The organism is Mycobacterium sp. DHQP2018-32-09 (assembly GCF_058148405.1).
Genome location: NZ_JBYVYK010000001.1, coordinates 56,795 through 231,374 on the forward strand (window position 1 = coordinate 56,795; position 174,580 = coordinate 231,374).

The 174,580-nt window shown below is 68.8% G+C and carries 151 protein-coding genes, 4 tRNA genes and 4 pseudogenes (1 of these 159 only partly in view); 72 read left to right on the forward strand and 87 right to left on the reverse strand.

Annotated elements, in window-relative coordinates; all coding sequences use genetic code 11:
* The 4 genes from AC30CM_RS00270 to AC30CM_RS00285 form a co-directional block, all read left to right on the forward strand.
* A protein-coding gene (locus tag AC30CM_RS00270; RefSeq protein WP_490114811.1) for an FAD-binding and (Fe-S)-binding domain-containing protein crosses the window boundary here: on the forward strand, positions 1 to 2,691 show its 3' portion. It extends 129 nt beyond the left edge of the window; 2,691 of the gene's 2,820 nt are visible here — the last part of the coding sequence; its start codon lies off the left edge, out of view; the stop codon is at positions 2,689 to 2,691.
* A 97-nt stretch (positions 2,692 to 2,788) separates the two neighbouring features.
* Positions 2,789 to 3,691, forward strand: a complete 903-nt coding sequence (locus AC30CM_RS00275; protein ID WP_490114812.1) for an alpha/beta fold hydrolase — start codon at positions 2,789 to 2,791, stop codon at positions 3,689 to 3,691.
* 138 nt (positions 3,692 to 3,829) lie between these two features.
* Positions 3,830 to 4,717 (forward strand): cyclopropane mycolic acid synthase family methyltransferase, encoded by an 888-nt coding sequence (locus AC30CM_RS00280; RefSeq protein WP_490114813.1) that lies wholly within the window; start codon positions 3,830 to 3,832, stop codon positions 4,715 to 4,717.
* Between the two features lie 165 nt (positions 4,718 to 4,882).
* Positions 4,883 to 5,776, forward strand: a complete 894-nt coding sequence (locus AC30CM_RS00285) for a cyclopropane mycolic acid synthase family methyltransferase (protein WP_490114814.1) — start codon at positions 4,883 to 4,885, stop codon at positions 5,774 to 5,776.
* An 80-nt stretch (positions 5,777 to 5,856) separates the two neighbouring features.
* On the opposite strand, the gene AC30CM_RS00290 is transcribed toward AC30CM_RS00285, so the two are convergent.
* On the reverse strand, positions 5,857 to 7,617 hold the full coding sequence (locus AC30CM_RS00290; RefSeq protein ID WP_490114815.1) for a PE-PPE domain-containing protein: 1,761 nt from the start codon (positions 7,615 to 7,617) through the stop codon (positions 5,857 to 5,859).
* A 51-nt stretch (positions 7,618 to 7,668) separates the two neighbouring features.
* Entirely contained in the window at positions 7,669 to 8,337 is a 669-nt protein-coding gene (locus AC30CM_RS00295; protein WP_490115037.1) for a M15 family metallopeptidase, read from the reverse strand.
* 106 nt (positions 8,338 to 8,443) lie between these two features.
* Here AC30CM_RS00295 and AC30CM_RS00300 point away from each other — a divergent pair, with 106 nt between their 5' ends.
* Positions 8,444 to 9,409: an endonuclease/exonuclease/phosphatase family protein gene (locus tag AC30CM_RS00300; protein ID WP_490114816.1), complete on the forward strand. Its 966-nt coding sequence runs from the start codon at positions 8,444 to 8,446 to the stop codon at positions 9,407 to 9,409.
* Positions 9,410 to 9,463: 54 nt separating this feature from the next.
* Here AC30CM_RS00300 and rplA read toward each other — a convergent pair whose 3' ends face one another.
* The 11 genes from rplA to AC30CM_RS00355 form a co-directional block, all read right to left on the reverse strand.
* The gene (gene rplA, locus AC30CM_RS00305) at positions 9,464 to 10,180 is read right to left on the reverse strand and encodes a 50S ribosomal protein L1 (protein WP_490114817.1); all 717 of its coding nucleotides are present in this window, start codon (positions 10,178 to 10,180) and stop codon (positions 9,464 to 9,466) included.
* A 167-nt stretch (positions 10,181 to 10,347) separates the two neighbouring features.
* Positions 10,348 to 10,776 (reverse strand): 50S ribosomal protein L11, encoded by a 429-nt coding sequence (gene rplK, locus AC30CM_RS00310; RefSeq protein WP_490114818.1) that lies wholly within the window; start codon positions 10,774 to 10,776, stop codon positions 10,348 to 10,350.
* A 65-nt stretch (positions 10,777 to 10,841) separates the two neighbouring features.
* Complete coding sequence (gene nusG, locus AC30CM_RS00315) at positions 10,842 to 11,576, reverse strand: transcription termination/antitermination protein NusG (RefSeq protein WP_490115038.1); 735 nt, start codon at positions 11,574 to 11,576, stop codon at positions 10,842 to 10,844.
* Positions 11,577 to 11,792: 216 nt separating this feature from the next.
* Positions 11,793 to 12,230, reverse strand: a complete 438-nt coding sequence (gene secE / locus AC30CM_RS00320; protein ID WP_490114819.1) for a preprotein translocase subunit SecE — start codon at positions 12,228 to 12,230, stop codon at positions 11,793 to 11,795.
* A 114-nt stretch (positions 12,231 to 12,344) separates the two neighbouring features.
* Positions 12,345 to 12,417: transfer RNA gene (locus AC30CM_RS00325), tRNA-Trp, on the reverse strand.
* 121 nt (positions 12,418 to 12,538) lie between these two features.
* Positions 12,539 to 13,057 carry a (3R)-hydroxyacyl-ACP dehydratase subunit HadC gene (hadC, locus tag AC30CM_RS00330; protein ID WP_490114820.1) on the reverse strand — a complete coding sequence of 173 codons (519 nt, stop codon included), beginning with the start codon at positions 13,055 to 13,057 and terminating at the stop codon, positions 12,539 to 12,541.
* A 3-nt stretch (positions 13,058 to 13,060) separates the two neighbouring features.
* Positions 13,061 to 13,489, reverse strand: coding sequence for a (3R)-hydroxyacyl-ACP dehydratase subunit HadB (gene hadB / locus AC30CM_RS00335; RefSeq protein WP_490114821.1), 429 nt, complete (start codon positions 13,487 to 13,489; stop codon positions 13,061 to 13,063).
* Positions 13,476 to 13,952, reverse strand: a complete 477-nt coding sequence (gene hadA / locus AC30CM_RS00340; RefSeq protein ID WP_490114822.1) for a (3R)-hydroxyacyl-ACP dehydratase subunit HadA — start codon at positions 13,950 to 13,952, stop codon at positions 13,476 to 13,478. Before hadA ends, hadB begins: the two co-directional genes overlap by 14 nt.
* A 51-nt stretch (positions 13,953 to 14,003) precedes the next feature.
* Positions 14,004 to 14,171 carry a 50S ribosomal protein L33 gene (rpmG, locus tag AC30CM_RS00345; RefSeq protein WP_023985310.1) on the reverse strand — a complete coding sequence of 56 codons (168 nt, stop codon included), beginning with the start codon at positions 14,169 to 14,171 and terminating at the stop codon, positions 14,004 to 14,006.
* A 36-nt stretch (positions 14,172 to 14,207) separates the two neighbouring features.
* Positions 14,208 to 14,281: transfer RNA gene (locus AC30CM_RS00350), tRNA-Met, on the reverse strand.
* A gap of 68 nt (positions 14,282 to 14,349) precedes the next feature.
* A tRNA-Thr gene (locus tag AC30CM_RS00355) sits at positions 14,350 to 14,422 on the reverse strand.
* A 131-nt stretch (positions 14,423 to 14,553) separates the two neighbouring features.
* On the opposite strand from AC30CM_RS00355, the gene AC30CM_RS00360 reads away from it, so the two are divergent.
* The 9 genes from AC30CM_RS00360 to AC30CM_RS00400 all read left to right on the forward strand — a co-directional run bounded on the left by AC30CM_RS00360 (position 14,554) and on the right by AC30CM_RS00400 (position 27,706).
* Positions 14,554 to 15,279 (forward strand): MBL fold metallo-hydrolase, encoded by a 726-nt coding sequence (locus tag AC30CM_RS00360; protein WP_490114823.1) that lies wholly within the window; start codon positions 14,554 to 14,556, stop codon positions 15,277 to 15,279.
* Positions 15,280 to 15,393: 114 nt separating this feature from the next.
* A complete protein-coding gene (locus AC30CM_RS00365) occupies positions 15,394 to 16,644 on the forward strand; it encodes a DUF4352 domain-containing protein (RefSeq protein WP_490114824.1) in 1,251 nt (416 codons plus the stop codon).
* A gap of 171 nt (positions 16,645 to 16,815) precedes the next feature.
* A complete protein-coding gene (locus AC30CM_RS00370) occupies positions 16,816 to 17,529 on the forward strand; it encodes a T6SS phospholipase effector Tle1-like catalytic domain-containing protein (RefSeq protein ID WP_490114825.1) in 714 nt (237 codons plus the stop codon).
* Positions 17,493 to 17,807, forward strand: a complete 315-nt coding sequence (locus tag AC30CM_RS00375; protein ID WP_490114826.1) for a hypothetical protein — start codon at positions 17,493 to 17,495, stop codon at positions 17,805 to 17,807. Before AC30CM_RS00370 ends, AC30CM_RS00375 begins: the two co-directional genes overlap by 37 nt.
* Before the next feature lie 92 nt (positions 17,808 to 17,899).
* A complete protein-coding gene (locus AC30CM_RS00380; RefSeq protein WP_490114827.1) occupies positions 17,900 to 18,610 on the forward strand; it encodes a crotonase/enoyl-CoA hydratase family protein in 711 nt (236 codons plus the stop codon).
* A 39-nt stretch (positions 18,611 to 18,649) separates the two neighbouring features.
* The gene (recC, locus tag AC30CM_RS00385; RefSeq protein ID WP_490114828.1) at positions 18,650 to 21,961 is read left to right on the forward strand and encodes an exodeoxyribonuclease V subunit gamma; all 3,312 of its coding nucleotides are present in this window, start codon (positions 18,650 to 18,652) and stop codon (positions 21,959 to 21,961) included.
* The gene (locus AC30CM_RS00390) at positions 21,922 to 25,275 is read left to right on the forward strand and encodes a UvrD-helicase domain-containing protein (protein WP_490114829.1); all 3,354 of its coding nucleotides are present in this window, start codon (positions 21,922 to 21,924) and stop codon (positions 25,273 to 25,275) included. The genes recC and AC30CM_RS00390 overlap by 40 nt, the downstream gene beginning before the upstream one ends.
* Positions 25,276 to 25,328: 53 nt before the next feature.
* A complete protein-coding gene (gene recD / locus AC30CM_RS00395) occupies positions 25,329 to 27,017 on the forward strand; it encodes an exodeoxyribonuclease V subunit alpha (RefSeq protein WP_490115039.1) in 1,689 nt (562 codons plus the stop codon).
* Between the two features lie 56 nt (positions 27,018 to 27,073).
* Complete coding sequence (locus tag AC30CM_RS00400) at positions 27,074 to 27,706, forward strand: SOUL family heme-binding protein (RefSeq protein ID WP_490114830.1); 633 nt, start codon at positions 27,074 to 27,076, stop codon at positions 27,704 to 27,706.
* 63 nt (positions 27,707 to 27,769) lie between these two features.
* Here the strand turns inward: AC30CM_RS00400 and AC30CM_RS00405 are convergent, their stop codons facing one another.
* A complete protein-coding gene (locus AC30CM_RS00405) occupies positions 27,770 to 28,225 on the reverse strand; it encodes a carboxymuconolactone decarboxylase family protein (RefSeq protein WP_490114831.1) in 456 nt (151 codons plus the stop codon).
* A gap of 86 nt (positions 28,226 to 28,311) precedes the next feature.
* Here AC30CM_RS00405 and AC30CM_RS00410 point away from each other — a divergent pair, with 86 nt between their 5' ends.
* Positions 28,312 to 28,650: a GNAT family N-acetyltransferase gene (locus AC30CM_RS00410; protein WP_490114832.1), complete on the forward strand. Its 339-nt coding sequence runs from the start codon at positions 28,312 to 28,314 to the stop codon at positions 28,648 to 28,650.
* Here the strand turns inward: AC30CM_RS00410 and usfY are convergent, their stop codons facing one another.
* Positions 28,651 to 28,947, reverse strand: coding sequence for a protein UsfY (usfY, locus tag AC30CM_RS00415; protein WP_490114833.1), 297 nt, complete (start codon positions 28,945 to 28,947; stop codon positions 28,651 to 28,653).
* A 336-nt stretch (positions 28,948 to 29,283) separates the two neighbouring features.
* Here usfY and AC30CM_RS00420 point away from each other — a divergent pair, with 336 nt between their 5' ends.
* The 3 genes from AC30CM_RS00420 to AC30CM_RS00430 all read left to right on the forward strand — a co-directional run bounded on the left by AC30CM_RS00420 (position 29,284) and on the right by AC30CM_RS00430 (position 32,691).
* Entirely contained in the window at positions 29,284 to 30,915 is a 1,632-nt protein-coding gene (locus AC30CM_RS00420; protein WP_490114834.1) for a fatty acyl-AMP ligase, read from the forward strand.
* Between the two features lie 106 nt (positions 30,916 to 31,021).
* The gene (locus AC30CM_RS00425) at positions 31,022 to 31,843 is read left to right on the forward strand and encodes a GAF and ANTAR domain-containing protein (protein ID WP_490114835.1); all 822 of its coding nucleotides are present in this window, start codon (positions 31,022 to 31,024) and stop codon (positions 31,841 to 31,843) included.
* Positions 31,840 to 32,691, forward strand: coding sequence for an NYN domain-containing protein (locus AC30CM_RS00430; RefSeq protein WP_490114836.1), 852 nt, complete (start codon positions 31,840 to 31,842; stop codon positions 32,689 to 32,691). Before AC30CM_RS00425 ends, AC30CM_RS00430 begins: the two co-directional genes overlap by 4 nt.
* Here the strand turns inward: AC30CM_RS00430 and AC30CM_RS00435 are convergent, their stop codons facing one another.
* Positions 32,692 to 33,045 (reverse strand): DUF732 domain-containing protein, encoded by a 354-nt coding sequence (locus AC30CM_RS00435; protein WP_490115040.1) that lies wholly within the window; start codon positions 33,043 to 33,045, stop codon positions 32,692 to 32,694.
* 46 nt (positions 33,046 to 33,091) lie between these two features.
* Complete coding sequence (locus tag AC30CM_RS00440; protein WP_490114837.1) at positions 33,092 to 33,523, reverse strand: very short patch repair endonuclease; 432 nt, start codon at positions 33,521 to 33,523, stop codon at positions 33,092 to 33,094.
* Between the two features lie 71 nt (positions 33,524 to 33,594).
* Between AC30CM_RS00440 and AC30CM_RS00445 the strand changes: the two genes are divergently transcribed.
* Together AC30CM_RS00445 and AC30CM_RS00450 are read left to right on the forward strand one after the other, a co-directional pair.
* A complete protein-coding gene (locus AC30CM_RS00445) occupies positions 33,595 to 34,875 on the forward strand; it encodes a DNA cytosine methyltransferase (RefSeq protein WP_490114838.1) in 1,281 nt (426 codons plus the stop codon).
* Positions 34,863 to 36,014, forward strand: a complete 1,152-nt coding sequence (locus tag AC30CM_RS00450; protein WP_490114839.1) for a DNA cytosine methyltransferase — start codon at positions 34,863 to 34,865, stop codon at positions 36,012 to 36,014. Before AC30CM_RS00445 ends, AC30CM_RS00450 begins: the two co-directional genes overlap by 13 nt.
* A gap of 3 nt (positions 36,015 to 36,017) precedes the next feature.
* Here the strand turns inward: AC30CM_RS00450 and AC30CM_RS00455 are convergent, their stop codons facing one another.
* A complete protein-coding gene (locus tag AC30CM_RS00455; RefSeq protein ID WP_490114840.1) occupies positions 36,018 to 36,803 on the reverse strand; it encodes a glutaminyl-peptide cyclotransferase in 786 nt (261 codons plus the stop codon).
* Between the two features lie 149 nt (positions 36,804 to 36,952).
* On the opposite strand from AC30CM_RS00455, the gene AC30CM_RS00460 reads away from it, so the two are divergent.
* Together AC30CM_RS00460 and AC30CM_RS00465 are read left to right on the forward strand one after the other, a co-directional pair.
* Positions 36,953 to 37,891 (forward strand): cyclopropane mycolic acid synthase family methyltransferase, encoded by a 939-nt coding sequence (locus tag AC30CM_RS00460; protein ID WP_490114841.1) that lies wholly within the window; start codon positions 36,953 to 36,955, stop codon positions 37,889 to 37,891.
* 87 nt (positions 37,892 to 37,978) lie between these two features.
* A complete protein-coding gene (locus AC30CM_RS00465) occupies positions 37,979 to 38,860 on the forward strand; it encodes a cyclopropane mycolic acid synthase family methyltransferase (RefSeq protein WP_490114842.1) in 882 nt (293 codons plus the stop codon).
* Between the two features lie 33 nt (positions 38,861 to 38,893).
* On the opposite strand, the gene AC30CM_RS00470 is transcribed toward AC30CM_RS00465, so the two are convergent.
* Positions 38,894 to 40,144: a KasA/KasB family beta-ketoacyl-ACP synthase gene (locus AC30CM_RS00470; protein WP_490114843.1), complete on the reverse strand. Its 1,251-nt coding sequence runs from the start codon at positions 40,142 to 40,144 to the stop codon at positions 38,894 to 38,896.
* A 193-nt stretch (positions 40,145 to 40,337) separates the two neighbouring features.
* On the opposite strand from AC30CM_RS00470, the gene AC30CM_RS00475 reads away from it, so the two are divergent.
* The 3 genes from AC30CM_RS00475 (at position 40,338) to AC30CM_RS00485 (ending at position 48,152) form a co-directional block, all read left to right on the forward strand.
* Positions 40,338 to 40,772: a hypothetical protein gene (locus tag AC30CM_RS00475; RefSeq protein WP_490114844.1), complete on the forward strand. Its 435-nt coding sequence runs from the start codon at positions 40,338 to 40,340 to the stop codon at positions 40,770 to 40,772.
* Between the two features lie 151 nt (positions 40,773 to 40,923).
* Positions 40,924 to 46,413: a glutamate synthase-related protein gene (locus tag AC30CM_RS00480; protein WP_490114845.1), complete on the forward strand. Its 5,490-nt coding sequence runs from the start codon at positions 40,924 to 40,926 to the stop codon at positions 46,411 to 46,413.
* The gene (locus AC30CM_RS00485) at positions 46,410 to 48,152 is read left to right on the forward strand and encodes a diflavin oxidoreductase (protein ID WP_490114846.1); all 1,743 of its coding nucleotides are present in this window, start codon (positions 46,410 to 46,412) and stop codon (positions 48,150 to 48,152) included. The genes AC30CM_RS00480 and AC30CM_RS00485 overlap by 4 nt, the downstream gene beginning before the upstream one ends.
* A gap of 329 nt (positions 48,153 to 48,481) precedes the next feature.
* Here AC30CM_RS00485 and AC30CM_RS00490 read toward each other — a convergent pair whose 3' ends face one another.
* Positions 48,482 to 49,480, reverse strand: coding sequence for a zinc-binding alcohol dehydrogenase family protein (locus AC30CM_RS00490; protein ID WP_490114847.1), 999 nt, complete (start codon positions 49,478 to 49,480; stop codon positions 48,482 to 48,484).
* Between the two features lie 146 nt (positions 49,481 to 49,626).
* Here AC30CM_RS00490 and AC30CM_RS00495 point away from each other — a divergent pair, with 146 nt between their 5' ends.
* The 3 genes from AC30CM_RS00495 (at position 49,627) to AC30CM_RS00505 (ending at position 52,195) form a co-directional block, all read left to right on the forward strand.
* A complete protein-coding gene (locus AC30CM_RS00495; protein ID WP_490114848.1) occupies positions 49,627 to 51,225 on the forward strand; it encodes an MFS transporter in 1,599 nt (532 codons plus the stop codon).
* A gap of 228 nt (positions 51,226 to 51,453) precedes the next feature.
* A complete protein-coding gene (locus AC30CM_RS00500) occupies positions 51,454 to 51,738 on the forward strand; it encodes a hypothetical protein (RefSeq protein WP_490114849.1) in 285 nt (94 codons plus the stop codon).
* Positions 51,739 to 51,910: 172 nt separating this feature from the next.
* Positions 51,911 to 52,195 (forward strand): DUF6188 family protein, encoded by a 285-nt coding sequence (locus tag AC30CM_RS00505; protein ID WP_490114850.1) that lies wholly within the window; start codon positions 51,911 to 51,913, stop codon positions 52,193 to 52,195.
* Positions 52,196 to 52,261: 66 nt separating this feature from the next.
* Here AC30CM_RS00505 and AC30CM_RS00510 read toward each other — a convergent pair.
* Positions 52,262 to 52,489: pseudogene (locus AC30CM_RS00510) on the reverse strand (type II toxin-antitoxin system death-on-curing family toxin); the annotation flags it as partial.
* Between the two features lie 180 nt (positions 52,490 to 52,669).
* On the opposite strand from AC30CM_RS00510, the pseudogene AC30CM_RS00515 reads away from it, so the two are divergent.
* Positions 52,670 to 53,341 (forward strand): annotated as a pseudogene (locus AC30CM_RS00515) (IS3 family transposase); the annotation flags it as partial.
* Between the two features lie 196 nt (positions 53,342 to 53,537).
* Here AC30CM_RS00515 and AC30CM_RS00520 read toward each other — a convergent pair.
* The 13 genes and pseudogenes from AC30CM_RS00520 to queC form a co-directional block, all read right to left on the reverse strand.
* Positions 53,538 to 55,481: a hypothetical protein gene (locus AC30CM_RS00520; RefSeq protein ID WP_490114851.1), complete on the reverse strand. Its 1,944-nt coding sequence runs from the start codon at positions 55,479 to 55,481 to the stop codon at positions 53,538 to 53,540.
* Complete coding sequence (gene dpdK / locus AC30CM_RS00525; RefSeq protein ID WP_490114852.1) at positions 55,478 to 55,999, reverse strand: phospholipase D-like domain-containing protein DpdK; 522 nt, start codon at positions 55,997 to 55,999, stop codon at positions 55,478 to 55,480. Before dpdK ends, AC30CM_RS00520 begins: the two co-directional genes overlap by 4 nt.
* Complete coding sequence (gene dpdJ, locus AC30CM_RS00530) at positions 55,996 to 60,384, reverse strand: protein DpdJ (protein ID WP_490114853.1); 4,389 nt, start codon at positions 60,382 to 60,384, stop codon at positions 55,996 to 55,998. Before dpdJ ends, dpdK begins: the two co-directional genes overlap by 4 nt.
* Positions 60,381 to 61,070: a hypothetical protein gene (locus AC30CM_RS00535; protein WP_490114854.1), complete on the reverse strand. Its 690-nt coding sequence runs from the start codon at positions 61,068 to 61,070 to the stop codon at positions 60,381 to 60,383. The genes dpdJ and AC30CM_RS00535 overlap by 4 nt, the downstream gene beginning before the upstream one ends.
* Positions 61,063 to 64,059, reverse strand: a complete 2,997-nt coding sequence (gene dpdH, locus AC30CM_RS00540) for a protein DpdH (RefSeq protein WP_490114855.1) — start codon at positions 64,057 to 64,059, stop codon at positions 61,063 to 61,065. The genes AC30CM_RS00535 and dpdH overlap by 8 nt, the downstream gene beginning before the upstream one ends.
* Entirely contained in the window at positions 64,056 to 64,928 is an 873-nt protein-coding gene (locus AC30CM_RS00545) for a hypothetical protein (RefSeq protein WP_490114856.1), read from the reverse strand. Before AC30CM_RS00545 ends, dpdH begins: the two co-directional genes overlap by 4 nt.
* Positions 64,929 to 67,505 carry a protein DpdF gene (gene dpdF, locus AC30CM_RS00550; RefSeq protein WP_490114857.1) on the reverse strand — a complete coding sequence of 859 codons (2,577 nt, stop codon included), beginning with the start codon at positions 67,503 to 67,505 and terminating at the stop codon, positions 64,929 to 64,931. It abuts the gene before it with no gap.
* Positions 67,498 to 70,734 (reverse strand): protein DpdE, encoded by a 3,237-nt coding sequence (gene dpdE, locus AC30CM_RS00555; RefSeq protein ID WP_490114858.1) that lies wholly within the window; start codon positions 70,732 to 70,734, stop codon positions 67,498 to 67,500. The genes dpdF and dpdE overlap by 8 nt, the downstream gene beginning before the upstream one ends.
* A gap of 576 nt (positions 70,735 to 71,310) precedes the next feature.
* A pseudogene (locus tag AC30CM_RS00560) lies at positions 71,311 to 72,464 on the reverse strand (IS3 family transposase).
* 36 nt (positions 72,465 to 72,500) lie between these two features.
* Positions 72,501 to 72,779 (reverse strand): GTP cyclohydrolase, FolE2/MptA family, encoded by a 279-nt coding sequence (locus AC30CM_RS00565; protein WP_490114859.1) that lies wholly within the window; start codon positions 72,777 to 72,779, stop codon positions 72,501 to 72,503.
* The gene (queD, locus tag AC30CM_RS00570; RefSeq protein ID WP_490114860.1) at positions 72,776 to 73,156 is read right to left on the reverse strand and encodes a 6-carboxytetrahydropterin synthase QueD; all 381 of its coding nucleotides are present in this window, start codon (positions 73,154 to 73,156) and stop codon (positions 72,776 to 72,778) included. Before queD ends, AC30CM_RS00565 begins: the two co-directional genes overlap by 4 nt.
* Positions 73,153 to 73,788 (reverse strand): 7-carboxy-7-deazaguanine synthase, encoded by a 636-nt coding sequence (queE, locus tag AC30CM_RS00575; protein ID WP_490114861.1) that lies wholly within the window; start codon positions 73,786 to 73,788, stop codon positions 73,153 to 73,155. Before queE ends, queD begins: the two co-directional genes overlap by 4 nt.
* The gene (gene queC / locus AC30CM_RS00580) at positions 73,788 to 74,477 is read right to left on the reverse strand and encodes a 7-cyano-7-deazaguanine synthase QueC (protein WP_490114862.1); all 690 of its coding nucleotides are present in this window, start codon (positions 74,475 to 74,477) and stop codon (positions 73,788 to 73,790) included. The genes queE and queC overlap by 1 nt, the downstream gene beginning before the upstream one ends.
* A gap of 106 nt (positions 74,478 to 74,583) precedes the next feature.
* On the opposite strand from queC, the gene AC30CM_RS00585 reads away from it, so the two are divergent.
* The 5 genes from AC30CM_RS00585 to AC30CM_RS00605 all read left to right on the forward strand — a co-directional run bounded on the left by AC30CM_RS00585 (position 74,584) and on the right by AC30CM_RS00605 (position 80,066).
* Positions 74,584 to 75,471 carry a hypothetical protein gene (locus AC30CM_RS00585; protein WP_490114863.1) on the forward strand — a complete coding sequence of 296 codons (888 nt, stop codon included), beginning with the start codon at positions 74,584 to 74,586 and terminating at the stop codon, positions 75,469 to 75,471.
* Positions 75,468 to 76,613 (forward strand): DGQHR domain-containing protein DpdB, encoded by a 1,146-nt coding sequence (dbpB, locus tag AC30CM_RS00590; protein WP_490114864.1) that lies wholly within the window; start codon positions 75,468 to 75,470, stop codon positions 76,611 to 76,613. Before AC30CM_RS00585 ends, dbpB (AC30CM_RS00590) begins: the two co-directional genes overlap by 4 nt.
* Positions 76,613 to 77,857: a tRNA-guanine transglycosylase DpdA gene (gene dpdA, locus AC30CM_RS00595; RefSeq protein ID WP_490114865.1), complete on the forward strand. Its 1,245-nt coding sequence runs from the start codon at positions 76,613 to 76,615 to the stop codon at positions 77,855 to 77,857. Before dbpB (AC30CM_RS00590) ends, dpdA begins: the two co-directional genes overlap by 1 nt.
* A complete protein-coding gene (gene dbpB, locus AC30CM_RS00600; protein WP_490114866.1) occupies positions 77,850 to 78,959 on the forward strand; it encodes a DGQHR domain-containing protein DpdB in 1,110 nt (369 codons plus the stop codon). Before dpdA ends, dbpB (AC30CM_RS00600) begins: the two co-directional genes overlap by 8 nt.
* Before the next feature lie 237 nt (positions 78,960 to 79,196).
* Positions 79,197 to 80,066 (forward strand): aldo/keto reductase, encoded by an 870-nt coding sequence (locus AC30CM_RS00605; RefSeq protein ID WP_490114867.1) that lies wholly within the window; start codon positions 79,197 to 79,199, stop codon positions 80,064 to 80,066.
* A gap of 2 nt (positions 80,067 to 80,068) precedes the next feature.
* On the opposite strand, the gene AC30CM_RS00610 is transcribed toward AC30CM_RS00605, so the two are convergent.
* Positions 80,069 to 81,580 carry a serine/threonine-protein kinase gene (locus AC30CM_RS00610; RefSeq protein ID WP_490114868.1) on the reverse strand — a complete coding sequence of 504 codons (1,512 nt, stop codon included), beginning with the start codon at positions 81,578 to 81,580 and terminating at the stop codon, positions 80,069 to 80,071.
* 291 nt (positions 81,581 to 81,871) lie between these two features.
* Between AC30CM_RS00610 and AC30CM_RS00615 the strand changes: the two genes are divergently transcribed.
* The 3 genes from AC30CM_RS00615 to AC30CM_RS00625 are packed head-to-tail and all read left to right on the forward strand — an operon-like array spanning position 81,872 to position 86,005.
* Complete coding sequence (locus AC30CM_RS00615; RefSeq protein WP_490114869.1) at positions 81,872 to 84,289, forward strand: TPR repeat domain-containing protein; 2,418 nt, start codon at positions 81,872 to 81,874, stop codon at positions 84,287 to 84,289.
* Complete coding sequence (locus AC30CM_RS00620) at positions 84,286 to 85,170, forward strand: hypothetical protein (protein ID WP_490114870.1); 885 nt, start codon at positions 84,286 to 84,288, stop codon at positions 85,168 to 85,170. Before AC30CM_RS00615 ends, AC30CM_RS00620 begins: the two co-directional genes overlap by 4 nt.
* 1 nt (position 85,171) lies before the next feature.
* Positions 85,172 to 86,005 carry a hypothetical protein gene (locus AC30CM_RS00625; protein ID WP_490114871.1) on the forward strand — a complete coding sequence of 278 codons (834 nt, stop codon included), beginning with the start codon at positions 85,172 to 85,174 and terminating at the stop codon, positions 86,003 to 86,005.
* Here the strand turns inward: AC30CM_RS00625 and AC30CM_RS00630 are convergent, their stop codons facing one another.
* Both AC30CM_RS00630 and AC30CM_RS00635 read right to left on the reverse strand, forming a co-directional pair.
* Positions 86,006 to 87,838, reverse strand: coding sequence for a serine/threonine-protein kinase (locus AC30CM_RS00630; RefSeq protein WP_490114872.1), 1,833 nt, complete (start codon positions 87,836 to 87,838; stop codon positions 86,006 to 86,008).
* Between the two features lie 54 nt (positions 87,839 to 87,892).
* Positions 87,893 to 89,188, reverse strand: coding sequence for a threonine/serine exporter family protein (locus AC30CM_RS00635; RefSeq protein WP_490114873.1), 1,296 nt, complete (start codon positions 89,186 to 89,188; stop codon positions 87,893 to 87,895).
* 66 nt (positions 89,189 to 89,254) lie between these two features.
* Here AC30CM_RS00635 and AC30CM_RS00640 point away from each other — a divergent pair, with 66 nt between their 5' ends.
* A complete protein-coding gene (locus AC30CM_RS00640) occupies positions 89,255 to 89,716 on the forward strand; it encodes an SRPBCC family protein (protein ID WP_490114874.1) in 462 nt (153 codons plus the stop codon).
* Positions 89,717 to 89,852: 136 nt separating this feature from the next.
* Here AC30CM_RS00640 and AC30CM_RS00645 read toward each other — a convergent pair whose 3' ends face one another.
* The 5 genes from AC30CM_RS00645 to AC30CM_RS00665 form a co-directional block, all read right to left on the reverse strand.
* Complete coding sequence (locus tag AC30CM_RS00645; protein ID WP_490114875.1) at positions 89,853 to 90,521, reverse strand: rhomboid-like protein; 669 nt, start codon at positions 90,519 to 90,521, stop codon at positions 89,853 to 89,855.
* Between the two features lie 23 nt (positions 90,522 to 90,544).
* Positions 90,545 to 91,525: a DUF3533 domain-containing protein gene (locus AC30CM_RS00650; protein ID WP_490114876.1), complete on the reverse strand. Its 981-nt coding sequence runs from the start codon at positions 91,523 to 91,525 to the stop codon at positions 90,545 to 90,547.
* Positions 91,526 to 91,638: 113 nt separating this feature from the next.
* Positions 91,639 to 91,842 (reverse strand): cold-shock protein, encoded by a 204-nt coding sequence (locus tag AC30CM_RS00655; protein ID WP_490114877.1) that lies wholly within the window; start codon positions 91,840 to 91,842, stop codon positions 91,639 to 91,641.
* Positions 91,843 to 91,960: 118 nt separating this feature from the next.
* A complete protein-coding gene (gene stpK7 / locus AC30CM_RS00660; RefSeq protein WP_490114878.1) occupies positions 91,961 to 93,820 on the reverse strand; it encodes a serine/threonine protein kinase StpK7 in 1,860 nt (619 codons plus the stop codon).
* 98 nt (positions 93,821 to 93,918) lie between these two features.
* Positions 93,919 to 96,687 carry a M4 family metallopeptidase gene (locus tag AC30CM_RS00665; RefSeq protein WP_490114879.1) on the reverse strand — a complete coding sequence of 923 codons (2,769 nt, stop codon included), beginning with the start codon at positions 96,685 to 96,687 and terminating at the stop codon, positions 93,919 to 93,921.
* On the opposite strand from AC30CM_RS00665, the gene AC30CM_RS00670 reads away from it, so the two are divergent.
* Positions 96,659 to 97,084: a hypothetical protein gene (locus tag AC30CM_RS00670; RefSeq protein ID WP_490114880.1), complete on the forward strand. Its 426-nt coding sequence runs from the start codon at positions 96,659 to 96,661 to the stop codon at positions 97,082 to 97,084. The two genes, AC30CM_RS00665 and AC30CM_RS00670, sit on opposite strands and share 29 nt — an antisense overlap.
* Before the next feature lie 142 nt (positions 97,085 to 97,226).
* On the opposite strand, the gene AC30CM_RS00675 is transcribed toward AC30CM_RS00670, so the two are convergent.
* Positions 97,227 to 97,559, reverse strand: coding sequence for a hemophore-related protein (locus AC30CM_RS00675; protein ID WP_490114881.1), 333 nt, complete (start codon positions 97,557 to 97,559; stop codon positions 97,227 to 97,229).
* Positions 97,560 to 97,920: 361 nt separating this feature from the next.
* Here AC30CM_RS00675 and AC30CM_RS00680 point away from each other — a divergent pair, with 361 nt between their 5' ends.
* Positions 97,921 to 100,398, forward strand: a complete 2,478-nt coding sequence (locus AC30CM_RS00680) for a phosphoketolase family protein (protein WP_490114882.1) — start codon at positions 97,921 to 97,923, stop codon at positions 100,396 to 100,398.
* A gap of 12 nt (positions 100,399 to 100,410) precedes the next feature.
* Here the strand turns inward: AC30CM_RS00680 and AC30CM_RS00685 are convergent, their stop codons facing one another.
* Complete coding sequence (locus AC30CM_RS00685) at positions 100,411 to 100,983, reverse strand: hypothetical protein (RefSeq protein WP_490114883.1); 573 nt, start codon at positions 100,981 to 100,983, stop codon at positions 100,411 to 100,413.
* A gap of 274 nt (positions 100,984 to 101,257) precedes the next feature.
* On the opposite strand from AC30CM_RS00685, the gene AC30CM_RS00690 reads away from it, so the two are divergent.
* Positions 101,258 to 101,758: an SEC-C metal-binding domain-containing protein gene (locus tag AC30CM_RS00690; protein WP_490114884.1), complete on the forward strand. Its 501-nt coding sequence runs from the start codon at positions 101,258 to 101,260 to the stop codon at positions 101,756 to 101,758.
* A gap of 3 nt (positions 101,759 to 101,761) precedes the next feature.
* Here AC30CM_RS00690 and AC30CM_RS00695 read toward each other — a convergent pair whose 3' ends face one another.
* Positions 101,762 to 102,271 (reverse strand): hypothetical protein, encoded by a 510-nt coding sequence (locus AC30CM_RS00695; protein ID WP_490114885.1) that lies wholly within the window; start codon positions 102,269 to 102,271, stop codon positions 101,762 to 101,764.
* A 381-nt stretch (positions 102,272 to 102,652) separates the two neighbouring features.
* Positions 102,653 to 103,606 (reverse strand): alpha/beta hydrolase, encoded by a 954-nt coding sequence (locus AC30CM_RS00700; RefSeq protein WP_490114886.1) that lies wholly within the window; start codon positions 103,604 to 103,606, stop codon positions 102,653 to 102,655.
* Positions 103,607 to 103,854: 248 nt separating this feature from the next.
* On the opposite strand from AC30CM_RS00700, the gene AC30CM_RS00705 reads away from it, so the two are divergent.
* From AC30CM_RS00705 to AC30CM_RS00720, 4 genes are all read left to right on the forward strand, one after another.
* Positions 103,855 to 105,099 (forward strand): PucR family transcriptional regulator, encoded by a 1,245-nt coding sequence (locus AC30CM_RS00705; RefSeq protein ID WP_490114887.1) that lies wholly within the window; start codon positions 103,855 to 103,857, stop codon positions 105,097 to 105,099.
* Positions 105,100 to 105,307: 208 nt separating this feature from the next.
* The gene (locus AC30CM_RS00710; RefSeq protein ID WP_490114888.1) at positions 105,308 to 106,777 is read left to right on the forward strand and encodes a class I adenylate-forming enzyme family protein; all 1,470 of its coding nucleotides are present in this window, start codon (positions 105,308 to 105,310) and stop codon (positions 106,775 to 106,777) included.
* A gap of 22 nt (positions 106,778 to 106,799) precedes the next feature.
* Positions 106,800 to 108,554, forward strand: coding sequence for a DUF3556 domain-containing protein (locus AC30CM_RS00715; protein WP_490114889.1), 1,755 nt, complete (start codon positions 106,800 to 106,802; stop codon positions 108,552 to 108,554).
* Positions 108,551 to 109,972, forward strand: a complete 1,422-nt coding sequence (locus tag AC30CM_RS00720; protein WP_490114890.1) for a phytoene desaturase family protein — start codon at positions 108,551 to 108,553, stop codon at positions 109,970 to 109,972. The genes AC30CM_RS00715 and AC30CM_RS00720 overlap by 4 nt, the downstream gene beginning before the upstream one ends.
* A 45-nt stretch (positions 109,973 to 110,017) precedes the next feature.
* Here the strand turns inward: AC30CM_RS00720 and AC30CM_RS00725 are convergent.
* Positions 110,018 to 110,100, reverse strand: a tRNA-Tyr gene (locus AC30CM_RS00725).
* Positions 110,101 to 110,184: 84 nt separating this feature from the next.
* Between AC30CM_RS00725 and AC30CM_RS00730 the strand changes: the two genes are divergently transcribed.
* A complete protein-coding gene (locus AC30CM_RS00730; protein ID WP_490114891.1) occupies positions 110,185 to 110,676 on the forward strand; it encodes a YajQ family cyclic di-GMP-binding protein in 492 nt (163 codons plus the stop codon).
* Between the two features lie 56 nt (positions 110,677 to 110,732).
* The gene (locus tag AC30CM_RS00735; protein ID WP_490114892.1) at positions 110,733 to 111,758 is read left to right on the forward strand and encodes an NAD(P)H-dependent glycerol-3-phosphate dehydrogenase; all 1,026 of its coding nucleotides are present in this window, start codon (positions 110,733 to 110,735) and stop codon (positions 111,756 to 111,758) included.
* Between the two features lie 3 nt (positions 111,759 to 111,761).
* On the opposite strand, the gene AC30CM_RS00740 is transcribed toward AC30CM_RS00735, so the two are convergent.
* The 3 genes from AC30CM_RS00740 to grcC1 form a co-directional block, all read right to left on the reverse strand.
* Positions 111,762 to 112,301 (reverse strand): hypothetical protein, encoded by a 540-nt coding sequence (locus AC30CM_RS00740; RefSeq protein WP_490114893.1) that lies wholly within the window; start codon positions 112,299 to 112,301, stop codon positions 111,762 to 111,764.
* Between the two features lie 148 nt (positions 112,302 to 112,449).
* A complete protein-coding gene (htpX, locus tag AC30CM_RS00745) occupies positions 112,450 to 113,328 on the reverse strand; it encodes a zinc metalloprotease HtpX (RefSeq protein WP_490114894.1) in 879 nt (292 codons plus the stop codon).
* A 66-nt stretch (positions 113,329 to 113,394) separates the two neighbouring features.
* Positions 113,395 to 114,402, reverse strand: coding sequence for a nonaprenyl/(2E,6E)-farnesyl/geranylgeranyl diphosphat synthase (gene grcC1, locus AC30CM_RS00750; RefSeq protein WP_490114895.1), 1,008 nt, complete (start codon positions 114,400 to 114,402; stop codon positions 113,395 to 113,397).
* Between the two features lie 138 nt (positions 114,403 to 114,540).
* Between grcC1 and menJ the strand changes: the two genes are divergently transcribed.
* The 3 genes from menJ (at position 114,541) to AC30CM_RS00765 (ending at position 119,710) form a co-directional block, all read left to right on the forward strand.
* Positions 114,541 to 115,755: a menaquinone reductase MenJ gene (menJ, locus tag AC30CM_RS00755; RefSeq protein ID WP_490115041.1), complete on the forward strand. Its 1,215-nt coding sequence runs from the start codon at positions 114,541 to 114,543 to the stop codon at positions 115,753 to 115,755.
* Between the two features lie 110 nt (positions 115,756 to 115,865).
* A complete protein-coding gene (locus AC30CM_RS00760) occupies positions 115,866 to 118,631 on the forward strand; it encodes an AAA family ATPase (RefSeq protein ID WP_490114896.1) in 2,766 nt (921 codons plus the stop codon).
* A gap of 122 nt (positions 118,632 to 118,753) precedes the next feature.
* The gene (locus AC30CM_RS00765) at positions 118,754 to 119,710 is read left to right on the forward strand and encodes an esterase family protein (RefSeq protein WP_490114897.1); all 957 of its coding nucleotides are present in this window, start codon (positions 118,754 to 118,756) and stop codon (positions 119,708 to 119,710) included.
* Between the two features lie 54 nt (positions 119,711 to 119,764).
* Here the strand turns inward: AC30CM_RS00765 and AC30CM_RS00770 are convergent, their stop codons facing one another.
* Entirely contained in the window at positions 119,765 to 120,454 is a 690-nt protein-coding gene (locus tag AC30CM_RS00770; protein WP_490114898.1) for a demethylmenaquinone methyltransferase, read from the reverse strand.
* 121 nt (positions 120,455 to 120,575) lie between these two features.
* Between AC30CM_RS00770 and AC30CM_RS00775 the strand changes: the two genes are divergently transcribed.
* Positions 120,576 to 121,400, forward strand: coding sequence for an SDR family oxidoreductase (locus AC30CM_RS00775; protein WP_490114899.1), 825 nt, complete (start codon positions 120,576 to 120,578; stop codon positions 121,398 to 121,400).
* 62 nt (positions 121,401 to 121,462) lie between these two features.
* Here AC30CM_RS00775 and AC30CM_RS00780 read toward each other — a convergent pair whose 3' ends face one another.
* The 10 genes from AC30CM_RS00780 to AC30CM_RS00825 all read right to left on the reverse strand — a co-directional run bounded on the left by AC30CM_RS00780 (position 121,463) and on the right by AC30CM_RS00825 (position 132,187).
* Positions 121,463 to 122,590, reverse strand: coding sequence for a glycosyltransferase family 4 protein (locus AC30CM_RS00780; protein ID WP_490114900.1), 1,128 nt, complete (start codon positions 122,588 to 122,590; stop codon positions 121,463 to 121,465).
* Between the two features lie 90 nt (positions 122,591 to 122,680).
* Positions 122,681 to 123,196, reverse strand: a complete 516-nt coding sequence (locus AC30CM_RS00785) for a DUF3592 domain-containing protein (RefSeq protein ID WP_490114901.1) — start codon at positions 123,194 to 123,196, stop codon at positions 122,681 to 122,683.
* On the reverse strand, positions 123,193 to 124,848 hold the full coding sequence (gene menD, locus AC30CM_RS00790; protein WP_490114902.1) for a 2-succinyl-5-enolpyruvyl-6-hydroxy-3-cyclohexene-1-carboxylic-acid synthase: 1,656 nt from the start codon (positions 124,846 to 124,848) through the stop codon (positions 123,193 to 123,195). The genes AC30CM_RS00785 and menD overlap by 4 nt, the downstream gene beginning before the upstream one ends.
* A 63-nt stretch (positions 124,849 to 124,911) precedes the next feature.
* The gene (locus tag AC30CM_RS00795; RefSeq protein ID WP_490114903.1) at positions 124,912 to 125,694 is read right to left on the reverse strand and encodes an alpha/beta fold hydrolase; all 783 of its coding nucleotides are present in this window, start codon (positions 125,692 to 125,694) and stop codon (positions 124,912 to 124,914) included.
* Positions 125,695 to 125,754: 60 nt separating this feature from the next.
* Positions 125,755 to 126,462, reverse strand: a complete 708-nt coding sequence (locus tag AC30CM_RS00800; protein ID WP_490114904.1) for a DJ-1/PfpI family protein — start codon at positions 126,460 to 126,462, stop codon at positions 125,755 to 125,757.
* A gap of 11 nt (positions 126,463 to 126,473) precedes the next feature.
* Positions 126,474 to 127,439, reverse strand: coding sequence for a GlxA family transcriptional regulator (locus tag AC30CM_RS00805; RefSeq protein ID WP_490114905.1), 966 nt, complete (start codon positions 127,437 to 127,439; stop codon positions 126,474 to 126,476).
* Between the two features lie 88 nt (positions 127,440 to 127,527).
* Positions 127,528 to 128,514 (reverse strand): o-succinylbenzoate synthase, encoded by a 987-nt coding sequence (locus AC30CM_RS00810; RefSeq protein ID WP_490114906.1) that lies wholly within the window; start codon positions 128,512 to 128,514, stop codon positions 127,528 to 127,530.
* Between the two features lie 15 nt (positions 128,515 to 128,529).
* On the reverse strand, positions 128,530 to 130,242 hold the full coding sequence (locus AC30CM_RS00815) for a long-chain-fatty-acid--CoA ligase (RefSeq protein ID WP_490114907.1): 1,713 nt from the start codon (positions 130,240 to 130,242) through the stop codon (positions 128,530 to 128,532).
* 30 nt (positions 130,243 to 130,272) lie between these two features.
* Complete coding sequence (locus AC30CM_RS00820; RefSeq protein WP_490114908.1) at positions 130,273 to 131,880, reverse strand: amidohydrolase; 1,608 nt, start codon at positions 131,878 to 131,880, stop codon at positions 130,273 to 130,275.
* Between the two features lie 58 nt (positions 131,881 to 131,938).
* On the reverse strand, positions 131,939 to 132,187 hold the full coding sequence (locus tag AC30CM_RS00825) for a DUF3253 domain-containing protein (protein WP_490114909.1): 249 nt from the start codon (positions 132,185 to 132,187) through the stop codon (positions 131,939 to 131,941).
* A 67-nt stretch (positions 132,188 to 132,254) separates the two neighbouring features.
* On the opposite strand from AC30CM_RS00825, the gene fadD8 reads away from it, so the two are divergent.
* Positions 132,255 to 133,856 carry a fatty-acid--CoA ligase FadD8 gene (gene fadD8 / locus AC30CM_RS00830; RefSeq protein ID WP_490114910.1) on the forward strand — a complete coding sequence of 534 codons (1,602 nt, stop codon included), beginning with the start codon at positions 132,255 to 132,257 and terminating at the stop codon, positions 133,854 to 133,856.
* A gap of 19 nt (positions 133,857 to 133,875) precedes the next feature.
* Here fadD8 and AC30CM_RS00835 read toward each other — a convergent pair whose 3' ends face one another.
* A complete protein-coding gene (locus tag AC30CM_RS00835; protein WP_490114911.1) occupies positions 133,876 to 134,544 on the reverse strand; it encodes a FadR/GntR family transcriptional regulator in 669 nt (222 codons plus the stop codon).
* A 106-nt stretch (positions 134,545 to 134,650) separates the two neighbouring features.
* On the opposite strand from AC30CM_RS00835, the gene AC30CM_RS00840 reads away from it, so the two are divergent.
* Both AC30CM_RS00840 and AC30CM_RS00845 read left to right on the forward strand, forming a co-directional pair.
* Positions 134,651 to 135,832: a CynX/NimT family MFS transporter gene (locus AC30CM_RS00840; protein ID WP_490115042.1), complete on the forward strand. Its 1,182-nt coding sequence runs from the start codon at positions 134,651 to 134,653 to the stop codon at positions 135,830 to 135,832.
* Between the two features lie 50 nt (positions 135,833 to 135,882).
* Positions 135,883 to 136,566, forward strand: coding sequence for an HAD family hydrolase (locus AC30CM_RS00845; protein WP_490114912.1), 684 nt, complete (start codon positions 135,883 to 135,885; stop codon positions 136,564 to 136,566).
* A gap of 4 nt (positions 136,567 to 136,570) precedes the next feature.
* On the opposite strand, the gene AC30CM_RS00850 is transcribed toward AC30CM_RS00845, so the two are convergent.
* The gene (locus AC30CM_RS00850; protein WP_490114913.1) at positions 136,571 to 136,846 is read right to left on the reverse strand and encodes a hypothetical protein; all 276 of its coding nucleotides are present in this window, start codon (positions 136,844 to 136,846) and stop codon (positions 136,571 to 136,573) included.
* Between the two features lie 103 nt (positions 136,847 to 136,949).
* Between AC30CM_RS00850 and AC30CM_RS00855 the strand changes: the two genes are divergently transcribed.
* The 4 genes from AC30CM_RS00855 to AC30CM_RS00870 all read left to right on the forward strand — a co-directional run bounded on the left by AC30CM_RS00855 (position 136,950) and on the right by AC30CM_RS00870 (position 139,784).
* On the forward strand, positions 136,950 to 137,864 hold the full coding sequence (locus AC30CM_RS00855) for a 1,4-dihydroxy-2-naphthoyl-CoA synthase (protein WP_490114914.1): 915 nt from the start codon (positions 136,950 to 136,952) through the stop codon (positions 137,862 to 137,864).
* Positions 137,865 to 137,935: 71 nt separating this feature from the next.
* Positions 137,936 to 138,493, forward strand: coding sequence for a GNAT family N-acetyltransferase (locus AC30CM_RS00860; RefSeq protein ID WP_490114915.1), 558 nt, complete (start codon positions 137,936 to 137,938; stop codon positions 138,491 to 138,493).
* A 10-nt stretch (positions 138,494 to 138,503) separates the two neighbouring features.
* Positions 138,504 to 139,367, forward strand: coding sequence for an SDR family oxidoreductase (locus AC30CM_RS00865; RefSeq protein ID WP_490114916.1), 864 nt, complete (start codon positions 138,504 to 138,506; stop codon positions 139,365 to 139,367).
* Positions 139,368 to 139,394: 27 nt separating this feature from the next.
* The gene (locus tag AC30CM_RS00870) at positions 139,395 to 139,784 is read left to right on the forward strand and encodes a VOC family protein (RefSeq protein WP_490114917.1); all 390 of its coding nucleotides are present in this window, start codon (positions 139,395 to 139,397) and stop codon (positions 139,782 to 139,784) included.
* A 53-nt stretch (positions 139,785 to 139,837) separates the two neighbouring features.
* Here AC30CM_RS00870 and AC30CM_RS00875 read toward each other — a convergent pair whose 3' ends face one another.
* The 3 genes from AC30CM_RS00875 to AC30CM_RS00885 are packed head-to-tail and all read right to left on the reverse strand — an operon-like array spanning position 139,838 to position 141,694.
* On the reverse strand, positions 139,838 to 140,134 hold the full coding sequence (locus AC30CM_RS00875) for a DUF3349 domain-containing protein (protein ID WP_490114918.1): 297 nt from the start codon (positions 140,132 to 140,134) through the stop codon (positions 139,838 to 139,840).
* Between the two features lie 13 nt (positions 140,135 to 140,147).
* Positions 140,148 to 140,432, reverse strand: a complete 285-nt coding sequence (locus tag AC30CM_RS00880; protein ID WP_490114919.1) for a hypothetical protein — start codon at positions 140,430 to 140,432, stop codon at positions 140,148 to 140,150.
* Between the two features lie 20 nt (positions 140,433 to 140,452).
* Positions 140,453 to 141,694 (reverse strand): inorganic phosphate transporter, encoded by a 1,242-nt coding sequence (locus tag AC30CM_RS00885; RefSeq protein WP_490114920.1) that lies wholly within the window; start codon positions 141,692 to 141,694, stop codon positions 140,453 to 140,455.
* 382 nt (positions 141,695 to 142,076) lie between these two features.
* On the opposite strand from AC30CM_RS00885, the gene menE reads away from it, so the two are divergent.
* The 5 genes from menE to AC30CM_RS00910 all read left to right on the forward strand — a co-directional run bounded on the left by menE (position 142,077) and on the right by AC30CM_RS00910 (position 146,856).
* Positions 142,077 to 143,204, forward strand: coding sequence for an o-succinylbenzoate--CoA ligase (menE, locus tag AC30CM_RS00890; protein WP_490115043.1), 1,128 nt, complete (start codon positions 142,077 to 142,079; stop codon positions 143,202 to 143,204).
* 102 nt (positions 143,205 to 143,306) lie between these two features.
* On the forward strand, positions 143,307 to 143,921 hold the full coding sequence (locus AC30CM_RS00895) for a pyridoxamine 5'-phosphate oxidase family protein (RefSeq protein WP_490114921.1): 615 nt from the start codon (positions 143,307 to 143,309) through the stop codon (positions 143,919 to 143,921).
* 76 nt (positions 143,922 to 143,997) lie between these two features.
* Positions 143,998 to 144,153 carry a hypothetical protein gene (locus AC30CM_RS00900; protein WP_490114922.1) on the forward strand — a complete coding sequence of 52 codons (156 nt, stop codon included), beginning with the start codon at positions 143,998 to 144,000 and terminating at the stop codon, positions 144,151 to 144,153.
* Between the two features lie 6 nt (positions 144,154 to 144,159).
* On the forward strand, positions 144,160 to 145,293 hold the full coding sequence (locus AC30CM_RS00905; RefSeq protein ID WP_490114923.1) for an AI-2E family transporter: 1,134 nt from the start codon (positions 144,160 to 144,162) through the stop codon (positions 145,291 to 145,293).
* Between the two features lie 36 nt (positions 145,294 to 145,329).
* On the forward strand, positions 145,330 to 146,856 hold the full coding sequence (locus AC30CM_RS00910) for an FAD-dependent oxidoreductase (RefSeq protein WP_490114924.1): 1,527 nt from the start codon (positions 145,330 to 145,332) through the stop codon (positions 146,854 to 146,856).
* 6 nt (positions 146,857 to 146,862) lie between these two features.
* Here AC30CM_RS00910 and AC30CM_RS00915 read toward each other — a convergent pair whose 3' ends face one another.
* Positions 146,863 to 147,822: an AraC family transcriptional regulator gene (locus AC30CM_RS00915; protein WP_490114925.1), complete on the reverse strand. Its 960-nt coding sequence runs from the start codon at positions 147,820 to 147,822 to the stop codon at positions 146,863 to 146,865.
* A gap of 355 nt (positions 147,823 to 148,177) precedes the next feature.
* Between AC30CM_RS00915 and AC30CM_RS00920 the strand changes: the two genes are divergently transcribed.
* From AC30CM_RS00920 to AC30CM_RS00930, 3 genes are all read left to right on the forward strand, one after another.
* Positions 148,178 to 150,019 (forward strand): CheR family methyltransferase, encoded by a 1,842-nt coding sequence (locus AC30CM_RS00920; protein WP_490114926.1) that lies wholly within the window; start codon positions 148,178 to 148,180, stop codon positions 150,017 to 150,019.
* A 108-nt stretch (positions 150,020 to 150,127) separates the two neighbouring features.
* A complete protein-coding gene (locus AC30CM_RS00925) occupies positions 150,128 to 150,865 on the forward strand; it encodes a beta-phosphoglucomutase family hydrolase (RefSeq protein ID WP_490114927.1) in 738 nt (245 codons plus the stop codon).
* Complete coding sequence (locus AC30CM_RS00930) at positions 150,862 to 153,234, forward strand: glycoside hydrolase family 65 protein (protein ID WP_490114928.1); 2,373 nt, start codon at positions 150,862 to 150,864, stop codon at positions 153,232 to 153,234. Before AC30CM_RS00925 ends, AC30CM_RS00930 begins: the two co-directional genes overlap by 4 nt.
* Before the next feature lie 78 nt (positions 153,235 to 153,312).
* On the opposite strand, the gene AC30CM_RS00935 is transcribed toward AC30CM_RS00930, so the two are convergent.
* The 4 genes from AC30CM_RS00935 to AC30CM_RS00950 all read right to left on the reverse strand — a co-directional run bounded on the left by AC30CM_RS00935 (position 153,313) and on the right by AC30CM_RS00950 (position 156,377).
* A complete protein-coding gene (locus AC30CM_RS00935; protein WP_490114929.1) occupies positions 153,313 to 153,963 on the reverse strand; it encodes a PAS and ANTAR domain-containing protein in 651 nt (216 codons plus the stop codon).
* Between the two features lie 107 nt (positions 153,964 to 154,070).
* Positions 154,071 to 155,252 (reverse strand): zinc-dependent alcohol dehydrogenase, encoded by a 1,182-nt coding sequence (locus tag AC30CM_RS00940; RefSeq protein WP_490114930.1) that lies wholly within the window; start codon positions 155,250 to 155,252, stop codon positions 154,071 to 154,073.
* Between the two features lie 103 nt (positions 155,253 to 155,355).
* The gene (locus tag AC30CM_RS00945; protein WP_490114931.1) at positions 155,356 to 156,132 is read right to left on the reverse strand and encodes an endonuclease/exonuclease/phosphatase family protein; all 777 of its coding nucleotides are present in this window, start codon (positions 156,130 to 156,132) and stop codon (positions 155,356 to 155,358) included.
* Positions 156,133 to 156,227: 95 nt separating this feature from the next.
* Positions 156,228 to 156,377 carry a hypothetical protein gene (locus AC30CM_RS00950; protein ID WP_490114932.1) on the reverse strand — a complete coding sequence of 50 codons (150 nt, stop codon included), beginning with the start codon at positions 156,375 to 156,377 and terminating at the stop codon, positions 156,228 to 156,230.
* Positions 156,378 to 156,642: 265 nt separating this feature from the next.
* Between AC30CM_RS00950 and AC30CM_RS00955 the strand changes: the two genes are divergently transcribed.
* Positions 156,643 to 157,452 (forward strand): LLM class F420-dependent oxidoreductase, encoded by an 810-nt coding sequence (locus AC30CM_RS00955; RefSeq protein ID WP_490114933.1) that lies wholly within the window; start codon positions 156,643 to 156,645, stop codon positions 157,450 to 157,452.
* A gap of 76 nt (positions 157,453 to 157,528) precedes the next feature.
* Positions 157,529 to 158,878: a hypothetical protein gene (locus AC30CM_RS00960; RefSeq protein ID WP_490114934.1), complete on the forward strand. Its 1,350-nt coding sequence runs from the start codon at positions 157,529 to 157,531 to the stop codon at positions 158,876 to 158,878.
* On the opposite strand, the gene AC30CM_RS00965 is transcribed toward AC30CM_RS00960, so the two are convergent.
* From AC30CM_RS00965 to AC30CM_RS00985, 5 genes are read right to left on the reverse strand one after another with little or no spacing between them, the layout of a single operon-like run.
* On the reverse strand, positions 158,792 to 159,262 hold the full coding sequence (locus AC30CM_RS00965) for a hypothetical protein (protein WP_490114935.1): 471 nt from the start codon (positions 159,260 to 159,262) through the stop codon (positions 158,792 to 158,794). The genes AC30CM_RS00960 and AC30CM_RS00965 overlap by 87 nt on opposite strands.
* Positions 159,259 to 160,365, reverse strand: a complete 1,107-nt coding sequence (locus AC30CM_RS00970; protein WP_490114936.1) for a molybdopterin-dependent oxidoreductase — start codon at positions 160,363 to 160,365, stop codon at positions 159,259 to 159,261. The genes AC30CM_RS00965 and AC30CM_RS00970 overlap by 4 nt, the downstream gene beginning before the upstream one ends.
* Positions 160,362 to 160,991, reverse strand: coding sequence for a methyltransferase domain-containing protein (locus AC30CM_RS00975; protein ID WP_490114937.1), 630 nt, complete (start codon positions 160,989 to 160,991; stop codon positions 160,362 to 160,364). Before AC30CM_RS00975 ends, AC30CM_RS00970 begins: the two co-directional genes overlap by 4 nt.
* A complete protein-coding gene (locus AC30CM_RS00980) occupies positions 160,991 to 161,653 on the reverse strand; it encodes a TIGR04282 family arsenosugar biosynthesis glycosyltransferase (protein WP_490114938.1) in 663 nt (220 codons plus the stop codon). The genes AC30CM_RS00975 and AC30CM_RS00980 overlap by 1 nt, the downstream gene beginning before the upstream one ends.
* Positions 161,650 to 162,309 carry a glycosyltransferase family 2 protein gene (locus AC30CM_RS00985; protein ID WP_490114939.1) on the reverse strand — a complete coding sequence of 220 codons (660 nt, stop codon included), beginning with the start codon at positions 162,307 to 162,309 and terminating at the stop codon, positions 161,650 to 161,652. The genes AC30CM_RS00980 and AC30CM_RS00985 overlap by 4 nt, the downstream gene beginning before the upstream one ends.
* Positions 162,310 to 162,405: 96 nt before the next feature.
* Here AC30CM_RS00985 and AC30CM_RS00990 point away from each other — a divergent pair, with 96 nt between their 5' ends.
* Positions 162,406 to 163,089: a response regulator transcription factor gene (locus AC30CM_RS00990; RefSeq protein ID WP_490114940.1), complete on the forward strand. Its 684-nt coding sequence runs from the start codon at positions 162,406 to 162,408 to the stop codon at positions 163,087 to 163,089.
* 18 nt (positions 163,090 to 163,107) lie between these two features.
* Positions 163,108 to 164,136: a sensor histidine kinase gene (locus AC30CM_RS00995; protein WP_490114941.1), complete on the forward strand. Its 1,029-nt coding sequence runs from the start codon at positions 163,108 to 163,110 to the stop codon at positions 164,134 to 164,136.
* A gap of 9 nt (positions 164,137 to 164,145) precedes the next feature.
* Here AC30CM_RS00995 and AC30CM_RS01000 read toward each other — a convergent pair whose 3' ends face one another.
* The 3 genes from AC30CM_RS01000 to AC30CM_RS01010 are packed head-to-tail and all read right to left on the reverse strand — an operon-like array spanning position 164,146 to position 167,110.
* Positions 164,146 to 165,273: a nitronate monooxygenase gene (locus AC30CM_RS01000; RefSeq protein WP_490114942.1), complete on the reverse strand. Its 1,128-nt coding sequence runs from the start codon at positions 165,271 to 165,273 to the stop codon at positions 164,146 to 164,148.
* 41 nt (positions 165,274 to 165,314) lie between these two features.
* Positions 165,315 to 166,337 (reverse strand): NAD-dependent epimerase/dehydratase family protein, encoded by a 1,023-nt coding sequence (locus tag AC30CM_RS01005; protein WP_490114943.1) that lies wholly within the window; start codon positions 166,335 to 166,337, stop codon positions 165,315 to 165,317.
* Complete coding sequence (locus AC30CM_RS01010; protein ID WP_490114944.1) at positions 166,334 to 167,110, reverse strand: S-methyl-5'-thioadenosine phosphorylase; 777 nt, start codon at positions 167,108 to 167,110, stop codon at positions 166,334 to 166,336. Before AC30CM_RS01010 ends, AC30CM_RS01005 begins: the two co-directional genes overlap by 4 nt.
* A 108-nt stretch (positions 167,111 to 167,218) precedes the next feature.
* Between AC30CM_RS01010 and AC30CM_RS01015 the strand changes: the two genes are divergently transcribed.
* Entirely contained in the window at positions 167,219 to 168,088 is an 870-nt protein-coding gene (locus tag AC30CM_RS01015) for a 1,4-dihydroxy-2-naphthoate polyprenyltransferase (RefSeq protein WP_490114945.1), read from the forward strand.
* A 56-nt stretch (positions 168,089 to 168,144) separates the two neighbouring features.
* On the opposite strand, the gene AC30CM_RS01020 is transcribed toward AC30CM_RS01015, so the two are convergent.
* Positions 168,145 to 168,435: a DUF4229 domain-containing protein gene (locus AC30CM_RS01020; protein ID WP_490115044.1), complete on the reverse strand. Its 291-nt coding sequence runs from the start codon at positions 168,433 to 168,435 to the stop codon at positions 168,145 to 168,147.
* Between the two features lie 74 nt (positions 168,436 to 168,509).
* On the opposite strand from AC30CM_RS01020, the gene AC30CM_RS01025 reads away from it, so the two are divergent.
* Positions 168,510 to 168,671 carry a hypothetical protein gene (locus tag AC30CM_RS01025; RefSeq protein WP_490114946.1) on the forward strand — a complete coding sequence of 54 codons (162 nt, stop codon included), beginning with the start codon at positions 168,510 to 168,512 and terminating at the stop codon, positions 168,669 to 168,671.
* A gap of 14 nt (positions 168,672 to 168,685) precedes the next feature.
* On the opposite strand, the gene AC30CM_RS01030 is transcribed toward AC30CM_RS01025, so the two are convergent.
* From AC30CM_RS01030 to AC30CM_RS01060, 7 genes and pseudogenes are all read right to left on the reverse strand, one after another.
* A complete protein-coding gene (locus AC30CM_RS01030; protein ID WP_490115045.1) occupies positions 168,686 to 169,843 on the reverse strand; it encodes a MinD/ParA family ATP-binding protein in 1,158 nt (385 codons plus the stop codon).
* The gene (ccsB, locus tag AC30CM_RS01035) at positions 169,840 to 170,832 is read right to left on the reverse strand and encodes a c-type cytochrome biogenesis protein CcsB (protein ID WP_490114947.1); all 993 of its coding nucleotides are present in this window, start codon (positions 170,830 to 170,832) and stop codon (positions 169,840 to 169,842) included. The genes AC30CM_RS01030 and ccsB overlap by 4 nt, the downstream gene beginning before the upstream one ends.
* A 34-nt stretch (positions 170,833 to 170,866) precedes the next feature.
* Positions 170,867 to 172,426, reverse strand: coding sequence for a cytochrome c biogenesis protein ResB (gene resB, locus AC30CM_RS01040; RefSeq protein ID WP_490114948.1), 1,560 nt, complete (start codon positions 172,424 to 172,426; stop codon positions 170,867 to 170,869).
* The gene (locus AC30CM_RS01045) at positions 172,423 to 173,211 is read right to left on the reverse strand and encodes a cytochrome c biogenesis CcdA family protein (RefSeq protein WP_490114949.1); all 789 of its coding nucleotides are present in this window, start codon (positions 173,209 to 173,211) and stop codon (positions 172,423 to 172,425) included. Before AC30CM_RS01045 ends, resB begins: the two co-directional genes overlap by 4 nt.
* The gene (locus AC30CM_RS01050; protein WP_490114950.1) at positions 173,208 to 173,804 is read right to left on the reverse strand and encodes a TlpA disulfide reductase family protein; all 597 of its coding nucleotides are present in this window, start codon (positions 173,802 to 173,804) and stop codon (positions 173,208 to 173,210) included. Before AC30CM_RS01050 ends, AC30CM_RS01045 begins: the two co-directional genes overlap by 4 nt.
* Positions 173,804 to 174,418 carry a histidine phosphatase family protein gene (locus AC30CM_RS01055; protein WP_490114951.1) on the reverse strand — a complete coding sequence of 205 codons (615 nt, stop codon included), beginning with the start codon at positions 174,416 to 174,418 and terminating at the stop codon, positions 173,804 to 173,806. Before AC30CM_RS01055 ends, AC30CM_RS01050 begins: the two co-directional genes overlap by 1 nt.
* Positions 174,415 to 174,580: pseudogene (locus AC30CM_RS01060) on the reverse strand (glutamate-1-semialdehyde 2,1-aminomutase); the annotation flags it as partial. The gene AC30CM_RS01055 and the pseudogene AC30CM_RS01060, both read right to left, overlap by 4 nt.

Consider the following 174,580-nt stretch of genomic DNA (forward strand, 5'->3'; position numbering starts at 1 on the left):
GTGCGACCCCGGCACGCCGACGAGGTCATCGCCACCGTGGCGGTGGCCCGCGCGGCCGGGGTGCCGGTGACCATGCGGGGCGCGGGCACGTCGATCGCCGGCAATGCCGTCGGCACCGGCATCGTGGTCGACGTGGCGCGTCACCTGCACCGGATCGGCCACGTCGACGTCGAGGCGCGCACCGCCACCGTCGATCCCGGCGTCGTGCACGCCGCGCTGCAACGCCGGCTGGCGGGCACCGGGTTGCGGTACGGGCCCGACCCGTCGTCGCACAGTCGGTGCACCGTCGGCGGCATGATCGGCAACAACGCGTGCGGCAGCCGGGCGCTGGGTTACGGCCGCGCGGCGGACAACGTCGCCGGGCTCGACGTCGTCCTCGGTACGGGCGAGCGCCTTCGACTCACCTCTGCCACGGGGCCTTTCGTCGGATCGCCGACGCTGGACCGCGTCCGCGGACTCGTCGACGCGCGGCTGGCGACCATCCGCACGGAGTTCGGCCGCTTCGGCAGGCAGGTGTCCGGGTACTCCGCCGAGCACCTGCTGCCCGAGCGCGGTTTCGACGTGGCGCGGTTCCTGGCGGGCTCGGAGGGCACGCTCGCGGTGTCCCTGGGCGCCACGGTGCACGTGGTCGACGAGCCGGCTCACCGCCACTGCGTCGTCCTGGGGTATCCCTCGATCGCCGACGCCGCCGACGCCGTGCCGGCACTGTTGCCGCTGGGGCCGGTGGCCTGCGAGGGCCTCGGGGGGCGCATCGTCGACGTCTACCGGGCGGCGCACGGCGCGGCCGCGGTGCCGGAATACCCTGCGGGGCAGGACTTCCTGTACGTCGAGTTCGCCGGGAACGAGCCCGGTGAACTGCGGGCCGTGGCCGACCGCGCGGTCGCGACGGCCCATGCCGTCGGCCACCGGCACGTCGTCGATGCGCACGAGCAGGCGCTGCTGTGGCGCATCCGCGAGGAGGGGGCCGGGCTCGCCTCGCGCGTGTGGGACCGGCCCGCGCTGGCGGGCTGGGAGGACGCGGCGGTACCTCCAGACCGGTTGGGCGACTACCTGCGCGACTTCGGCCTGCTGCTGGAAGACCATGGCGTGCACGGAGTTCCGTACGGCCACTTCGGCGACGGCTGCGTGCACGTCCGCATCGACTTCCCGCTCGACGAGGCGGGTGGGCGCACCGTGTTCCGCCGCTTCCTCACCGACGCCGCGAAGCTGGTCGCCGGCTACGGCGGATCGATGTCCGGGGAGCACGGCGACGGCCGCGCCCGCTCGGAACTGTTGGGCCACATGTACTCCCCCGCTGCGCTGACGCTGTTCGGCGAACTCAAGGCCGCCTTCGATCCCGACGGCGTCCTCAACCCCGGGGTCCTGGTCGACCCGGTGGCCGTCGACGCGGACCTGCGCGGGACGGGTCGCGGCGCGGTGCGGGCCCCGCTGGGGCTGCGGCTGCTGGCCGACCACGGCGATCTGGGCGCGGCCGTGCACCGCTGTACCGGCGTCGGCAAGTGCGTCGGCACCCCCGGTGCCACCGGGGTGATGTGCCCGTCGTACCTCGCGACGCGTGAGGAGAAGGATTCCACGCGCGGGCGGGCCCGCGTGCTACAGGAGATGGTGGACGGCCGGTTGGTCGGCGGCGGCTTCGCGGCACCGGAGGTGCACGCCGCCCTCGATCTGTGCCTGTCCTGCAAGGGTTGCGCCAGCGACTGCCCCACGGGCGTGGACATGGCGACCTACAAGTCGGAGGTGCTGTACCAGACCTACCGGGGGCGGCGGCGTCCCCGCAGCCATTACGTGTTGGGCCGACTGCCCGCCCTCGCCCGCCTGACCGCACCGGTGGCCCGGATGGCCAACGCGGGACTACGCCTGCCCGGCGTGGTGCACCTGGCGCGTTGGGCAGCGGGGGTCGACCAGCGGCGCATCCTGCCGGCGTTCGCCACCCGCAGGTTCGGGGCGACGATGCCCGCACCGCCCGCCGAGGACCCCACGGTGGTGCTGTGGGCCGACACGTTCACCGAGTACTTCGCCACCGGGGCCGGGCGCGCGGCGGTGGCCCTGCTGGAGGACGCCGGGCACCGCGTGCGGACGCTGGCCCGCCCACGGTGCTGCGGCCTGACGTGGATCACCACGGGCCAGCTCGACACGGCGCGCACGAAGGTGTCCGAGCTGATCGACCAGCTGCACCCGTACTGCGCCGCCGGCATCCCCGTCGTCGCGCTGGAACCCTCGTGCGCGGCCGTGCTGCGCCACGACGCCGTCGACCTGGTGGCCGGCCCGCGGGCGGCCGAGGTGGCCGGCAACGTCGTCACGCTGGCGGAACTGTTGGGCCGCACCGACTCCTGGACGCCACCGGATCTGTCGGGCCTGCGCGTCGTCGTGCAGCCGCACTGCCATCACGCGTCGATGCTGGGGTTCGACGCCGACCTGGCGCTGCTCGCCCGTACCGGCGCCGAGGTCACGCGCCTGTCCGGGTGCTGTGGCCTGGCGGGCAACTTCGGGGTCGAGAAGGGCCACTACGAGGTGTCGGTGGCCGTGGCGGAGCAGCAGCTGCTGCCCGCCGTGCGCGCGGCGCCCGCGGGGACCGTCTTCCTGGCCGACGGTTTCAGCTGCCGCACCCAGCTCGCCGACCTCGCCGGGGTCACCGCGATGCACCTGGCCGAGCTGCTGGCGGGGCGCGCGGTTTGCATGGCCGAGCGCTGAGGGGTCACCATTCCAGCGGTCACCGTTCCCCGGTCACCGTTCCCCGATCACCGTTGCCCCGTCACCACCGAATCCCCGCCACGCACCAGGAGGCCCCGTGGACATCCGTTCCGGCACCGCCCGATCGGGCGATCTCGACATCTACTTCGAGGACATGGGCCATCGGGCCCATCCCGCGGTGGTGCTCATCATGGGCCTGGGCGCGCAGTCGATCCTGTGGCGCGACGGCTTCTGCGAGCTGCTCGTCGACGCCGGCTACCGCGTCGTGCGCTTCGACAACCGCGACGTCGGGCTGTCGAGCAAGGTGGAGGGCCGCCACACCGGCGCGCCGCTGCTCCCGCGCATGGTGCGGTCCTACCTCGGCAAGCCCAGCGACGCGGTGTACACCCTGGAGCACATGGCCGACGACGTCACGGCCGTGCTGGACCACCTGGAGATCGAGCGGGCCCACGTCGTGGGCGCGTCGATGGGCGGGATGATCGCCCAGGTGTTCGCCGCGCGCTACCAGCACCGCATCAAGACCCTCGGCATCATCTTCTCCAGCAACAACCAGCCGCTGCTGCCGCCGCCGGGGTTCAAGCAGCTGCAGGCGGTCACCACCAAGCCGCGGGACGCGTCGCGTGAGGGCATCCTGGCCAACACCGTGCGCGTCGGCAAGGTCATCGGCAGCCCCGCCTTCCAGGTGCCCGAGGAGCAGGCCATGGCCGAGGCCGTCGAGTCCTACGAACGCTCCTACTATCCCGCGGGCGTGGCCAGGCACTTCGGGGCCATCCTCGGCAGCGGCAGCCTGCTGGCCTACGACAAGCAGATCACCGCCCCCACGGTGGTCATCCACGGCAAGGCCGACAAGCTGATGCGGCCGTCGGGCGGCCGCGCCATCGCCAAGGCCATCCGACGGGCCCGGTTCGTGACCTATGACGGCATGGGACACGACCTGCCCGAGCCGCTGTGGGGCGACATCGTCGGTCAACTCACCACGACGTTCGCCGAGGTGCCCTGACGCCCGAATGGGGTTTTGGCGGAACCGACGCGTAAAGTCATTCGACGAGCGCACCGGGGTGCGCGGCTGTTCACCAGCGCAGCAGCCCCACCCGCGAGCCATTCACCTGCCCACCCGCACGCCCAGGAAGGCGCGATCATGGCGAAGGCCGAATCCAAGACCGCGAAGTCGGCACTCAAGCCCCACTTCGACGACGTCCAAGCACACTACGACCTGTCGGACGAGTTCTTCCGGCTGTTCCTCGATCCCAGCCAGATGTACAGCTGCGCCTACTTCGAGCGCGACGACATGACGCTGGAGGAGGCGCAGCGCGCGAAGGTCGACCTGGCGCTGGGCAAGCTGGGCTTGGAGCCGGGCATGACGCTGCTCGACGTAGGTTGCGGCTGGGGTTACACCATGATGCGCGCGATCGAGAAGTACGACGTCAACGTCATCGGGCTGACGCTGTCGGAGAACCAGAAGGCGCACGTCGAGAAGATCTTCGCCGAGTCGCCGAGCCCTCGGACCAAGGAGATCCGCCTCGAGGGGTGGGAGCAGTTCGACCAGCCCGTCGACCGCATCGTGTCGATCGGCGCGTTCGAGCACTTCGGCCGCGACCGCTGGGACGACTTCTTCACCACGGCCTACAAGGTGCTGCCCGACGACGGCGTGATGTTGCTGCACACCATCACGGCGCTGACCATCCCCCAGATGATCGAGAAGGGCATCCCGCTGACGTTCTCGGTGGCGCGGTTCATCAAGTTCATCCTCACCGAGATCTTCCCGGGCGGGTACCTGCCGACGATCGAGCTGGTGGGCGAGCACGCCGGCAAGGCCGGGTTCACCCTGACGCGCGAGCAGTCGCTGCAGCCGCACTACGCCAAGACGCTCGACCACTGGGCGGCGGCGCTGGAGGCTCACAAGGACGAGGCCATAGCGGTGCAGTCCGAAGAGGTCTACGACCGCTACATGCACTACCTCACCGGGTGCGCCGACGCCTTCCGCAAGGGCTACACCGACGTCAACCAGTTCACGCTGGTCAAGTAGCGCGTCATCGTGCCGACGCGTGGCGTTTCCGCCACGGCGTGCGTCCCGGTTAGGGTGTAGGCCTAGCTGCGCGCGTCGGCTCCCCGAGACCGCCGGGATCCGAGCGGGCACACTCACGGCTCGATGGTGCTGCGAGCGAGTTCAGGAAGGCCAAGCAGGAGAAACATGGCTGACAATTCCACCGGTACGAAGGACCTGACGCCTCATTTCGAGGACATCCAGGCCCATTACGACCTGTCCGACGACTTCTTCGGCGTCTTCCAGGATCCGACCCGCAAGTACAGCTGTGCGTACTTCACCGGTCCGCGGGTCACGCTGTCCGAGGCGCAGATCGCCAACGTCGATCAGCACCTGGAACGCTTGGACCTCAAGCCGGGCATGACGCTGCTGGAGGTGGGCTGCGGGTGGGGCCTGACCTTGCAGCGGGCCATGGAGAAGTACGACGTCAACGTCATCGGCCTGACGTTGAGCAAGAACCAGCAGGCCTACTGCAACCAGCTGCTCAGCAACGTCGACAGTGATCGCACGTTCGACGTGCGCCTCGAGGGCTGGGAGCAGTTCCACTCACCGGTGGACCGCATCGTCTCGATCGAGGCCTTCGAGCACTTCGGCTTCGAGCGCTACGACCACTTCTTCAACACCTGCTACGACATCCTGCCCGCCGGGGGTCGCATGACCATCCAGAGCAGCTGCGGCTATCACCCCGACGATCTGCAGGCGCGCGGCAAGAAGCTGACCTTCGAGCTGGCCCGTTTCGCCAAGTTCATCCACGAGGTCATCTTCCCCGGCGGCCGCATCCCGACCACGAAGATGATGGTCGATCACGGGATCAAGGCGGGCTTCACGGTGCCCGAGACGCTGTCGCTGCGCAATCACTACATCAAGACGCTCGGCATCTGGGCGGCCCGCCTGGAACACAACAAGGAGCAGGCCGTCGCCGCTGCCGGCGAAGAGAGCTACAACGACTACATGCGCTACCTCACCGGGTGCCAGTACTACTTCGTCGACGAGGCCCTCGACGTCAGCCTGGTCACCTACGTCAAGCCCGACGCCGCCTAGCGTCGCCCCTCGGGCCTCACGGCCCACGAAAACGCCCCCGGCACGGAGCCGGGGGCGTTTTCGTCGTCGTGAGGCCGCGGTCAGGCCGCCTTCTTGTCCGTTCCCGAGTCCGCGCCCTTGTCGGCGGTCTTGTCGGGCGTCTTCGCCGAATCGGTGTCGGCCTTCTTGGGTTCGGCCTTCTTGGGCTCGGCCTTGACGGGCTTGCTCGCCGTCTTGGTCTTGGCCTGGCCGGCATCACCGGCCGCGGCATCCTTCTTCGCCGCGGGGGTGCCGTCCGTGGCGTCGGTGTCCTTCGCCGTGCCGTTCGTGGCGTCGGTACCCGTCGCCGGAGAACCGGTGGTGCCCGTACCCGTGGTGTCCGTGGCCGTGGTGCCCGTGGCCGTGGTGCCCGTGGCCGTGGTGCCCGTGGCCGTGGTGTCCGAGGCCGTGGTGCCCGAGGCCGTGGTGCCCGTGGCCGTGGTGCCCGTGGCCGGCTCGGTGGACGTCGCCTCGGTCGCCTTCACCTCGGTCGCCGTCACCTCGGTCGTCTTCGCCTGGGACAGCTGGGCAGGCGTGGCCTCGCCGCCATCGACGGCCAGCGTCCGTGCCGCCGCGTTCGCGTCCTTGGCGGCCACGTCCACACCGGTCTGCGCCGCGAGCACCGACGTCTGGGGCGTCTGCGCGGGCGCCGGTGCCGGCACCAGAGACGGCGGCGTCGACGGCAGACCCAGGTCGCGCAGGAACGCCTGCACGCCTGCCCCGGTCGCGTTGAACAGCTTCACGGCCACCGCTCCCCAGTCCTGGAAGGGGTTGAACGGCAGCACCGACAGCGGCGTGGCCACCCCGGGGTTGCCCGAGTAGTCGTAGCCGAGTTCGGCCAGTTCCCGCCATACCGGGGCGACCAGGTCGACGACGGGCTTGACCAGGGGCAGCAGCGCGCTCGGCGTCGACTGCAGCACGAAATCCGCGATGGGCAGCGACGTCGCCGGGATCACGACGTACTTGTTGCCGTACTGATCCAGGCGGCAGTTCTGTCCGACGTTGCACGCCAGGGCGGCCGGCAGCGTGGTGTCGGTGTAGCCGTAGGGCAGCGTGCCGGTCGGACTGTTGCCGTTGGGGTCCAGATAGTCGCCGTGCACGGTGAACAGCGCCGCCACGGCGTTGATCATCGCGAACGCGTTGCCCCAGTAGCGCGGGGCGTCGGCGACGGGGTCGTAGTGGAACGCGTAGCTGGTGAAGTCGACCCCGGTCGCCGGGTTCACGGGCGGGCCCAGGGTGACGTTGAGGATCGGGATGTAGCGCAGGAAGCCCAGCCGCGACCAGAGTCCGCCGTCGGGGGTCTCGATGCCGCCGATCGTCACCACCTGGATGCGCGCCTTGTCCGCCGCGCTCAACCCGGCGATGTAGCTGCTCATCACGTTGGAGACCACGGCGCCGCCCTGCGAGTAGCCGAAGACGATCATCTGCTCGGTGGTGGTGGTGAGGTAGTTGCTCAGCTGCGTCTGCAGGGCGGTGGCGCCCTGGCCCACCGATTCGTCCCACTTGTCGCAGCCGTCGGGGCCGGATCGGCACCAGCCGGGGAACGGGATGGGCCAGAAGGACGCCGGATAGTTGATGCCGACGAGGTTCTGGTCGGGGCAGTTCGCCCCGGTGGGACCGCAGGCGGTCGTCGTCAGATACCGATCGCGCGCCTGTTCCAGATAGTCGTTGACGATGTTGGCGTTGGGGGTTCCCGTGCCGGGGACGATGAGCGCGACGGCGCCGAACGCCAGTGCCGCACCGAAGAACGAGCCGACGGCGAGCGCAATCGCCGACAGGAAGGAGAGGGCGGCGACCAGCAGCGCCTTGGTGGACTTACGCACGGGTAAACGATCACACACCGACGGCCAAGATCGGTGCCGATCCGATGATTCTCAGTTCACCGGGACGTCCAAGATGGGGCGCGGGTCCTTGGCGCCGGGGCCGTCGAAATGCCACCACTCACCCGAGTACGGCGTGAGCCCGCCCGCCTGCATGGCGTCGCGCAGCAGAGCCCGGTTGGCCTGCTGCGCCGCGGTCACGCCGTCGGTGGCGTACGCCAGGCTGCGCGGCGTGAAGTCGTCGAATCCGGTGCCCATGTCCAACAGCCGCCCATGGTGCGCGTCGGCGAGCGTCAGGTCCACCGACCGGCCCGACTCGTGGCTGCGGGCGTACTCCGAGGGCCGCGCCACCCAGTTCGGGTTCGGGACGGCCTGAAACATCCGCACCTGCACGTCGTGGGGCCGGTAACAGTCCCAGAACACCATCGCCAAGCCCCGTGCGCGCAGTCGGTCGGCCGCGACCGCAAGGCCGGGTGCCATCGACTCGTGGATCAGGCAGCGGGCGTCGGCCGGGTAGAGCGCGATGCCGACGAAGTTGTCGGCCGTGGCGTAGCGCAGGTCGACGATGGCGTCGGGCACCACCGCGCGCACGTCCAGCAGGCCCGCCGCGCTGGCCTGCGGGGACACCGGCGGCGGTTCGGCTGAGGCGGGCGAGGCGGCGATCACTGCGGCGCACACTACCCCGAGTACCGATCCGATCACGGCGCACGGCCACCTGAGCATCATCGACCGTGATTCTGCCCCATCCGGCGTTGCCGGCCGCACCGGCGATACTGGTGTCTCCTGCGTCGGGCGTCGCCTGGTGCGTCGACCGTCGGAGGTATCTGAAGTGCGCAGCGCACACCGGGCGATGAGTGCCGTCATGGGCTACGGACTGCTCGCCGCGGGCTGCGGTGGGCTGCTGGCGCGCTACCTCCCCATTCCCGGGCATCCGGTGCTCTACCTGGTGGTGGCCTCGCCCCTGCTGCTGTGGGCCATACCCGCCGCGTTCGTGGTGTTGCTGGCCTCCCGTCGGCGGGTCGCCGCGACCGGCGCGGCGGTGCTGTCGGTGGCGATCGTGGGCGTGCAGGCACCCTGGTACGTCCCGGCCTCCGCCGATTCGGGCGGGACGGCGTTGCGCATCATGACCATCAACATGCTGTTCGGCCGCGCCGAACCCGGTGCGCTCGTCCGCGCCGCGCGCGAGCGCGCCGACGTCGTGATGGTCCAGGAACTCACCGACGACGCCGCGGCGGGGATGGCCGCGGCGGGGATGGCCGACGACTTCCCGTACTCGGCGCTCGACGTCCAGCCCGACGCCCGGGGCGTCGGCATCTACAGCCGACACCGGATGGTCGATTCGGAGAGCATCGACGGCTACAACCTGGCGATGGTCACCGCGCGCATCCGCGTCGACGGCGTGCCCCGCGATCCGACGCTGCTGTCGGTGCACCTGGCGGCGCCGTGGCCCCAGCCGATCGGCGACTGGCAACGTGACATCACCCGGCTGCCCGGCACCCTGACCGACCTCGCGGCCCGGGCGGACGGTGGTGCGGTGGTGGTCGGCGGCGACTTCAACGCCACCGTGGACATGCGTCCGTTCCGCGCGCTGCTCTCTGGCGGCTATCGCGACGCCGCCGAGCAGTCGGGGGCCGGGCGTCAGCCGACGTTCCCCGCGAACCGCCGCATCCCTGCGGTACTCGGCATCGATCACGTGGTGACGCGGGCCGCCACGGCCACGTCGACGACCACGGTCGAGGTGCCCGGCACCGATCACCGCGCACTCGTCGTGACCGTCTCGCTGCCGCGGACATGAACGAGACCAGCCCCGGCACGAGCGTGCCGGGGCTGGTGTCGAGAACGGTGCGGGCTAGGCCTGCGCCTCCTCGGTGAAGTTGCGCGTCACGGAGGGGTCGACGGGGATGCCGGGGCCCGTGGTGGTCGAGACCGTGACCTTCTTCAGGTACCGGCCCTTCGACGACGACGGCTTGGCACGCAGGATCTCGTCGAGCGCTGCGCCGTAGTTCTCGGCGAGCTTCGTGTCGTCGAACGACGCCTTGCCGATGACGAAGTGCAGGTTGGCCTGCTTGTCGACACGGAAGTTGATCTTGCCGCCCTTGATGTCGTTGACGGCCTTGGTCACGTCGGGCGTGACGGTACCGGTCTTGGGGTTCGGCATCAGACCGCGCGGGCCCAGCACACGGGCGATCTTGCCGACCTTGGCCATCTGGTCGGGCGTGGCGATGGCCGCGTCGAACTCCAGCCAGCCGCCCTGGATCTTCTCGATCAGGTCGTCACTACCGACGGCATCGGCGCCGGCGGCCTGCGCGGCCTCGGCCTTGTCACCGACCGCGAACACCACGACGCGGGCGGTCTTGCCGGTGCCATGCGGCAGGTTGACGGTGCCGCGCACCATCTGGTCGGCCTTACGCGGGTCGACGCCCAGGCGGATGGCGACCTCGACGGTGGCGTCCTGCTTCTTCGAGGACGTCTCCTTGGCCAGACGGGCGGCCTCGAGCGGCGTGTACAGGTTGTCGCGATCCACCTTCGCGGCGGCTTCGCGATACGCCTTGCTGGTCTTGCTCATTGTGATCTCCAGTTCAGAGGGTGTGGTTGGCGGGCCGAAGCGGGCCCTTCCACGAATTGCCTTGGTTGCTACTCGACCGACCCGATGGGCCGATCCGCGAGCTACTCGACCGACCCGATGGGCCGATCCGCAAGCTACTCGACCGACCCCATGGGTCGATCCGCAAGCTACTCGACCGTGATACCCATCGACCGAGCAGTGCCCGCGATGATCTTCGCGGCCTGATCGACGTCGTTGGCGTTGAGGTCTTCCTTCTTGGTCTCGGCGATCTCGCGCACCTGGTCCCAGGTCACCTTGGCGACCTTGGTCTTGTGCGGCTCTGCCGAACCCTTCTGCACGCCTGCGGCCTTGAGCAGCAGCTTGGCGGCGGGCGGGGTCTTCAGCGCGAAGGTGAACGTGCGGTCCTCGTAGACGGTGATCTCCACGGGGATGACGTTTCCGCGCTGCGACTCCGTCGCGGCGTTGTACGCCTTGCAGAACTCCATGATGTTGACGCCGTGCTGACCGAGCGCAGGGCCGACCGGCGGGGCGGGGTTGGCCTGCCCGGCCTGGATCTGCAGCTTGATCAGCCCGGAGACCTTCTTCTTCGGGGGCATGGTGTGGTGTTTCCTTACTTGCATCCGTGGGCGCGGCGCGCCCGCTTCTCTAGCCCGGAACGGGGCTAAATCTTGGCGACCTGGGTGAAGGTCAGTTCGACGGGCGTCTCGCGGCCGAAGATCGACACCAACACCTTGAGCTTCTGCTGCTCGGCGTTGACCTCGCTGATCGACGCGGGCAGCGTCGCGAACGGCCCGTCCATGACGGTGACCGACTCGCCGACCTCGAAGTCCACCAGGATCTCGGGCCGCTCCAGCGTGGCCTCGGTGGAGGCGGCTGCGGTGGCGGCAGTGGCCTTGCCGGGCTTCTTGGCCGCGGCCGGCGGCAGCAGGAACTTCACGACGTCGTCGAGGGCCAGCGGGGACGGCCGCGACGTGGCGCCGACGAATCCGGTGACGCCCGGCGTGTTGCGCACGGCGCCCCACGACTCGTCGTTGAGTTCCATGCGCACCAGGATGTAGCCCGGCAGCACCTTGCGGTTGACCTGCTTGCGCTGGCCGTTCTTGATCTCGGTGACCTCTTCGGTGGGCACCTCGACCTGGAAGATGTAGTCGCCGACGTCCAGGTTCTGCACGCGGGTCTCGAGGTTGGCCTTCACCTTGTTCTCGTAACCGGCGTAGCTGTGGATGACATACCAGTCGCCGGGGCGCCTGCGCAGGTCCTTCTTCAGCGCGACCGCGGGATCTTCGTCCTCGCCTTCCTCGACCGGCGCCTCGGCGTCGCCGGCCCCGGCATCGATGTCGGCGTCGCCGGCGTCGGTGTCGTCAGCCTCGGCGTCCGCCTCGACCGCAGCGGCCACGTCGTCGACGTCGGCGGCGGGTTCGACGGCTTCGGCCGTGGACTGTTCGAGCTGCTCCGCTGCCGTGCTGGCGACGACCGTCGCCGGATCTGCGGCCTCGACGCGTGCGTCGGACACCTCCTGCGGCGATCGGTCGCTGCCGTAACCGGTCGGCGTACCGTCGTCGAAACTCGTCACATCAATCCTCTCCAGGTGCAGCTCGTCGGGTGGGGCGGGTCAGCCGAACACCCACGTGACGAGCTTGGCGAAGCCGAAGTCGACTCCGCCGATCAGCGCCACCATGAACGCCAGGAACACCAGCACCACGGTGGTGTAGCTGATCATCTGCTTGCGGTTCGGCCAGATGACCTTGCGCAGCTCGGCGACGACCTGCTTCAGGTAGTTGAAGACGAAGGCGAAGGGGTTGCGGCTCGGGCCGTCCTTCTTCTTGACCTTCGGCTTCTTGCCGTCACCGTTCTTGGTGGTGGCGGCGTCGGTCTCCGGGGCGGTCTCGGTGCTGACGTCGCGCCGGGTTCGCTTGCCGGTGGGCCGCTGCGGCTTGGTGGCCACGGCGGTGCTGCGACCGGTGTCGGCAGTGCCGGTGTCGCCGCCTGCGGTGCCCTCGATGTCCGTCCCGTCGCCTGCGGAGCCGGCACCGTCGCGCTCGTCGCTCACCGCATGCCTCCGCTTCTGGTCGGTCGTATCGTGCTCGTCATGTCGTCGTCGTCATGTCGTCGTGGCCAGTGTGGACACCTTCCAGTGTGCACACGTGTCCAGTATTCAGTTGAGCAGGGGCGACAGGACTTGAACCTGCAACCTGCGGTTTTGGAGACCGCTGCTCTGCCAATTGAGCTACGCCCCTTCATCCGGGGTCTCACACAATTCGCGCGCTCCCCGATTCGGTCGATACGCAACCGACGGACAGCGCGCTGAATTGGGCAGAACCCCGAGGACCGAGTGTACAACGGCCCGTGTTCCAGTTACTAATCCGTAGCGGCCACCTCGGCGGTGCGCACGACCTGGCCGGTTTCCGGATCCCATTTCATCGAGACCGAGTTGTCGCCCTCGTGGCCCATCAGCGTGGTGAAGGCCTCCATCACCACCTCGCCGTCGACGGTGGCGCAGACGTTGCGGGTGGTGACGATGTCGGCGCCGAAGCGCTCGTCGACCGACTCGATGTGCATGGTGCCGGTGAGGGCGTCGCCGACCCGGATGGGCCGGTGGAACGTGAACTTCTGGTCCACCTGCAGGATCTGCAGCGTCTCCAGGCCGATGTCGACGTGCTGGAAGAAGTGATTCTGGATCATCACCGCGAAGATCGAGGCGAACGTCAGCGGCGCGATGGGCGACGGGTGCCCCAACTCGGTGGCGGCGTCGTCGTCGACGGTCGCCGGGTGCGCCGACTTCACGGCGTTGGCGTATTGCCGCACCTGCTCGCGGCCCACGACGAACGTGTCCGGGTACTTCCACACCATCCCGCGGATGTCGGTCTTGAGCGCCATGGGTCAGGCCAGCTTCGCGGTGGCGACGGCGCGACCGAAGATCTTCTTGCCGCCGGCGGTGGCCGACAGCGCGATCACGACCGACTTCGCCTCGGCGTCGACGGACTTCACGCGTCCGGAGAACACGATCTCGGCACCGACGCCGTCGTTGGGGACGGGCACGACGGCGGTGAAGCGCACGTTGTACTCGGTGACGGCGGCGGGGTCGCCCACCCAGTCGGTGACGTAGCCGCCGCCGAGGCCCATGGTGAGCATGCCGTGGGCGATGGCCGTGTCGAGGCCGACCTGCTTGGCGATCTCGTCGTCCCAGTGGATGGGGTTGAGGTCACCGGAGACCCCGGCGTAGTTGACCAGGTCCGCCCGGGTCAGCGGGATCACCTTCTCGGGAAGCTGGTCGCCCACCTTCACCGAATCGAACTCACGCAGTGCCATCGTTGAAACCCTCTTCTCCTTCACCCGATCGACCCGCCAGGGTCGTGTAGGTCTCCTGAACCACGGCACCGGTCTCGTCGGTGATGATGGTCTTGAGCGCGACGATGTCGACGCCGTGCGACTGGCGGACCGAGTCGGCGTATACGTCGCAGAACAGTTTGTCGCCCGCGAAGATCGGCTTGGCGAACTTCAGCACCTGGTCGACCTGGACGATCTGCATGTCGGACACGCCGATTCCGGCGTCCTGGAAGAACGCGAACTGCGCCTGATAGCCGAAGACCGAGATGAAGGTCAGGGGCGCGGCGAGCCCCGGGTGGCCTAGCTGGGCGGCGGCGGCGTCGTCGTGGTGCGCGGGATGGTCGTTCTTGACCGCGCCCGCGTACTCGCGGATCTTCTCGCGGCCCACCTCGTAGTGCTCGGGGTGGCGATAGTGCCTACCGACGAGCTTCGAAGAGAGAGCCACAGTTAGCGAACCTAACCGGTCACCCCTGGGCGTGGCCCACGGGGGGACGCGTCAGCGCGATTCCTTGTGCGGCTGGTGGTGACCGCAGTTCGGGCAGAACTTCTTGATCTCCAGCCGGTCCGGGTCGTTGCGGCGGTTCTTCTTGGTGATGTAGTTGCGGTGCTTGCACACCTCGCAGGCCAAGGTGATCTTGGGCCGTACGTCGGTACTGGAGGCCACGTCAGTCGTCCTTCGTCACTAATCAATACTTGCTTGTAGCGGTGGGGGGACTCGATCCCCCGACCTCACGATTATGAGTCGTGCGCTCTAACCAGCTGAGCTACACCGCCCCGATGAGAACCCCGGACCAACGTCCGCCTCGGGTTTCCCCCGTCGCGTCGCTCGCCCGGATCCACCGAGCCCCCTAACGGAATCGAACCGTTGACCTTTTCCTTACCATGGAAACGCTCTGCCGACTGAGCTAAGGGGGCGTCTGCTCGCCTTCCGACGAACCTTGAAGAGGGTACAGGCTGGCGGTTTCAGTCGCCAAACCGCATGGCGGCGACGGCCCTGGCCTGCGGTTCGAGCGCACGGGCTCCCAGCCGACTCGTAGGGTGAGGGCATGTCCAGCGCCACCGAGAACGACCGTCTGTACTTCCGGCAGCTGCTGTCCGGACGTGACTTCGCCGTCGGGGATCCGATCGCCGAGCAGATGCGCAACTTCGCCTATCTCATCGGTGACCGCAGCACCGGCGAGACGCTGGTGGTCGATCCGGCGTACGCGGCGGGCGATCTCGCCGACGTCGCCGAGGCCGACGGCATGCGGTTGTCCGGGGTGCTGGTCACCCATCACCACCCCGATCACGTCGGCGGCTCGATGATGGGCTTCGAACTCAAGGGGCTTGCCGAACTGTTGGAGCGGGTGAGCCTGCCCGTGCACGTCAACTCCCACGAGGTCGACTGGGTGTCGCGGATCACCGGCATCGCGGCCTCCGATCTGACGGCCCACGATCACGGCGACAAGGTGGCCGTGGGTGACGTGGAGATCGAGCTGCTGCACACGCCCGGGCACACGCCAGGCAGCCAGTGCTTCCTGCTCGACGGCCGCCTGGTGGCGGGCGACACCCTCTTCCTGGAGGGGTGCGGTCGCACCGACTTCCCCGGCGGCAACGTCGATGACATGTTCCGCAGCCTGCAGGCGTTGGCGGCGTTGCCGGGCGACCCCACGGTGTTCCCCGGGCACTGGTACTCCGCGGCGCCCAGCGCGCCGTTGGCCGAGGTGCGCAGCACCAACTACGTCTACCGCGCGAGCAGCCTCGAGCAGTGGCGCACGGTGATGGGTGGGTGATCCCGGGGCCGGGGTCGAAAGGGCGCACTGCCCATCCACCTGCGATATCGTGCCCCTTCGCAGCCGCGCCGATTCGCAGCGCCCTGGCAGGCGCGTGACAGGGAGGACCCTGCGATGACCACCCCACCCACGCCCGCCGGTTGGTATCCCGACCACGAGGTGCCGGGCGGCCAGCGGTACTGGGACGGCACGACCTGGACCGAGCATCGCATCCCCGCGCCGCCCCAGCAGCCGCCGGCACCCCCGGAGCCGGCTGAGCCGCAGCAGCCGGCAGAGCCGGCAGAGCCGCAGCAGCCGGCAGAGCCGGCTGAGCCGCAGCAGCCGGCAGAGCCGGCTGAGCCGCAGCAGCCGGCAGAGCCGGCTGAGCCGCAGCTGCCGGCAGAGCCGGCGGTGTTCGAGCCGCCGACGTTCGAGACCTTCGAGACCCCGTCCTTCGAGTCGATCTCGGCGGGTTCGTTCGAGACGCCCGCACCTCCGCCGCCGTCGGCCGAGGCGCAGGCCGCCGCGACGGCCGAGTTCGGCGAGTTCGGCGCCGCGGCCGCGGCCACCGAGGCGTTCGCCTATTCACGGGACCGCGACGACACCGACACCACCGACACCGCCACCGACACCGACGCCGGGCCCGTCACCTACCACCCGCCGGCACCGCCCGCGTCCTCGACGGCGGCCTACACCGCCGACGCCACCACCGACGCCACCGCCACGATGGCGTCGCCCGTGCCGGGCGCGTACGAGCCCGCCGCGGGCTGGGCGGCGCCCGACGGCGGTCCCGACGATCGCAAGCTGGTGCTGCGCTACCTCGGCGGCATCGCCGCGCTGTTGGTCGTGCTGATCCTGATCCTGGTGTACGCCTTCGCCATTCGCGACACCGGCAGCGGCGCCGCGGTGTCGGACACGTCGCAGGAGCCCAGTCCTGCGTCGGAATCGGCGTCGGGAACGCTCTCGGGTCAGGACGCTCCGCCTGCGGCCGCGCCACCGGCGGCGCCCGGCGACGGCCAGGTGGCCGACGGCCCGTTCACGTTCGCGATCTCCGGCACCGAGAGCGGCACCACCATCACGTCGGACGTCAACGAGTTCCTCGAGAAGACGGCCGTCGGCGAGTTCTTCGTCGTGTATCTGACGGTCGGCAACACCGGGGCCGAGCCGCAGAACTTCGCGTCGGCCCAGCAGGTGCTCAAGGAGGGTGCGAACACGTTCGCGCCGGACGACGAGGCGTCGTCCTACATGGGCGGCGGGGTCGTCACGGTCAATCCAGGCGACGTCGTGGAGACCGCCGTGGCATTCGACATCCCCGCGGGCACGGTGCCCACCGCCATCGAGGTGCACGGGGTTCCCGGCGGGCCGGGCGTCGACCTCCCGCTGTGAGCGGGCCGTCGGACACCTGACGACGCGGCGGGATCGTTCCCGTCGCAACGTTCGAGCCGGTGGCCCGCCGCTTTCTCGGCGAATCCCCGAACTTTTCCCAACGCCGTTGGCACACTAGACGTTCGGCGACTCGGGTCACTGGCGACCCGGGGTTTCGATGGGCAGGTTTCGATGAGCGACATCGTGCTGTGCTTCGATCAGGTCGGTCGTCCCTTCGACGGCCGCGGGGGGACCCACGCGACCAGGCTCTTCGGCAGCGTGGAACATTCCGCCGTCCAATCCGTCTGGTATCACGGCGGTGTCGGCACGGGCCGCCGCGACGATCGGCGCGCGCAGGTCCGCGACGCCGTCGCCGGCGCCTACGCCTTCGTGCGGGAGCACTGGTCCCGCGGCGACCGGCTGCTGGTGTTCGGCGTGGGTCGGGCCGCCTCCCGCGCGCGGGCCCTGACGCGGCTGCTGGACACCGTCGGCGTCCTCCCCGACGACCTGGACCAGCTGCGTGACTACGCGATCGACGCGCACGCCCTCCCCCGCACCCCACGCACGCCGCAGGACTGGCGGCGGCTGCGCGACACCTACGCGGCGCTCGACGACGACGTGCGTCCGGTGACGGTGGACTACCTGGGCCTCTGGGATGCCCGTCCCGACGCGTCCGCGACGAGACCGGACTCGGACCCGCCGACCGTCCGCGCGGGCCGCCACGCCATGGCGGCCGACGGCGTGCCCGCTCCGCGGCGGCATCCGCTCACCTGCACGGGCCTGGAGCAGGCCTGGTTCCGCGGCGACCACCGTGACGTGACGGGTGGACCTGGCGCGTGTGAACCGTGGCGCACATCACCTTCGATTGGGTGCTCGACGGCGCCCTGGAGGCCGGGCTGCGCCTGACCGACGCGGCGCTGCGTCCGTACCCTCGGCACGCCGACGCGTTGGCGGGCAGCGTGCGATCACCGGCGATCCGCAGGGTCCCGGAGGGCGCCCTGGTGCACGCGTCGGTGCACGCCTACGTCCAGGCGCACCCGGAGTACTGGCGCCGCTTGCCCGCGCGCGTGGTGTGGACCGACCCCGACTGGCTCGCCCGCGGGGAACGGCTGCTGCCCACCGCCCCCACCGACCGCGCCGCCGCTGCCCCCCGGGACGGCGACGTCGCGGCGCTCGCGTCCTGACCTCGCCGCGCACCGCCACCGCCGGGCGTCAGCCGGGTGCCCGGCCGGGTGTCAGTAGCATCGGCTCGAACATCCGATCGCGAGGAGAGTCGATGAGCCACGTCACCTATGCCCGGCAGGAGTCCGTCGCGACGATCACGCTGGACGACGGCAAGGTCAACGTGCTGTCACCCACCATGCAGGGGTTCGTCAACGAGGCCCTCGACAGCGCCGAGCAGGGTGCGCGCGACGGCGAGGTCAAGGCCGTCGTGCTGGCGGGCAACTCGCGCGTGTTGAGCGCGGGTTTCGATCTCGGGGTCTTCAACTCGGGTGATGCGGAGGCCGCGCTCGGCATGCTGGCGGGCGGTTTCGAGCTGTCGGTGCGGCTGCTGACCTTCCCCGTCCCCGTGATCATCGCGGCCACCGGCCCCGCCATCGCCATGGGTTCGTTCCTGCTGTGTTCCGGCGATCACCGGGTGGGCTCGCCCCGGTCCCGGTGCCAGGCCAACGAGGTGGCGATCGGGATGGTGCTGCCCATCTCGGCCATCGAGATCCTGCGGATGCGGTTGACTCCGGCCGCATACCAGCGCGCGGTGTCGCTGGCCACGGTGTTCGCCGGCGATGCCGCCGTCGCAGCGGGTTTCCTCGACGAGATCGTCGAGGAGGGTGAGGTCCTGGCCCGTGCCCACGAGGTGGCGGCCGAGGCGGCGGCGACCCTGAACCCGCGCGCCCACGTGGCGTCGAAGATCAAGGCGCGGGCGCACGCGCTCAAGGAGATCAAGGCCGGGATCGACGGGTTGGCAGCGGAGTTCACCGCCAGTTAGGCGTCCGGGCGCTCCCGTCGAGCGCCTAGGCTGGTCTCGATGGGCCTTCACCTGCACCGTGCCGAACGCACGGACGTGCTGGCGGCCGGTCTGGCCGAGCTGCTGACCGTCGCGCCGGCGGACCCCTTCGCAATGGAGTTGGTGCTGGTGCCCGCCAAGGGCGTCGAACGCTGGCTCTCGCAACGGTTGTCGCACGTGCTGGGTCGCGGCAGCGGCACCGACGGCGTCTGCGCCGGCATCGAGTTCCGCAACCCGGCGTCGCTCGTCGCCGAGCTCACCGGCACCACCAACGACGACCCGTGGGCTCCCGACGCCCTCGTGTGGGCCGTGCTCGACGCCGTCGACGCCTGCCTCGACGAACCGTGGTGCCACACCTTGGCGGTGCATCTGGGCCACGTCGAGGCGAACGCCGACGAGCGCGAACTGCGGATGGGGCGGCGCTACGCCGTCGCGCGCCGCATCGCGGGCCTGTTCGCCTCGTACGCGCGCCAGCGCCCCGAACTGCTGCGCGGGTGGCTCGACCCGGCCGACGCGGGGACGTCGCTGCCCGACGACCTGGCGTGGCAGCCGCACCTGTGGCGCGCGGTGACCGCACGTGTCCCCGCCGACCCTCCGCACGTCCGGCACGCCGATACCGTTGCCCGACTGCGTGATTCACCGGCAGACCTGCCGCAGCGACTCTCCCTGTTCGGCCACACCCGCGTGCCCGCCACCGAGGTCGAGTTGCTCCGGGCGCTGGCGGTCCACCACGAACTGCACCTGTGGTTGCCCCATCCCAGCGATGCGGCGTGGCGCGCGCTGGCGGCGTCGCCCACGTTCCGTGGCCCGGTCCCCCGGCGCTCCGACCTCAGCCACCGCGCCGTCGGTCATCCCCTGTTGGCGACGCTGGGGCGCGACGTCCGGGAACTGCAGCGCGCGCTGCCGACGGACGTGGCCGGCGACGAGTACCTGCCGGGTGCGCCACACCCGGACACCCTGCTGGGGTGGCTGCAGTCCGACATCGGCGTCGATGCCGTGCGGCCGCGGGGGCGCAGGTATTCGCCGCGGGACCGGTCGGTGCAGGTGCACGCCTGTCACGGTCCGGCGCGGCAGGTCGACGTGCTGCGCGAGGTGCTGTTGGGCCTGCTCGCCGACGATCCGACGCTGGAGCCGCGCGACGTCCTGGTGATGTGCCCGGACATCGAGACGTACGCCCCGCTCATCAACGCCGACTTCGGCCTGGGCGACGTCCTCGACGGGGCGCACCCGGCACACCGGCTGCGCATGCGGTTGGCCGATCGTGCCCTCGTCCAGACCAACCCGCTGCTCGGCATCGCGACGCAACTGCTGGCGTTGGCGGGCAGCCGCGCCACGGCCAGCGAGGTGCTCGATCTGGCGCAGGCGGCGCCGGTGCGCGCCCGGTTCGGCTTCACCGACGACAACCTCGAGGACGTCACCCGCTGGGTGCGTCAGGCGAACGTGCGCTGGGGCTTCGACCAGGAGCATCGCCGACCGTACGGCGTCGACTTCGTGCACAACACGTGGCGCTTCGGCATCGACCGGATCCTGGCCGGGGTGGCGATGTCCGACGATTCCCACGCGTGGCTGGACGCGACGCTGCCGCTCGACGACGTCAGCAGCAACCGCGTGGAACTCGCGGGCCGGTTCGCGGAGTTCGTCGATCGCGTTCGGCGGGCCGTCACCGCGCTGTCGGCGGCGCAGCCCCTGCGCGCGTGGCTCGCCGAGCTGGCGGCGGGGGTCACGTCGCTGACGCTGACCGGTGACGCCGACGCGTGGCAGCTCGGCCAACTCGAGCGCGAGTTCGCCGACGTGCTGCACGCCGCGGGGCCCCGCGCCGAGGTGGTGCTGCGTCTGCCCGACGTCGAGGCGCTGCTGCGTCGACGCCTGGCCGGGCGGCCGACGCGCGCCAACTTCCGCACCGGGACGCTGACGGTGTGCACGATGGTGCCCATGCGGTCGGTGCCGCACCGCGTCGTGTGCCTGGTGGGGCTGGACGACGGCGTGTTCCCGCGTCGCGGGATCGTCGACGGTGACGACGTGCTGGGTCGGGATCCGATGACCGGCGAGCGCGACACCCGTTCGGAGGATCGTCAGTTGCTGCTCGACGCGGTCGGCGCCGCGACCGAGACCCTGGTGGTCACCTACACCGGGGCCAACGCGCACACCGGGCAGCCGCGACCGCCGGCGGTCCCACTGGCCGAGCTGCTGGACGCGCTGGAACGGACCACCGAGACGCCTGCCGCGACGGTGCGGGCAGGGGTCGTCGTGCATCATCCGTTGCAGCCGTTCGACGTTCGCAACGTCATGCCGGGCGCGCTGGTGCCCGGTAAGCCGTTCACGTTCGACCCGACGGTGCTGCATGCCGCCCGCAGCAGCGTCGGGGAGCGGGCGGAGCGGCCGCCGTTCGTCTCGGGTCCGCTGCCCGCTCCCCCACCCGCGGACGTGGAACTCGCCGACCTGGTGGGCTTCTTCCGCGACCCGGTGAAGGGGTTCTTCACGGCCATGCAGTACACGCTGCCGTGGGACGTGGACGGGGTGGACGACGAGATGCCGATCGACGTCGACGCGCTCGAGGAGTGGACCGTCGGGGATCGCATGCTCGCCGACATGCTGCGGGGTTTCACGCCCGACGACGCCCGCGACGCCGAGTGGCGCCGCGGCACGCTGCCGCCGGGCCGGCTCGGTTGGCGCAAGGCCACCGAGCTGCGCGATCAGGCGCACCTGCTGGCCGAGGCGGCACGGCAGTTCCGGCGCGTCGAGCCGCGCGCCTACGACGTCGACGTCGACCTGGGTGGGGGGCGTCGGCTGACGGGCACGGTGGCGCCGGTGTTCGGCGATCGCCTGGTGTCGGTGACGTATTCGAAGCTCGGCGGCAAGCACCTGTTGTCGTCGTGGATTCCGTTGTTGGCGTTGTACGCTCGCGATCCGTCTCGGGAGTGGTCCGCGGTGTGCGTCGGTCGCCCGCGCCGCGGCACGACGCCGCGCGAGGAAGGTCTCGGCAGGCCGCAGGACTCGGCGGTGCGGCTGCTCGCGGACCTGGTGGCGATGTACGACGCGGGCCGCAGGGAGCCGTTGCCGTTGCCGGTGAAGACGTCGTATGCGTGGGCGTGCGCGCGGCATTCCGGGGACGATCCGGAGCAGGCGGCGTCGTTCCGGTGGCGGTCGGGCCGCTTCCCGGGCGAGGAGGAGGATCCGGCGCAGGTGCGGGCCTGGGGTCCGGGCGCGCGGCTGCGGGATCTGATGCAGCCGGTGCGCGCCGGCGAGGAGGTCGAGGGCGAATCCCACCGGCTGGGTGCGTATGCGGCGCGACTGTGGCTGCCGCTGCTGCGGGCGGATCGGAGCCCGCGGTGACGGCGGCGTTCGACCTCGTGGGCCCGCTGCCCGAGACGAACACGACGACGGTGCTGGAGGCCAGCGCGGGGACGGGCAAGACGTTCACGCTGGCCGGGTTGGTGACCCGCTACGTCGCCGAGGGGCACGCGCGGCTGGATCAGATGTTGCTCATCACGTTCGGGCGCGCGGCCAGCCAGGAGCTGCGTGATCGGGTGCGACGCCAGATCGCGGACGCGGCAGCGGCTTTCGACGATCCGTCGGTGGTCGGCGACGACGAGGTGTTGCGGCACCTGACGTCGGGGCCGCCCGACCTCCTGGAGGAGCGCAGGCAGCGGTTGCGCGATGCGCTGGCCGGTTTCGACTCGGCGACCATCGCGACGACGCATCAGTTCTGCCAGCTGGTGTTGACGTCGTTGGGCGTCGCAGGTGATTCCGACCCGGGGGTGACGCTGGTCGAGGACCTGACCGAGTTGGTCACCGAGGTGGTCGATGACCTGTACCTGGCGCACTTCGGTCAGGAGCGCGAGCATCCGGCGTTGTCGTACCCGGACGCGCTGCGTCTGGCGCGCGAGGCCGTCGGCAACCCGGCCACCGAGTTGCGGCCGGTCGACCCCGATCCGGACAGCCGCGCGGCGGTCTGCGTGCGGTTCGCCGGCGACGTGCTCGCCGAGGTCGAGCGGCGCAAGCGCCGGGTGGGCGTGCTGGGTTACGACGACCTGCTGACGCGGCTCGCGGGTGCGTTGGCGGCGCCCGATTCGCCTGCCAGGGCGAGGATGTCGGCGCGCTGGCCGATCGTGATGGTCGACGAGTTCCAGGACACCGACCTGGTGCAGTGGCAGGTGATCGACCGGGCGTTCAGCGGTCGGTCCACGGTCATCCTGATCGGCGATCCGAAGCAGGCCATCTACGCGTTCCGCGGCGGAGACATCGTCACGTACCTGAGCGCGGCGGAGACCGCGGGCGCCAAGCGGACGTTGGCCACGAACTGGCGCAGCGATGGCGCGTTGGTGCAGCGGCTACAGGTGGTGTTGCGGGGCGCGGCGCTGGGCGACCCCCGCATCGTGGTGCACGACGTCACGGCCGCGCACCCCGGGACCCGGCTGGCCGGGGCGCCGCGGCCGGATCCGTTCCGGCTGCGGGTCGTGAGGCGCGAGACGTTCGGCAGGCGCGGGACGCAGAACGTGCCGATCGCCGAGATCCGCAGGCACGTCGGCCGCGACCTGGCGGCCGACGTCGGACGGCTGCTGGCCGGCGGGGCGACGTTCGACGGCCGGCCCATCCGGGCGGGCGACGTGGCGGTGATCGTCGAGACGCACCGCGATGCCCGCACGTGTCAGCAGGCGTTGACGGACGCGGGCATCCCGTGTGTCTACACCGGCGATTCCGACATCTTCGGCTCGGCGGCCGCTGCCGATTGGCTGGGGTTGCTGGAGGCGTTCGATCAGCCGCATCGGCCGGGGGTGGTGCGTGCGGCGGCGGCCACGATGTTCTTCGGGTACACCGCGGCCCAGCTCGTCGAGGGTGGTGACGAGCTGACCGACCGCGTCGCGGAGACGTTGCGGGAGTGGGCCGCTCATGCCCGCGATCGCGGCATCGCGGCGATCTTCGAGGCGGCGCAGCTGTCGGGGATGGCCGACCGGGTGTTGCGGTGGCGCGACGGTGAGCGGCACATGACGGATCTGGCGCACGTGGCGCAGCTGTTGCAGGAGGTCGCGCACCGCGAGCGCCACACCCTGCCCGCGCTCCGGGATTGGCTGCGCGCCGAGCGTGACGATCGCGGTGACGGGCGCACCGAGCGCAACCGCCGGCTCGACAGCGACGCCGCGGCCGTGCAGATCATGACCGTGTGGGTCAGCAAGGGATTGCAGTACCCCATCGTGTACCTGCCGTTCGCGTTCAACCGCTTCGTGCCGGAACCGGACGTCGTGCTGTTCCACGACGGCGACACGCGGTGCCTGTACGTCGGGGGTCCCGACGGCCCGGATCATCTGGAGGTGACGCGGCAGGGCAGGCGCGAGGCGGCGGGTGACGACGGCAGGCTCACCTACGTCGCGCTGACGCGCGCTCAGGCCCAGGTGGTGGCGTGGTGGGCGCCCTCCCGTGACGAGCCCAACGGGGGGTTGTCCCGGCTGCTGCGGGGCAGGCAGCCCGGCGACGGCGCGGTGCCCGACGCGTGCGTGCCCGCGAAGGTCTCCGACGATCAGGCGTGGGATCGGTTGCGGCAGTGGGCAGATGCTGGCGGCCCGGTGCTCGAGGAATCGGTGCTGGCGGCCGCTCCCGAGCTGCCCCCGGCCGAGCCGCCCACCGGTCTGGACGTGCGTCGGTTCCAGCGCGGCATCGACACGGCGTGGCGGCGCACGTCGTACTCGGGGTTGATCCGAGCCGGCGAGTCCCCGGCGATGAGCAGCGAACCCGAGGTGGTGGAACTGGACGACGAGTCCGCCGAGGTGCCCGCGACGACGCCCGTCGGGGCGGAAGCCGGTCGAGAGGTGGCGTCGCCCATGGCCGAGCTGCCCACCGGGGCCACGTTCGGCAGCCTGGTGCACGCGGTGCTGGAGACCGCCGACCCGCAGGCGTCCGATCTCGAGGCCGAACTGGGGATGCGGGTGCGCGAGCAGCTGCGGTGGTGGCCGGTCGACGTGGCGGCCGAGGAACTGGCGGCCGCACTGGTACCCATGCACGACACCCCGCTCGGGCCGATCGCGGACGACCTCGCACTGCGGGCGATCGGTCTACGGGATCGCTTGTGCGAGTTGGACTTCGAGTTTCCGCTGGCCGGCGGCGATCTGCGCACCGGACCCGCCGCGGACCTGCGGTTGCGGGACGTGGGGGCACTGGTGGCGCGCCATCTGGCGGCCGACGACCCGCTGGCGTCCTACGCCCAGCGGTTGTCCGGTGACGTGTTGGGCCCGCAGTCGCTGCGCGGCTACCTGAGTGGGCAGATCGACGCCGTGCTGCGCATCCCCGACGGCACCGGGCACCGCTACGTGGTGGTGGACTACAAGACCAACTGGCTCGGCGACGGCGATCACCCGTTGACCGCGGCCGACTACTCGCGGCCGCGGCTCGTCGAGGCCATGCTGCATTCGGACTACCCGCTGCAGGCGTTGCTGTACGGCGTCGTGCTGCACCGCTTCCTGCGGTGGCGGCAACCCGGTTACGAACCGCAGCGGCACCTGGGCGGCGTGCTGTACCTGTTCGTGCGCGGCATGTGCGGACCGCAGACGCCGGTGGTCGACGGGCATCGCGCGGGCGTGTTCGAGTGGCGGCCCCCGGCGACGCTGATCGTCGCGACGTCGGACCTGCTCGACGCGGGGAGGCCGGCCTCGTGACCGCGCCGCTGGATGCCGCGGACTGGCGCCGCGCCGCGGGGGCCACCGGGTTGCTGCGCACGTTCAACGACGCCGGTGTCCTGGAGGCGTCGGACGTGCTGGTGGCGCAACGGTTGTGCGCCCTGGGCGGGGAGCCCGACGAGCGGGTGGCGTTGGCGGTGGCCTGTGTCGTGCGGGGGCTGCGGGGCGGTTCGGTGTGCGTGGCCCTGCGCGACGTGCCGGGGCAGGTCGATCAGCCCGAGTTGCCGTGGCCTGCGCCGGATGCGTGGTGGGCGGCCGTGGCGGCCAGTCCGCTGCTGACGCGCGACCACGTGCTGCGCGCCGAGGGTGAGACGCTCTACCTCGACCGGTATTGGCGCGAGGAGGGCCAGGTCGCCGCCGACGTGGTGGCGATGCTGGCGGCCGGTGCGGATCAGGCACCCGACGCCGACGTCGACCGGCTGTTCCCCTCCGGTTACGCCGAGCAGCGGGCGGCCGCCGAACTGGCGCTGCGCCAACGGTTGACGGTGCTCACCGGTGGCCCGGGGACCGGCAAGACGACGACGGTGGCGCGGCTGCTGGCACTGTTGGCGGCCCGGGCCAGGGACGCGGGGCGGCCGCCGCTTCGGATCGCGCTCGCGGCTCCCACCGGCAAGGCGGCGGCACGCTTGCAGCAGGCCGTCACCGAGGAGGTCGAGCAGCTCGACGCCGTCGACCGTGCCCCGCTGGCCGGGTTGCGGGCCACGACGTTGCACCGGCTGCTGCGCCGTCGGCCGGACAATTCGTCGCGGTTCGTGCACGACCGCACCAACCGGTTGCCGCATGACGTCGTGGTGGTCGACGAGACGTCGATGGTGTCGCTGACGATGATGGCGCGGCTGGTGGAGGCGGTGCGTCCGGAGGCCCGGCTGCTGCTCGTGGGGGATCCGGATCAGCTGGCGTCGGTCGACGCGGGCGCGGTGCTGGCCGATCTGGTCGAGGGCCTCGGTGGGCGCGCCGACGTCCGCATCGCGCGGCTGCGGACCCCGCACCGCTTCGGGGCGGCGATCGGCGACCTGGCCGCCGCGATCCGCGACGGCGACGCCGAGCGCGCGCTGCAGGTGCTGGCCTCGGGCGACCCGCACGTGGCGTGGATCGACGCCGAGGATGCGGCGACGGCGCTGCGGCCGGTGGTGTTGCCGCAGGCGCTGGCGCTGCGGCGAGCGGCGATCGCGGGTGCCGGTGCGGCGGCGTTGGCGGCCCTCGACGAGCACCGGCTGCTGTGTGCGCACCGCCGCGGTCCGCACGGGGTTGCGCACTGGAATCGTCAGGTGCAGCGCTGGCTGGGCGAGGCGACGGGCGAGGCGGTGGGTGAGGCGACGTGGTCGCCGTGGTACGCGGGCAGGCCGGTACTGGTCACCGCCAACGACTATGGCCTGAACCTGTACAACGGCGACGTCGGCGTGACGCTGGCCGGGGACGGGGGGCCGCGGGTCGTGGTGGCGGGTACCGACGGGCCGGTGGAGTTCTCCGCGGGCAGGCTCTCGGACGTCGAGACGATGCATGCCATGACCATCCACAAGAGCCAGGGTTCGCAGGCCGCCGAGGTGACCGTCGTGCTGCCGCCGCCGGAGTCCCGCCTGCTGACGCGCGAGCTGTTCTACACGGCGGTGACGCGCGCCAAGCGGACGGTGCGGGTGGTGGGTTCGGCCGCGCAGGTGCGCGCCGCGGTGGCTCAGCCCGCGGTGCGGGCGACGGGGCTGGCGTCGCGGCTAAGGGCCTGATCCTTGGTGACTTTCAGCAGGTTTGGAGGGGCGCCGACAATGGGAACCTCCCGATCATGATTCGTCGTGTCGCATCGATCGTCGGGCAGGTGGCGGAGTCGGCGTTGTCGATCGTCGGCATCCGCGGAGGCACCGAGGAGCCGTCCCACACCTCCGAGCCGTTGGGCGACGGGGTGGAGTTGCGGCGCTACGGGCCGCGCATCGCGGCGGAGACCACGGTCGCCGCCGACGAGGAGGCGTCGCGCAACGAGGGGTTCCGCAGACTGGCGGGTTTCATCTTCGGCAAGAACCACGATTCGGCGAGCATCGCGATGACGGCGCCGGTGGTGCAGTCCGGTCGCAAGATCGCGATGACGGCCCCGGTGTCGCAGTCCGCGGAGGACGTGGACGTGGGCGAGGGATATGTCATCCGCTTCTTCATGCCGTCGTCGTGGACCATGCAGACGCTGCCCACCCCGAACGACGACCGGGTGCGGCTGGTGGAGGTGCCGCCGCAGACGGTCGCGGTGCTGCGTTTCACTGGGGACCGTGGTCCGGACGCTGTGGCACGGCGCACCAAGCAGCTGCTCGACGTGCTGCACGACCATGGCTTCGAGCCGGCGGGTGAGCCCGCCGCATGGTTCTACGACCCGCCGTGGACGCTGCCGTTCGTGCGGCGCAACGAGGTCGCGGTCGAGATCAGGGTGTGATGCGGCCGGGTGTGATGCGGCCGGGTGTGATGCTGCCGAGCAGGGACGGGCGTCTCTGACCCGTCAGGGCCGGACCCGGTGCCGGGACAGGATCGATACCCGGTTGAAGGCGTTGATGGCCACGGCGACCCACACCGCCGCAGCGATCTCGTCGTCGGTGAGGGTCGATCGCGCGCGGGCGTATTCGCGTTCGGCCACGTCGTGGTCGGGCAGCGTCGTCGTGATCTCGGCCAACCGGAGTACTGCGCGTTGCCGGTCGTCGAACAGCTCGGTGTCGCGCCAGACGGCGAGCGTGGCGAGCTGCTTGGCGGTCACGCCGGCGGCGACGGCCTTGCGGTGGTGCGTCTCCAGGCACGTGGGACAGCCGTTGAGCTGCGACACCCGGACGTTGATCAGCTCGACGGTGGCGCGGTCCAGGCCGGCCTCGGCCGCGGCCGTGGTGACGGTGGTCGCGAGCCCGATCGCGGCGCGCTGGGCCTGCGGGGTTTGGGCGTCGACGTGCACGTGCTCGGTGTCCATGCGGCTCCCGTACGGTCGGCCTCGCCTCGGCGGCGGCCGACGCGTCGGTAGAGTCGGCGTCGATCGTACGCACCCAGGAGGACCGAATGTCGTTGACCGACAAGACCGGCGCACCGGTCGACGTCACCAGGGGTGATGGACGGTTCACGATCGCGGTCGAGGGAAAGCCGGTAGGGCTCACGGAGTTCGCGGACTTCGGCGACCTGCGCGTGTTTCCGCACACCGAGGTGGACGAGGCCTATGGCGGCCGCGGCCTCGGCACGCTGGTGATCGAGCAGGCGTTGGCGCAGACGCGTGCGGAGGGCATGCGCATCGTGCCGGTGTGCCCCATGGTGCAGGCGTTCACCGACGAGCACCCGGAGTATGCGGCGGTCGTCGCGAAGCCGACGCGCGAGATCGCGGCGTGGTTGCGCGAGCGGGGCTGACTAGCGGCGGCGCTCGGGGTGTTCGGCCAGCCAGCGCCGTTCGACACCCTTGACGCGGTGGTGTTCCAGGCTCACCAGGATGGCGCCGGCGGTCACCAGCGCTCCGGCGATCAGGCCCAGCGGTAGCTGTAGGTCGGCCCGGCCGTAGGCGGTGGCGGCGACGAATCCGGCGATGAGCGCGGTGCCGACGCCGATCAGGATGAGACCTGGCAGGAACAGGGTGTCGATGAACGATTCGCCGGCACGCGGTTGGGTGGTGCGGGAGTGGTCGACGGGGTCGTGGTGCGCGCCCTTCATCTGGGTCTCCCCTTTCCTCGGAGATCCCCTCATGTTACGCCGGTTGTGACTCGCGTCACATGTGCGCGCGGGTACGCGCATCGCAGCCGGGCACTCACCACGCAACCGACGTGGCGGGTGTTTCCCGGCAGGCACGGTAACGTCAGGTCTGGTTGATCAATCAGCCAACCGGACCCGTCACGGTGGCGACCTCGCGTCCCCGCCGGAAGCACCGCTGGTGCCGCGACGCAGGCCGATCACTCAGGTCGCGCGCGTCGAATGGCGGAATACCATCACCACAGCAACGAAGATCCTCGCCCACCGAGCCGGGCCGCCGGCCGGCGAGGCCGGGCGCCCATGAGCGCCTTCACCGAGACCATGTACGCCAACGCCCGAACGAGCACCAAGGGCATGGTCACCGGCGAGCCCAGCGCACCGGTGCGCCACACCTGGGCGCAGATCCACGAGCACGCGCGCCGGATCGCCGGCGGTCTGGCGGCGGCGGGCGTGGGACCGGGAGACGCGGTGGCCGTGCTGGCAGGCGCGCCCGTCGAGATCGCCCCGACGGCGCAGGGCATCTGGATGCGCGGCGCCTCGCTGACGATGCTGCACCAGCCCACTCCTCGCACCGACCTGCAGCGGTGGGCACGTGAGACCACCGCCGTCATCGCGATGATCGATGCCGCCGCGGTCGTGGTGTCGGAACCGTTCCTGCCCGCGGCGCCACTGCTGGCGAGCCTTGGCCTGAACGTCGTGACCGTCGAGGAGCTGTCGGCGGCCGAGGCTGTCGATCCCGTGGACACCTCCGACGACGACGTGGCGCTGCTGCAGTTGACGTCCGGGTCGACGGGGTCGCCGAAGGCCGTTCGGATCAGCCACCGCAACGTCGTTGCCAACGCCGAAGCGATGTTCGTCGGCGCCGAGTTCGACCACGACCGCGACGTCATCGTGAGCTGGCTGCCGTGCTTTCACGACATGGGCATGACCGGTTATCTCACGGTGCCGATGTACTTCGGCGCCGAGTTGGTCAAGGTCACTCCCTTGGACTTCCTGCACGACACGCTGCTGTGGGCCCGGCTCATCGACAAGTACCGCGGAACGATGACGGCAGCACCCAACTTTGCCTATACGTTGTTCGCGAAACGGCTGCGCCGCCAGGCACGGCCAGGTGAGTTCGACCTGTCGAGCCTGCGCTGGGCACTGTCGGGCTCCGAACAGGTCGACCCGGCCGACGTCGAGGACCTGCTCGAGGCCGGTGCACCGTTCGGGCTGCGTCCCGAGGCCATCCTGCCGGCGTACGGCATGGCGGAAAGCACTGTGGCCGTGTCCTTCTCCAGCGCGGGCAGCGGCATGATCGTCGACGAGGTGGACGCCGAACTGTTGAGTTCGCTGGGTCGGGCGGTACCCGCCTCGCGCGGTCACACGCGTCGGCTCGTCACGCTCGGCCATGCGTTGAAGGGCTTGGACGTGCGGGTCGTCGACCAGGGCGCGGTGCTGCCGGCTCGCGCCGTCGGCGTGCTGCAGATCCGGGGCGAGCCCGTCACCGCGGGTTACACGACCGGCGACGGGTTCGTCTCCGCGCAGGACGAGGACGGGTGGTACGACACGGGGGACCTCGGTTATCTCACCGAGACGGGCCTCGTCGTGGTGTGCGGACGCGTCAAGGACGTCATCATCATGGCGGGTCGCAACGTCTACCCCACCGACATCGAGCGGGCTGCCGCGCGGGTTCCCGGTGTGCGGGCAGGGTGTGCGGTCGCGGTGCGGATCGACGGCGGGCAGTCGCGCGAGACCTTCGCGGTGGTGGTGGAGTCGCGTGAGTTCGATCAACCCGACGAGGTGCGTCGCATCGAGCGTCAGGTCGCCCACGAGGTGGTGGCCGAAGTGGACGTGCGGCCGCGGAACGTCGTGGTGGTGGAGCCGGGCTTGGTCCCCAAGACCGCCTCGGGGAAGTTGCGTCGGTCCCATGCGCTGCTGCTCCTGGGGTAGGTGATGCCGAGCGCGGACTGCCTCCGCCCGCATGCCGCCGCGAGTAGATTCGGGCCTGGACGTGTCGACCCTCCGCCCACGCGCCTACCCAGCTGGAGATGAGGGAATGGCCGACTTCGACGCCCAACCGGGCCGCGTCGCACCTGCACGGTGCGCCCCGTCGGTCGAGCAGCTGCGCGCCGACGAGGCAGCCCTGCACCTGGGGGTCACCGGTGTGGCACGCATCGTGGTGGACGCTCAGGACGTGCCGACGCTGCTTGCCGCGCTGGCCGAGTTGGCGCTCGGCGTCGTCCCCGGCGCTGACGGGGCCGGGGTCGCCGTGTTCGACGATGGGCAACCGACGTGGTCGGCCACGGCGGGCGTGGCGCACGACGTCGACGTGTTGCAGTACGACCGGCTCGGCGAGGGACCGGGTGTGACGTGTGTCGAATCGGGCCGCAGCACCGTCAGCTCCACGATCGGCAGTGACGCGCGCTGGCCTCGGTTGCGCGGTCAGGTGGCCCGCATGGGTGTGCACTCCGCGCTGGGGGTGCCGTTGCGCCTCGGGGCCGATGTGATCGGGGCGATCAGCGCCTACGCCGTCGCGCGGGATGCGTTCGACGAGCGCGAGGTGCTGCTCGCCGAGCGGTTCGCGACGGTCGCCGCGGCGGCGGTTCACAACGCGCAGGCACTCGCGGCTGCGCGGGAACGCGGGGACAGGTTGCAGCGGGCGTTGGCCTCCCGACCGGTGATCGACCAGGCGGTCGGCATCATCCGCAGTCGTTCCGGCGGGGACGCCTCCGATGCCTTCGGACGACTGACCCAGCTCAGCCAGACCGACAACGTCAAGGTCGCCGACGTCGCCGAGCGGCTCGTCGACGAAGCCGTGCGCCGCGCCCGGTCGCGTCGCGAGGCCAACGACGGACCTTCCGCCACACTGGACCCATGACCGACACCGAAGGCACCCGCGTCGCGGTCTACCTCGACTTCGACAACATCGTGATCTCGCGGTACGACCAGGTCAACGGCCGCAATTCGTTTCACAAGGACAAGGCCAAGGGCCTGGAGCAGGACCGGTTGCAGCGCGCCACGGTCGACGTCGGCGCGATCATCGACTTCGCCTCGTCCTTCGGCACCTTGGTGCTCACCAGGGCGTATGCCGACTGGTCGGCCGACGTCAACGCCGACTACCGCGGGCAGTTGGTGGCGCGCGCGGTCGATCTGGTGCAGTTGTTCCCGGCGACGGCGTACGGCAAGAACGGTGCCGACATCCGGTTGGCGGTCGACGCCGTCGAGGACATGTTCCGGCTACCGGATCTGACGCACGTGGTGATCGTGGCCGGCGACTCGGACTACATCGCGTTGGCGCAGCGCTGCAAGCGGTTGGGACGCTACGTCGTCGGCATCGGCGTCGCCGGCTCCTCGAGCCGGGCGCTGGCGTCGGCGTGCGACGAGTTCGTGATCTACGACGCGCTGCCGGGCGTTCCGGTGTTCGAGCCCGAACCCGAGCCCGAGCCTGCCAAGAAGTCGGCGCCGCGGCGCAAGGCCAAGGAGTCCGAGCCCGATCCTCAGGACGCCGCGACGGCGCTGCTTACCCGCGCCTTGCAGATCGGGCTGGAGAAGGACGACGCCGAATGGCTGCACAACTCGGCGGTGAAGGCCCAGATGAAGCGCATGGACCCGTCGTTCAGCGAGAAGTCGTTGGGCTTCAAGTCGTTCAGCGACTTCCTGCGCTCCCGCACTGACCTGGTCGAACTCGACGAGAGTTCCACGACGCGGTTGGTCAAGCTGCGCTGATCACGCCTCGTCGAGCAGGTGTTCGTGCTGCGGGCAGTACGCACCGATCGAGACGCCGGTGAAGAACGCCGACTGCCCGTCCGAGAGCCCCGATGCCGCACCCAGCCGGTCGGCCACGTCGAGGACGGGCGCGCCGCCGTCGAGTTCGACGCACAGCGCCTTGGCGCGGGCGACCGTGGTCGCGGCGTCGTCGGTGGGGATGCCCATGAAGCCCAGCGTCTCGAGGAACGAGTCGTCGGGTTCCTCGGCCCCCGCCGGCGCGGCCACCGTGATCGCCGCAGCGGTCACCGCCGCGATCGCCGTCGCGATTGCCGTCGACGTCCCGGCGACCGCCGTCATCACCGTGCCCACCATCACGCTCCTCGCCTCACGGCAACCAGCCTCACAGCAACTTGCCAGACTAGGGCGAGTCTAGCCGTCTCCGGCGCCGCACCACGTCGGCCACCCGCTCGGCGGCCACCGCGGGATCCTCGTGCTCCCAGATGCGCACGCTCTCCCATCCGGCCTCGGCCAGCCGGGCGTCGGTGTCGCGGTCGCGGGCCCGGTTGCCTGCCACCTTCTCGGCCCAGAACGTCGCATTCGCCGCGGCCTTGGTGTGGTGCTGCGGGCAGCCGTGCCAGAAGCACCCGTCCAGGAACACCGCGACGCGGGCGCGGGTGAACACCAGGTCGGCGGTCCGCCGCAGGCCGGCCAGCGGTCTGACCGACACGCGGTAGCGCAGGCCCATGGCGTGCACGGCCGAGCGCAGCGCCAGTTCGGGCCGGGTGTCGCGACCCTTGTTCGCCTGCATCCTGGTTCGGGCCTCGGGCGAGGATGCCCACGACTGCGCCATGGCTTCACACTATGGCGGCACGCCGCACCACCTGCGCCGAGCGGCGAAAGACCCTGCATACGATCACCTCGATGTCCCCCTCGACCGCGACCAGCCCGCGCCCTGCGTCCCGCGCCGAGGCGGCGGGCGAGCGGTTCCAGGTCCGCGACGGCAGCTATCAGCGTCGGGTCGCGCGCCGCACCGGCGGCGTCGTCACCAGCACGCTGGCGGCCGCTTCCCGGCCCGACGCCCCGTCGGTGAGCGCCGACGAGGCCGAGCGCGCGTGGCTGCGCAGCACCACCGCACCGGTGTGTGACTCGGGGCGCGACGCGGTCACCGCCGTGGACCTGTTCTCGGGCTGCGGCGGGCTGTCCATCGGGGTGGCCGAGGCCGCCCGCGCGCTGAACCGGCCCTTTCATCCCGTGTTGGCCGTCGACCTCGACCCGATCGCCATCGGCACGTACGCCGCGAACTTTCCCGCCGCGACGACGGCGTGCGGTGACGTCGCCCGGTTGTTCGACGGCCGCGTCGGCGCGCGGCTCACCCCGGGTGAACGCACGTTGGCCACGACCGCGGTCGACGTCCTCGTCGGCGGGCCGCCGTGCCAGGGCCACAGCGACTTCAACAACCGCACGCGCCACGTCGACGCCAAGAACGAGCTGTACCAGACCATGGTGCGCGCGGCGGAAGTGCTTGGCCCGCAGCATGTCCTGATCGAGAACGTGCCGGGTGCCCGCAACGATCGCGGCCGGGTGGTGCAGCGCACCGCGGATGCGCTGGCGGCCATGGGGTATCACGTCGAGGTCGACGTGGTGGACCTCAGTGAGATCGGCGTTCCCCAGACCCGGCGCCGGTTGGTGCTGCTGGCCAGCCTCACCCACGCGGTCTCGCCTGCCGAGGTGGTGCGGCGGCATCGTCGCGGCCTGCGCACGGTGGCCTGGGCGTTCCAGGATCTCGAGGACGTCGACGAGCAGCGCCGCACCGCGCTGCCCGACGCCGTCGCCCGCAGCGCCCCGGACACCCGGCGGCGCATCGACTACCTCTTCGAGCACGCCGTGTTCGACCTGCCCGACGCGCAGCGTCCGGCGTGCCACGCCCAGGGGGGCCACAGCTACAAGTCGATCTACGGCCGCCTGGCGTGGGATCGCCCGGCGCAGACCGTCACCACCGGGTTCTACAGCATGTGCATGGGCCGCAACGTGCATCCCAGCCGGCGCCGCACCATCACGGCCCACGAGGCCGCGCGGCTGCAGTACGTGCCGGACTGGTTCGACTTCACCGGCGTGCGGCAGCGCACGGCGCTGGCCCGCATGATCGGCAACGCGGTGCCGTCACGGCTCGGTTACGCCGTTGCGCTGGAATGGCTTCGATGAGGACGGTGGGCCTGTTCGCCGGCATCGGTGGGCTCGAACTCGGCATGGCGGCCGGCGGGCACCAGGCGGCGCTGCTGGTCGAGAACTCGGGCCCGGCGATGCACGTGCTGCGGCGCCGCTTCCCCGATGCCAAGCTCGACGCCGACGTCCGCGACGTCGTCGACCTGCCGCGAGGCACCGAGCTGATGGTGGCCGGGTTTCCGTGTCAGGACCTCTCCAGCGTGGGCCGCAAGGCCGGTATCGACGGGGCGCGCAGCAGTCTGGTGGGCGAGGTGCTGCGGTTGGCGGACGCGCACGAGGTGCCGTGGCTGGTGCTGGAGAACGTGCCGTTCCTGATGTCGTTGAGCCAGGGCGCCGCCCTGCGCCTGGTCACGGGCAGCCTCACGCGGCTGGGGTACCGGTGGGCCTACCGCGTGGTCGACACCCAGGCGTTCGGGTTGCCGCAGCGGCGCAATCGGTGGTACCTGGTGGCCAGCCGCACCGCCGACCCGAGGCACGTCCTGCTCGCCGACGAAGCCCAAAGACCTTCCGCCACATCGGATTACCCCGACGTGGCCTGCGGCTTCTATTGGACGGAGGGCATGCGGTCGTTCGGGTGGGCCGTCGACGCGGTGCCACCCATCAAGTGCGGGTCGTCGGTGGGCGTGGCCTCTCCCCCGGCCATCCGCATGCCCGACGGCGGCTACGTCACCCCCGACGTCCGGGATGCCGAACGGCTGCAGGGGTTTCCGGCGGACTGGACGGCGCCGGCGGAGGAGGTGGCGCGCTCCGGTGAGCGGTGGCGCATGGTCGGCAATTCGGTGAGCGTCCCGGTCGCGGCGTGGATCGGTGGCCGGCTCACCGACCCGGGCCACTACGACGCCATCGGGGACGTGGCGTGGGCTGGGCCGAAGTGGCCGCGCACGGCCGCGTGGGCCGGTCTCGACGGCGTGGTGCACGCCGCCGACGTCGGCCCGTGGCCGGTGTGGGCGCCGCGGCGGCCCCTGCACCGGTTCCTGGAGCATCCCGGCAAGCCGCTGTCGGCGCGGGCGGCGCGCGGCTTCCTGGGCCGCACCCGCAAGGGCACCCTGCGCTTCCCGGCGGGTTTCCTGGACGAACTCACCGCGTACGCCGACCGCGCCTCGGGGCAGCCGTCCTGACGGCTACGCCCCGGGGATGCGCACCCGGTAGGTCCACGGCCATTCCTTGGCGTCCACCAGGAACTCGTCGCCGCCGACGTGGGCGATGCCGCTGAACACCTGCACCGCGGGCTGCCGGGGAGCGCCGGTGAACAGGCCCGACATGTCGGCCACCAGGGTGATGCGGCCGCTGGCGGGGTCGATGCGGGCGATCTCGTCGGTGGGCCACAGGCTGGCCCACACCTGTCCGTCGACGCATTCGATCTCGTTGAGCCCGGTGACCGGCGCGCCGTCGCGGGTCACGGTGACGCTGCCGCTCTGCCGGAAGTCGCTGGTGGTGAAGGTCCGCAGTTGCCCGCCGCCGTCGGTGACGGCAAAGTGGTCGCCGTCGAGGCAGATGCCCCATCCGATGTCGGGGCTCACGGGGATCTCGCGCACCGGTCGCAGGCTGGCCCGGTCCCAGACGATCACGACGCCGTTCTGGTAGGTCAGCTGCCAGATCTGGTCGCCGACGACGGTGAGCCCCTCGCTCCAGTACTCCGGCTTCAGCGGCGTGGAGCGGAGTACCTGCCCGGTGGCGGGGTCGAGTTCGCGCATCTCGGACCTGCCCTCGCGGCCGGTGGCCTCGTAGAGGATGCCGTCGGCGATCTCGAACCCCTCGGTGTAGGCGTCGGGGTCGTGGGGGATCTGGGCGAGCACGACCGGCCGCACCACCGGCACGGTCGCCGGCTCGGCGCTGCCGACCGCGGGCCCGAGCACCTGGCATCCCGCCAGCACGGTCGCGACCACCGCGATCCTGAACATGCGCATGTCTGGCATGTCTACCCGCTCGGCTCGGGCGCCGCGAGTGCGGCGTCGTCGGACGGACCCGGCAGAGGTAGGGTCGGAAAGCCGGCTCGGTGAAGCAAAGGCTGGTTGGCCTCCGATAGTTCGACCTCGACTGCCGACAGGGAGATCAGATGAGTTCTTCAGGTGATAAGCGAGCCACGCAGACCGCACAGTCGAAGTGGCTGTCCAAGTCCGCGTCCGACACTCGCGGCTCCGACAAGGGTGAAGTCCAGTTCCACTACGACATCTCCAATGACTTCTTCAAGTTGTGGCAGGACCCGTCGCAAACCTACAGCTGTGCGTACTTCGAGAAGGACGACTACACGCTGGAGCAGGCGCAGTTGGCCAAGGTCGACCTGTCGCTGGGCAAGCTGGGCCTGGAGCCCGGCATGACGCTGCTCGACATCGGCTGCGGTTGGGGTTCGACCATCCAGCGCGCCGTGGAGAAGTACGACGTCAACGTCATCGGGTTGACGCTGTCGGAGAACCAGAAGCAGCACATCGAGCAGAACCGGTTCCCGAACATCGACACCACCCGCAGCATGGAGGTGCGGCTGCAGCCGTGGGAGGAGTTCGAGGGCAAGGTCGACCGCGTGGTCTCCATCGGCGCGTTCGAGCACTTCGGCTTCAACAAGTACGACGACTACTTCAAGAAGACGTTCAGCTGGATGCCCGACGACGGCGTGATGATGCTACACACGATCATCATTCCGGAGGACGAGGAGATCAAGGCCAAGGGCCTGCCCCTGACCATGTCGAACGTCCGGTTCATCAAGTTCATCATGGATTACATCTATCCCGGCGGCCGCTTGCCGTTGGCGTCGATGGTCCGCGACGCGGCGGTGCGCAACGGGTACACCGTGACCCGCGAACAGCACCTGCAGCCGCATTACGTCAAGACGCTCGACACGTGGGCGGCGAACCTGAAGGACAAGAAGGACGAAGCCATCGCGATCACCAACGAGGAGATCTACGAACGCTTCTACAAGTACCTGACCGGCTGCGCGGATCTGTTCCGCGACGGTTACACCGACGTCGCGCAGTTCACGTGTGAAAAGGCACCTGCCTGACGGTTTTGGTAAATTCAACGCGGTCGCAACGCATTTGGGCCGCAAGCGCAACGAGTCCGAGGGGTCGGACGGAAATGGGTCGGGGCAATGGTCAAGCAGAAGGCCGGAGCGGACATGGAGCCGCGCTATGACGACGTACAGGCGCACTACGATCTGAGCGACGAGTTCTTCGGCACGTTCCTCGATCCCACGCGCACCTACAGCTGCGCCTACTACGAGCGTGCCGACGCCACGCTGGAAGAGGCGCAGCTGGCGAAGATCGACCTGGCGCTGGGCAAGCTGGGCCTCGAGCCGGGAATGACGTTGCTGGACATCGGATGCGGCTGGGGGTCCATCCTGCGTCGGGCCGTGGAGAAGTACGACGTCAACGTCGTCGGGTTGACGTTGAGCCGCAACCAGGCGCGGTACGCGCAGGACCTCCTCGACGGGTTGCCCAGTGAGCGGTCGCGGCGCGTGCTGCTGCAGGGGTGGGAGCAGTTCGACGAGCCCGTCGACCGCATCGTCAGCATCGAGGCCATCGAGGCGTTCCCGCAGGAGCGGTACGCGCCGTTCTTCAAGCTCTGCAGCAGCCTGCTACCCGACGACGGTCGCATGGTGCTGCAGGCCATCCTCGGTCACCCGCTCAAGAAGTGGCCGGAGATGGGGATCCCGGTGACGATGACCGATCTGCGGTTCATGCGGTTCATCGCCAAGGAGATCTTCCCGGGCGGCTCGGTGCCCGGCGACGAGGACATCGAGAACCTCTCCCGGGAGGCCGGCTTCACCGTGGCCGACAAGCAGCTGCTCGACGAGCACTACGTGCGCACGCTGTCCACGTGGGCCGAGGCGCTGCAGGCGCACCACGACGCCGCGGTGGCGGCGACGTCGGAAGAGGTGTTCCAGCGCTACATGAAGTACCTGACGGGCTGCAGCGACTTCTTCCAGCGCAAGATCAGCGAGCTGGGTCAGTACACCCTGGTCAAGGGCTGATCAGGCCTTGACCGGCGCCTGAACCGCCCTCGGTCAGGCCGCGCCGAACGCCAGGGCGACGTTGTAGCCGCCGAAGCCAAAGCAGGTGCTCAGGGCGCTGCCGTAGCGGGCTTCGCGGGGGTCGCCGGCCACCACGTCGAGGTCGACCGCCGGGTCCGGGGTCGTGTGGTTGCGGGTGGCGGGCAGCACGCCGTCCCGCAGCGCCTGCACGGTGAGGATGGCGTCGATGGCACCCGTCGACCCCCAGGAGTGCCCGAGCGCACCCTTCGGCGCGTACACGGGGGGTCGGTGGGCGCCCAGTGCCCGATGGAGGGCGTTGGCCTCGGCGAGGTCGCCGTCGCGGGTTCCCGACGCGTTCGACACCACGGCGTCGATGGCGTCGGGCGCCAGCGCGGCGCGCTCGAGTGCCTGCGTGATGGCCGCCGCGGCCGACTCACCGCTGGGTTCGGGCGCGACGTCGTCGTAGCCGTCGGAGGTGATGCCTGCGCCCAGCAGCCGGGCCAGGATCGGCGCACCGCGCTTGCGGGCGTGCGCCTCGGATTCCAGCAGTAGCAGCGCGCCGCCCTCGCTGAACACGGCGCCGTTGCGGTGCGCGTCGTAGGGCCGGCACGCGCCGGCCGGATCGTCGTTGTCGGTCGAGAGCAGGCCCAGCCTGGTGTAGGCCGCCAGGGTGGCCGCGCCGATCCAGGTGTCGACGCCGCCGCAGATGGCCACGTCGGCCTCGCCGAGCGCGATGTGCTTCCACGCCTCGGCGATGGCGGAGGCGCCCGAGGCGTCGGCCATCAGGGGACAGATGATGCCCGCCTTGGCCTGCCGTTCCAGCCCGACCGCCGCGGCGGGCGAGTTGGGCATGTACATCTGGACGGCCAGCGGTGAGACCGCCTTCATCTTCTTGCTCTTGAAGTCCTCGTAGAGGTTGACGATCTCCTCGGCCGTGCCCAGCGCCAGCCCGATCGACACCATCAGCCGCGTGGTGTCGACGTCGGGTTCGCCTGCCGCGGCCCACAGGCGGCGGCTCAGCACCGTCGACATCTTCTGCAGGTAGGACAGCCTGCGGAGTTCCACGCGGTTGAGGTGGCTGTCGAAGTCCTCGGTGAGCGGGCCGCCGATGCGGACGTCCAGGTCGAACCGAGTCACCTCGGGCTTGTCCAGGGTGCGGATGCCGCTGCCACCGGCCAACAGTCCCTGCCACGTCTGCTCGGCGTCCGGCGCCAGGGACGTCGTCGAGGTGACGGCGGTGACGACGACGTCACCGAAGTCGCTTCCGGTTCTCAGTGCTGCCATGCCTTCTCATTCCCCACCGGCGGATCCTCTTCCCCACTCCACGGATATCACACGGGTACGCCGACCCGTCCACGGTTTCCCAAGCCTCGCACAGCATCGAGGCGGCGTGCACGTCCGTGCCCGGCGGGGGCCGTCGCGGGCGTCGCTAGACTTCGGCACTGCCACGACCGTGTGGTCTCAGGAGGTGGACGCGTTGGCCGCCGTAGCGCAGGGGATGCTGATCGCCGGCTTGCTCGTCGTGCTGGTCGCCGCCGCGTTGGCGGTGGTCCTGGGCAGACGCTCCCGGGCGCTGCGGGCGGCGCGCCGGCCCGTCGTGCCGGGCATGCCGACGGGCGCCCCGGCGGAGTGGGCGGAGGCGCACACGCCGCAGGCGCGCATGCACCGCCGCCTGGTGGAGCTGGCCCTCGAGGTCCACCAGCTACCGCTGGCGGACGACGCGACGGACCGGGCGGTGGCGGCGCAGAATCGCATCGCCGAGCTGGATTCGCGGCTCATCGCGGTGGGTGCGGGCCCCGACGCCGGGCGTCGCGGCGCGGTGATGACGCTGCGTGGCGAACTCGCCACGCTGGAGGCCGAGGTCACCGCGCTGCGGCAGCTGCCCCCGGCGTCGCGCGGCCAGGACGGCTAGCCGTACGGACGTCCTGCTGGCGGCCGTGCTGGGCTAAACTGTGACCAGCACCGGAGCCTGCGATAGTCGCATGGGCAGAGCGTGGATGACTCAGCGTCGAGAGCCCATGCGGTGCGACCTGTGAACGTGCAGCGTTGAGGGAGATCGCCGGGTGTCGGGACTTCATGATCCGAATCAAGAGAAGAGCAGTTGCGGCGTCGGCTTCCTGACGCGCAAGGACGGTCGCCAGACCCACGAGGTCATCGACAAGCTCAACGAGGCACTGTGTGCCGTCCCACACCGCGGCGGCATGTCGTCGGAGGGTGTCGGCGACGGCGCGGGCGTCAACCTGGACCTGTCGGTGCGGTTCTTCGCCGCCGTCACCGGCCGGCCGGACCTGCGTCTCGGCGAGTTCGGCGTCGGCAACTTCTTCCTGCCCAACGACGCCGCCTTCCACGGCGAGGCCGAGCAGGTCATCGAGACGGCGTTGCGCGAGCACGGCTTCGAGATCCTGGTGACGCGTGACGTGCCGGTCGACCACGCGGTGATCCGGCCCGCGGCGGTCAGGTACCAGTCGCCCATCCGGCAGTGGGTCTTCGCCGCCGCGGGCGGGGACGCTGCGGATGGCAAGACTGCAGATGGTAAGGCTGCGGATGATAAGACACTGTCGGACAAGGCCATTCACGAGGCGCTCATGGCCATCGAGGCCCTGGCCTACACTCGCCCCGAGCTGTCGGGCCTGTATCCGCTGTCGCTGAGTGCGCGCACCCAGGTGCTCAAGGGCCGGCTGAACTCCCACGAGGTGGTGCCCTACTTCTGCGATCTCACCGATCCGCGGATGGAGGTGCACTCCATGTTCTTCCACACCCGGTTCTCCACGAACACCGCGCCCAACACCACGATGGCGCAGCCGTTCCGGTTCATGGCGCACAACGGCGAACTGAACACCGACAAGAAGAATCGCCTGTCGGACAACGCGATCGCCCGCGCCCGCAACCGTGCGATCGTGCGGCCCGTCGGCCAGTCCGACAGCTGCCGGCTGGACCAGACGCTGCAGAACCGCGTGCTGGAGGACGACCTCGACCTGGTCACCGCCGTGGTCGCGATGATGCCGCCGGCGTGGGAGAACGACGCGACCCTGTCGCCGCAGGTGCGGGCCATGCTGGAGTACTTCAGCCTGTACGAGGAGAAGAACGACGGTCCGGCCGCGTTGATCTTCGGCGACGGCACCTACATCGGCGCGCGCCTGGACCGCCTGGGTCTGCGGCCGCTGCGCACGGTGGAGACCGCCGAGTACCTCGGCGTCATGTCCGAGGCCGGCCAGGTGAACTTCCCGCCGGAGCAGGTGCTCAAGCGGGGCCGCATCGAGGCCGGCGGCATGCTGTACTACGACCACCGCGAGCGGCGCTCCTACGGCACCACCGAGGCGCTGGAAATGCTTGCCGCCAAGCATGATTACCCGTCGATGCTGGCGCAGGCGCGGGTGCAGCTCGCGGATCTGCCCGCGGTGCCCCCGGAGAGCCAGCTCTCCCCCGCCCGCTACAACGGCGACCTGAACCGTCATCAGCGCTACGTCGCGTACTCGATGAGCCAGGAGGACTTCAAGTTCCTCATGGACCCCATGCTGGCCACGGGGCAGGAGAAGATCTCCGCGATGGGCTACGGCGCGGCCATCAACGCCCTGTCGAACCACGAGGGCGGCATCGCCAGGTACTTCTCCCAGCGGTTCGCCCAGGTGACCAACCCGCCGCTGGACAGCATCCGCGAGGCCGACGGCATGACGCTGCGCGTGGCGCTGGGCGCCAAGCCCAACAGCGACGCGGCGCCGGCTCCGCAGATCGTGGTGCCCACGCCCATCCTCACGCACCTGGACATGCTCAAGATCCGCGACCAGCAGCACACGCCGGTGCGCCGCTTCGGGATGCGCTACCGCGTCGATCTGGCGAATGCCGACGCCAACGTCACCGCGCTGGTGGCGGCCATCGATGCGCTGTGCGACGACGTCGAGGCGTTCGCCAGGGAGACCGGCGGCATCGCCGTCATCTCCGACCGGCACGTCGAGAGCGAGCTGGCGGCCATGCCCGTCATCATCGTCGTCTCGGCCATCAACCAGCGGCTCATCGAGGAGGGCCTGCGCGCGCGGGTGTCGGTGATCGCCGAGAGCGGTCAGTTGGCCTCGTCGCACCACATCGCGACGGTGCTGGGCTTCGGCGCCTCGGCGGTCTACCCGCTGGCGGTGCAGATGCGGGCCGAGGAGAAGTTCGGCCCCGACGAGGTCCAGGTCGCCGCGGCGTATCAGCGGTTCGCCAAGGCCGCCGAGAAGTCGCTGATGAAGACCATGGGCCGCGTCGGGCTGTGCACGGTCGAGAGTTACATCGGCGGCGAGTTCTTCGAGCCGAGTTACCTCGACACCGGGGATCCGGTGCTGCGCAGGTACTTCCCCAACGTGGTGTCGCCGGTGGGCGGCGTCGGCTTCGACACGCTGGCGGCCACCACCGCCGAGTGGCACGCGCACGCCCTGACGGTGACCGGCGACAAGGACGTCCCGCTGCTCGGTCTGTTCAAGGAGCGGGCCGAGGGTTCCGGGCACTCCTACGGCACCACCGCGGTGCGCGGGTTCGTGGACATGACCGAGGAGGCCATCTCGTTCGGTGACGAGGCGCGGCCGGAGAACCCGGACATGGCCGACCCGGCCTTCCTGCGCAACCTGCCGCTGCATCAGCTGGAGGGCGCGTTCGGGTTGAACGACGAGGCCTACCAGCACAACTCCTTCGAGGAGATGACGCCGCGGGCGATCAACAGCTTCGACATCACGCCGGGCTACCGCAACTTCGTGTTCGCGATGAACGCGGAGCGCTCGCGGCGCCCGGCGGCGCTGCGCGACGTGTTGGCGTTCCCCGCGGACGTGAACTTCCTGCACACCGCCGACGAGTTCCGCTCCGAGCTAGGGCAGTTCGCCCGCTTCGGCAACAACGGCTTCCAGGTGCGCGGCCTGACGTGCGTGCAGGACGGCGACGAGTTCACGCTGCGGTTGAGCCACAGCGCGCATCGTCTGGAACCGCTGCTGGAGTCGCTGAAGCGCCGCTTCGGGGGCGACGTCACCGACGCCAGGATCGACGTCGACCGGCTGCGGGTGCGCGCTCGCGGCGCGGCGCTGGACTACCTGGCTATGGTGCAGACCGCGCCCGAGTCGATTCCGCTGGCCGCGGTGCAGCCGGCCAGCGAGATCGCGGCCACGCTGGCGTCGGGGGCCATGAGCCACGGTGCGCTGGTCGCGTCGGCGCACGAGGCCGTGGCGCACGGCACCAACATGGTGGGCGGCCTGTCGAACTGCGGTGAGGGCGGCGAGCACATCACGCGCTACGGCACCATCCGCGGGTCGCGCATCAAGCAGTTCGCGTCGGGCCGGTTCGGGGTCTGGGCCGGCTATCTGGCCGATCCGATGCTGCGTGAGCTGGAGATCAAGATCGGCCAGGGGGCGAAACCGGGTGAGGGCGGCCAGCTTCCGGCCCCCAAGGTGACGGTGCAGATCGCGGCCGCACGTGGCGGCACCCCGGGCGTCGAGTTGGTGTCCCCACCGCCGCACCACGACACGTACTCGATCGAGGACCTGGCGCAGCTCATCCACGACTGCAAGGCCGCGCGGGTCCGCGTCATCGTCAAGCTGGTGTCCTCGGAGGGCATCGGCATCATCGCCGCGGGCGTGGCGAAGGCCGGCGCCGACGTCATCAACGTGGCGGGCAACACCGGCGGCACGGGCGCCGCGGCGGTGACCAGCCTGAAGTACGCGGGCCGCTCGGCCGAGATCGGCGTGGCCGAGGTGCATCAGGCCCTGGTGGCCAACGGCATTCGGCAGAAGGTGGTGCTGCGCTGTTCGGGGGCCCATCAGACCGCTGGCGACGTGGTGAAGTCGGCACTGCTGGGGGCCGACGGGTTCGAGTTTGGCACCACGGCGCTGATGATGCTCAAGTGCGTCATGGCCAAGAACTGCAACATCAAGTGCCCGGCCGGACTGACCACCAATCCCGAGGCGTTCCAGGGTGATCCGCGCGCCCTGGCGCAGTACCTGCTCAACATCTCCCACGAGGTACGCGAGATCCTCGCGACGCTGGGCATGACGTCGCTGGCGCAGGCGCGGGGGCGCAGCGACCTGCTGCACCTGCTGGACCACCCGTCGAGCATCGGCCGACTGGACCTGCGGGCCATGCTCACGGTCGCCGAGGGCTTCGTGCCCGAGGACCCGATCTACATGGAGAAGGACTACTCGGTCGACGACGCGTTCCTGGCGCAGTTGGACTTCGGGGGCGTCACGATGGCGCCGGTGACGTTGACCAACCAGAACAAGAGCGTCGGCGGGCAGTTGGCCATCGACATCGAGCGCAAGCTCAACCACGAGGGCGCCGCCGGTGCCGCGGTGGCGACCGACCATCGCGGCAGGCGGTACTTCACCCCCGACTCCGTCGTGATCACCACGTCGGGGTCGGCGGGCCAGAGCTACGGCGTGTTCTGCAACGACGGCATGTCGATGACGCACACCGGAACCTGCAACGACGGCGTCGGCAAGAGCCAGTGCGGCGGCACCATCGTGGTGCGCTCCCCCGGCGGCGGTTCGGGGCGTCCCGGCGGCAACGTGCTGATCGGCAACTTCGCCCTGTTCGGCGCGTCGGGTGGACGGTTGTTCGTCGAGGGCGAGGCGGGTGACCGCTTCGCCGTGCGCAACTCGGGTGCCAGCGCGGTGGTCGAGGGTGCCGGCGAGTTCCTGTGCGAGTACATGACCAACGGCGCGGTGTTCAACATCGGCGGGTTCGGCAAGGGCGTCGCCAACGGCATGAGCGGCGGGTTCCTCTACCAGTACGACCCGGCCGGTGAACTGCCCACCAAGGTGAGCGCCGACTCGGTGATGCTGGCCCCGGTGACCGACGCCCCGTTCCACGAGGTGGCGGCCCGGACGCTGCTGGAATGGCACGTCGAGGCAACGGGTTCCGAGCACGGTGCCGCGCTGCTGCAGAACTGGGAGACCACGCGCCGGCACGTCGTGTACGCGATGCCGCGGGCGCTGCTGCAGTACCAGGACGCCGACGCGATCCTGGCGGCGAAGACTCGCAAGGAGTTGCTCGACGAGCTGGCGGCGTCGCTGGCGGGGTACCAGGTGCACAAGTTCAAGCGGTCCTACCGCGACGACGTGACGGTGCTGGGCGGTGCGGTGCCCGCGTACGGCGAGACCGACACCGAGACCATGTACGCGCTGCTGAACACCTACACGGTGCTCAACCTGGCGCAGCAGCTGGCGTTGTCGCGGCTGCCGGGCGTCACCGACGTGACCGATCCGGCGGTCGGCAAGATGGTGCGCAACCTGGTGCTCACGGAGGACTTCTTCTTGATCCAGAAGCTGCAGCGGTACGCCCGCGAGGCCATCGACGGGTTCACCGACGAGGATCTGGCGGTGTTCATCGCCAACAAGCGCATCACCGACTACAAGGATGCGCTGGCGCAGCGCAACGTGTTGTCGATGGACAGCCCCGGCACCTACGGCTGGATCCTGTTCCAGAGCGCGAAGAACGTGGACAAGATCGGTCGGCTGCCGTCGTTCGAGGAACTGTTTGCCGCGCAATCGGTTCCGGACGTGGTGGCCTCGCTCGACTCGTTGGAGAGTGCGTCGTGAAGATCGCCTACATCCCCCAGGACGCCCCGTTCAACGAGGACCAGCGGGCATGGCTGTCGGGTTTCCTGGCGGGCCTGCATTCGCGGTTGGCGATGAACGTCGCCGTCCCGCCGCCCCCGGTGCCCGGTGAGCAGACGGGGCCGCGGCCCGCGCTGCGGGTGCTCTACGGCACGCAGACCGGCAACGCCGAGGGCGTGGCCAACGACGCGGCGGCCGCGGCGAAGGCGCAGGGCTTCGATGCGACGGTCAGCGGGCTCGACGAGATCGAACTCGACGAGTTCGCGGGGTTGAAGTTCGTGCTGATCGTCACCTCCACGTACGGCGAGGGCGAGATGCCCGACAACGCCGAACTGTTCTGGGAGGCGCTGGCGGCGTCGACGGCGCCGCGGATGGAGGGCGTGTCCTACGGCGTGCTGGCACTGGGCGACACCAGCTATGACGGGTTCTGCCAGGCGGGCAAGCTGTTCGACACGCGACTGGAGCAGTTGGGGGCGTCCCGCGTGGTGCCGCGCGTGGACTGCGACGTGGACTTCGAGGCGCAGGCGGCCGAGTGGATCCAGGGCGCCATCACGGCGTTGGTGCCGGCGTCTGGGGTGACCGGCACGCCGAGCACGCCGCCGCCGAGTGCGGTGGCGCGGTCCGGGTGGACGCGCAAGCACCCGTTCGTCGCCGACGTCGCGGTCAACCGGCTGCTGTCGGGGGCGGGGTCGGACAAGGAGATTCGGCACTACGAGTTCGATCTGGCCGACAGCGGCATCGAGTACGTGGCCGGGGACGCGCTGGCGGTGATCCCGGAGAACGATCCGGCGTTGGTGGAGGCCATCGCGGCGCACTTCCGGGTGTCGCCGGACACGCTGGTGGGCGACGAGCCGCTGGGCGAGTTGTTGGGGCACCGCTACGAGATCAGTGCGCCGTCGAAGGATCTGCTGGGCGAGGTGGAGAGCCGGGCGGACAATCCGGAGCTGTCGCACGTGCTGCGCGGCGGGGTGCGCGAGACGCTGGAACGCTGGCTGTGGGGCCGCGACGTGCTGGACGTGCTGAGCATCGCCGAGGACGCGTTGAGCCTGGAGGAGTTCGTCGGGCTGCTGAAACCGCTGGCGCACCGGGCGTATTCGATCTCGTCGAGCGCGTTGGCGCATCCGGACCGGATCCACCTGACGGTGGCGAGCGTGCGCTACCAGTCGACGGGTCGGATGCGCGGTGGCGTGTGTTCGACGTTCCTGGCCGACCGCGGGCGTACGGCGAAGATCTTCCTGCAGCCCAACAAGTCGTTCCGGGTGCCGACCGACGACGAGGCGCCGATGATCATGGTGGGCCCGGGGACGGGCATCGCACCGTTCCGGGCGTTCCTGCAGGAGCGGGCGGCGCGCGGCGCGGGTGGCCGAAACTGGTTGTTCTTCGGCGATCAGCACCGCGAGCACGACTTCGTCTACGCCGAGGAAATCGCGGCGTGGCAGGACTCCGGTGTGCTGAACCGCTTGGAGCTGGCGTTCTCTCGCGATCAGACCGAGAAGGTGTACGTGCAGTCGCGGATGCTGGAGCACGGCCGGGAGCTGTTCGGGTGGCTGGAGGACGGTGGGCACTTCTACGTGTGCGGCGACGCGACGCGGATGGCCAAGGACGTGGACAAGGCGCTGCACGACGTGGTCGCCGAGCACGGCGGCCTGAGCGCCGACGGGGCGTTGGAGTACGTGAACACGCTCAAGCGCGAGAAGCGGTACGTGCGCGACGTGTACTGAGTTCGGGCCGGAGCGGGACCGGGCCCGCTCGGGGCCGTCCGGTCGCTGCACCCGCGCCGGCAGACCCGTCCGGTCGGTGCACCCGCGCCGGAAGACACTGTGCTCCCGGACCCGTCACCGTTCGTTGACGCGTCACCCATTGTTGACGGTCCCGGGCTGACCACCGCCCCTGCCGCCTCACCTCTTCTTCTCCGCCACTCCTTCCCAACCTCCCCTACCCCGCGGCGCGGTCCTCACCCACCCATCCTGTCGCTCGTTGTCGCTACGAGGTGGGCATGACCCCACATCCCTCGACTGAGCCCCCGCAGCGCCCCGTGAAGCACGTCCCCTCAGCGGTGCACGACCACCTTGCCCACCATCTGCCCCGACTCGACCAGCCGGTGCGCCTCCCGGATGCCCGCGGCGTCGAACCCGGCGATCGCGGTCGTCAGCGTCGTCCGCAGCACGCCCTCGTCGACCAGCCGCGCGGTCTCGGCGAGCAGCCGCTGCTGGTACTCCAGGTCGTAGCCGTACAGGGGGCGCGTGAACATCAGCTCCCAGTGCCAGGCAATGCTTTTCGACTTCAGCGGGTACAGGTCCAGACCCTCGGGGTCGTCGATGGCCGTGACGTGGCCGAACGGGCGCACGATCTCCGCGAACGCCTCGACGTTGCCCGTCGAGTGCGGCGTGAACAGGTAGTCGACGCCGTCGGGCGCCGCCGTGCGTGCCTCGGCGACCAGGTCGTGGTGGTTCACCACGGCGTCGGCACCCAGGTCCAGCACCCACGCGCGCGACTCCTCGCGCGAGGCCGTCGCCACCACCCGCACGTCGGTCAACGTCTTGGCCAGCTGGATCATGATCGACCCCACGCCGCCGGCGGCGCCCATGATCAGCAGGTCACCGGTGGACTCCGCGGTCAGAGCGAACCGCTCGAACAGCGTCTCCCACGCCGTGATGGTGGTCAGCGGCAGCGCGGCCGCCTCGGCGAACGTCAGCGAGGAGGGCTTGCGGGACACGATCCGCGCGTCCACGGCCTGCAGCTCGGCGTTGCTGCCCTGCCGGTCGATGGCGCCGGCGTACCAGACCTCGTCGCCGACGGCGAGGGTGCTCACCTCCGGGCCGACGGCCTCGACGGTGCCCGCAGCGTCGTAGCCCACGACGATGGGCGCGTCCGACGCGTCGGTGCGCCGCCGAACCTTGGTGTCGACCGGGTTGACCGAGACGGCCTCGACGCGCACCAGCACGTCGTGTGGGCGCAGCTCCGGCACGTCGACGGTGACGTCGGCGAAGGCATCCGGGTGGTCGACGGCGAGGCCGGGAATCGTTCCCACGGCGGACATGCTGGTCATGGTGCTCCGTTCTCGAGTGGTCGATCGTAGAACCGACACCGTGGTTCCCCGCATTCCTCCCAGGGAACACTCGGCGGGGTTCGGGTGACGGACGCAGCCGCACCGCCCTAACGTGAACCACCGGACCACGGCCACGGGAGCGATGCATGACGACGACGGCGACCCCCTCCACGTCGACGTGGGCGCCGCTGCGTTCGCCGGTCTACCGGGCGCTGTGGATCGCGCAGCTGGTCTCCAACCTGGGCACGTGGATGCAGACGGTCGGGGCGCAGTGGATGCTGGTCGGAGATCCGCGCGCCGACATCCTGGTGCCGCTGGTGCAGACGGCGACGACGCTGCCGGTGATGCTGTTGGCGCTGCCCTCGGGCGTGTTGGCCGACCTCGTCGACCGGCGCCGCCTGCTCATCGCCACGCAGGGGGCGATGGCGGCGGGCGTCGGGCTGCTGGCCACGCTCACCGGGGCGGGGCTCACCACGCCGACGGTGCTGCTGATGCTGCTGTTCGTCATCGGCTGCGGGCAGGCCTTGACGGCCCCGGCGTGGCAGGCGATCCAGCCCGACCTGGTTCCGCCGCAGCAGATTCCGGCCGCGGCGGCGCTGGGCAGCATGAGCATGAACGGCGCGCGCGCCATCGGTCCGGCGATCGCCGGTGTCCTGGTGTCGCTGTCGGGGCCCACCCTGGTGTTCGCGCTCAACGCGGTGTCGTTCATCGGCATCGTGTTCGTGCTCGTCTGGTGGCGGCGGCCCGCCGTCGAGAATCCCTATCCGCCCGAGCGTGCGCTGGCGGCGCTGAGTGCGGGTGGACGCTTCATCCGCAGTTCGCCGATCGTGCGCCGCATCCTGCTGCGCACCGCGCTGTTCATCGGGCCGGCGAGCGCGCTGTGGGGTCTGCTGGCGGTCATCGCGGCGGATCGGCTGGGTCTGACGTCGTCGGGGTACGGCCTCATGCTGGGGGCGCTCGGTCTGGGGGCGGTGCTGGGGGCGTTCGTGCTGTCGCGGTTGCGGGCGCGCTTCGAGCAGAACACGTTGCTCGCCGCGGGGGCGGTGGGCTTCGCGGCGACGACGGTGGTGCTGGCGCTGGTGCCCGTCGTCGGGGTGGTGCTCGCGGCGCTGGTGGTCGGTGGGGCGGCGTGGCTGCTGACGCTGTCGACGCTCAACGCGTCGATGCAGCTGAGCCTGCCCTCCTGGGTGCGGGCGCGCGGCCTGTCGGTGTATCAGCTGGTGTTCATGGGCGGGCAGGCCATCGGGTCGGTGGTGTGGGGCATCGTCGCCGGGGCGACGGACAGTTCCACCAGCCTGTTGGTGAGCGCGGGTCTGTTGGCGGTGTGCGGGCTGTCGCTGCTGTGGTGGCCGCTGCACGCGAACACCAGCAAGCTGGACCTGACGCCGTCGACGCACTGGCCGGAGCCCACGCTGCTGTTCGAGCCCGAGCCCCTCGACGGGCCGGTGCTGGTGCTCACCGAGTACCGGGTGGCCCCGGCCGACGAGGCGGCGTTCCTGACGGCCATGGGGGCGCTGGGCCGGTCGCGGCAGCGCACGGGTGCGGCGCAGTGGCGGGTGTTCCGCAGCGTGGAGCAGGAGTCGACGTTCGTGGAGACGTTCGTCGTGCGGTCGTGGGGTGAGCACATGCACCAGCACTACGCGCGCCTCACGGGTCAGGACCTGCGCATCGAGCAGGGGGTGGAGCAGTACGTCGAGGGCACGCCGGTGTCGCGGCACTACCTGGCGGTGCACGACGGGCGTTGACGGCCTTGGGGTTACGCCGTAGGGCACGGAGCTGTTCGTCGACCACGTGGCGCCGAAACTGCGGCACCGCGGCGCGGCACCTGGGGTTGAAGAGGGTGCCCAGTGTGGACGAGTGCCGTCGGGAACTCGAATTTTGATGTCACAGCGGGCATTGGTGAACCCATAGAGTGGGAGCCATTGACAGTTGAACCACCGGGGACATCATGGATCACCTGAGGATAGATGCCGATGAGGCATTCGCCGTCTCGCGTGCGGCGAGAAAACTACGGCGGCATCGTCATCCAAGCTGGTTTCAACCACGCCGTCGCCGAACACAATTCGACACCCGGTAATCAGGGGCCACCGCCGACCAAACCCGCCGAGCCCGCCAGTTCGGCCGCCGCTCTGACGGCGCCGCCGTCGGCCGGCGGTCCGGGCAAGGGCCTGATCGATCTGATCGGACTGATGGAGCAAGTGGGTGTGCCAGTCCCCGACGGAGACACCGACAAGGTGTCGAAGGCCGCGGATGCGTAGGGTCGACTGGCGACCGTCTATCAAACGACGACCATTGCGGAAGGCCTCGACGTCGACGCACGGACGTTTCGGGACACGCATTCGCCCGAGGCGGACTTCTTGGTCAAGGATCTGGAGGAACTGCGCGACGCGACCAAGTCCGTGTTGGTTCACCGACGCACGGTTCCTCGTCGTGGAAACGCCGCTCGTATTGACTGTCGACGACGGTCAGGTCACCCTCCCACCGGACGCGGACTCCGACGAAGCGCTGCAACCCGTCCACCGCCTCGTCGGGCGTTCCGTGACCGCAGCCACCTATGCCGAGACCGGCTCGCTGCGCGTCGAATTCACCGACAGCGCCACCCTGACCGTGGAGCCGGACCCGGACTACGAGGCGTGGAACGTCCTGGGCCCCAATGGCTTACTCGTCGTCTGCATGCCCGGCGGCGAGCTGGCCTTCTGGAGTTCGGACGCATGACGAACGACTGGCGCCCCATCGCACCCGACGAAGTCGACGTCATCCGCACGATCGGACGACGCCCCATCAGCGCACATAACGGTCAGACAAGCCCGGTAGCGTAGCCGCGTAGCCGCACAGCATGCTCCGGCAATTCGAGATCAGTGTCGCAACGTCATTCATCAACTCTTCGGCATCGTCGACGTCGAAGCCGGGATCTAATTCCATGCCGTCCGCGTACAAGAACGTCCACGCAGACGCCCACGCGGTGCGCTTGCTGCCGTCTACCATCGAGTGATTACGAGCCAGGGATTGTGGCGAGTCCTAGTTTCCGAGTCCATCCGGATCTGGAGTCGGCGTGGTGTGATCCAGATTCAGTTGATGCTGCAGGCCATAAGGGTGTGGATGCACCTGCAGACGGCAGCGTACTCGGACGGCGTTCGGTTGAACCGCCCCGGCATGTCCGGAGAATCCATTTCTCGGAAGGATGGGGTCATGTCAGGTGGTTCGTCGCGGAGGTACCCGCCGGCGCTGCGTGAGCTGGCAGTGCGCATGGTCGCTGAGGTCAGCAACCAGCACGAGTCAGAATGGGCCGCGATGGGCGAAGTTGCCCGGAAAGTTGCGCCGGGAGAACGCCGAACTCAAGCGAGCCGACGCGATCTTGAAGACCGCATCGGCTTTCTTCGCGGCCGAACTGGACCGGCCACACCAATAGTCTGTCCATTCATCGCTGAGCATCAGGGCCGCCGCGAGGGCTCTCATGGTCTGCGCTGGGGCGTCCAGTCGATATGCACCGAACTCGTCGGGTTCGGTGTGCAGATCGCCCCCCCGACGTACAACGAGCATCTCAATGGTGAGCCCTCTCGCCGCGAGGGAACTCAAAGCCCACGTCAAGCGTGTTCACGGCGCGAACTACGGCGTCTACGGTGCGCGCAAGGTGTGGCTGGCGCTTAACCGCGAGGATATCGAGGCGGCCCGCTGCACGGTGGAGGGACCGATGGGCGAACTTGGTTCGCGCGGCGCAGCGCGGTGCGCGGCATGGCCACGCCGACGACCGTCGCGGATCCAGGCGCGGTGCGTCCAGCCGATCTCGTTGGGCGCCGATTCGGCCCGGTCGCTCCGAATCGGCTCCGGGTGGCTGATCTGACCTATGTTGAACTGACTGCTGACGTCACGCCCCCTGTCGTCGCTCTAGTGCTTTTTCCCTGCTCTACGGGCAACGCGTTCAAACACCTCGGTGCCGCCGAACGGTTGGCTGCGTGAGGCGGCAAGGGGCCCTGTCACAGAAGTCGCGCGATAATCAGAACTCCAAATGAGCGTGACGAAGTCCCGGACATCTCAGCAATGTTCCGAGTCAACCCACTCAGCTGGACATCTCAGAAAGTCCCAATTCAACCGCCCGCATCATCGACGCCGACCCGGAACCATCCGCGTAGCGGATAAGAGCTTTGTCGGCATTCTCGGTGATGAAGCCTGTCGCTGCGTGTGCGGCGCGTCGGGTCGCAATGACGATCAAGTCGGCATTTCGGGCATGCTGCCGCAGCGCTGGATTACCAACCTTGTCAAAGGAAGCGCGGACCTTGACTGACGGCCACTGAAGTCTGGCGGCCTTCTCAACCCGCGCGAGGCATCCTTCGTCAAGGCTGTAAATGAGGATATCGGCCGAAAGTGCTTCGATGCCGAATTCGTCGCGTTCCGAGTCCTTTTCGACCCAGGAGAGTTCAAGCCCAATGTCCTCGGTGACGAGCGAAGCGAGACGCCGCAGCGCCGGGGACAGCTTGCGTCGCAGGTGGTGAAGCGGCAAGACCAAGGCGGCGACAAATGATGTGCGCGCCTCGGATTCGCCGATTGGACCGGAGGTGACGACATCGGCAATGTCGAGGATCCGACCTGCCGCGTTGGGTGCTACAAACTGGGGGGCGTATGACCGGAGATCATCGAGAAGACTCCGGTACTGCGATATGGGCGGCGAGGCTCGCAGGAAAATTTCGAGTAGGGCGCACATTGCGCCGAGATCAATTGGACCGAAGCGCTCGGAAATCAGGAAATGATTAAGCATCGCTTTGGCGGTCTTCGCCGCCGGATGGTTCGGATCATCGGCATCGAGGAATACCGCCACGCCGCTCAGCAGCGCGTCAGTCGCGGTCTCGGGTAGTTCGTCGATTGCGTCGGCTAGCTCCGCGTCAATTGTCCACGGCGGAGCCCAGTCGCGCGTCTGATCGAGATCCAAATCGGGCGCGTGCAGTTGCTCCAGTCGCTGCACCCAGGTGAGCCAGGAGTTGATCCGCGTCGGCGGTTCGTCGACCTCGGCCGCCGTCTCCTCGTTCGCAGTCCGGTCATCCGTCCCGACGTCCTCGAGAGAAGGAAGCAACTCCCCGAATAGCTCAGTGGGGATGGCGCCAGTTCCTACCAGGTCGGCCGCAAGGGTCGCGTCACCGCGCGCGACGGCGACCACTGCGCCGACGGCGATGGCGTCTGGATCGTCTGCTTTGCGAAGCCCGGCGTCGACGAGCAGAGCCACGTCAGGGTCGGCTCGGCTCAGTGCGTCGGCGGCGTCAGCGAGGTTCGAATTCGTAAGCGGCAGTTCCAGATTGATGCGAGCCCAGGCCGACAGGACAGCTTCACGAACCAACAGTGGCGGCTCCGAATAGACAATCGTCGGCAGTGAGCCGTGCGTGAGGAGAGCGGAGTCTTGTCCGAGTCGCGCGAGTCGCCGGATCTGCAGGTAGGCAAGGTTCTCGTGGGAGATGCCGCCCAAGGTTTCGATCTCGTGCAGAATCTTCGCCGAACTATCTACGGAACCGTTCGCGAGAGCCATCTCGAACTCGCGCAGCATCCGTCCGATCGGACGAGCCACGTTCGGCCGGCGGATTGGCAGTGCGAGTAGGGAGTCGACCAAGCGCTTTATCGCGGTGTAAACCTGTTTCGTGGTCTGCGGGTCCGGTCGCAGTAGGAATGTAGTGCCGGGACCGACGAAGTCCAAGATCGAAGCTTCCACTGGATCGTTGGACTGAAGGTTCGCCACCCTGCCGTCGAAGGCGCACCAATGGTGCGCGACCGCGGCCTCGACCAGAGGGCGTATGCGCCCGGCGTGGGCGGTGTCCCAGCAAATGACATAATATGCGGCCGCGGGCCAGGACTTCTCACGACGAGGCAGCACCAGCGGACACTCGCCGCGCGTCTGCAGAACTTCGAGAAACGGTTGCAAGGCAGTGGGGGCCGGTTGTTGCGGGTCGGTCCTCGGCCAGATTGTGTTTGTCGGCGAGTAGAAGCGAGATAAGAAAACCTCGGGCGTCAAGCCAGTCATGATTGTGTGCCGATCCACCGTGTTCTGACTTCGAGACGTTGGCGTGCAGCGTCGGCGGCGTCGACTTCAAAATCCATCGCTTCTTCGTTGAGTTCTAGTCCGTGCCATGTGAAGTTCATCGATCCTTTGAGTGTCCAGTTTGAGCCGATCAGAATCTTCTCGTGAAGGTCGCTGCTGGAATACAGGTGCAGATACTCGCGGACACACGAGCGGCGCAGCCTATCGACGAACTGTTGGTTGTGCGGAATCTCTCGGACGGCAACGTGGACATGCGTGTTGCGCTGGGTAAGGAGCGCAAAGACGTCGCTCAGGCTGAGGGTGCTTCGCGAATCGGCACCGAGAATGGCGTCGAACTGGCGGATTGAATTGTCGATGACGACAATGTCACTGACCCATCCGCTCACCAGCCAGAATTCCGGACTGGGCGCACAAAGTTCGGACAGAAGTGCGGCGGTGAGAATGTCGCCGATGGCAAGGCCGGTGCGGGGTCGGGTTCGAACGGTTCGTTTGCTGCTCATTGCGGCGCCTCCGAAAGCGAAAGGCTCGCCTCCAGTATCCCGCGCTTTTGGCGGATGCCGGTGACCCGCCCGAAGACCCGCAGGCCGTTTCGCTCGGCGGCGGTGACCATCGCTCGTCGCATTCCCTCAGCCAGTATCGCCCGATGTTGGTACGGCGCGGTGAGAACTACGCGGCCATCCGTTTCCAAAGCTTCGACATATTCCTGCAGCCAGTTCGGCTGTGTCACATCAACTGCGGGCGGTCGTTCGGCGACAACGCCTTCCAAGATCAGGCGTTCGACTACGACGTCGTCACGATATGGGTGCCAGTGCTGGAGTCGTGGTGCGCGGGCCAGTGGCCCACGCAGCCAAAGCAGGGAGGATACGGCATCGGCAGTGAGTGGAGCCACACTGAAGCCGAGATCGCCCTCAGCAGCATGGAATACGAGAGTACGCGCGTCGATCTCTACCCCTAACTGACTCTCACGTTGTGTCCAGACTTCGGCCAACTCGGCGAGGAGGTGGTCGATGGCGGGCGTCGATCCTGGGCGCAACAGTCGGGCAGCGAAGGTCGAGACCAATAAGTGTCCGGGACGACCGTCCGATTCCGCCCACGCGGTCAATAGGCCCTCCAACGCGCTGTCCATCTCCGAAACTCCGGTCGCGCGACGAAACTTCGCGACCGACTGTGTGATGGGGCTTGCCGGATCGCGAAGGCGAATCAACACTTCTTGCATTGCCTTGTCCACCTCCTCGGCATCGGTGGGAGCGGAAGCACGCCCGACCGAGTCCCAGAACCTACGCGGATCCTCGGCGTAATCGCGATGCAGGGCTTCGACGAGACCAAGACCACCTAGTGATGTCTCGGACACGATCAGCGTGTATTCGAATGTTCCGGTGTCGAATTCGACATCGACCGCCAGGTCGGATTCCTCTGCGTCAGGAAGGGCCTCCTCAGCGGCAGCCAGAATGGCGTTGGCCAACGTGTCGAGAAATACGCGGTGAAGGAGATCAGCCGTGCGCGCGTGCGGATCGGGCTCCACGAGCAGGCGACCGTGGTCATCGAGCACTGCGCGTACAGTCGAATTCGTTGAAAGGGCAGTTAGATCGGCGAGTGTCCGCCCCTGGCCAGCGACGCCGTGATCATCGCCGCGGTAGGCGATCGCAAGAAACCGCGCGAGGTCGGTGGCCCACCCTCCATCAGCCAGATATGCGGGAACGCTGGCAACGTCTTCCCCAGCGAGTCCGCGAGCGATGAAGGCGTGCAAATAGATCTCGGCGAGTCGTTCTCGCTGGAAAAGATTGGCCAGGTCGTCCAGACGCGTGTCCTCGAGGACGCGGCGACGGAAGACGAGCGTTCGCCAATGCGGCGTAGCTGCAAATTCTTTGAGAAACGGGTCCGCGAAGGAACCGATTCGGCCGGTGACGATCATCGCGTCCACCTCCAACTCGAAGCCGAGCGCTGCTGGGCTTCCGCCATTCGCGTATCGGACATGGACGGGCGTCCGGGTGCCATCTTCCAGTAGCGATTCGCCGTCGGAACCGATCGTCATGCGACGGACCGTAAGCGGTGCTCCTGCAATGTGAAGGGCAAAGCCGCAGGTTCGAACGAAGTCGGCCCATACGGACGGCGTCGGAACGCCCGCGTCGTAGATTGATGCCTGGTCATAGATGAACGCCGATTTCCACGCAGGCGTGGCGTTGGACGAGTCTTCGACGTTTGGCGGTGGCGATGTCAGGTGCATCGCGAGCGGGCGGACGACGTCAAAGGTCTGCCCCGCCGCGGTCGTCCAGACGCCTAACCTATGACCTCGGGCCACGACGTCGGTGAGTTCGAGTTGCTGGCTCGGCGGGACCGGCAGCCAAGTACGTGCGCGAGCGCTCGCGTAGCCAAACCTGCGACTGACTCTGCCCGGCACCGCCTCCCGAAGAGCTTGAGCCACTCCCATGGTCTCGTCTTGATCACCCAGGTCGACGGGTAGTTCGAACTGAACGTCTGGAGCATTAAGGGAGTTGAATAAGGCCTTAGTCATGAACTCGGGCAGGGGCGTTCGTTCCTGCGCGCCGGGATCGAGGGAACCTGGCAACGTCTGCCAGTCCGATTCCAGGCGACGCAGCGCAGTGGGCACGACCGAGAGAAGCAGCGCGCGGGGTTCCTCCCACAGCGCAGCCTGGACCTCGTCGGTGCTCAGCATCAGGGATCGTCGCAGGTGCTCGGCCAGGTCGTGCTGAACGTCTGTGTTGGACAACAGTTCACGCAGCACTCTGACGACATCGCTCGTCTTGGGGTCAGACCAGTCGGTCCACGGTGGGGCGAGGATAGCTCGAACATTCGCCGAAGTCCTGCGGCCCACCCAGTCGAGCAGGGAGTGCGTGGACTGCATTTTCACCACGTAGCGGTTGTTGATCGGGAGCGATCGCGCGTCGATTTCTGGGTCCAGCAGTTTCTCGTAGGTCTGATAGGCGATCCGGTCTCGACCGAAGTCCGACAGAACAACTACGGTGATCGGCCGCATCTCGAGTTGGCGCCCGGCACGGCCTCGACGTTGCAGGAAAGAGGCTAGGTCGCGAGGTGCCTTGTGCTGGATAACGGCTCCGACGCGAGGGTCGTTGAATCCGACCTCCAGCGACGAGGTGGCGGTAATGATGTCCGCACTGGAGTCGGTGCCAACGTCCTGCGAGGATGTTCGGGCGATCCGCAAAGCCCTATCCATGCGTTGGAGCCTCGAGGGCAGGTCCCAGGACTGTCCCTCGACATACCGGGCCCCAGCTTGTGGCGCTTGTGGGCTTCGTAAGTCGGCAAGGATGTCGCCGCGCCCTCGCCTTCCGGTACGCACGCCTTCGGCGCTGCGAAGGTTGTCAAACAGACGGTTGATGACGTCCAGATTGTCGGTGAAGGCGAAAGCGCGGGAGCCATAGATCCCGGGCTTGTTATCCAAGACGCGGCCGAGCAACATTGCCGTCTGGATGGTCGTCGACAGCAACGAGGCGCCAGAGATCGGATCGCCGCGCAGGACTATTCCGTATTCGCGGCTGATAGGGCGCATATCTTCGGCGGTAGGACTAATTACCTCGACGAAGCTGCGGTCAGTCCCGGTCAGGGCGGCGAAGAAGTCGCGGGCATCGCGCAGGGTAGCTGACAGACCCACCATCACCGGATTGGCCGTTCCCCTGCGACGGTTCGCGTAGCGCCAACGTCGCAGCATCAGCCCTACTTGCGCCCCATGCACTCCGGAGTACGTGTGAACCTCGTCGAGGAGGACCAGTCGCGTGCCGTTGGCGCCTTGCCAGCCCAATAGCCGCCCCAATCGCGGGTCGGTGGACTGCTGACTGAGCATCTCGGTGGAACTAAAGAGAATATCGGGCGGATTCTCGACCATCGAGGTGCGGGTCAGCGCGAGGGTGCCCGGCCTGGTCGTATAGCCACAACTGGAACACGCGAGTCGCTCGATTTGCGCAGCGCGATCGGCGTCCGACCACACCATCGCGCCGAGACAATCAGTTGTGGGACAGGGAAAGTACGGGCATGCCCAACCTTGTCCGTCGCGCTTCCACTTGGTCGTCTTGTTCCGACCAATCGCATTCGAATCCTTCGGAGTATCGCCGTACAGCAACGCGATACGCGCCATTCGAGAGCCGTCGCCCCCTAGCGGTCCTACCAACTCGATGGTCCGCAGCGCCTCGCGTGCTTGGTCACGGAGGAGTTCGTTGCGTGGGTACAGTGCCAGGGTGTGCGGGCCCGTCCGGGGTGTGTGCGCGGTCGCGGCGATGTCGAGAACGGCGGGGAGGTAGAACGCGAGGGTCTTGCCCGAACCCGTTCCTGCGGTGACGATTCGAGCAGAGACAACGGAATCTTCCAGCGCGGAAAGAACGGAGAAGGTGGCCTGAATCTGAAACCGGGCCAGTTGAGATCCCCCGACGATGCGCGTGAACATCTCGGCGTGTACCGGAGTCCACCCGGGGGCCTCGGATAGGAGGCGGAGGGCATCGTCCGACGCGATTGAGCGGCGTGGATATCGTCGTGGCCCAACGCGGAGTCGGTAGTCAGCCACCAGGGCGTTTGAGTTGCGCCACCAGCCCGCGACGTTCGGGTCATTGGGCGGAAAGAGTTGGCGCAAGGTGCGCAGCAATCGCAGCGTCTCGCTTAGCCTGGTGCGGTAGCGCGGTGTCGCCTCGGGTAAGCGGTGCAGCAGACCTGCGTCCAAGAGGTAGTCCAGGTATTCATCAATACTCGGCAGGACTGCGTGCGGGTTCTTCGCATCGAGGTCGAGTTGGTCGCCTATTGCTTTCTCGACCTCTACCCGACTGAGAAAGCCATCGACGATGCCCCAGGAAAGCAGCGGGAGCTCTAGATCCTCGAGTCGGCTCAACAGGTCTGGGACTCCTGCCCAGCTGCCGCCGGTCACGACGAAAGCTCGAGGTAAAGCTGGTCCGCCATCAACCCGTCTTCGCGCAACATTCGCAACTCGTCGTCGGTGAGATCGGCGAGTCGCACGCGCCCATTCTCGAACTTTGCAAGCACTGCATCGAGGCTCGACTCCTCCACGTCGCCGAGACGGTCGCGCACCGATTGAAGTGTTGTCAGGAACATGACGACGTCGCCCGAGCTCAGCCTGGGCGAAACCGCATTCTTCCTCAGCTCTTCGATCCGGCTCGTTACGTACGCGCGGTCGGCCAGGCCGAGTCGTGGTACAAGACTGTGGGGCAACTGCGCGATGGACGCCCCAGCCCACTCGCGCCATGCCGCCTTGTCGCCGGCTTCGATGTCGGTGCACGCTGTTGCCACGTCCCTGACGCGTGCTGTCAGAAACTGCAGAGTCGGCCGGCCGATGCTGTCAATCTGGTCGCGCAATTTTCTCGCCGGCTTGTCCAAGTCCTTCAGCGGTTGAACGGGGACGCCCGCCCTATCGAGGGTGCGGTGCAGTTTCAAGATCGAGTCAAGCTTGGCGACTTCGGTATTCAGTTTTCCGAGAGCAGTCTCGACCTGAGTCTGGTCTTGATTCTCCTTCTCGTCTTCGGTCTTGGCGAGCGAGAGCGCAGCGAGCTTTCGCGCTCGAATCGCCAAACCGGCGGGCATGGATTCCTCAGCCATGAGACTCGGGTTCCTCCACAATCTCGAACCAGTTCAGCACGGTCGCTTTGAGTTGCTCGTCGATGTCAGCCACTGTCCCAGTGCCGGATTCAGCGCTGGCGATTCCTGACTCAACCCACCGTGAGCTGTACTCGAGGTAGTTCGCGATGGCGGGAAGGTCCGTGCCGGCAACGGTGCCGAGTGTGCTGAGTCGCTGCAGCCCGCTTTGGGTCCTGGCGGACTCGAGCAACCTCTCGACAGCCGTGATTGCGGCTGAATCCCACGTGCGCGCGGCATCGTTGCGAGCGGTGACTGCGGAGAGATCATCGTGAACCTTCACAAAACCGTGGCTCTGTCCGGCCTTGGTCGCGTCCGCAATGGCGTCCACCGTTTCGCTGTACGAAGCCCCCACTGGAAGGTAAACGCGAATGCGATCGATCAAGCCCTGCCAGTGATCGATCTGTACATTGGCGGCGCGGGTCAGGTCCCGGAGTTTCCGGTGCGACTTCTCACACCACGCCGGTACAGCGAGACTCTCATCCGACGCAGCGAGAGCCTTGGCTTTCCGGATTATCGCCGTAAGGCGCAGACTGTCCACAGCGTGCACCGCTCCCGTGCCCTGGGCCGCTCCGACTCCGCGAAGTAGGTAAGCGACGACCGCGCCACGTTCGGCAACGTAGGAGTGGTATGCCGTCTGCCAAATGGGTGCGCGCGCCGCACTGTCGGAGCGTTGCCCGCTGGGGTCCTGCCAGAGCGCCGCGTTGATGTAATCGAGGTCCTTGGCTTTCGCTGGCAATTGGCCGCAGGCGGCAGCACCGCGGATCAAAGATGCGGACGCCTGCGTTAGTTCTTCATCCGTGACTGCCAAATAGCTGAGAATGCGACGCTTTGTTTCATCGACGTGCCCGCCGACAACCGCATCGAGGCGAGGCAGGGCTTCACCCGCACGTTGCCAGTGTCCAGCTTTGATCAGGACCAGGCCCTTGAACATTGTGGCGGTGCGCGCGTCGCAGGACAGTCGAACGATCGGTTCTCCCACCAGGTTCTCGTTGGCGCCGTCGATGGAGACAGTCCGAGAGGTGTTCGGCACCGCCCTGTCTAGCGTTTGCTTGTCGGGGTCTTTGATGACGATGTCGAACCAGTCGATGCCTGCAAGCAGCGCCTCACGGACGATCGTTCGTAGGTCTTGTGCGAGGTTTTGCAGGAGCGGCTTCCCGGTGGACCAGGCATCGATGTCATCGAGTTGCTTCTGCAACGACCTGGGTAGCGCGCCCTCGCCCGGCTTGTCGTCCGGTTGGCCGTCGTCTCTCTCTTCGCGCCGTGTCGGATCGGAGAGGTCGCCGGGGATGGGTGGGTGAGAAAACGCCGCTAGGACTCCGCCGTCGATCTGCTCGGTCCCGGCTCGTCCCCAGAACGTCAGGAGCGATTCGAGCCGGCCGGCTTCCGGCCCGGGATAGTCTGTCTCGATTCGTTCCCTGATATGTGTCGACAAGTACGACAGGCCGACCTTGGCCGATTCCGCGCCGAGAAACGCCGCCGGGGGAAACTCCCCGTTGCGGATGGTGTCGAGGTTTTCAGTGAGAACATCACGGACAGCTCGGCCGAGCACCTTGCGTGGGTTGAAGACAATTCGTTCGCCGTCCTTCTCGGCGCACGCCCGCACCGCGCGCAATACGGCTGCCTTGTTGTAGGGGTAGAGGCCGTAACCCTGCTCCGAGTTGCCGAACGCAGAATGGCAAGATGCTCGAAATTGGCATGCGTCGCAGGCATTTGGGATGCCGGGTGCCGACTGCTCGAGCTTCGCTTTCCCGACCCGGGCCGCGTTGAGATACCGGCCGACAAAGTCGACGAAGACCTGCTCCTCAACCCCTTTGGCATCGAGTTCCACGTCGACTTTGTAAGTCGGAGAGGAGACTTCGGCTCGCCTTCTAAAGGTATCGGGTAGCGAGTCGCGGTAATAGCCCGGCGTAACCGCCATCATCGTCCGGACGGTGGCGTATTTTTCAACACCCTGGATCTCACCCACCTCGATGATCGCATCGAGCAGGTCTCTTCGGACGCCCTGGATGAGTGCCACATCCTCGATCAAGAGCACGATCTCATGACCGACGAACTTCTCGCGAATCCGCTTGAACGCCTGGCTGACATCTCCCACGTTAAGGCTAGCCGCCTTCGTCACCGCGGCATCGAGTACGTCGTTGAGTATCCGGACCGCCTCCGCCTGTAAAGGTGGGGCCCCAGCGAGTCGCCTGAAGATCTTCTGGGTCGCCGCTGCAGCGTCGGCGATATTGGCATAATCACCGATGTCGGTCGGCAGTTCCTCGATCGTGAACTCGAGTGGTACGTCGGGTTCGGACTCGTCGCGGCCGTACAGCGAGTACTTTGCTCGTCGTTTGACAAACGAGTTCGGCCGAAGCAGGTGGTTGCGGAAAAGTGGGTCGAGGAAGAACAGTCGCAGTCCGTTATCTCCCACGAGCGTCCTCGAGAGCGGAGTATCGGCCGGTCGCGTTCGCAGCACCTCCGCGAGTTCGGCAAGGATCTTCTGCTCCATTTCCTCGAGCGTCATGCCTGTGCCGAGGCTAGAGAGTTTGCGGCGGATCTCGTCGAACTCCGGATCGTGCTGATCGAGCAACAGCTTTTCGATAACGTCCTTCAGGCTGGTCTCGGTCTTCTGCAGGTAAATGACGTGGCGATTAGGCTCCTGGCTGATGTTGGCGTCCATCCAACGAACCAGGTGCGACTTTCCCGCCCCGGATTCACCCAGTACGCTCGCCACGAGTACCCCATAGGTCGGTGACGCCGTGAGGAACCCTTCGAGGACCTGCTCTTCGGTCACGTATTCAACCGACGCTCGACCGCTGGCGTCCCCACGTTGTCGGGTTATCCGCAACGGGGAGTGAGTAGCCAGCAGCACCGCTTTGGAGGGTGTGGCAGCCTCGGTGGGGATGGTCGCGGTGACGGTGTCTGCCGACCAGCATACGTAGTTGACTGGAACGCTCACGGTCGTCATCCGTGAATCCTTACTGCCGATACGTAGCGGTCGCGCCCGTGGTCTTGCGCGTCCGGTAGCGCCATCACGCCGGACGGATCGGATTGGTAGAACAGCGACAGCACTTTGCGTTCTTCCGCGCTGGACAATGCCAATCCCAGCGCTCGGAGACCATTGTCGGGGTCGTTGCCGATACCGTCGTACACGGCACTGGGATGACCTGGCAGCACAGGCAATTCGTCTAGAAGAAAAGTTAGCAATTGCTGCACTGGTATCTCCTCGCCGACGGGGAGTGGCTCTCCGGACGGGTGGCGTATGACGTCAACCACTGCTTCGGTGGGGTTAGGGACAATTTTCACTCCGGTTTCCCTGAGGCCGAGTCCCGTCGCCATTGCCGTCAACGCAGACCGACCGAGACCAAGCGCTTTGGGCCAGTCCGCGAACGCATTCCATCGTGTGTCGTTGGTGAACAGCCGCACTGAGTTGTGCGCCTGGACGTATTCCCAATTCAAGGGAATCGCCGGTGACTGCCGCATCAGCCAGACCAGACCTTGGCGCAGATCAGGCGCCCCTTGGGCCCCGTTTTCCAGAGCCTCCGGTGGTATTACAAGTTGCCGCCGGAGTCGACGAATGAACTCGGGCGCGCCCTTCACTGTCTCGGCGTTGTACAACCCGTCACTGCCTTGTTGGACAAGCCCGAATTCCCGCAGTCCTCGCAGCGCTCGGATCGCGTGCGCGCCACCACTCGGTGTGCTGGCTCGCATCGCGTTCGGTGTGACCCACGCGAGTACTTCTTCCTCACTGAGATCGGAATTTTTCATAATCGTGCGATAGGTCAGCCACATTGCCTGCGGGAGGCAGAGCGCGGGACTGGGGTTGAGCACGTCCATCTACATACTCCCGAGAAGTGCGTCGATCGAAACGCTGGTGGTCAGGCCGGTGATGTCACGGAGCAGGTTTCCGGGCTTATCGGGGTCGGGGGTCGAGTCGGGACCCACGACGTAACTGATCAACCCGAGGCCAAGCCGCTCACGAATCTCTGGTTGAAGGGATGCATGCGATAGGACGAAGGCAATCGTTCCCGCGTAATTTTCAGCGAGGCAGGGTTGCGAACCGGGGTCGTCCAGGATGATGGGCGTCTGTGAAACGTTGCGTTGCAACCTATCTGCTGCGGCCGGCGCCAGTCCGGCGAAGACACTGACCTTTCGCTGAGCCAGTCGATCGAATAAGGGTTCGGGATCCTGGCCTTCTTCGTACCTGATGAACAGACCAGGACTATCTCCCCGCCAGGAGGCGAGAGGGTCATCGGCACCCCGCGGCGCCGGCAGAAGCGGACTGGGCTCCTGGGGATGCAACCCGGGTGATGAGGCTGGATCACGGCGGCAAGCAGGACATCCGCGACAAGCCGGCGCGGTCAGCAGTATCCCGCCGTCGTAGACCACGCGATAGTGGCGAGCGATGACGCGTCCTACACAATCGGCACCTGCCACAAGGCTGCGCAGAGCGCTGAGGGATTGCTTCTGTGCAGCATTGACGGTTTCCCGGACTTGCCCCAGGGCCTGTTTCCAACCTTGCTGCCCCTGCAGGTCGCCACGGAGAAGTTCGAACTCGAGAAAATCGTCGATGTCCGCGTAGAACGCTTCGCGATCCTGTGCCTCGGCGTCGGGATCTGCCCCGGCCGTCGGTACCCATTGAGGTGCACGCAAGCGGATAATTCCTGCCTGCGCCATCAATGTCAGTGTGCGCACATTCCATCGTTCGCTACGTCGATATCCCTCGATCATGTATTCCGGCAGGGTGCTCTTGCGAACGCGGTATCGGAGTGGACGGACTTCGGTACCCGAGGACAGGAGTCGCCGCCAGCGCAGCCACCCCAGTTCGTCTCCGATCATGGTCACCTGACTGAGGCTCGTCGCGATGTGTTCGTCATTTGGAACGCTGCAGAGATACGCGACCGACGGGCGGCGGTCCCTACCCGCCCGTCCTACTTCCTGGTAATACCGGTCAATGGTCTCTGGTAGGCAGGCGTGCACCACGGTCCGAACATTCGGCATATCCAGTCCGAGACCGAACGCAGAGGTGCCGACGACGACGTCCAGGCTCGTACTCGTCGATTCCCCGGATGTCGCCAGCCCGCGCCAACGTGTCATAACCAATTCGCGTTCGTAGTCGGCGGACTCGCCGGTCACGCAACCGACTCTGAGTAGACCCTCCGCGCGCAACAACGCGACCCAGTTCTCGGCGTCGATAACTTTGGACGTGTAAAGGATCAGCGGGCGGGGCAAGTTGCTGACCGCGTTCAGTACCGCTTCGACTCGTGCTGATTCGTCGGGGGCCGAGTCGAAAAAGAAGGCTGGCTCAGGCCGCAACTCCGAACCCCAGACCAATTCGACCTTGTCGTCACCGACTGAAAACAGGTTTGTGAGCAGGTCGAGTGGTTGCTGAGCAAGCGTCGCACTGAGCAGCAAGACCGAAGGCTTCATGCTCTCAGGTGCCCGCTCATGAGCCTCGCGGATCAGACCGGGCATCGTTTGGAACTCTGATCGGAAGTCGGAGCCCCACTGGTCGACCAGATGCGCCTCGTCAATGACGATCTGCTGTAGGTTGCCGGCCTCGGCACAGTCGAGGACGGCGGCGGCAAGCCCGGACACGAACGCCTCCGGCGAGGTGTACAGCAGGCGCTGCGAACCAGACCGAACGTGTTCGCGCAATTCCTTCTTGATGTCATCGCCAAGTTTGCCGACATAGGCGAACCGACCTATAGGGCTGAGCGTTTGACCTCGGCTCCGCGCAGCCTCAACTGTCCGGCGCTCCATATCGAGCGCCAGGACAATGGTCGGTACGACCACGATTGTGACGCCGTGCGTCGAGAGCAAAACCTTCGACCATGCTACTGCGGTCTTACCGCGCCCGGTCGGCAGCGCGATGGCCAGTGCGCCGCTCTCGTTGAGAACCGCAGCGCGGGCCGCCTGCCGCTGCGTTTCACCGCGATAAGTGTCGTACTGATGAGCGTGCTTCCAGAACGGATCGGCGGGCAGTTCCGTCGCGGTATCCAGTACAACGTCGCGGTATACGGCACGGACTTGCTCGCGCGCGTGCTCGATCGCGGCAGTCGAACCCTCCTCGATGCTCGTCGGTTGCCAGTCAACGGCGCGAATGGACAGACGCCCATCGACCAAACGTGTCGACAAACAGACCACCTTGCTCCACTGCTCCGCCGTCGGCCAGGGCGGTCCCACCGGCACGGCCAGTTCGGGAGTTCCGCCATAGGTAATCTGGGAAATGAGTAAGACCTGGCGGATCAGCGCAGCAATGTCGCGCCAACCTGCGTCTCCCGTTTGAAGATCGGCCATCGCATCTAGAAGTCGGCCGCACGCGTCGCTGCAATCCGACTTAGTTTGTGACATAAGGAATGCAGGCCAGGCTGTCAGTGCAGCCTGAACTACCGAGAGGTCATCGCTAGACAAAATCGCTCCAAGGCCGCGCCGCTATGACGACACAACTGACCGTGCTGACCCGGACCGACGGTTTTGTGACGGCGACCTTGATTGCGCGATCTATCGCGACCTCGGCTTCCAGAGCTTTGGGGTCGCTGACCAGGCCTGCTGCCCGGGATCGTGCGCGACTCTGCGCGAGGACTCGATCGGTTTCGTACCGCACCTGTTCTGCCGCTGTCCGGGAGGCGGCGACGAGATCCGAAACAGCGTCGAGGTGTGCACGGGCCGTCGTGTAGCACCCCGTCGCCACCGAATCGAAGTTCTCTCCACCACCTATCAGAGAGTGCAACGCAGCGATGCGCTGCGGGTTGAGGTTGGTGTCCCGACGGTCTCTACGCGGTTCGGACAAGTAGCGCTCGAACTGCGAATCCACCACTGCAGTATTCGAGTTGACTGGAACCCACACCCGGTGATGCATGGGACGAAGCGCAGCATCGGCGCGCCGCCGCGCGACCGGTTCCATCTCACGATGGTCACCGATCGCCTTGAGGACCGGATCAAGATCAGCCTCAATGAGGAAGTCAAAGCCGAAGTACACCAGTGGTTCTTGCGTCCACCGCCGATTGAGACGCCACATGGCGACAGCTTGGCCACGATCGTCCAAATCGAGCAGACTCTCGATACCGTCGATAAAAGAGTTCCCGCGGCGGAACAGTCGACGCGTCGGCCTCAGTTTCCAGCGGTCGAAGAAGCCGGTGCGGGCGGCCTCAACCTTCATCAGGCGCGTCAAGAGTCTGGCACCAACGAGCGGGTCCGCCCGATGCTTGCGTTCAAAAGTGATGCTGCCATCACTGTTCCGGCGACCGTCGAGTCGCAGTCCTTCATTTCCTTCGATGAGTTGGAGAAAGACCCGCTCGATTTCCGCGGTGTGTTCTTCGTACTGAGCGATGGCTAACGCCATCGCTGCGCCGTCTGCCTGTGTGCCGTAACTGGATTCCAGGGCGTCAACCTCATTGATTCGCCGCTTCTCCTGGGCGAGTGCCGATTGGATCGACTCGGTCAGCGCGTGGAATCCTTCGACTCCATCCATTAGCCCACCGGCCCAAACCTCACCATTCAGGTCGTCGACGGCCTCTTGCATGGCCGAAATTGATTCATCAAAGATGCGAAAGGCATTGGCTAACAACTTCAGCCAGCCAGTCACAATGCCCTGCCGATCAGCGTCGACGACCACAATCTGTTGAGCGGTCCGACGGTCGCTGTAACGGTCCACACGGCCGATTCGCTGTTCCAGCGCACTGGGATTCCACGGGACACGGACATGAATCACCAAGGTGGCGTCCTGGAAATTGCGTCCGACGTCGCCGCTATCGTCGGTGACTAGGATGCCTCCGGCGCTACGCCAGCCAGCGACCGCGTATTCGCGGTCTTGCTCGGATTGACTGTTCAGGTGTGAATGGACCTTGGTGGCCTTCTGGTCGTCACTCCTAAGCTGAGCAGCCAGTTCGGAAGCAAGGGTACCGCGTCCACAGAAGACGATCGCCCTCCCTGAACTCGCACGTGCCGCCGTTATGCTCCCGGCGAGGGACGGGAGTCCGTCCGTGTCGGCTGATTCGCGGAGAACCTCGACGACATTTTCTTCGAGTTGAACCGCAGGAGCGGCGTTCAGAATCGCCTTCTCCTCGGGCAACAGAACATCCGTGTCGATGGCGTTGACTCGGTAGTCGAGTGCGGCCAGCAGGTCATGCGCTGGGCCGCCGACTCGTGACATGAGCACGCCGAGGGCCAGGCCGTAGGCCGCCGGGTCCAGTTCATCGTCGAGCACCGCTGCCGCTACGCGCGAGGCCCACTGTGCGAGCACCGATGCGGCGGCGTTTGCTTCCTGCGAGTCGAGCCGACGCACTGCCGGCCGTACGCGTCCCGCGAAGTTGAACGGGGTCAGCAAACCCTCGTCGTCGAGTCGCTCCATGTCGATGACGTGCCTGCGGTTGCGGATGACGCGATGGTGCAATCGATAAGTTTCGGAGACGTGTGTCCGCACCGTCGCGACAGCCTGTCGTAGTGCAGCTGTATCGACGGTTTCGGGATCACTACCGGGTGGCCCGTAGAGTTGCATTGCATGGTCCATAGCCTCGGCGAGAATTTCGTCGTCGGGAATGATCTTTCGGATCTCGTCGAATTGCAGCTGCAGCAAGTCCGGGAGGTCGGCTTCCGGCTCCTCATCGAGGCCAAAGATCGCTAGCGCCAACTCTCGCCGGGCCAGGAGTAAGCGCTCGAACCCTTCCCGGTTCTCCCAGCGAAACAGTTGAGGGTCCAGCAAGTGCAACAGTGCGAGGTGGCTGGTGCTACTCCGCGCGAACGGCGTCGCAGTCAACATCAATAGCCGTGGCGCCGCATGGGCGAGGGCCGCCACCTCCTGATAAGGCGAATCCTGCGGGCCACTCGTCCGAGCGAACACGTGGGCTTCGTCGACTACCAACAGGTCGACGCCGAACAGGTCAGCCCATCGATCGGTGTCGTTGTGCGCGACGATATCGAAGGGCAGGCGGCCGTCGGGCAATCTAAAATCGTCCAAATAGAACTTAGTGAGCAATTCGGCACGCCACTGGGCCATCAATGCGTCCGGTGCGAGGATGCCGATTCTACGGCCGGGTTCGTCGAGCAGCAGTTGACGCATTACGAAGCCCGCCTGGATGGTCTTGCCCATGCCCACTTCGTCGGCAAGTAGGTAACGCTGCACCGGGTCTCGGATGATTCGCAAGGCGGCAGTGATCTGATGCGCGTGTAGTCGAACACCTGATGACATGATGCCTGTCGCCGACGCAGTTGCGGCCCGTTCCGCCAAGAGCAGTTGCCGAACCGGTTCACGCACATCGCGGTAGCGCGGCGACTCGTTCGCTCCGGTCAAAAGGACCTGGAGGGGGTCTTGCGTCGGCCGATCCCACCGCACCCGAAGCCGATCTTCGGAAATCGGGATATCCACGTCGGAATTCGGCGGCCGGACACCGTAAATGTCCGGTCCACCACCATAAATACGACCCGCGCGCCAATGTCCGTTGAGGTCTTGGAAGAAAACGCGCGTCTCGGCAGACAGCCGTACACGGTTGACTTCGCTAAGCAGCTTCCATCGCGACTCTACGATCGGTTGAGCAGCAGACTCGAAGAGATCGAGACGCACTTCACCGTCTTTGATGTCACCTATGCGAGCGATACCGGGAACATCGGGGTGAAAGACAAGCTTGCCGACATCTGACCCCATCGTTGCAACTCCGCCCCTTTTCGGCGTCACTATTTGTTGCCGGCCAGGCACGGATGCCCCAATAGGTTCGTCCCGTCTGCGCACACAACTGTTGCATGCACCCCCGCCCCCGTCGCACACGCCTCCCCCCGCAAAGCCTGGACCTACCCCCGCAAACTACACCGAGTCGAGCTGGGTGTTCACGAACCGCGCCCTTTGCGCCTCGCTTGTGTCCTGAACGGTTCAACAAAGCGTTGATCGCCGCGCTGCCGACAGAGTGTCGATTTCGACTGCTGTGGCTCGCCCGACGTGGTGGTCAGCAACATAAGGCGACGACCTCGGCACTGAATTCGATAGTGATATATCGTCAAGATAGAGGACTTTCGACGTCGGTTGAAGATTCAGCGGGCCGCGACGGGGTGAGTCCCTATTAATCTTGACGCCCTGGGCGTCCAGTAGGGTCGGGTTGTCGGATTCCTGTTAAGGTTTAGTCAGTCCGGTGAACAGCGCAGAACAAGGCTCGAGTGCCGTCGCGCGAGGTAGCGGCGCATGCCGCGGGCACTGCCCCGGGTTCAGTTGACTCGCGGGGTATGAAGTTCAGGCCGCGGTTGCGACTTGTGTGTGGAGCAGTTTGAACTCTATCGGGGTTAGCTTGCCGAGGGCGCGTTGGCGCCGGCGGCGGTGGTAGGTCCGCTCGATCCAGGTCACGATTGCCAGGCGTAGTTCGGCTCGGGTGCACCAGCGCCTGCGGTCCAGGACGTTGCGTTGGAGCAGGGCGCAGAACGCCTCCATCGCGGCGATATCCCCGTAGGCACAACACAGCCCATCGATCACCGTAAACCGCTGTGGAACAGCGCCTGGAGGAACTTCCGGGACCAAAACTAGCTGCCCCTGTCAGTGTGGACGATCGTCGCAACCGGCGAGCTCAATGCCACGGCATTCTCCAGGGCACTCACCGCGAGGGTGGATTTCATGCGCGCGTCGATTGAGTAGCCGACGATGCGGTTGGAGTAGACGTCCTTGGTGGCGCACAGGTAGAGTTTGCCTTCGTCGGTGCGGCGTTCGGTGATGTCGGCCAACAAGACCTGGTTGGCGGTTTGGGTGCCGAATTGGCATTGCACGAGGTCGTCGTGGACCGGTGGGCCGGATCGGCGGTTCAGTTGGCGAAGATCGACTAGATCCGCTCCTGGGAGCACAGCCGTGAGGCACGGCTCTCCGGCGGTGATCCCGCGCGCGGGCAGCTCATCAGCGATGAATCGGTAGCCGAATGCAGGTTCATCGGCGTCGATGTCGCGGCCGCATAGATTAGATGCGCATCGTCCCAATCCCGCTGAGAGACCGGCGCTTTGCGCCATTTATAGAACGTCTGGGTGGAGAATTGCAGGACCCGGCTGGTCACCGTGACGGGGATCCCGTAAGCGGCAGGGTCGAGGACCAGCGGGTAAGTCATTTTGGGTTGGCGTCCCGCGACAGGTGGCCGACCGCTCGACGCATGACCTCGGCCTCTTGCTCGAGGAGTTTGATCCGCTTATGCGCCTCGCGCACTGCGCATCCATTTAGTCGGCGGCCGGTGACGACCCCGTCTGTCCTCGGCCGTCCTCAAGGTCAGCGATCTTGAGCCAGCGGAGCAGGCAGGCCTCCGAGATGCCGAAGTCCTTCGCGATCTGGCGCAACGGCGCCTCGCCCTTGCCGGCCACGGCGATGACGTCGGCTCGGAACTTGGCAGGAACCGGTGTCGGCCGGAGATTGATCCTTCCAGCAAGGACGAATCCTCACAGGTCAGGAGTTCAACCAAACTGGGGGCAGTCCCCTTTGAGTGCCGTATGGAGTTCATACGGATTGGCCGTCCTGAGGTGCGCCTCGACAGCCTGGACCATCCGACTCATGTGGGTACCAAGGTGGTCGGCCGGCAGTCCAACCGTTATCTCGAACTCGGCGATGCCCGACTGCTCGATGACTCCGTCGGAGAATGTCAGGGGATACCGCAGTCCGGTAACCCCGACCTCGTCGATAGCAATCCCCCGACTATCCGGCGCACCCTGCACGTCCGGCAGCAGATCGGTCACCGTTCGAAACGCGGTCCACGATAGACGCATCCCGAGGTGCATGTTTCCCGGACCTGCACCGCAGTCATCATGGGCAACGACGACGCCAACTCATTCCAGATCCAAGCTGCGAGTCGCTCGCTGGTCGGGTTCTCCAGTCCTTCGATGTCGTTGAGGTAATAGTGATCGAGACGCCCGATGACTGGCTTGCACGCATCCTTGATGTTGCCGAAGTCGACAACCCACCCCGCTCGCTCCTCGATTGGGCCCTTCACGTGTACCTGCACCTGATAGGAATGACCGTGTAGACGCGAGCACTTGTGGTCGCTGGGGACGTTCGGAAGTCGGTGAGCTGCTTCGAATTTGAACTCACAGAAGACTTCAGCGGTCTCAGTCACGGGATTCCTAGGTACTTGTGGGTTTGCAGATTCAACCGCCACTTCGGGCGTTTCAGGCAGTAGTCAACGACCGCGGCAGTGTTCGCACGGGCGTTCGGCCCATCCATCGGTGAGAGCCGGAAAGACCCAAAATCAAGATGTTCGAATTGCGCCGGGTCACCTCCTTCTTGCGGATAGACCAGCTTGAATTCGTCACCTGAAGTCAAAATTAGCTGTGCCCCCACCTTCGGACTAACACAGATCCAATCGACGCCTTCGGGCGCCAGTCGCGTTCCGTTCGTCTCGATTGCGATGTAAAAACCCTGCTCATGAAGCGCATCGACCAGATCAGCGTCGAGTTGCAGCAATGGTTCACCACCGGTGCACACGACCATGCGGTCGTCGTGGCCGGCCTCCGGCCACGTGCTTGCGACGGCAGTCGCGAGTTCCTCGGCGGTGTGAAAGCGTCCTCCACCCACGCCGTCGGTACCGACGAAGTCGGTGTCGCAGAACTGGCAGATTGCACGCCCCCGGTCTTCCTCCCTGCCAGTCCACAGGTTGCAACTCGCGAAGCGACAAAAGACCGCCGGTCGGCCGGTGTGCAGACCTTCGCCCTGAAGCGTGTAAAAAATCTCTTTGACGTTGTAGGGCATTACGCGGCCCAATAGATCAACGGATCACGAAGTCCTGCCTCTTCAAAGCCTCTTAGTCGCAACAGACATGAGTCACAGTGCCCGCATGGGTGGCCGTCGGTCGTCGGGTCGTAACACGAAGAGGTCAAGCCGTAGTCGACACCGAGAGCGGAACCCGTGCGCACGATATCCGCCTTGGACATGTCAATAAGCGGAGTATGGATGGTCATCTTGGCCCCACCGACACCGGCCTTCGTCGCAAGGTTGGCCATTGCCTCGAAGGCGTTGACGTACTCAGGCCTGCAATCGGGGTACCCGGAGTAGTCCAATGCGTTCACGCCGATGAAGATGTCTTGAGCGCCAACCGTCTCAGCGTAGGCAAGCGCGAACGATAAGAAGATCGTGTTCCGCGCCGGCACGTAGGTGGTCGGAATTTCCGCCGTCAGTTCTGCACTGCTGTCGTGCTTGGGCACTTCGATGTCGGCGGTCAGGGCCGAACCGCCGAAGACGCGCAGATCGATGTCGGCGACGACGTGGCGCGAGACCCCCAGGGCGGCCGCCACCCGTTGGGCGGCCTCCAACTCGACGGCATGACGCTGCCCGTACCGAAACGACAGGGCGAAGGGTTCGTATCCTCGGTCCTTCGCGATGGCCAACACCGTCGTCGAATCCAAGCCCCCACTCAGCAGTACTACCGCTGGACTTCCCATTGAAACCTCCGGTGATGCGTCGGACTGTTCGGTTATATTATCTGAAACTACACCAACCAGACGACACCAACGCAGCGTAGTTTCCCGCAAACCGAGAGGGTCCATCGTGCAGAAACTGACAATTGTAGTCACCTGCACCGATAGAAAATCCCTTCAGCCCTCGCCAGATCTCCGGATACGGACCTTGCCAGAGGGTGACACCTCGACTCGCCTCTCCACCTGGAGGCGTCGCATCGCGAGCACCGCCGGCCAGCTGTCGCTAAACGATCTCTACCAGGGGGAAGCCTGGTTGCAGGCGAAGGGTCTTGCCTCCGACGCGACGCGCCACGCAGTCGCAGTCCGCATGCTCGTTGCTTCGGCAGGTTTGGGACTCGTCGACGTTACGAACCAGGCTCCGTCGTACGCTGCCACCTTCTCGAGCGGAAAGGACGACTCCGTGGTGCGCGACATCAAACGCCTTCCCGATTGGTGGGCCGCGCTCAAGGAGATGCCGAACACCACGCCGTGGGACGACATCGCAAACGGCCCTTTGCTGATGGTGCTTTCCGAAAGCTACGCCCGGGCGATGGACTCAGATCTCGCTCGAATCGCACAGCGGGGCGGGGACCACCTGCTCGTAGGGGGATGGCGCAACATCGAAGGTCTTCAACGGTTACCAGCAGATCGTGAACTGCGTTCCACCCTCGGAGGATCCGTGTCAAGCCTTAGCTTGCGCATGGCCCGACGTTGGTTGTCGGCACGAAAGGATCGCGCACTCTTCTCGAGTGACGACCAGGCCGCCTGGACTTCGTGGGCGACTACGGCACGCAGATCAGAGGTCTACGCGCGGACTCCCGCAAGCGACCCGGAACTCCTCGACCTGATTCGAGGCTTGATAGACGGTGCACCCGAACTCTCGGCTTCTCGGGCGCTGCGCATGCTCCGGGATAGAGGAATCGCGTGTGAGCAGAAGCGATTTGGAGCCCTGTTTAGTAATGTGGTGGCTACACGATGACCACGTCGCACGAACCGTTCATCGAACGCCGCGCCTTGAAGGTCGAGCAGAACTCGCATAGTCCGCTATATCTCTTCTTTCTGGCAGCTGAGGAAGTGAGCGAGGTCGCAGACGTAGCCCGAATCTCGCGCGATGAAGCCGGAAAATTGATTGGGTATCAGCGGCCTGAGCGGAAAAATCACGTCAAGCAGATACTCGACTACCTCAATTCCGGTGACGTCCTTTTCCCGAACGGCCTCATCCTCGCGCTACCCGACACCGTCCGATTCCTCTCGAGTCGCGGCCCCAAGGGCGCTGCCCGCGATGGACTCGCCACCGCGGGCACGATCCGAATACCGCTTCCGGTCAACGATTCAGACCCTAGACCGGCGTGGATCGTCGATGGGCAGCAACGCAGCATAGCGCTGGCTCGAACAGCGAACAGTCGACTTCCCGTCCCGGTGGCTGGCTTCGTCGCGCCTACGTTGGAACTCCAACGCGACCAATTCCTTCGGGTGAACACCGTGGCGCCGCTGCCCAGCAATCTGGTGACAGAACTGCTTCCAGAGGTAATCTCGGCTCCCTCGCCCCGACTTTCGCAGCGCAAGATGCCGTCGGCCCTCGTTGACATGTTGAACCAGGATCCGGCCTCGCCGTTCTTCGGTCTTATAAAGCGGGCATCGACGGAGGCCGATGACCGACGTGCCGCGGTCGTTACAGACACCAGCCTGGTTGAAGCCCTTAAGGAATCGCTCGAATCTCCGTCTGGGGTCCTCTTCCCTTACCGAAACATTGCGACGGGAGTAACTGACACAGACGGAATACGGCATGTCCTGCTCACGTACTGGGGTGCTGTGAGAGAACTGTTCCCGGGTGCTTGGGGAAAGCCTCCATCGGAGTCGAAGTTGATGGGCGGTGTAGGCATTCGAGCGATGAGTCGACTGATGGACCGCGTGATGGTCCACGTCGACATGACAGACCCACAAGCTCTGGGCAAGACCCGAGTCGAACTGTCGAGGATTGCGCCTCGCTGCCATTGGACAGATGGCTCTTGGGACGAACTCGGATTGCCGTGGAACGAACTTCAGAACGTGTCCAAACACATTTCGGCGCTTTCCAACTTCCTTGCTCGCGCCTACGTCAACGCTCGCAAGGAGCAGTGATGAAGTTCTACTTCCCCGATAGTCAAGATCAAGTCAGCCCCACCTACGACTTTCTTCAGGACGAGCACTCCCCGTTGCGGGTACGGCAACGTGACGACCGTTACGCACACGAGGTGCTCACCGCACCGGCCTACGACGGAATCCTCGTGTCGAAGGCGATCGTCGACGGGTCCGTCAAAGGGGTCGGCAAGTATTCCATGCCCCAGCGTCAGCGGCTATATCGGCTCGGCGTGCGAAGATTCTTCAGGCTGCCGGACGGCGTTGAGACGTTGGGGGATTGCGGTGCCTTCACATATGTCAATGAGCCCGAGCCGCCGTACACCGTGCATGAGGTCCTCGACTTCTACGAACAGTGTGGCTTCGAAGCGGGGGTAAGCGTCGACCACATCGTGCTCGGCTACCAACGGACCGGAGGCGCCGCACCGAGTGAGTGGGCCGAGCGCCGTCAGATTTCTTTGACATATGCTGAGAAATTCAAATCGGCCGCAGAAGACAGAGGTACCTCACTTCAGTTGTTGGGTGCCGCACAAGGTTGGAATCCATCGAGCTACGCCGACAGTGTTCGCCATCTTCAGGACATGGGATACACACGAATTGCTTTGGGTGGCATGGTGCCTCTCAAGACACTTGACATCTTGGCGTGCTTGATAGAAATCGACCAGATCCGCCATGGAGACACTGAACTCCATCTTCTCGGCGTTACGCGGCTCGAGGCTATGCCTGAGTTCGCCGCGCTTGGCGTGACAAGTTTCGACAGTACTTCTTCGTTCCGACAGTCGTTTATGGACGACCGCGACAACTACCACACCGCAAGTCGGACGTTCGCAGCAATCAAGGTCCCGCAGATAGACGGAAACGTGACGCTCAAGCGTGCAATTTTGTCTGGCCGAGTGTCCCAGCGCCATGCAATCGAGGCCGAAAGACAAAGCCTTCAAGCGCTTCGGGCGTTCGACCATGATGATGCGTCACTCGCTGAGACGCTCGACGCAGTGATCGCTTACGAAGGGATCATCGGCGTCAAGAAGTCGTACCGCGACCTATACACCGAGACCTTAACCACATCGCCGTGGAAGTCATGCAAGTGTGGGCTTTGCGAAAAGCATGGGATCGAGATGGCCATCTTCCGCGGCAGCGAGCGCAACAAGCGGCGGGGCTTCCACAACTTGTCGGTACTCGCGGAGAGAATGAGAACGCTTCGGCCGTCGCGGACGGCACTCGTTGAAAGGGCAACAGCAGGTGGCTGATCATTACGAGCTCAAGGTGCCGGCAATCGAAGTTCGTCAGGGTGATCGCCAAATCTATTGCTTCGCAATCGATGGTAAGAGGCTCCTCGACTTCACAGCAGTCTCGCGTGTGAAACGCTCCAAAGACGGCGCATTAGACGGCTACCAGCGGCCTGAGGTTATGAGCCACATCCGCGCAATTCGCCGATACATCGAATCGCCTGAGTCGATGTTGCCCAATGCAGTCGTGCTGGCCTTCGATGAACGCGTGCGATTTTTGCCAGGCAAGAGGCGAAGCCCTGTCGTCTACTCAACGATGGGCGAATTGGTGATTCCGGTGGACGAGACTCTGGCCGATGCTGACAAGCCCGCCCTCCTCGTCGACGGCCAACAAAGAGTGGCAGCGATTCGCGATGCAAACGTCACCGAATTTCCCGTCGCTGCAGTTGCATTCATCGCATCAGGAGCAGACGAACAGCGATCTCAGTTCATCCTGGTTAACAATACGAAACCGTTGCCCAAGGGCCTCATTCACGAATTGCTCCCAGACTCAGCCGGTTACCTGCCGCCGAAGTTCGCACGACGGAAGTTGCCAGCCGAGGTCATGACAAGACTCAATATCGATTCGGACAGTCCGTTCCGGGGCGCGATCGCGACGCCGACCTCGCCGGACGGGTACATAAAGGACAACAGCGTTCTCAAGATGATCGAGAACAGCCTATACGACGGTGCGTTATACCAATACCGCGATCCCGACGACGGCTCGGGCGAGATCGAGCAGATGGTCCTGCATCTAAAAATCTTCTGGAACCTGGTCGAAGCGACGTGGCCTATTGAGTGGAAGTTGGTTCCGCGGAAATCACGGTTGACTCATGGCGTTGGGATCCAAGCCTTGGGATACGTCATGGACGCTTTGACTGAAGGCTACGTGGCGGACGCGCTGCCGACTGCGGGCCTTGACTTGCACCTGTCGGTTCTATCTGACATCACCGCTTGGTGTAGTGGCACTTGGGACCTCGCACCCGACGATCAACGACGTTGGAACGGATTGCAAAACACCCCTAACGATGTCAAATTACTCACCAATGCTCTGTTGGCGAACATTCCTCGCCGGCGCAATTGAGGCGACTAGCCGCTCTTCAGCAAGTTTCTCGGCTACACCTTGGAAGCACATAATCTCCAGACGATGGTCGTTACTATTTCGCCTCGAGAAGGTGAATTGATCCCAGGAGCACACGCTTTGCGTGTTCCGCCAACTTGCGGAACACGGCCATTCCACTCACCCTCGCCTCTAATCCTCGACAGTCCCACCGACCAGTGCCACGCTGGAACCGGACACCCACGACTGAGACGGAGCACCATGACGGACGCAACGACCGCAGCTGCCGCAGGCACCATCACCCTCGGTGACCTCACCGTGAATCGGCTCGGCTTCGGGTCGATGCGCCTGACCGGCAAGGGCGTCTGGGGCCCGCCCGCCGACCACGACGAGGCCATCCGCGTGCTGCGCCGCGCAGTCGAGTTGGGTGTGAACTTCATCGACACCGCCGACTCCTACGGCCCCTACGTCGCCGAGGACCTGATTCGTGAGGCCCTCCACCCCTACGCCGACGGCGTCGTCATCGCGACCAAGGCCGGGCTGCTGCGCACCGGGCCCGACGTCTGGGTGCCGCTGGGCAACCCGAGCTATCTGCGCCAGGAGGTCGAGATGAGCCTGCGCCGCCTCGGCGTCGAGCGCATCGACCTGCACCAGCTGCACCGCGTCGATCCCAACTTCCCGCTGGAGGACCAGGTCGGCGAACTCGCGAAGTTGCAGCAGGAGGGTAAGATTCGGCACATCGGCCTCTCCGAGGTCGACGTCGATCAGCTCAAGGCGGCGCAACGGGTGGCGCCCATCGTCTCGGTGCAGAACCTCTACAACCTGACCACCCGCACCGCCGAGCCGCTGCTCGACGAATGCGAACGTCAGGGCATCGCGTTCATCCCGTGGTTCCCGCTCGCCGCCGGCCCGCTCGCCGACGCCGACGGCCCGCTGGCCAACCTGTCGTCCGAGCACGGCGCCAGCCCGTCCCAACTCGCGCTGGCCTGGCTGCTGAAGCGCTCGCCGGTGATGGTGCCGATTCCCGGCACGTCCCGCGTCGACCACCTCGAGCCGAACGTCGCCGCCGCCGGCATCGAACTCACCGACGAGGAGTTCGATGCCATCGACAAGGCGACGGCCGACGCGTAGCGCTACCGCGCCCCGTACTCCAACGCAGGATCCGTCTCGGTTCCGCGACCACTCGAGATGGTCAACGCGTCAGGGGCCACCCGGTACTTGAGCCCGTCGGGCGGATTCACCGCCTCGAAGCCATCCCCCACCGGCACGGCCTTGTCGATCCGCAGGTTCGCGCCGTCGCGCAGTCGCTCGCCCTTGTAGTAATAGGTGCCCGACGACCGCTCGCAGATCACGGCCAACGACAGCTTGGTCCGGATCATCGCCGCCGGCGTCGTACCCTCGTCGCAGCGCGCGGTGTGTCCGACGAAGCCCTGCGCGTCGGTGCCCGACACCCCGCTGATCGGACTGTCGTTGGTGGTCGTGGTGGGCGCTGCGGCCTCCGACGTCGTCGACGGCACGCCGATGCCGCGCCGCGGCTCCGTCGTCCCGCCGCTGGACACCACCAGGCCAGCTAACACCGCGGCCAAGGCGAGCATGCCGGCGATCCCCGCCACCAAGGCCTTCTGCGAGCGGCTGAGCTTCGAGCGGCGCTTCGGCTGAGCGGGTCGCGGGGGTGCGAGCGGCGTCACGGGCAGCGACGGGTGTGACGTGTAGGCCGGCGGCTGCATGGCCGTGAATTGCTTGGTCCGGGGCGGGCGGGGCGGAGCGCTCGGCGGGGCGGGAGGCGTGATGGCCGGCGGGCTCGCCACCCGCCCGGACGCCGCGGCCGACGCCGCCCGCGCCAACTCCCCCGCCGACGCGTACCGCTGCGCCGGATCCTTGGCCATGCCCTTGGCGATGACCTCGTCGAACGCTCCCGGCACCCCGCGCCGCATGATGCTGGGACGCGGCGGCGGGGAGAACAGGTGGGCGCTCATGACCTGCCGCAGATCGCCCGCCTCGAACGGTGCGCGACCGGTCAGCAGCTCGTACAACAGGCAGGTCAGCGAGTAGACGTCGGCCGCGGGACCGCCGGGCTCGCCGTTCAGCCGCTCGGGCGCCATGTAGGCGCACGAGCCGATGACCATGCCGGTCTTGGTCACGGTCGCCTCGCCGCCCCCGTAGGCGATCCCGAAGTCGACCAGGTAGGCGAAGTCGTCGGGGGTGAGCAGCACGTTCTCCGGCTTGATGTCGCGGTGCACCAGCTGGTTGGCGTGCGCGGCGTCCAGCGCCGAGGCCACCTGGCCGACGATCCACGACGCCCGGCTGGCGGGCAGCACGCCGTCGCGCAGCAGGTCCTTGAGGCTGGCGCCCTCGACCAGGCGCATGTCGATGTAGAGGACGCCGTCGATCTCGCCGAAGTCGTGCACGGGGATGACGTGCGGTTCCTGCAGGCGGGCGGCGATGCGGGACTCGCGGCGGAACCGGTCGCGGAAGGTGGGGTCGACGGCCATGTCGGGGCGGAGCAGCTTGAGGGCGACCACCCGTTCCCGCACGGTGTCGTACGCGCGGTACACCTCGCCCATCCCGCCGATTCCCACGACGGACTGCAGCTCGTAGGGCCCAAAGCGCGAGCCCAGCCGTGCATCGACACTGGAAGAGCCCATGACCGCTACTCTCACCCTTTCGCGTGCGTGTCCTCGTGACCGCGCAGGTCGCTGCCCGTCAACGCTGACGGAGTTCCCGCATCTGTCCCGCTCAACCCGCTCCCCGCGGCAGGTGACCTGCGACGACGCCGAAGTCGTAGCAGCGCAACCCAATTGCTCGTCAGCCACCATACACACGTCGGCTGCGACCGACGACCGGGCGACACGGGGCGGGCAACCCGACAATTCCTGTCTCGAAGCTGGCAACCCATGCGAGATAATCGAGAGTGAATTTCAAGTGGAGGGGTGAGCGTGGGGGCCATTGACGGGTTCAACGCGACCTGGAAGCAGGCGCGGCAAACGTACGGCGAAGGCACACCGGCCACCGGGGAGAGCTTCGATCAAAGTTCCAAGCTCAACCAGTTGAAGTCCGACATGGACGCCGCGGCCCCCGGCGGCCGCTGGCAGGGCACCGCCGCCGACGCCTACGGCAAGGTCAACACCGACCATCAACAGGTTCTCGGCCGGATCGCCGAACTCGACCAGAAGGTGGCCGCCCAGGTCAACAAGGCCGCCGACATCGTCAGCAAGGGCCGCCAGGATCTCGAGACCAACCGCACCTGGGTCAACGACGCCGCCAACTCCACGACCAACGACCGCGCCGGCCAGACCATGAAGATGGTGATCGCCAGCAAGGGGCTGCAGCAGCTCACCGACATCATGCAGGGCACCGACCGCGACATGCAGCCGGTGAAGAACGACCTCAAGAAGCTCCAAGAAGAGTACGAAACCGTCTCGAAGACGCAGAAGTATTCGAAGGACGGCAAGGGCGACAAAGAGGACAAGGACGCCGACGCGCTCGGTGACGAGCTTGGAGAAAAGAAGGACGAAGAGCAATCGCCTGCCGAGCAGGGCAAGGCCGACTCCGAGGCCATGCAAAACGGGACGCTGACCGATGAGCAACGCCAGCGAATCGAGACGAACACCAAGCTCTCGCCGGAACAGACGACAGCGCTTAAGAATGGTTCGACGACCATTCCGCCCGACCAGATGGCCTACTTACAAAACTTCTCTCGTGAGTTCGGCGACAAGACCCCACGCGAGATCCAGCAAATCATGGAGAAGAACGGCGATACCGGCAATCGCGCCATGGACGCGATGCAGATCGCGTCCAACCCGAACATCACCACCGGCGTACCGCCTACCGACCCGCCCTCGCTCGAGCACCCCGCCGCGGGCGGCAAGTACGCGCTTCCAGACGGAATCCAGAAGGTTCTCGACGGGCCCGTCCTAACCGACGTGCAGTATGGACCTCCTGTGAAAAACCCGGATGGCTCTATCGGGATGCCGGAAGTGATCGGAGCAGCGCAACCGGTCGACGGGTTGAACTCATTGGCGGACATCATGCAGAAGGGCGACCCGTCCCTCCGCATGGGCACGGCCTTGGACTCCGGCATGTTCAGCCAGAGCGAACGACTCCTCGCGGAGTCGAACCAGTCGCCAGTCCCACTGGTGGACGGCAAGAACGACATTCCGCGCTGGCAGCACCAGATCGTCGATCCCACGTTGCAGAACATGTTCAACGCAGTCAATAAAGATCAGATGGTCATCCATGACGCGTTGGTAGGCCCTCCCCAGACGGGGGACCATGGTGAGCAGACCTTCCTCTCACCCCGCGGAGAGCGATTCTTGGACAACATGACGATGCACCAGTGGCAGGACGACGGCCTTGCTGCAGGTGGATTGTTCGATTGGGTCGGCGATACCGCCGATCACGACGTCAGTGACCGTGCAGCACAAACCGCGCACGCACTGGCGGAGTTCACTAGCAACCACTCTCCCGAACTACTCAACCTGCAGGGTGCCGACAACCAGTCTCTGGGACAGGTTAATCCGGAGTTGACTCGAGACATGGCCAGGGCCTTCGCGCCCTACATGGATGACATGGTTGGCAAGAACTTCGGCGGCAACAACGGTCTGTTCTCACCCCTAGACCCCGATGGCGCCTCCAATCAACCCACTCATACGCGACAGCTCATGAGTGTTCTCTTTTCCGATCAACCCCCCGCGGGACAACCGATAGACCCAACTGCTCCCAAGACCGCCAGTCAAATCATGTTCGACGCGTCCAAGGGATACATCGACACTGCGTTCGACCGCACAGCACTTTCGGTTGCCGATCCGAACGTGCCGGATGACACGACTTCGATGAGGTCCGCGGCGAAACTTCAAGCGGCGCTCGATCTTGGGTCATTCGACGAGGCGAATGACCGGATGGGCGACGAGTTCAATGCCAAGCACAGTTCTTGGGAACTGCGATCGATGCTATTCGACGCCGCATCGACCGGAGCAGAACACCTACCTGGGGCCGCCGGCCCATTGAGTGAGGCAGCCGGACTCGGTAAGGAGATTCTTCTGGGCCCTGAACCGGTTCGCGGACAACCTCCCAATCTTGAGTTGCCCGATACTTTTCCGATTGAGACACATATGGCCGAGGCATTGGCTCGGGCACATATGGGCGATACTTCGCTCGTCGGCAAGTACATGATTGGCGATGATCTAACGGCCCCGCCACAGACGGGCGACGGCCGATACGCCCAGTACCAACAGGACATCAAGCAATACATGAGCGAGAATGATCCTTCGGGGACGACTAGAGGCCTCGTAGACGAGTACTGGAGGCTCTACGCCGGCGCGATCGTTTCGAGCTACCCGAGGCCGCCGCAATGATGAGACGCGTCGCACTGCTGATCGCGACCCTCATTCTGTCGTTGAGTGGTTGCGCCCCGCCCGATGAAGCAAGCGAGAAGAGCACAGCAGGTAACGACTCTCCGGCCTGGCCGAAGACTTTGACAAACTTCCGCTTTCACTGGACTGCCGCCCCTGGAATCGATCTTACGACTCAACCAGCAGTCGCGATACGTGCCTACCTTGAGTCCTATCAGATCGCGTCCATGACTTTTGACAAAAACAACGTCTATCCAGGTTTTCTTCGCGCAACAGCGGAGAACCTCCCGCAAACCGGCAACTACTTGATGCAGAGCGTCAATGTTCGGCCGCTGTCTTGGCTGACAGGGAATCCGCCTCCGGCCGTAGCGCAGTACGGCTTTCAGACGCAGCACTTACTCGAACTGAATCGCGAGAATGACGGCTACCGCGCAATAGTCTGCACCGGCGAGTACTCGCAATTCACCGCTGCCACGTCCGACGCTACGAAATTCGTCTCAGGTGGCGCCGCCGAGGTGGACGGTAAGGTGGTGCCGTATCCGGACGGACCTTATGCGGGTATATCCGTCAGGCAGATTGCACTTGCAAGTACTTCAGCTGGCGAAAATGGGGGAAGCTCGGCGCTTCAACCGCAACGGGGACCCTCGCCCGCACCGGACGTCGACGTGTTCGGCACGTGGTTCGTCTCCGGCGCAAGCACTTCGGGCTGGGGGCCTCTGCAAGACCCGTCAAGCAAAGCGTTTCCCTCAGCGGAACTCTTAAGCCGTTGCGCCGCTGCGATGCCCGACGATGAAGCTCAACGCCGCGCTATGATGACCGGACTCAAGGATCAACCGCCCGCCGCGGGCAATCCGATTCCCGGTTGGCCAACCAATACCAGCTGAGATGACTGACTCGAACGGTGGCGCGAGCTGGCGCGCACATCGATGGCTGCGCAGTTGCGCATTCGCCCTCGCTGCGATATCGCTCGCCTCCTGTAACTCGGCCGAACAAAGTGGAACGCAGCACGTCCTGGCCGGACCGCTCCGCGAGCAGACTTACGTGTGGAGAGCCGGTCCCACAATCGTTTTGACCAATGGCGCTGCGGTACCGGTCCGAGCTTTCATCGAGTCGCGGCTCGATGCCCAGACGATGGGCGACATGAATTACGCGTATCCCGGGTTCGACGACGCCGTAGCTCAAAAGCCAGAACTCTACGACCTGCTGCGGTCCAACCTGCGGCCTGACGTCGACCGCGGCGCAGTTGCAAATCCCCCAGTCGGAACGAATCGGTTCTCCCTCTCATCGATCGACCAGAACGGACCCCAGGTGATTGCGACTGGGTGCAACTACCGCTACGGGTTGGCTCATCGGAACCCGAATGGGTCGTACTCAAGCGTCGCCAACGTGTTCCAGAACGACGACGGCATCGACGCCCTCAGGCTGTTCCTCACGCCGCCTAACACCCCGAGTTCGCTACCGCCCCAGCAGGGAACTGACGCCGCGCCCCGCGACAATGTCTTTGGCGGGTGGAAAATCACCGGTTCACTCGACTCATGGGTCAGTTCGGACAAGGACTTCAAAAGCGCTTGGCCGACCTACGAAGCAGATCTCGCCACGTGCGTCGCCGAAGCCCCCGACCCACCCGAACGCCGCGCCTTCCTCACCCAGGGCGAGCACCCACGCACCGACTTCCCCACGCTGCCACCGTCTCCCGGGTGGCCCGCACCCTCGCAGTAGCTACGGGTTCATCCTCGTGCTGCCCGCGATCGGGTGCGTGGTGCTCACCAGCTTCGCGATGCAGTTGTCCTTGTCGAACCCCTGCTGAAGACACCACCCGAGCACGTCGTCGGGGTCCGAGGATTTCAACCCCACCACCGTCACCCAGAAGTCGCGGCCGTCGTAGGTGGACCAGTCACCCGACCACAGCAGGTGCACGTCGGGGAACACGTTGCGCAACCGCAGGTGCTCCTCCAGGATCGCCTGGTTGTTCCACGTGATCCCCCTCGCCACCAAACCCACGCGCTTCGAACTGATCTGCGGGATCCACCAGTCCGCCAGGTTCACCGCCACCGAGGGCCGGTCCTCGTCGGCGATGCGCCGCAACCGGTCCACGCTGATCTGCTCCATGTTCGGCCCCGGCGGGGCCGTGCTCGTCCGGCTCGGCGTGGTCGGCTTCGGCGGCGCCGTCGTCGCCCCCGGATCGACGGTGTTCATCACCAGGAAGTCCACCCCGGCCTTCGCTTCGGCCTCCGTGTAGCTCATCTCGCGGTCCTGCCCCACGTGCACGCGGTAGAAGTGCGCACCCGCAGGCACGTCCACCACCTCGAAGTTCAACAGACAATCGTCCTTGATCGCGATGCTGCGCCGAAACGACCCCTTGGCCAACAGCTTTCCCGACTCGTCCTCCACCGTGATCGGCGCACCCGGTCCGATGTCGCCGAACTCCCGTGCCCCCGCGCACTTGTACCCCGCGGGCAACCCCGTCGTCTTCATGTCCGCCCCGGCCAGCCGCAGCTTGCCCGTCAACGTGAACGGTTCGGCCACGGGCGCCGTCGCCGCCGGCTGCAGCGCGAAGTAGGCCACCACCGCCACCACGATCGCCAGCGCCACCGCACCGGCGACCAGCGCGGGCACGAGGCGCCGACGCTTCCGCGGCGTGGCCACCTCCGCCGCCGGGACCGGGGCCGCCACCGGCGCCGTCATCGTGTCCACGGTGTGCAAGCTCGGCACGGGCGCCTCCTCAGAGCCTGCCAGCGCCTCCGCGAACTCCGCACACGTCGCGAACCGGTCCCGCGGATCCTTCGCCAACGCCCGCGCCAGCGCCGCGTCCATGCCCGCCACATCCGGCCGCCCCAGCGACGGCGGCTCGGCGTTCAGGTGCTGGCCGATGACCACGGCCGGGTTCGAATGCTGAAACGGCGGCGCCCCCGTCAACAGGTGATACGCCGTCGCCGCCAGCGAGTACTGATCCGCCCTACCGTCCAGCTCGAGCCCCATCAGCTGCTCCGGCGCGGCGTACGCGGCCGTCCCCACGGTCATGTTGGTGGCCGTCAACCCACCACTCGAATCTGCGATCTCCCGCGCAACTCCGAAGTCGCCCAGCAGGATTCGCCGCTCACCAACACCATCGTCGGCCACCAGGATGTTCGCCGGCTTCACGTCACGGTGCAGCAACCCCTTGCCATGGGAGTAGTCGAGCGCGGCGGCCACGGCCCTCACCACCGCCAGCACCTCCTCGCGCGGCATGCCGTCGGGATACCGCTCCCGCAGCAGCCGGCCGACGTCCGTCCCGTCGACGAAGTCCATCGAGATCCACAGCCGCCCCCGATACCGGCCCCGATCGAGGATGCCCACCACGTGCGGATGCCACAGCTTCGACGCGAGGTCGGCCTCCCGATTGAACCGCTCCACGTAGTCCGGGTCGGCCGACACGTCCGACCGCAGCACCTTGATCGCATCGTGTCGGGGCAGCCTCGGATGCCGGGCGAGGTACACCTCGCCCATCCCCCCTGCGCCAAGCTGCCGCTCGATGACGTACCCGGCAAACCTCGCGCCGTCCCCCAACGGCATGGCAGGACGGTACCGCAACGCCACGGGTGATCACAGCCGAATCCGTTCGAATCCCTACAGCGCCCCCCGCGGCATCCGCCCGTTGATGGTCGCGAACACACTCCACCCGATCACCGTGCCCAACGCGATCGAGAAGACCGCCGCCACCGTGCTGCCCAGCGTCAGCACGTCGCCCTCCCCCGCGGCGGCCTCGCCCAGCGACTCGAAGCTCAAGGCCCCCGGCACCAGTGACCAGAACGCCGCCAGCATCATCACGATCGCCGGCGGCGACGTCTTGATCCGCGCCGCCAGCATCGCGAACGGCACCACCAGGAACGCCCCCACCGCACCCGAATGCGTCGGGGACAGGACCATGCCGCCCAACTGCTGGCCCACCAGTGCGACCGCCACCGCCAGCATCAGCCACACGAACGAGCCCGGCGGCGCCGACAGGTAGAAGTACAGCCCGATCGCCACCACCACGATCGCCACGTACAGCGACCACTCGCCCATCGGCGCGTGCGGGTGCTGCGGTTGGAAGTCGGTCCCCAGGTGGATCCCCAGCCCCACCCCGAACACCAGCAGCATCAGTTGCGTCACCCCGTAGATCAGGCGCGTCGCCCCGCTCATGATCTGGCCGCTCGCCAGCTCCATGGCCGCGATCGTCAACGCCATCCCCGGCAGCATCGCCACCAGCGGCGGGCTGATCACCCGCAGCAGCCCGTCGTTCACCGCGTCGGCGACGAAGTCGGTCGCCAGCACCGTCACCACCGCGGCGGCCAACGTCGGCAGGATCGCGGTCAGCATCGGAAAGGGCCGCCCCAGCAACGTGATACACCCGACCACCGCGCCCAGGAAGACGTACGCCCACAGCGCCGCCCACGTCGGGTTGATCACCAGACCGAAACCCACCGTCGTGACGACGTAGCCCACCACGGTCAGCACCGGCCCGAAACGCGTCGGCGTGGTCCGCGCCGACGCCGCCTCCCGCGCGGCGTCGACCGCGGTGATGCCGCCCACCTCGGCCAGCTCGGCGATGGCGTCGATGCGGCCCGCGAGGTTGAGCTGCGCGGTCTGCCTGCTCACCCGCTCCACCTCGTAGGCGACGGTGCCCACCTGCACCAGCAGCGCCGTCGGGAACACCACGATGCGCACCACGTGATCGGTGTAGTTGCGCGCGATCGAGTGCAGCCGCGCCTCGACCAGGTGCGTGGGCTGATTGCACTCCAGCAGCGCGACGCCCAACTCCCGCAACATCGCCGCCACCTCGGCGTCGTCGTCGACCAAACCGCCCGTCAGCGCCTGCGGCACCTCCTTGCGAATGGCACGCAGGAACCGGCGCACCGGCCCGGGGCGATCGTCAACGGTCACCCGGAGATTGTGCCGTCGCATAGCGGGTACCGCACCCACGAACGAGCAGAATGAGAGGAGTTCGCAATGAGCACGCACACCGCTTCGGTGGACGTCGACCGACCCATCCGCGTCGTCTACGACCAGTGGACCCAGTTCGAGACCTTCCCCCACTTCATGGAGGGCGTGGAACGCATCGACCAGCGCGACGCCACCCACCTGCACTGGGTCATCAAGGTCGGCGGCGTCACTCGCGAGTTCGACGCCACCGTCACCGAGCAGCATCCCGAGGAGCGCGTCGCCTGGAAGTCCGACAGCGGACCCGACCACGCGGGCGTCGTCACCTTCCACCGCCTCGACGACGAGAAGACCCGCGTGACAACCCAGATGGACGTCGACCCGGAGGGTTTCGTCGAGAACGTCGCCGACAAGCTCGGCATCCTCAAGGCCCGCGTCAAGGGCGACCTGGACCGGTTCAAGGAATTCATCGAGAGCCGGCCCAGCGAGACCGGCGCCTGGCGCGGCGACGTCTCCCGCCCGGACGCCTGAGCCCGGCCGAACGACGACTCGCGTGGCGTTCACGGAGGTCCGTCAGGGCGCCGCGAACGTCACGGTCGCCGGCCTGGGCGGCGGTGATGCCCCGCACCCCGTCGCCCAGGCCATCCCCGACGACACCGGCGAAATCCTAGGAGGAAAGCGGGTTTTCGTCACGCGCACGGCGGCGCACCGCCGCTTCGATGCCGGCGACGTCCGGGTAGGGCCGCCTGCCTTGCCGCGGCAGCAGGGGCGCCGCCGCCAGGCCCACGCCGAAGGCCGTCAGGTGTCCCAGTTCGGTGAACGTGGGCCGCACCGCAGCGTTGACGGCCAACGCGCCGGTGGCGAGCACCTGGGAGCGCAGTCGATGACGCCGTTCGACATACGCGGTCAGCGCCCCCGCCACGCCCAGGGCGAAGTAACTCGTCCCGACGTCACGGGCATCGGCCAGTCGCCGTGGCGCCCGTCCCTTGCGAATCGACCAGTGCACGCGGCCCTGCCCGACGAACGTCGCCACCACGTGGGCCGTCATCCCGACGAGGAGCCAACGGCCCCAACCCATTCGCCGTTCCGCGGGCGCGACCACACCGGCGAACAGCGGCACGTACGGCCACCACGTCCGGTCGTCGAGCCAGAACAGGCTGGTCACCAGCACCCGCAGCGGGTCCGAACGCAACCGGCGCAGGTTCGTCGAATGGTGCCGCTGCACGCGCTTGGCCGCCCGCCGGCTCAGCGCCCGCTGCCGGCGCGTCGTGACGAACAGCACCGCCAGCCAGAGGAAGGTCAGCGGCGCACCGCCGACACGTTGCGAAACACCCACGCTCACACCGTATCCGCCGCCCCTCAACGTTGCGCCGGCGACGTGTCGAGTCGGCGCGCCACCACCACCAGCACCGTCAGCGTCAGCGCCAGCCAGGTGCCGATCACGACGAACGGCAGCACCCGCTGATGCTCGGGGAAGTAGGTCGCCGAATGCAGGGCGGACATCGTCGAGCCACTGGGCAGCGCGTGGTTGAAGAACCTGAAGGGCTGCGGCAACAGCGACGCCGACACCGCGCCACCCGACGACGTGTTGCCGAGCAGGATGAACGTCAGCCAGGTGGGGATGATGGCCCACCTGCCCACCAGGATCAGCATCGTCGAGTTGAACAACGCCGCCACCGCCACCTGCAGGGACAGCAGCAGCCACAGCATCGCGAACGGCGTGCGCAGCGCGTGCAGCACCGGACCGGTGACGATCGCCAGCGCCAACCCGCCCAGCACCGTCAGCACCGCGACGCTGGCCAGCCACGGGCCCAGGGTCAACGACTTCACGTTGGCGCGGAGTTGGAACATCGTGACGAACCCGAGGATCGTGGCCGCGATCACGGCGTAGAAGGCCGCCAATCCGCCAGGGTCCTCGGGCGGCAGCGGGTTCACGTCGACCACCCGCAGCTGCGCGGTCTCCGGCGCGGAGCGGTCGAGTTGGGTGAGGATGCGCGCGGCGGACGCGTCGCTGGCGCTGGAGACCACCAGTTCCGGTGGCACCGACGTGGCGTCCACGACGGCCGTGACCTGTTGTGCCTCGATGGCCGCCAGCGCGTCCTGCCGCGTGGCGAACGGTCGCGCGTCGAATTCGTGCTCGCTGATCTGCAACGAACCCAGCAGCGCAGCCGACGGCGCACCAACGATCCCGATGCGCAGGTGATGTGGAAACGGGCGCCCCAGCGCCACGGTGTAGGCGGCGGCAAAGGCCGACGTCATCACGATGGCGATGGCCAGGACCGTCGCCACCGTGCGCCACTCGGCGGGAAGCACGCGAGCGCGACGCATCAGGCCGCGCATGTCCACGACGGCGGGAATGACGCGAATCCGGGCTGGACGAACGGCGCCCAAACGAAACGTAGGCCGGCGGGGACTGGGCCCCACCGGCCTACGTCAGCGAAGATTGCGCTCGCTTAGATTGCGGAGACCTGGACTGCCTGCAGTCCCTTCGCGCCCTGCTCGACCTCGAACTGGACGCGCTGGTTCTCGTCCAGCGTGCGGAACCCGTTGCCGGTGATCGCCGAGTAGTGGACGAACACGTCTTCCGCGCCGCCGTCGGGGGTGATGAAGCCGAAGCCCTTTTCACCGTTGAACCACTTCACAGTTCCCTGTGCCATACTTTCCAACTTCTTTCCTGATGAATAGGTGCAGATCACACCCGCGAGGAGCGTAGCACCCCAATCGCCGTGCGTCCTAGTGTCGGCGAAAGTCATTGCAATGCAACGGGCGTTCACCTCACTGGCGGGCACCGTTGAGCTGGGGCCGGTCGATCATGCCGGCGTCGACGCCCCACATGGTCGCGATGGTGCGGTACTCGCCGGTGGCCATCAGATGCTCGAGCGCCCGGCGCAGCGACTCGGCCAGGGCGGACCCCTTGGCCACCGGCCAGCCATAGGGCGCGACGCGGGTGATGGTACCGGCGGTCTCCAGTCGTCCGGCCGACAACTTCACCGCGAATCCCGTGACCGGCGAGTCGGCCGACATCGCCACCACGTCGCCGGCCACCAGCGCCGCCGTGAGATCGTCCTGCCGGGTGTAGACCACCTCGTCGATGGGCGCCAACCCCGCGGCGACGCAGGCGGCGGACCGCTCCGGCACCTCGGCGGTGTCCTGGACGGAGGCGAACGTGACGCCCACCCGTAGCCCGCACGCCGCGTCCGGATCGACGTCGGTGCCGGCCCGCTTGGCCCACTGCGTGCCGGCCTGGAAGTACGTGACGAAGTCGACGGTCCGTTCACGCTCGCGGGTATCGGTCAGCGACGACATGCCGACGGTGAAGCTGCCACCGCCGACCGACGGCAGGATGCTCTCGAACGCGGTCTCGCGATAGTCGGGGTGCAGGCCCAGCACCCGGCTGACGGCGTTCATCAGGTCGACGTCGAAACCGACGATGCGGCCCGACGAGTCCTTGAACTCGTTGGGGGCGTACGGGGTGTTCACCCCGATCACCAGGCGTCCCGTGGCCCGCACGTCGGGCGGCACCGTCGCCGCGATCTCGGGCACCGCACCGTCCGGCGCGGCGCTCGGCACCGTCGACTCCGTCACCCCGGCGGGCGCGGCGTCCGGGTGCGCGCCACCACCGAGGTGATAAGCGCCCAGAGCACCGGCGGCCGCCAACAGCACCACCGCGCCCGCCGTCAGCACCGCGCGCCGGCGCACGCGGCGCCGCCTCGGGAAACGCGTCAGCGGGGTCTTCGGGCGGGGCTTCGGGAGCGGCTTCGGGAACGGCCTAGAGAGGGACGCGGCATGCCTGCCCGACGTCCGCCTCGCACGCGGAACCGGCGCCTCGAGCGCTCGGCGCGCGGCAGCGGCCAGTTCCGTCGCGGTCTGATGACGCTTGCCGGGCTGCTTCGCCATGCCCTTGGCGACGACCTCGTCGAAGGCGCCCAGCCGCACAGCGGTCTCCGACGGCTTCGGTGGCGGCGCCAGCATGTGCCCGGCGATCTGCCGCTCCACGCTGTCGGCCTGGTAGGGCCGGACACCGGTGAGCAACTCGTACAGCACGCACGCCAGCGCGTACACGTCGACGCGGCCGTCGATGGCCCCGCCCTCGAATCGCTCCGGGGCCATGTAGCCGAGCGTGCCCAAGGTGTTGCCCGCAGTCGTCATCCCCTCGGCGCCGAGGGTGCGCGCCAGGCCGAAGTCGATCAGGTAGGCGAACCCGGATTCGGTCAGCAGGATGTTGGACGGCTTGACGTCGCGATGCACGAGCCCGCCGCGATGCGCGGCGTCCAAGGCCTCCGCCACCTGTTCGACGATGGCGACGGCCGCCGCCGGATCGATCGACTGCCGATCGTCGGCGAGGATCGCCCCCAGCGTGCGGCCCTCGATGAGCCGCATGTCGAGATAGAGGCGGCCGTCGATCTCGCCGTAGGAGTGGATGGGTACGACGTGCGGGTCGTTGACGCCGGCCGCGGCCTGCGACTCCTGGCGAAACCGCTGCTGGAACACCTCGTCGGCCGCCAGGTGCGGCGGCAGCACCTTCAGCGCCACCACGCGGTCGGTGTTGGTGTCGTAGGCCCGGTAGACCTCACCCATCCCACCGCGGCCCAGCAGCTCGTGGAGTTCGTAGTGTCCGAAAGGCTTCGCATCCACGCCTGAACTCCTCGGCTGCGTCCCATCGGTGTGTCGCCCGACGCTACCGCACCCCTGATGCGGGCCGCGTGACAATGGCAGCGCCTGCCACGATTCGCTCACACCGCCACGAGCTGCGGGCTGCGCACCGCGGCCGTCGCGGGCGCCCACCAGCCCGGGTCGACGATCCCGGCCGCGTCGAACGCGTCCGTGACGGCGCGCAGCTGCGCGGCGGAGAAGCCCTCGGCGCGGGCGCCAGCGAGCACCGCCGCCCGCGCGTCGACGAACCTGGCGCCGGGCTGCAGCCGGTACAGCGAGCCGTAGAACACCTTCGCCCACGTCTGTACCGACACCGTCGCCGTCCGCGCGTCCGACATCATGCGGTAGGCGGCGTAGTTGACGATGCCGCTGTTGGTGTGCACGCCACCGTTGTCGCCGACCAGGAGCCGATAGTCGGCGTAGTTGGAGGGCTGGCCGTACGCGCCGGGATTGGCCATGCTCCGGATGGCCCTGCCCATGTCCTCCCCGATCAGCCAGCGTCCCGTGCCCGGATCGTGTTCGATCAGGCTGCCCAGGATGTCGGCGTAAGCCTCGTTGAGCGCACCGGACTCCCCGGTGTACACCAACCCCTCGGCCGACAGCGGCAGCGTCTGCACCACCGTCTGGATCACCGCGTGCGTGAACTCGTGGCCCACGACGTCGAGCGCGTTGCCGAACCCCGCGCCGAACGCGAAGCCGACGTGTCGGGCCAGCGTGTACTGGAACGCGTTCTGATAGTCCGCGGGCAGCATGGTGATCCGGATCGGCGCACCATCGCCGACGCCGTCATAGGAATTGCGGCCCAGCACGTCCCGGTAGAACTCGACGACGCGCAGCATGTTCGCGTAGGCGGCCTGCGCACGCGCGTCACCCGATCCCAGTCCCCCGGGTAGCGTGTCGTCGTCGTAGCTGCGGTAGATCGTGATGACGGGCGCGGCGGCGTCGAGCGTCGGCGACACCACGCCCAGGACGGCACCGCCGGACGCGCCGTTGGCCGCGACGTAGAACGTCACGTCGGTGTGGGTGAACACCGGGCTGGGCGCGTCCGGGTCGAAGTCCGCCGGCGTGGGTGTCGTGAACACCTCGACCTGCCAGGCCAATCGGGGCCGGGCACCCAGGTCGTAGACCACCGTCCGCGCCTGCACCGTCAGCGAGGCGTAGAAGCCCGCCACCTGGGCCGCGCTGACGTCGCCCTGGATCATGGACGCCAGCTCGGTGAGCGCACGCGTGACCGCCTGGGGTGCGGTGACCCCTGCCGGGGTGGTGTCGACGGCGGCCAGCGCGGGGTCGTACGTGCTGAACAGACCGGTCACGGTGCCGTCCGCCGCGGTCGCCAGGATGACCTGGCGAGTGAACGTGGGAACCCCGGCGACGGCCTGCGCCAGCCGGTAGTACCGCGAGGTGATCTCGCCGGTGGCAGCCACCACGTCCTGCTGCACGATCAGATCGCTACGCGCGAAACCACTTTCGGCGCCGAGCACGCCCGCCACCGAGTTCAACACCGCCACCGCGGAGTCGACGCCGACCACCGGGGTCTGGGTGAAGCTGCCGTCGATGACGCGGACGTTGCCGTTCGCGTCGCTGCTGACCTCGATGGCGCCCGCGTTCACCTGGTCGCGCAAGGCAGCCGGCGTGACCGGGGGCAGCGGCGCCGTCGCGGCCGGGGTGACGACGACGGCGACCGAGACGTCCTGGGAGCCAACGGGACCGGCCAGGGTGAAGGTGAGCGTCTCGCGGTCCACGCCAGGAGTGGCCAGCGCGTCGGCGCGTGCCGCCGTCGTCGGGGTGAACGCGAAGCCGTACACGGTGAGGCGCCCGAACGTCGTGGTCGAGGTGGGCGCCAGCGTGCCCCGCGTCGACACCGGCGCGGCGACGGTGGCCCCCTGGGAGTCACGCGCGGCGATCGTGACGAGCACGGTGCCGTCGGCGGCGTCGGGGGTGCCCGCCGTGGCGGTGACGGCGGGTGCGGTCGGGTCGACGGCGGTCAGGCCGACGTAGGCCACCACGCGCCGCGCAGCCGCCGGATCCAGGAGGTCCTGCAGCCCGTGCAGCCGCGGGTAGGTCGAGTTCTCGTTCACCGCAACGACGAAACCGTCCGACCCGACATACCCGGCGTTCGGCGTGTAGACGTAGGAGCCGCCGGCATCGAGGGTGAGCGCACCGTGCTGGGGACCGGAGACCACGGCGTAGGACAGCGGGTCCCCGTCGACGTCGGCACCGCCGACGTTGCCGTACAGCTGGCCGGTGGTGACGTCGGCGACCTGCCCCGTCGGGGCCAGGGTCGGCGACGAGTTGAGGAACTGTCGGCGCACCACCGCGAACACGGCCCAGATCAGCGGGGTGTCCGGCGGCATCGGCATGCCGGGAACGAACAGCGGCGCCAGCGCAGCGCCAATGGCGTTGACCGCGAACGTGATCAGGTTCGTCGGGATGCTCACCAGCGCTTGGGCGACGCCGACGAACGGCTGCTGCACCGCGACGGTGGGTGGCGGCAGCGCCACGAAGGCGGCGGGCTGGGCGGGTTGGTCACCGGAGGGGGTCCGTGCGGCGGATGGCGCACCGGCGACCGCGGCGGACGCATCGGGCATCCGAGTGCCGCCGTCGGACACCGGTGAAACCGACTGCACTGCAGACGGTTTCACGCTGGCGGCGGTGGTACGCGCCGGCACCGCCGGTGCGGCGTCGCCCTCGGGCGCCGGATCGTTCCCGGCGGCCTCGGGCTCGGGGGCCGCCGCGGACTCGGGGACGGCGGCGGGCTCGGTGGGTTTCGCCGAGGGCTTCTCGCTGCCGACGCGGCGCGCGCCACCCGAGCTGCCGTAGGTGACCTTGGGCGACGTGCCGACGCGCACGGTGGTGGTCGCCAGAGAAGGGGAGCTGGTCGGGTTGGTCGACGGCGACGGGTTGGTCGACGGCGAGGCCTGGGGCGCGCCGGTCGCGTCCGACGGGGCGGACGGCCCCGGTGACCCGGACGCCGCCGAGCCCGATGCCGACGACTCCCCGTCGGCCTGGGTCGAGGGACCGGTCGAGGCGTCACCGCCCGTCGAGGACGCCGAAGACGCCGAGGACGCGGCGGCCGATCCCGGCGTGGCCGGGGAGTCGTCGTCGGCCCAGGCCGTGCCCGGGGACGCCACCACCGCGACGCCCACGCCGAGGGCCACCGCCAGGGCTCCCACCCGGCCGATCACCGCGGATGTCGTCATGCGCGCCCCCCCGATCGGCCCTGGCGTCACCACGTCGCGGTCCTGATCGACCGAAACTTTTGACGTCGGCGTCAGTTACCCGCGTAACACTAGCAGGAGCGCGGTGCCGTCAGACCCGGGACGCGAAAGAGGCCGGCCCCACCGGGGCCGGCCTCTTCCGTGACGTGCGTCGAGAGTCGACGTGTGCGTCAGTAGTTGTTGCAGGTGCTCGCCACGTTGTTGATGAGCGGGTAGTACGCCGCCAACTGCGGAACCGCCTGCGCCTGGGCGATGAAGCCACGACGCTGCTCCGGGCCGGCCGCCACGAAGCTCTGCAGGTAGCCCTGCGCCATCGGGTTCGCATTGATCTGCGCGGCAGCCGCGGGATCCTGAGCGTTGACCGCAGCCATGATCTGCGGGTAGGTGCAGGTGGAGTTCACCAGCGCCTCGGTGTCGGGCGCCGCGGACGCGATGCCCCCACCGGCCATCAGAGCAGCCGCCGCGCCACACGAGGCGATGACCGCCTTCGTCGCAATTCGCATTCTCTTTACCTTCCGACCCTTGATGTCTTTGACCTTGGGAAATTGCTGCTGTCGTAGCAATTCAGTGCGATCAGTCCACCACACTAAATTGGAAATCGTCCAGTCGCCCGACTTCGTTACAACCACTAACGACGCCGTCCTTGCACGCATTCCCCGATCTTCCGGGCACCCGTCGGGCGCTCGTCCTCTCATACCCCGGCGTGCGCCGGGACAATCGGGCGAATCGATTTGCTCACACTCCGGGGCGCTACCGCACCCGGGTTTCTCCGCGATGAACATCGAGGTGCGACGACTGCACGAAGCGCTCGCGACGGGTTACATGGACGGTGGCGGTGACCCCGATCGCGTAGGAGACCTGGCGATGACCACAGGACGGACCACCTGGCGAACCCTCGAGCCCACGACGTTGAACGACGCCGCCGTCGCCCGCATCGACGGCTGGTGGCGGGCCGCCAACTACCTGTCGGTGGGCCAGATCTATCTCTTGGACAACCCGTTGATGCGCACCCCGTTGTCGCGCGACGACGTCAAACCGCGGCTGCTGGGTCACTGGGGCACCACCCCGGGACTGAACTTCCTGTACGCCCATCTCAACCGCGCCATCAAGGAACGCCAACAGTCCACCCTGTACGTGACGGGGCCCGGTCACGGCGGCCCCGGGCTGGTGGCCAACGCCTACCTCGACGGCACCTATTCCGAGCTGTACTCCGACGTCACCCCCGACGCCGAGGGCATGCGGCGCCTGTTCAAGCAGTTCAGCTTCCCCGGTGGCATCCCGAGCCACGTCGCGCCGGAGACCCCGGGTTCGATCCACGAGGGCGGCGAGCTGGGCTATGCGCTGTCGCACGCGTACGGCGCCGCCTTCGACAATCCCGATCTGCTGGTCGCCGCGGTGGTCGGCGACGGCGAGGCCGAGACCGGTCCGCTGGCCACCAGCTGGCACTCCAACAAGTTCACCCACCGCGTCAACGACGGCGTCGTCCTGCCGATCCTGCACCTCAACGGGTACAAGATCGCCAACCCGACCATCCTGGATCGCATTCCGCGCGACGAGTTGCGCAGCCTCCTGGTCGGGTACGGCCACGAGCCGTACTTCTTCGACGCCGACGAGCACACCGACCACGGTGCGGCGCATCGCGAGTTCGCGCGCCTGCTGGACACCGTGCTCAACGAGATCGGCGAGATCAAGGCCCGCCCCGAGGCGCCGGAGGGACCCGAGGGCGAGTCGCGTGTCCGGTGGCCGATGATCGTGTTCCGCACACCGAAGGGCTGGACCGGTCCCGCCTCCATCGACGGCAAGAAGACCACCGGCTCGTGGCGCGCGCACCAGGTGCCGCTGTCCAACGCGCGCGACACCCCCGAGCACCTCCGGGTGCTCACCGACTGGCTGGCGTCCTACCGGCCCGCGGAGTTGTTCGACGACGAGGGCACGCTGCGGCCCGAGTTCGCCGAATTGGCCCCCGAGGGGCAGCTGCGCATGAGCGCCAACCCCCACGCCAACGGGGGCGCCCTGCTCCAGGACCTACGCCTGCCCGACTTCCGGGAGTTCGCCGTCGACGTGCCTGCGCCGGGCGCCACCATCGCCGAGTCGACGCGCGTCCTCGGGCGGTGGCTCACCGACGTGATCCGGCTCAACCCCCGAAACTTCCGCATCTTCGGGCCCGACGAGACCGCCTCCAACCGGCTGCAATCGGTGTTCGACGCCACCGACAAGCAATGGAACGCCGAGTTCTTCGGCCCCGAGGTGGACGAACACCTCGCGCGCGCCGGCCGCGTGCTGGAGATGCTGTCGGAGCATCAATGCCAGGGCTGGCTCGAGGGGTATCTGCTGACGGGCCGCCACGGCCTGTTCAACTGCTACGAGGCGTTCATCCACATCGTCGACTCGATGCTGAACCAGCACGCCAAGTGGCTCAAGGTCACCAACCACATCCCGTGGCGTCGGCCCATCGCCAGCCTCAACTACCTCCTGTCGAGCCACGTCTGGCGTCAGGACCACAACGGCTTCAGCCACCAGGACCCCGGGTTCATCGATCACGTGGTGAACAAGAAGGCCGAAGTGGTGCGCGTCTACCTGCCGCCGGACGCCAACACCCTGCTGTCCACCTACGACCACTGCCTGCGCTCACGCCAGTACGTCAACGTCGTGGTCGCCGGCAAGCAACCCAGCCCCAACTTCCTCACGATGGAGGAGGCCGTCGCGCATTGCACGCGGGGCCTCGGCATCTGGGAGTGGGCCGGCACCGAGGAATTGGGTCGGGAACCCGACGTCGTCATCGCCACCGCCGGTGACGTGCCGACACTCGAGGGCCTGGCCGCCGTCGACCTCCTGCGCAAACACTTGCCGGAGTTGAGGATTCGCTTCGTCAACGTCGTCGACCTGATGCGCCTGCAGGACGACGCGGAACATCCCCACGGCCTGGCCAGCCGCGAGTTCGACATGATCTTCACACCGGACAAGCCGGTGATCTTCGCCTATCACGGCTACCCGTGGCTGATCCATCGCCTGGTCTACCGACGCACCGGCAACGAGAACATCCACGTCCGCGGCTACAAGGAGGAGGGCACCACGACGACGCCGTTCGACATGGTGATGCTCAACGACCTGGACCGCTACCACCTGGTGATCGACGTGATCGACCGGGTGCCGCACCTGGGCTCGACGTGCGCGACGCTGCGGCAGCACATGGTGGACAAGCGCATCGCCGCGCGGGAGTACACCCGCGCCCACGGCGACGACATCCCCGAGGTGCGTGACTGGATGTGGCCGACGGCCCACGGCGCGTCGTTCGCCGACGGCGTGGCGGCCACGGCCTCGACCGGTGGCGACAACGAGTGACCCCGTCGCCCGTCAGGGGCAGGTGTCGGGGGGCGCGCCGTCGACCTGCAGCGACGACGTCCACCACCAGGTGGGCCCCAACGCGTCGAGCGCCTCTCGCGGCAGCAGCATCACCAGTCGGCCCGGCACGCTGACGTCCGGCGGACCCGCCATGGGATGGGTGGTGCCGCCGACGTAGGAGAACCAGTAGAACGCGCTCGGTGCGCCGTCGGTGACGTCGACCGTCAACTGCACCGCCTCCCCCGCGGGGTTGCGGGCCAGCAGCGTCCACGCCGAGTGTCCCTTGGCAGGCAGCGCGCCCGAATACGTCATGGTCACCTTCGCCCCCTCCGGCACGGCCGTCACCGTCGTCGCCGTCAGGTCCACCGGACCGCCGCCGAGGGTCGTCGACGTGCACGACGAGTCCGCGGTGGCGGGGATCGCGGTCGGCGGCGCCGGGGGCGGGGTCGACGGGGGGTAGGTCGAGGTGGTGGCCGAGGCGCCCGGCGCCGCGTCGGGGGCCGACGACTGGCCCGGCTCCGTCGCGCATCCAGACACCACGGCGGCCAGCACTGCCAGCACGACGACGACGCTTCCCGACCGCACCGGTCGATGCTAGCCAGCGCGCCACCAAGATCGTGGGACGACGGCGTTCGCCGACGGCGCGGGAGTCCGGCGGCGTCCGAGCCTGGCGGTTCCGTGCTCGCTGTGACGAACCTGGCTAACCTTGACCCGGTGCGAACATTGACCTAGACGTCTGCGTAGGCCACGCTCTCACCACGGCAGCAAGGATCATCGACTGAGCTGGCGGGCGCAGCGAATGCGCGGGTCATCTACGATGAGAGTTTCACGACGTGAACGATCGGCTATCCAGCCCTCGATGCTGAAAGACCACCCACTCACCATGCGACGTTTCGACACCGCCCTCGACGGCGCCCTCGACGCACCGCGGTCGACCGACGTGCGGGTGGTCGACGCGTCCCCACTCAGCGCCACCGAGGTCGTGGCGCTGCGGCACGCGTTCTACCGCATGTCGACGTCCGACCTCTACCGCGTGCGAGCGATCCTCGCCGAGCGGCCGGCCACCGTCGACGACGTCGCCCTGGCCATGGTGGCCCTTGCCCCCCCGCTCGCCGACTGGATCCGCGACCAGGACCGCTTCCGTGACGTCGCGCCCCTCTCCGACTTCTTGACCACGATCGTGCGGGTGCTGCTGACGCTCTACGTCGTCGCCGAGGAGTACGCCCCGCCCGTCCAGGTGGTCGAGGTGGTGCAGAAGGTGGCCACCGGGGCGCTGCACGAGATGCCCATCCCGCGCCGCATGACGTGCTTCTGCGACAGCGGCAAGAAGTTCCACCGCTGCCACGGGCGCAGCCGCTGATCCTCAGAACGGCAGGCAGTTCGGGCGCAACCCCGAGAAGTGCACGGCGGGCATGCCGTCGATGGTGACGAAGTCCGTTCCCGGCGCCCACGTGGTGCCCGGCGAGATCCAGGGCGGCGCCCCCTTCGGGTAGGCGATGGTCAGGTCGGAGTAGAACTTCCACCCCGCCGGGCAGCGGCCGTTGTTGGGCGGCAACGGATTCCACGCATGCACCTCGACCGGATTCCTCAGCCTGGTGCCCTGGGCGCAGTTGGGTTGGCATTGCAGGGCATCGTCGGTCCCGCTGCCGCGGGCGCCGTCGGGTCCCCACGACGTCCACGTCATGTCCCGCAGCACGCCGGAGCGGTCGCAGTCGTAGTCGAACGTCGCGGGCTCCTGCTCGGCGGGCTGCACCTCGCTGACGCACTTGCCGATGGCGTACTGCATCTCGGTGGGGTGCGGATCGGCAGCCGCGGCGGGGAGGCACACGGTGACCGCCACCGACCACGTGGCTATGGCAAGCGGCACGGACATGGCGCGGCGCACTCGTCGCTCCTCCGGTCGGGGAATGGCTGACCGGATGCTAACAGCGCGCCGCACCCCGGACGGATGCGCCGAGTCCCGGCCCGGACGGATGCGCCGAGTCCCGGCCCATGCGCGTACGCCGATTGGCGGCGACCAAGACGCTGCGCTACTGGCTGAACGACAGGGCTGCCGTCCTGGCACGCCTGGCGGGTCGACCGTTGGCGCAACCGACCTGGTGACCCGCTGCAGGCACCGATACCCCCGCGACGGCTTCTCACACTCCCGCCAACGTCACCACGCGCCGGGTCGCACGGCATCGGCAGGCGCGTGACGTCTCGTGAGCTCCACCCGCAGCGGTTGCCGGGTCTCGAGTCGCTCCCGTCGTCGCCGTCAGGTGCCCACGGTGGCCGAGGGAACCGGGACGGTACGGGCGAGGAAGTCCAGTTGCGCGGTGACCACCGACTCGAACAGTGGGTCGACGTAGGGGTCGAAGTGGCCACCGGAGAAGTCCTGCAGGGTGGCCCGTCGCATGCGGTGAGCCGCCTTGCGTGCCGGCGCTGCAGGCGCGATGGCGTCGTCGGCGGCCACCTGCACCAGCGCCGGGCACGTCACCTTCGAGGCGTGGCGGATGGGTGAGTACAGACCGATGTGCGCCAGGATCCGCGCGGCGATCGTCTCGGGCAACGCGCCCCGCCGAATCCCGGACGCCTCGAAGAGGCGGTTCACTGCGGCGTCGGCATCCGGGGTCGCCATCACCGCGACGGTCCCGGGGGCACCCACGGGGTCGACGTACCGGGGTGGCCTGCGCCGCGCGGCGCGCAGCGTGTCCTGCAGGGCGACAGGGGCGAGTCGCAGCGCGTGCAGTCCGGTGGCGCGCACGGCAGCGGGACCGCTGACGTGGGGCACCTGGGAGATGATGGCGGCCAAGTCCTCACCGGTGCCGGCGAGCGTGATGACGTGGCCGCCTGCGAAGGACGTGCCCCAGGCGATGACTCGGCGCGGGTCGACGCCGTCGAGCGTGCGGGCCCACGCCAGTGCGGCGCGCCAGTCGGCGAGCTGTGCGGCGACGTCGACGACCCGGCGCGGCTCGCCTTCGCTGTCCCCGAAGGATCGGTAGTCGAAGACCACGACGACGTATCCCGCCGCGGCGAAGCGCTCGGCAAACGCCGGCAGGCGCAGCACGCGCACGCTACCCAGGCCGTGGGCCATCACGATGACGGGCGCCGCCTCGGCCGCCCTCGCAGTGGGCCCATACACGGGTCGGTACACCCATGCCGCACACCGCACGCCGCCGGAGGTGAAGTGCTCGTCGGACCGGCTGAACGGCTGGGCAGGTGTCGACATGGCGTCTCCTTCGTGGCGCGTGACGGCCGGTGCGTGGCCTGACTCGTCGTCACGCGGGTCGGCGCTGGGTGGCAGAAGCGTGTCACCAGCAAAGAACGAGCCTAAGCCGCTCGACGGAGGCGCACCATGTGCGGCGCAGCTCATTGTTGACCGGTGCCGTCGTGCGACCCGCACGAACGCGGTCGGGCGATTGTGTCCACGCCGGGGGTCGTCGCGGTCGATACTGGGCGCGACCCGTGGAGGTGTTGATGGCGGATGCGCAACCTGGCGCGTCGGTGACGTGGTTGGCGCAACGGATGAGCGCGCAGCGCGACGCCTTCATCAACGCCTTGGTCTCGGCCACGCGAGCCCAGATCCGCTCCCTGGACCACGACGCGCGGATGGTGGATCTGCTGACCGCGAGCATCACGGAGAACGTGATCGCCGCGATCCACTTCCTCGAGCATGGCCGCGAGGAAGGAGAGGTCGAGGCGCCCAGTGCCGCGTTCGTGTACGCCCGCGCGCTGGCACAGCGCGACGTCCCCCTGTCGGCGTTGATCCGGGCCTACCGCATCGGGCACAACCGCTTCGTCGACGAGGCCATCGCCGTCCTGGCGACTCACGGGTCGCAGGCGGAATCGCTGGCGGCTGCAGCCGAATTCGTGCATCGGTCGGCGCTCTGGATCGATCGCATCTGCGATCAGGTGGGCCAGGCCTACGAACGGGAACGCGACCGGTGGGTGAGCAGCCGCGGCGGTCTGCGACAGCACTGGGTGACGCAGGTCCTCGACGGCAGTCCGGTCGACATCGGGCGCGCGGAGGACGCCTTGGAGTACCGCTTCGACCGGTGGCACGTGGGGGCAGTCATGTGGGCCGATGATCACGTGACCGCCAGCGACCTCGGCGCGCTGGTCGACGACGTGCGCGCCGTCGTCGGCGACCAGCTGCAGGCGCTCGGGCCGGCGTTGATGGTGCCCACCGACGAGCGCGAAGCCCGCCTGTGGTGGCCCGTCGCCGACGACGCCGTGGCCGACGTCGTGGTCGAGGCGGGCACGCCGGTGCGCCTCGCGTTCGGCACCGCCGGGCGGGGAGTCGACGGATTCCGGCGCACGTGGCAGGAGGCAGCACGCGCCCAGTTGGTCGCGCAGGCCGGTGGCGGCGACCCGGCTCGGCGGGTGGTGGCCTACGCCGCGGTGGCTCCCGTGGCGTTGATGGCCGACCACCCCGCGGAACTCCGCCGGTTCGTCGGCGCCGTACTGGGCGAACTGGCCACCGACGACGAGCGCAACGGGTGGCTCCGGGATACCCTGCGGGAGTTCCTGGCCCGCAACCGCAGCTACGCCGCCACCGCCGAGGCCATGTTCCTGCACCGCAACACCATCCAGTACCGCGTCACGCAAGCCCTGGACAAGTGCGGCGCCACCCTTGACGACCCCGACGTCGTGGTGCAGGTCCAGATCGCCCTGTTGGCGTGCCGCTGGCTGGGCCGCTCGGTGCTCACCGTCGCTCCCTGAGCCGGGCGCCCGCGCACCGTGCGGCACGCACGCCCGTGCACCCGTGCGGCACGCACGCCCGTGCACCCGTGCGGCACGCACGCCCGTGCACTGTGCGGCACGCACAACCCACGCTGCCGACTTCGGCTCAGCCGCATATGGCGTCCGTCACATCGCAGACCTACCGTAACCCAGGTCATTCGATGTTGCTGCTGCACAAGGGGGCCACGTGCATCTCGCCGACCTGCTCGACGTCCGCGCCAACGCCGACCCCACGGGTCCCGCTTTGGCCGACGAGCACACCGGTGCCCTGACCAACGCCGCGGTGCTCGCGCGAATCGACGCCACGGCGGAGCGGTTGAGCAGCGCCGGCGTCCACCGTGGCGACGTCGTGGCCGTGCGGTTGCCCAACCGCATCGAACTGGTCACCACGGCCTTTGCGGCCTGGAAGCTCGGCGCTGCCGTCACACCCGTCAATCCCTCCCTGACGTCGACGGAGGTCGACTTCCAGCTCACCGACTCCGCGGCTCGGGTGCTCGTGACCCACGACGAGGATGGCCACCATCGGGTCGCCGTACTCACCCTGGCCGACCTGGCGGCTCCTGGATCCTCGGCCAAGGTGCCGGACGATCCGCGGCGGGACGACGACGTGGCTTTGCTGGTCTACACCAGCGGCACCACGGGCCGACCCAAGGGCGTCGAACTGACCCACGCCAACCTGATGGCCATGGCGAAGGGGATCAACGAGGCGATGGGCAGCGGTCCGGACACGCACAGCCTGTTGATCCTGCCGCTGTTCCACGTCAACGGGATCGTGGTCAGCGTCCTGGCACCGCTGCTGGCAGGCGGGCAGACGACCATCGCGGGCCGGTTCGACCCGCGCCGGTTCTTCGACCTGGTGGCCCGCCACCGGCCGACGTTCTTCTCCGCGGTCCCCACCATCTACTCGATGCTGGTGGCCCTGCCCCCAGAAACCGTCACCGACACCACCTCTTTGCGGTTCGCCATCTGCGGCGCCGCCCCCATGCCGACGCCGCTGATCCAGGCGTTCGAGGACCGCTACGGCGTCCCCATCATCGAGGGCTACGGCCTCTCGGAGGGCACCTGCGCCTCGACGACCAACCCGCTCAACGGCATTCGCAAGCCGGGCACCGTCGGGGTCGCGCTGCCCGGTCAGCGCGTCGCCATCCTCGACGCGAACGGAACACCCATGCCTGCCGGGACGGTCGGCGAGGTGGCCATCGCCGGGCCCACGGTGATGCGCGGCTACCTCAACCGTCCCCGGGAGACCGCCGAGGCCATCGTCGACGGCTGGTTGCGCACCGGCGACATCGGCGTGCTCGACTCCGACGGCTACCTCACCCTGGTCGACCGCGCCAAGGACATGATCATCCGGGGCGGGGAGAACATCTATCCCAAGGAACTGGAGTCCGTGCTCTACACCCACCCCGACGTGCGGGAGGCCGCCGTCGTCGGACGGCCCGACCCGGTGTACGGCGAGGTGCCCGTCGCCTTCGTCACCGCCCATGCCGATCACGACCTCGACCCGGCCGAGCTCACCGCCCACCTCACCGATGCGCTCGCGAAATACAAACGGCCCGAGGTGATCCTGGTCGACGAGATTCCCAAGAACCCGGTCGGCAAGATCGACAAGCCCGCGCTGCGGCGCCAGTTCACCTCGCACCCGACGTCCGCGTGAACCCTGGAAGGAAGCACCGCCCGTGAGCTTCACGAAACCCAATCTGCCGCAGGACACCGATCCCAGCACCTGGCGCACGCTGCCGCGGCAGCAGCGGATCCAGATCATGACCCGGCACTGGACCGAGAACGGCTTCGGCACCCCTTGGGGCGTCTACGTGCTCTACGTCGTCAAGGTCGCCGCCTACCTGGCCGGCGCGGCCGCGGTCATCTCTCTGACCCCCGGATTGGGCGCCCTGACCGACATCACGGCGTGGTGGACCCAGCCGATCGTCTACCAGAAGCTGGTGGTCTTCACCCTCCTGTTTGAGATCCTCGGATTGGGTTGCGGCTCAGGTCCTTTGACGTTGCGGTTCCTCCCCCCGCTGGGTGGCTTCCTCTACTGGCTGCGCCCCGGCACGGTACGGCTGCCTGCATGGCCGAATCGGGTGCCGCTGACCCGCGGGGACACCCGCACCGTCGTCGACGTCGCCCTGTACGCCGTGGTGCTCGCGTCCGCGGTGTGGGCGCTGTTGGCGCCGGGGAAGGGCGGGTCGGTGACCTCCGCCGGCGACGTCGGGCTGCTCGATCCGATGCTGATCGTGCCGACGCTCGTTGCACTGGTGCTGCTCGGCTTGCGCGACAAGACCATCTTCCTGGCCGCGCGCGCAGAGCATTACGGGCTGACACTGATCGTGTTCTTCTTTCCCTTCACCGATCAGATCGCGGCCTACAAGCTGATCCTGCTGGCGTTGTGGTGGGGGGCGGCCACGTCCAAGCTGAACCACCACTTTCCGTACGTGGTGGCGGTGATGATGAGCAACAACCCCGTACTGGCGACCAGCAAGTGGGTCAGAAGACTGATGTGGCGTGACCCGGTCGACGACCTGCGCCCGTCGTGGCTGCCCAAGCTGCTGGCCCACGTCGGAGGCACCACCGCCGAATTCCTGGTGCCGCTCTACCTGGTGTTCTTCGCGCCCTCGAGCGGTCCCTGGCTCTGGATCGCCATCGGGTTCATGGTCATCTTCCACCTCAACATCACCTCGACCATCCCCATGGGCGTACCCCTGGAGTGGAACGCGTTCTTCGTCGTCTCGCTGTTCTACCTCTACGGCGCCTACGGCGACGTTCGCGTCACCGACCTCGGCTCGCCGGTTCTGCTGGCCATCCTCGTCACCGCACTGGTGCTGGTGCCGGTGCTGGGAAACCTGTTCCCGGCCAAGGTGTCGTTCCTGCCCGCCATGCGCTACTACGCCGGCAACTGGGCCGCCAGCACCTGGTGTCTGCGCCACGGAGTGGAGGACGTCATCGAAGCCAACGTGACCAAGTGTTCGGCACTGGCCAACCGCCAACTCGCGGCGCTCTACGATCCCGACACCGCGGACGTCATGCTCGACAAGATGACCGCCTGGCGGTCGATGCACACCCACGGCCGCGCGCTCAACGGTCTCATCCCCCGCGCCATCGCCGACGACACCGACTACGACATCCGCGACGGCGAGTACATGGCCGGACCGATCCTGGGCTGGAACTTCGGCGAAGGGCATCTCCACAACGAACAACTCCTCGAGGCGCTGCAACGGCGCTGCCACTTCGCCGAGGGCGACGTCCGCGTGGTCATCCTGGAAGGTCAACCCATTCACCGGCACTGGCAGGCCTACCGCATCGTCGACGCCAAGACCGGTGAGATGGAACGTGGCTACGTCGACGTCGCCGAGATGCTCAGCCGTCAACCGTGGTTCGAGCCCGGTGACACGCTGCCGGCGCGCGTCGTCTCGTCGGCGGTGAACTCCCGGTGAGTACCGCCGTCGTCGTCGGATCGGGCCCCAACGGTCTGGCGGCCGCGCTGACCCTGGCCGAGCGCGGTGTGGACGTCACCGTGCTCGAGGCCGCCGACACCCTGGGCGGCGGCACCCGAACCAGCGAACTGACCCTGCCCGGCCTGCGGCACGACGACTGCTCGGCCGTCCACACCATGACCGTGGCATCGCCGTTCATCCAGAGCCAACCCCTGGCCGACTACGGACTGCGCTGGCGCTACCCCGATCTCGACATGGCCCATCCCTTCGACGACGGCAGCGCTGCGACGCTGCACACCTCGCTCGAAGAGACCGCCGCCGGGTTCGACGAGCGCGACGGCCGGGCCTGGCGGCGGATCTTCGGTCCGCTGAGCCGCAACTTCGACGCGCTGCGCGAGGACGTGTTCCGGCCCATCGCGCACGTGCCGCGCCACCCGGTCAAGCTCGCCACCTTCGGCGCGCAGGCGCTGCTGCCCGCGACGGCCATGGCGAGGGCATGGCGCACCGAACGCGCCCGCGCCTTGTTCATGGGGGTCGCCGCGCACGTCTACTACCCGCTGACCCGGCCTGCCAGTTCGTCGGTGGGCTTGATGATCACTGCCGCCGGGCACCGCTACGGGTGGCCGGTCGCCGAAGGCGGGTCGGCCGCCATCGCCGCAGCGATGACCGCACGGCTGGCCGACCTCGGCGCCAAGATCGAGACCGGAGTGCTCGTCACCTCACTGAAGCAACTCCCGATCGCCGACGTCGTCCTGTTCGACCTCGCTCCGCGCGCAGTCGCCGACATCGCGGCCGAGGCCCTGCCCGGACGGGTGAGCCGTGCGTACCGCCGCTACCGCCACGGCGCGGCAGCGTTCAAACTCGACATCGCACTCGACGGCGACATCCCGTGGACCAACCCGGCGTGCCGACGCGCAGGCACCGTCCACCTCGCAGGCAGCTCCGCCGAGATCGTGGCCGCCGAACGTGACGTCGGAGCCGGACGCATGCCGGCCGCGCCGTTCGTGCTGCTGTGCCAGCAGTACCTCGCCGACCCCACCCGCAGCGCCGCGGGCGTCAACCCCATCTGGGCCTACGCCCACGTCCCGCACGGGTACACCGGCGACGCCACCGAGGCGATCCTCGACCAGATCGAACGCTTCGCCCCGGGATTCCGCCGCCAGATCCTCGGCATCCACCGCCGCGGGCCGATCGCGCTGGCCGAGCACAATCCCAACTACGTCGGCGGGGACATCGCCACCGGCCGCAACGACCCGTGGCAGATCCTCATCCGTCCCCGCCCGGCCATCGACCCTTACGCCACCGGCATTCCCGGCGTGTACGTCTGCTCGGCGGCCACCCCACCGGGGGTCGGCGCGCACGGCATGTGCGGTCACAACGCCGCCAGATCCGCCCTGCGTCATCTCGAACGGCGCTGACCGCCAAACGCCATCAGGCCCCCTCGAAAGGGGGCCTGACCAGCGTGGCAGGTACAGGATTCGAACCTGTGTAGGCTTTCGCCGACGGATTTACAGTCCGCTCCCATTGGCCGCTCGGGCAACCTGCCGGATGCACCCTGGTTTGGTGCGGTAAGCAGAGTACAACGAGGATGGCCCCAACACGAAAACGGCTAGTAGACGAGGAGGGTCCAGTGGCGGATTCCAGTTTCGACGTGGTGAGCAAGGTCGATCGCCAGGAGGTCGACAACGCACTCAACCAGGCCGCCAAGGAGCTGTCGACGCGCTTCGACTTCCGCGGCACCGACACCACCATCGAGTGGAAGGGTGACGAGGTCATCGAGTTGGTCTCCTCCACCGAGGAGCGCGTCAAGGCCGCCGTCGACGTGTTCAAGGAGAAGCTCGTCCGCCGCGACATCTCGATGAAGGCCTTCGACGCCGGCGAGCCGCAGGCCAGCGGCAAGACCTACAAGGTCAGCGGCACCCTCAAGCAGGGCATCACCAGCGAGCAGGCCAAGAAGATCACCAAGCTGATCCGCGACGAGGGACCCAAGGGCGTCAAGGCGCAGATCCAGGGCGAGGAGATCCGCGTCAGCTCCAAGAAGCGCGACGACCTCCAAGCCGTCATCGCCTTGCTCAAGGGCGCCGATCTGGACGTCGCGCTGCAGTTCGTCAACTACCGGTAGCGCCGAGCCCACCGAATCGACCCCTCGCGCGGCGACGCCGCAATACGCTGATCGCCATGGCACCCGATCAACGCGAACCCAAGGTCGTCGTCCTCGGCGGCGGCTCCTGGGGCACCACCGTGGCTTCCATCTGCGCGCGGCGCGGCCCGACGCTGCAGTGGGTGCGTTCGGAGGAGACGGCCGCCGACATCAATGAGCGGCACTGCAATTCGCGCTACCTCGGCGACGAGGTGGCGCTGCCACCCTCGCTGAAGGCCACCACCGACTTCTCCGAGGCCGCCAACTGCGCCGACGTCATCGTCATGGGCGTGCCGTCGCACGGCTTCCGCGGCGTGCTCGAGCAACTCGCGCGCGAACTGCGGCCCTGGGTGCCCGTGGTGTCGTTGGTCAAGGGCCTCGAGCAGGGCACCAACATGCGGATGAGCGAGATCGTCGACGAGGTGCTCCCCGGGCATCCCGCCGGAATCCTGGCCGGGCCCAACATCGCTCGCGAAGTCGCCGACGGTTACGCCGCCGCCGCCGTGCTGGCCATGCCGGACCAGCACCTCGCGGCCAACCTCGCGAACCTGTTCCGCACCAAGCGGTTCCGCACCTACACCACCGACGACGTGGTGGGCGTCGAGATCGCGGGCGCGTTGAAGAACGTCTACGCCATCGCGGTCGGCATGGGGTACTCACTGGGCATCGGCGAGAACACCCGCGCCATGGTGATGGCCCGCGCCGTCAACGAGATGTCCAAGCTGGGCGAGGCCATCGGCGGCAAGCGCGAGACGTTCTCGGGCCTGGCGGGCATGGGCGACCTCATCGTGACGTGCACCAGCCAACGCAGCCGCAACCGTCACGTCGGCGAGCAACTGGGGCAGGGCAAGACCATCGAGCAGATCGTCGAATCCATGAACCAGGTGGCCGAGGGCGTCAAGGCCGCCAGCGTCATCATGGAGTTCGCCGAGAAGTACGGCATCGCCATGCCCATCGCCCGCGAGGTCGACGGCGTGGTGAACCACGGCTCGACGGTCGAGCAGGCCTACCACGGGCTGGTGGCCGAGAAGCCCGGCCACGAGGTGCACGGAGCCGGCTTCTGACCCCTAGTTGAAGTAGGGGTTGGTGCCGTTGGGCCGGTCCAGCAGCGGGTTGGTGGCGTTCAGGATGTAGCTGCCCGCCGGGCTGAGGACGAAGCCCGCCTGGTCGAAGTTGTTCTGACACACCGTCACCGTGCCGTCCGTGCCGCACGTGACGTTGCGGAAACTGATCCGGGTGCCTGGCTCCAACCGCTTCGGCAACGTGTCGAACGAGTAGATGGGCCGCGCCGCGTTCGCGAAGCCGGGGGCGCCCTGCTGGCCCCCGGTGACGACGTTGGCGCCGCCGGGCGCCGCGGGCAGCGCACCGCTGCAGCCATACCCGCCGGTGCCCCGGCTCATCACGCACAGGATGTCCCCGGGCGCGGCGAAGGCGTACACCTCACCGTTCTGCTGGGTGTACTCCGACGGCGCCACGGGAGCGAAGGCGTTGACGTTGGGTGGCGGGGCCGGCGCCGGTGACGGCTCGGGTTCGGCCGACGCCGTGGCGGCCCCTCCGACGAGGGCTGCCCCCGCAGCGAGCAGGCCGATCAACGTTCTGGTCAGCACGCGTTCAGCGTAGAGCAGGCCCCGACGGGGCGCTTGGGTAGCCGTCACACCCTGACCATCGGTCGCACGGCGGCGAACGTTAGCGCGAGTGTGCGCCGCGCTCCGCCGACACGGCGTGTCGCGGACGAAACCGCACTGTCGGCGGACCTCAGTACATGCCGGGGCCGCGGCCGGCCATCTGCTCCAAACGGGCGATGCGGTCGGCCATCGGCGGATGCGTGGAGAACAGCTTGCCGATCTTCTCCCCCGCCCGGAACGGGTTGGCGATCATCAGGTGGGCTTGGTCGGCCAGCTGCGGCTCTGGCGGCAGCGGCGCCGCCTCGACACCGCGGCTGATCTTGCGCAGCGCATTCGCCAGCGCCAGCGGGTCACCGGTCAGCTCGGCGCCGGACTGGTCGGCCTGATACTCGCGCGATCGTGAGACCGCCAACCGGATGACGGTCGCCGCGATGGGACCGAGCATCGAGACCAGAAGGATCGCAAAGGGATTGGTGCCACCCTCGCGGTTGTTCCCGAACATGCTCGCGAAGAACGCGAGGTTGGCCAGCGCCGTGATGACCGACGCCATGGCACCGGCCACGCACGAGATCAGGATGTCGCGGTTGTAGACGTGCGAGAGTTCGTGGCCGAGCACGGCGCGCAGCTCGCGCTCGTCGAGGATGCGCAGGATGCCGGTGGTGCAGCACACCGCGGCGTTGCGGGGGTTACGCCCCGTCGCGAACGCGTTGGGCGCATCGGTGTCGCTGATGTAGAGCCGCGGCATCGGCTGGTGGGCGGTGTTGGCCAGCTCGCGGACGATGCGGTACATGGCAGGGGCCTGCAGCTCGGTGACCGGCTGGGCGTGCATGGCGCGCAACGCCATCTTGTCGCTGTTGAAGTAGACGTAGGCGTTCATGCCGACGGCGAACAGCACCGCCAGGAACATGACGTTGCGGCCGAACAGCGCGCCGATGAACACGATGAGCGCCGAGAAACCCGCAAGGAGCAGGAACGTCTTGATTCGGTTTGCGTGCGGATTCCACGTCATCGGCATCTCCCTTCGACAGTCGTCACCTCGTGAAACGCGTGAGGGGTACCGCTTGGTTCCGGCTGCTCAGCCGTCGCGGTTCATCGTGTAGTCGATGAGCCCCGCCAAGGCGTCGCGCCCCGGCCCCGCCGGCAGGTGCTCCAGCTCGGCGCGCGCGTCGGCCGCATACTTCGCCACCGTCTCCTTGGCCTCGCGGATGCCGCGCGACGACCGCAGCAGCGCGAGGGCCTCGGCCACGTCGGCGTCGGACTCCACGGGGCCGGCGAGCAGCTCACGCAACCGGTCGGCCTCGGGCCCGGTGTCGCGCAGGGCGTAGAGCACGGGCAGCGTGTGCACGCCCTCGCGCAGATCCGTGCCGGGCACCTTGCCCGATTCGTCTGGGTCGCTGTCGATGTCGATGATGTCGTCGGCGATCTGGAATGCCGTGCCGACGATGCCGCCGAGGCGGGCCAGCCGTTCGATCTGCTCGTCGTCGGCGCCGGAGAACGTCGCGCCGAAGCGGCCGGACGCGGCGATGAGGCACGCGGTCTTCTCGTACACGACCTTGAGGTAGTGCTCGACGGAGTCGACGTGGTCGGCGGCGCCGCGGGTCTCGCGCATCTGCCCGGTGACCAGTTGGGCGAACGTGTCGGCGATGATGCGCACGGCGTCGGGCCCCAGCCGCGACACCAGCCGCGACGCGGTGGCGAACAGGTAGTCACCCGCCAGGATCGCGATGTTGTTGCCCCAGCGCGCGTTGGCGCTCTCGGCGCCGCGCCGCACCTGCGCCTCGTCCATCACGTCGTCGTGGTAGAGCGTGGCCAGGTGCACCAGCTCGATGACCGCTCCGGCCACCGTCACCTGCCAGGCGTCGGGCTCGGGCCCGAGCTGCGCGGACAGCACGGTGAACAGCGGACGGAACCGCTTGCCGCCGGCGTGGAACAGGTGTTGTACGGCCTCGGCCATCAGTTCGTCGGCCTTGCCCAGCTCAGTGGCCATCAGGTCCTCGACCCGAGCCACACCGTCGCGCACGTGCGCTGCGAATTCGGCGCTGCCGAAGTCCACGCCTGCGACCACCGTCGCTGGTGTCTTCATTGCTCCAACATACTGTGAAGCGTGGGCGTGACGGCGGGCAGGAGCGCAGCGACCGGGGAAGACGACCCGGCGGGCAGGAGCGCAGCGACCGGGGAAGACGACCCGGCGGGCAGGAGCGCAGCGACCGGGCAATCTGACATCACCGCGGACGTGGTGGTGGTGGGCGCGGGGCCCGCGGGATCGGCGGCCGCCGCCTGGGCCGCCAGGGCCGGGCGCGACGTGCTGGTTCTCGACGCGCAGCGCTTCCCCCGCGACAAGGCGTGCGGTGACGGTCTGACGCCGCGGGCGGTCGTCGAGCTGCAGCGCCTCGGCCTGGGCTCGTGGCTGGACTCCCGCATCCGGCACCACGGGCTGCGCATGTCGGGGTTCGGCACCGACGTCGAGGTGCGCTGGCCGGGTCCGTCGTTTCCCGCCGTCAGTAGCGCGGTGCCGCGCACCGAACTCGACGATCGCATCCGCAGGGTGGCCGCCGACGCCGGCGCCGCGATGCGGTTGGGCGTCAAAGTCGTTGGCGCGCGTCATGATTCGAAGGGTCGGGTGTCCAGCCTGCTGCTCGACGACGGCGGCGAGGTGCACTGCGAGCACGTCGTCGTCGCCGACGGGGCCCGCTCGACGCTGGGCCGCGTCCTGGGTCGCGAGTGGCACCGGGAGACGGTCTACGGCACGGCGATCCGCGCCTACGTGCCGACTCCACGGTCCGACGAGCCGTGGATCACCTCGCACCTGGAGCTGCGCTCTCCCGACGGGGACGTGTTACCCGGGTACGGCTGGATCTTCCCGCTGGGCAACGGCGAGGCGAACATCGGCGTCGGCGCCCTGGCCACGGCCAAGCGCCCCGCCGACGCCGCCCTGCGCCCGCTGCTGGCCCACTACGCCGCCCAGCGGCGCGAGGAGTGGGGGTTCGACTCGGCACCCCGCGCTGCGCTGTCGGCCCTGCTCCCGATGGGTGGCGCGGTGTCGCACGTCGCCGGCCCGAACTGGGTGCTCGTCGGGGACGCGGCGGCGTGCGTCAACCCGCTGAACGGAGAGGGCATCGACTACGGCCTGGAGACCGGGCGGTTGGCCGCCGAACTACTCGGCGACGACGATCTCACCCTGGCGTGGCCGGAACTGCTGCGCGACCATTACTCACGGGGCTTCTCCGTGGCCCGCAGGCTGGGGTCGTTGTTGACACTGCCACGATTCCTGCCGCTCACCGGACCGATCGCCATGCGATCGCAGACGCTGATGGGGATCGCCGTGCGGGTCATGGGCAACCTGGTCACCGACGAGGACGCCGATCGCGTCGCCAGGGCCTGGCGACGCGCCGGAGCCTGGTCGTCCCGACTCGACGAGCGACCGCCGTTCGCGTGATCGAGCAAACCGTGCATGGTCAGCCGTGGTCATCGACGTGGGGCGGGTTTGCCATGTCGAGCGCCGTGACGTGCGTGGCCGAGAGTTTGCGGGGCTAACCCGTGGGGAACATGCGGGATGTGGTGGACCGGCTGGTCGAGGTTCGCGCCGTCGCCAGATTCCTCCACTCCGCGCAGTCTCGGCCCGCGGCGCTGATCGTCGAGGGCGAAGCCGGGATCGGCAAGTCGACGGTGTGGCGCGGAGCCGTGGAAGAGGCGCGCGGGCGCGGTTTTCGCGTGCTCTCCGCGCGCGCCGTCCACGGCGAGGCCCAGCTGGCGTACGGGACGCTCGCCGGCGTGCTGGCCGACCTCGACGGGCCGGTGGTCGACCTGCTGCCGCACGTGCAACGCGTCGCGTTCGACCGCGTGCTGCGACGGCGGCCCGAGGCCGGGCCCGCCACCGACGAGCGCATCGTGGCCGCCGCCGTCCTCACGCTGCTCGAACACCTCACGGTGACGTCGCCGGTGCTGGTGGCCGTCGACGACGCGCAGTGGCTGGACTCGTCCAGCCGGGCGGTGCTGGCCTTCGCCGCCCGGCGGCTGCGCTGGCCCGTCGGCATGCTGCTCGCCGAGCGCACCGGGAGCGACGGCGCGCCCGGCGCCACCTGGCTGCAGCTGCCCACGCTCGGCGGGGTGGAGCGCGTCCGCATCGGCCCACTCGCCGCCAGCGGCCTGCACACGGTGCTCACCGAGGAACTGGGCGACGAGTTCTCGCGGACGTCCGCGATGCGCATCGCCGAACTCTCCGGCGGCAACCCGTTCTATGCGCTGGAGCTCGCGCGGACGATGGTCGGTCGTTCGCCCCTGGACGAGGGCCGGCTACCCGCGTCGCTGTCCGACCTGGTCCGCACGCGCCTGGACGAACTGAGCGCCGACACCGTGCACGTCCTGCTCGCCGCGGCGTCGGTGGGCACCGCCACCGTCGACCTGCTGGCCGCCGTGACCGACCGCAGCCCCGCCGAGGTCGTGGAACTGCTCGAGGAACCCGAGGACGGCGGCGTGGTGGTGATCGAGGGCAACCGGGTGCGGTTCACCCATCCCCTGCTGGCACGTGGGGTCCACGACGTGGCGGGCCCGGCGCGGCAGCGCGCCATGCACGCACGCCTGGCCGAGGTGATCGACGATCCCGAATTGCGCACGCGGCACCGCGCCCTGTCCGGGGAACCGGCCGACGCGACCACCCTGGACGCGCTGGACGACGCGGCGGCCGCGGCCCGCACGCGCGGGGCGCCCGCTGCTGCCGCCGAGCTGCTCGACCTCGCACTCGCTCTCGGGGGGCCCGATCCCGCGCGTCGAATCCTGGCTGCGGACAGCTACTTTCACGCCGGTGACGGCGCGCAGGCGCGCAAGCTGCTGGAGGGCGTGATCGCCGAACTGCCCGCGGGCCCCCAGCGGGCCCAGGCGACGATCCTGTTGGCCACCGTGCACGCCTACGACGACGGCTTCGCCGAGGCCGTACGGCTGCTCACCGGCGCCGTCACCGATGCCGCGGGCGATGCGCCGACGGTCGTCACGGCCACGACGCTGTTGTCGTACGCGCACTTTCAGATCGGCCAGTTCACCGAGTCGCTGGAACTCATCGACGACGCCGTGGCCATGGTCGCCGAACTCGGCGACCCGGCGTTGACCAGTCAGGTGTTGGCGGTCCTGGTGACCGCCAAGTTCCATCTGGGACGCGGGGTGGACCGCGAGAGCCTGCAGCGCGCACTGGAGTTGGAGGACCACGACGCCGTCGCGCCGTTCGCGCTGCGCGCCAGTACCGTGAACGCGTTCATCAAGGGCTGGATCGGCGAGGTCGACGAGGCCAGCGTACGGGCCGACGAACTGCGGCAGCGGTTGCTCGAGCGGGGCGCCGAGAAGGACCTGATGGCCATCGCGGGACACCGCACGCTGATCGAGCTGTGGCGCGGCGACTTCGCCAGGGCGGGCGAGATCGTCGACGAGACCGTGCGGCATGCCGACCTCGCCGGTGGGGACATGCTGCGCGTCCTGGCCCTGACCCTGCGGGCGGTCGTCGCCGCCTACTGCGGACGGGACACGGCGGCCCGCGAGGACGCCGAGGAGGCCATCGCCATCGCCCTGCGCGACCAGTCGCCGGAGTTCGCCGTGTGGCCGTCGGTGATCCTCGCGTTCCTCGAGACGTCGCTGATGAACTACGAGGCCGCCCTGACGGCGGTGCAGCCCATGGTGGACCTGCTGGGCTACATGCCGGGCGCCGAGATCATGCACCTGTGGTTCCTGCCGGACGCCGTCGAGGCCATGATCGGGCTGGGCAAGTTGGGCGACGCCGAGCCGCTCATCGAGCAACTCGAGGTCACCGGGGCACGTCTGGACCGCACGTGGTTGGTGGCCACCGGTGCGCGCTGCCGGGCGATGTGGCACGCCGCGCGCCAGGAGCTGCCCGAGGCACTCGCGGCGGCGCACCGCTCGATGGCCGCGCACGACGCGCTGCCCATGCCGTTCGACCGGGCCCGCAGCCTGCTGGTGCGCGGTCGCCTGCAGCGCACGGCGCGGGCCGTGGCCGCGGCCACCGCAGACCTCACCGAAGCACTGCGCGAGTTCGAGCGCATGGGCGCCGCCGTATGGGCCGATCGGGCTCGCGCCGAGCTGGCAGCACTATCCCCGGCCCAGCCACCCACCCTGACCGCGGCCGAGCTGCGCGTGGCCGAACTCGCCGTCACCGGCATGACGAATCGCGACGTCGCGAGTTCGCTGTCGGTGAGCCTGAAGACCGTCGAGGCCAACCTCACCCAGATCTACCGCAAACTGGGCATCAGGTCGCGTTCACAGCTGGCGCAGCGGCTGCGTACAGCGGACGACGAGCGTCACGAAATATGAACAATCCGTAAGGATTTGCGGTAACGGCAGCGGCTATCCCGACGACGTCTCTCCATGGGCGCGAAACAAGCGGCGCCCGTGTTCGGTGAAGCGGCCACTCGGCCGGCAAAGGAAGTGTCCCCGTGAGAATCGCTCATACCTGGCTGCGCCGAATCTGCGCCGCCCTCGCCGTGACGGCGCTGCTGCCCGCCCTCGTCGCCGTGGTCGGTCAGGGCGCCACCGCCGCCGCCTACTCCCGGCCGGGTCTGCCGGTCGAGACCCTGATGGTGCCCTCCGCCGCGATGGGCCGCGACATCCCCGTGCGATTCCAGGGCGGCGGCTCCAAGGCCGTGTACCTGCTGGACGGCCTGCGCGCCCGCGACGACAACAGCGGCTGGGACATCGAGACGGCGGCCTTCGAGAACTACTACCAGTCCGGGCTGTCGGTGGTGATGCCGGTGGGCGGCATGTCGAGCTTCTACACCAACTGGCAGGGACCGGCCGTCGGCAACGGCACCACCTACAACTACCAGTGGGAGACGTTCCTCACCTCGGAACTGCCCGCCTACCTGTCCGCCAACAAGGGCATCTCCCCCAGCGGCAACGCCGTCGTCGGCCTGTCGATGTCCGGCAGTGCGGCACTGATCCTGGCCGCCTACCATCCCAACCAATTCCGTTATGCGGGATCCCTTTCGGGCTTCCTGAACCTGTCCGACGGCATCTGGCCGACCCTGGTGGGCTTCGCGATGCGCGATGCGGGCGGCTTCGACGCCACGGCCATGTGGGGCCCGGGCGGCGGCCCGGACTGGAAGCGCAACGACCCCACCGTCAACGTCGGCTCGCTGGTGAGCAACGGCACCCGCATCTGGGTGTACTGCGGCAACGGCACGCCCGGCGAGTTCGGCGGCGCCGACGTCCCGGCGCAGATCCTCGAGAGCATCACGTTGGACAGCAACAAGAACTTCCAGCGCCAGTACGAGGCGGCGGGCGGCCGCAACGGCACCTTCAACTTCCCGCCCAACGGCACCCACGGCTGGGGCTACTGGGGTTCGCAGCTCAACGCGATGAAGGGCGACATCCAGCGCACGCTGGGCGTCTGATGCGGTGGTCGGCCGGCCCTGCGCCGGCCGACCGCCCGCACCGTCCGATCCCGACTATTCCGGCTTGACCGCCGCGTGCAGGGCGACGATGCCCCCGGTCAGGTTGCGCCACCGCACCTGCGACCACCCCGCCTGTGAGATCTGTTGCGCCAGTTCGGCTTGCGTCGGCCACGCCCTGATTGACTCGGCGAGGTAGTAGTAGGACTCCGGATCGCTGGACACGACGCCCGCCATCCGCGGCAGCGCCTGCATCAGGTACTCCTTGTACGCGGTGGCGAACAGCGCATTGGTGGGCGTCGAGAACTCGCAGACCACCAACCTGCCGCCGGGTCGGGTCACGCGGGCCAGTTCGCGCAGCCCCTCGACGTGCGGGTTGACGTTGCGCAACCCGAAACTGATGGTGACGGCGTCGAAGGCGGCGTCGTCGAACGGCAGGTGAGTGGCGTCGCCGGCCACCTTCGGGACACTGCGGCCCGCACCGGCCTCGAGCATGCCGATCGAGAAGTCGCACGCCACGCACCACGCCCCGGACTTGGCGAGTTCCACCGTCGACACCGCGGTTCCCGCGGCCAGGTCGAGCACGCGATCACCAGGGCCGATCTGCAACGCCGACCGCGTGGCACGCCGCCAGAACCGGTCCTGCCCCAACGACAACACGGTGTTCGTGACGTCGTAGCGCCGCGCCACCGTGTCGAACATCGACGCGACCTCGTGCGGATCCTTGTCCAGCGACGCCCTGCTCACCCCACCAAAACTACCCGTGAGCCAGACCCTTGGCGGGAATGGGGCGGTCGTGGTGGCGTTGTTGGGAGGAGGTCACGCTCCCCCGGGCCCTCCCGGGGGTCGACGCACGAGGAGACGACACATGGCAGGCAAGGTCTGGTTCATCACGGGCACGTCGCGGGGCTTCGGCCGCGAATGGGCGATCGCGGCGCTCGAGCGCGGCGACCGGGTGGCGGCCACGGCGCGCGACGTCGCCACCCTGGACGACCTGGTGGCCCGGTTCGGCGAGGCGATCCTGCCGATCGCACTCGACGTCACCGACCGCGCCGCGGACTTCGCGGCCGTCGCGCAGGCGCACGACCACTTCGGCCGCCTGGACGTCGTGGTCAACAACGCCGGCTACGGGCAGTTCGGCTTCATCGAGGAACTCTCCGAGGCCGACGCCCGCGACCAGTTCGAGACCAACGTGTTCGGCGCGCTGTGGATCACCCAGGCCGCGCTGCCCTACCTGCGCGCCCAGCGCAGCGGACACGTCATCCAGGTGTCCTCGATCGGTGGCATCACGGCCTTCCCCAACGTGGGCATCTACCACGCGTCGAAGTGGGCGCTGGAGGGCTTCTCGCAGTCGCTCGCCCAGGAGGTCGAATCGTTCGGCATCCACGTCACGCTCATCGAGCCGGGCGGCTTCGACACCGACTGGGCGGGGTCGTCGTCGCGCCGCGCCGAACCCCTCCCCGACTACGCTGACGTGCACGCCGCCGCCGACGCCGCGCGGGCCAACCGGGTCTCGGCCCAGGGCGACCCGAAGGCGTCGGCCGCCGCGGTGCTCGAGATCGTCGACGCCGCGGAGCCACCGCTGCGGGTGTTCTTCGGCTCGCTGCCGCTGTCACTGGCCAAGGCCGACTACGAACGTCGCCTCAGCACCTGGGAGCAGTGGCAGCACGTCGCCGAACTCGCCCAGGGCTGACGCCGTGATTTCGGCGCGGTTTCGTTCGGTGAGCGAACGAAACCGCGCCGAAATCGCTCGGGTCAGGCGGCCTTGACGCCGCGCAGGCCCACCACGGCCTCGTAGTGCTCGACCAGTTGCGCACAGATGGCGGGCCACGTGCGCGACAGCACGCTGCGCCGCGCCGCCACCGAATAGCGCGCCCGCTCGGCGAGCAGGTGGTCGACGGCGCCGGTCAACTTGACCTCGAACTCGTCGACGTCGAGCAGCAGCCCGGTGTGCATGGGCGCCACCAGGTCGCGGGGGCCGCCGGCGTTGGGCGCCACCACCGGCACGCCCGACGCCATGGCCTCCTGGACCGTCTGGCAGAACGTCTCGTGTTCGCCGGGGTGGACGAACACGTCGAAGCTGGCGTACGCGGCGGCCAGCGCCTCCCCGTACAGCGCGCCGGTGAACACCGCCGACGGCATCAGCGCCCGCAGCTTGGCCGCGTCGACGCCGTCGCCGACGACGACCACCCGCACGTCGTCGCGCCGGGCCAGCACTGCGAGGCGTTCGACGTGCTTCTCCGGGGCCAGCCGGCCCACGAAACCGACGATTGGGGCACCGTCCGGCGACCACGCCGTGCGCAGCCCCGCGTCCCGCGCCGACGGCACGAAGCCCGTGACGTCGACGCCGCGCCCCCAGTGGTGCACCCGCGGAATGCCGTGGGCGGCGAGATCGTCCATGGCCGCCGTCGACGGCGCGAGCGTGCGATCGGCCTTGGTGTGCAGTCGGCGCGTCCACGCCCACGACGCCCGCGACAGCATGCCCACGCCGTAGCTCTCGGCGAAGCCCGCGACGTCGGTCTGGAACACCGCGACCGTCGGGATGTCCAGGTAGCGCGCCGCGTGCACGCCACCCCACCCGAGCAGCGCCGGCGAGGCCAGGTGCACGACGTCCGGAGCGAACCCGCGCAGCACCCCCACCATGCGTGGCCGTGGGATGCCCAGCGGCAGCGACGTCACGGCGGGAAACATCTTCGACGGCACGCGGTGGATGCGCACCCCGTCGTGCACCCGCTCGGCCGGCGCCTCGCCCCTGGGCGTGTCCGGCGCGACGACGAGCACCTCGTGGCCGGTACGGCGCAAATGCTCCATCACCCGGAGCACCGAGTTGGTGACGCCGTTGACATTGGGGAGAAAACTCTCCGCGACGATCGCAACGCGCACGAGCCGTAGCGTCTCAGCCGCGACTGTCCGCGAGGTTGCGCCCAGGGATACGACGTGCGAACCCTTCGGGCGTCGCCGCTGCGATCCGGCCTACCGTGACACCCGGCGCTGCAGCCACGCCAGCGCCGCGAGCAGGACGCCGGCAACCACCCAGCCCAGCACCGCGACGGACCCGGCGGGGACCAGCGCCAGCACCGCATTGCGGTCCTGCACGCGCACCAGATCGGGGTCGCTGCGGTCGTACTCGACGTAGATCCGCATGCCCGTCTCCAACTCCGACGGGTACAGCACGCCGAGTTCGGGGCGGTAGGTGACGCGGTCGGGCGTCACGAATTCGATGGTGGAGCGCCGAGGTCCGGCGTCGAGCACCTCGGCCTCGGCGACCCCGAGGTTCGACTCGATCTGCCGGTCGTTGCGCCAGGCGCCCGCCACCAGCAGCACCGACTGCAGCGTCACCAGACACGCCAGGATCACCACGACCAGCCGCGTGCGCCGGATCGCCCGCTGCGCCCGGGTCTCGGAGGGGTCGCCGAACAGGTGCGGGATGAGCGCCCGGCGGACGGCCTTGATCCGCCGGGTGATCGGCACCCCAAGGTCGGGCGTCACGTGGCCTCCCGCAGCGCGGCGCGGATGGACGCGTGCAGTCCCCGCAGCGACGAGCGGTCGGCCTTCACCTCCACGACCCGCATACCGTCGTACGGCTCGGCGAGAACGCTTGCCAATTGCCCACATTCGGCTTGGACGGTCTCGACGTGGTACGCGCGACACAGCGCGGCGACGTCGACGTCGTGGGGCGTGCCGAACACGCGCGACGACACGTCCGCGAAGCGCGGGTCGCCCTGCTCCAGCGTCTCGAAGATGCCGCCACCGTTGTCGTTGGACACCACGATGGTCAGGTTGGCAGGCCGCGGCTCGGTGGGCCCGATGAGCAACCCGGAGCTGTCGTGCAGGAACGTCAGGTCCCCGATGAGCGCCACCGTGCGGGCACCCCCGGCTGCCTCGTGCGCCAGCGCCGCGCCGATCGCGGTCGAGACCGTTCCGTCGATGCCTGCCACGCCCCGGTTCGAGCGCACCGACACCCCCGCCCGGGCCCCGCCCACCAGCGCGGCGTCGCGCACCGGGTTGGACGCTCCGAGCACCAGCTGATCGCCGGGGTACAGGGCGTCGACCACGGCCGCCGCCACGTGCAGACCCGTGGTCAGCGGATGCGTCACCAGCTGGTCGCGCACCACGGCCACCGCGCGGGCGTTGGCCTCGCGGCAGCGGTCCAGCCAGGCCGGATCCGGTGCGCCCGAGATCACCGCGCGGGTACCCGTGGCCTGCGAATTGCCCGACACGTCGGGCCAGCGGGGGCCCGTCGTGAGCGCGAACGCGGGCACCGCCGGGTTCGCCAGCAGCGCCGACACCGGACGGTGCAGCGTGGGCCTGCCCAGCATGATCACCTGGCGGGGCGCCAGCAGCGGCAGCGCCAGCGGGTGCAGCGGGATGGTCGCCGCGGGCGCGGTGGGCTCGGCGACCGTCGGCACCCCGGCCAGGTTGTCGTGCCGGCCCGCCATGTGGCCTGCGATGACGACGGTGTCCGGCGTGAGGTCGATGTCGAGGGGCTGGTCGAACGTCACCGGTGGGGTGTGGGTCCACGGCACGCCGTCGGGACGGCCCGCCGGGGTCTCGCCGTCGTCGCCCACACCGGGCACCAGCGGCTCGCGCAGCGGGATGTCGAACTGCACCGGGCCTGCGTTGCCGCTGCGAGATCCCTTCGCGGCCACCAACACTCGGCACGTCGCCGAGCGCCACTGCGCGTTGAGCGCCGAGTAGTCCGGCGTGCCCTCCGACGCGTCCGGGGCCAGGCCCAGGCTGATGGTCTCGCGCACCTGGGTACCGAAGTACCCCAGCTGCTCCATGGTCTGGTTGGCGCCGGTGCCCAGCAACTCGTAGGGACGGTTGGCGCTCAGCACCACCAGGGGCACCCGGGCGTAGTTGGCCTCCACCACGGCGGGCCCCAGGTTGGCCACCGCGGTGCCCGACGTCATGGCCACGCACACCGGCGACCCGGCCGCCACCGCGAGCCCCACCGCGAGGAACCCGGCGGTGCGCTCGTCGATGCGCACGTGCAGGCGCAGACGACCGTCACGGTCGGCGTCTGCCAGCGCGAACGCCAGCGGGGCGTTGCGTGACCCGGGGCACAGCACCACGTCGCGCACACCACCGCGGACGAGTTCGTCGACGACGACGCGCGCCTGGGTCGTCGACGGGTTCACGACAGTGTTCCGATCACGTCATCCAGCGTGACACACCGCGCCACCGAGGCGCCGCGACGCAGACTAGACGCCACTACCGAAGAACTCGAGCGCCGCCGCGTTCACGGCGTCGGGGCGCTCGATGAAGCCGAGGTGCCCGGCGTCCCGGATCTGCACGAACCGGCCGTTGGGCAGGGCGTCGGCCACCTCGCGACCCAGGTGCGGGGGCAGCATGATGTCGTCGGCGAAGCCCATCACCAGGGCGGGTGCGGCGATGCTGCGGTAGGCCGACAGCCGGTTGCCGTCGGGAGCGACGTCGATCTGGGCGAGCAGCCCCGGGGTCATCTTCGTCGGCCACATCGTGAACATGTCGATCCAGTCGCGCACCGCGGTGTCGTCATTGAGGGTCTTGGGCGAGAAGTTCTCCAGCAGGCGCAGTTTGGCGTCGTAGGCCGGCGGCAGCTCGATGCCCGCCTCGTGCAGGGAGCGTTCCGCGGCGCGGGAGAACTCGCGCGTGCGATCCTCACGGCCGCGGGTGGCCATCAGCACCGCCGACGACACGAGGTCCGGCCGCGCCAGCATCAATTCCTGTGCGATGAACGATCCCATCGAGACGCTCATCACACGCACGGGCCCGGCGTCGATCTTCTCGATCAGCGCGGCGGTGTCGGCGACCATCTGCGCGGTGTCGAAACCGGTGGCGTTCTCGGTGGCGCCGATGCCGCGGTTGTCGAACGTGACCACGCGATAGCCGGCCTTGAGGAACGCCGGGACCTGGTGCAGGTGCCACGTCCGTCCCGCGCCGCCACGCCCGGCGATGAACAGGACGGGATCGCCGGAACCGCGGTCGTCGTAGGCCAAATTCACCCGACCCACGCTACTGCAGCCGCGCGCACGCCCACTCGGGCGCGGTGAGCGCGCCCGGGGTCACCGGGCGCGGACGGCCGCCAGCGCCCGGTCCCACAGCAGGCGCACGGGTGCGGCCAGCTGACCGGTCTTGACCAGCTCACCCGACAGCGACGCGGTGGCCAGCGCCTTGGTGGCCGCCGACGCCTTGGAGACGTGGCCGGAGTCGAACGGCGGCTGCGGGTCGTATTCGATGACCAGCTGGATCGCCTTGGCCCGCGCCTCGCCGCCGATCTGCCCCGCCAACCACATCGCCATGTCCAGGCCCGCAGAGACCCCTGCGGCCGTGACGAGCTTGCCCTCGCGCACGATCCGCTGGTCGCCCACTGGCGTGACGCCGAAGGTCTTGAGCAGCGGCAGCGCCGACCAGTGCGACGTGGCGCGGCGCCCGGTGAGCAGCCCGGCGGCGGCCAGCAGGATCGAGCCGGTGCACACCGACGTCGTCCACGTCGACGTCGCATCCGCGCGCCGCAACCAGTCCAACACCACCTCGTCGCGTGCGTGCTCCATGGTGGCCGGGCCGCCGGGGACCAAAATGAGGTCGGGAGAGGGGGTTTCGGCGAACGTGTGGGTGGCGCCGACGAGCAGCACCCCCGAATCGGCGGCGACCGGCCCCGTGTCGTGCCAGACGAAACGCACCTGCGCGCCGGGCAGGTTGCGCAGCACCTCGTACGGACCGATGAAGTCCAGGGCGGTGAACCCGGGGTAGAGCACGATGGCAATCTGCATGGGAGTTCCCTTCACGCGAACGTCTTGCGGTATTGGTCGGGCGATACGCCCATCCGGCGGATGAAGTTGCGCCGCATGGTCTCTGCGGTTCCGAAACCGCACCGTGCGGCGATGGCGGTGACGGTGTCGTCGGTTTCGGTGAGCTGGCGACGGGCGGCCTCGGTGCGCACCCGTTCGACGTAGGCGCCCGGCGCCTCACCCACCTCGTGGGTGAACACCCGGGTGAAGTGGCGCGGGCTCATGGCGGCCCGCTGGGCCAGGACGGGGATGCCGTGGTCGCCGCCCGGGTGCGCCTCGATGGCCTCCTGCACCTCGCGGATGGGGGCCCGCTTCGCACGCGGCACCCACACCGGCGCGGCGAACTGCGTCTGGCCGCCCGGCCGTCGCAGGTAGAGCACCAGCCAGCGGGCCACGTTCTGGGCCACCTCGGTGCCGTGATCGTCCTCGACCAGCGCCAGGGCCAGGTCGATGCCCGCGGTGACCCCGGCGGACGTCCACACCGACGCCGAGCTGCGCACGAAGATCGGTTCGGGGTCGACGGCGACCGCCGGGTACTCGCGGGCCATCAGATCGGCGTACGCCCAGTGCGTGGTCGCCGGGCAGCCGTCGAGCAAACCCGCCTCGGCGGCGAGCATGGCCCCCGTGCAGACGCTGACGACGCGGCGCGCCGAGGCGGACACCTCCCGGATCCAGGTGACGAGCCGTTGATCGCGGCGAGCCGCGGCCGTGCCGAAACCGCCGGGCAGCACCACCGTGTCGACGGCGACCGCCGGGTCCGGCAGCGGTGCCGACACCAGCGCGAGCCCCGAACCGGTGACGACGGGCGCCCCGTCCGGAGACACCAGCGTCACGTCGTACCCGGTGCCGACGCCGCGCGCGGCCAGGTCCTGGGTGGCGCCGGTGAACACGTCGAACGGCCCCACGACGTCGAGGGCCTGCACCCCCTCGAAACCCAGGACCAGCACCGACCGTCGCACGGATCAAGTGTCGGCCAGTCCCCACGTGTCGTCTACGCCGTGCATCCCACCGATTAGGACATGCTGGCCGACGCAGGGGCGCCGACGCTCAGCGCGGGGCCGGCGGGAGCAGCGGCAGGCACGCGGTGATGCGGTCGATCCACCACCGCCGCCGGTCGGCGGACGCGGCCAGTGCCGCCAGCCGGGCCGGATCCGGGGTCACGGCCCCGACGGGGAGCGCGCCGTCGACCGGCACCAGGGGTTCGGCCACGTCGTCGACGAACAGGCCACCGGTCCCCAGCCCACAGGCGTGGCGCAGCTCGGGCAGACAACCCGCCGCCAACAGCCCGCGCGCCATCCCGACGGCCGAATCCAGCGCACTCGACACCACGATCGGCACGTCGACCTGCTCCGCGATGCGCAGCAGCGGGCCCACCCCACCCAGCGGCGCCACCTTGACCACGGCGACGTCGGCCGCCCCGGCACGCACCACGTGCAGCGGATCGTCGGCCTTGCGGATGCTCTCGTCGGCGGCGACGGGCACGTCGACCCCGGCATCCCGCAGCCGCGCCTTCACCTCCGCCAGCTCGGCGACGGTCCGGCACGGCTGCTCGAGGTACTCCAGCGGGCCGGTCGCGGTGAGCGCGCCCGCCGCGGCAACCGCCTCCGAGACCGTCCAGCCACCGTTGGCGTCGACGCGCACCGTCGGCACCAGCTCGCGCACCGCCTCGACGCGGGCGACGTCGTCGGCCAACGTCTGACCCCGCTCGGCGACCTTCACCTTGGCCGTGCGGGCACCGGGAAACCTGCCGAGGATCTCCGGCACCCGCGCCGCGGCGACGGCGGGCACCGTGGCGTTGATCGGGATGCTGGTGCGCACCGGCGCCGGCGCGGGCGCGTAGGCGGCCTCGATGCCCGCCGCCAGCCAGTGCGCGGCCTCGGGCGGCGCGTACTCGGTGAACGCCCCGAACTCACCCCACCCGTGCGGCCCCTCGAACACCGCGATCTCGCGAACGTCGATGCCGCGGAAGCGCACTCGCATCGGCAGCGCGACGACGTGCAGGCCGTCCAGCAGGTCGTCGCGCGTGGGTGCCACGCCTAGACCGTAGCGTCACACCGTCGTGCGGTCGCGACCGTCCCAGTGCGGCTTGCGCAAGTCCTTCTTCATGATCTTGCCGGTCGGATTCCGGGGCAGCTCGTCGAGCACGTCGACGGTCTTGGGACACTTGTAGGCGGCCAGGCGCTCGCGCGCGAACGCGATGAGATCCGCCTCGGACACCTCGCCCTCGAGCGAGACGATCGCCTTGACGGCCTCGCCCCACTTCTCGTCGGGGACGCCGATCACCGCCACCTCGGCGACGGCGGGATGTTCGGCGAGCACGCGCTCCACCTCGATCGAGTACACGTTCTCCCCGCCGGTGATGATCATGTCCTTGAGCCGGTCCTCCACGAAGACGTAGCCGTCCTCGTCGACGCGGCCGATGTCGCCCGTGCGGAACCAGCCGTCGGGCGTGACGGCCTCGGCGGTGGCCTCCGGCTTGTTGTGGTAGCCCTTCATCACCTGCGGGCTGCGGAACCACAGCTCACCCTGCTCGCCGGGCTCGACGTCGTCACCGGTGTCCGGATTCACCACGCGCACCTCCGCGCCGGGCACCGGCTTGCCCGCGCTGACCATCCGCTCCTCGTTGCCGTTGCGGTGGTCCTCGGGCATGAGCCTGCTGATCACGCCGCACACCTCGGTGAGCCCGTAGGCCTGGATGAAGTCGGTGTCCGGCCAGGCCTCGAGAGCCTGCCGCAGCAGCGGTAGCGGCATCGGCGACGCGCCGTAGGCGTAGGTCTTCAAGGCGCTGAACAACTTCACCGCGTCCGGCCCGGACTCCAGCACCTTGGCGAGCACCGCGGGCACCAGAAACGTCCGGTTGGCGCCCGCGAGGATGCCGCCGGCCAGCGAGGCGCCGTCGACGTCGCGTGTCATGACGCTCGGCATGCCCGAGTACAGCCCGTACTGCACGTACGACGACCCGGCGACGTGGAACAGCGGCATCGCGACCAGGTTCTTGTCCCCCTCGTCGACCTCCCAGGACTCGAAACCGTTGACGGTGTGGGCGATCACGTTGGCCTGGGTGAGCGCAACGCCCTTGGGTCGACCGGTGGTACCCGAGGAATACATGATGATCGCGACGTCGTCGGGTTCGACGTCGGCCGAGCGGCCCACCGGCGTGGCCTCGGCCAGCATCGCCTCGTACTCGTCGCCCGCGCTGCCCGATTCCCCAGTCGCTTCGCTCCTGCCCGCGGTGCCCGATTCCCCAGTCGCTTCGCTCCTGCCCGCGGTGCCCGATTCCCCAGTCGCTTCGCTCCTGCCCGCGGTGCCCGATTCCCCAGTCGCTTCGCTCCCGCCCGCGGTGCCGTCGGGGGTGACGGTCACGACGTGTTCCACGTGGCTCAGCCGGTCGCGGATCTTCTCGATCGCCGGCGCCAGCTCCTTGCCCACCACCAGGAGCTTGGCCCCGCAGTCGTTGAGCACGTAGTCCAGCTCGTCGGCCGCCAGCCGAAAGTTCACGATGGCGTTCGCCGCCCCCAAAGACGCTGCGGCGACCGTGAGTTCGACACAGGCCGGGTGATTCTTGTCGAGGAACGCCACCACGTCACCGCGACCGATGCCGCGGGCCGCCAACGCGCCCGCGCACCGGCGCACGCGGTCGTACCACTGCGACCACGTCCACGACCGCTCCAGATAGGTGATGGCCTCACCGTCGGGTGTGGTCTCGGCCCAGTGGGCGGGCCGCTCGTCGAGGAACCGGGGCTCGTGGTCCAGCGCAGACATGCACGAAGCGTGCCATGACCACCCCGCCCGTCAGTCCGGTTTGGCGTAAACCCGCCGTCCCGCAAGGTAGGTCGCGCGCACCTCCAGATCGGCGATGCCCTCCGGCGCCACCGCCCGCGGGTCCGCCGAGAGCACCACCAGGTCCGCGTACTTGCCCACCTCCAGCGAGCCGATGACGTCGTCGGCGAACAACTGCCAGGCCGCGTCGATCGTTTGCGCCCGGATCGCCTGGTCGACGGTGAGCCGCTCCTCGGGTGCCAGCACCCGCCCGCTCGGCGCGGTCCGGGTCACCGCCACGGCGATGTTGCGCAGCGGCTCCTCGGGAGTGACCGGCGGGTCGTTGTGCAGCGAGATGCGCATGCCCGTGGCGACGGCCGACCCGGCGGGCATCCAGCGCGACCCGCGTTCCTCCCCGAACAGACCGTCCACCAAAACGTCGCCCCAGTAATGGATCTGGTCGACGAACAGGCTGCACGTGACACCGAGGGCATGCGCGCGGCGCAGCTGGTCGCCGGTGATGGCGCCGACGTGCTCGAGGCGCAGCCGGTGGTCGGCGCGGGGGTGTTCGGCCAGCGCCTCCTCGTACACGTCGAGGATGGTGTCGACACCGTTGTCGCCGTGCACGTGGCACGCCATCTGCCACCCCAGGGGGAAGTAGGCGCCGACGATCTCGGCGAGTTGGTCGCGCGTGTAGTTCGCGTGCCCGCACGAGCCGGGCGTGACCCCGATGGTGCGGGTGGCCGCGGTGTCCAGGTAGGGAAAGCTCAAGTCGACGTTGCCGATCCACGGCGACCCGTCCACCCAGATCTTGATGCCCACCTGCTTGATCACGTCGTCGCCGTTGGCCGGTACGGCGGTGGTGGTCATCGCGGCCGTCGACATCTCGTAGGTGCGCAGCCGCACCGTCACGTCGCCGCGCAGGGCGTCGAGCATCGGGCGGAACATCGGGTCGAAGGCCATGTCCGAACACGTCGTCAGGCCCGCCTGGTTCAGCCGTGCACACTCGGCCATCAGCATCCCGGGATACCCGGCGGTGTCGATGGCACCGCCCAGCACCGCGAACACGGCACCGGTCTCCTCGGCGGTGCCGTCGAGTTCGCCGTCGGCGTCGCGACCGAACCTGGCCCCCTTGGGGTCCGGCGTGTCCCGCGTCACGCCGCTCGCCCGCGCGGCCGCGGTGTTGAAGAACGCCTTGTGCCCGGAGTTGTGCACGATCACCAGCGGGGTGTCGGGGGCCTGGGCGTCCAGCCACTCCAGCGTCGGCGTCGGCAACCCGTCCTGCAGCAGCGGGTCCCACCCGTTGAGGTACGCCCCCTCCGGCCCGCGGCGGGCCACCTCGGTGGCGACGGCGGCCAGCACGTCGGCCGCGGCGGGCAGTGTCACGGGCCGGATGTCGACGATCCGGTCGGCCAGCACGAGGGCCTCCATCAGCGGGTGCCCGTGCGCCTCGACGAACCCCGGCAGCACGCACCCGTCACCCACGTCCACGATCTGGGTGTCCGGCCCCACGTGCGCGTCGACCTCGGCCCGCGTGCCCACCGCGACGATGCGGCCGTCGGCCACGGCGAGCGCTTCCGCCGTCGGTCGGGCGTCGTCGACGGTCAGCAGGGTGCCGTGCACCACCAGGTCGGCAAGCATGGGGCCAGTATTCGATCTCCCCGGCGATTTCGGCGCGGTTTCGTTCGGTGAGCGAACGTCAGCGCGCCGAAATCGCGCGGATCCGGATGGGGCCGCGCCACGGCTGGTCGGGGTCCAGCACCTCACCGCGCTGGGAGATCTCGACCTCACCCGCGCGGGCCAGGTCCCTGGCGACGTCGCGGGCGTCGTCCATGAGGTCGCGCCACCGTTCGCCCCCGACGGCACGCGCGGCGTCGGACGGGCAGATGGTCTTCGCCGGGGCCCGCTGCCGGGCCAGCGCGAGCATGGTCGCGCGCAGGTCGCTCACCCGATCCAGTGAACCGGGAGGCGACGGCCCTTGCCACCGTTTCTGTAACACGTTCTAATCTGAGGTCATGAGTGACTCCCTGCTGAGGCATCCGATCCACTCCGGCCACCTGACCATCGGTGCGCTCAAGCGCAACCGGGACAAGCCGGTGCTCTTCCTCGGCGACACCACGCTCACCGGCGGCGAGCTGTCCGAGCGCATCAGCCAGTACGTTCAGGCCTTCGAGGCCCTGGGCGCGGGCACCGGGGCGGCCACCGGCCTGCTCTCGCTGAACCGGCCCGAGGTACTGATGATCATCGGCGCGGGACAGACGCAGGGCTACCGCCGCACGGCACTACACCCTCTCGGTTCCCTGGACGATCACGCGTACGTGTTGGCCGACGCCGAGGTCACCTCGCTCATCATCGACCCCAACCCGGCGTTCACCGAGCGGGCGCTCGGGCTGCTGGAGAAGGTGCCGTCACTGACGCAGATCCTCACCATCGGCCCGGTGCCGGAGGCCCTCGCCGAGGTGGGCCACGACCTCGTGGCCGAGGCCGCCAAGTACGACCCGCGACCGCTGGTGGCGGCCAACCTCCCCCCGGACCACATCGGCGGCCTCACCTACACCGGCGGCACCACCGGCAAGCCCAAGGGCGTGATGGGCACCGTGCAGTCCATCACGACCATGACGACGATCCAGCTCGCCGAGTGGGAGTGGCCGCAGCACCCGCGCTTCCTGATGTGCACGCCGCTGTCGCATGCCGGCGCCGCGTTCTTCGTGCCCACGATCATCAAGGGTGGCGAGCTGATCGTGTTGACGAAGTTCGACCCCGCCGAGGTGCTCCGCGTGATCGAGGAGCAGAAGATCACCGCGACCATGCTGGTGCCGTCGATGATCTACGCGCTGATGGACCATCCGGACAGTCACACCCGCGACCTGTCGTCGCTCGAGACCGTCTACTACGGCGCCTCGGCGATGAACCCCGTCCGGCTCAAGGAGGCGATCCGCCGCTTCGGCCCCATCTTCGCCCAGTACTACGGGCAGTCCGAGGCGCCGATGGTGATCACCTACCTCGCCAAGGGCGACCACGACGAGAAGCGCCTGACCTCGTGCGGCAAGCCGACGCTGTTCTGCCGCACCGCACTCCTCGGCGAGGACGGCCGGCCCGTCCCCCAGGGCGAGGTGGGCGAGATCTGCGTGTCGGGCCCGCTGCTGTCGGGCGGCTACTGGAAACTGCCCGAGGCCACCGCCGAGACGTTCCGCGACGGGTGGATGCACACCGGCGACCTGGCCCGTGAGGACGAAGACGGCTTCTGGTACATCGTCGACCGCACCAAGGACATGATCGTCACGGGCGGCTTCAACGTGTTCCCGCGCGAAGTGGAGGACGTCGTGGCCGAGCATCCCGCGGTGGGGCAGGTGTGCGTCATCGGCACGCCCGACGAGAAGTGGGGCGAGGCCGTCACCGCCGTCGTCGTGCTGCGGCCCGACGCCGACGCCTCACCCGAGGCCGTCGCCACGATGACCGCGGAGATCCAGGCCGCGGTCAAGGAGCGCAAGGGATCGGTGCAGTCGCCCAAGCAGGTCGTCGTCGTGGACTCGGTGCCGGTGACCGCGCTGGGCAAGCCCGACAAGAAGGCCGTGCGCGCCCAGTTCTGGGAAGGCGCGCAACGCCGCGTCGGCTAGGCGTGACGTCCGGGGCGGGTCAGTCGTCCGGCAGGCTGGCGAGGATGCCGTCGAGCAGGTCGCCGGCCAGCCGCGCGGCCGCGTCGGCGTCCCCCGCGACGATGCGGTCCAGCAGGTCGCCGTGATCGACGACGGGCGCCCGTGTCTCGTGCATGGTGGCGACGCTGGCCCTGATGGCCTCGATGAGTCCCCGGTACAACTCGGTGAGCATCGGGTTGTGCGACGCCCGCACGACGGCCAGGTGGAACTCGGCGTCGGCGCGGGCGAAGTCGTCGGTGGCCCCGGCCCGTTCGGCCGCGTTGCGCCGGTCCAGCAGCGTGCGCAGTTCGGCCACGTCGGCGTCCGTGCGGTGCGCCGCCGCCAGCCGCGTGCCCTCGACCTCCAGGCCGCGGCGCACCTGCAGCACGTCGCGTAGCTCGGCGCCGCACAAGCGGCGCAGCGCCCCCGAGACCTCACTGGTGGCGCGGACGTAGGTGCCGTCGCCCTGACGTACCTCGAGGATTCCGGCGTGGGCCAGCGCCCGCACCGCCTCGCGCACGGTGTTGCGGCCGACGCCCAGCGCTTCGACCAGTACGGCCTCGTTGGGGATGCGGCCCCCCACGGGCCACTCTCCCGCGGTGACGGACTCGCGGAGCTGTGCGATCACCTGGTCGACCAGCCCGGTGCGGCGCGCGGTGTTCAGCGGCACGGGACATCCTTTCAACCAATCATGGGATGTATGAGACCCTAACAGCGTGACGAAGGATCGGCAGGACGACGGACGCGTGGCGCTGGAATTGGACGGAGCCTGCGAGATGTCCACCGACCGCGTGCCCCCCATCGCCGCGGGCACGCTGCTCGCGGTCGCCGTCGTCCTCACCGCCCTGAACCTGCGGCCCGCCGTGACCAGCGTGGCCCCGCTGCTGGGCGACATGCGCGGCGACCTCTCCACGACGGCGACCTGGGCCGGCCTGCTGACCACCGTGCCCGCACTCTGCTTCGCCGGGGCGGGGCTGGCGGCCCCCTGGCTGGCGTCGCGAATCGGGTTGGGCCGCACCATCTCCCTGGCACTGGTGGCGCTCACCGCTGGGCTCGCGGGCCGCGTCGTCGACGGACCCCACGTCGTGATCGCCGCGACCCTGGTGGCCTGCGCAGGCATCGCACTGGCCAACGTGCTGATCCCGGTCGTCATCAAAGGCTCGTTCCCCGCCCGCGTCGGGCTGATGACCGGCATCTACACCGGTGCGCTGCAGGGCGGCGGGGCGCTGGGGTCGGCCCTCACGCCGGGCCTGGAGGATCCCCTCGGTGGCTGGCGTCCCGCACTGGCCGCCTGGGCGGTGCTGGCGGTCGTCGCACTGGTCGCCTGGATCCCCGCGTCGCGGCGCCACGGCGCCACCTGGGCGGCCGCCACGCCGAGGACCGGCACGCGACGCTCGCTGCTGCGCAACCCGCTGGCATGGGTCATCACCCTGTTCTTCGGCTGCCAGTCGTTCATGGCCTACATCGTGATGGGCTGGATGCCGGAGGTCTTCATCGACAACGGCGTCGGCAAGCTGCAGGCGGGCCTGCTGGTGGGGCTGGTCTCGCTCATCGGCGTGCCGGTGGCGCTCGTCATCGCCCCACTGGCCTCCCGCAGCCCGTCGCAGAGCGGGTGGATCCTCACGCTCGGCGCGCTGGGCATCGGCGGCGTCATCGGCATGCTCGTGGCACCCGGCGCCGCGCCCGTCGTGTGGAGCGTGCTCGTCGGGATCGGCATGAGCGTGTTCGCGCTCGCGCTCGCGGTGATCGCCCTGCGCAGCCGCGACGCCGAGGACACGGCCCAGTTGTCGGGCATGGCACAGGGTTTCGGCTACCTGTTCGCCGGCACCGGCCCGTTCCTGTTCGGCATGCTGCACGACCTCACCGCCGGCTGGACCGTGCCGTGGGCGATGTTCCTCGCGGTCTACGTGGTGCAGTGCGTCGCCGGCTACTTCGCGGGCCGCGACCGCTACGTCTGAGATCCGTCCTACGGTGGTGAGGTGCACGCGCCGACGATGGAGATGAAGGCATGACGCTTCGCGCCGCCCTGTTCGACTTCTCGGGCACCCTGTTCCGGCTGGAGGAGGACGACAGCTGGTTCACCGGGATCGAGGTCGACGAGCAGCAGGTCGACGGCCATCTCCAGGCCGAGTTGATGCGGCGGCTCACCGCACCCACCGGACGCTCCGTGGAGATGAACGACGAGCAGTACCGCAACTGGGTGAACCGCGACCTCGAGCCACACCTGCACCGCGAGGCCTACCTGCACGTCCTGCGGGAATCCGGGGTCGCCGACCACCATGCCACCCAGCTCTACGAACGCCTGGTGGACCCCGCCAGCTGGACGCCCTATCCGGACACCGCGCGCGTCCTGGAGGGTCTGCACCGGGCGGGCATCAGGACGGCCGTGGTGTCGAACATCGCGTTCGACCTGCGCCCGGCGTTCGCCGCCATGGGCATCGACCGCTACGTCGACCAGTTCGTGCTGTCGTTCGAAGTCGGTGCGGTGAAGCCGAACCCGGAGATCTTCGAGACCGCGCTGGGCAGGCTCGGGGTGGCGGCGGCCGACGCGCTCATGGTCGGTGACAGCGAGGAGGCCGACGGCGGTGCCGTCGCGGTCGGCTGCCGGTTCGCGCTGGTGGACCCGCTGCCCACCGAGCTGCGCCCCGACGGCCTGGTGCGCGCGGTGACCGCGGCCGGCGTCTCGCTCTGACCGGCTACAGGTGCGGCGCGTTCTTGATGGGCGCGTCCTGCGAACCCGCGGTCTGACACCACGTCTGCACGGCCAGGCGCGTACCGGACACCTCGAGAGAGGCTGGGTCGGTACCCTTTTCGTCCTTCAACATCTTGTTGACGGCTTCGTTCTGCGTCTTCTCGTCGGAACCCACGAAGTCCTTGCACTTGGTGTCGCCACCTTGAACGGACGGCGAGCATCCGACCAGCATCAGTCCGGCCGCGATGCCCGACATCAATACCCCTGCTGATCGCTTCATCGATGTCCTCTCGTTGGTGTCGCGGTCAACCACACCGCTTGCGCGCCGTCTGATACCCCTGGGCACCGCCTGTGAAACCAGCGACGCGCTCTACAGTCGAGGCGTGAGTGCTGACAACCCCTTCGATCCGGCTGCGTGGGAACCCGTTCGGGGTTTCGAGCTGACCGACATCACCTATCACCGGCACGTCGTCGACGGGCGACCCCAGCCCACGGTGCGGGTGGCGTTCGACCGGCCCGACGTGCGCAACGCCTTTCGGCCGCACACCGTCGACGAGCTGTATCGCGTCCTGGACCACGCCCGGATGTCCTCGGACGTCGGCGTGGTGCTGCTGACCGGCAACGGACCCTCCCCCAAGGACGGCGGCTGGGCCTTCTGCTCGGGCGGCGATCAGCGCATCCGGGGACGCACGGGGTACCAGTACGCCTCCGGCGACACCGCCGAGACCGTCGACCCCGCGCAGGCCGGACGCTTGCACATCCTGGAGGTGCAGCGGCTCATCCGCTTCATGCCCAAGCCGGTGATCTGCCTGGTGAACGGCTGGGCCGCCGGTGGCGGGCATTCCCTGCACGCCGTGTGCGACCTGACCCTGGCCAGCCGCGAGCACGCGCGGTTCAAGCAGACCGACGCCGACGTGGGCTCCTTCGACGGCGGCTACGGGTCGGCCTACCTGGCACGCCAGACCGGGCAGAAGTTCGCGCGCGAGATCTTCTTCCTGGGCCGCCCCTACACTGCCGAGCAGATGCACGCGATGGGCGCGGTGAACGAGGTGGTGGACCACGCCGAGTTGGAAACCGTTGCGCTGCAATGGGCCTCGGAGATCAATGGCAAGTCGCCGCAGGCCATCCGGATGCTGAAGTACGCGTTCAACCTGCTCGACGACGGGCTGGTGGGCCAGCAGCTGTTCGCCGGCGAGGCCACCCGGCTGGCGTACATGACCGACGAGGCCGTCGAGGGCCGCGACGCGTTCCTGCAGAAGCGCGACCCGGATTGGTCGGCGTTCCCGCGCTACTTCTGAGGTGATTCGTGGAGTTTCCGTTGCGCTCACCGCAACGGAAACTCCACGAATCGCTCTGGCACACTCGACCGGTGCCCGCACGGATCACTGCACTGCGCGTCGACGCGGGCGACGTGGTGCTACGCAAGGCCCGCGACGACGACCGCGAGGCGATCATCGCCCATGCCGTCGACCCGCAGGTGGGGGCCCATCTGGGTGGCCCGCAACCTCGCCACGACGTGGAACGCGACGTCGACGAGGCCGGCGTCGCCGCGGTGACCGACGCCTACGGGTCGTTCGTGATCGCCGACAAGCGCACCGACGCGTTCGTCGGCACCATGTCGCTGACCCGGCGCGGCGTCCACCACCCCGGCCACCTGCGGCCCGAGGGCGAGGAACTCGAACTGGCGTACACGCTGATCCCCTCCGCCTGGGGGCGGGGGTGGGCGTTCCGGGCGGCGACCGCGCTGCTGCGGATCGCGGCCACCGAACTGGACGACGAGCCGGTGATCATCGTGACCCAGACCGCGAACCGGCGCTCGCTGAACCTGGCGCGCCGACTGGGATTCGTGCCCGCCATGACCTTCGAGGAGTACGGCGCCGAGCAGACGCTGGCGGTCGCCGATCTGCGGCAGTTCGCCGACGCCTAGGCTGCACCGCGTGAAGAACCCGTTGCGCCGGCTGTCGGAGAACCTGTGGATGGCGGGCCTGCGCCCGCCGTTGGCGCCGTCGTTGTTCGGCGGCAGGTCCGACGTCGACCTGACGGGCAAGCGCATCCTCGTCACCGGCGCGTCGTCGGGCATCGGCGAGGCGGGGGCCCGCCGGCTCGCGGCCGCCGGCGCCCGCGTCATCGCCGTGGCCCGGCGCGCCGACCTGCTGGACGCACTGGTCGCCGACCTCGGCGGGGCCGCGGCGGCGTTCCCGTGCGACCTGTCCGACATGGACGCCGTCGACGACGTGGTCGCGAGGGTCATCGGCGAGTTCGGCGGCGTCGACGTGCTGGTGAACAATGCGGGGCGCTCGATCCGGCGTCCCCTCGCGGAGTCCCTGGACCGCTGGCACGACGTCGAACGCACGATGACGCTCAACTACTACGCGCCGCTGCGGCTCATCCGGGGTCTGGCGCCGGGCATGCGGGAGCGCGGCGACGGGCACGTCATCAACGTCTCCACGTGGGGTGTACTGAGCGAATCGTCGCCGCTGTTCGGGGTGTACAACGCGAGCAAGGCCGCGCTCACCGCGGTGAGCCGCGTCATCGAGACCGAGTGGGCCGCCGACGGCGTGCACTCCACCACGCTGTTCTATCCGCTCGTCAAGACGCCGATGATCGCGCCCACACGCGCGTTCGACGCCGTGCCCGGGCTCTCGGCCGAGGAGGCCGGGGAGTGGATGGTGACCGCGGCCCGCAAGCGGCCCGTGCGCATCGCCCCGCGCATCGCGGTGACCGCCGACTTCCTGAACGCGTTCGCCCCGGCGGCCGTCGACGCCGTGATGAAGCGGCAGCCCGTGGAGTCCGCCGGGTGAGCCCGGCGGTGTGTTAGAAACGGCGCCATGGAGATCCTCGCCAGCCGGGTCCTGTTCCGGCCGGCGGACTACGACCGATCGGTGGCGTTCTACCGCGACGCCATCGGGTTGGCCATCGCCCGCGAATACGGGGCGGGCACGGTGTTCCACGCCGGCCAGTCGCTGGTCGAACTCGCCGGCCACGGCGCACCGCGAACCGCCGGCGGCGGACCGTTTCCCGGCGCCCTGTGGCTGCAGGTGCGCGACGTCTACGAAACCCAGGCCCAGCTCGAGGCGCGCGGCGTCGCGATCACTCGGAACGCGGCGCGGGAACCGTGGGGTCTGCACGAGCTGCACGTGACCGATCCCGACGGCGTGACGCTGATCTTCGTGCAGGTGCCCGAGGACCATCCCCTGCGTCGCGACCCCAGGAACTGACACGGCCCCCGCCGGAGCGGGGGCCGATCTCAGAGCGTGTCGACTGCGCGCTGCTACCGCGCGGCGGCCAGCGGCCAGCCGACCGACGCCAGCCGCGACGCCACCTGCTGGATCTCCTCCGGCAGGGGTTCCTTCTCGATGACGCCGTGCACGGCGTTGCGGATGTCCTCTTCGGTCACGGTGTCCTCCTCGGCGCCCTTGAGCACCGTCTTGGCGGCCTGGACCACCTCGTCCTCGGTGAGCGAGCGCTTCAGCAGCGCCAGCAGGGCGAAGTAGTCCTTGGGCGGGACGCCCTGCGGGTAGCCGGCGTGCAACCAGTTCAGCACGTTGTCGAATGCCTTCTCTGCCATGTCTTCGTGCCCCTTACTTGCCTGGGATGAACGGCACCGGGTTGAACCCGAAGTGGTGTTGGATGGTGGCCTTGGTGATCCACAGGATCGCGATCACGATGACCGCCGCGACGACGGCGAACAGCACCGTGCCGAGCAGCTTGAGCGCCGGGTTCTGGGCGTGCACCGTGCCGTCGGTGTCGGTACCGCCCGCGCCCTTGGAGAACGCCACCAGCCCGACGGCGAACAGGGCAGGCAGCCCGGCGCCGAGGATGAGGCCGACCAGCAGGACCTTGAGGATGCTCTCGAGGTAGATCATGGTGATTCCCTATCTCCCGCTCAGACCGCTGCCGGAGACGTGGGCTCGACGGCGCGCGCGTCGGCGGGCACCACCGAGTTGCTGGCCTCGTCCCAGTCGGCGTTGACGTTGCTGTGATCGACCTTCTGCTGCTGGGCGCGCCAGTACATGTAGCCCGACAGCGCGACCAGGATGACGAAGATGACGCCGTCACCCACCAACTGGTTGCCGCTGACGGTCTTCAGCGCATGTGATAGCCAGTAGGACAGGGCACCCACCAGCGCGGCGGCAGGCAGCGTGATGACCCACGCCGCGGCCATCCGGCCTGCGACGGCCCAGCGCACCTGCGCGCCGGGCTTGCCGACGCCCGAACCGAGGATCGAGCCGGTGGCGACGTGCGTGGTCGACAGCGCCATGCCCGCGGCGCTCGACGACAGGATGATCGCGGCCGAGGAGGCCTCCGCGGCCAGGCCCTGCGGCGACTCGATCTCGACGAGCCCCTTGCCCAGGGTCCGGATGACGCGCCACCCGCCGATGTAGGTGCCCAGGCCGATCGCCAGGGCGCAGGAGGCGATGATCCAGAACGGCAGGCCGTCCTTCTTCACGTCCCCGGTCAGGTGGCCGGTGGTGATGAGCGCGAGCGCGATGACGCCCATGGTCTTCTGCGCGTCGTTGGTGCCGTGCGACAGCGCGACCAGCGAGGCGGTGGCGATCTGGCCCCAGCGGAAGCCCTCTTCGCGACGACGCTTCATGACCTTGCGGGTGATCCGGTAGACCAGCCAGGTGCCGACGGCGGCGACCAGGCCCGCGATGAACGGCGCGGCGAGCGCGGGGATGATGACCTTCTGCAGGACGCCGGACCAGTTGACCCCGGAGAGCCCGAGCGCGGCGAGGCCGGCACCGATCAGACCGCCGAAGAGCGCATGCGACGAGCTGGAGGGGATGCCGAACAGCCAGGTGAGCAGGTTCCACAGGATGCCGCCGATGAGGCCGGCGAAGATGATCGTCAGGCCGGTCGAGGCGTCGATGCCGGTGACCAGCGACCCGGTCTTGGAGTCCTGGATCTTCAGGACCGACGTGGTCACGGTGACGGCCACCTCGACCGAGAGGAACGCGCCGACCAGGTTCAGCACGCCCGCGAGGATGACCGCGGTCTTCGGCTTGAGGGCGCCGGTGGCGATCGAGGTCGCCATCGCGTTACCGGTGTCGTGAAAGCCATTCGTGAAGTCGAATGCCAGTGCTGTTGCTATCAGCAACACCAGGATGATCAGCTCTGCGCTCATGGCGTTGATTCTGAGGGATTCTCAGCGTTTTCGAGAAACGCCCTTCGGCCCTTTTCCAAGTGACGACCAGCAGATATGCAGGGGGTGCGCAATCGTTCATCCACTGTTCATCCGTTCGGCCCGGGCCGTTCGCTTGCGCAGGCGCCACCCGTTGCCCCCCGGTCGCCTGCCGTACGACGATCCGTCGCGCACTAGCATCGTCGCGTGGCCCACCGTCACCGACGGCACCCGGTCCGCGGCCCCAGGGAGCGCAGGAGCATGACGCCGTGAATGCCTTTCTCGCCAAGACCGTCGCGTGGCTCGACGCCCGCCACCCCGACCTCGCCGCCGGCGCGGCGCCCGACACCGGGGGGCTGGCATAGCGCCGCTGCGGGGCGTCGTCATCCCACCGGCGCCCTCGGCCCCCTCCCTCATCGCCGCGCTCGAGGGCGTCCTCGACGGTCGGGAGTCGGCGATCCTGCCGCTGCCCGCCGACGAGCGCGAGGCCGAACACCTCGCGACGACGCTGCGGGTCGACGACGACATCGACGATGACGTCGCCGTGGTGATGTCGACCTCGGGGACCACGGGCGTGCCCAAGGGCGCGATGCTGACCGCGGCGGCGCTGATCGCGAGCGCCGACGCCACCACGGAGCGGCTCGGCGGACCCGGTACCTGGCTGCTGGCGTTGCCCGCACACCACGTCGCGGGACTGCAGGTGGTGGTGCGCAGCATCTTCTCCGGCACCGTGCCGGTGGTGCTCGACCCCGGCTTCGACGCCGCGCTGCTGCCGGCCGCCGTGGACGCCATGGGATCGGGGCGCCGATACGCGTCCCTGGTGGCGGTGCAGCTGGCCAAGGCCCTCGCCGACCCGGCGGCCACGGCGGCCCTCGGCGCGCTGGACGCCGTGCTGGTGGGCGGTGGCCCGCTGCCCCGCGGCATCGGTGAGAAGGCAACCGCCGCAGGCATTCCCGTGGTCCGCACCTACGGCATGAGCGAGACCGCCGGCGGGTGCGTGTACGACGGCGTCGCCCTGCCGGGCGTCCACGTGCGGATCGACGACGGCCGAGTGTGGCTCGGCGGCCCGACCGTGGCCAAGGGCTACCGCAACCCGGTGACACCAGACCCGTTCGCCGAGCCCGGCTGGTTCCGCACCGACGACGTCGGCGCACTCGACGAGTCGGGCGTGCTGCGCATCCTGGGCCGCGTCGACGACGCCGTGAGCACCGGCGGGCTCACCGTGTTGCCGGCGGTGGTGGAGGTCGCCCTGGCCGAGCATCCGGCGATCAGCGAGTGCGCGGTGTTCGGCGTCCCCGACGAGCGGTTGGGTCAGCGCGTCGCCGTCGCGGTGGTACTGGCGGCGGACGCGGTCGCCCCGACGCTCGCCGAGCTGCGTGACCACGTCGCGGCCAGGCTGGACGTCACCGCGGCCCCACGCGAACTGCACGTGGTGGCCGACCTCCCCCGCAAGGGCATCGGCAAGCTCGACCGGCGCCGGCTCACCGAGCGGTTCGGCGCGCGCCTGCGCTGAGGGTCCGCGCGCCTGCGCTGAGGGTCCGCGCGCCTGCGCTGAGGGTCCTAGCGGCGCGCACGGGGCTACCCGGCGCGGGCCACCACGATGCAGGATGGGGCGATGACCCGAGTAGTGACCAGCGTCGAGGAACTGCGTGCCATCGTGGGGCTGCCCCACCCCGCCGTGGCGAACAAGGTGCGCGACCGGTTGTCGGCGGATCAACGGGACTGGCTGGCCCACTCACCGCTGGGCTTCGTGGCCACCACGGATGCGCAGGGGCGGGTCGACGTCTCCCCCAAGGGCGACCCTCCCGGTTTCGTCCACGTCGTCGACGACACCACGATCGCGATCCCGGAGCGCCCCGGCAACAAGCGCGTCGACGGTTTCCTCAACGTCCTGCAGCGGCCTCAGGTGGGCACGGTGTTCGTGATCCCGGGCCGCGGTGACACGCTGCGGATCAACGGGACCGGCCGCATCCTCGCCGACGCCGACTACTTCGACCTGTTGGCCGTGGGCGGCAAACGTCCGATCCTGGCGTTGGAGGTCGACGTGGAGGAGGTGTTCTTTCACTGCGCGAAGGCGTTTCTGCGCTCCGACGCGTGGAAACCCGAGACCTGGGAACCCACCGCGGTGCCGAGCGTCGCGCAGTTGGCCAAGTCCATGAAGCCGGACATGAGCGACGAGCAACTACGGCAGGCCTACAGCGAAGAGAGCATGCGAAAGGTGCTCTACTGAACAGGTTTGGATTTTACGCCACGGGCAATTCGTTCTGCGCGGAACCACGGGGTTCCCTCGACAGATCGGAAGAGCAATGATCGTTCTCGGCGTAATCCTGCTTCTCATCGGCTATTTCACCAGTTTGTCAATTCTGTACACGATTGGCGGCATCCTGGTGATCGTCGGCGTGGTGCTGTGGATCCTGGGCGCCGTCGGCCGCCCGGTGGGTGGACGCAAGGTCTGGTTCTAACCCGTCGTGAATCACGCCGCGCGGCGCGCCGACCATGCGGTGAGCCCGCTGGTCCGCGCCGCGGCGGCGTGGTCATGGCGCCTACTCGTGATCGTCGCTGCGGCCGCGGTCACGTTCGAGATCCTCCGCCGCCTCGGCGTCGTGGTGGTACCGGTGGCCCTGGCCCTGGTGTTCACCGCGCTGCTGCTCCCGGTGGTGGACTTCCTGGACCGCTACGGCGCGGTCCGAGGTGGGGCGGTGGCGTTCGTCATCGTGCTGGGGTTGACCATCCTGACCGGCGTGCTGGCCTTCGTCGTCAACCAATTCATCGACGGTGCACCGCAACTCACCGAAGAGGTGACGCGCAGCATCGACTCCACGCGGGACTGGCTCATCAACGGTCCCGCTCACCTGTCGGCCGAGCAGATCAACCGCGCAGGCGACACCGCCATCGAATCGCTGCGCACCCACCAAACCCAGCTCACCACCGGCGCGCTGTCCACGGCCGGCACCATTGCCGAGATCCTCACCGGCGTGCTGCTGTGCCTGTTCACCGTCATCTTCTTCCTGCTCGGCGGCCGCAGCATCTGGGCATTCGTCACGCGCCTGATCCCCGGCGACCACCGCGAGCGGGTGCGTGAGGCGGGCGCTGCGGGCTTCCACTCCCTCGCCGGATACGCCAGGGCCACGTCACTGGTGGCCCTCGTGGACGCCGTGGCCATCGGCACCGGGCTGGCGATCATGGGCATTCCCCTGGCATTGCCGCTCGCGTCGCTCATCTTCCTCGGCGCCTTCGTCCCCGTGGTGGGCGCCCTGGTCACCGGCTTCCTGGCCGTGGTGGTGGCGTTGCTGGCCAAGGGTTTCGTCTTCGCCGCCATCACGCTGGGCCTGATCGTGGCCGTCATGCAACTGGAAGCGCACGTCCTGCAACCGCTCGTGATGGGGCGGGCCGTGTCGATCCATCCTCTCGCCGTGGTGCTGGGCATCACCGCGGGTACGGTGCTGGCGGGCATCATCGGAGCGCTGCTCGCGGTGCCCGCGATCGCCTTCTTCAACAGCTTCGTCCGAGTACTGGCCGCACCGGATCCCGAGCGCCGCACCGATGCCCTCGCCGTCGAGGACGGCCCCCTCGTGGACGCCGACACCGACGAACCCCACTGACCGTTTAGCCCGGTCCGCGCCGGGTACCGATCGGCCATGACATCTCTGTGGTCGTCCGACCGGGCGCCGTCACGCGAGCAACCCGGACACCTCGAGGCGGTCGACGCCGCCGACGTCGTCGTGGTGGGCGCCGGCATCGTCGGCTTGACGACCGCCGTCCTGCTCGCCCGTGCCGGCAAGCGCGTCGTGGTGGTCGAAGCCCGCCACGTCGGGGCGGGTACGACGGGCAACACCACCGGGAAGGTGAGTCTCCTTCAGGGAAGCAAGCTTTCGCGGGTCTTCGCGCGACACGGCGAGGACCTGACGCGGGACTACGTGGAGGGCAACCGGGAGGGACAGAGCTGGCTGCTCCGCCACTGTGACGCTCACGGCATCTCGGCTCAGCACGAAGACGTCTACAGCTACGCCCAGTCGGCCGACGGGGTCGGCATGGCGCGAGCCGAGCTGGCGGCATGCCGCGCAGCCGGACTCGACGTGAGGTGGGCCGCCGAAGCCGACGTCCCGTTCCCCTTCCACGGCGGGGTGCGCCTGCCCGACCAGGCACAGGTCGATCCCCTGCCCATCCTGAGCAGCCTGGTGGTCGAACTCGAAGGCCACGGGGGCACCCTGATCGAAGGGGCCAGGGTGGTGTCGGTCAGCGGGTTGACACCGCGAGTCACCGTGCGTTCCAGCCGTGGTGACGACACCGGCGAGATCACGATCGCGGCGCAGCACTGCATCCTGGCCACCGGCACGCCGATCCTGGACCGCGGGGCCTTCTTCGCCAGGCTGGAACCCAAGCGCTCGTACTGCATGGCATTCGACGTCCCCGGCGACGTGACGCGCCCCATGTTCCTGTCGGTGGACTCCCCGACGCGATCGGTGCGCTACGCCCCGACACCCCAAGGCGACAAGCTGGTGGTCGGCGGCGCCGGGCACACCGTCGGCCGATCCGCCACGCCGTCCGAGGGGCTCGCCGAACTGCGCAAGTGGGTCGTGCTGCACTACCCCGGTGCGGTGCAGACGCACTTCTGGTCCGCCCAGGACTACTCCCCGGTCGACGAGCTGCCCTACGTCGGACCCATCCTGCCGGGCGCCGACAACGTGCTCGTGGCAACGGGTTTCGACAAGTGGGGCATGACGAACGGGGTCGCTGCCGCCCTCGCACTGTCGGCGCGCATTCTCGGCGGCCGGATGGACTGGGCGCGCGCCTTCGCCACGTGGAATCCACGGGAACTCAAGGGAGCGGCGAAGGCGGCCAAGCTCAACCTCGAGGTGGGGCTGTACCTCGCCAGGGGGTGGGTGACCCCGGCGCTGCACCCCGACGGCGACCTCGCCGACGGCGAGGGCGTGGTCAGCGGGCCACCGTGGCACCTGCGGGCGCGCAGCGTCGTCGACGGCGTCGAGCACGGCAGCTCGCCGGTGTGCCCGCATCTCGGCGGCATCGTCACGTGGAACGACGCGGACGAGGCCTGGGAATGCCCGCTGCACGGTTCCCGGTTCGCGCCCGACGGCGAAGTCCTCGAGGGGCCCGCCACCCGCGGGCTGGCCCATCCCCTGCAGCGGCCCGTACCCGTCGACTGAACCCCGTCAGCGGTTGCGGCGCAGCGTCTCGTGGGGGCTCTCCCCGAAGCACTGGCGGTACGAGACCGCGAAGCGGCCGGTGTGGGCGAACCGCCAGCGCGCCGCGGTCGACGTGACGGTGACGGTGGACCGGTCACCGTCCAGCAGCTCGTCGTAGGCGCGCTGCAACCGTACGCGTCGCAGGTAACCGGTGGGCGTCATGCCCAGGTGCTTCTTGAACACCGCCTGCACCCGCCGGGGCGTCACGTAGACGGCCCCGGCGATCTCGACGACACCGATGTCGCGACCGGCGTTGTCCTCGATGAACTCGATGGCGCGCCGGAGCATCGGGGGCACCGAGTCCGGTACCGCCGGCGTGGCCGGCTGCTCGTCGACGGCATGGGCGAACGTCGCGAGCGTGGCCCCCACCAGCAGCTGTTGCGCGCCCGCCAGCACGTCGGGGTGGTGCAGCGCCGGCGAGGCGAACACGGTGTCCTTGACGAACGTGACGGCCTGCTTCCACCCGTCGGCAGCCGTTCGGTCCACCGGACGGGGGTCGGTGAACCGAACGGCGGCAGTGCCGGCAGGGCACCCGCCGAGCGCCCGAGGGTCGACGGTGACGACGACCAGCCGGCAGTCGACGAGCCTCATCGACACCGGCCCGTCACCGGGACCGGCGACGAGCAGGTCCCCCGGGCTCAGCTCCGCGACATGCCCGGCCACGTCGAACTCCGCGTGGCCGCCGAGCAGCCACACCACGAGGACCCCGGACAACCGCTGCACGACGAACCGCCCCTGTCCGCGCTGGTGCACGTCGTCGATCGCGACGGCACCCCACGCGGCCCGGCGGTGCGCGATTTCCGCGACACCGGCTTCCGACGCTCCGAGGTGGTCGAGGGTGAGGGTGTCACCCCACGCGCGCGCCACGTGTTCCCGCACGTCGACGGGGTCACTGGTCCGGACTTCGGAATGCTCGACTGCCGCCATCAAATGCTCCCGGGCAGGCACGTCGTCACGCGACGGGGCCCGCCCCACCAGCGCCGGGTTCCGGCACGGGCCGCAGGGTACGGGGCGCAGCAATCCTGACTCGCGACATGATCACGGCATGGTCCCACGCAGCACATGGTCGGCGACATCCTCTCGGCGAATTGGGCTAGGCCTCGAAACGAACCCGGAACGAATCCGGAACGAATCCCGGAACGAATCCCGGTACGAACCCCAGAACGAACCCCGAACGAATCCGTGCGTCGCGCACCGGCACCGGTTCGGGGAAGGATGCAGACGAACGCACGGGTCCAAGACGTATGGTCACACGCGTGAGCGGTTGTCTGGACGGAACGGAATGAACGAACAACTCGACGAATCCTTCGAAGCCCTGCTGGAATTCATGCGCGACGCCCGGGGTTTCGACTTCACGGGCTACAAGCGGACGTCGCTGACACGGCGCGTGCGGCGGCGCATGGAGCACGTCGGGGTGGACACCTTCGAGGCGTACCTGGACCTGCTGCAGGCCAGTTCCGACGAGTTCGCGGCACTGTTCAACACGATCTTGATCAACGTCACGTCCTTCTTCCGCGACCCGGAGGCATGGGACTTCATCGCCACAGAGGTCGTCCCGCACCTCGTCGCACCGAAGCCGGGCGACGACACGATCCGCATCTGGAGCGCGGGCTGCGCCTCCGGCCAGGAGGCCTACACCCTGGCGATGCTGCTGGCGGAGGCGTTGGAGCCCGACGAGTTCCGGCGCCGGGTGAAGATCTACGCCACCGACCTCGACGAGGACGCCCTCGCGCAGGCACGGGCCGCGTCCTACGACGGCAAGGCAGTGGAGTCGGTGCCACCGCACCTGCTCGAGCGCTACTTCGACCACATCGGCAACCGCTACGTGTTCAACAAGGACCTGCGGCGGGCGGTGATCTTCGGCCGCAACGACCTGGTGCGCGATGCCCCGATCTCCCGGGTGGCACTGCTGGTGTGCCGCAACACCCTGATGTACCTGAACGCCGAGACGCAGCGCACCGTGCTGTCCCGGCTGCACTTCGCCCTGGCGCCCGCCGGGGTGCTGCTGCTCGGGCACGCCGAGATGCTGCTGAGCCACGCCGACAAATTCACGCCCCTGGAGCTGGGCCACCGCATCTTCATGCGGGCCGCGGGGTCACGCAGCGAACTGGACCGCGTCGAGGTGCCGAATCGCCAACTGGAGCGGGTGGGCAGCCTGGCCGGGTTGGCGCCGGTGCGCGAACTGGCCTTCCGGGCGAGCCCCGTCGCGCAACTGGTGGTCACCGGCGACGACACCGTGGCGATGATCAACCAGCAGGCCGAGTCGACGTTCGACCTGTCCGCCCGCGACATCGGCAGGCTGCTGCGCGACCTCGAGATCTCCTATCGCCCCGTGGAATTGCGGGCCTACGTCGAGCAGGCGAAGGTGGAGCGCCGGGCGGCACGCATCCCCGAAGTCAGCTGGGCCCGCGAGGGCACCGAGACCATTTGGTTCGAGATCCACGTCAATCCCCTGGTGGACGCCGAGAACGGGTTGGTCGGCGTGTCGATCGTGTTCTTCGACGTCACCGCCAACCGCAAGCTGGTGGAGCAGGTGGTGCAGACCAACACCCAGCTCGAGGCGGCCTACGAGGAGTTGCAGTCCACCAACGAGGAACTCGAGACCACCAACGAGGAACTGCAGTCCACGGTCGAGGAACTCGAGACCACCAACGAGGAACTGCAGTCCACCAACGAAGAACTCGAGACCATGAACGAGGAGTTGCAGTCCACCAACGACGAACTGCACACCATCAATGACACGCTGCGCGAACGCACCGGCGAACTCGACCACGCCACGACGTTCCTCAACTCGCTGGTGAACTCCATCAGCCTGGGAATGGTGGTCGTGGACCGGGAGATGCGGGTGGTGTCCTGGAACCAGGGCAGCGAGGAACTGTGGGGGCTGCGTGCTGACGAGACCACCGGCGTCGTGCTGACGACGCTGGACTTCGGGCTGCCGATGGATACCGTGAAGCCGCTCATCGGCAACGCGTTCGTCGACCCCGAGGCCACCGGCGAGGTGACGGTGCCCGCCGTGAACCGCCGCGGCAGGCACGTCGACGTGCGGGTCAGATGTTCGTCGTTCCGGTCGGTCGGGGGCAGCGTCAACGGTGCCCTGCTGCTCGTGGAGCCGGTGGCGTAGCAGTAACCCGCCGTCAGCGAGCGCCGAGCCGTCGCATCCCGTCCGCCTGCGGTCAGACGTGGTGCGGGACACGGGAGGCGATGCCGACGAAATGGGTACCCGCGAGCCGTGACCTTCGGCCTACCTGACGGCGTACACGCCTGCCTCTTCGACCTCGACGGCGTCCTGACCGACACCGCAAGCGTGCACAAACGCGCCTGGAAGCAGATGTTCGACGACTTCCTGCGGAGCCGTGACGGAGAGTCGTTCACGCCCTTCGACGTCGATTCCGACTACCTGTCCTACGTCGACGGCAAGACGCGCCAGGACGGAGTTCGGTCCTTCCTGTCCAGCCGCGGCATCACCCTGCCCGAGGGCAGCGCCGACGACGGGCCGGACGCCGACACCGTCCAGGGCCTCGGCACCCGCAAGAACGACGCCTTCCTGAAGACCCTGCACACCGACGGCGTCGCGGTGTTCGACGGCTCGCGGCGGTACCTGGAGGCCGTCAGCGAGGCGGGACTGCGCATCGCGGTGGTGTCCTCGTCGGCGAACACCCGCGAGGTGCTCGAGATCACCGGCCTCGCCCACTTCGTCGAGGTGCGCGTGGACGGGGTCACGCTGCGCGAGGCCGGGATCGCCGGCAAGCCCGCGCCGGACTCCTACCTCGAGGCCGCCCGCCGCCTGCACGTCGATCCGGCCGAGGCGGCCGTGTTCGAGGACGCGCTGTCGGGCGTCGAGGCCGGCCGGGCCGGGCACTTCGGCGCGGTCGTGGGCGTCGACCGCGTCGGCCAGCGCGACGAGTTGCTCGCGCACGGTGCCGACGTGGTGGTCACCGATCTCGTGCAGCTGCTGGCGGCTCGATGAGCGACCAGCACGCCACGAGCGAGCAGGCCTTTCCCGTCGAACCGTGGCACGTGCGCGAGACGTCGCTCGACCTGGATCGCCTCGCCCAGGTCGAGTCGGTGTTCGCACTGTCCAACGGCCACATCGGTTTTCGCGGCAACCTCGACGAGGGTGAACCGCACGGTCTGCCGGGGACGTACCTGAACTCGTTCTTCGAACTGCGGCCGCTGCCGTATGCCGAGGCCGGGTTCGGCTACCCCGAGGAGGGCCAGACCGTCGTCGACGTCACCAACGGCAAGATCATCCGGCTGCTGGTCGACGACGAACCCTTCGACGTGCGCTACGGCGACCTGGAGCATCACGAGCGGGTCCTCGACATGCGGGCCGGAACGCTGACGCGTGAGGTGACGTGGCGCTCCCCCGCGGGCCGCCGGGTGGGACTCACCACGACGCGCCTGGTCTCACTGGCGCAGCGCGGGGTGGCGGCCATCGAGTACGTGGTGGAGGCGCTCGACGAGTTCACCAGGGTGACCGTGCAGTCGGAACTGGTGGCCAACGAGGATCAGCCGCAGACGTCCAACGATCCGCGCGCCGCGGCCATCCTGGCGCATCCCCTGCAGGCGGTGTCCCACGACTCCGAGGAGCACAGCGCCGTCCTGGTCCACCGCACCGCCCACAGCGAGCTGACCATGGCCGCGGCCATGGACCACGAGGTCGACGTGCCGGGCCGGGTCGAGGTGTCCACGGACGCGGGCGAGGACCTGGCCCGCACCACCATCATCTGCGGGCTGCGGCCCGGCCAGAAGCTGCGGGTGGTCAAGTACCTGGCCTACGGCTGGTCGAGCCTGCGGTCGCGGCCGGCCCTGCGAGACCAGGTGGCCGCGGCGCTGGCGGGTGCGCGCTACACCGGGTGGCAGGGTCTCGTCGACGCCCAGCGGGCCTACCTCGACGACTTCTGGGACTCGGCCGACGTCGAGGTGGAGGGCGACGCCGAGTGCCAGCAGGCGGTGCGCTTCGGGCTCTTTCACGTGCTGCAGGCCAGTGCCCGCGCGGAGCGCCGCGCCATCCCCGGCAAGGGACTCACCGGCACGGGATACGACGGGCACGCGTTCTGGGACACCGAGGGCTTCGTGCTGCCCCTGCTCACCTACACCCACCCCACGGCGGCTGCGGACGCCCTACGCTGGCGGGCCTCGACGCTGGACCTGGCCAAACAGCGTGCTGCCGAACTGGATCTGGCGGGCGCCGCCTTCCCGTGGCGCACCATCCGAGGGCAGGAGTGCTCGGCCTACTGGCCTGCAGGCACGGCGGCCTGGCACGTCAACGCCGTGATCGCGATGGCGGTGGAGCGCTACCGGGTGGTCACCGGCGATCATTCGATCGAGGCCGAGTGCGGCCTGGAGGTGCTGATCGGCACCGCGCGACTCTGGGCGTCGCTGGGCCACCACGACCGCCACGGCGTCTGGCATCTGGACGGCGTGACCGGACCCGACGAGTACACGGCCGTGGTCCGCGACAACGTGTTCACCAATCTGATGGCCGCACACAACCTCCGGATCGCCGCCGCCGCGTGCGAACGCGATCCGCAACGCGCCCGCGACCTCGGGGTGGACACCGAGGAGATGGCGGCATGGCGCAACGCCGCCGACGCCGTGCACGTCCCCGTCGACGAGGGTCTGGGCGTGCACCAGCAGCACGACGGCTTCACGACGCTGCGCGAGTGGGACTTCGACGACAACACCGCCTATCCGCTGCTGATGCACGAACCCTACGTGCGGCTGTATTCGGCGCAGGTCATCAAGCAGGCCGATCTGGTGCTGGCCATGCACTGGCTGGGGCACGCCTTCACCGACGACGAGAAGGCCCGCAACGTCGACTATTACGAGCGGCGGACGGTGCGCGACTCGTCGCTGTCCGCATGCACCCAGGCCGTGATGTGCGCCGAGGTCGGCCACCTCGAACTCGCCCACGAGTACACCTACGAGGCCGCGATGATCGATCTGCGCGACCTGCACCACAACACCGGCGACGGTCTGCACATGGCGTCGCTGGCGGGGGCGTGGACCGCGCTGGTCGCCGGCTTCGGTGGTCTCCGCGACGGCGAGGACGTCCTGGCGTTCGACCCGATGCTGCCCGACGGCATCTCGCGGCTCCGATTCCGACTGTGCTGGCACGGTTTCCGCGTGACCGTGGACATCGACCACGCGGAGGTGACCTACACGCTGCGCGACGGTCCGGACGGCCGGCTGACCATCAGACACGCCGGGAAGGACGTCGAGATCACCACCCGGGAACCGACGACGGAGCCGGTGCGGGAACGCATCCCGCTGCTACCCGCACCGCAGCCGCCGCCGGGCAGGCGACCGCTGCGGCGCAAGCGCGTCGAGTGAGGGCGGGCGCCGGTGACGCCGCACGCGTGGCCGTGAGCCGGTCTTCTCCTCCGGTCGGCGCGGCATCCGCCGCTCCCCTCAGCCCGGTGCCGGCGGCTCCGGCCCCGGACGTTCGTGCGCGGTGAGCAGCACGTGATCGACGTACTCGCGGACCGCGGGCGTCACCGGTCGCATGACGAGTTCGTCCACGAATTTCGTTGCGATGTCTCGTAGCTTGACGTTCGTCTGCTGGGAACGCCAGCGGAGCACTTCGAAGCCGCGCTCGGCCGACACGCCGTAGGTCATGCGAATGATGCCGATGGCCTGATTGATGACGGCTCGTCGCTCCTCGACCTCGGCCACCATCTTGCTGATCGATCGCTGCACGTCGACGGACAGCGTTTCGGTGGCATCGACGTAGAACCCGCTGGTGCCGATGACGGCACCCGAGTCGTCGGTCAACTGGTCGCCGACCACGACGACGGTGCGCTCGCGTCCCGAGGTGTCGATGATCCGGTGCCGGCTGCTGAACGGCGCGCGGCGCGCCAGGACTCCGTCGATGATCGCCGAGACCGCGTCCTTGTCCTCGGGATGCTTGTGCGAAAGGATGAGTTCGGTTGTCGGCGTGACCGTTCCGGGTTCGTATCCATGCATCCGAGCCACCGCGTCGGACCACTCCCAGCGCTGCGTGGCAAACAGATAGCGAAAGCTGCCCACGTTCTCGGAACCGTCGACCGTGTCGTCGTTCACGGTCGGAAGGATTGCACATCGCCACCCGCTGCGCTGCCAACTACGGTGAACGCGTGATGGCTCATCCCGGCGAGAAGGTGCGGCGTCGGCACACAACGAATCGCCCGTCAGGGCTTGAGGATCACCTTCACGGCGCCGTCCTGCTTCTTCTGGAAGATGTCGTACGCGTGTGGCGCCTGCTCCAACGGCAGTTCGTGCGTCGCGAACGAGTCGACGCCCAGAGGGTCGTCGTCGCCGAGCAGCGGCATGATGTCGTCGACCCATCGCTTGACGTTGGCCTGCCCCATCCGCAGCCGAATCTGCTTGTCGAACAACGTCAGCATCGGCAGCGGGTCGGCCATGCCGCCGTAGACGCCGATCAGCGAGATCGTGCCGCCACGGCGCACGACGTCGATCGCCGAGAGCAGGGCATCGAGCCGGTCGACGCCCGCCTTCTGCATCATGGGCTTGGCGATCGCATCCGGCAGCACCGAGGTGAGCTGCTGGGCCGCCTTGGCCACCGGCGACCCGTGGGCCTCCATGCCGACGGCGTCGATCACCGAATCCGTGCCGCGGCCATCGGTCTTGGCGCGGATGACCTCGCCCAGGTCCTTGCCGACGTCGCGCAGATCCAGTGTCTCGATGCCGCGCGCAGCGGCACGTGCCAGCCGTTCGGGCACCCGGTCGACGGCGATCACGCGATGCCCCAGGTGCTGGGCGATGCGTGCGGCCATGTCACCGATGGGTCCCAGGCCCAGCACCGTCACCGAGCCGCCGTCGGGGATGTCGGCGTAGTCGACGGACTGCCATGCGGTGGGCAGCACGTCGGACAGGTAGACGTAACGCGAATCGGGCGGGCCGACGGGCACCTTGACGTGGGTGAACTGCGCCTGCGGCACGCGCAGGTACTGCGCCTGCCCGCCGGGCACCGAGCCATACAGTTCGGAGTAGCCGAACAGCGCCGCGCCCATGCCCTGATCCCGCACCTGGGTGGTCTCGCACTGGGTGTAGAGGGCGTGGTCGCACATGAAGCAACTGCCGCAGGAGATCTGGAACGGCACCACGATGCGGTCACCCACGCGCAGGTCACCGGTGTCCGGTCCGGTCTCCACGACGACACCCATCGGCTCGTGACCCAGGATGTCGCCGGGCGTCATGAAGGCCCCGAGCACCTCGTACAGGTGCAGGTCGGACCCGCAGATGTTGGTCGACGTCACCTCGATGATCGCGTCGTTGGGCCGTTCGATCGTGGGGTCCGGCACCTCCTCGACCCTGACGTCGCGCTTGCCGTGCCAGGTGACTGCCTTCATCGCGGGATTCCCTTCGCGGGGTTCGGTGAACTGGTGGTGCGGGCAGCGCTACCCCCTGAACGCGGTGCTGACACGCGCGGCTGCCGACATCCTGAGCCCCGGGTCAGCGCACGGACGACGCCGACGCCACCTCGACCACCAGCGGCCGGTGATCGGAGATGGCCATCACCGGTGCGTCCACCGCGCCGGCGACCAGCCCGGGATGATCGGTGAGCACGTGGTCGAGCTGGCGTTTCGGCGCGTCAGCGGGGAACGTGGGCGCCGTCGCCAATGGACGCAACCGCGACCAGCGCGCCGCGACGGTGGGCCTCATGTTCAGGTCACCGACGAGCACGTGCGGGCCCGGCAGGCCCCGCAGGTCGCGCACCATGCGGCGCAGCTGCAACCGATTCCAGCCAGGCACGAACGACAGGTGGGTGTTGGCGACGGTCAGCGGCCCGAGCGGCGTGTCGAAACACCCGATCACCGCGGCGCGCGGTTCCTCGTCGACCATGACGACCCGATTCGGACCGGGCAGGAAGAGCGGGAAGCGGAACGGGATTCGGGGCAGCCGCAGCACCTGCCACGACGACGCCGGGTGCCGCGACAGCAGCGCGATGCCGTACGCCGCGCCCGTGGGGTGGTCCTCGCCCGTCGCGGCCACCCACGTGGCGCCGGGGGTTCCGGACACCGCGGCCACGAACCGGTGGCTCACCGCACCCATGGCGTCGGCCGCCACCGCCGTCAGGTCCACCCGCCCCGAACGCTCCTGATCGAAGTCCACCTCCTGCAGCGCCAGCACGTCGGGATCGAGGCCCCGCACGCTCGCCCACAGGCGATCGGCGTCGACGTCGCCGCCGACCGTTCTGCCGTGCAGGATGTTGAACGTCGCCAGCCGCATGGGCTACCTCATACCCACGACGTGCGCATCGGGACACGAGGGCCGAGATGGCCTGCGGGGGCGCTCCGGCAACGCCGTTGGAGTGCTTCGGTTCCTCACCGACCGGCTGGGTATCTCGGGTTCGCGGTGACGGTCTTGTAGGCTCCCGGACACAGTGCCAGCACCGCGGCGTGACCGGTGTGCGGCGCCGCGTCGGGATAACCGGCCCGGACGAACGACGAGAACCGTCGCAACAGCTTGATCATCGGACTCCCCTTCGGGACGACAGGTCGGCCGACCTGGACAGACACCGCAGTTACCCCGATCACGGGTGTCCAAAACGTGAACATCGGGTGTACGGCTGGGTGTACGGCCGGGTGTACGGCTGGATGTACGGCCCCCCGCTTCGCCGGGAGGCCCGCCGCCGTCGCGCACCGAAGGATCACTTCGACTCGCCGCGATCAGGAATACCCGGCCGCCGCGCACGCTTGCCCCTCGGGAGGACCGTTCGACCACACCCGAGGAGCCTGCATGAGCCGACCCGTCCGCATCGCCGTCCAGATCCAGCCGGGCGGCACACCCGACTACCGGACGTGGCGCGACGCCGTCGTCGCCGCCGACGACCTGGGCGTCGACGTCGTCTTCGGCTACGACCACTTCCACCGCCCGGCCATGGAAGCGCTCGTCGACGGCAAGCCCGTCATGGCCGAGGAACAGCCCGACGTCAACAACTTCGAGGGCTGGACCGCGCTGGCCACCTGGGGCGAGATCACCTCGCACGCCGAGATCGGCCTCCTGGTCACCGGTATCGGCTACCGCAACCCCGACCTGCTCGCCGACATGGCCCGCACCGTCGACCACGTCAGCGGAGGGCGGCTGATCCTGGGGCTCGGCGCCGGCTGGTACGAGAAGGACTACACCACCTACGGCTACGAGTTCGGCACCTTCGCCACCCGCTTCGACCTGTTCGACGAGGGCCTGGTCCGCATCGAGAGGCGACTGGCCGCCCTGGTCCCGCCGCCCCTGCGCACCATCCCGATCCTGATCGGCGGCACCGGACCGAAGCGCTCCCTGCCCGCGGTCGCCAGGCACGCCGACATCTGGCATGCGTTCGCCGAACTGGACTCGTTCCGGGCGGCCAGCCAGCGCGTCGACGAACTCGCCGCCGGTTTCGGCCGCGACGGCGCCGACATCGAGCGGTCCACCCTGTGGGGCGACCCCGCGAACGGCGACGCCTTCCGCGACGCCGGGGTCACGCTGTTCCAGCTGGAACTCACCGCCGACGACGGCTACGACCTGACGCAACTGCGCGACGCCATCCGGTGGCGCGACCGGAACTGAACCCCGCCGCACGTCACGGGATCGTCAGCGGGGCGTTCCCAGGCAACTCCAGCACCGCCGCATAGGGTGGACAGGCGTGAAGTCCGCCCGCCGCGAAGTGTTCGCCGTGACGTTGGCACTGCTCCTGGTGGTGGCAGCGTTCGTCGTGCCCCACCTGAACCTGGGCATCGTCACGCCGCTCATCAACGCCACGCCCCAGCGTTTCCGCGACTTCGCCGACACCGCGCCGATCTTCGGCTGGTGGGATGCCCACGTCGGGTGGGGCACCGTGCCCGCCATCCTGATCGGGGCCGCCACCATCCTCGCCGGCCACGCGGTGGCCGCGCGGCTCCCCTGGCGATACCTGCCGTGGGTGACGTGGGCCGTCTCGGCCGGCTGGGCCTTCTCGCTGGCCATGATCGACGGCTGGCAACTCGGCTTCGCGGGCCGGCTCACCGCGCGGCACGAATACCTGCGTCAGGTCCCCACCATCACCGACGTCGGCGAAACCGTCCGCACCTTCTCCTCGCGCATCCTCGACTTCCAGCCGGATTCCTGGATCACCCACGTCTCGGGACACCCGCCGGGCGCCCTGCTGACGTTCGTCTGGTTGGACCGCATCGGGCTGGGCGGAGGCGCGTGGGCCGGGCTGCTGTGCCTCGCCGTGGGCTCGAGCGCGGCGGCGGCCATCGTCGTCACGGTCCGGGCACTGTCCGACGAGACGACGGCACGGATGGCCGCACCCTTCCTCGCCGTCGCCCCCACCGCCATCTGGATAGCCGTGTCCGCCGACGGCTACTTCGCCGGCGTGGCGGCCTGGGGCATCACGCTGCTGGCCCTGGCCGTCACCGGGCGCCGACCCCTGCTCGCCGGCGTCGGCGCGGGCCTGCTGCTGGGCTGGGTGATCTTCCTGAACTACGGCGCCGGCCTCATGGCCGTACCCGCCCTCGCGGTCCTGCTGTCGGCGTCGTCCGTGCGCGCTGCGATCCGCGCGCTGCTCCCGGCCGTCGTCGCTGCGCTGGCCGTCGTCGCGATCTTCGCGGCCGCCGGCTTCTGGTGGTTCGACGGCTACCACCTGGTGCAGGAACGCTACTGGCAGGGCATCGCTCTGGACCGGCCCTTCCAGTACTGGGTGTGGGGCAACCTGGCCGCGGTGGTGTGCGCGATCGGCCTGGGCACGGTGGCCGGTCTGGCCCACCTGTTCGACGTCGCCGCGTTCCGCAGGCGCAGCGGCCTGCACCTGGTGCTCGCGGGGGCCATCCTGGCCATGCTGTGCGCGGACCTGTCGATGCTCAGCAAGGCGGAGGTGGAGCGCATCTGGCTCCCGTTCACCGTGTGGCTGCCCGCCGCAGGCGCCCTGCTACCCCGACGGTGGGCCCGGTGGTGGCTGGCCCTCAACGTCGTGGGCGCGGTGGCGCTCAACAGCTTCATCCTGACGAACTGGTGACCGCCTGACCATAAGGCAGTAGACCGGCACGCACGCCCACACGACGGCCACGGCCACCCAGAAGCCCAGCGGATAGTCGCGATCCAGCACCGTCGGGTTGTCCGCGTGCGCGCCGGGGCGGGCGTAGACCGGGATGGCCAGCAGCGCCAGCACCACCGTGCACAGACCGGCCACCGCGACCGGCGGCCACCACCGGCCCGGGACGAGGCGCCGGCCCGCGAGCCCGAAGGCCGCGCACGCCGGCGCGAACACCAGGTCGTGGATCACGGCTCCGGCCACGGCCCACACGACGATGCGGACGAGCACCGGCGTCGGCATCTCGAGCAGCAGGACCACGCCATAGCCGGCGACGGCGAGGCCGACCGCCACCAGCAGTGCCCTCACGACAGCACCTCGATCACGGACAGCCATTTCGTCTGCAGCACCCCGGGCCGCGACGGCGCGATGAGCCGGCACGGATAGCCGTGGTCGAGATCGAGCACCTGGCCGTTGACGCGCAGCGCGACGAGCGTGTGGTCGTCGCGGGCATGCCGCGCGGGCAGCACCGTCCGCGAGTACGGACCCGGCGGCTCCAGCGACACCATCCGCACGTCGGCGTTCGGGTCACCGCCCACGGCGCGGATCAGGTCCGCCAGCACCACGCCGGTCCACTCCGCATTGGCGCTCCAGCCCTCCACGCACGCGATCGGCAGCGTGCGCGTGGCCTGAGGCAGCCGTCCGAGGTCCTCGACGCCGAACTGCCGCCGCACCGTGCCGTTGACCACGGTCAGCCGGTAGTCCGGGGCCCGCGCGCTGCGCAGCACGCCGGCGGCCGCCGCGGAGCGGTTGACCGGAACCCCTTGCGGTCCTTCCCCGGAACGCGGCGCCAGCACCGCGACGTGCCGCAGCCACGGCACCGTCTGCCCCACCGTGACCAACGTCGCGAGACCCGCCGCGACGGCCGTCCCCGCCAACACCGTGCGACGCGTCGGCCCAACCGTCCCGCCCCCGGCGACGTCGTCTGCCGGTTCGCCCAGCGCCGCCCGGATCACCGGCAGCTTCACCCCGACGTGCACCACCACGGCCCCGAACGCCACCCACGCCATCGCGTAATGGCTGGTGGTGAAGAAGAACCGAAAGGCGTACCACTGCGCCAGGTTCATCAACCCCGTGGACAGCTGGAAGATCATCGCGGCCACGAGCACCAGGATGGACGCCCGCTCCAGCATCCGGACCGGTCCGCCGAAGACCGGGCGCGCGAACAGCTTCGGCCACACCGACCACAGTTTGACTACGAGCAGCGGGATGGCCGCGATGCCGGTGGCCACGTGCACGCCCTGGGTCACCCGGTACAGCCACACCGGCCGGGTCGGCCAGGAGAACCACGGCTGCGGATGCTGAATGAGATGGCTCAGCAGGCCGGTGACGAAACACACCGCCACCGCCACGCCCAGCCAGACGCCGACCCGCGCGGTGACGGCCACCCCGCGCAGGGCCGACGGCTTCATGCCGCGGCCAGCGTCGCCAAGATCCGGTTGCCGATGGGGTGCACCGCGGTGACGGCCAGACCCACCTCGTCGGCGATCGCCCGGGCGCCGTCGACACCCACGGTCGCCCAGCGGAACCACGGCCCGACGGTGCGGGCGGACTCCAGGCGCACCCAGCGCACCACGACGCCGTCGGTGGCGGCGTCGAACTCCGTCACGCACCGGCCGCCGGCGCGCAACAGCTCGGCCGCCCTGGCCAACACGCGACGCGGATCCCCCGAGATGCCGACGTTCCCGTCGGCCAGCAGGACGGTACCCCACCGCCCGGTGCCGGGCAGCGGCTCGAACAGGTCGCGGCGCAAGGCCGGCGCTCCGCGTTCGCGGGCCATGCTGACCGCGGTTTCCGACTGGTCGACACCCAACGCCGGAATGCCCCGCCGGACCAGGTCGGCCACCAAACGTCCCGGGCCACAGCCCAAGTCGAGCGTCGGACCGTGACACAGGTCCAGCACCGCCCGGTCGAACGAGTGGTCACCACGGCGCCGCCCCAGCCAACTGCGGACCGCGAGGCCGTGCACGCTGCCGTCCTCGTAACGGATCCAACATCGCTCGCCGGTGAGCGCGCGGTCGTACAGGTTGCCGAACATCAGCGTCGCACCGCCAATCGGGCCAGGTGGGTGAGCTTCCCGCACTCCTGCATCACCACGTCGAGGTCGTCGACGGTGTCGATGTCGGACAGTTCGTTGACCAGGGTCACGGACAACCCCTGACACTCGAGCGCCTCCCTGGTGCGAATTCCGGTGTCGGGGCGCGACATCGGCACGTCGACCAGGCAACGGGCCGCGGCCGGATCGTGCAACCCCAAGACCCACCACCCACCGTCGCGCGCCATGCCCAGGATCGCGTCGCCGGCCGCCAGCGCCCGGGCACACCCCACCAGCAACGACCCCGTGACCTGTGGGGTGTCCATGCCGATCTGCACCACCGGCAGACCGAACGCCGCGGCGTCGGCGTGCGCGTTGGCCAGCCGGTCGCCGAAGTCCTCACCGCGCTGGGCCACCACGTCGAAATCGGCCAGCCGCGACCGAATCTCGGCGCTGCGGCGAGCCGCCGCCAAGTCTCCGGTGAGCGCGACCACGCGCCGCGCGGTGCCCGCCTCCACGGCCGCATCGAGGGTGTCGAGCAGAGCCGCGGCCGCCACGTCGGCGGCGGCCTCGGCTCCCAGCCCCGCCGCCAACCGCGTCTTCGCGAAACCCGGAACCGGTGCCTTCGCCACCACCAACACGGTGGCCGCCACGGGGCCGCTCACGAGATCACCCGCCAAAAGTCCAGCGCGGCATGAACACTGCCGCGCACCGAACCACTCACCTTCGATCGTCCCCCTGCCCGCGCGCCGTAGACCACGTCACGCTCCCACACCTGCCAGCCCGCCGAGGCGGCACGCACCAGCAATTCCAACGGATATCCGGATCGCCTGTCGGTGATGCCCAACGCGAGCACCGCATCCCGGCGGGCCACGCGCATCGGCGCGATGTCGTGCACGCTCAAGCCGTGCCGTTGTCGCAGCCGCCAGCACACCGCCGCGGTGCCGAGACGCGCGTGCCAGGGCCACCGCACCCCGGCGGCCGCCCGGCGCCGACCGACCGCCATGTCCGCCCCCCGATCCACGTCGGCCACCAGCCCGGGCAGGTCCGCGGGGTCCAGCGAACCGTCGGCGTCGATGACCGCCACCAGCTCGGTTTCGGCCGCCGCGATGCCGGCGTGCACCGCCGAGCCGTATCCGGGCCGCGATTCCGCGACCACTCGGGCGCCGTGACGACGGGCCACGTCGGCGGTGCCGTCGGTGCTGTTGTTGTCGACGACCAGCGGCACGTACCCGCTGGGAATGGCAGCCAGTACCCCCGGTAGTGCCTCGGCTTCGTTCATGCACGGCAGCACCACCGTGACCCGCTCGCCCACGGCCACCAGTATTTCCTCCCTCGCTGAAAACCAACCTCGGCAACCCTGACGAATCCATGACCAGGCCACCCACCCCCGCACGTCCGGCTAGTGTTGACAACCGTGACGAGGGTGCTGATCGCCGACGACGACATCGTCGTACGCGACGTGTTGCGCCGCTACCTGGAGCGCGACGGCCTCGACGTCTCCGTCGCCCGTGACGGTACGCAGGCGTTGGCCGTCCTGGGCTCCGAATCCGTCGACCTGGCAGTGCTCGACGTGATGATGCCCGGCCCCGACGGCCTGGCGCTGTGCCGAACCCTGCGGGAACGCAGCGGTTTCGACGTCCCGGTGATCCTGCTGACGGCACTCGGCGAAGAGGACGATCGCATCGCCGGACTGGAGGCCGGTGCCGACGACTACGTCACCAAGCCGTTCAGCCCGCGCGAACTGGCGCTGCGGGTGCGGTCGGTGCTGCGCCGGGGGCCCGCTCCTCAGCAGTCGCCGCCCTCGTCGACGCTGGTGGAGGGAGCGCTGACGGTGTCGCTGGCGGCACGCTCGGTGACGGTGCACGACCGGCCCGTCTCGCTGACCAACCGCGAGTTCGACCTGCTGACGTTCTTCATGACCCACGCCGACGTCGTGTTCTCACGCGAGGAACTGCTCAAGCACGTGTGGCAGTGGGACTTCGGCGATCTGTCCACCGTCACGGTGCACGTCAAGCGGCTGCGCGCCAAACTGGGTGACCAGCAGCGCGTGCAGACCGTGTGGGGCAGGGGCTATCGATGGGGGGACGTGGGAGAGTGAGCGACCAGAGTGAGTGCCATGACCGCACCTAGCCTCTGGGAACTCGTCGGCATCGCCCTGGCCTGTTCGGTACCGGTCGTGCTGGCCGGCGCCGTGCTGATCCGGCTGGCCCGCTCCTGGTCGCTGGCCGTCAGCATGGTGGTGTTGGTGCTCATCCCCACCGTCGCCACGTTCACCGGCGTGCTCGGCGCGAGCGGTTTCATGATCACGCAGAGCTTCGAGAGCGTCGCCGTGGTGCTGGTGATCGTCGCGGTGGTGACCATCCCCGCCGCGGTCATGCTCGCGCGGTATCAGGCCCGCAGAACGGTGTGGGAGAAGCAGATTCGCGACTCCGAACAGGCCGCCGAGGAGTCGCGGCGCCGCCTGGTGGCGTTCGTCAGCCACGACCTGCGCACGCCGCTTGCCGGGATCCGCGCCGTCGCCGAGGCCATCTCCGACGGCGTGCTGGGCGAAGGCGAGGTGCGCAGCCACGCCAAGCACATCGAACACGAGACGGTGCGGCTGTCGGAGATGGTCGACGACCTGTTCGAGATGTCGAAGATCAATGCCGGCGCCATCCAACCGGTGTTCGACAAGGTCGCGCTCGACGAGGTGGTCGACGACGTGCTGGCGGCCCACCGCATCACGGCCGAGCGCGCCGGGGTGACCCTGCGCGCCGACATGCCCGCAGAGCCGGTGCGGGTGATCGGCAGTGACCGCGCCCTGGTGCGCGTGCTGTCCAACCTGGTGGCCAACGCCATCGCCCACACCCCCGACGGCGGCCGGGTGGCGCTGTCGGTGGGTTCCGACGAGCACGGCGCCTGGGCGCGCGTCGACGACACCGGTGTGGGCATCGACGAGATGGACCTGGCGCGGGTCTTCGACGTCGCCTACCGCGGTTCCAACGGACGCGTGCCGCGCGCGGACTCGTCGCTGCCCAGCGGATCGGGCTTGGGGTTGGCGATCGCGGCGGGCCTGGTGCAGGCCCACCACGGCACCGTGACCGCCTACAACCTGGAGTCCGGTGCTCGCCTGGAGGTGCGGCTGCCGCTGGCGGGCACCGAGTAGCGCCCCGGCTCAGTCGGGCAGCGACCCCGACAGCCGCTCGGCGGCGGCCAGGTAGTCCTCGATGAAGTCGGCGACGACCTCGCGTGCCGGCTTCACCTCGTTCATCAACCCCACGCCCTGGCCCACGAAGTAGGTGGCCAGCGCCTGCGCACCCGTGTGCCCCTGCTCGGCGAGGGTGTCGATGCGCCGGAGCACGGGCTCGCTGAGCATCGACTGCAACGGCAGCGGCAGCGGCTTGCGACCGTCGGCGTGCGGCAGCCAGGCGGCGGTCCAGTCCGAAACCAGTTGGCGTGACGGCTTTCCGGTGCGTCCGGCCGACCTGATGGTGTCGCGGGAGGTCGCCGCGAGCATCTTGCGCACCGTGTGCGGTGCGGTCTCGGCCTCCTGGGTGGTCAGCCACACCGACCCCGTCCAGGCCCCCGCGGCCCCCATCGCCACCGCCGCCGCCATCTGCCGCCCGGTGACGATGCCGCCCGCGGCCAGCACCGGGATGTCGCTGCCCGCCGCCTCGAGCGCGTCGAGCACCTCGGGCACCAGCACCAGCGTGCTCACCTCGCCGCAGTGCCCGCCGGCCTCCGTGCCCTGGGCCACGATGACGTCGACCCCGGCGGCCACCTGCTTGAGCGCGTGCTCCTTGGCACCCACCAAGGCCGCCACGGGCACGCCGTGGGCGCGCCCCGCCTCGATCATGTAGTCCGGCGGCACGCCGAGGGCATTGGCGATGAGCTTGATCGGATGGCTCATCGCGACGTCGAGCAACTCCCGGCCGGTGTCCCCCGACAGCATGCTGCCACCCGTGCGCACCCGCTCCTCGGGCTCGATGTCGTGCGCGGCCAACAGTTGCGTCACGAACTCGCGGTACTCGTCGGGGATCCGCTTCGCCAGGTCGGACCGGCCGAGGTTCTCGCCCTTGCCCTCGAACGTCGCGGGCACGATGATGTCGGCCCCGTACGGGCGGCCACCCACGTGCTCGTCGATCCAGGACAGCTCCCGGTCCAACTGCTCGGGCGAGTACGCCGTCGCGCCCAGCACGCCGAACCCACCCGCGTTGGTCACCGCGGCCACCACGTCGCGGCAGTGGCTGAACGCGAACAGCGGGAAGTCGATGCCCAGTTCTTGACAGATGTCGAGTTTCATGGACGCCAGTGTGGCACCCGCACGCCTGCGCGCAGGTCCGATCAGCCGCGCAGCGGGGCCGTCGCGAACTCCGCCAGGCCCCGCTGCGGGTCGATCGCCGCCCGGAACCCCAGCACCTCGGCGGCCCGGCGCGGGTCGGCCACCACGTGGCGGACGTCGCCGCTGCGGTACTGCCCCGTGACCACCGGCGCGCGGTCGGTGCTCAGCGTCGCCGCCACGTCGCCGATCGCGATGGGCCGACCCGAGCACACGTTGAACGCGGCGAACCCGTCGACACCGGCCGTCACCGCCGCGACGTTGGCCGCGGCGACGTCGTCGACGTGCACGAAGTCGCGCATCTGACCGCCGTCCTCGAACACCCGGGGCGGCTCACCGCGCTCGATCGCCGACCGGAAGATCGCGGCGACCCCGGAATACGGCGTGTCCTTCGGCATGTACGGCCCGTAGACGTTGTGGTAGCGCAGCGCCACGACCGCACCACCGGTGGCCTCGGCCCACGCCAACGCATAGTGCTCCTGGGCCACCTTGCTGGCGGCATACAGGCTGCGCGGACGCAACGGTGCGTCCTCGTCGACCAGTCGCCACCGCAGCGGCTCGTCGCCCACGGGACAGCGATGCTCGAACTCCCCCGCGTCGAGGTCCTCCCGGCGACGCGGCAGCGGGTCCACCACCCCGTGCTCGTCGCAGGCGTACCGACCCTGCCCGTAGACCACCATCGACGACGCCAGCACCAGCCGACTGCAACCGGCGGCGAACATCTCGGCCAGCAGCACCGTGGTGCCGTAGTCGTTGTGACTGCCGTAGGACGGCGCGTCCGAGGCGTCGACCCCCGCGCCCACCACGGCGGCCTGATGACACACCACGTCGACACCGGCCAGCACCTCGGCCAACCTCGCCGCGTCCCGCACGTCCACGCGCCGCACCCCGTCGGGAAGGGCAGCTCCCGCACCGTGCGCGGCGGGCAGCATGACGTCGACGGCCACCACGTCGTGCCCCCCGGCGGTGAGCTGAGCGCGGATCCGCGATCCGATGAAACCCGCTGCGCCCGTGAGCAATACCCTCATGGCAGCTCGATCGGCAGCTCGACGCCCTGGTGCGGCAGGCAGTGCGCGCACGTGCGCTCGGAGGCCACCCGACCGATGGCGTCGTGGACGAGTTCCTTGAACGGCCCCAGGTTGCGCTGGAACTCCGCGAACACGTCGACGGCCGTGACACCGGCGCCGGTCTCGATGCCGGCGTCCAGATCCGTCACCAACGCGATTGCGGCGTAACACATCTCCAGTTCGCGCGCCAACACCGCCTCGGGGTGACCCGTCATGTTGACCAGCGTGAAACCCTGCCGCGCGAACCACTGGCTCTCCGCGCGGGTCGAGAACCGCGGACCCTGGATCACCACCATGGTGCCGCCATCGACGACACCGGGGAGGCCGGTGACGGCATCGCGCAGCGTCGGACAGTACGGGTCGGCGAACCCCACGTGGATGCCGCCCGAGTCGAAGTAGGTGTCCTTGCGGGCGCTGGTGCGGTCGACCAGCTGATCGGGCACCACCATCGCCCCGGGCCCCAGGTCCGGCGTCAGGCTGCCGACCGCGCACGGCCCGAAGATGCGCCGCACGCCCAGCGCGCGCAACGCCCACATGTTGGCCAGGTAGGGCACGGTGTGCGGGGAGAACTCGTGGTTCACGCCGTGACGCGGGAGGAAGGCCACCTCGTGGTCGCCGACCGTGCCCACCGTGATGGCGGCGCTCGGCACGCCGTACGGGGTGTCGACCTCGACGCTGCGGGCATCGTCGCCGAAGAACGAGTAGAAGCCGCTGCCGCCGATGACCCCTAGCATCCCGCGCACCGCGCATCGGGGGTCGCCGCCGCGGTCGTCCGCCAGGCCATCATCTCGTGCTCGTCACCCACCACGTCAGCCATTGTCGCTCATGCGAGGATGACGCCCATGGCGACCGTCGCACAGTGGATCGAAGGCGCCCGCCCCAGGACGCTGCCGAACGCGGTGGCGCCGGTGATCGCGGGCACGGGGGCGGCCGCCTGGCTCGGCGAGGCCGTGTGGTGGAAGGCGCTGCTGGCGCTGGTGGTGTCGCTCGCGCTGATCGTCGGCGTGAACTACGCCAACGACTACTCCGACGGCATCCGCGGCACCGACGACGAGCGTGCCGGGCCGCTGCGCCTCGTGGGCTCGAAGGTGGCCACCCCGAAGGCCGTGCTGACCGCCGCGATCGCGAGCCTGGCCGTCGGCGCCGCCGCGGGGCTGGCGCTGGCACTGGTCAGCCAGCCGTGGCTGATCGCCGTGGGCGCCGCCTGCATCGCAGGCGCCTGGCTCTACACCGGCGGGTCGCGCCCCTACGGCTACGTCGGCCTCGGCGAGATCGCGGTGTTCGTGTTCTTCGGCCTGGTGGCCGTCCTGGGCACGCAATACACCCAGGCGCTGCGCGTCGACTGGGTGGGCGCGTGCGCAGCCGTCGCCGTCGGTGCACTGTCGTCGGCGGTACTGGTGGCCAACAACCTTCGCGACATCCCGACCGATCGGACGTCGGGCAAGATCACGCTGGCGGTGCGCTTGGGCGACGCGCGCACCCGGGTGCTGTACGGCGTGCTGGTGACGCTGGCCTTCGCCCTGACCGCCGTGCTGATGCTGGCGACCCCATGGTGCGCGGCGGGCGCTCTGGCACTGCCGGTGGCCCTGCGCGCGGCCGGACCGGTGCGCCGCGGCCTCGGCGGCCGCGACCTGATCCCGGTGCTGCGCGACACCGGGCTGACCATGCTGGTGTGGTCGCTGACCGTCGCGCTGGCGCTGACCCTGGGCTGACGGCCCCGGCACGCCAATCCCGTTGCGGCGCCGCGCCAACCGCGGCTGGAACCGGACTAGGCCGATTCCGTGTCGCTGCCACCGTCGTCGCCGCGCAGCCGCTTCTGCAGCTCACTCCGATCGGTGCGCCTGCGCTCGTCGAACGCCGCGATGCTGGCCGTCGCGCGACGGCGCAGCGGCGCGAAAAGCCAAATGCCGAGCGGCAATGCGACCACGATCGCGAACAGCAGCGCCACCACGAGCGGGAACTCCGACACCACTAGGCTCCCCAGGCCGTACACCACGGCGGTGAGCACGGCCACGAGCAACAAGCGGGCCACCGCGTACACGGCCACGTCGAGCAGCATGCGGGAACCCGGCCGACCTTCAGTCACGACCCGAGCCTACCGACGACGCGTATGCTGGCAGTAAGGAGGTTTTCGTGCAGTATTTACTCCTCGTCCTCATTCTGGCGGGTTTGGCGTACGTCGGCTGGCGCCTGGTGCGGGCCAACGCCAAGACCTCCAGGACGCGGGTCGTGGGCCCCGACGACGATCCCGACTTCCTGCGTCGGCTCAACCATCCGGACCCCGACAACCGCTGATCCACGGCGGCCGCTCAGCGCGTCGCGGGAAACCTCGTTGCCACCGTCGCCGCGAGTTCGGTGAGCGCATCGCGCGTCTCCGGCCGCAGCTTGTCCAGGCTGATCTCCGCACCCTCCTCCAGGTGCGGATCGAACGGCACCCTCTGCACCGCCCGGCACCGCCGCGCGAAGTGATCGACCACCTTCGCCATGTCCACGCGGCTGCCGCCCCGCCCCGACCGCACCGCGTTGACCACGACGATCGCATCGTGCACCAGGTGCTGGTAGCCGTGGGCGTCCAGCCAGTCCAACGTCGCCGACGCGCTGCGCGCACCGTCGACCGCACCGGAACTCACCACGATCAACACGTCCGCCTTGTCGAGCACCGCCGACATCGCCGAGTGCAACATCCCGGTGCCGCAGTCGGTGAGCACCAGGCTGTAGAACCGCTCCAGCACGTCCAGGGTGCGTTCGTAGTCCTGTGAGCTGAACGCCTCCGACACCGCCGGATCGGACTCCGACGCCAGCACTTCCAGCCGGCTGCTGCCTTGGGACGTGTAATGCCGTACTTCGCTGTAGCTCTGGATGCCCTCGGCGTCACGGAGCAGGTGCCGCACCGTCGCGGGCGTCTCCAGCGGCACCTTCTGGCTCAGCGTGCCGCGGTCCGGGTTGGCGTCCACCGCGATCACCCGATCGCCGCGGATCGACGCGAACGTCGCCCCCAGCGTCGCGGTCATGGTCGTCTTGCCGACACCGCCCTTGAGCGACAGCAGCGCGATCCGGTAGCAGCCCCGCAGCGGCCGCCCGACGCGCGCCTCCATGCTGCGGCGCTCGATCTCCTTGGGCCCCTCGCCCGGGTTCACCAGCTTGCCGGAACCCACGTACACCCACTTGCGCCAGCCACGTGCGGGCGCGCGCTTGGGCTGCCCGAGCAGGGCGATGGTCGACAGGTCCAGCGGCACCGAGGGCGGGTCCGGCTCCTGCCCGTGCGGAGCGACGGTCTCCCGGGGCGCCTGCGGCGGCACCACGACCGGCCCCTGCGGCGTCAACGCCAACCGCGGAAAACCGTGCGGCGGCGTGGGTGCCGTCCACTCCGGGGGAATGGTGTGCGCCGGATCGCGGAAGCGGTGCTGCGCCCGGAACCCGGCGGGAGGCTCCGGCACCGCGGGATTCCCCGAGAACGGCAAGGTCAGCCCACCCCGGCGTAGGAGTGCAGGCCCACGGTCACCAGGTTGATGAAGAACAGGTTGAACACCATCGCCACGAAGCCGACGACGTTGATCCACGCGGCCTTGCGGTCCCGCCAGCCCGCCGTGGAGCGCGCGTGCAGGTACGCGGCGTAGACCACCCAGGCGATGAACGACACCGTCTCCTTGGGATCCCAGCCCCAGTAGCGGCCCCACGCCTCCTCGGCCCAGATGGCCCCGAAGATCACGCCGAACCCGAACACCGGGAACGCGAAGATCGTGGTGCGGTAGGCGATGCGGTCGAGCGTCTGCGCGTCGGGCAACCGGGACACGATGCGCCCCCAGGTGCCCTCGCGGCCCGGCGCCCCCAGCGGCGACATCTTCAGCAGGAACAGGATGCTCGCCACGCCCGCGACCAGGAACACCCCGGAGCCCAGGCTGACCACCGACACGTGGATCGGCAGCCAGTACGACTGCAGCGCGGGCATCACCGGGGCGGCGTGCGTGTAGAGCCACTTGCCCGACACCGTGAGCAGCACCAGCACCGGCGCGAGCACGAACACCCACAGCGCGCGGTACTGCGGTTTGCGCAACACGATGGACGCCGCGATCAACCCGCAGAAGCACGTCAGGTTGATGAACTCGTACATGTTGCCCCACGGCACGCGCGACGTGGCGAAACCGCGCAGCACGATGCACCCGAACAACAGCGCGATGCCGACGTAGACCAGCGCCAGCCCGGCACGGCCCACCCGCTCGTCGAACGCCCGCCGCGGAGCCTCCGTCACGACACCGGGGCGGGCACTGTCCGCGCTCACCGACCCGCCACGGGAGACCGACGCGCCCACCAGCTCGCGCGCCTCCACCTGCCGGCTACGGCTAGCGGCCAGTTCGACGGCCAGCAGCAGGAGCGCCGCGACCAGCACGATCAGCGACGTCGTGAACGCCCAGTCCGAATACCGGGCCAGCGTCGGGTCGATCTCGAAGGTGTTCACGCGATCCGCTCCGCTTCTCGCCGGGACGTGTCCATCAGGTCTTCGCCTTCTCTCCCGCGACCGGCACCAGCTTCCCGGTCAGCCTCTCGAACTCGTCGCCCCACCCGGAGTTGTCGGTGCGGGCGAGCCCGCCCAGCTCGACGCCAACGGTACCCGGGGACTCCTGGGTGAGACGAACCCAGATACGACGTCGCCGCACCACCAGCGACACCATCAGGCCCGCCATCATCGTCATCGACCAGACCAGCACCCAGACCTGCGCCGGATCGTGGGACACCTGCACGTTGATGAACGGCACGGCGCCGTCGAACCGGATCGTCGTGCCGTCCGCCAGCCGCGTCGACTCCCCCTGCTTGAGGTTGACGCGCGCCTCCTTCTTCAGCCGGTCCTGACCGATGAGCCGGGGATCCAGCGTGAAGATCGACTGCGGCCTGCCGGTGTCGAGGCCCGTGTCGCCGCGGTACACGTCGATCGCGACGGCCGGGTCGTTCAGCTCCGGGAAGCTCGACGACAACAGCGTCCCGTCGAGCTGCGCCGTCGGGGCGAACAGACCCTGGATGGCGATCTGGTTCTGCCTGCGCTGCCGGTCGTCGGGATACGTCCCGCCCGGCGGGTCGAAGCGCATCACGCCCGACGAGAGCAGGGTCAGCGGATCGTCGGGCCGCCACTGCACCGTCTGGGTGCGCGTCTTGCCGTCGGGGAACGTCACCGTGAACGTCGGCGCGAAACCGTGGCCCTGCAGGTAGAGCCGGTTGCCGCCGATGCGCAGCGGGTGGTTCACCTCCAGCCGGTACGGCCGCCACGTGTCGCTGGTGAGGTCGTCACCGGCCTGGTAGTCGACGTTGGCGGCGAAGGTCAGCGCCTGCCCGGAGGGCAGGTACGTCGCGTCGAAGTCGTTGACCCGCACGCAGATCGGGTCCAGCGACGTGCCGTCGACGGTGTTGCCCGCGCGGAACGAGTCGAACGCCGCAGGCGACGCCGAACAGAAGCCCGGCCCGCCGTTGGCGATCACGATGACGTTGCCCTCGTAACCGAACAGCTTGCCGACCGCGATCGCGATCAGCAGACCGAGCAGCGAGAAGTGGAAGACGATGTTGCCGAACTCGCGCAGATACCCCTTCTCTGCCGACACCTCGACGGTGCCGTCCCCGGTGGTACGCGTGGTCCGTCGCCACCCCTTCAGCGTGGCGTCGACCCCGGCCGCGACGGTCGCGACGTCGCCGGACACCCGAGCCTCGTGATGCTTGGGCAGCCGGGCCAGGTTGCGCGGCGCGGCCACCGGAACGGCACGCAGGCTGCGCACGTGCTCGATCAGCCGCGGCGTCAGACAGCCGACCAGCGAGACGAACAGCAGCACGTAGGTGGAGGTGAACCAGAAGCTGGAGAACACGTCGAACAGCTGCAACCGGTCCAACAACGGCCCGATGGTCGGGTACTTCACCAGGTACTCGTCGACCTTGCCCGCGTTCAGCGATCGCTGCGGCAGCAACGCCCCCGGGATGGCGCCCAGCGCCAACAGGAACAGCAGCACCAGCGCCGTGCCCATCGAGGTCAACGTGCGCCAGGTGTTGCGAACCAAGGCGATCAGCCTCATATCGGCAACCTGACGTCGCTGACGAACGCGTCGCGCACCCAGGACACGAAGTCGGCCCACAGCCCCGTCACCAGCGCCACCCCGACGCAGATCATCAGCACGCCACCGACGACCTGGATGACGCGCGTGTGCCGCCGCAGCCATCCCAAGCCGCCGACCGCCCACGACGATCCGAAGGCCAGCGCGACGAACGGCAGGCCCAGGCCCAGGCAGTAGGCGATCACCAGCGCGACGCCGCGCGCGACGCTCGCGCCGTCGGTCGCCGACGCCACCGTGATCACGCCCGCGAGCGTCGGCCCGAGGCACGGCGTCCAGCCCAGGCCGAACACCGCACCCAGTAGGGGCGCACCGGCCACCGTCGACACCTGCCGCGGCGTGAACCGGGTGTCGCGCTGCAGCGCGGGCACGAAGCCGATGAACACGAACCCCAGCAGGATCGTCACCGCTCCGCCGATGCGTTGCAGCAGCTCCTGGTTCACGATCAGCGCGGTGGTCATGCCGAGCACGGCCACCGTGCCCAGCAGGAACACCGCCGTGAAGCCCGCCACGAACAGCACCGCGGAGCCCGCGACCCGCAGCCGCGAGCGCGTGCGCACGGCACCGCCGGCGGGATCGGCGCGGTCGGCGGTGTCGTCGACGCCGACCACCGCCGCGAGGTAGGACAGGTAACCCGGGACCAGCGGCACCACGCACGGCGACGCGAACGACACCAACCCGGCCAGCACGCACACGCCCAACGCCAGCAGCAGCGGGCCGGTGGCCGCCAGCTCGGTCACACCGGTCACTTCTCGGCCGCCAACCGCTGCACGACGGGCAGCAGGTCCTCGGCCAGCAGCTCCCTGAGGAACACCGCCGCCACCCGATGCTGCCGGTCGAGCACGATGGTCGAGGGCACCACGGTCGTCGGATACTTCCCGCCGAACGCGATCATGGTCCGCATCGCGGGGTCATAGATCGACGGAAACGTGATCTTGCGGTCCACGACGAAGTCCATGGCCGCGTCACGGTTGGGGTCGCGGACGTCGATGCCCAGGAATTGCACGCCGGCGCCGCGCGTCTGCTCGTAGACCTGCTGCAGCTGCGGCATCTCCGACCGGCACGGCCCGCACCACTGGCCCCACACGTTGACGACCATCACCTTGCCGTCGAAGTCCGACAGCGCCACCGTCTGCTGCGGATCGGTCAGCGACGGTCCCGCGATGGCGCCGGGCCTGCCGCGGTCGGCGGGCGGATCGTAGAAGATGTCGGTCTTGCCGCCGGGAGCCACGAACTCGAACGTGCCGCCCTGCGCGACGGCGTCGTCACCCGTGGAACAGCCGGCGAGCACCACCGCCGATGCCGCCACCGATGCCGCCGCGAGCGTGACCCACCGCCTCACTACAGTCCCCAGGGTTCCGAGTACCCCCAGCGGATCAGGGTGTCGCCGGAGAACGTGAACGACGTCAGCGACGCGAGGTTGCAGAGCCTGCTGTGCGGTGTCGGCAGGTGCGCCAGCCTGCGGCCCGTCATCGCGCGGCGCAACGTCTCCACCGGCAGCTGATGGCTCACGCACACGGCCTCGCGGCCCGCGGCCTTCAGGCGGGCGCGGTGCAGCGCGGCGACCATGCGGGGCGCGATCTCGGTGTACGGCTCGCCCCACGACGGCTTGGTCGGGTTGCGCAGCTTCGGCCAGTTCCGCGGATCGCGCAGCGCCCCGTCACCGGGGGCGACGCGCTGACCCTCGAAGTCGTTCCAGGATTCGATGAGGTCGTCGTCGGTGTCGATGCTCAGCCCGTGCGCGGCGGCGATGGGGGCCGCCGTCTCCTGGGCGCGCTCCAGGGGCGAGGCCACCAGGTAGACGACGTCGCGATCGGCCAGCCAGTCGGCGCACGCCTGCGCCTGCGCCCGGCCACGCTCGGACAGGTGATAGCCGGGCAGCCGGCCGTACAGCACCTTCTCCGGGTTGTGCACCTCGCCGTGTCGCATCACGTGCACGGTGGTCAGTTCGCTCACGCGGGGACCTTCGCCTCGGCAGCGGCGCGGGCCGCGCCCGGCAACGCGGCGGCGATGACGTCGAAGGCGTCGTCGTCGAGGGCGGCCGAGACGAACCACGTCTCGAACGCACTGCAGGGCGGGTACACGCCGGCCTCCAGCAGCGCGTGGAAGAACGGCGGG

Excerpts from the sequence above, each read along its gene's own strand:
- AC30CM_RS00655 (WP_490114877.1), bottom strand. The coding sequence starts at position 91,842 with ATGGCACAGGGAACTGTGAAGTGGTTCAACGGTGAAAAGGGCTTCGGC.
- AC30CM_RS00930 (WP_490114928.1), top strand. The coding sequence starts at position 150,862 with ATGAGCGACCAGCACGCCACGAGCGAGCAGGCCTTTCCCGTCGAACCG.
- AC30CM_RS00500 (WP_490114849.1), top strand. The coding sequence starts at position 51,454 with ATGAGGCATTCGCCGTCTCGCGTGCGGCGAGAAAACTACGGCGGCATC.
- dbpB (WP_490114864.1), top strand. The coding sequence starts at position 75,468 with ATGACCACGTCGCACGAACCGTTCATCGAACGCCGCGCCTTGAAGGTC.
- AC30CM_RS00435 (WP_490115040.1), bottom strand. The coding sequence starts at position 33,045 with ATGGTGGGCACGGTGATGACGGCGGTCGCCGGGACGTCGACGGCAATC.
- queC (WP_490114862.1), bottom strand. The coding sequence starts at position 74,477 with ATGGGAAGTCCAGCGGTAGTACTGCTGAGTGGGGGCTTGGATTCGACG.
- AC30CM_RS00520 (WP_490114851.1), bottom strand. The coding sequence starts at position 55,481 with ATGACTGGCTTGACGCCCGAGGTTTTCTTATCTCGCTTCTACTCGCCG.
- AC30CM_RS00610 (WP_490114868.1), bottom strand. The coding sequence starts at position 81,580 with ATGGGCTCTTCCAGTGTCGATGCACGGCTGGGCTCGCGCTTTGGGCCC.
- AC30CM_RS00920 (WP_490114926.1), top strand. The coding sequence starts at position 148,178 with ATGAACGAACAACTCGACGAATCCTTCGAAGCCCTGCTGGAATTCATG.
- AC30CM_RS01020 (WP_490115044.1), bottom strand. The coding sequence starts at position 168,435 with ATGCTGCTCGACGTGGCCGTGTACGCGGTGGCCCGCTTGTTGCTCGTG.
- AC30CM_RS00885 (WP_490114920.1), bottom strand. The coding sequence starts at position 141,694 with ATGAGCGCAGAGCTGATCATCCTGGTGTTGCTGATAGCAACAGCACTG.
- AC30CM_RS00895 (WP_490114921.1), top strand. The coding sequence starts at position 143,307 with ATGACCCGAGTAGTGACCAGCGTCGAGGAACTGCGTGCCATCGTGGGG.
- AC30CM_RS00735 (WP_490114892.1), top strand. The coding sequence starts at position 110,733 with ATGGCACCCGATCAACGCGAACCCAAGGTCGTCGTCCTCGGCGGCGGC.
- AC30CM_RS00545 (WP_490114856.1), bottom strand. The coding sequence starts at position 64,928 with ATGGACGTGCTCAACCCCAGTCCCGCGCTCTGCCTCCCGCAGGCAATG.
- AC30CM_RS00955 (WP_490114933.1), top strand. The coding sequence starts at position 156,643 with ATGAGCCGACCCGTCCGCATCGCCGTCCAGATCCAGCCGGGCGGCACA.
- AC30CM_RS00370 (WP_490114825.1), top strand. The coding sequence starts at position 16,816 with ATGAGCGACATCGTGCTGTGCTTCGATCAGGTCGGTCGTCCCTTCGAC.
- AC30CM_RS00650 (WP_490114876.1), bottom strand. The coding sequence starts at position 91,525 with ATGCGCGGCCTGATGCGTCGCGCTCGCGTGCTTCCCGCCGAGTGGCGC.
- AC30CM_RS00535 (WP_490114854.1), bottom strand. The coding sequence starts at position 61,070 with ATGGCTGAGGAATCCATGCCCGCCGGTTTGGCGATTCGAGCGCGAAAG.
- AC30CM_RS00695 (WP_490114885.1), bottom strand. The coding sequence starts at position 102,271 with ATGTCCGTGCCGCTTGCCATAGCCACGTGGTCGGTGGCGGTCACCGTG.
- AC30CM_RS00800 (WP_490114904.1), bottom strand. The coding sequence starts at position 126,462 with ATGCAGATTGCCATCGTGCTCTACCCCGGGTTCACCGCCCTGGACTTC.
- AC30CM_RS00450 (WP_490114839.1), top strand. The coding sequence starts at position 34,863 with ATGGCTTCGATGAGGACGGTGGGCCTGTTCGCCGGCATCGGTGGGCTC.
- AC30CM_RS00490 (WP_490114847.1), bottom strand. The coding sequence starts at position 49,480 with ATGACCAGCATGTCCGCCGTGGGAACGATTCCCGGCCTCGCCGTCGAC.
- AC30CM_RS00455 (WP_490114840.1), bottom strand. The coding sequence starts at position 36,803 with ATGCGCATGTTCAGGATCGCGGTGGTCGCGACCGTGCTGGCGGGATGC.
- AC30CM_RS01010 (WP_490114944.1), bottom strand. The coding sequence starts at position 167,110 with ATGCTAGGGGTCATCGGCGGCAGCGGCTTCTACTCGTTCTTCGGCGAC.
- AC30CM_RS00680 (WP_490114882.1), top strand. The coding sequence starts at position 97,921 with ATGACCACAGGACGGACCACCTGGCGAACCCTCGAGCCCACGACGTTG.
- AC30CM_RS00875 (WP_490114918.1), bottom strand. The coding sequence starts at position 140,134 with ATGGCAGAGAAGGCATTCGACAACGTGCTGAACTGGTTGCACGCCGGC.
- dpdK (WP_490114852.1), bottom strand. The coding sequence starts at position 55,999 with ATGAGCAGCAAACGAACCGTTCGAACCCGACCCCGCACCGGCCTTGCC.
- AC30CM_RS00630 (WP_490114872.1), bottom strand. The coding sequence starts at position 87,838 with ATGCCGTTGGGGGACGGCGCGAGGTTTGCCGGGTACGTCATCGAGCGG.
- AC30CM_RS00625 (WP_490114871.1), top strand. The coding sequence starts at position 85,172 with ATGACTGACTCGAACGGTGGCGCGAGCTGGCGCGCACATCGATGGCTG.
- dpdE (WP_490114858.1), bottom strand. The coding sequence starts at position 70,734 with ATGGGGTCAGATGTCGGCAAGCTTGTCTTTCACCCCGATGTTCCCGGT.
- AC30CM_RS00910 (WP_490114924.1), top strand. The coding sequence starts at position 145,330 with ATGACATCTCTGTGGTCGTCCGACCGGGCGCCGTCACGCGAGCAACCC.
- AC30CM_RS00425 (WP_490114835.1), top strand. The coding sequence starts at position 31,022 with ATGGCCGACTTCGACGCCCAACCGGGCCGCGTCGCACCTGCACGGTGC.
- grcC1 (WP_490114895.1), bottom strand. The coding sequence starts at position 114,402 with ATGAAGACACCAGCGACGGTGGTCGCAGGCGTGGACTTCGGCAGCGCC.
- AC30CM_RS00975 (WP_490114937.1), bottom strand. The coding sequence starts at position 160,991 with ATGTTCGGCAACCTGTACGACCGCGCGCTCACCGGCGAGCGATGTTGG.
- usfY (WP_490114833.1), bottom strand. The coding sequence starts at position 28,947 with ATGAAGGGCGCGCACCACGACCCCGTCGACCACTCCCGCACCACCCAA.
- hadB (WP_490114821.1), bottom strand. The coding sequence starts at position 13,489 with ATGGCACTGCGTGAGTTCGATTCGGTGAAGGTGGGCGACCAGCTTCCC.
- AC30CM_RS00400 (WP_490114830.1), top strand. The coding sequence starts at position 27,074 with ATGATTCGTCGTGTCGCATCGATCGTCGGGCAGGTGGCGGAGTCGGCG.
- AC30CM_RS00405 (WP_490114831.1), bottom strand. The coding sequence starts at position 28,225 with ATGGACACCGAGCACGTGCACGTCGACGCCCAAACCCCGCAGGCCCAG.
- AC30CM_RS00940 (WP_490114930.1), bottom strand. The coding sequence starts at position 155,252 with ATGAAGGCAGTCACCTGGCACGGCAAGCGCGACGTCAGGGTCGAGGAG.
- AC30CM_RS00690 (WP_490114884.1), top strand. The coding sequence starts at position 101,258 with ATGCTGAAAGACCACCCACTCACCATGCGACGTTTCGACACCGCCCTC.
- AC30CM_RS00620 (WP_490114870.1), top strand. The coding sequence starts at position 84,286 with ATGATGAGACGCGTCGCACTGCTGATCGCGACCCTCATTCTGTCGTTG.
- AC30CM_RS00380 (WP_490114827.1), top strand. The coding sequence starts at position 17,900 with ATGAGCCACGTCACCTATGCCCGGCAGGAGTCCGTCGCGACGATCACG.
- hadC (WP_490114820.1), bottom strand. The coding sequence starts at position 13,057 with ATGGCGCTCAAGACCGACATCCGCGGGATGGTGTGGAAGTACCCGGAC.
- AC30CM_RS00495 (WP_490114848.1), top strand. The coding sequence starts at position 49,627 with ATGACGACGACGGCGACCCCCTCCACGTCGACGTGGGCGCCGCTGCGT.
- recC (WP_490114828.1), top strand. The coding sequence starts at position 18,650 with ATGGGCCTTCACCTGCACCGTGCCGAACGCACGGACGTGCTGGCGGCC.
- AC30CM_RS00970 (WP_490114936.1), bottom strand. The coding sequence starts at position 160,365 with ATGAAGCCGTCGGCCCTGCGCGGGGTGGCCGTCACCGCGCGGGTCGGC.
- dpdA (WP_490114865.1), top strand. The coding sequence starts at position 76,613 with ATGAAGTTCTACTTCCCCGATAGTCAAGATCAAGTCAGCCCCACCTAC.
- fadD8 (WP_490114910.1), top strand. The coding sequence starts at position 132,255 with ATGAGTGACTCCCTGCTGAGGCATCCGATCCACTCCGGCCACCTGACC.
- resB (WP_490114948.1), bottom strand. The coding sequence starts at position 172,426 with ATGAGGCTGATCGCCTTGGTTCGCAACACCTGGCGCACGTTGACCTCG.
- AC30CM_RS00995 (WP_490114941.1), top strand. The coding sequence starts at position 163,108 with ATGACCGCACCTAGCCTCTGGGAACTCGTCGGCATCGCCCTGGCCTGT.
- AC30CM_RS00410 (WP_490114832.1), top strand. The coding sequence starts at position 28,312 with ATGTCGTTGACCGACAAGACCGGCGCACCGGTCGACGTCACCAGGGGT.
- AC30CM_RS00900 (WP_490114922.1), top strand. The coding sequence starts at position 143,998 with ATGATCGTTCTCGGCGTAATCCTGCTTCTCATCGGCTATTTCACCAGT.
- AC30CM_RS00460 (WP_490114841.1), top strand. The coding sequence starts at position 36,953 with ATGAGTTCTTCAGGTGATAAGCGAGCCACGCAGACCGCACAGTCGAAG.
- AC30CM_RS00700 (WP_490114886.1), bottom strand. The coding sequence starts at position 103,606 with ATGTCGACACCTGCCCAGCCGTTCAGCCGGTCCGACGAGCACTTCACC.
- AC30CM_RS00880 (WP_490114919.1), bottom strand. The coding sequence starts at position 140,432 with ATGATCTACCTCGAGAGCATCCTCAAGGTCCTGCTGGTCGGCCTCATC.
- AC30CM_RS00915 (WP_490114925.1), bottom strand. The coding sequence starts at position 147,822 with ATGGCGGCAGTCGAGCATTCCGAAGTCCGGACCAGTGACCCCGTCGAC.
- AC30CM_RS00850 (WP_490114913.1), bottom strand. The coding sequence starts at position 136,846 with ATGAAGCGATCAGCAGGGGTATTGATGTCGGGCATCGCGGCCGGACTG.
- htpX (WP_490114894.1), bottom strand. The coding sequence starts at position 113,328 with ATGACGTGGAATCCGCACGCAAACCGAATCAAGACGTTCCTGCTCCTT.
- AC30CM_RS00430 (WP_490114836.1), top strand. The coding sequence starts at position 31,840 with ATGACCGACACCGAAGGCACCCGCGTCGCGGTCTACCTCGACTTCGAC.
- AC30CM_RS00640 (WP_490114874.1), top strand. The coding sequence starts at position 89,255 with ATGAGCACGCACACCGCTTCGGTGGACGTCGACCGACCCATCCGCGTC.
- AC30CM_RS00605 (WP_490114867.1), top strand. The coding sequence starts at position 79,197 with ATGACGGACGCAACGACCGCAGCTGCCGCAGGCACCATCACCCTCGGT.
- AC30CM_RS01015 (WP_490114945.1), top strand. The coding sequence starts at position 167,219 with ATGGCGACCGTCGCACAGTGGATCGAAGGCGCCCGCCCCAGGACGCTG.
- dpdH (WP_490114855.1), bottom strand. The coding sequence starts at position 64,059 with ATGACGACCGTGAGCGTTCCAGTCAACTACGTATGCTGGTCGGCAGAC.
- AC30CM_RS00820 (WP_490114908.1), bottom strand. The coding sequence starts at position 131,880 with ATGCTTGCCGACCTGGTGGTGCACGGCACCCTGCTGACCGTCGACGAC.
- AC30CM_RS00295 (WP_490115037.1), bottom strand. The coding sequence starts at position 8,337 with ATGCTCAGGTGGCCGTGCGCCGTGATCGGATCGGTACTCGGGGTAGTG.
- AC30CM_RS00365 (WP_490114824.1), top strand. The coding sequence starts at position 15,394 with ATGACCACCCCACCCACGCCCGCCGGTTGGTATCCCGACCACGAGGTG.
- AC30CM_RS00360 (WP_490114823.1), top strand. The coding sequence starts at position 14,554 with ATGTCCAGCGCCACCGAGAACGACCGTCTGTACTTCCGGCAGCTGCTG.
- AC30CM_RS00705 (WP_490114887.1), top strand. The coding sequence starts at position 103,855 with ATGGCGGATGCGCAACCTGGCGCGTCGGTGACGTGGTTGGCGCAACGG.
- AC30CM_RS00945 (WP_490114931.1), bottom strand. The coding sequence starts at position 156,132 with ATGCGGCTGGCGACGTTCAACATCCTGCACGGCAGAACGGTCGGCGGC.
- AC30CM_RS00840 (WP_490115042.1), top strand. The coding sequence starts at position 134,651 with ATGTCCACCGACCGCGTGCCCCCCATCGCCGCGGGCACGCTGCTCGCG.
- AC30CM_RS00470 (WP_490114843.1), bottom strand. The coding sequence starts at position 40,144 with ATGGCAGCACTGAGAACCGGAAGCGACTTCGGTGACGTCGTCGTCACC.
- AC30CM_RS01000 (WP_490114942.1), bottom strand. The coding sequence starts at position 165,273 with ATGAAACTCGACATCTGTCAAGAACTGGGCATCGACTTCCCGCTGTTC.
- queE (WP_490114861.1), bottom strand. The coding sequence starts at position 73,788 with ATGCCCTACAACGTCAAAGAGATTTTTTACACGCTTCAGGGCGAAGGT.
- rplA (WP_490114817.1), bottom strand. The coding sequence starts at position 10,180 with ATGAGCAAGACCAGCAAGGCGTATCGCGAAGCCGCCGCGAAGGTGGAT.
- AC30CM_RS00285 (WP_490114814.1), top strand. The coding sequence starts at position 4,883 with ATGGCTGACAATTCCACCGGTACGAAGGACCTGACGCCTCATTTCGAG.
- AC30CM_RS00760 (WP_490114896.1), top strand. The coding sequence starts at position 115,866 with ATGCGGGATGTGGTGGACCGGCTGGTCGAGGTTCGCGCCGTCGCCAGA.
- AC30CM_RS00815 (WP_490114907.1), bottom strand. The coding sequence starts at position 130,242 with ATGTCTGCGCTGGACCACGAGCCCCGGTTCCTCGACGAGCGGCCCGCC.
- rplK (WP_490114818.1), bottom strand. The coding sequence starts at position 10,776 with ATGCCCCCGAAGAAGAAGGTCTCCGGGCTGATCAAGCTGCAGATCCAG.
- AC30CM_RS00420 (WP_490114834.1), top strand. The coding sequence starts at position 29,284 with ATGAGCGCCTTCACCGAGACCATGTACGCCAACGCCCGAACGAGCACC.
- AC30CM_RS00280 (WP_490114813.1), top strand. The coding sequence starts at position 3,830 with ATGGCGAAGGCCGAATCCAAGACCGCGAAGTCGGCACTCAAGCCCCAC.
- AC30CM_RS00845 (WP_490114912.1), top strand. The coding sequence starts at position 135,883 with ATGACGCTTCGCGCCGCCCTGTTCGACTTCTCGGGCACCCTGTTCCGG.
- AC30CM_RS00440 (WP_490114837.1), bottom strand. The coding sequence starts at position 33,523 with ATGGCGCAGTCGTGGGCATCCTCGCCCGAGGCCCGAACCAGGATGCAG.
- AC30CM_RS00445 (WP_490114838.1), top strand. The coding sequence starts at position 33,595 with ATGTCCCCCTCGACCGCGACCAGCCCGCGCCCTGCGTCCCGCGCCGAG.
- AC30CM_RS01005 (WP_490114943.1), bottom strand. The coding sequence starts at position 166,337 with ATGAGGGTATTGCTCACGGGCGCAGCGGGTTTCATCGGATCGCGGATC.
- AC30CM_RS00775 (WP_490114899.1), top strand. The coding sequence starts at position 120,576 with ATGGCAGGCAAGGTCTGGTTCATCACGGGCACGTCGCGGGGCTTCGGC.
- AC30CM_RS00675 (WP_490114881.1), bottom strand. The coding sequence starts at position 97,559 with ATGCGAATTGCGACGAAGGCGGTCATCGCCTCGTGTGGCGCGGCGGCT.
- AC30CM_RS00950 (WP_490114932.1), bottom strand. The coding sequence starts at position 156,377 with ATGATCAAGCTGTTGCGACGGTTCTCGTCGTTCGTCCGGGCCGGTTAT.
- AC30CM_RS00870 (WP_490114917.1), top strand. The coding sequence starts at position 139,395 with ATGGAGATCCTCGCCAGCCGGGTCCTGTTCCGGCCGGCGGACTACGAC.
- AC30CM_RS00465 (WP_490114842.1), top strand. The coding sequence starts at position 37,979 with ATGGTCAAGCAGAAGGCCGGAGCGGACATGGAGCCGCGCTATGACGAC.